Origin of the sequence: Halomonas sp. 113 (assembly GCF_904067645.1) — a bacterium.
Taxonomy (GTDB): domain Bacteria; phylum Pseudomonadota; class Gammaproteobacteria; order Pseudomonadales; family Halomonadaceae; genus Vreelandella; species Vreelandella titanicae.
This window is the reverse complement of record NZ_LR881453.1, coordinates 1,537,366-1,768,051: the sequence shown is the minus strand read 5'-3', so window position 1 is coordinate 1,768,051 and position 230,686 is coordinate 1,537,366. Positions and strand designations below refer to the sequence as shown.

The window sequence follows — 230,686 nt, the reverse complement described above, 5'->3', positions numbered from 1 at the left end:
GAAGCTTTCGGCATACACCTTGTAAAGCGATTCAGTGCCGCTTGGCCGAGCGGCAAACCAGCCGTTTTCGGTGGTGACTTTGATGCCGCCAATAGCAGCGCCATTGCCCGGCGCGTCTACCAATACAGCGGTGATAGCGTCGCCTGCCAGAGTTTTCTCAGTCACGCTCTCAGCACTCAGCTTTTTAAACGCCGCTTTCTCTTCGGGTGAACAGGCGGTATCGACGCGCTTGTAAAAAGGCTCACCAAAGCGCTCGGTAAGCGTGCGGTAATACTCGCTGGGCGTTTTGCCGGTGACCGCCATAATTTCCGCTGCCAACAAACACAGCACGATGCCGTCTTTATCGGTGGACCACGCCTTACCGTCGCGGGTTAGCAAGCTGGCGCCTGCACTCTCTTCCCCGCCGAAGGCAAGCCAGCCCTCGTGCAGGCCATCCACGAACCACTTAAAGCCTACCGGCACTTCGTAAAGCTCGCGCTGGTGGGAAGCCACCACTCGGTCGATCATGGAAGAGGACACCAACGTCTTGCCGATCTTCAGGCTAGCCGCCCACTCTGGGCGGTGGGTGATCAGGTAATCGATGCACACGGCCAAAAAGTGGTTCGGGTTCATCAGGCCACTGGCATCAACTATACCGTGGCGATCGGCATCGGGGTCGTTGCCAAAAGCTATATCAAAGCGGTCTTTAACCTTGAGTAGGTTAGCCATTGCTGCCGGGCTAGAGCAATCCATACGAATTTTGCCGTCGTGATCTGGCGGCATAAACGCAAACTCAGGATCAACTATAGTATTCACGACATCAAGATTCAGGTCGTAGTGCGCCGCTATCGCCTGCCATACCGGCAGCGCGGTGCCGCCCATGGGGTCAGCACCTAACGCTAAGTTTGCGCCCTGAATAGTGGCCATATCCACTACGCTGCCAAGCTTGGCAACGTAATGCGCAGTGAAATCGTACTCCTGGGCGTGGGCAATCGCCTCATCCACCGGCACGGTGGGTATATCTTCCAACTGGCGCAGCAGGTAGGCATTTGCACGCAGTTCAATCCAGCCGGTGGCATCAGTATCCGCGGGGCCACCATGGTGCGGATTATACTTAATACCGCCATCTTCCGGCGGGTTGTGCGAAGGCGTGATGATTAAGCCATCCGCAAGCGCCACATCGGGCGCCGCCAGGTCATGGGGATTATTATGGTGCAGGATCGCCTGGCTAATCAGCGGCGTCGCGGTGTAGCCGTGATCTTTCTCGACAAATACCGGCACCTTGTTGGCAGCCAACACTTGCAGCGCGCACTCCCAGGCAGGGCGAGAAAGCGCGTGGGTATCGAAACCTAAAAACAGCGGCCCCTGATAGCCCGCCTCACGCCGGTAGTCGACCACCGCCTGGGTGATGGCATAAATATGCGAAGCATTAAACGTACGCTCAACGGAGCGGCCACGATGGCCAGAGGTACCAAACGACACGCGCTCCCCAACGACGTTAGCGCTGGGTCGCTCTTCATAAAAAGCTTTAACAGTAGATTCCATGGTTCCCTCTCCCTGTTTATCTTATTGCGGCACGGCACCACTACGTTTTAGCCAAAACTGCACAGCTGCTTCTACGTTACCGATACGTTTTGCATCAACAGCGGCTTGCTTAGCCATGTTGGCAGCCGCTATGGGGTTTTCTAACAAGTGTTCTAACGCACTTCGCCATTCAACGGGCGCATCATTGACTAGCAAACCATTTTTCCCGTGCTGGACAATCTCAGTGTACGGGTAACGATTTGAGTATATTCCTACCCCGCCCATGGCGGTAATATCAAAAAATTTGATGAAAGATTTGCCATGGTTAAACGGGGTATTTAACAACGGGGCTAGGCCTATATGGCAGCGGTGCTCTCGTTGATAAACCTTAAACGTCTCCCAGGCTAAGGGGCAAGGCGCGTTTAAGCGTGGCAGCGTGATTAAACTTTCTGGAGTGTGTGGCCCCAGCATAATTTCCACCTGGGTATCCATACGCTGAGACTGAATACCTTCTATGGCCGGGGCGATGTGCATAAGGTCAGCTAAATGCGCCCGCGTGCCGTAAAAGCCGATTTTCCAGTTAGCGCTGGAAGATGGCGGTTGCGAGAAATGCTGAAGTGAAGGCAGAGGAGTAATCAGAGGTGGCGTGAGCACTTGAACATTATCGTGCTCGCTAAAAAAACAGCGCGCCAATTGCTCGCTAGAGGCCACCACTTCATCAGCCAGTGACACTAAGCGAGGTTGATGTTTAGCAATCCCACCCATTCGCTTACGGTAGGCAGCCGGTAAGGTTGGGTCATTGGACGCCGCAAAAATATCATCATCGATTAAATAGGCAATATAGCCAAAAGCATCGCGGTGACGTTCTAGCCAGCGCAGCCAACCTAACGGTAGCGAGCGGCAAAGCAGAAGATTAGCCCCCGCGAAACGCCGCAGCAGAGAACGACCATGTACCCAGCTGGCCCCGAAAGATCGAGAAGCGGTAAAACGTTCGACCGCCACGCCCCGGCGGCGCAGACCGGAGGCAGCAGATGCCAAGAAATAAATGTCCTCGGTCGGCCGCGCCCCATCGCTCAGAACAACCCAGGTGGTGTGGCGACTCACGGTACATCCTTGATTAAGATAATTCTTCTCCTTTCCACTAGCCCTATTCAGCACCGCTTCGCGGGTAGCGGCGGAACGACGCCCCGTGGCACGGAACCAACCCCGCCTGCACAAGCAAACCCCGGCACCGCTTCGCGGTGCATCCGCGGGTGCGCTTCGCTTACCACGCGCTACTAAATCTCGCATGCACATGAAGGTGGGGATTCCAAGGGCATGTGCACATTATGTACATGGCCGTGGCACGTAATCACTCCACCGGAATCGAGTAAGTGCACCCGCGGAACGACGCCCCGGAGCTTCCAACTCAGCGTTATTGACTAATACCAGGGTACATCTTGAACTGTTTATATAACTTGTAAATACGAGCCCGCAGCTGGGCAGCCTCTTCAGACCGCATGAAATGGGCGACGTCCAAACACTGAAACAGATAGGTGAACACCAAGGCGCCCAACTGCTGATCAACGCTTTTTTCAGTCAAGGCTTCTACGTCAGTCCAGGGTAGCCCACGCAACAGAAGCGCCGCATCGAAGCCTAGCGGCAAATACGCCCATCGATCCCAGTCAATAAGCGCTACCTGCTGCTGCTGAGTATCAATGAGTACGTTATTACGGTGTAGGTCACCATGCGACAACACGCGTGGCAAGCGCGCAGTAACACGCATTAAAAAGACAAAAAATGTCAGTTCAATCCTACTACCGCCTTCCCGCAATGCCTGCGCGATGACCGATGGAAGCAGTCTATGCAGCAAACTTTTAAAACGACTGTAGCGGCGTTTTAAAGCGCTGCGTCCTGCTTCGCCAGCTTGTTGAAGAGTGACAAGTTGCGCCATTACCATGGGCACCCACGCTTCCCACCCGTTACCCACTTCTTCCAGAGTTATGCCTGGCTGAAAAGCAAACATCTGTAGCATGTGTCTTTCTTGAGAAAACGCAGCCAATAAAGGCGGCGCGGCTATACGACTAGGCGTGATCACTTTGTCATAAAGCTGCATCACGTTTGCATGCGCCTTGGGCTCTACATCAAAACGTGCCATGACAGGCGCCTGATTAGCAACGTTAAGTACAGCGCCAGCCATTCGTCGTTCAGCAGACTGCCCAAACAGGGGTTTAAATCTATCAACCAACAATTGATCAGGAAGCGAAGCCACGGCTTTATACTCCGCGTGCTGATGGGAGATGGCAATAGGTAACCAATCGCTTTGCTTCGGATGCCTAAAGAGCCAAGGGCTATGCCGCAATGGCACGTCTTTCGGCGTTACCACGCGAACGACATCTCCATGCTTCAGCGCCAACGTTCCATGAAAACCCACGTTGCCACTCAACGAAAGCCCTGCCTTTTTCACATCCGCTCGTGGGCGGTTACAAGACAGCCGGCAACGTGTTCGGCCATTCACCACCACAGTCACGTATGGCGATAAGCTCCAGCCACTAATCGCATCCTCACTAACCCGGTCTATAAAACCTAGTACGCCTGGTTTTTTAATTACTTTAAACATAACCAATTACTTGAATATCCGGCGAAAATTGTTAATTGATGTATCAAAGTGTCTGATAAGTACCACTACACGGGTACTTTAAGATTTATATGGATATTCAAGCGTTTATCGCAACGAGAAATCCTCATGAACCAAGGTCAGATTAGGATTGTAGGCCGGGTCACTGTCCAGTAATTCGCCCCAGGTTTTACGCATATAGGCATATTCGCTTAGCCAACGCGCACGCTTTTCAGGGGTGTCATCGGCACCGCGGGAAATGGATTCATGATGGTAAAGCTCAGCAAACGGCGTCCACAGATTACGGTAACCCGCCTCACGAACCTTAATGCATAAATCCACATCGTTGTAAGCGACAGCCAGATCTTCCTCGTTCAAACCATTAACAGCATCGAAGACCTCTTTACGCAGTAGCAGACAGGCTGCCGTCACGGCAGAAAGGTTCTGAGCCACTTTCAAGCGCCCCATATAACCATCTTCGTCACGCTGAAAGAAGCGATGGGCATGTCCCGCTAAGCCACCTAACCCAAGAATCACACCACCATGCTGGATGGTGTCATTGGGGTAGTAGAGCTTCGCGCCTACACAACCAATATCAGGGCGTGAAACCTGCTCTACCATCTCCGTCAGCCACTGCCCATCAATCGGCTCTACATCATTATTGATTAAACCAATAACACTTCCCCGAGCATGGTCGGCACCATAGTTATTGATGGATGAATAATTAAACGGAGCGTTCCAGGACAACACCTTTACTCGGGTGTCACGGGCTGCCACTTCGTCCAAATACGCCAGGGTCTCTTTGCAGCTGCTTTGGTTATCCAGAATAAGCAGTTCAAAGTGGCTATAGTCGGTACGGTCTAAAATAGCATCAACACAAGGGCGCAATATATCGACGCCATCGCGGGTAGGCACCAGCAAGCTCACCAAGGGTTCTGGCGTAGGCATCGGCCAACGAATGCGCTGCGTGCCGGGTAATAACCCTGGCGCTACTTGTGCAACCTGCCCACAGGCTTCTAAATGCTGCTCAACAGCACCAACATAACTGGAAGGCGTTGTGGCAGTCCCCGGTGCACCGTGATAGGCAATATGGGGTACGTGGGCAAGCTGTTGCGACGAAAAATGATCGCGCCGTGTTACGTCCAACGTTTGTACGTAATCCAGCCAATCAGGGTTATTGGCATTGTCACCACACATATCGGCTGAAAGGCGTGGGAAAAAGCGGTGCTGGTAACACACGGCCCGGCCCATATACGGCATCGAAAGCAGCAAATCAGCATTCCACTCAGGCTTAAACTGCGGCGAGTGCCGAACTCCCTCCTCGTCAAGGCTATCCTCATCGGCTATCAGCATCTGCGCTTGAGGATTATCTGCAGCAATACTGGCCATATGAAACAGTGCATTCGCCGCTAAACGATCGCCTGGGCGTAAAAACCATATCCAGGAGTGTTTGCAATAGGAAAGGGCCTCTATCCGCAAGGCCGCAACACTGGTGGCATGACTTTCTACAACGCGAAGAACGGGCATCTCACGCTGCCATTCTTCTAACCATGCCTGCCAGCCATGAAATGCCGGTGACGGTAACAAAAGTACGGCCTGCCGTGGCGACAAGGACTGCTCCGCCACACTGGCCAGGCTGCCTTTTAAGCTGTTTTGTAAAGCCTGTAATGCATCAGGCGTCGCCTCGCCAATAGGACACACCAGCAAAATACTACAATCAAAAGAGTGAACATGGTGGCGCATGGCCACCTCATGGTCGCTAGGCGCACGCCTTCGTTCTACCTGACGAATCCACTGCTGGTAGTGGCGACGAGTGGAAAAACTAATAAATGTACTTTCGTAGTCCTCTAGGGCAATGGTTTGCCATTTGCGGCTCTGTTTACGCGCCTGCTGCTTCAAACTGAGCTCAATTTCTTTCAAAGAAAGATCACGGTAGTGTTCATGCATGTTGGATAACCGCTGCAGCAAACGGTTATAGGCAAACATTGGCGTTAGCCATACGAAGCGAAAATGTTCCAGGGAAAACGTGCCCGTGGCGTTCATGGGCGCAAACGTCACACGTTTCACACCCCATGGCACGTATACAAGCCGCTTCGTGATCTTACCCACACGCAGAGGTAGCTCTACCGTTAACGAGCGCCGTGCAGACTCAAACGTGAGGCTAGACACCACACTGGTCACGTCTCGCTCACAGGCAATTTCGACCATGTTCCAGCCGGGCAAAGGTAACTGCCCTTCTAACGCAAAAAGCGGCTCCGCGCCCAGGGATTGCCATTCACCAGGGCGTGAAGCCGCCTTTAATTGCTGTAAAGGAACAAATTGCTGAGGGCTGCGGTGGTGAGGGTACCAAGGCTTATCGCGTGACGTGTGGTTAGCATTCATTCAAAAGCGTCTTATCCGGCGGATATGGAGCGAGCATGTTACCAGCCCTTAGGCTGCGTCACACCAGCCTGTTATAAAACCCTGCTAGGCTCTGTCTGAAAAGTCGGCGAGCGAAGGCCAGACAAGGCAAAAATCGGCGAAAAGACGGAGTTTACATGGTGTAAATGAGTACTTTGAGCCGATTTTTAACGCCGTATGGTCGAGCGCAGCCAGTTTTCAGACAGAGCCTAGACTAGCCAGGGTGTTAAATTAAGTTTATGAATCAAGGCATCATCGCGTGCGACGGAGATCTTTCGCTTAGCCACTGAAGCCCACTCATCTTCAGATAGCTTGGCGCGTTTTTCATCGATTAACTTCAAAAGTGACTGATCCACCTCAGGTACTTGCACCATAAACCGTGCATTGGTTTGCATCACCAAATAAGCCGGATTAACCGCTTTCACCAACTCAGGGTCGAGGCTTCCCGCGCTGTGTACAAACACCACTTGTTGAAACAGACGGCATAAGTAGTTAAGCATTGAATAGCTGGAAGACGAGCCAAAGAGTAAACACACACTAGGCATCAGTGCCTGGTCATTCACTAACACCGACAAACGCCCAAAGTTGGGCAAGCCATTATCATAATAGCGGCACTTCATATAGCTAAACGAGCGCAGCACCTCTATGTTGCAATGGCGTTCCGGCGTAAATTTATTGCCCAAGTCGCCGACAATTGTACGTTGCACGTACTCATCTTCGGCAAAAAGCGCGTTAACCGCATTGGGATCAAGGTCAAGCGCCGTTGCCAGCGCTTTTGCAGCCACCATCGCGCCTTGCTGGGACCAGTGGCTATCCGTGCGAATAAAGGCCTCATCACCCAACTGGGTCAAAAGCGCCTGGGGGTACACAATGCTGTGTGCTTCCGGCAACGCCATTAACTGTTGTATGGGGCCATTGCTACCTTCAGTAAACGGATGATAGCTAGGCCCCATGACACTCTCTTTAGACGGTGCCACCAACACCGCATGAGCGGCCTCGGCACTGTCAGCCAGTTGCTCAACGGCTTGAAAGTACTGTTGCCACTGCTCGACCCCTCCTTCCGTTAGGCGAAGCCGCCCCCGGTACTGATCAACACTCCCATTGGTATCATTATCCAAAAACAACCACCCCTGCTTACCCTCAAGCACTTTAAGGGAAGGAGGGAGTGCATCATCTAAATGAACATCAGACGGTATATCTACCTGGGAAAGGGGAAACTGCATATCTCCTAAGCGCAGAAACAGTGAGAACTGCTCCAAACGGTGAGGAACCGTAAAACGAAAGCCACACTGCACTTGAGGGTGTGACTCATCAGCGGTTCCAAAAAGCGCTTCAATGACATCAGGACGGCGCACCGACAGAGGGTGGCAAAGCTCAAAGGTTTTGCTCCAGCGAGCAATTATTTCAGCCTTGCCTACCCACTCGGCTAACGCTTCAGGCAGCACTACCCACCCCTGCACGACCCACCCCCCTGGGAGCAACCACGGGGGGCGTTGCGCATCAGGGAAATCAAGGTGCCAGCGGAGCCCTGAGGTATAGCGGTCTAAAGTGTCCCGCCCAACAAACCGTTTAACAAACCGAGCGAAACGTATGGCTGGCATCTCCCACGGGGTTTTAAGGGCTCTGTTTTGAAGAGCTCTGTTTTGAAGAGCTCTGCTTTGAAGGACTATGCTTTCAATCATTCTCAGTGAAACCGTCCATAGCTGACTGTAAGAACGCTTGATCAGGCCCATAACGATGGGCCAAGTGGACACTCAGACAACCCCGTTACGGGAAAGTGCAGAAGTGTCATAAGCGACGCTCTTCCAGTCAGAGATCCCACACCGCTTTACGAAAGCCAAGGGTATGTCGCGTTGGTTCATCCCACTGATTTTTCCTGAACATTAGATCGAATTGACTATTGGAACGACCAGACAGCACCCGAGTAGACTTCTGCAGTTTATGCACGACACAAGCATCGCTGACATGGTAAATCCGCAGCCCTAACAGGTGTCTTACCACATCGCAGTAAATACGATCAGAGCGGTAATGGCGGCCAAACTGCGCATCCAGAGGCCCAGCGCTACGATATGTTTCCCGGGGAATATAGACACAGAAGAACGGTGCAAAGCTGATCTCCAGCACTCTTCCGTCATGCAATAACGGCGGAGTCACAATATTACTGTGATGAGCCGAGAGATTGACATCACAGGGTTGATCGGCGTCGGCATAAGGCACGTGGGTGGTTAAAGTGGGCGTACCACCAGGCAAAATTTGCTGGGGAACGACCAGGCCGCATTCTGGCAATTGAGTCGCTGCCAGTTGCATAGCTTCCAACGCACCTGGCTCAACCTGCGCATCGTTATTAAGCAGCATCAAATCGTGGTCTGTTTTAGCCGCTGCCAATCCCAGGTTAACTGCGTGAGTAAAGCCATAGTTGCAGGAATTAAAAATTGCTTTCAGGCGCCCGGCAGCCTGAGCCTCTTCAAGGAACTTCTTCACCGGAGACGAAGAGTCATTATCGACAACGATCACCTCCAGCTTATCGCCCAGCGCCAGCGCTTCCAGGCTAGTGAGGCAATCACGCAGATCCTCCAACGACTCATAGCTGGGGATAACCACTGACACCCCTCGCTGCAGTACAGTAGAGGCAGTTGATTTAGCGGCAGACCACTGATACCCAGTTGCCTCACGTACCTGGTCTAAATAGCCCACGTACTCCGTGTTAGCCGTCAACGTGTTAGCGGCACGGCCATAATAATAGTGGGTTAATACGACTGGCACTGAACAAAGCCGTACCCGCTGGCTATAGCGGCGGATCAAATCCCAGTCCACAAACCTCGGCAGCGTCTCGTCAAAGCCCCCACACTGTTGATAGGCCTCGCGAGTGTGACAAAACGCATTGAGGTCTACATAGTTCCTATTGAACAACAATGCGCGATTCAAAGGACCAAACAGCACGCCTGAAGGCTCTGTGGCATTGCCGGTGTAGCGATATAAGCCTGAATAAAACGCCTGAGCTGTGGGTTCGCGGCTAAAAGCCCCCACCATGGCAGCCAAATAGCGTGGATCCCAAACGTTATCAGAGTCCAGGTAAGCGATATAAGCCCCCTGCGCTACCTCCAACCCTTGGTTGCGCGCATGGGAGACTCCTCGGTTTTTTTTCAGAGCAATCAGTTGAATACGTTCGTTTTTGGCGGCCTGCCGCTCACACCACTCACGGGTGCCATCGGTACTGCCGTCATCTACCAACAGCAATTCCCAGTTGGCATACACCTGGCTACTCACCGACTCGACCGCTGCCTCAATGGTATCCAAACGGTTAAAGCAAGGCATAATGACAGTAACTAGCGGCGCCTTTGCGAGTGCTTGCGCATCACGAGTCAGCCCATCCGCCACGTTCTCCATGGCGGCCAAGCATCGCTTATCAGCCTCGCGAAACGGGCGCGACAGATAAGGATCAACCAAACCATGGGCAAGATAACCCGCAAAATCGCTAAAGGAACGCTGAAACTCCCAGACAGCATCGCCACTGGCCACCACATGACCACTCAGGGCGTCGATTAACTCAAGGTGATGGTTTTGGCCGTCTACCAACTCAACCGGCGGATATGTCTCAAAGGCATGGCGCCCCTCATGAATGCCGTTATCACGCAGGTCATTGCGGAACTGGTTAGCGATCACTTCAATCTCATGGTGACCATCAATACGGATCAACGCCGAACGCGGCGCGCTGGAACCACTGTCCGCCAGCCAGCCACAAATCGCGAGATCGCCGTTGAGGTTAAGGTCTCCATTCACCCCTTGTTTTCTGGCCGCTTTCACACCACTAGTACCAAGCACCTGCAATTCTTGAAGGTCACTGCTATCGATCAGCAGCTCTGATGGCATGGTGCTTTCCAGCCCGGTCTCCATCTGATAAGGCGAAAGCTCGCCATTAGACCCATGGGGTAACAGCAACACCCGCTCTGACTGGGGGCGCACGACACCGCCCACCAAGCGTTCCAACGCATGGGACAACTCACCATCCTGCTCGCCGGTTTCTGGCTCAAACATTAATGGCGCCACTTCGGCGGCCAAGGCAGATAGCGCTTGGGGGCGGCACCAAAACATACTGCCAGCAAAAAAGCCCCAGTCGCTTTCCAGCGATACATTGACCCGTGGTGCAAGCTTTTCCAACCAAGGGCCATTGCCAAACCGCATTGACAGTTGGCTCATAAACAGCCGCTGAGGGCCTGCTAACTGCAAGCGGGGGTCGCTGCGTAGCTTATGCAGCAACGCCTGCACGCCGCCGCCACTCGGCAATACGCTGCTCAAAAGCGTATCCCGCCACTGTTTAGCCACCGGCGTTACACCCTGCTTGGTGTGCAGCTTCAAGCACAGCGTATACTGTTGCAGATGAGGTATTAGCGAAAAAAACGGCGCAATATCCCGCCCCCGATTAGGGCAGGGCACCACTTTTGCACCAGGGTAGCGTTTCTTCAGCGCCACAATTTCCCGCGTATTCGGCGCATGGGACGTGGTAATAAACAGATCGAAGGGCTCCTTCAGCAAGGCAAGCCTGTCACCTAGCAGTGCCACCAATTCAAGATGGTAAGCATGCAAAACGACCGCCAGCTGTGGAACAGCGGGGGAATCCCCTTCCCCCACTACTGCCCGCCGCCCTTCACTGCGGCCATGACGAAGGTAATGCAGCAACGGGCTCAGCCCCGATGTGGCAACATCGGGATAGCGTCGGGAATACTCTTCAGGATCAAAACCAGGCCCCGGGCAGCGGCCCAGTGCCCAGCCATAATTTAAAAAATGCTCCAGCGGAGAAAGCTGACTATGCTGAGCATCTAGATAACGGTTTACATACCACGACGCATTAAATAATTCTGCATCCAATAACAACTTACGATTAGCATCGCTCATTACAGTTCCTTTGTACTAGGCTTTAGTACCACGCTTTAGTGCTACGTTTTAGTACTTAGCTTTAGTACTTTGCGTTAGTACTACGCTGCTCTTTCTCACCAAACTTAAGGTAGTGCACAAGCGGGTTGATTCCGCTTTCTACCACGTCGGGGTTGTGCTGAAGGTAGTACGCCGAGTCAAACCCCGGGCCTGGGTTACGCCCTTCGAAACCGCCCATCAACAGATAGTGGCGGGCAGGATTCGCCGACATTTTGCTATCACGAGCAATATCAGGGTATTGCGCTAAATACCACTTAGCGTCGAACCACTGACTCGCTTCGATTAACGCGACCTGCCGCTTGATCGCTCGCTTTGTCAGCGGTGGGGCTTTAGCAACGCTTTTGGGGGCGGTTAACTCCGCTTGAGTAGACGTATCAGTACTAGGTGCTGCTGCTCGCAGAGCTTCTAGCTGATCCACTAGATTGGCTAACTCATGAGATTGACGCTCTATTTCGCGACGCTGCTGGGCCTGCGTTTCGCGGTTGGCTTTAGCGTCCACTTCAAGCTTCTGGTTAGCAGATTTTGTATCATCAAGCTCGCGTTTCAACTGCCCGCGTTGCGCTTCGTTTTTCTCTAGCAGTTCGGTTAGCACAGCTAACTCGCGGAAACGCTCATCCACAGCGCTAAGCGCTTCTTTTTCGCGCTCAGTAGCCGCTTTCAATTGAGCAGAAAGCGTGGCGTGTTCTTTCTTTTGCTGCGCCAACTGTTGTTCAACATCTGAATAGTTCTTTTCAGACTCCTGAAGCTTACGGGTCAGTTGGCCCAGTTCATTAAAGCGCGCCTGAAGCGAGGTCTCGGTTTTTTGCAGCTTGTTAGTTAACCCAGTGTTCTCCTCATGGGCACTACGCAAGCTCTTTTCATTAGCTTCGAGCAGGCTGGTTAGTTTTGCCAGTTCGCTAAAGCGAGTTTCCAGCATCTGCTTCGTTTCTGTCACTTCGGTAGTAAGCGCCTGCTTTTTGTTTTCTAGGTCTTGATTCTGCTTATGTGCTTCAGAAAGGGAGCGCTCGGTTTTCTCAAGTTTACTTATTAACTCAGCATTCTCTTCACAAGCAGCCAGCAAATCATTTTCCTTTGCCTCTAATTGCTTTTGGGCTTGGCTAAGCGATTGTTCACTTACCTTAACTGCCTGAGCATTTTCACGCGCCTCAGCCGTTTGACGATCGTTCTGATCGCGCTGGCGCATCAGCTCCTTTTTCAACTCGTCGTTAAATTCTTCAAGCGAACTCACCCGCTCGGCCAAACGGCCACGTTCCTGGGCAAACCGAGATTCCTGCTGCTCCAAGCGCGCTTTCAGCTTTTCACGCTCTGAACCCACTTGCTGTAATTGCTCAGATTGCTGATTCAACTGCTGCTCAGCGTCAAGCAGCTTGCCCGATTGCTCGCTAACACGAGCTTCTAACGTTTTCGCCAACTGCTGTTGGTGGCCCGCGGTGAGTTTATCCTGGCAACTGCGCCCCAAGCGGGCAAAAACATCCTGCACCACCTGCGTAGAGGCAGCCGACTCCAGCGCGCCTAAAAGGTTTTTAAGCAGCGGGGGCAGATTATTACCTACCGCAATAATCCCCAGCCCACCGGCATGGTGAAACACAAAGTGCGGGTAGCGGGCTTTAAGGGTTTCGAAAGCACGGAACACAAGGCAACCTGGCTCGCGGCGGGCAACCCCTGGCACTACCACGACACCCTGAGTTGAAAGCTTGGATAACCAGCGATCCAGCAGATAATCCACGCTGTTGTCATCGGCTTCTACATGCAGCAATAACAGGTCGACTGAGCCCTCATCGAACTGGTCAATCACCCGTATAGGAGTCGCCTCTAGCCACTGGCTGATTGTTGAGAAGTGGTCAGTGGCATAAGCCCGAATAGCCTCGGCATTTTGCTTGCATTCTGCACCTTCCTCATGCACTCCCACCATAAAGCAACGTGTACCCAGCCGCAGCCGGGAGGCCGCTTGGCAAACCGCAAAGTGCGCGACGCTCTCGACCCCCAAGCCCACAGCCTGCTGTGGCCGCAACGCCTCTACCAACCAAAACAAAAACGGTAGATGTTCCAGCCAGGGAGATGCCTCACGGTAATCAGGCTGCCAAAACATGGATCCCTGGGCTAACGTATTGATAGAAGGCTTGATAGCAAGGTCTTGTGTAGCGTTGGTCGCTACCGAATGCTGTTGCTGGCTCACAATGAATTCCTAACACGTAATAAATGGGCAATAGGATACCAGCTCAACCGGGCAAGTTGGCAGCCGGTGCTGGAAAGGGGCGAACATCGGGGTTGGCCGGCAAATACAAATCGCTTGGCTGTTTGGCACTCTCATGCCATTGAGCCGCGGCACTGTGGTAATCGCAGCGTGCCCCCTTAAATAGTGTAACCAAATGGGTGGGGCCAGAGTGGCTGAGCGAAGATGGCAAATTACGGCCAAAGGCCAGGGGAACGCCTTGCTGAACCTCGCCAAAGGCTTTGGAACCAAAAGCAGCGACAAGGCGACGAAAATATTCTGTATCACCTGATACTTTCACCACGTCCCAAAACCCTAATGTTTCGAAAACTTCTCGCCGAAACATAAACGATGATGTATTACGATGAATCCAGCCACCCAACGCTTCTACACGCCAATGATTAAAAAACATTTCCGACGTGCAGCGAACAAAGCTACTAAAACACGCTTGCCATTCTGGGTGGCTTTCCAAACCTGCAACCTGCAATTCAATTTTTTGAGGGTGCGACCAATCATCACTATCGTGAACAGTGATATAAGCCCCTTTCGACGCCTCCAGAGCACGGTTACGCGCCGCGTAAGCCCCCTGATTGGTGGGCTGTGTTAGTACTCGAAAGCGGGAATCCTGCTGGCTAAACGCCTGGGCCACGGCTAAAGAGTTATCGGTAGACGCATCGTCCACTACGATAACCTCTATATTGGCATATGACTGCTCAGCAAGGCTGCGCAGTGCCGTTGCTAGGTAAGCCCCTGCATTAAATAACGGCATAACGATGCTGACCAGTTCACCGCTCTCTCGCGCTGAAGAACGAGCCTCTAGTGTGTTTTCATGCGTTAAGTTATCGAGCGTTAAGGGCTGACTAGCATCTTTAAGGGCTACCGGGTATAGATTGGCACGGTTAAACAACGCGTTAATATGCCGTAAACGAAACTGCTCCGTTAACGCATGTGCCTGTGAAGACGTTGGAGGCGTGGCTGAGTCCCCGGATTGGCTAGCGGCCTGCATTGCCAACAAATTAGCAAGCGCCAAGGAGGTATCAGGGTAGTCGGGGAAATCGGCCAATAACTGTTGGATACACTGCCAGGCTTTCACCAACTGACCGTTATTAATTAGAGCTTCTGCCTCTAGTAGCCAAGAAGCGCCTGTAGCGGGCTGAAAATCCGGCAGTTGATGACGACCAGACAACACTTCAGCGCAGCGCCGCCACTCGCCTTGCCAGGCATACCAGCGCCCCAACGCCCAAGCGGCATAGCTGGCCTCCCAAGAATCCTCGTGGGTAAGCAAATCCTCTAGACACGCTAGATTCAATTTCACATCCTCTTGCTGCCAAAGCTCCCTCTCAGCCTCTTGAGCACATAGCTTAATCGGGCTACGCCCCTCTTTTTCTCCATTACGCGTGAAGTGCAGCAATGGGCTAACGCCCGCTTTAGCGACATCCTGATGAGTATTAAGGTAATACTCGGCATCAAAATGAGGCCCAGCTTTTCGCCCCCAGGCCTCCCCCAGCAGCAGGTAGTGCTGCGCAGGCGACATACCGGAAACAACTACATCAGGGTATTGCATCATATACCAGTCAGCATCAAACCAAGGGCTTTGCTCGATGTCCGCGATATCTGACAAATGCCTCTCTGTCTTATGCCCAGGGGGCAAGCTAAGCGTTGAAGATGATGTCAAAAGTCATTACCTCGTGTAACAGGAGAACCTACCGTGTTCGCCTAAGAAAACGCATCAGCAATTTGCTGGGCACTGCCTTGCGCCCGATCAGCATCTACAGCCTCGACCATCACACGAATCAATGGTTCGGTACCAGATTTGCGCAGCAGCACGCGGCCCGTTTGGCCAAGCTGCTGTTCTACCAGTGCGACGGCTTGCAGTACCGCTGGGGTATCAAGAGGATCATGCCCTGCTTGGGCGGTATAACGCACATTAATTAAGGTTTGCGGGAGTTTGTGCATACCCTGTTTGGCGTCATACAGCATTGCCTGTTGCTCTAACAAACTAGCCAGCACGCGCAGTGAGGCGATGATCGCATCGCCAGTGGATGCATGATCCAGGCTTAGCAAGTGACCAGAGCCTTCCCCACCTAACCGCCAGCCCATGGCGTTTAACTGTTCCAGCACATAGCGGTCGCCTACTTTGGCGCGCTTAAAAGGAATATTCAATCCATTAAGCGCCTGCTCAAGCCCCAAATTACTCATTTGGGTACCCACTACACCGCCGGTGTAGCCCGCGCGCTTCGCATCTTTCGCAAGCAGATATAAAAGCTCATCGCCGTCTACGACAGTACCCGTGTGATCCACCATCATCAGGCGGTCAGCATCTCCATCCAAAGCGATCCCCATATCCGCCTGATGGGCTAGCACTGCATCACACAGGCTCTGCATAGAGGTAGCGCCGCAGTTTTCGTTTATGTTGAGGCCATTGGGCTTAGCGTGAATACTAATTAGCTCGGCGCCTAACTCGCGAAAAACCGCTGGGCCCACTCGGTAACCCGCGCCATTGGCACTATCCAACACAATTTTCAGGCCATTCAAGCTCAAGTGCCCCGGCAGGTTAGCCTTACAGTATTCGGTATAACGGCCAGCGGCATCATCAATACGGCGCGCTTTACCTAGTTTCTCGGAGCTAACGCAGGTCATGCCGCCGTCAATGGCTACTTGTAACCAGCGCTCTATTTCCTGCTCTTGGATATCATTAAGCTTCTGACCACCCTGCCCGAAAATCTTAATACCATTATCATCAAAAGGATTATGCGACGCGCTAATCACTACCCCCGCATCCGCACGGAAGGTAGAGGTTAAATAGGCAACGCCAGGGGTCGGCAACGGCCCCACCAGAGCAACATTAACACCCGCCGCGGAAAAGCCCGCCTCTAACGCGGATTCCAACATATACCCACTGGCACGGGTATCTTTACCAATTAACACTTCCCTAACACCTTCAGCACCCAACACCTGCCCTGCGGCCCAGCCCAACTTCATAGCAAAATCAGGCGTCATGGGAAACTCCCCCACGCGACCGCGTACACCGTCAGTACCGAAATATTTACGCATTATTTAGTAACCTTAAAAGTGAATCGTGAATCGTGAATCGTGAATCGTCAGGAGTATAAGCCCTGCATAGCGAGGTAACGAGTATATGCGGGGAATGAAGATTAAGAGGCGTCCGCAGGCGCGGCCCTCATCACAGGTCGGGGGGTTTACGCCGCGCCAAGAAAACCACCCATTCAAATGAGTGCACATATGTAGCGCGTGGTAACGAATCTCGCGAGGCACGAGCGAATGAGGCACCCGCGGGAGGCGGCGGAACGACGCCCTGTGGCAACCAACCATCATCGCCTACACGGGCCAAACCCGGCACCGCTTCGCGCTGCTTTCGCGGGTGCGCTTCGCTTACCACGCGCTACTCAATCACGCGTGCACATGGAAGTGGGGATTCCATGGCCATATGTACATAATCACGCCACCGGAATCGAGTGATTGTCGTAGCGCGTGGTAACGAATCTCGCGAGGCACGAGCGAATGAGGCACCCGCGGGAGGCGTCGGAACGACGCCCTGTGGCAACCAACCATCATCGCCTACACGGGCCAAACCCGGCACCGCTTCGCGCTGCTTCCGCGCCGGGTCGCCGCTGCGGGTGCGGGTGCGGGTGCGCCATAGGCTTACCACGCGCTACTAAATCACGCCTGCACTTGAAGGTAGGGCTTCCAGAAGAGTGCTCAACAGCAATCAAAATACCGACAGAAATCCTGATGGAGTTGTTGGAAGCGTACGGCTTTTAAAGAACCATACTTCTTCACAACAACCTGTTTTGAAATGACAAATGTTTTTCTTACCATAACTTTAGAACGCTTTGGCAGACCACCTTCTTCTAAATCAGCTTCTTCAAGCAGCGATTCATCATCATGCAGTCTATGTAATTGGCTACTGACAGGAACCCCGACAAAATCATCAAAAGGCAGGTTATCCCTAAAAACAATCACGGGCCTGAGCTTCCGCTGTTTAGAGTCGGAAAAGTAGAACTCGCACAATACGAGTTCACCTCGACTCACTTCCATACTGCGTCCTCAACTGCACTGCTCCATTCATCTACCAATCCCGCAGAATGTTCAGAAAATGCTCGTAGATCTGAGCTTTCAGAATCATCTTCCAGCAAGATAACAACACGCGCATGCGTATTAGCAAGCGCTTTATACTTATCAGGAATATTGACCACACCATCTTGAATATCGGTTTCAAATTCAATCGCGTACATCGTATCCTCCTAACCCCCTCACATCTTGGTTAATCATTGGACACCCTTTTTACAATAAATTCGAGTATTACCACACCCCATAGCGCGTGGTAACGAAGAACGCGAGTTCAGCGAGCGTTCGTAGGCACCCGCGGGAGGCGTCGGAACGACGCCCTGTGGCAACCAACCATCATCGCCTACACAGGCCAAACCCGGCACCGCTTCGCGCTGCTTTCGCGGGTGCGCTTCGCTTACCACGCGCTACTCAATCTCGCGTGCACATGGAGGTGGGGAATTCCATGGCCATGTGCACGTTATGCACATGGCCGGACAACCAATATCGAGGAGGTTGGCAAAACAATATCGGTAACGTTTTGGCTTAATGCCCCCACACCACAAAATAGGGATTGAGCTTTTCGCTGGGGTTGGCGTAGCTAAGCGCGGTGCCTTCCAGGGTTTCTACCCGGCCGCCGGCTTCGAGCACTACCGCATGAGCGGCGCCGGTATCCCACAAACAGGTGGGGCCCAAACGTGGGTAGGCATCGGCGAAACCTTCGGCAATGATGCACAACTTTAACGAACTGCCCATGGGCAGCATGGTGTGCTCACCCAACTGTTCCAACCAAGCGGCCAAATCAGGGCTGGAGTGCGAACGGCTACCCACCACGCGCCACGTTACGCCCTCTTTAGGCTTGCCTGCCACGGAAATGGCCTTACGACTACCATCGGCTTCAACCTTAAACGCGCCCAGCCCCCGCGCGGCCACATAGCCCACCTCCAGCGCTGGCGCAGTCACCACGCCGAGCACCGGCTTACCGTTTTCAATCAGGGCAATATTGACGGTGAACTCACCGTTACGCTTGATGAACTCTTTGGTGCCATCCAGCGGGTCGACTAGCCAGTAGCGGCCCTCAGCATCAGCACCGGAAAAACCCTCGATGTCCTCTTCAGAGAGGATCGGGATCTGCACCGGCAGCGCCTGTAAACCGCGCACAATAACGTTGTGCGCGGCCATATCAGCCTCGGTTAACGGGCTTTTATCTTCCTTCTCCTCCACGCTAAACTCGCGGGCGTAAACACTCATGATGGCGACATCAGCTTCGCGGGCAATGCGTTCAACGGCATCCAGCAGTGCTTGATCAATAAGCGCCATAATCTAATCCCTCTATAAGACTTAGTCCTTAAAAACCTAGTCCTTAAAAACCTAGCCCTTTAAGATTTAGTCTTTAAGACCCAGCCCTTGCATAAAAAAAGCTGCCAAGTAGCAGCAAACCTCGCCACCACCTGACAGCTAGCGCATTCAAGTCAGCTAATCATTCCACGTTCACGCAATGCAGCGATCACAGCGTCAGCCGCTTCTTCAGCGTCCATTTCAGATGTTTTCAAATGAACATCCGGTGCTTCAGGCGCTTCATAAGCGGAATCAATCCCAGTGAAGTTTTTCAGCTCTCCACGGCGGGCCTTTTTGTAGAGGCCTTTCGGGTCACGTGCCTCAACAACATCCAGCGGAGCATCGACAAAAATCTCCATGAACTCGCCCTCTTCCAGCAGATCCCGCGCCAACTGGCGCTCGCTGCGGAAAGGAGAGATAAACGCCGACATCACAATCAGCCCGGCATCCACCATTAGCTTGGCGGTTTCCGCTACCCTGCGAACATTTTCAACGCGGTCAGCATCGGTAAAGCCTAAATCACGATTCAAGCCATGGCGCACATTATCGCCATCCAACAGGTAGGTATGATGGCCGTGGGTGAAGAGTTTTTTCTCGACCAGGTTAGCAATGGTCGATTTACCTGCTCCGGAAAGCCCGGTGAACCACAGCACAGCTGGCTTTTGTCCTTTGGCCAACGCACGTGCCTGTTTATCAATATCCACATGCTGCATATGGATATTCTCGCTACGCCGTAAGGCGAAGTGCAGCATGCCTGCGCCAACCGTATTGTTGCTCATACGGTCGATGAGGATAAAGCCGCCGGTATCGTGGTTGTCTTTATAGGCATCGAAGGCAACCGCACGGTTAAGGCTTAGGGTACAAATACCAATACCGTTCAAATCAAGCTGCTTGCTCGCCGTGTGTTCCAGGGTATTCACATTGACCTGGTACTTGATATCCGTCACGGTCGCGGAAACCGTTTGGGTGCCCAGCTTCATCAAGTATGGGCGACCCGGCAACAGCGGCGCTTCGTGCATCCACACCAGGGTGGTTTCAAACTGGTCGGCGGTGTGGGCTGGCTGGTCAACGCCGGAAATCACATCGCCGCGGGAGATGTCGATTTCATCTTCCAGCAGCAGTGTAATCGACTGGCCAGCAACGGCCTCTTCCAGGTCACCATCCAGAGTATAGATACGCGAGACAGTGCTGGTATTGCCAGAAGGCTGAACGCGGATTTGGTCACCTGGGCGCACCACACCGCTGGCCACCATGCCGGTAAAGCCACGGAAATCCAGATTGGGGCGATTGACCCACTGCACGGGCATACGGAACGGCGAACGCTGAAGATGCTCCGCATCCAGCTCGACGGTTTCCAGGTAGCCCAGCAGCGTTGTGCCGTGGTACCACGGCATTTTGGCGCTATGTTCAATGACGTTATCGCCTTTCAGCGCCGACATGGGAATGAAGGTGATGTTCTCCAGTCCCAGCTGTTTGGCGAAAGCGCGGTACTCTTCCACAATCTGATCAAAACGCGCTTTGGAGTAGTCGACTAAATCCATCTTATTAATGGCCACCACCACGTGGCGCATGCCCATTAACGACATCAAAAAGCTATGGCGGCGGGTTTGCGTCAAAATCCCATGGCGTGCGTCGACCATCAAAATAGCCGCGTCGGCAGTAGAAGCCCCGGTAACCATGTTGCGGGTGTACTGCTCGTGACCAGGGGTATCCGCTACGATGAACTTGCGCTTTTCGGTAGAGAAGAAACGGTAAGCTACTACATCAACGGTAACACCCTGCTCCCCCTCAGCGGTTAGACCCGCCACCTGAGCAAAATCCACCTCGCCGCCCTGGGTGCCGTATTTTTTTGAGTCTGCTTCAATGGCCTCAAGCGGGTTTTCAAACAGTAAGCGGCTAATCAGGGTACTTTTACCGTCTCCCTCGCTTCCACAAATAACAAAATGCTTAGCCCCCCTATGCTCATGGGTGTTCAGATAGGCCTCGACATCGTCAGCAATCAGGTCATATGAGTGAGACATTAAAAGTACCCTATTGCTTCTTTTCCATGAATGCCGAGCTATCGTTACCAATTCCTCGGCGCTGGCTTTCTGACATTTAACCCAAATAATATTACTTAACCGTTTCCTCAATGCGACGCGGGCTTGGCGGAAACCTCTGCCCCGTTGCGGCAACACGGCATTGCACTGTATCAAGTGGGGACAGTTTTACCGGCAGGTTGAAGCCCACATACCCGCCACGCGGCGGCAGCAAACGACACAGCTCCTGGCGAAACTCCACCGCGCGCACGGTGCTGGTAAGCTCACCATTGACCCACAGTTCGACCTCCAACGGCACATCTCGCTCATCCGCCCACCAAGCCCAACCATTGACCCCCTCCGTGGTGGCCTCCACAAGGCAAGCATGCGCCCAGGGCTGGTTCGACTTGAACATCTCATAACGTGAATCAAACAATGCGGAGGCATACTGGTAAAGCTCAATGTCTCGCCTATTCAATTTCCTGAGTTCAACGAGATTCTCTTCATCAAACTCATACTTATCCTCCAGACGATGTTTACCCTGATTGTCTTCGCGCTCCGGAATGCGGATTGAAAACTGGTCATTCAACATTTCCAGGCTTTCAGCATAACGTTCTGTTAAACCTATCAACCCGATCGCCTCAAGATTCACCCCGTAAAGAATCCGGCGCTGACGATTACACATCGTTGGGGCCGAATAGAACTCCTTGAAACTTCTCTGGTAATCTTTATGCCTAACAAAATGGGCATATTCAGACGCTATACGTTGCAGTGGTTCACGTAGAAAAGTAACGGTCTTTCCCGCCCCCCACAGGGAAACAAAACGCCCGATCGGAACATGCCCTACGACCATGGCTGGATTATCAAGTGCCTGCCTGAACTGCCAGAAATCAGGTTGATCGACATATAGATGCTCCTTCACAAGAGGAGATGTCACCTCAGACTTCGGCCCATAATCATAAACAATTCGCTCTGGTGAAAAATACTTTTCAGCACCCATGCGAAAGCTTGTCCCGGCAGTTTTAGGTATATGCACAAAAAAAAGTGGCATCCGCTTCACCTCCTTTATACAACGCCCTTTGTGGCAACAGCTAACCACGGTGCTTCCGCGGGTGCGCTGACGCTGACGCCGCGCTACGAAAACCACCGATTTAGAAGCGCGTGGTAGCTAATCTCGCGAGGCACGAGCGAGTGAGGAACCCGCAGGATGAACTGCCCCCCGAAAGTTGGTAACGAATTTGCGAACTAATCCGCGTCTGACGGGATGAATCATATTGGCTAACAGCTATTGCCACGCATCGCAATCGTTATTTATACGGCGTATACTCGTTTAAAAGACGAGAGGTAACCTGCCATGACAGCCACCACGATTCACGACGGCAACGGCAAAAGCCGGATTACCCGGCGTAAGCCCAAACGAACCTACGCCGGTCAGACCGCCCCAATTAACGCCAGCAGAGATGGCGAATACACCGTGGTTTTCTCCGATCCGCGAGCAGTGAAACTGGTAACCGGCAGCATCAATGACCGGATCCTAACGATCCGCCAAGGACTATCTGGTGAAATGGTCAAGGAAGTCGTTTCAGACAAACCGGTGATCCGGAAAATGTTTATCCACGGCCTACAGATTGACAAGTCCAACACCTCGCGCCTGTATCGCCGGAAACATTTGGACGAACACCAATCAGAAGTCATTAGCGATGCTTTTAAGATCTACAACCGTGCTTGCCAGGTTTTCGAGACTGAGAAACTGGCCAACGACTGGCTGCAAGCGGACGTTCCCGCGCTGCGTGGTCGCCCTATTGACCTGATGGACACCGCCGAGGGTCGCCGCTGGGTCATGGACACGCTCGAACGGATTGAGACGGGAGACTTTTCTTGATTGAAACGCCTCGCCAGTTCTTCCGAATCGTCAAGCAAAAATACATCAACAACCTGAATGGTCGTGGCGGTGCCTTCGACAGAGGCGGGCGCTGGAACAAGCCGGATTATCCGATCATTTATTTCGGTATCAGCGCCTCCATCGCCATGCTGGAAATGGGCAATTACGCACCCTCACCCCGATCCGGCCCCAAAAGCGCAAAGGTCGGTGTGTACGAATTCACCACAGAGGTTGCCATTGAACGTCTGGAGCGCGAAGACTTGCCGGATGACTGGATGGCGTTCGATTACCCAATTAGCACTCAGGAAATCGGCACTGACTGGCTCACCGAACAGAGCAGTGTGGGCCTGATGGTACCCAGTGCCGCCGTCCCTTCCGGTGGCGATCTGGATTACTGCGTTCTGGTAAACCCGAACCACTCGGACATCCAGTACCTCTCGCTGACCGATGCCCGTCTGCCGATCTACAACGATCGCCTGTTCACCGGCACCTGACTATCTCCACTCTCAGGATCTTTTCTTGTGTTCTGTCTGTCTCGCTCGGCCATCTTGAGAGTTACCAACTTTTTTGTGTTGTTACCGACTTTATTATCACCTCTCAGGCGTCGGAACGACGCCCATTGGCACTACTCTACCGTCACGCTCTTAGCCAGATTACGCGGCTTATCCACATCCGTGCCTTTCACCAGCGCTACGTGGTAGGAAAGCAGCTGAAGCGCTACCACGTGCAACACCGGCGAAAGAAGGCCGTAATGCTCTGGCATCATCAGCACATTGACGCCTTCAGAGAACTTCACGGCACTGTCGCCATCGGCAAACACATACAGCTGGCCGCCACGGGCGCTGACTTCCTGCATGTTGGCTTTTAACTTCTCCAACATCTCATCGTTGGGAGCCACCACGACTACCGGCATTTCTGCATCGACCAACGCCAATGGGCCATGCTTTAACTCACCCGCCGGGTAAGCTTCCGCATGAATATAGGAGATCTCTTTAAGCTTAAGCGCCCCTTCTAACGCAATGGGGTAATGCCGCCCACGGCCTAAGAACAGCGCATGATGTTTATTGGCAAAGTGCTTCGCCCAGGCTTCAATACTGGGTTCAAGCGCAAGCACCTTATCTACCGCGATGGGAAGGTGACGCAACTCATCAAGGTAAGCTTTTTCATCTGCTTCACTTAAGCGCTGGTTGGCTTTGGCAAGCAGCAGAGTAAGCAGGAATAGCGCACTTAGCTGGGTAGTGAATGCCTTGGTAGAAGCCACACCAATTTCCGGCCCGGCGCGGGTAATAAATCGCAGCGCTGTTTCACGCACAATGGCCGATTCCGGTACGTTGCAGATCGCCAAGGTATGGGTATGCCCTAGCGATTTAGCGTGGTGAAGCGCCGCCAGCGTATCCGCCGTTTCACCAGACTGTGAGATAACCACTACCAGCTGTTTAGAATTAGCAACGCTTTGACGGTAACGGTACTCGCTGGCGATTTCGACGTTGCAAGGAATGCCTGCCACTTGCTCAATCCAGTACTTGGCGGTCATGCCCGCATAGCTGGAAGTACCGCAGGCCAGGATCAGCACGGCTTCTACCTGGTCGAAAATATCAGCGGCTTCCGCACCGAAGATGCCCGGTTGTAGCTGCCCTGCCCCGCTAATCATTTCCAGCGTATTGCTAAGGGCCTGGGGCTGCTCGAAGATTTCCTTCTGCATGAAGTGGCTGTAGTCACCCAGCTCTACCGCATTAGCGCTTAGGTTTGAAGTAATGATCTTACGCTCGACCACCTGGCCAATGCCATCGACGACAACCACTGCTTCGCGACTTAACCGAGCCACATCACCGTTTTCCAAATACATCAAACGCTTGGTAGTGGAGATCAGTGCGGAGGCATCAGAAGCGGCATAGTGCCCATCATCTCCTATGCCCAACATTAGCGGCGAACCTTCACGGGCAACCACTAAGCAGTCCGGCTCTTCTTCACTAATCACTGCCAGAGCAAAGGCTCCTTTTAGATGCTCAACGGCGCACTGCACGGCAGAGAAGAGGTTTTCCGCTGGCTCACCAATTTGGCCTTTAAAGCAGGCCTGGATCAGGTGGGCGATGGTTTCGGTGTCGGTATCCGAGGTAAATTCATACCCCAAGCCCTGTAGCTGAATGCGCAACGCTTCGTAGTTTTCGATAATGCCGTTGTGCACCACCGCCAAACCACCGGAGATATGCGGGTGGGCATTACGTTCTGCCGGTACGCCGTGGGTGGCCCAACGGGTGTGGGCAATACCCACATGACCACTTAGCGCCTTTTCCTTCACTAGGGCGGCTAATTCCGCCACACGCCCTTTAGAGCGGGCACGCTGCAAAATGCTGCTTTGCTCACCCGATAGCAACGCCAAACCCGCTGAATCGTAACCGCGATACTCCAATGTAGATAAGCCTTCCAAAAGAAAGGCGGTGCTATCCTTTGCGCTTACCGCGCCAACAATTCCGCACATAAACAATCCTGTGTATGTTGAGTACTAAATTTAAATAAAAGAAATCTAGCAAGTACAAGTAAATGTAGCTAAGAGCACCTACTTACGATGTAAAATACCTAACGCAATAGAAATATTTAAATAAAACCTGAGTAAAGGAAGAGATTAACACCTATAGTATTAGACCATTACGAGCTTGATGCATTATGTTTATTATCGAACTCCCTTAAAGCCATACCCACATCACCCTCAGCTTCAATGGCAAGCCATAACTCAGGAAGTTGGACATTCATCTTCTCCATATGAATAGTAAGTTGATAAGGCTTATCACGTAAAAAAAGCCTAATATTACTATTTACAGTATTACAGTAATCCAAACAAAAATCTAAAGATACTAGATCAGGATTTTTTTTCCTACCCTGCATCAGAATCGCGGAGTGATATGCCGCCATAATTCCCTTATCAAAACGTTTTGCAAACGACTCTGCCGTTTTATTAACATCACGCTTCAAATGAACATAGAACGCTTCTTGGCCAAAAGTTTGATCTAATCGACCTAAATGCCACGATAAACGGTTATCTACTTCGATGTGATTATCAGGATAATAAAAACGCTTTTGGCCCACAAAATGAGATCTTGTCTCATGACCACAAGTATAGTTTTCCGCATGATCCAAAGCACGAGCCAGCGAAACTGAGCCACAACGTCCGGTGCATAAAACAAAAATATTTCTCATGGGCATTCCTTGATTAGAACTAGACTCTAATGTGATTTACTATTAAACAAAAGGGAAGCACAATCGATATCCGAAGTAGTAAAACAATAGAACCTTCTATAAAAAGTGATAAGAGCTTTTCATACGGGCTAAAAATCAAAAAATCCCGCACCTCATCTTTCAAAATAAATAGCTTCGCCTTAAAAAATATATCTTTTAACCTAAAGCAACTACCAGACAGTCTATAAAAAAAGTTAACGAAGAAAATAAAATTTAACTGCGAGTTAAAACACCAAGACCTTTCTCTAAAGCGAAGTATTCAAAATCAAATCCATATTCGTTTGCCCAATGTTTACAAATATCTTTTTCTTCTTGCCTAATAGCATCATCCATCCATACTTGTGCTTTAGGGCTGAGGCGGTCAAATAATGCAGGCAACGCAGGATAGCGGGCGTATTGACAAGATGATTTAGGAGGGCCATCAACAATCAATAAATCTACTTGCTCTATACCTGTAAGATTAAGAGGATACCAAACAGATGGTTTATCAGCATCTGATGGATTTAGATGATTGCCCTCCCAAGGCTCCAATTTTCCCACAAGAAGCTCTACCCAAGGTGTCAAAAACTCTTCCTTTAACATACCTTCAGTTTTAGTAGCATATTTTTTTAAATGCTCAAAACTATAGAGTTTACCAAATCCATTCTGCCTAAGAGCATCAGCTATAACTATAGTCGTAGCGCCACTTCCAGTCTCCACAATTACTCGTGGTTTTTCAAAAATAATATACTGATGTAGTCTAAGTAAAAAATCAGGTGACACTGGCCATCCTCGTAAAGGAGGTAATTCGCCATTGATTTTTAATCTTTTATTTAACCATAGCAAGCTTTCAATCTGAGAATACAATGAATTATTAGCTTCTTCAATCTTTTTACTCAAAGATGTAACACTTCTACTCAGCTCTTTGAAAAGCTTTTTTAAATCTTCTAATTCTTTATCTCTATCACTCATAACAAAAAACCTTAAAAAAAGAGAGTAGATATGTACAAAAAGAAAACCATTGCATAATACTTAAGGATAAATGATACAGCTATACCATTAAGAAAATTTATCCAAAGCCTCTTCATCACACACTATTTCGTCATCCTCATTGACATTTTCTTCAGCTTCAAAAGTTTTACCGAAAGAACTAAAGAAATGTTTCATAACATAACTAACGCCCATATCGTTCACCTCTCTCAAATTAGGTTGAAAAAACATAGCTCGAGAAGGATGGCTGGAAACAATTTCATAGGAAGGAAAATAAAAAATATCCTCAAAATCTTCAGCTAAATCCCCTGCTACAGCTCTCAGTATTGATTTTGAACGACTGCTAGCAACTAAGACATGATCATTACTTGCAGTAGCATTTAAGGGGACTGGAGATACGGTCAATAATATTCTAAAAGTCGGGTTTATCTCTTTCACAAGGTCTCTAAACTCAATAATATCATTATAAATTTCGTTGTACCTAAAATTTTTAAAGTAATATTTTTCAGAATTATGTTCCCCTGCAATAGTACCTGCAGCCGTAGGATAAACAGTCTCATCGACCGTAGAAACCCAAGCTTCGGTAAGACCTAATGTAAAAACAAAAACATCTACTTCTTCCAACATCATCTTAACAGCAGCTAAATGCTTTTTACGGGATTTAAATACAGAGTCACTATCATCATAGCCAACAGGATCAACTGATGGCCTCAAAGCATCAAAATACCTACCATTCCTAGTCCATATTATTTCTTGAGGCTGCCTATAACCCAAGGCCTCTTGAGTCAATTGCAACAATTGCCTTGTCGAATAAATGTTACCATATCTGCAACTGTATACATTATAACCAAAACGTTTAGCATCTACATCATCAATAAAGCTCGGTTTAGGCTCCATGTCCAAGTACTTAAAACCACTGCGTTGCAAATGTCTACCTATATGCTGGGCAAAACAGCTACCCGCAGTAGCAATCTTATAATGAAGCTTTAAGTCAATAGGTTGAGAAAGATTATCCAGGTCATAATAATGTCTATCCCTAACAGCTTTTCCCCAGAAGTTTTTCTCAGGTAAGCCTTTGTACGGATTATTCATAATACACTCCTGCCTTTAAAGTTCGGAAATTTTTTGCTGAATTAAAATATCACTTTGCTGAGAATTCATATCGTCAGCTTTATGAATATCTCTCAAACTCATGCTGTCATACTTGTCGGCGATATCAACAACGTTGCTCGTTCTTGCTAAGCATGCAGCTTTTACCCACTTCCCCCACTCATTAGGAGGAAATTTATGACCTACATAACCTTCATAATGACTAGATATAAATAAAAAATTCTTCTTGTACTTTTCTTTAAGCAACTTAAGCTTTGATAAAAAGCCAACAGCTTGCATCCAGAAGTGATGATCTGTAGCATTTTGCACATAAATAACATTAACTTTCACACTTTTCTCAAAAGCTCGAAAGGAGTCTAACTCAATGACATTACTTAAATCCTCAACTGTTACTCCCCATCCTAAATCTGCATATCTTTTAATATGACCAGGAAAATAATTTTCTATTTCTAAAATAGGATTACGCAGAATCGCGATTGCATTTTTCACTTTAGAAGCATGAACAAGTGCTGGGTACCCTCCTATAGACCCTCCAGTAAATATAACTTTTTCAGGTTTAATAAAACTTAAAACCTCATCAACAAACTTTGAAATAACAACAGGAAGATCGAAACCTTCAACACCTGCATACCAGGTTGCACCTAAACCTTTATCTTTTTTCAAAGTAGGATCAGATATAGACAAAACCAAACAGTTCGGAATGTCTATCTTTGAAATAAAGCGTCCTTCAAATATTGGTAACGCTCTTTTCTTCTGATCAACTGCACCATGAAAAAAGAACGTCACATACTTTATCTCTTGATTAGGTGCAGGAGATTTAATCACCTTTATAGGTAAAGATGAATTGTTATCGAACCCTTCAGGTATAACGCTATACCAGTCTTCACTTAAAGTATTGTTGGTTATTTTCTTTAAATAGACTTTACTGGAAAGTATTCCCATTATAAGCTCTCACTTTCAATATTCATTTTGATATCATTGATTGAGACATATGCATGATCAGGAATTGAGAACATTCTTACCTCGTGGGGAAAAGGTAAGTATGTTTGGTTTTCGTTAATAGTTTGGTGCCACTCTGTCCATGCTGAACGGTATTCCAACCTTGCAGGTGAAAGCCCATGCTCTACTGAGACGCCATACTCAGGATTTGAAGTAAGGCTATTAGGTGCAGCTAAACATATCATGCTTGGAAATTTATAATATTTAAAATCATCACCTAAAATTTTCTTGGCCCTTGATATCATCTCTGAATCAGCACCAAATCTTGCACAATCCCAGTGGCCCAGTTTAGTTCTCAAGAATTCACTTTCATACATTGTAGATATTGATGATCCTATCAACAACCCTTCCCTACGTACTTCAATTGTACCATCCATTTTCATTCTAAACATATATGCCATGCTAGCTTTCACATCACCGTCTTTCTTAATCATTTGCATATGCTTTTCAAAGCGTTGCGGATGCGACCAGTCGTCTGCATCCTGTCCAGTAATGTATTTTCCTTTTGCATACTTCAAAGCAATATTCTTACTTACATAGGGCCCCACATTTTTTTTATTTCTAAGAAGTTTCATACGAGAATCAGTTCTCGCTATTTCTTGTGCTTTATCAAATGTTGCATCACTACTACAATCATCAACTACTATTAATTGTATATTTCTCCAACTCTGATTCAGTATTGATTTAATTGACTTCTCTATTGTGTCTTCAGAATTGTAAGCAGGGAGAATGACTGTAATCAACTCCCCATCAATTTCGTTAGCTACATTACTGTAAATTTTAATAAAAAAATCTTTACCTGAGTGTTCTTCACGAAGATCTATTGCCTGCATTTCTTTCGGTTCAAACAAGCACTTACTTAAAGTCTCCGCGTATTCACAGCCCTTATACCCTTTCTCCGATTCAGCTATCGCCATCTCAATAACAGGAAAAGTTTCCCGAATAGTTTTACTACAAAACTGAGACAAATATTTTGCTTTCTCTGCATTTTGGTTTCTCAGCAAATCACGCAGATGAAGTGCATTCGGGCGATACTTATAACCTTTTTTCAATCCTATTTTTAAGTAATGCAACAATGGATCCTCTGAAGAGTTTTCCTCCATAAACTCTTCGCGGTAAAATTGACTTGAGAAGTTCAAACTTGGATCTCGCTTCATCTTCGACCCATACTTTAGATAATGAACTATAGGATCCATACCTAAAATCTTCACATCATTATAATTCTCAAGGTACCATTTTTTATTTAGCAAATTAGACTTTTTAACTATCTCATAGTTGACTTTACTATAACTCACACCTTTTCTCCCTGGCTTAAAGCCTAACTAAGCAATTGTCTTCACTACCCAGAACATTCTTCATATCAAGATAGGTAGCCACACCTTTACCTAACTTATAAATATCTTTCCCCATTAACTTAAACTCATCATGTGCCACTGCAATGATTACCGCATCATACTGATTTAGAACAAGGTTCGTAGTCATGACAACACCGTATTCATTACTAGCTTCATTCGCATCTACCCATGGATCGTAGATATCAACTTCCATGCTATATGTATTTAATTCATTAATGAGGTCGACCACTTTAGTATTTCTTATATCTGGACAATTTTCTTTGAAGGTCATGCCCATCACTAAAACCCTGGCATCTTTAATAAGCTGTCCTTTTTCAATCATGGCTTTAATTAATTTGGATGCCACAAACCGGGCCATGCCATCGTTAATTTCACGTGCTTTACGAATAATATCGGGTATATGCCCTACCGACATAGATTTGTGCACCAAGTAGTATGGATCTACGCCGATGCAATGCCCTCCCACCAATCCGGGTTGCAACTTGATGAAATTCCACTTGGTAGCAGCAGCTTCAATGACATCGTTAGTATCGATGCCTAGATGGCTAAAAATCATAGCTAATTCATTGATTAACGCAATATTGACATCACGCTGCGTATTTTCAATAATTTTGGATGCTTCGGCGACTTTGATACTGCTAGCTTTGAAGGTACCAGCGGTAATAATGCTTTTGTAAAGCTGGTCTACAAATTCCGCAATTTCCGGCGTCGAGCCAGAAGTGACTTTCATTATTTTGGCCACTGGGCGCTCTTTGTCACCGGGATTGATCCGTTCGGGGCTATAGCCCGCGAAGAAATCCTGATTGAACACCAAACCAGAGACCTGCTCTACCACAGGTATACAGTCTTCCTCTGTAGCACCTGGGTAAACAGTCGATTCGTAAATAACCACATCGCCTTTCGCAATAACACGCCCAAGTAACTCAGAAGCTTTTATAAGCGGCGTTAAATCAGGCTGACGATGGCTATCAATTGGTGTGGGTACGGTCACGATATAGACGTTCGCTTCTCGTATATCGTTTTCAACATTGGTGAATGATAGCTGGCTAGCTGACTTCAACTCGTCAGTTGTGACTTCTCTAGTATTATCCACGCCTTCATTAAGCTCTTTTATACGATGAGACTTAATATCGAAGCCAATAGTAGGGTATTGCTTGCCAAATTCAATTGCTAATGGCAAGCCTACATAACCCAAACCGATAACTGCAATTTTCGTATTTTTCATTTTCTGTGAACTCAAAAATTAGGTAAATAAATTAACTATTATCACTGCGCTGAAGTAATTACATGATTCATCCTTGATCGCTTATTGATTGTCAGCGAGTCACCTGTCTTATGCCCTTACTATCGTTCACGTTAGGCTATATTTATACGAACAAAGGCGCTTCTTCAAACTTGATTCCGTTCTTATCTTTCTCTGAAAGCTGTGGCTCTACCCCGTGTGTGGGCCACTCAATCGCGAGTTGAGGGTCATTCCAACAAATGCTCACTTCGTCACCAGGCGCGTAGTAATCCGTACATTTGTACTGGAACTCGGCTTTTTCGCTGGTCACGTAAAAGCCGTGGGCAAACCCAGGTGGCACCCACAGCAACTGCTTGCTCTCTTCGCTTAAGGTTACCCCTACCCACTGGCCGAACGTCGGTGAACTCTTGCGCATATCAACAGCGACATCGAATACTTCCCCTTGGGTAACGCGTACTAGCTTTCCCTGGGGCTGCTTATATTGGTAGTGCAGGCCCCGCAAAATACCTTGAACGGACTTGCTGTGGTTGTCCTGAACGAACTGGTAGTTACCACAGTGGGTTTCAAATTCGCTTTGACGAAAGGTTTCCATGAAGAAGCCCCGCTCGTCGCCAAATACTTTGGGAGTGAGCAGGACTAGATCGGGAATGGCGAGTTTTTCGTAGTGCATAGATAGCTCGTGAAAGGTGAAGAGTTAGGTGTGAGGCGTTAAAAGCGAGGAGCAAGACTCCTCCCTCCTCACGTTTTACCCTTCACTTTTAAAAGGCGTTGGAGATATAGGCCGTACTGGGTTTTGGCGAGGGGCTTGGCGAGTGTGGCTAAGCGGTCGTCATCGATCCAGCCATGTTGCCAGGCGATCTCTTCCAGGCAGGCGATTTTGAGGCCTTGACGGTGCTCAATGGTTTGCACGTATTGGCTGGCTTCCAGCAGGCTGTCGTGAGTGCCTGTATCTAGCCAGGCAAAACCGCGGCCCAAGCGTTCAACGCGCAGGTCGCCACGCTCTAAATAGGCGTTATTGACGCTGGTGATTTCCAGCTCGCCACGTTCGGAAGGCTCTACGGCTTTGGCAATTTCAACGACATCGTTATCGTAGAAGTACAGACCCGTAACGGCATACGCCGATTTGGGTTTTTGTGGCTTTTCTTCGATGGAGATGGCGTTACCGCTCTCGTTAAACTCCACCACGCCAAAGCGCTCTGGGTCTTTAACCAGGTAACCAAATACGGTGGCACCGCTAGCCTGCTGGCTGGCTCGCTTTAGCTGGTCGGAAAAGTGCTGACCATGGAAGATGTTGTCGCCTAGTACCAGGCATACGGGGCTTTCTCCAATAAACTCTTCACCGATAATAAATGCTTGGGCAAGGCCATCCGGACTGGGTTGTTCGGCATACTGCAGGCTGATACCGAAATCTTCACCGTTGCCTAGTAGGTTCTGGTATTGGGGGAGGTCTTCTGGCGTGGAAATAATCAGTATTTCACGAATGCCCGCTAGCATGAGCACCGAAATCGGATAGTAGATCATCGGCTTGTCGTAGATGGGTAGGAGCTGCTTGGATACACCGCGGGTAATGGGGTGCAGCCGAGTGCCGGAGCCACCGGCTAGAATAATGCCCTTTCTTTGTGAAGGGTTAGGTGTGAGGTGTGAGGTGGTCATGGTCTATCATCCGTGAATATACAAATGTGAGGTGTTAGGCGTGAGGTGTGAGGGGTTAGGGGTTCTTACTCCTCACTCCTTACCCCTCACGCCTCACAGCATTCTGCAAGCGTTAGCGCTAGCTGGTGTTGCCAAACCGGTAATGTGACACCAAGCGCGGCCTCAAGTTTAGTCAGGCGCATACGTGAGTTGAGCGGGCGCTGGGCAGGAGTTGGAAATTCCACGGTGGGTATGCCACTCACGGTGCCGGATTGGATCGCTAACTCTTCGCCAAGTACCTGTGCTTGCTTGAAAATCTCGCTGGCGAAGCCGTGCCAGCTGGTTTCCCCTCTTGGCGCCAGGTGGTAGATGCCTGAGGGGATGTGAATGCTTAGTGGTGAATTGTGGGTGGTGAATGGTGAATGGTTAGATAAAAATGCCAAGGCGGTGGCCTGGGCGATTAGGCGGGCTGGGGTGGGCGCGCCTATTTGGTCGTTGACGATGCTAAGTGCGTCGCGCTCGCGGCCCAGACGCAACATGGTTTTCATAAAGTTATTGCCACGGGCGGCGTATACCCAGCTGGTGCGGAAAATTAGATGTTGGCAACCACTTTGGGTAACCGCTTGGTCGCCTTCCAGCTTGGTTTGGCCATATACGCTCAGCGGTGCCGTGGGGCTGTCTTCCTGCCAGGGTGTTTCACCATCCCCAGGGTAGACGTAATCCGTTGAGTAGTGCACCAGCGGGATATTATGCTTGGCGGCATACTCGGCTAATTGTGCTGGCAGTTCAGCATTAAGGCGTTTGGCTTGCTCTGGTTCGCTTTCGGCTTTATCAACCGCTGTGTAAGCGCCTGCGTTGAGTATGAGGCTTGGCTTGTGCTCTGCCAGGTAGTCATCCACCGCTTGGGCGTTGGTCAAATCAAGCGCTTGGCGTGTAGGGGCCAGGATATTGCCGAACAAGGCAAACTGGCGCTGGAGTTCAAAGCCGACTTGGCCGTTGCCGCCGGTGATGAAAATAGTGAGGGGTGAAGCGTGAGGAGTGAGGTGTGCATGTTCAGATGTCATAGTGAAGCCTTTAAATGCTTGATCAGCCCGCCTAGCTGTGAAAATACAGAGTTAATCGCTAGTTCCAGTGCTGAAATATCATCCATATACCCTAAGCGTTGGGCAATTTGACATTGAGTTTCAAGTTCACTGAGCGAACCACGTGCTATATGCAAAAATCTTAAAAAGTCGGGCTTACTGCCACGAGCCGCGCCTTCGGCTATATTGCTTGGCACAGATACAGCAGCACGTTGCATTTGGCTAGCTAGCCCATATCGCTCAACTGAAGGAAAGGATGAGGTCATTGAGTAAATAGCGACAACGAGATCCATTGCTTCTTGCCATACCCGCAGTTGCTGATGCTTTCTCACAACTCTTCCCCTTACCACTAACAAGCGAAGCGCTTACTCCTCACAAACTACCTAGACGTTGACCCTGGTAGCTGCCGTCTTGGACGCGTTTCCACCAGGTTTCGTTGGCGAGGTACCATTGCACGGTTTTGCGTAAGCCGGTTTCAAAGGTTTCTTCTGGTACCCAGCCTAGCTCGCGTTCGATTTTGCTGGCGTCGATGGCGTAGCGGAGGTCGTGGCCAGGGCGGTCGGTGACGAAGGTAATTAGTTCTTTGTGAGAGCGCTTCGCTTGAGGGTGCTTCGCTTGTGAGGGGTGAGCGCCCTGCGGGCTTGTGAGGGGTGAGGAGGGTTCCCTCACTCCTAACTCCTCACTCCTCACTTCTGCCCCCTCACTCCTCACGCCTAACGCCTCACTCGGCGCTAAATCATCCAGAATCTCACAGATGGTTTCCACCACGTGCAGGTTCGTTTGCTCATTGTGGCCGCCGATGTTGTAGGTCTCGCCTACTTGCCCTTCTGTGGCGACTTTGATCAATGCGCGGGCGTGGTCTTCTACATACAGCCAATCGCGGATCTGCTGGCCGTCGCCGTAAACCGGGAGTGGCTTACCGGCTAGGGCGTTGAGGATCATCAGCGGAATCAGCTTTTCCGGGAAATGGAACGGGCCGTAGTTGTTCGAGCAGTTGGTGACTAGCGTGGGCAGGCCATACGTACGCTGCCATGCGCGTACCAAGTGGTCTGAACTGGCTTTACTGGCCGAATATGGCGAGCTGGGGGCGTAGGGGGTCGTTTCTGTAAAAAGTGAGGCGTGAGCGCGCTGCGCGCTTGTGAGGGGTGAGTTTTCCTCCTCACTCCTCGCTCCTGACTCCTCACATTCAGCCAGATCACCATAAACCTCATCCGTACTGATGTGGTGGAATCGAAAAGCGTTGCGACGCTCGCCTTCCAAGCTATTCCAATAAGCGCGTGCGGCTTCCAGCAGTACGGCAGTGCCCACCACATTGGTTTGAATAAACTCTGCCGGGCCATCGATGGAGCGGTCTACGTGGCTCTCCGCCGCTAAGTGCATCACCACATCAGGCTGGTGCTGCTCGAACAGTTGTTGCATGACCTGTGCATCGCAAATATCGGCCTGGGCAAAGGTGTAGCGCTCATTGGCTTCAACGCTTGCCAGGGATTCTAAATTGCCTGCATAGGTAAGTTTGTCTACGTTCACCACCTTATGGGCAGTGTTTTGAATAAGTTCCCGCACTACTGCAGAACCGATAAAGCCTGCGCCACCGGTAATTAAAAAGGTTTTGGTGTTCATAGTTCTCTTAATAGCCGATGTTAATAGGTGTACTGCTATGGCCCGGTCTCTTTCAACACTAGGCAGATTTGCGTTTTGCTTTGCGCTGCTGCTCTTCCAGCATTTCGAGGTGTTCGCGCGCTATTTTTGAGGCTTTTCCGGCCTTATGAACTTCTTGCTTGGCAATGGCAATGTCTTGCTGCGGTGCTTGGCGCTCTTGATAGTCCGCCAGGTTCTCTTGGGCGGCTTTAAGCACCTGATGACATTCTTGCAGGTGTTTTCTGGCACTGGGCACATCGGTAGGCAGTGCGGTGCCGTCGTTTTTAGCATCTACATCAATATGGTAGGCAGCGATCGCTTCGTTTACGTCGTCATACCAATGTGCGGTGCCTTGTTTTAAGTAAACACCGGCTTGGCATAAATCCTTCAAAATGCCTTCTGAGTGAGACACCATGATTAGCGATGATTGGCCCACTTTCGATTCGAATAGCTCTTTTGCTTTAGCTCTAAAGGCCCTGTCGCCGACGGCGGTGGCTTCATCAGAGATATAGACGTCGAAATCGAACGCTAAAGAGAGGCCAAACGAAATACGAGAGCGCATACCTGAAGAGTAGGTGCGGATCGGTTCGTCAAAGGCTTCGCCTATTTCAGCGAAGTCTTCGACAAATTTGATTATTCGCGCGACCTCTTCTGAGCCACTTCCCTGTACACGAGCTACGAATTTGACGTTTTGGCGACCGGTCATGTTGCTTTGCATGCCGCCCGATAGCCCTACGGGCCAGGAAACGCGGGTGTGGCGAATGACTTCACCGCGTTCTGGCGTATCCATACCGGCAATTAAACGCAGCAGCGTGGATTTACCCGCACCGTTGGCACCAATCAAGCCGACACTCACCCCTTTGGGGATCGTGAGGTTGATGTCTTTAAGCACCCAATCGCTGCCGTGGTGGTTGTGGTAGCGTTTGTAGAGATTTTTGATTTCAATCATTGGTTTTTTGGTGAAGGGTAAGGGGTTAGCGCTTCGCTTGTGAGGGGGAACACCTCACTGCTATCAGCTAACTCCTTACCGTTACACTTCTGCCTTTGCGTTTATAGAGGCTTTCGAGTTCAACTTTGAGCGCTGCGCGGGCGGTTTGTTCGCCGTGAACCAGGCGAATGGTGTGGGGCCAGCGGCGCATGCGTTTTACGAAGTTGAGCAGGTCTTTTTGGTCTGCGTGGGCTGAATAGCCGCTGATGGAGGTTACGCCTGCCTTTATATCAAATCGTTCGCCGTCGATGTTTACCCAGCCGCCCTGTGGGCCGTATTGCTGTATGTCCCGCCCGGGGGTGCCTGCGCCTTGATAGCCCACAAACAGCACTTGGTGGCGTTCATCGCCGAGCATGGCTTTTAGGTAGTTCATGATTCGCCCGCCTGCGCACATGCCGCTGGCGGCAATGACTAGCACCGGTCGGCCTGTTTTGGCCAGATATTCAACGGTTTGCTCGTGCTCTGCGTGGCTATCCACGGTGTAGATATTGGCGAAGTTGAGTGGGTGGCGGCCACTGCGCAGGCGCCCTTGGGCTTCTTTATCCCAGTAGGGTTTTAGCTCGCGGTAAACCTTTGTAAAACGTGCTGCTAGCGGTGAGTCGACAATGATTTCCAGTGACTGCCATTGCGGTGAGCGCGCTTGATGAATAATGGTTTCTAGCTCGTAGAGCAGCTCTTGGGTGCGGCCAATACTGAACGCAGGCACCATCACCGTGCCACCGTTAGCGAGTGCTTGCTCTACGGCGGCTTTTAGGGTGGTGCGGCGCTGGCGGCGGTCTGGGTGTTGGCGGTTGCCATAGGTGCTTTCGAGTACCAGCTGGTCGCAGCCGTAGGGGGATTTAGGCGCAGGTAGTAGCGGTGCGTAAGGGGCGCCTAAATCGCCGGAGAATACGATGCGCTCTTTTTCACCGGTCTCAGCATCCTGGTAGCTCACTTCAACGTAGCTGGAACCTAGAATGTGCCCTGCCCGTTTTAGTTTTACCCGTGTGGTGCCTGTGCTTGCGCCGTTGTGATCGCTTACGTCGCTTACGCTACTTATGCTGTGCCATTTGCCGTAAGGCACGCTCACGATTTGCTTTTCGAGCTGCGCTTGAAAGCGCTCGATCAGTTGGGCGTTGCGGGTGAAGCCAATTTTTAGCGCGTCTTCAATCACCAGGGGCAGCAGCTTGGCCGTGGGGATCGAGCAGATAATCGGGCCGGTAAAACCCGCCGCCAGTAAGTAAGGCAGCCTGCCCACGTGGTCAATATGGACGTGGGTAATGATGAGCGCCTTAACGGTGCTGATATCGAATTCAATTTGTAGCTGCTCGAAGCTGTCTTCCGCGGCGTCTTCCCCTTGGAAGAGTCCACAATCCACCAGTAGGGATTCGTGTCGATTGAGTAGCAGTTGGTGACAGCTGCCAGTTACCCCAGTGGCCCCGCCGTGGTGAATGATGTCGAGCATGTGAAACCGTTAGTGGTGAATTGTGAATTGTGAGGTGTGAGGCGTGAATCGTGAATCGTGAATCGTGAATCGTGAATCGTGAATCGTGAATCGTGAATCGTGAATCGTGAATCGTGAATCGTGAATCGTGAATCGTGAATCGTGAATCGTGAATCGTGAACAGTTTGGTGTCGGCGCAATCGTGTGAATAGCGCGGAGCGGTGCCGGGAGTTGGCTATGTGCCGTTGGGCGTCGTTCCGACGCCTTTCGCGGGTGCCCACGAACGCTCGCTGAACTCGCTTTCTCGTTACCACGCGCTACGGGTCGTGCTTCCACAATGTTCTGTGCATGCGCGATTTAGTAGCGCGTGGTAAGCCCCAGGCGCACCCGCGAAAGCAGCGCGAAGCGGTGCCGGGGTTTGGTTATGTGCCGCTGGGCGTGCTTCCACCATGTTCTATGCATGCGTGATTTAGTAGCGCGTGGTAAGCCCCAGGCGCACCCGCGAAAGCAGCGCGAAGCGGTGCCGGGGTTTTGGTTATGTGCCGTTGGGCGTGCTTCCACCATGTTCTGTGCATGCGTGATTTAGTAGTGCGTGGTAAGCCTAAGGCGCACCCGCGGGAGCAGCGCGGAGCGGTGCCGGGGGTTGGGTTACGCTGCTTGGCTCTTTAAGAGCGGCCATGCCCCCTGCTTAGAAGCGTCAAGGATGACAATTTCAGTAATTGTGCCATCTTCCGCGTAACTAATATGCGTATTCCAGTCTTGAGAAATTTCTTTAACCGTACGTTTATCTGAAAGATGCAAAACTAGAATGTCATCCGCTTCATCGTAGGTTGTACGCATTACTTATCCTCCCACGCATGACAGTTTTGACAACGAGTTTGTTTTCTAAGATAGCTACGGGAACAGCGCGGGGCATTGCCGGGGTTTGAGTTACGTGCCACTGGGCGTCGTTCCGACGCCTCCCGCGGGTGCCTCGAAACGCTCGCTGAACTCGCTTTCTCGTTACCACGCGCTACGGGGCGTGCTGCCACTGTGTTCTATGCAGGCGCGATTTTCGTAGCGCGTGGTAAGCCTCCGGCGCACCCGCGGAAGCAGCGCGAAGCGGTGCCGGGGTTGGTTATGTGCCGTTGGGCGTCGTTCCGACGCCATTCGCGGGTGCCTCGTTTGCTCGTTCCTCGCAGACTCGTTACCACGCGCTACGAGGCTTTCACCCCTCACGATTCACCTTTCACCACCCTTCACCCTTCACCCTTCACCCTTCACCCTTCACCCTTCACCCTTCACCCCAAACTTAATCGCGGTGGTCTTTGACGATCATCATCAGCATGCTGAAGATAAAGGCGAGAAAGATGGTGATGATGGCGAATACGCTGCTGTTATAGAGCCGGTTGGGTTCTGTGGGGTACTCCGGGAATAGCGGGCTTTGCAGCACGCTTACCTGCTTGAGCTGGCGGGCAGCTTCTAAGCGGGTGTTTTCTAACGCAGCCAGCGCACTTGAGTAGGTTTCCTGAGCAAACTGTGCCTGCAGTTCTAGTGTTTCATATTGCGCTGACACACTGTTGAGCGAGTCGCCTGAAGCTTGGGCGATTCGATCACGTTGCTCAATAATTTGATCGCGTAACGCGGTGATATTACGCTCGACTTGGCGCAATTCAGAAGACTGGGAGCTTTGGAAGCTGGCTAATGCGCTGCGCTGCGCTTGCAGGCGGGCTAGATCAGCCTCAAGTGTTGCCACCACTTGGTTAATATTTTCCACCGTTGCGGTGGGTGAAACCAAACCATATTCGTTTTGGAATTCAAGCAGCTTGGCCCGGGTCTCTTCAAAGCGCTCTTCAAGCCGTACCATTTGCTGTTCTAAAAATTTCACCTGCTCATCTGCTAGACGGTGCCCCATTTCATTCATATGGTCTTCACCTGCTTCCAGCAGCAGCGTGGCCACTTCATGGGCAAACTCTGGCGTATACGCCTGCACGCGGATATTAAGCACGCCTGCGTACTCATCCAGCTCTACCTCTACCCGGCGCAGGTAGTATTGGTGCAGGTCTTCAATGGGGGCATCACGGTTAAGCAGTTTGGCGAAGATATCCCCGTTTTCAGAATAGTGCTCACGCAGATTCAGCTTTTCGTCCAGTAAGCGCAACATGTCTACAGAGAGTAAGTGCTCACGCAGCAGCAACAGATCGTGGGTATTTCCCCCACCGCCACTGCCCATAATTGAAGATAAGCTAAATTCTGGCGTTGCTACCTGCGGGCTTTCCAGCACCACTGTTGCGCGGGAAACATAGCGATCTTCCGCCCATACAAACCAATAAAACGAGACCAAAGCTATCGCGACTATCGCCACGGCCCAGTGTGGCGATGTTTTTATAAAATGACGAAAAGAACGTTGCATAGTTTATTGTGCCTTCAATCGATCAATAAAGCGCAGGTGCATCAATAGCCCCAGGGCGATTAGCGTAAATGTAAAGAACCAGAAATAGAGCATACTGGTGCCATGGACGACTTGGTACTTGTCAAAAAAGCCCAGGCGCAACGTTTCAAGACCATGAGGGATAGGATTAATCATCAGGTATTCCAGCAACCAGTGAGGCAAGGCATTTAGCGGAAAAATCACTCCTGACAAAATCATAAGTGGTAGAGCGAGCATGCGGAATACCCTGCCTAGCTCAGGTACCAATGATGCTGCGACAGAGGTTACCAACCCTAAGCCAAGCCCTAAGCTCCATAGCGAAAGCCAAGCAGCCATCGCTCGAAGTGCATTATCTGGATACATGTCCAGCCCCAGCATTAGCCCGCCACCTATAAAAATCAGGAAGATAAAGCTGCGCAGCATGCCTTCTAAAAAGTTGCGCACTAGCACGGGGTCTACGGGTTGCACTTGACGATAAGCGAATAGAGCTTTATTGCCATCTACTGCCCCCATGCCACGCATCATACCTTCACGTACTAATGCAAAGCCCAGGAGGCCTGTTATTAACCAAGGAATAAAATCGGCGTTAACAATCAACTGGTCGCCACGAATAAAAGTACGAATGGCAATCATGATACCGATATATGCTACTGGCTCGAAGATCATCCAAAACCAGCCCATGCGGTCTGACATGGTGCGCGAAATGGCTTCGCGCATGAACATGGCGTACCACACGCTGCGCGTGACTTGCCACGGTGTTCGTGCACTCCGCCGTGGGCCGCCGTTTACGTTATCCATAGGGCTACTTCTTGAATAAGTGAGGGGTGAGAGGTGAGGGGTGAGGTGTGAGGTGTAAATTGTGAGGTGTGAGAGGGACTTTCTTCACCCCTCACTCCTTACTCTTCACTCCAACCCCCTAACTCCTCACCCTTCTCCTATTACAGATCAACCGCTACTCTGGTTGCTACGGCAACCTGGTAGAGGATCTGCGTTATCGTAGAGGCTAGCTGAAGGTTGTGCGTGGGTGCCGCGGGCATCACAAGGATTTCATCGCCTGGGCGTAAATTAACATTGCGGGCGTTCTCGACAGCGCCATTTTGACGAACCACAAGTATATGGTCGTCATCTGCACGGTCAGTGAAGCCGCCTGCACCTTCAACGTAATCGATCACGCTCATACCTGGGCGATAAACAGCGGCTTGGGGCACAAGCACTTCGCCACTGATGAGCATGGAATCACTCACTTCCGGAATAGTGACTACATCACCATCCTGCAGGCGAATATCGGAAATACGGCCATCGTAAGCGACGACTAAACGGCCACTGGGCTCTAGCTCACTGGCACGGGAGATGAAGTCCTGAATCAGTTCCGCTTCTTGTACACGAATCTGCGCTTCTTCATTGGTGCTGGAGGGTGCGCCTAGGTAGGTGGTCTCTAGACGGCGTAGGCTCTCTTCAAGGGACTGCGCTTGCTGCTCTTTAACACTTTCACGCTTTATTGAGATGCTTTCTACGGCGGTCATGTTTTCGGGCACGGCGATGGCGTCTAGTAATTCGCTTAAACGAGCATCCCGCGGCAGTGCGTACCGTGAAGGGCCGTAATAGCTGCCTTCTACTTCCACAACGATGGTTTCACTGCGCTTATCTGAGCTAAACAGCACTTCGTCGCCGCTGCGGATCGTTTGACCGGCAAACATATCAATGGGGAAGTATTGAGCAATAGGTCCTTCTTCACGGTCACCACGTAGCAAAACGTGTGAAACACCGCTTCTTAACCGCGCTAGATTCACCAGCTCAGCGCCACTCAAACTGTTGCCTGTCATTTCATAACGGTATTCACGGTGAACATCTCCACCTACCGCAATTGCGGGGCCACGCTCTTCGACTACGATGGTGTCGCCATCTTGAAATTGCGGGCGGGGTATATTGCCGTTGATCAAGAAGTCATAGAGGTCGACGGTGGCGACATTGCGACCGTCGCGCATTACACGAATTTGACGATAGCTGCCCAGGTCTTGATCTATGCCGCCAGACTGATCCAGAAAATAGAGCAGGGAGTCGTTGGGTGTGCCCGCGTAACGGCCGGGGTTTTCAACATAGCCTGTGACATAGACGGCTACGGGCTGCACACCTTGCAGGTTGGTATAGACCTGGACGTTATCTGGGTATACCGAGGTAATGGCTTGACGCACGCTGGCATCAACTTGTTGGCTGCTCTGCCCTTCTACTTTGAGCGGCCCTGAGCCAGGAATGAAAATATTTCCTTGGGCGTCGACGGGTAACACGCGATCAAGTTCAAATGCGCCCCAGGCGCGAACCGTGACTTGGTCGCCGGGCTTAATCCGGTAGTCAGGGTTGAGACCATCCCCCATCGCGCCACGAAACCCACCTGTGAATAAGTTGGCGCCAAATGGCGGTAGCGCATCGGGATCTTGTACCTTGGGCGAAACCGGGCCATATGTGCCGCTATCCCAGTTGGCTCGGGGCGTATCATTGACTTCTTGCTGCTGCAGGCTGCCTTGCTGGTTAGCCTGCTCAGGTAGAATGCTGTCGGAAAGGCTTAGCGCCTGCGCCCATGTGTTGGGCACTGCAAAAACGCTGACAAGCGCTATGGAAGCAACGGCTAACGAGCGATTTAGCGTAGCGCGGTCAAGCAGTGTGGTCACTTTCATTAATTGCGCCCCTGTGTTGTTTGTGCCACAACGCGTTGATTAACCCAACCATTGGGTGTTTTGCAGACGAGTGCTGAACGCGCGTTATTGGAGTCGACGGCTACTACTCTTAGCTTGCGACACTCGCGCCCACTGGCGGCAAGGTAGGCGGCGTCAGCCACAATCTCGACATTATTACCCCATGGGCTGTCTGAAACATTAATCACGGCACCTGCGGGCGCCTGTGTTAAAAAGCCATTGAGGTTGTCGTCTTGCAGCAAGGTGGCCGGGTCGTTATTCAATACATATTGCGCTTCTTGCTGAGCTGAGCTGGAGGGGTACGAGGCACAACCACTCACCACGGCTAAACTCAGCGCTGCCAGCAGCATGCGTGCTGGAGAGACCACTGAACGTTGAGATATCGACATAGTTATTTCCAAATAAAAGGCACGCTACCGCCCAGGGATTATAACGGGCGTATTCCCTTGCCCTACTTCTCTGGGTGGATGAAAGTGGTTGGCACAAGCGCAAAGCACTTTTGCCAGCCGCCCATTGTAGGGGAATACCGCCAGCGGCTCTACATAGACAGCTCTTGTACAACCTATTCATTCTTATTGTGAGAATAACAGCCATTGAAAAGCAAAAAAACGGCCACATGAATGTGGCCGTTTTGATATAAACAAATTCTTTAAAACGACGTTAGAAGTGATAACGTGCGCCTGTCAGCCAATATGTCCTGTCTGCCGAACTTTCTTTTCGCATGCTTGGCGCATCACCATCGGCTAGCTCTACGAACACGTCAAATGCATTGGTGACTTTATAGTAAGCGCCTGCAGCCCAGGCGTTACTCTCCTCGCCTTCGTCACGGTCTACATTGTAGTAATCTGCGGTAAAAGCCCAGGGCCCTGTGGAGTAGGTACCACCTAGGCCGACCGTTTCGAACCCTTTGCCATAAGTATCGCTGTTGTCTTGAGTCTCAACACCTAAGCGCATTGATAGCTGATCAGATAGCGAGTATGCCCCAATAAGGCCATACAGCGTTTCACCATTTCCACTGCCACCACCACGCACTACGTTTTCCACTGCACCAAACCCAACTTTGAATGGGCCTTGCTGATAGCGAATACCACCTTGTGCGGCAACAACCTCACCTTCACTACTCTGCTCTGAAGCCGTTAACCCCCACTCACTGTAGTGCTTAACCTGGAGAAAAGAAGTGAAGCCGTTCAGCTCAGGCGTGTAGTAAGCAATAGAATCACCCCAAGACTGCAAACCCGATGATTTAAACAGTAATCCCCGGTCTTGATAAACATCAAACGGCAGCGAGACAAACTGGGCATACATGCTATTAAAATTACCTGCCAGCAACGTGCCATACTGCTTACTTGATAAACCGATGTAGCTTTGTCGTATTTCGTTGAACCCTTGATCCGTGTTGCGCTCATCGCCAGTAAACCGCCACTCCAAGTGTCCTAATGCCGTTAGGTCTGAAGTAACCGCATGACTCATTCGAAACCCTAGGCGGGAGTAGACATCAATAAATTCCGCGCCGTCATCCACTTTATTGCCAGCGCTATTAAACTCAGGGCCACCGCCCGCAATACCCATGGCAATACGGCCGTAAATATCCAGCTTCGTGCCGTCCTGATCATAAAGTGTTGTGGCTTGAACCGAGGAGATACTTAACAGACTTGCTACAACCACCGCTAACTGCTTCTTCTGCATTAGAAATAATCCCTTGATACGCTAATCTTGTTCGCTGCTTTAACTATTCAGCTATTCTCAGCTATATGCAGCGAAACAATGTTATACAATATCAAGCTAGCTTTAAAGGAAAACAATTCTTATTTGTATTAATCAATATTGTTGGCAAAAAAGCAAAAAAAACCGGCCTCTAAAGAGGCCGGTTCTATTTGGTTCTGCTAGGCAGTTAACCCTTCATGCGTGGTAATTAAACCAGGCTTAGAAGTGGTAACGAGCGCCTGTCAGCCAGTACATGTCGTCGCCATCAGCGCGCTCAACATCGACGCCACTGCCACCGCCGATGGTAACGTCGATAGACGGCTGGTCAGCTTGCTGCAGCTCTAGGAACACATCAAAGTTGCTGGAAACTTTATAGTAAGAACCCAGGGCCCAAGAAGTGCGGCTGTCGCCGTTGTCAGGATCTACGTCGTAGACGTCAGCAGCAAATGCCCAAGGACCAGTGGTGAAAGTACCACCTAGGCCAACTGTGTCGTAACCACCACCACGAAGGTTGTTATCGTCGCGAGTTTCGTAACCTAGACGTGCAGAGAACTGGTCAGTAATATCGTAAGAACCGATCAGACCGTACAACATTTCAGCGTTACCGCCGCCACGTGCAACGTCTTCAACAAAACCCAGACCTACAGTTACAGGGCCTTGTGCGTAACGAACACCGCCTTGCGGTGCGATTACGTCACCTTCAGAAGTTTCTTCCGCTTCAGTCAGGCCGCGCTCGCTATAGTGTTTCAGTTGCAAGAATGCAGTGAAGCCGCTCAGGTCAGGCGTGTAGTAACCGATAGAGTCGCCACGCGACTGCTTCGGGTGACCAGCAAACTCTAAACCGCGATCAATTTCCCAATCGAACGGCTTGGAAACGAACTGGTTGTAGAAGCTGTCGAAATTACCTGCTTGGAAAGTACCGAACTGGTCGCTTTGTAAGCCGATGTAGCTCTGACGAACTTCTTTGAAACCGCTGTTGCCATTACCGCTAGGGCCGGTACGCTCGTCACCGTCGAAACGCCACTCAACACGACCGAAAGCAGTCAGGTCACGTGAAACTTCGTGGCTCATGCGCAGACCAAGACGTGAGTAAACATCTACGAACTCAGCGTCGTTGTTGATTTTTTCGCCGTCACTGTTGTACTCAGGGCCGCCTCCAGCAACACCCATGGCGATACGGCCATAGACGTCCAGCTTGGTGCCATCCTGGTCATAAACGGTAGCTGCTTGGGCTGCAGCAGAGGCACCCAGGGCGCCAACGATAGCAGTCGCTAAAAGTGTCTTTTTCATGATGTAAGTTCCTTAACTCGTATACTGTTTCGATCGTTGCTGCTCAACTCTTAATAAGTTGGCAGTTGGCTTTTGCGGGCCATGCTCTTTTGCCATCCGCCGGTTTTTCCCGGTGGTATGCGGCATGTCCTCAACTAAGCCTTGTTATAGTCCAATGCTCGCAGAACAAACTCTATACCGGGACTCCAGGGAACGCAATAGAAAAAAACAGTGTTTTTTTACTATTTGTGCTTTTTTATGGAACCCCTGCTGCTGGGCCCGGTCTCAGCGGCCTTTGAATTTCTGCTGTAAATCTAACAATTTGTCTTCCAAGCTAAGCGGCTTACGCGGCTCACCTTTTTCTGCCTTCGGTTCTGCATCCGGCGCTAAATCAGGCTGTTTCGGTTTTTCTTGACGAGTGTTTTTAGCGGCAGGCGATGGTTTAGGTTGCGCTTTTTTGGGCTGCCCTCCTTCTTTCTTCTCACCGCGTTTTTCTGCTGCGTGTAGCGCCGCTTCTTTATCGACCTTGCCTGCGGGTTGGCCATCCAAATCTACCCGTTCGACACCCTCGCGCACTGCTTTTATATAGCGCGGGAGGTTCACATAGTTGGCTAAGGCTCGACGAATTAGCTTATTAGGCCACTCTTCGCGCTCTGCAAGCTGTTGATGAATGCCAACTTTTAAGGGCTTGGTGTGGCCTTTAAAAAACGCCTTGGGGTAGCGCTCGTACCATTGATTCAGCAGGGCGTGCGGTGAAGGTGCCTTAACCGTTTCAGCGGTAGCCGATGATTCACCTTTTTCTTCTGGCCCTGTTTCTTCTGACACGACTTCTTCTGGCTTGGTTGCTTCTGGCTCGACCTGATCTGGCGCTACCTCGCTGGATGGTGGCGTTTCAGGCGCTTTCTGGTCGAGAACCTTTGCATCGACAGCTTCTTCGCTATGTATTTCAGTATCTATTGTAGTCGTGGCTTCGGAGCTTGGCTCGCTTTGCGATTGGGCGTTTTTCAATGCCAATTGCTGCTTTAGCCGCTGGTTTTCTTCACGCAGGGCATGTAGCTCAGCTTGTGTGCGTTCAAGACGCGCTTCTAAATCATCTAATATATTCATTAAGCTGGCGGCCATAGCCTTCTCCTTTGCCCTTTTTAGTCGGCGATGCGCTCGTAAACGACGAAATCATAGCTTGGCTGCCCTTTTGCTGGCTGCCCCGCTACGCGCTGTACTTCTTGCCACTCGCTGGGGTCGAAGTCAGGAAACGTTGCGTCGCCTTCTACCTCTATGTCCACTTCCGTTATGTAAAGCCGCTGTGCAAAGGGAAGCGCCTGGCGGTAGATTTCTCCGCCTCCCATTACCATGATCTCTTCTGCCGCCTCTATGGTGGCGTGCTGGTCAGCTAGCTCTAGCGCTGCGGGCAGGTCATGGCACACGCGTACGCCTTCGTGGGAAAACTCGGCGTTGCGGGTGACAACGACATTAAGCCGATTAGGCAGCGGCTTGCCAATGGAAGCGTAGGTTTTACGCCCCATGACCAGCGGTTTTGCCTGGGTAATGCGCTTGAAGAACTTTAAATCTTCGGGCAGGTACCAGGGTAACTTGCCGTCTACGCCGATCACACGATTTTTAGCCATGGCAACGATCATTGCCACCGGCACCAGAGAATCGAAAGCGCCGTTTTGGTTACTCGTAACGTTTTGCTGGCTCATACCGCTACCTCGGCCTTGATGTGCGGGTGCGCCTCGTAAGCGTCAATGTGAATGTCTTCAAAACGGAATGCGAACAGGTCGCCTATCTCTGGATTGAGCACCAGTTTAGGCGGCGTTTTAGGCGTACGCGATAGCTGCTCTTTGGCCTGTTCAAGGTGGTTACTGTACAGGTGCGCATCGCCTAGGGTGTGGATAAACTCACCCGGCTGCAGGCCGGTCACCTGGGCGACCATGGTGAGTAGTAAGGCGTAGCTGGCGATATTAAACGGCACGCCGAGGAAAATGTCGGCGCTGCGCTGATAGAGCTGGCACGACAGCTTGCCATTGGCCACGTAGAACTGGAACAGGCAGTGGCACGGTGGTAGCTGCATTTCATCGACCTGGGCTGGGTTCCATGCAGAAACAATCAGGCGGCGGGATTGAGGTGTGGTGCGAATTTGACCGAGCACCTTAGCAATTTGGTCAACGCTGCCACCTTTTGGGTCGGGCCAGCTGCGCCACTGGTAGCCATAAACGGGGCCTAAATCGCCGTTTTCATCCGCCCACTCGTCCCAAATCCGCACGCCGTTCTCTTTTAGGTAGGCGATGTTGGTGTCGCCTTTCAGGAACCACAGGAGTTCGTGAATAATCGAGCGCAGGTGGAGTTTTTTGGTGGTCAGTAGTGGAAAACCACGCGATAAATCAAAGCGCATTTGATGACCAAACACGGAGCGCGTGCCGACGCCTGTACGGTCGTGGCGGTCAACGCCATGCTCCAAAACGATTTGCATCAAGTCTAAATAGGGTTGCTCAAGCGCAGGCGTTGGTGCAGTCACAGAATTTCCAAATTAACAGGCGATGTAGCGGTTTATTCTAGGCGCCCATAGCTGCCCGGTCTAGCGGTGCCGGCCTGTTAGCGTTATTCGCCCAACCCCGGCACCGCTTCGCGCTGCTCCCGCGGGTGCGCCTTAGGCTTACCACGCGCTACTAAATCTCGCATGCACATGAATGCGGGGGGGGGGGGATCCAATGCACTGTGCACATTATGATATGGCTGCGGTACGTAATCACACCACCGAAAGCGAGCGAGTGCACATCCCCGTACGAGTTCAGCGAGCGTTTGAGGCACCCGCTGGTGTACTCCCCCAATTATCAGATAGTTGAGTTCCTTCATCGTCCAAGAACACTAGCTATTAGGTAAATCCAACAACCCCGGCAAATCAGCTAAGGCCATTTTACTTTCAGCATAATTGTGGAGCTGGTTATAGGTATCCATAAGCATAAGACTCGAATCTCGCGCAATATTGATCGCCTCTGCAAACTCGCATGCATTTTCCATGTACTCATGAACCAACTGGTTACGAAGTTTTCTGGCAATCAGCCACCCTTCAACACTTTCTACTACACCTAAGCGCTCAGCCCGGTTTAGTGTTTCAATTTGGCTTCCAGGCTTTTCCGCAAGCGCCTGTAACCAGCGAGGTAATAACTTGTCGGCTAACGTATCTTGCATTCGGCCAAACCTGGAAACGAAAGCTTCTAAAAGAACCGCCTCTTCTGGCTGTTCGTCTAGCACCTCTACCCATGTTTGGGTAATCAGCTTCCCTTCAGCAAATAGCGTAAGCCAACTGTATGCTAAGTGATTCCCTTCACGCTTTACTATGCTAAGCGTCGCCACGAAGCGCTCAACCGGAAGAAGACCACTCATATTAGCTCTCCATTAGTAAGCGCTTGCTCATACACAGGTGACAAGGGTGTTTCTGGATCATAAATCAATATGTCGATTGGCTGGTCGCCCAGGCGCATCTGTAACCGAGCCGTCATGGTCAACATCTTGATCATTTTGCCCGTCATTGGCTTGTCACTCTTGACTAAAATGTCGATGTCCCCGCCCTTGACATGGTCGTTTAAGCGGGAACCAAAGAGCGCAAGCTGAACATTATTACCGAAAACTTCCTGGCCTACCTGCTTTACGATAGCTTTCTGCTCTTCACTGAGTCTCATACCACACCTCTGTATTAACTCAATTTGGCTTTGTCATGAACAACTATTTCCCAATAGGTTCTAATGACAACCTGACGTAATACCGCTATTTCCAACTGAATCAGGCAAGGCTCTATGACCCCATCAAACCTTAACATCCACTGGTTGGGAGCGTGACCAGGCGATGATGACGAGGCCCAGCGCGATCATGGGAAGCGAGAGCAGCATGCCCATGGTGACCCAGCCGAAGGCGATAAAACCAATGTGGGCGTCGGGCATGCGGACAAATTCGACCATAAAGCGGAACACGCCGTAGCAGACTAAAAACAGCCCGGATAAAAAGCCTCGTGCGGTCGGCTTGGCGGAGACCCACCACAGAATGGCGAACAGCACGACGCCTTCTAACAGCGCCTCGTAGAGCGCTGATGGATGACGCGGCTCAGGCCCCATGCCGGGAAATGGCATGCCCCAAGGAAGCGAGGTCATGCGGCCCGGTAGCTCATGATTAATAAAGTTACCGATACGCCCGGCCCCCAAGCCAATCGGCACCAGAGGAGCGATAAAGTCGGTGAGCGTTAAAAAAGCCAACTGCTTACGCCGAGCGAATATCCAGGCGGCGAGGAGTACCCCGAGTAGGCCGCCGTGAAAGCTCATGCCGCCATCCCATACGCGGAAGATCCACAGCGGGTCGGCTGTCCACTGCCCTAGCCCGTAGAACAGTGCGTACCCTAAGCGCCCTCCAGCCACGACACCGATGGCACAGTAGAAGAGCAAATCACCGATATCGTCATTATTGAGACCAATACGCGATGCGCGCCGACAGCCAAGCCACCAGGCGGCGACAAATCCCACCACATACATAAGGCCATACCAATGGACTTGCAGCGGCCCCAAGGAGATAGCCACTGGGTCAATCGTTGGGTAATTAATCATTTACACTCTCTAATCTGACCAAAGGAAGTATTTATAGCACTCACTCAACAAGCCAAACATTCACCGGCTAGGAGAGCAGGAAGCGAACCCCTACCACTGCCAGCAGTAACGCGAAGGAGAGACGTAGCACATGAGCGGGCAAAACATGGGCAAGTTTAACGCCTAAGCGGGCAAATGGAACGCTGGTGACCACGATACTGAAAAACGCTGGCCACATAACAAAGCCAGTTGTCCAGGCGGGCAGCAGTGGATTACCCCAGCCCACCACGATAAACGCCAGAGCCCCCACCAGCGCGATGGGTAGCCCTACCGCCGCTGCCGTGCCCACCGCTTGAGTCATGCTGGCACCACAGCGTGATAGTAGCGGTACTGTCATGGCGCCTCCGCCAATCCCGAACAGTGCTGAAATAGCACCGATTGCGCCACCGGCGAGCGTCATTATCCATTTACCGGGTGAGGCACTGCCCGGCTTAGGCGTTAATCCAAACACCATTTTTGCGGCAATGAGTAGAACAAAGATGCCAAACATAGTTCCCAGCACCGTGCCGGAGAGGTTGTCGGCAATAAACGCCCCAACGGTGGAACCTAACACTAAGCCAGGCAGCAGCGCTTTAAGCCACCCTCGGTGAATGCTGCCGCGCCGATAATGGCCAAGGGTGGACGATGAACCGGTGACAAGAATAGTGGCGAGAGAGGTGCCAATGGCTAAATGCATGGCAATTTCAGAAGCGATGTTCTGCAGCCCAAACGCAAAGACCAAGACAGGAACGATAATGAGCCCACCGCCCACTCCGAATACGCCAGCCATCGTGCCCGCAACGGCACCTAAGGTTAAATAAATCGATAACGTCGTGACGATGGTCATTCAGACGGAGCCGCTTTAACCGTGCCTGGGAACCAGTGAGCAATCATATTCATGAGGGTTTGGGGTTGGTAAGGTTTGGCAAGTAAGTCATCCATACCAGCCGCCAGACAGGCGTCGCGCCCGGCATTGTCGACGTTGGCCGTTAGTGCTACTAACACGCTTTGGCTACCGCCATGGTTGCGTTCGTACTCGCGCCAACGCCGGGTGGTTTCGAGCCCGTCCAGAGTGGGCATAAAAATATCCATAAATACCAGATCAAATATCGCGTTTTGCTGGCGTTCCAACGCCTGTTCACCGCTGCTAGCGCCTTCCACCTGTAGGCCCTGGGTTTCCAGCATCTGCCGGGCCAGCATCAAATTTACCGGCCCGTCGTCAACGACCAATACGCGTAAAGTACGCGGCGCCCCCAGGCGATCACCACTCCTCCCTTGTGCCTCACCGCTCAAAGAATTTTTTTCAGAACCTGGTTCAACTCCTCCCTCAGCGCTTTGTTGAACAAGATTGGTCAGTAGTGCGCGGATATCCGATAGGTGCTCATACACTTCCATGATATTTTGCCCACCGTTATCGGTGAGCTCTTTATCAACCATGCTGTTTAAATGGTCTAACAAGCTATCCGTTTCACGCTGCAGCAGCGTTAAGTAGCCTGATTTTAATCGTGACTCTTCCCGCGCCCTTTCACGACCGGCGATCAAGTGCTTGAGCTGCCGTTGCTGGTGCTGAAGATCGTCCAGCAGGGTTTGCTCATGCTCCTGCCGGGTGTTCTTAGTAGCGGCAGTGGCCACTTGGGAACAGTGCATGCAGCGCTCAAGACCGGCGAGGATTTCATTAACGCTGGCCAGCCGCTGAAGGGGTAGATGAGATTCGTCAGCGACATCCGGCGGGGAACATTTGTGCTCGGGCAGTGAACGCGCAGCGGTAGCGCATAGTGCTTGACTGTGCCGTTCAAGTTCGGTGAGTTCTTGCATAAAGCGATTATCTTGACGCCGAGCATGCGCTTTAACCAACATCAGGAAGGCGCCGACATTCAAACTGCTGCCGATAAGCAGCGCCGCCATTAGCCACAACATGGTGCTCCAAGAGACGTAGCTGGGCGACATCCACCACATCATGGCGCCAACCACCACGCAGAGCACGATTAATGCTGCTTGCACAAGCAGCAGTGGCCACAGCAGAGGCCAAACAATGGCATTCCAAAAGTGCTCCCTTTGATAGCGCTGCATGATCTCGCCTTCCTATTGGCCGTATGGCCGCTGATAACGTGACCGCTGTTTAAGGCCCCACACCCATTCGGTGTGACGATTTATGCTACAAACATGATACTAATGTCAGTGTACGTCTACCCTTCGTTACTGTCATGCGGCTCTTGCGTTGAACGTTTTTCATCCTTATCGCCTGCGAGTTTGTTATGTGCTTGATATCGTTTGCTTGGCAACCCGGCACCCCCATGCCTTTGCGGCTAATGGGTAACCGTGATGAGTTCCATGCGCGCCCCACCGCGCCGCTGGGTGAGTGGCAAGATAACTCGGCCATTGTCGGTGGCCGCGATTTAGAGGCCGGTGGCTCGTGGCTGGCAGCCAAGCGCGGCGGTGTAGTGGCCGCGTTAACCAACGTACGTGACCCGCAATTGGGCACCCCACCCGGCGCGCCAAGCAGGGGGGAGCTGGTCGCCGATGCCCTGCAATGTAGCGATATAGAAGCGTGGCTAACTGCGCTCAGCCAGGGCGAGGCAATGCGCTACGCGGGCTTTAATTTATTGGTCGCCACGCCCCAACGGCTTTGGCACCTACACCGCAGCAGAGATCGTCTGGCTCTCACTGAGGTAGCTCCCGGGGTTCATGGCCTCTCCAACGCTGATCTCAACTCACCCTGGCCAAAGCTTCTACATGTACGCACTGCGCTTGAGCACACTCTTTTACAGCCAGACCCGTTCCAGGCATGGCCTAGTGGCGTTCAGCGCGCTATGCAAAATCCACAAGAAGCGGCTATCGAGGAGTTGCCGGATACCGGCGTGGGGCTTGAATTGGAGCGCCAGCTTTCAGCGGCGTTTATTGTCGGCGAACGCTATGGCACCCGCGCCACCTCGTGGCTCACTCTGGATAGCGACGGGCACATCGAAGTTACCGAACAGCGCTTTGGGCCGCTGGGGCGCTTTGAGGGTGAAACCTCTTTAGCGTTGCCCAGCAGTTCGCTTGAATCTACACCCTAGGCTTTGCATAAAGAACTTAGTCACGGGGCGGCATCAGGTGCGATAGCTGCCACTCATCCATGCGTCCCTCTAGATGGGTATGCACCTGGGCAGGGGTGTCTAGCTCCATCACTTCTTTGAGCAACTGCTCGGCATCGCTGAACGGCACTCGGCGAATGGCCGCGCGCACTTTGGGCAGACTTGGCGCATTCATGGAAAGACTGGTAAAGCCCATGGCCATGAGCAGCAGCGCTCCAGCCGGGTCTCCGGCCAATTCACCACAGAGCGAAATGGGCTTATCGAGCCGCGTCGCATCATTAGCAAGTTCCAGCAGAGCGCCGAGCAACGCCGGGTGCAGCGCATCATAAAGGCTCGATACGCGCGGGTTGTTACGGTCTACCGCCAGCAAGTACTGGGTTAGATCGTTGCTGCCCACGGAGAAAAAGTCGACTCGCTTCGCCAGCGCGTCCATTTGATAGATAGTGGCGGGCACTTCAATCATCACGCCCACTTTAGGTCTGACGACAGTAATCCCTTCTTCGCCCAGCTCTAGAATGGCGCGATCCAGCAGGCGCAGCGCTTCATCGACCTCTTCGACGTTGGTAATCATCGGGAAGAGAACGTAGAGGTTATCCAGGTCGATCGAGGCTTTGAGCATGGCGCGCAGTTGCACCATTAACACTTCCGGGTGATCCAGCGTTACCCGCATACCGCGCCAGCCTAGAAACGGATTCGCCTCTTCAATGGGGAAATAGGGCAGATCCTTGTCACCGCCGATATCCAATGTGCGCATCACCACCGGCAACGGGGCAAAGCCTTCGAGCTGCTCACGATAAAGCTTGGTTTGCTCTTTCTCGCCGGGGAAGCGTTCGGTAATCATAAACGGCACTTCGGTTCGATAGAGGCCCACTCCACCGATACGGCTTTTAAGCAGCGCGGTGGCATCTACCGCTAACCCGGTATTGACCATAAGCGGCATCGTGTGACCGTCGGGCGTGGCGCTGGGCAGATCCTGCTCGTGCTCAAGCAGTTCGCTGAGCGCCTCTTCTTCGGCGATCAGACTTTCATAACGGGCCGTAAGTTCAGGCGCTGGGCGCACAAACAGGCGACCACGGTGACCATCCAGCACCACCGGCGCCCCGCCTAGGCGCGGCAGCGGTAAATCCATCATGCCCAGCACCGTAGGAATGCCCATGGCCCGGGCGACAATCGCCACGTGGGACGTGCTGGAGCCGCGTACCGAGACCAGCCCTTTGAGCTTTTCGCGGGGGACTTCACCCAGCATGGCCACGCTGATCTCATCACCGACCAGAATAGCGTTATCGGGGTAGGTTTCCGGCGTGGATGGGGTATCTTCTTGCAGATGCGCAAGCACCCGGCGGCCAAGATCACGAATATCAGCCGCTCGCTCGCGTAGGTAGTTGTCGTCTACCCGCTCCAGATACTGGACGTGACGACGCACTACATCGGCCAGAGCGCCTGGTGCCCACTGGCCTTCGCGAATGCGTTTTTCCACTTCATCAGCCAGCGCGGCTTCGCCGAGCATCTGCTGATAAACATCGAACAGCGCCAGCTCTTGAGCAGAAATCCTGCTTGCCAAACGTTCGGCCGCGGCACGAATTTCGTTGCGGGTTTTGCCAATGGCTTCTTTGAGGCGGGCGACCTCATAATCCTGATCGCGGGGTATCAGATCCGGCACGCTGTTTAAATCCGCGGGCGGGGTAATCACCACTGCTTCCCCCATGGCCATGCCAGGCGAGGCAGCAACGCCTTTAAACATTGCCTGCCCTCCGGCAAGCGCCGGGCGCAGCAGGTTGCCCGTGGCTAAAGCATGCGCCAGCACACCAGCCAACTGCGCGGCCATGGTGACCAGAAAGGCTTCGTCCTCATCGTCGTAGCGGCGCTTTTCGGCTTGCTGAACCACCAATACGCCCAGCATGTGGCGCTGATGAATAATCGGCACACCCAAAAAGCTGGAGTAGCGCTCTTCACCGGTGGCTTCAAAGTAGCGGAATTGCGGGTGGGTCTGGGCATCTTCGAGGTTAAGCGGCTCGCTGCGTTTGGCCACCAAGCCCACCAGGCCTTCACCTAACGGCAGTACTACGCGCCCTACGGCTTGAGTGCGCAGACCAATGGTCTCCATCAATACCAGCGATTCAAGCTCCTTGTCGTAAAGGTAGAAGGAGCACACATCAGTCTGCATCGCTTTACGAATTCGGCGTACCATCGTGGACAGCGCGGCGTCGAGGGTGCGCGCGCCGTTCACTTCCTGAATCACCCGACGCAACACCTCAAGCATGGACGTTGTACTTTTCACTATTATTTGCCTCGCTGAGGAATTTTCTGGCAGACTGCTGCCGCCCTACCCTGGGCAGCGGCCAATCGCCCTAATCGTCATCCTGTGCCAGACGCTGAACGCGGGGAGACAACTCCCGCAGCGCGCGCCGATATACCTCTCGTTTAAAAGGCACTACCTGCCCTAGCGGGTACCAGTAGCTCACCCAACGCCACCCATCAAACTCGGGGGTTGGGGTTGCCGTCATACAGATCTGGCTTTCCTGGCAACGGATTTTAAGTAAAAACCACTTCTGCTTCTGGCCTATACAGACCGGACGCGAATGTGTGCGAATCATACGTCGTGGCAGACGGTAGCGTAGCCAGCCCCGGGTGCAGGCAACAATATCAACATCGTCGGCGGTTAGGCCGATCTCTTCGTAAAGTTCACGAAAAAGTGCTTGTTGTGGCGTCTCGCTTGCATTGATGCCCCCCTGGGGAAATTGCCACGCATTTTGTCCTACCCGACGCGCCCAAAGCAGCTGCCCCTGGCTATTGGCAATGATGATGCCAACATTGGGGCGAAAGCCGTCAGCGTCGATCACGGACATCACCTTAATAAATTTTCAGTTGTCCCCATTTTTCCACAAGGGTGACAAGCGTATCAATACAATATAACGCTAAGTGATGAATGGTTGCGTATCAGCATGGAGCGAAGAACGTGCGTTGGTGGGAATGACATGGCGACTCTGCGATAATCCGCGTCCGCTATTTGCCTAACTAGCGTCTTTGAGCACTAACGACTGTCTACTATCCACTGACTAAAAAAGGGGAGCGCCGTGAGTCTGGCCATATTCGATTTGGATAATACGCTGCTATCCATCGACAGCGATCATGCCTGGGGCGAGTTTTTACTCGAACAAGGGGCAGTCGACCCGGTTGCCTACCGGGAAGCCAATGAGCGCTTCATGGCTGATTACAACGCGGGCACCCTGGATATGGCTGCTTTTTTGGAGATGGCGCTTAAACCGCTGGCTGATAATTCGCCGGAACAGCTTTCAGCGTGGCACCAGCAGTTCATGGCCAGCAAGATCGAACCCAATATTCTGCCCAAAGCCGAAGAGCTTCTGGCACGCCACCGCACCAAAGGCGACACGCTGCTGATTATTACCGCCACCAACCGCTTTATTACCGCCCCAATTGCCGAGCGTTTGGGGGTCGATCACTTAATCGCGGTGAACCCGGAGGTCAAAGAGGGCCGCTACACGGGGCGCGTTTCGGGCATTCCCAGCTACCGCGAAGGCAAAGTCACCCGCTTAGAAAAGTGGCTGGAAGATCAAGACCTGACCATGGAAGGCGCGTGGTTCTACAGCGACTCGCACAATGATTTGCCGCTGTTAGAAATAGTCGAGCACCCCGTCGCCGTCGACCCCGACGACACCCTGCGCGAAATCGCCAAAGAACGCCAATGGCGGATTATGAGTTTGCGGGATTAGGTTGTGTGAGTCGTGAGTCGTGAGTCGTGAGTCGTGAGTCGTGAATCGTGAATCGTGAATCGTGAATCGTGAATCGTGAATCGTGAATCGTGAATCGTGAATCGTGAATCGTGAATCGTGAATCGTGAATCGTCAGGAGTATAGGTCTCGTAGCGCGTGGTAACGAGCAACCGAGGCACTTGAGGATGACGGCGGGATGACGCCCAGTGGTACCCCACACCAACCCCGGCACCGCTTCGCGCTGCTTTCGCGGGTGCGCTGACGCTTACCACGCGCTACTAAATCTCGCAGGCACATGCAGGTGGGGATTCCAAGGACGTGTGCACGTTATGTAAATGGCTGTGGCACGTCATCATGCCACCGAAATCGAGTGATTGTCGTAGCGCGTGGTAACGAGAAAGCGAGTTCAGCGAGCGTTTCGAGGCACCCGCGGGAGGCGGCGGAACGACGCCCAAGAGCACCGCACGCGCCCTGGTATCAATAATTGCCACACGCAGGTAAATATTTAACGGCTTAGGAGAGTATCAAGCGAAATCACATTGCCAGCATGTTTATCTGCTAACTTAACGTCATCTGTGACCAACGTTGCTGCTGCTACAGATGCGGAAGCAGAGATAATACTATCCGGCAGTTTCATTTGAGTACTTCGTCGTACCTTGATGGTTTCGTTTTTGATCTGATGATCCAGTTCCACTCTTGTTAGCTGGGCCAATATCACCTTAATCGCCTGCTCGTCCTCTGGGAGCAAACCGGGAAAGGCCAGAAGCTCAAGCTCAGTGATGACAGAAAAGGCGTAATGGGCAGCTGGCAGACACAACTGACGTTCAATGGCATTAATGAAGACATTGGTATCGAGGAGATAGCTACCACTCATCCCGCAAATTCCTTTGGTATTCGACGCCGTCATGTGCTGTCAGAGACGGAGCTTTCACAGAGGTAAAATCTATTCCAACTTGCTTAACGGAGGGGTTCTCCTCCTCCTTTGTATTCTCATACAAAACAACGATTCGGGCATGTCTGTTCTTTAAATGCGCATATTCATCGGGGATTTTAACTACCCCATTCTGAATATCTGCCTCAAATTCAATCGCATGCATTTCAATCCCCCTTACAAATAAATAGCTTACCTCGCCATTTGACACTCTTTCTGTCAAAAATTCGAGTCACTAACGAACGGACTTATAATCCCGGCACCGCTCCGCGCTGCTTTCGCGGGTGCGCTTCGCTTACCACGCGCTACTAAATCTCGCAGGCACATGAAGGTGGGGATTCCAAGAGCGTGTGTACGCTATGCAAATGGCCGTGGCACCCCACACCAACCTCGGCACCGTTTCATGCTGCTAAATCTCACCCAACAAAAAACCCCACAAGCTAAGCTTGCGGGGTTTGGCGTTAACTGGCGCTAGTGTAAAAGCGTCAGCGGGCGCGTTTAGCCGAGCAGGTGCTCGACTGCTGCACGCTCTTCGCGCAGTTCTTTCTCGGTGGCTTTCATCTTCTCTTGGCTGAATTCGTCAATTTCGAAGCCTTGAACGATTTCATACTTGCCACCCTGGCAACGTACCGGGTAGGAGTAGATGATGCCTTCGTCGATGCCGTAGCTGCCGTCAGACGGAATTGCCATGCTGACGATGCCTTTGGAACCCAGCGCCCAGTCGTGCATATGGTCGATGGCGGAAGAGGCAGCAGAAGCGGCAGAAGAAGCGCCACGTGCTTTGATGATCGCCGCGCCGCGCTGCTGCACGGTGGGGATAAAGTCGTTTTCGTACCAATCGCGCTCAACCAGATCGAACGCTGCTTTGCCGTCGACTTTGCACTGAGCCAGATCCGGGTACTGGGTGGCACTGTGGTTGCCCCAGATGATCATGTTTTCAACGTCAGTGACATGCTTACCGGTTTTCTGTGCCAGCTGGGTCAGGGCACGGTTGTGATCCAAACGCGTCATGGCGGTGAACTGACCTGCGTCCAGGTCCGGCGCGTTGCAGGAAGCAATCAGCGCGTTGGTGTTGGCCGGGTTACCGACGACCAGCACTTTCACATCACGGCTGGCGTGATCGTTCAATGCTTTACCTTGAACGGAGAAGATCGCTGCGTTGGCTTCCAGCAGGTCTTTACGCTCCATGCCTGGGCCACGCGGACGTGCGCCAACCAGCAAGGCGAAATCAGCGTCTTTGAACGCTACGTTCGGGTCATCGGTGGCAACGATGTCTTGTACCAGCGGGAAGGCACAGTCGTTGACTTCCATTACCACGCCGTTCAGGGCGTCCATTGCCTGGGGAATTTCCAGAAGCTGGAGAATGACAGGCTGATCCGGCCCCAACATGTCGCCAGCGGCGATGCGGAAAATAAGAGAGTAGCTGATCTGACCGGCGCCGCCGGTAATCGCAATACGTACTGGATCTTTCATCATTGCTCCTTGATTGGTTCGCCTAGGGATGGTTCTCGCCTGAGGAGTGGCTTAACAGAACTCAAGACGCAAAGATGGTATGCCCAGCCGGGGAAAAACTCAATCAGACATGAGACTACAACCCATTTACCAACCTTGCTATACGCTCAATGGCTTGCTACTCGCTGAAAAGGCTGAGTTGCGCTATGGTATCTTCGGCTTTATGGCCTCCTTTCTTGTTTTGCTAAGGACATGGATGCTCCATGCGAAAAATTCCGTTTTCTTATGCCTTGGCTAGCCTACTGGTGCTGGCGCTAGTGATATGGCTCGCTTTTGGTAATTTTCAGCGCTTTCAAACCACGCCCCCAGACGCCCCTGCGCGCAGCGAAGCAGGTTCGCGGGTTGAAATTGTCGTGCAGCAGAGCACGCCGTTTATTCCTCAGCAAATCGTCCAGGGCCAACTGACGGCAGAGCGCGAAACCACCCTGCGCGCCAACGTCGCAAGCTTTGTGGCTGAGAAGCCGGTCGCGCAAGGTAGCCGCGTTGCGGCGGGCGATACGCTACTGGTGCTGGATAATGACGCTCTGCCCGAGCAGCTACAGCAGGCCCGAGATGAACTAGCCGTGGCCGAGGCGGAGTATGCCGGGGCTCGCAACCTGCGCCAGCGGGAGCTGATTTCCCAGCCCGAGTTACTGCGCCTGCAGAGCGCACTAAGCGCCAGCGCTGCTTCCGTGGCGCAACTGCAGAAGCAACTGGACGACAGCCGACCCACCGCACCTTTCGATGGTGTGCTGAACCGCGTTCAGGTGGAACTAGGCGACCTATTACAGCCCGGTGAAGAGTGGGGCCAACTGGTCGATGACCGCCGTTTGAAAGGTGCGGCCTGGGTTTCTCAGCAGCAAGTGGGCGATTTAAGCGAGGGGTTACCGGTCACCGCGCGGCTACTCAATGGCGACCACCTCGAAGGTGAGCTGACCTTTGTTAGTCACCGCGCTGAAGAGGCCACTCGCAGCTTTTATATCGAAGCCACGCTGGATAACCCGGCCGGTAAACGCTTAGCAGGCGGCAGTGCGGAGCTGACCATTACGCTGCCACCCCGCCAGGTGCATACCCTTTCGCCTGCGCTGCTGAGTTTGAATAGCGAAGGCCAACTGGCGGTCAAGCACCTGGATGAGAACGACACAGTACAGCAGACCACCGTGGAGCTGGTGAGTGCCGATACGCAGCACGCCTACGTGACTGGCCTACCCGACCCGCTACGCCTGATCACGTTGGGCGCTGGCATGGTAGATATCGGTGAGACAGTGACCCCGGTGCCTGTTGAAGAGGCGATTATTTCACAGCCGGCGGAACAGGATAGCGTTCATGCGCCAGTTGATTAATGCGGCGCTAGCCCACACCCGCACGACATTACTGCTGTTGGTGAGTCTTCTATTGGCGGGCATCACTGCCTGGCAGATGATTCCTAAAGAAGCTAACCCCGACGTCACCATTCCGATGATTTATGTCTCGCTGACACTGGAGGGGGTGAGCCCCGAGGATGGCGAGCGGCTGTTGATCCGCCCCATGGAGCAGGAACTGCGTGGCATTGAAGGGTTGCGCAAGTTCACCGCCCAATCCAGCGAGGGGCATGGCTCGATTACTCTGGAATTCGACCCCGGCTTTGATCCCGACACCGCGCTAACCGATGTACGTGACCGGGTGGATATTGCCCGCAGCGAACTACCTTCCGAGGCCGATGAGCCGCGGGTGATGGAGGTCAACGTCTCGGAGTTTCCGGTGTTGACCATTGGCCTCTCCGGGCAGTTGGATACCCGTGAGCGCATGACGATTGCCCGACGCTTGCAGGAGGAGATCGAAGGTATTGCCGATGTGCTGGAAGTCGATATTGCCGGTGAGCGGGAAGACTTGCTGGAGATCGTCGTTGATCCTTTGGTACTGGAGAGCTACGGCGTTGATTTTGACACGCTATTTAATCAGGTATCGCGCAATAACCGCTTGGTGGCAGCGGGCAGTTTGGATACCGGCGCGGGGCGCCTGGCGCTGAAAGTCCCCGGTATTATCGAGTCCCTTGACGATGTTATGAATATGCCGGTCAAGGTCGATGAGGATCGTGTGGTCACCTTTGGCGATGTGGCCTGGATCAACCCTACCTATAAAGACCCCGAAGGCTTTGCCCGCATCGATGGCCAACCAGCGGTGGTGCTGGAAGTTTCCAAACGCGCCGGGGCGAATATCATCGCCACCATTGGCGCGGTGCGTGACCGCTTAGCCGATGCAGATGACTTACTTCCCGAGCAGTTGCGTTTCACCACTATTCTGGATGAGTCGACCACCGTTGAGAATATGCTTTCCGAGCTGCTCAACAACGTACTGACCGCCGTGGTGCTAGTGCTGATTGTAGTGGTGGCGGTGATGGGCTGGCGCATGGCGCTGCTGGTGGGGCTTACCATTCCCGGCGCCTTCTTAACCGGCATTCTGCTGGTATGGGCGTTTGGTTTTACGCTCAATATCGTGGTGCTGTTTGCGCTGATCCTGGTGGCGGGCATGCTGGTGGATGGCGCTATCGTGGTCAGTGAGCTTGCCGACCGTCATCTGCGCGATGGCCAAACGCCTCATCAGGCGTGGCTCAACGCTGCTTCAAGAATGAGCTGGCCGGTGATTGCCTCTACGGCCACTACGTTGGCGGTCTTTATTCCCCTGCTGTTCTGGCCTGGCGTGGTCGGTCAGTTTATGAAGTACCTGCCCGCCACGGTAATTTTGTGCCTGCTGGCATCGCTGGCCATGGCGTTGGTGTTCTTACCTACTCTTGGGCGCCTGTTTACGCGTACCACCGCAACGACGACAGACGCTAACCCTGATGAGGCGACGACTTCCTTTGGGCGTGGCTATCGCCACCTGCTGGCAAGGCTACTTATGCACCCTGCCTGGGTACTGCTGGTGACCGTATTGTTAATGGCGCTGCTGTATACCGGCTATGCGCGCTTTAACCACGGTGTCGACTTTTTCCCAGCCGTAGAGCCTGACAGCGCCCAGGTGTTGGTGCGCGCACGAGGCGACTTTTCCGCCGTGGAGACCGACGCCATTGTGCAACGGGTGGAAGCCAAACTATCCGGCATGAGTGAAGTGCGAGCGCTGTATGCACGCTCCTTTGCAGTGCCTAACCAGCAGATGGGCAACGACGTGATTGGCATGCTGCAGTTCCAGTTTATCGACTGGCATGAACGTCGCCCTGCCCAGGCCATTTTGGACGACATGGCCGAGCGTGCCGGGGATATTCCCGGCATTACGCTAGAGTTTCAGGAGCAGGAGATGGGCCCCGGTGGCGGCAAGCCAATTGTGCTTGAAGTGAGCGCCACGAATCCTGACGTCGCCGATGCAGGCGTTAACCAGATAACCCAACTAATGCGCGAGCTGAGTGGCTTTACCGACATTGAGGATAACCGCAGCCTTCCGGGCGTGGAGTGGCAGGTTAACGTGGATCGCGAAGCGGCGGCGCGCATGGGTACCGATGTAACGACCATTGGAAGCGCGGTGCAACTGCTGACGACCGGCCTTCAGGTGGCTAGCTATCGCCCGCCGGAAGTCAGCGATGAAGTGGATATCCGCGTGCGTCTGCCGCAAAACTGGCGTTCGCTGGATCAGCTTGAGCGCTTGACCATCAACACTCAGCGGGGCCAAGTGCCGATCTCGAATTTTGTGACTCTGGAACCGGCGCCGAAGGTCGGCACCCTTAATCGCATCAATGGTCGCCGGGCGATTACCATTGAGGCTGACTTAGCACCGGGCTATCTCGCTGATGAGCGCCTAACTGCCCTGCTAGCCGCAAGCAGCGGCAGTTTGCCTGATGGCCTGATGGTCAACGTGGCGGGTGAGCAGGAGGACCAGCAGGAGTCGATGCAGTTCTTAGCCAGTGCCTTCTTGATTGCTATCGGTTTGATGGCGCTGATTCTGGTCACCCAGTTCAATAGCTTTTATCAAGCGGGGTTGGTGCTCTCGGCGATTGTGTTCTCCACCGCGGGTGTGCTCATGGGCCTACTGATTACCGGCCAGGCGTTTGGCATTGTCATGGTGGGGATGGGCGTGATTGCTCTGGCGGGTATCGTGGTCAATAACAACATTGTTTTGATCGATACCTACAACGAACTGCGCGGCCAGGGTATGACACCCGGCGAAGCCGCCCTTGAAGCGGGCTGTTTACGCCTACGCCCTGTGCTGTTAACGGCGATTACCACGGTATTGGGGCTCATGCCGATGGTGCTGGGGATCAATGTAGACCTGTTCACCCCTGCCCTGGGCTTTAATGCGCCCTCCGCCCAGTGGTGGACGCAGATGTCGAGCGCCATAGCCGGCGGCCTCACCTTCGCCACCGCGCTAACACTGCTGCTTACGCCGTGTATGTTGGTGATTGGGGGTAAATTACGGCGCAGGGGGTGAGGGGTGAGGGGTGAATCGATTATGAGGTATTGGGCGCCCGCCGTTTTATATGCATGCGTGATTTAGTAGCGCGTGGTAAGCGAAGCGCACCCGCGGGAGCAGCGCGAGAAGCGGTGCCGGGGTTGAAGCGGGATTACCATGGAGCAAAAGCGCCGCATAGCGGCGCCTGTCTAATGGAAGGTCTTACTTAAGCGGGGGCTTTGGTGTGCTGCGGGCTGTGTGCGGCGTGTAAGCGCGCGATCAATTGGTCTTCTAGCGCGAAGCGTTCGGTAAGGCCACGGGCTAAGCGGTCGATCCAGGCAGGTAGGCGGGCGATGTTTTGCTCGCAGCTAAGCGTGGAGCCAAAATCGGTATCGAACTCCAACACCATCTCGGTGGACATTTCTAAACGCTCGAGCAACTTCTCCGCGATGACGAGCGCTCCCTCGTCGCTAAAGGCCCGTGCCTCTTCCGAGAGCTGGGGGTAAATCTCAAAGTGACCGGCGCTGATGTAATCCATCAGCTTTTCACTAAACGTATCGATAGGCGCTTTGCTCACTGCTTCCAATTCAGCATCACACGCTTCTTTTAGCTCAATAAAGCTGATCAATAGCTGACGGCGCTGATCCAGCCAGCGGTCAATCAGGGAATGCACGCCTCCCCAGCGCTCCAGGGCATTTTTGCAATCTTCGAGCATGGGGCTTTCTCCTTAAAGTCACCTTTAACTGCTATTAACAACTACTATCAAACGCTCAGATCAAATAATAGGCTTAGAGTCGCGCCTCCCACTACCTCTGTCAATCCCAGCAAGTACGGTTTCCATGGTACTAAAAGTTCACTGCCCATAACGCTTTCTTCTATGGCTGATAACCAGCGCTCTCAAGCGGCAGCCCCTGCCATATTCCTGCATCTATTTATGCTCTCATCTTCCGGCCACCATTGCGAGCACAGCCGCATGAGGGCTTTAAACGCTCGCACGCCTACTCACAGAAAAATACTTTAAGCTTAAAAAGTTTATGCTTGAATTTTATAGAGTCCTCTCCTATCTTCAGGAAAGAGAGTGTTTTCCGTGGAGAATAAAAATGAGAATCGCCTGCCTGGGTGGAGGGCCTGCTGGCCTCTATTTCGCTATCAGCATGAAGCTACACGATCCCTCCCATGAGGTCGTGGTGATTGAGCGCAATCGTGCAGACGATACCTTCGGCTGGGGCGTGGTGCTGTCAGACGAAACCCTCGACAACCTGGCGGCCAACGACCCGGCCAGTGCAGAGCGAATTCGCGAGCATTTCGCCTATTGGGATGATATTGCGGTCGTTCATAAAGGCGCCAAAACCGTCTCTACAGGCCACGGATTTTGCGGCATTGGGCGCCGCCAACTACTGATTCTGCTACAGGAACGCGCTCGCGAGCTCGGCGTGGAGATGCGCTTTGAAACCGATATAACAGAAGCCTCCATTGAGCAGTACCGGCGTGAGTATGACTTGGTCCTGGCCGCCGATGGCCTTAACTCCCGCACCCGCCAAACCTACGCCGATCACTTCAAGCCCGACATTGATGTACGAGCGTGCAAGTTCGTTTGGCTGGGTACCCATCAAACCTTCAACGATGCTTTCACCTTTATTTTCGAAAAGACCGAGCATGGCTGGGTGTGGGCTCACGCTTATCAGTTTGATAAGGATACGGCGACCTTTATTGTCGAGTGCAGTGAGGCCACTTGGCAGGCGTTTGGCTTTGGCGAAATGAACCAGCAGGAGTCGATTGCAGTCTGCGAGCGCATCTTTGCCAAGCATCTCGACGGCCACGCGCTGATGACCAATGCCAACCATATACGCGGCTCCGCCTGGATCAATTTTCCACGGGTACTCTGCGAACGCTGGAGCTATGAGAACGTAGTTTTGATGGGTGACGCCGCCGCCACCGCACACTTTTCAATTGGCTCCGGCTCCAAGCTCGCACTGGAGAGTGCCATTGCACTGGCTAATTACTTGCACAGCGAAAGCAGCATGGCAGCTGCCGTTGCTCGCTATGAAGAGGATCGCCGCTTCGAAGTGCTGCGCCTACAGTCAGCCGCGCGCAACTCCACCGAGTGGTTTGAGCAGGTGGAGCGCTACCTGGATCTCGACCCGGTGCAGTTCAACTACTCGCTATTGACCCGCTCCCAGCGCATCAGTCACGAAAACCTGCGGGTACGCGACCCACAGTGGCTAGAAAGTGCAGAGCGCTGGTTCCAAACCCAGGCGGGCAACGCTGGCAGCGCCCGTGCACCGATGTTTGCGCCTTATCAACTACGCGATATGACGCTGGTTAATCGCGTGGTGGTCTCCCCCATGGCGCAGTATAAAGCCGTCGATGGCTGCCCTACCGATTGGCACTTTAGCCACTATGCCGAGCGAGCCAAGGGTGGCGCAGGCCTGGTATATACAGAGATGACCTGCGTCAGCCCCAGTGGGCGAATCACCCCCGGCTGCCCAGGCTTGTACGCGCCCGAACATGAAGTGGCGTGGAAGCGTCTTTGCGATTTCGTGCACACGGAAACCCAGGCCAAGCTATGCGCCCAAATCGGCCATTCAGGAGCAAAGGGCTCTACTCAGTTGGGCTGGCAAGAGATGGATGCCCCGCTTACGGATGGCAATTGGCCAATATTGGCAGCTTCAGCACAGCCCTGGTCAGCGCGTAACCAAGTGCCCAAGGCAATGGATTGCGATGATATGGATCGGGTGCGCGATGAGTTTGTCAGTGCGGCGCAGATGGCCGATCGCGCGGGTTTTGACATGATCGAGGTCCACGCCGCCCACGGCTACCTGCTCTCTTCGTTTATCACGCCATTAACCAACCATCGTGACGATGAGTACGGCGGCTCGCTGGATAACCGGCTGCGCTACCCGCTTGAAGTGATCAACGCCGTGCGCCGCGTTTGGCCTGCCCATAAGCCGCTTTCGGTGCGTATTTCTGCCAACGACTGGTGCGGCGATGAAGGCATCACCCCAGACGATGCGGTGGAGATCGCCAAACGGTTGCGCGATGCGGAGGTGGATATTGTCGATGTCTCTGCCGGACAAACCTCGACCCAGGCAAAGCCGGTCTATGGACGTATGTTCCAAACGCCCTTCTCTGACCGGATTCGTAACGAGACGCCTATCGCCACCATGTCGGTGGGCAATATCTATCAGGCCGACCATGTGAACTCGATCCTGATGGCCGGACGCGCCGACTTAGTCTGTATCGCCCGCCCTCATCTCGCCGATCCTTACTGGCTGCTGCACGTTGCTGCGGGGTTGGGTGATAGTGAGGTGGAGTGGCCAGCACCCTACCGGGCAGGCGCCGATCAGCTACAGCGCTTGGCTGAACGTGGCGAGGGTTGGGTATGAGCCAATCCGATAGAAACTCGGCAGCGAACAGCCTGGCAGGCAAGCGGGCGGTGATTACCGGCGGCGGCAGCGGTATCGGTGCCGATATGGCCCTGGCCTTTGCCCAGGCGGGCGCCGAGGTCACGATTACCGGCCGCCGTGAGGCAGCCCTTCAAGCCGTTGCCGAGCAGCATGATGGCATTCGTACCGCCGTGGTCGATGTCACCGACGAAGCCGCCATGGTGACGCTCTTCGAGAAGATCGGCAATGTGGATATCGTTATTGCCAACGCCGGGGCGGCAGAGAGCGCGCCGTTCGCCAAGACCTCTTTCGGGCAGTGGCAACGTATGTTGAATGTAAACCTTAGCGGAGTGTTTCTGACCCTGCGTGAGGGTTTTAAGCAGTTGAACGACGGCGGGCGCCTTATCGCCGTTGCCTCCACCGCGGGCCTGAAAGGTTACGCCTATGTGGGTGCTTACTGTGCGGCCAAACACGGCGTGGTGGGGCTGGTGCGTTCACTGGCGGCTGAAACCGCCACTCGCGATATGACCGTTAATGCGCTCTGCCCAGGTTTTACCGACACGCCGTTACTGGCCGCCAGCGTGGAGAATATTGTGACCAAAACAGGCCAATCCGCCGAACAGGCCACCGCGCATTTTCAATCTACCAACCCTACAGGGCGATTAGTCACTCCTGCAGAGGTCACCGCGACGGCTCTATGGCTATGCGGGCCTAACAGTGGCGCAATCAACGGCCAGGCGATTTCCATCTCAGGGGGTGAAGTATGACGACAGAAAGCTTAAGCAAGGAGCGCCTGCGCTTATGGCTGCGCATGCTGCGGGTTACCCGTCAGGTGGAGTCCGAGCTGCGCGAACGGCTGCGAACCGAGCACGACTCTACACTGCCGCGTTTTGATGTGATGGCCGCGCTATATGCCGCTGAGGAGGGCCTGAAAATGAACGAGCTCTCCAAGCGGCTGCGGGTTTCCAACGGCAACGTCACCGGCATTATTGACCGCTTGGTGGAGGATGGCGCCGTGGAACGTATTGCTATTGAGGGCGACCGGCGCGCCACGCGGGTCTGCCTGACCAGCGCTGGCCGCGAAAGCTTCGGGGCCATGGCCGTTGAGCATGAACGCTGGATCAATGCGCTATTTGAGGGTGTGACTGAAGAGGACGCCCACCACATAGGCGAGTTGCTGCATCGTTTACCGACTGCTCCTCACGATGCCTCCTTATCTTAACGACGGCGACTCCGATTAATCACTGACAGGCGAGAACAACAATATGAAGAGCATGGCTGACCTGGCCCCCGAGCACTTTATTTGGGAAATGAGTGGTGATGTCGCCGTTATCCGGTTGAATCGCCCAGAGCGCAAGAACCCGCTGACATTCGAGAGCTACGCCGAGCTGCGCGATACCTTCCGTGACTTGGCCTATGCATCCGATGTGCATGCCGTGGTGTTTACCTCCAACGGCGAGAACTTCTGCTCCGGCGGCGACGTACATGAAATCATCGGCCCCCTAGTGGGCAAGGATATGAAGGGACTGCTCGAGTTCACCCGCATGACCGGTGACCTGGTCAAGGCCATGCTGAACTGCGGCAAACCGATCATTGCCGCCGTCGATGGCATCTGCGTTGGCGCGGGGGCGATTATTGCTATGTCCTCGGATATTCGTTTTGCCACCCCCCGCGCCAGCACGGCGTTTCTGTTTACCCGTGTGGGACTGGCGGGCTGTGACATGGGCGCCTGCGCAATTCTACCGCGCATTATCGGCCAGGGCCGCGCCGCCGATCTACTCTACAGCGGCCGTAGCATGAGTGCCGAGGAAGGCCTCCAGTGGGGCTTTTACAACCGAGTGGTCGAACCAGACGCCCTGGAAGAAGACGCCATTGCTTACGCCACCCGCCTGGCTCAGGGCCCCACCTTCGGCCACAGCATTACCAAAACCCAGCTAAACCAGGAGTGGTCGATGAGCCTGGAGCAGGCCATCGAATCGGAAGCCCAGGCCCAGGCGATTTGCATGCAGACCAACGATTTCGAACGCGCCTACCACGCCTTCGTAGCCAAGCAAAAACCTGAGTTCAAGGGGGACTGATGAGCGACAAGAGCTTTCTAGCGTGGCCCTTTTTCGAGGCCAGACACCGCGAACTTTCCGAGCAGCTCGAAGCGTGGTGCCGCACTGAACTACCCCGCGACCACAGCGATGTGGATGCGACCTGCATTCAACTGGTACGCGATTTAGGCAAAGCTGGGGTTCTGGAAGGCACGGCGGGCGAGCATATCGATGTGCGCAGCCTGTGCCTAATCCGTGAAACCCTGGCCCGCCATGATGGCCTGGCCGATTTTTCGTTTGCCATGCAGGGGCTGGGAACCGGTGCGATCAGCCTATATGGCAGCGATGAACAGAAGCAGTGGCTGGACAGAACCCGGCGTGGTGAAGCAATTTCCGCGTTTGCCCTGAGCGAGCCTCGCTCGGGCTCTGATGTGGCCCAGTTGGATACCACCGCTGAGCGCGAGGGCGATAGCTACCGTTTGAATGGCGAAAAGACCTGGATCTCCAACGGTGGTATTGCCGATATCTACACAGTCTTTGCCCGCACCGGTGAAGGTCCCGGCGCCAAAGGGCTTTCAGCCTTTTTAGTGCCTGCCGACACACCCGGATTGGAGATTCGTGAGCGCCTGGAGTCGGTGGCGCCTCACCCGCTGGCACGGCTGGGCTTCAACGATATGGTGCTGCCTGCCAGCGCGCTGATCGGCAAGCCTGGGCAAGGCTTTCGGATCGCCATGTCGGTGCTGGACGTTTTCCGCTCCACGGTTGGCGCGGCAGCCCTGGGCTTCGCCCGCCGGGCACTGGAAGAGTCGCTCTCCCGCAGCCGCTCCCGGGAGCTGTTTGGCGCCACCCTCTCCGACTTACAGATGGTGCAGGGCCACTTGGCTGATATGGCGCTAAACGTGGATGCCTCCGCCCTGCTGGTTTACCGCGCTGCCTGGACGAAAGATCAAGGTGCTGAGCGGGTGACCCGTGAAGCGGCAATGGCCAAGCTATTTGCCACCGACCAGGCCCAGCAGGTGATTGACCAGGCAGTACAACTTCACGGCGGCGACGGCGTTCGCAAAGGCCATATTATCGAAAGTCTCTACCGGGAAATCCGCGCGCTGCGAATTTATGAAGGCGCTTCAGATGTACAAAAAGTAGTCATTGCCCGCAGCATGCTCGCGGAAGAGTAAATAGCAAAAAACCGTACAGTAGCTCTCAAAAACAATAAAACACAACGCCAGACACCGTATCCCTGCCCGCGCTTCCTTTGAGCCGTGGGCAGGAATAAACAACGACACCAAATACGGAGGTTGGTCATGTACATCCAGTCGGCTCATGCTGATACTTTTGCGCGGGATAACCTGCCACCCACTGATTGTCAGCCTGAGTTCCTGCTCGGGGGCTACCATTATCCCCAACGACTTAACGCGGGCGTTGAGCTCTGCGATCGACTGCTCGACCAGGGTCACGGTGAACGAATTGCCTTAGCGGGCAATGGCCGTCGTCGCACCTATCAAGAGCTCACTGAGTGGACCAACCGCCTTGCCCACGTGCTGGTCGAAGACCTGGGCGTGGTTCCCGGCCAGCGGGTATTGATCCGTTCCGCCAACAACCCGGCCATGGTGGCCTGTTGGCTGGCCGCCACCAAGGCGGGGGCCGTGGTGGTCAACACCATGCCGATGCTACGCACCAAAGAGCTATGCCAGGTAATCGATAAAGCGGAAATCAGCCTAGCCCTGTGCGATACCCGCCTGCTCGATGAACTGGTTGAGTGCCAACAACACAGCCCGGTGCTCAAACGTGTGGTTGGCTTTGATGGCACGGCTAACCACGACGCCGAGCTTGACCGTTTAGCGCTGGGCAAACCCGCCACCTTTGAAGCGGTGGATACCGCCGCCGACGATGTGGCGCTGCTGGGGTTTACCTCTGGTACTACCGGCTCACCCAAAGCCACTATGCACTTTCACCGCGACCTGCTGGTCATTGCCGACGGCTACGCCAAGGAAGTCCTACAGGTAACGCCGGAGGACGTGTTCGTCGGTTCGCCGCCGCTGGCATTTACCTTTGGCCTGGGCGGGCTGGCCATTTTCCCGCTGCGCTTCGGCGCCACCGCCGTACTACTCGAACACGCCTCCCCGCCCAATATGATGGACATTATCCGCGAGTATCAGGCCACGGTGGTCTTCACCGCACCGACGGCCTACCGGGCGATGCTCTCAGCACCTACTCGCCATGAGGATTTGAGCAGCCTGCGCGTGGCGGTTTCCGCTGGCGAAACCCTGCCCGCACCGATTTATCATGACTGGATCAAGCAAACCGGCACACCGATTCTCGACGGCATCGGCGCAACTGAAATGCTGCATATCTTTATCTCTAATCACCTGAATGACCATCGCCCCAGCTGCACCGGCAAACCGGTGACCGGTTACGAGGCACGAATCGTTGATGACGAGATGAATGATGTCCCTCGCGGCACGGTCGGCAAACTGGCCGTGCGCGGCCCTACCGGCTGCCGCTACCTGGCCGACAAGCGCCAGCAAAAGTATGTAAAGGCGGGCTGGAATATCACCGGTGATGCGTTTTACCAGGACGAGGAGGGCTACTTCCACTTCGCCGCTCGCAACGACGATATGATCGTCTCGGCGGGCTATAACATCGCAGGCCCCGAGGTGGAAGCAGCCCTGCTGGCCCACCCCGCCGTGAAAGAGTGCGCAGTGATAGGTGCCCCTAGCCAGGAGCGTGGCCAAATTGTCGAGGCTTTTGTTGTTCTAAACGATGGTTTTCAGCAAGATGAAGAATGTCAGCAAATGTTGCAGGACTTCGTGAAGCAGACCATCGCGCCGTATAAGTACCCTCGCTCCATACGATTTATCGAGGCACTACCTAAAACATCCACGGGTAAGGTTCAGCGCTTTCGGCTGAGCCAAGAACATTACCCGAGTGCTGGCTCTCCTGGCATCAATGTGAATAGCACTAACATCAATAGCACCAACACCAACGCATGACCCTCTAAGCAATAAACGATTAAAAAATGAGGAATGATCCATGAAAATGATATCCCGCTTTGGCCTAGGCTTACTGCTCTCCTCCAGCCTGGTAACCACTGCTCACGCTGATGACGTTAAAATTGGCATGATCACCACCCTTTCAGGCGGCGGTTCGCACCTGGGCGTGGACGTTCGCGATGGCTTCATGCTGGCCCTTGAGCAGTCGGGCCGCGACGACGTGGAAGTGCTGATTCAGGATGATGCGAGACGCCCCGACCTGGCGCGTACGCTGGCCAATGAGTTTATGCAGCGTGATGAGGTCGATATTCTTACCGGCATTATCTGGTCAAACCTGGCAATGGCGGTCGTTCCTTCGGTGGTACGCCAGGGCACCTTCTACCTGTCACCTAATGCCGGGCCCTCCGATTTAGCAGGGCGCATGTGCCACGAGAACTACTTCAACGTCGCTTACCAGAACGACAACCTGCACGGCGCCATGGGCGCGTACATGCGTGAAGAGGGGTATGAGCGCCCCATCATCATGGCGCCCAACTACCCTGCTGGCACCGATGCACTGGCAGGCTTCAAACACCTTTATGAGGGTGAGGTCGTTGGCGAGCTTTACACCCAAATGGGCCAAACCGACTACGCGGCTGAAATTGCCCAGATTCGCGATAGCGATGCCGACAGCCTGTTCTTCTTCCTGCCCGGCGGTATGGGCATCTCGTTTATGAAGCAGTGGGAAAGCTCCGGTGTCGATATGCCGATCTTTGGCGCCGCCTTCTCGTTTGATGAAATCTTAATCAAAGCGGTAGGCAGTGCGGCGATTGGCGCACGCAACACCTCGCTATGGGCATATGACCTGGAAAACGAGGCCAACGATCGCTTTGTTGAGGGCTTCCGGGAAGCCTATGACCGCACGCCAACGTTGTACGCGGCACAAGGTTACGACACCGCCAACCTGATTCTTAGCGCGCTTGAAACTGCCCACCCCGATGACAAAGACGCCTTCCGCGAAGCACTGCGGGCCGCTGACTTTGACAGCGTACGCGGTGAGTTCCGCTTCGGCCCGAACCAGCACCCTATCCAGGATATTTACGTGCGTGAAGTCGTGGAGGGTGACGATGGCGAGCCCACCAATCGCCTGATCGGTGTCGCCATCGAAGATATCCAAGACGTCTATTACGAGCAGTGCCAGATGTAAGATCGCCTCGGCTGGGTGTAGCCACCCAGCCATTTCTCTTCACCTTCGTTAAGGTTAACTAACGTGTCCGTTACTCTGCTGATAGAGCAATTACTGAACGGCGTGCAGCTCGGCACGATGCTGTTTTTGATGGCCAGCGGCCTCACCTTGGTGTTTGGGGTGATGGGGCTGATCAATCTTGCCCACGGCTCTTTTTATATGGTGGGCGCCTACGCTACGGCAGCGGTGACTGCCTCAACGGGCTCTTTTCTGATTGGACTGGCTGCAGGGATGACTGCGGCCGCCCTGGTAGGTGCACTGGTAGAACTGTTGGTGATACGCCGACTTTACCACCGTCCTCATCTTGATCAGGTATTGGCAACCTTTGCGCTAATACTGATTTTTTCGGAGGGCACGCGCTGGATCTTTGGCTCTTCACCGTTATGGTTGAGTCCTCCTTCTTGGCTGACGGGTTTTGTCACCCTGCCAGGTGATACCCGCTACCCCATCTATCGGCTGATGCTGATTGGGGTGGGTATCGCTATTTCGATTGCCCTTTACTTGCTTATCTCGCGAACTCGACTCGGTATGCGCATTCGGGCAGGTGAAAGCGATCGCGAAATGATTGGTGCGCTGGGGGTCAATATTTCAAAACTCTATACCTTGGTGTTTGCCTTAGGGGCGGCGTTAGCGGGTTTAGCCGGCGCTTTAGTAGGCGCATTGCAATCTGTACAGGTGGGTATGGGCGAGCCGGTGCTGATTTTAGCGTTTGTCGTAATCGTCATTGGCGGTATCGGCTCAATTAAAGGCGCGCTACTCGGTGCCCTGCTGGTGGGTATTGTCGACACCTTGGGTCGGGTCTATCTGCCCATCTTCTTTCAAGCGTTTATGCCGCCGTCTGAGGCGACCGGCGTCGGTTCGGCGTTGGCCGCGATGCTGATCTATATCCTCATGGCCGTCATTCTCGCGTTCAAGCCTAAGGGACTGTTCTCTGCCCATGACTAATACCACTTCCTTGTCCAAGAACGCTGCGCTAGCGCCCGAAGCGGATAGACCTTTTGACCGCAAAGGGCTGGTTCAGATGGCCCTGCTCGGGCTACTGCTGTTACTGCCTGTAGCAGCCTATTTCTTGGGCCATATTTATTATGTCAATCTGGCCTCGCGTATCACCATTATTGCCATGGCGGCCGTTGGCCTTAACCTGGCCATTGGCTATGGGGGCATGGTGAGCTTTGGCCACGCGGCCTATTTCGGCTTAGGTGGCTATGTGGCAGGCATCAGTGCTTATCACGCTTTTGATATGACCCCATTTATGACGTGGCCTTTCAGCGTGCCGGGCAGCGACAATTTACTGGTGATATGGCTCGCCGCTATGTTGCTGTGCGGGCTGCTAGCGCTGGTCATCGGCGCTATCTCACTGCGTACCACGGGGGTCTATTTCATTATGATCACCCTCGCCTTTGCGCAGATGATTTACTACTTTGCCAACTCCTGGCCGACCTATGGCGGTGAGGATGGTCTGCCTATTTATATTCGCAACACCCTGCCCCTGTTCAATAACAACATGCTCGATAGCAGCGATGCACTCACCTATTTCCTGATCTGCTTCACCGGGCTTGTGTTAGCGATGGCAATTACCTCACGAATGATGAAATCGCGCTTTGGTGCTGCCTTGACCATGGCACGGCTTAACGATGTACGCCTTGCCACTGCCGGGATCAGCCCCTACCCCATTCGCTTGGTGGCGTTTGTGATTTCTGCCGCGATTACCGGGCTTGCTGGTGCGCTTTATGCGGATCTGAATGGCTTTGTTAGCCCGACAATGTTGAGTTGGCACTTCTCCGGCGAACTGATGGTCATCGTCATTTTGGGCGGCGTAGGGCGTCTTTACGGCCCATTAGCAGGTGCGGTGCTGTTTGTGATGATGGAAACCTTTCTGGGGGGAGTCACCCAATATTGGCAGCTCTTCCTGGGGCTAGTGCTGCTTGGGGTGGTGCTATTCGCCAAACATGGTGTGATGGGTTGGCTGGCCGGGAGGGAACGCAATGAGTGATGTGGTTCTTTCACTACAAAACCTGCATAAGCGCTTTGGCGCACTACAGGCGACCAGCGATGTTTCGTTGGATCTTAGACCGGGGGAGATTCACGCCTTGATTGGCCCCAACGGCGCGGGGAAATCGACCCTGATTGGCCAAATCGCGGGGAATATACGCCCTGATGAAGGGAGTGTTTACTTAGCAGGCTGTGAGATCACGAGCATGAGTATCGCTCAACGGGCGCGCCTGGGTCTGGGGCGTAGCTTTCAGGTCTCCTCGTTAGCGGAGCCGCTATCGGTGATGCGCAATGTGATGATGGGGGTTCAAGCGCTGCAGAGTCACAGTTTTCGGTTCTGGAAGCCCGTTGCTCGCGATCGGCAACTGCTTGAACCAGCCTATGAAGCACTGGCGCGTATGCAGCTTAGTCACCGCGCCTGGACGCCGGTATTTGAACTTTCCCACGGGGAACGCCGCCAGGTTGAGGTGGCTTGCGCTCTGGCGCTCAAGCCCCGCGCACTGCTGCTGGACGAACCCATGGCAGGCTTGGGTCCAGAAGGATCGGCAAAGCTGACCGAGCTGCTGGAGGCGCTTAAGCTGGAAGTGCCTATCCTGCTGATCGAGCACGATATGGAGGCGGTATTTCGTCTGGCTGATCGTATCTCTGTGTTGGTATCCGGGAGCGTTATCGCCCATGGGGATAGCCACACTATTAGGCAGGATCCCCGCGTCCGTGAAGCCTACCTGGGGGATTCTGATGCTTAAGGTTGCTGATATTGAAACGTTTTATGGGCCCTCTCAGGCGTTATTTGGCGTTAGCCTTGACGTTAACGCCGGTGAGATGGTCGCCCTAATGGGGCGTAACGGTATGGGTAAAACCACCACCATTCGCTCGATATTCGGTCTGACTCCGGCCAGCCGTGGCACGATTGAGTTTGAATCCCAGAACATACGCCGCTTACCCGCTTTTCGTATCGCTAAAGCGGGGCTTGGCTTGGTGCCGGAGGGGCGCCGCTGTTTCCCTAATTTGTCGGTGCGCGAAAACCTATTGGTGACCGCCCGCCCGGGCGAGTGGACACTGGAGAAAGTAGAAACGCTGTTTCCGCGCTTGGAGGAGCGCCGCGCGCAAATGGCCAAGACCCTCTCCGGCGGTGAGCAGCAGATGCTGGCTATTGGCCGGGCGCTGATGACCAATCCGCGTTTGCTGGTGCTGGATGAAGCCACTGAAGGATTGGCGCCGGTGATTCGCCAGGAGATCTGGCGGGCAATTCGGCTGCTCAAGGAGCAAGGTCAAGCTACGCTGCTGGTGGATAAGTCATTAAGCGAAATTCTACCCATCGCTGACCGCTGCACCATCCTGGAAAAAGGCTGCACCGTATGGGATGGCAAACCCGCCGCGCTGGACAGCACTGTGCGTGACCGTTATCTGGGCGTGTAGGGAGGAGAAAACAGTGGCGTTTACTACCCAGCGAAAAGTTCGTTTCCAGCACTGTGATCCGGCGGGAATCGTTTTTTACCCCCGCTATTTCGAGATGATCAATTCAGTGGTGGAGGATTGGTTTGAGGAGGTCGTGCAGCGTGACTTTAACCAACTGCATGTGGAGAGCGGCACCGGGGTTCCCACCGCCGCTATCGACACCCAGTTTCATGCGCCGAGCCGGTTAGGCGAACGACTCACCTTTGAATTAGCGGTTCAAGCCGTTGGGCGTAGCAGCCTTACCCTTCAGATTATCGCTTACTGCGGTGATCAGAAACGTCTAACCAGTCGTTCAACCCTTGTATATGTGGATCTAAATAGCGGTCAGCCAATGCCCTGGACAGAGGCTATGCGCCAGCACTTTACCGTCGAAAACCTATAAGGATAGCCATAATGAGTGACGCCAACTTTCATCAGCTTCTTCACCCTTCGCATTGGAAAGCAGCGGTGGGCTACGCTAACGGCGTGCTGGCTTCAGGCCAGAGTGTGTTTGTAGGTGGGCAGATTGGTTGGAATGCCGACCAGGTATTTGAAAGCGATGACTTTGTCGTTCAAGTGAATCAGGCGCTGCAAAATATCGTGGCGATCTTAAAAGAGGCGAACGCAGGCCCGGAGCATATCGTGCGGTTGACCTGGTATGTGACGGACAAGCAGGAGTATCTGGCGCGGCTTAAGGAGGTGGGCGCCGCCTATCGCGAGGTGCTGGGCAAGCATTTTCCGGCAATGACGATGGTTCAGGTGGCGGGGCTGGTTGAGGATCAGGCTAAGGTGGAAATCGAAGCGACGGCGGTGATTCCGGCTCATTAAGGATAATCAAAAGTGCCTCTAGCAGAGTACAAAGAGGTGCACCGGATCGAAACAACCTTCCGCGGGGGCGCTGTGAACCCATCCCTGGGCGCTACTTTCGCCATCTGACCGCCATGGATGGCGGAAATGCCGGAATTGTCGGGAACACTTTCCGGCCTTGGCGAAAGACCCCCGCTTCAGGCTGATTTCGATCCTGTATTGAGAAGCTTCGTTAGTTTTTAATCATATCTTAACGCTAGCGTGAAATTCTTTAATCCACTCAACAAAACAACCATCGTTAAGATAGTGCTCAAGAATCGAGAAGTGGTCTACGTCGGAAAGTAGCTGCTGAGTCACTGTTTGGCCTTGCTGGCTCAAATGCTCAGCATAGCTGCTCATCTGGCGCTCGAACTCTTCTGACTCCAGGCCCCCTGCTACCAGCTTTATAGGCGCAGGTACTCGGCATGGCAGCCATATGGGGCTGAACTCCTGCACATCGCGCCCGCTAAGCTGAAGCTTGGGCTGCAGCCACGACCAGGGAAAAGGCCGCAGGTCGTATAAACCGCTGATACACAGCGCACCACGAATCAGCTGGTTGGGTAAGCCAAAAGCGCCCTCCCAGTCCGTCGACATTAGCATCGCGCATAAATGCCCGCCCGCCGAGTGTCCCGAAATACTCAGCTGCTCAGGATCAACGCCCAATTCAGCGGCATGGCGATAAACGTAGGCCACCGCTGCTTGGCTCTGCCGCACCAGCTCGCTAAAGCGTACCTGCGGGCAGAGAGCGTAGTTGACCACCGCGACGGTGATACCGGCTTTCACCAAGTCGTCAACGATAAAGCTAAATTCACGATGACTCAGCGAGCGCCAGTAGCCGCCGTGGAAAAACACATGCACCGGCGCTTTTGGGCTATCGGTATCAGGTGCATCGGCATGAAAGATATCCATGCGTTCCGCAAGCGTTGGGCCATAAGGCAGATCGAGCGTTGTGCGGTGGTTAACTCTTGATGCTTCACTGCGCTCACGCCAATCCTTTACCAACACCGCCGGGTCACGACCCATCATCGGGTCGTAGGCGCGGTCGATCTCTTCTTGAGTCGCAAAATGTTGATAAAGCATGTACGTCTCCTTATCCCTGACGCCCTACTAACCCCGACTTTTCATCAACAGCATACGCAGCGGTGCGATTGCCAGAATGGCAAATCCGATTAGCGTCCAGGCGGGCAGTGATAGGCCGAGCAACGAGAAATCGATATTGGCGCACTCGCCTGAGCCGGTTAACACCATGGCCACCACGTCCTGCATGGGCAGAATATCCATCATGTAATCGAGCCCAGGGCCGCAGGAAGGGACTTCATCGGCGGGCAAGCCTTGTAGCCAAACGTGGCGGCCAGCGATAAAGGCACCGGTTCCCACAGCAGCCAGCGACAGCAGCCCGTAAATCACTTTGCCTACACGCCCGGCGGGACTGTGAATAGCGGCTATCGCGAACACGATGCCCGCGACGATCACCGCTACGCGCTGAAAGATACACAGCGGGCAGGGTTCATATCCGCCGATGTGCTCAAGCCCCAGGGCTACCGCCATCATTAAAACGCAGAAGGCTAAACCAGCCAGGGCGGCCGAGCGAAAGGAGTGCAGAATCATTGTCTAACCTCAGATGGCAGCGCCGACATGGCGCGGGACTCACGAGCTTTAGTGAAATAGGCCTGCAAGAACTCTTCGAAGGTCTCTTTATCAGCGGCTTCAATATCGTGCTGCTGCTGGTGCGAGGTCTCAATCAGCTGAGCAAGCAGCGCTTCACGACTGCGCTGCATCGGCGCGGCTTTTAACTGCTCGGCCTGCTCTTTGGCCAGGCTAAGCATCAAATCGCTTAACGATCCGCCGTGCGCTTTTAACCGTTCCAGCACCTGGGCAGAAGGCGTTAGCGAAGGGTCTGCAAGACGTGGTGCAAGGCTTGCCAGCGCATCAGCATGCGGGCTCCCCTCTTCGACCGCATCCAGCAGGCGGGCAACTTCGCCCATCTCGGCGAAAATCTGCTCGCCCCACTCATGCACGGAGGTGGTTTCACCGTGGTTGATTAGCGTGAGTTCAGGGTCACGGCCGCGTTCCACCACCCAGCGGCGGTTGTCGTCCAAGCGGTCACACTCTTCGTCGGAGATCCACGGGCTGTCGCTGAGTAGGCACCACATCAAAAAGGTGTCCACAAAGCGCATCTGGTCTTCAGTAACGCCCAGGGGGTCGAAGGGGTTTAAATCCAAACAGCGTACTTCGATATACTCCACGCCGCGGGCTTCGAGGGCTTGGCTGGGCGTTTCGTTGTGTTTGGCAACCCGCTTGGGCCGAATGTCGCTGTAGTACTCGTTTTCGATCTGGAGAATATTAGCGTTCAACTGACGCCACTCACCATCCACGTTAACACCCATTTTTTCATAGTCGGGCCACGGTGAAGAGATGGCGTGCCGCAGGGTATTAACGTAGTTAGAGAGCGAGTTAAAACAGATTTTAAGCTGCGACTGTACTTTGTTTTGATACCCCAGATCGGACATCCGCAGAGTCGTCGCGTATGGGGCAAAGTAGGTGTCGTCGCTAAGCGACTGCAGTTTTTCGGGTACCTTACCTTCAGGCAAAAAACTTTTATCGATGGCCGGTGAAGCGCCAAACAGGTAGAGCAACAACCAGCTATGGCGGCGGAAGTGGCGGATCATGCCGAAATAGCGGGTGGAGCGGTAGTCGTTAAAGGGGATATTGTTGGCTTTTTCCAACTCGCGCAGTGCGTGCCACATGTCATCGGGCAGCGATACGTTGTAATGAACGCCTGCAATCGCCTGCATGATGCGGCCGTAACGCATGTCCAACCCTTTGCGGTAAACATGCTTCATGGTGCCCACGTTGGAGCTGCCATAATCGGCAATCGGCACGCTGTCGTTGCCGGATAGCCTAGAGGGCATGCTGCCGGGCCAGATCCACTCGTTTTGCAGATGATGGTAGGTAAAGGTATGCAGATCAGATAGAAAGCACAGCGCTTCACCTGGCTGAGAGTAAACCGGCGTGATGTACTCTAACAGCGACTCTGAGTAGTCGGTGGTGATATGCGGGTGGGTTAATTTCGAACCCAGCGCGTACGGGTGCGGTGTTTGCGCAATGTGGCCAGTAGCATCGACCCGCAGCCCCTCTTTTTCAAGCCCACGACGCAGGCGGCCCAACCGACCAAGGCGCGCACTGGGTATCAGGCGCTCGACTTGCGCGGTCAGCGCGGATGGCACAGTGAGTGGTTCAGGCAAGGTGAACACTCCTTGTCAGTAAAGCCCGCCGTGAGCGGGCCTTGGTGTAGTCAGGTGGCATCGCCATCATCGCTGATTCAAAAACAGAAAACAGGATATGGCGGCAACGATCGTTTTTTCAAGACACCTTCGCTTCCAGGGCACGCGACTATTTGCCGCCACGCGCTTTCAACAGCGCAGCACCTAGCGCCCCCATGGGCTCTGGCGCATCCGCTTTATTGTCGTTGTTACGCTGGTTTCGAGCCGGTTTACGGGCACCACTGTGTTGATCTTTCGCCGAGCCACTGTGCTTATTGGCACCGTTTTCAGCCTCAGGCTGGTCATCCAAGCGCATCGATAGACCTACCCGTTTGCGGGGGATATCAATGCTCATCACTTTTACGGTGACGATATCCCCTGCTTTGACTACGCTGCGCGGATCATCGATAAAGCGATCAGATAGCGCCGAGATATGTACCAGGCCGTCCTGATGGACACCGATATCCACAAAAGCGCCGAAGTGGGTCACATTGGTGACTGTGCCTTCGAGCACCATGGAAAGCTTGAGGTCATTAAGGGTTTCGACACCTTCGCGGAATTCGGCCGCTTTAAACTCAGGGCGAGGGTCGCGACCAGGTTTATCCAGTTCTTTGAGAATATCGCTGACGGTGGGCACGCCGAAACGCTCATCGGCAAAATCGGCAGGCTTTAAGGCTTTCAACGCAGCGCTGTCGCCAATCAAGCCGCGTACTTCACGCCCGCTCTGCTTGGCGATACGTTCCACCAGTGAGTAGGCTTCCGGGTGAACGGCGCTGGCATCCAAGGGGTTATCGGCATTGTGGATACGCAGGAAACCCGCGCACTGCTCGAAGGTTTTGGCACCGAGGCGGCTCACTTCTAACAGCTCTTTACGGTTTTTGAAGGCGCCTTTGACATTACGCTGAGCAACGATATTTTCGGCCAGCGCAGCGCTCAGACCGGCTACCCGTGAAAGCAGTGCGCTGGAAGCGGTATTGAGGTCGACGCCCACGGCGTTAACACAGTCCTCAATGACGACTTCCAGGCTGCGCGACAGCTGTACTTGGGAGACATCGTGCTGGTATTGGCCTACGCCAATCGACTTGGGCTCGATTTTAACCAGTTCGGCCAGCGGATCCTGCAGGCGGCGACCAATAGAGACGGCACCGCGCACCGTCACATCAAGATCCGGCATTTCCCGCGAGGCGTATTCAGAGGCAGAGTAGACCGAGGCGCCCGCTTCAGAGACCATCACTTTGCTTAACCGGTGCGCTGGCGCCAGGGCTTTTAGTAGTTCGCCCGCGAGCTTGTCAGTTTCACGACTGGCGGTACCATTGCCCACCGCAATCAGCTCGACGCCGTACTGTTTCACCAGCTTAGCCAGCACGCTCAAGGCTTCATTCCACTGGTTTTGCGGCGCATGGGGATAGATAGTGGTGTGATCGACAAATTGCCCAGTGGCATCGATCACCGCGACCTTACAGCCGGTGCGCTGGCCGGGGTCGATAGCCAGCGTCACTTTTTGCCCCGCCGGCGCAGCCAGCAGCAGGTCTTTTAGGTTGGCCGCAAACACTTCAATGGCGGTAAGCTCAGCCTGTTCGCGCAGGCGGCCCAGCAGCTCGGTCTCCAGTGCTGTATAGAGCTTCACCCGCCAGGTCCAGCGCACCACTTCGGCTAACCACTTATCCGCCGGGCGGCCCTGGTCGCTGATACCAAACTGCTTGGCAATCGCCAGTTGGGCGGGGTGAATGGGGGCCTCGTCTTCGCCGGGCAGTCGAATCGACAGGCTCAACACGCCTTCGTTACGCGCCCGGAACATTGCCAAAGCGCGGTGTGATGGCGCTTTGGCGAGTTTCTCATCGTGCTCGAAATAGTCGGAGAACTTGGCGCCCTCCTGCTGCTTACCCTCCAGCACACGGGCGCTGAGCTGGCCCTCTTGCCACAGCCGTTCGCGCAGTTGGCCGATGAGCTCGGGATCCTCGGCGAAGCGCTCCATCAAGATCTGCTTGGCGCCATCCAGAGCGGCCTTGGCATCTTCGATGGCAGGAATATCGCCTTCTGCTGGGCGCAGATAGTTTTCCGCTTCGCTTTCCGGATTAAGCGTTGGATCGGCAAGCAGCGCATCCGCCAGCGGCTCAAGCCCGGCTTCGCGAGCGATTTGCGCTTTGGTGCGGCGTTTTTTCTTAAACGGCAGGTATAAATCTTCCAAGCGTTGCTTGGTCTCGGCAGCGTCGATGCTGGCTTTCAGCGTAGCATCGAGCTTGCCCTGCTCATCAATGGCGACAAGTACCGCGGCGCGGCGCTCTTCCAACTCACGCAGATAGCGAAGCCGTTCATCCAACTGGCGCAGCTGGATATCGTCCAGCGCGCCGGTGACTTCTTTACGGTAACGGGCAATGAAGGGCACGGTGGCGCCGCCATCCAGTAGCTCCACCGTGGCGGACACTTGCTCGGGACGCACACCAAGCTCAGTGGCCAGACGGGAAATAATACGCTGATTGACATCCATAAATTGCAACTAACTCATGCAGCATTTTTTAGTGCCAACAAGGTATCACAAACGCGCCACGGCTGGCATGACTTGCGGCTTCAGCGTCGCCACCCGTGGTCATCCCAGAACGGGCGGCGTGACTCGCGCTGTACGTCATCGCGGCTGATGCCAATATCTTTCAGCATGTCATCGCTCAAATGGCGCAAGGAATCCCGCTCGCGACGCAATTGGTACCAGCGATAAATTCTTTCCCGCCAGGTGATGCTGGGTTGCTTCTCAGCAGACTGGCACTGTTGGTTCTGCAAGCGTTGGTTTTGCAAGCAGTGTAGCGAGCGCTCCATTTCAACCTCCCTTCGCCGCCAGCAGCGGCGTGGTGAATAAGTGTTGAAGGAAGTATTGAACAGCGCCTAAGATCAATCCAACGAATACTTCTTATGTTCAACATCAAAAAGATTGATAGCCATGGCCACACTACCCACCATCGATCATGAGCTGCTGCGCACCTTTGTGGCCATTGTCGACCAGGGCGGCTTCACCCGCGCCGCTCAGACGGTAAACCGCACTCAATCAGCCGTCAGCATGCAAATCAAGCGGCTGGAAGAGGATGTTATTCAGCGCCCACTGTTTGTGCGCCAGAATCGCCAACTGCTGTTAACCAGCGAAGGGCATACGCTGCTGGGTTATGCACGCAAAATTCTTTCATTGCAGGGAGAAGCGCTGACGCTGCTGCGCCAGCCGGATATGGTGGGCCGTGTGCGACTGGGGGTGCCGGATGACTATGTGATGCGTTTTCTGCCCGGCATTCTGAAAACCTTCTCCCAAGCCTGGCCGCTGGTGGATGTGGATGTGCACTGCGCCCCCTCTTCGGTACTCTCTCAGCAGCCGCAAGGGAGCCTAGACCTGATTATTATGACGCGGGAGATAGGCGACGAAGTTGGCACCATTTTAAGGCGTGAGGCTACCGTGTGGGTCTCGGCTGAGAGCCATTGCACACATTTACAGACGCCAGTACCCCTTGCCATGTTTGAGGCTCCCTGCTTTTGTCGACGTCATGCCTGTAATGCACTGGATCGCGCAGGCCGGGCCTATCGAGTCGCTTACAGCAGCCCGAGCCTGGCGACGTTACAGGCGGTTGTGGGGGCGGGCTTGGCAGTGTCTGCCTGGATGCGCAGTTTAGTCACCGCCGACATGCAGATATTGGGTAAAAAAGAAGGGTTTCCCGAACTGCCGGAAGCGTCCATCGTTTTGCAGCACACCTCCGCCACCCAGTCACCGATTATCGATAGCCTGGCCGAGCATATTGTTGAAGGGTTTAGGCTTTGATGAGACAGATGCACATCCCGTAGCGCGTGGTAACGAGAACGCGAGTTCAGCGAGCGTTCGTAGGCACCCGCGGGAGGCGGCGGCACGACGCCCAATGGCACTTCAGCCATACCCGGCACCGCTTCGCGCTGCTCTCGCGGGTGCGCTGACGCTTACGCCGCGCTACGAAACCCACCGATTCAACTTCGTGCACATCCGTAGCGCGTGGTAACGAAGAACGCGAGTTCAGCGAGCGTTCGTAGGCACCCGCGGGAGGCGTCGGCACGACGCCCAATGGCACTTCAGCCAAACTCCGGCACCGCTCCGCGCTGCTTCCGCGGGTGCGCTTCGCTTACCACGCGCTACGAGAACCCATCGATTTCGCTTGGTGCAGAACCCGTAGCGCGTGGTAACGAGAAAGCGAGCTCAGCGAGCGTTTCGAGGCACCCGCGGGAGGCGGCGGAACGACGCCCCATGGCACCCAACCAGCACTGCCTATACGAACCAACCCCGGCACCGCTTCGCGCTGCTTCCGCGGGTGCGCCTTAGGCTTACCACGCGCTACTAAATCTCGCATGCACATGGATGTGGGGATTCCATGGCCATGTGCACGTTATGCACATGGCCGAGGCACGTAATCACACTGTTGATAGGTAGAGGCAGGAGCGGTCTAGCTGTGAGAGACTGGTCAGCCCTAGCAAAGCCATATTGCGCTCAATTTCACGCTGCAAAAGATCAGCGACATGCTCTACCCCAGCCTGCCCTGCGCAGGCGGCGGCATAGTTGAAAGGACGCCCCACAAAGACAAAATCAGCCCCCAATGCCAGCGCCTTGATCACATCGGAGCCACGCCGGAAGCCGCTGTCGATCATAATGGGGATATCACTAACGCGACGCTTGATCTCGGGCAGCACCTGGAGCGGGGAAATGGTGCAGTCCAACTGGCGTGCGCCATGGTTTGAAAGAATAATGCCATCAACCCCTGCTTGCTGAGCACGTACTGCGTCTTCCGGGTTTAATATCCCTTTGACGATCAAGGTGTCGGGCCACAGGCGCCGTACAAGATCGAGATAACCCCAGTCAAAATGGCGCCGCCCCGAAAAGTCCCGCGCTGCTTGGCGGGAGATAACGGGAGCGCCCCGCTCGGCATAGTTGTTTTCAAAATGCGGCATACCGTGCTTCCACAAGGTGCGCAGGAAGGTATTGCATAGCCAACTAGGCCGTATCAGACCGTCAAATGCTAGGCGAAGGGTTGGCTCGAGAGGGGATGAAAATCCCGAACGGCGGAAATTGTCGGGATTGGGCGGCACCGGGTAATCAAGCGTTACCACCAGCTTCTTGAAGCCGGCTCGCTTGATCCGCTCGAGCAGGGCCTCGATACCTTCTGGGGTACCGGGCAGGTAGGCCTGAAACCAGTCGGCTCCCTCCACCTTAGCCACCTCCTCCATGGGCACAAGCGATGAACCACTCATAACCATGGGCAGGTTGCGCTTTGCTGCTGCCCGCGCCAGCACTAAGTCGCCCTGGTAAGTTGACAGCGCACTAATGCCCATGGGGGCGATACCGAACGGAACAGTGTAGTGTTTGCCATAAAGCTCGGTGTGCAGATCAATCTGCGAGACGTTGACAAACGCCTTGGGCAAAAAGCGGTAATCATCAAAAGCGGTGAGGTTGGCTCGCTGGGTTCGCCCATCCTCGGCCACATGGTCGATATAGCCAAAAATTGGCCTGGGCAACACTTTTCGGGCCAGCCGCTCAACATCATGCAGGTTATGGATGCTGGCGAGTTTCTTTCGAGTCCATCGTTGTTGGAGCCAACCTTTCACGCAACACTCCTAATGATTGTTCTATCCTCCCCCCGCTCGGCAGCCTAGCTCGATTCAGCAGGCACGAAGCGCAAGGCAACGCCATTGTTGCACCAGCGCAGGCCGGTGGGTTCGGGGCCATCTTCGAAGACGTGGCCCTGATGACCACCGCAGCGGGCGCAGTGGTATTCGGTACGGGGCCAAACCAGCTTGAAGTCCAGCTCGGTCAGCATATGCCCTTCCACGTGTTCGAAAAAGCTTGGCCAACCGGTACCGGAATCATATTTCATTTCACTGGTGAAGAGTAACAGATCGCAGCCAGCGCAGCGGTATTCACCCTCCCCCCACTCCTTGTCCAACGGGCTTGAAAAGGCGGGCTCAGTGCCTGCCTTTCGGAGTACATCAAAGGCTTCATCGGTGAGTCGTTCACGCCATTCGGCTTCACTAAGCTCCAGTGGCTCCAGGCCTGGTGCAGCTTCCAGGTCAAGCCGTGGAAAGCCAAATGACAGTCCAGGTATCACCCCGACCGCGCCGGTTAGTCCGGCCAGGCCTAAAAATTGACGTCTTTTCATGAGAATCACTCCCCAGAAATTGGCAAGGAAAATAATCGGCCAGCAAAAGAGCCAATAAAAATGGGACAGTGCCGTGGCGCTGTCCCATTCTGAGGTCGATCATTTCTGTGTAGTTTAGTCGCTATTGGGTGCGACTTACTTACACTGGCACGCTACTTTTTCTGCTGCTTTTTTTAGCGGCCTGACACGCTGGTCAACTGACGTCCAAGTCATCAACTGATGCTCAGGTCAGTTGGGGGCCTGCCTGGATAATGGCCTCATTGACGCCTTCAAATTTCTTGAAGTTATCGACGAATTTGGTCGCCAGGTCTTTGAGGTGGCGGTCGTAGGCGTCACGGTCTTGCCAGGTTTCACGTGGGTCGAGCAGGCTGGAATCAACGCCCGGCACGGCAAGCGGCACTTGCAGATTGAGCCCATCGATGTGCTTGGTCTCGATGTCGCGTAGCACTCCAGACTGAATCGCGCTGATGATGGCACGCGTGGTCGGAATGGAGAAGCGTGCGCCACCTTCGCCGTAAGCGCCGCCAGTCCAGCCGGTATTAACCAGATATACCTGGGCGTCTTTTTTCTCGACACGCTTGATCAGTAGATCAGCGTATTCACGGGCAGGACGCGGGAAGAACGGTGCGCCAAAGCAGGTAGAGAATGTGGCGGCCAAGCCTTCAGAGGAGCCCATTTCAGTGGAACCCACTTTAGCGGTGTAGCCAGACAGAAAGTGATACGCCGCGGCTTCTTTGGAAAGAATCGACACTGGGGGCAGCACGCCGGACATATCGCAGGTCAGGAACACGATGGCATTCGGCTCGCCCGCCAGGTTTTCCGCTACGCGCTTCTCAACGTGCTCTAACGGGTACGCGGCGCGGGAGTTTTGGGTCAGGCTATCGTCGGCATAATCAGGCTCACGACGGTCGTCCAGCACCACGTTTTCCAGTACGGTGCCAAACTTGATAGCGTTCCAGATGACCGGCTCATTCTTTTCGGAAAGATCGATACATTTGGCGTAGCAGCCACCTTCCATATTGAAGACGACTCCATCTCCCCAAGCGTGCTCGTCATCACCGATCAAGAAGCGCGCCTGATCCGCCGAGAGAGTGGTTTTACCAGTGCCAGAGAGACCGAAGAAGAGACAGGTTTCACCATCTTCACCCACGTTCGCCGAGCAGTGCATGGGCAGTACGTCGGCGGCTGGCAGCAGGAAGTTCTGCACCGAGAACATGGCTTTCTTCATTTCACCGGCGTAGCGCATACCCGCGATAAGCACTTTTTTCTCGGCGAAGTTGAGGATCACGCAGCCATCAGAGTTGGTGCCATCGCGAGTAGGGTCACACTCAAAGCCTGCGGCGTTAAGAATCGTCCACTCGTCTTTAACTGCTTGGTTGTAGGCCTGAGGGCGTACAAACATGGTGCGGCCAAACAGGTTTTGCCAAGCAGTTTCGGTGGTGACGCGCACCGGCAGATAGTGAGCGGAACCACTGCCCACGTGCAGCTCAGAGACAAAATGCTCTTGGCTAATCAGGTGGTCATTGACTCGATCCCACAGGGCGTTGAATTTGCCAGCGTCGAAGGGCTGGTTAACATTGCCCCAATCGATTTGGCTGCTAGTGGAGGGCTCGTCAACGATATAGCGGTCTTTCGGTGAGCGGCCGGTACGCAGGCCGGTATTGACTACCAAGGCGCCGTTGGCTGAGAGGCGGCCTTCGCCACGTGCCACTGCGCGCTCGACTAGTTCGGCGCTGCTGAGATTAACGTGGGATTGGGGAGCGGCTTGAGTCGTGGTCATGTCGATTCCTGGGCTTCTCTCGATTTACCGGGCGTCACCGACGCCTTGATGTTCATCCCAACCACTGTGAAACCGGCTGGGTGCGCTGAAGTCCGGCGCATTATGGCAAAAAGAAAGCCCCCAGGAAACGGGGGCGAAGATCAAATATCTTGTAGTTAAACTACTACAAAGGTACTACATTTTGTGTTGCAGCGCAGTAAAAATTAAAACAGTCGTTTGCAAGAACCGCCAAAATCATTGAATACAATGGCGCTCCTAGTACGGCAGGTAGTCGCCCTGGTATACGCTTTCGACTACACACTTAGTGAATCGTGGGCGGTGGCGCGTCAGGGTCGTCCAACAAAGTTTCAATATCCGCTGCTGTGTAGTGATATTTCGTGTGGCAAAAGTGGCATTGGGTATCAATAGCCCCCTGCTCGTGCAAAATATCCCGCAGTTCCTCTTTACCCAGAGAGTGCAACGCGTAGCTCATACGCTCACGGGAGCAGGTGCAGCCAAAGCGCAGTGCTTTGGGTTCAAAAACACGCACGGTCTCTTCGTGATAGAGACGATGCAGCACCTCGCGCTGCTCAAGGCCGAGCAGTTCTTCCGTTTTGATCGTATCAGCTAGCTGTACGCTGCGATCCCAGGCATCGACATCCTGGTTTTGTGACTCTTCTGGTAGCCGCTGCAGCAGTAACCCGCCCGCACGCTTCTCATCGGCAGCCAGCCAGAGGCGGGTTGGCAACTGCTCAGATTGGCTGAAATAGGCTTCCAGACAGCCGCCCAGGGTCTCTTGATCCAACGCCACAATACCTTGATAGCGGTGGCCCTCACGGGGATCGAGGGTAATCACGATCTGGCCTTCTCCCACTAGTTCGCGGAAGCTGGCGTGCTCGCTGGGCAGTGCGGCGTCTTCTGCTATGCGGGCAATCGCGCGCAGTTCACCACCGGGGTTGGACTCGGCCATTAACAGTGACAGAACGCCGCGTCCACGTACCTCGATACTCAACGTGCCATCCAACTTCACGGTATCGGTAAGCAACGCCACGGCGGCTAATAGCTCGCCCAGCAGCTCATTCACCGCCGGAGGGTAGGCATGACGATCCAGTACTTCGTGGTAGGCGGCCGCCAGGGTGACGATCTCGCCGCGGACATTGGTGTGATCGAACATAAAACGTTGAATTTGATCGGACATAATTTGGCAACCTAAGGTTTAACTGGTTTATTAGTGGCTAAGGACTACTTGGCTCAGGGCTATCGCAGCTGACAATCCGCGCTCCTCAGTGCCGAGGGCAGGTTTACGCGAGGGCGCTGTGAACCCATCCATGGGCGCTACTTTTGACATCCCTGTCAAAAGACCCTCGCTTCAACCTGCTCTCGGATCCCGTTATGGGGGAGTAATTAAAGGGAGTCACTCAGCTACGATAGTCTCGTTACTCACCCTGATGGCGCTGGAAGCGCTGGATATCGCGGCGCTGCTTTTTGTCGGGGCGTTTGAGCGGATGTTGCATCGCTTCGTTAGTGAGGCGTCTTGCTTCGGCCTCTTTAGCACGACGCTGCACACTCTCTTCGGTTTCCGCATAGAGCGTGCGCGCTTCTGGTGCGCCGCGGCGTTGATCCGAAAGCGATAAGACCTCTACCTCCAATATCTCCCAGCCCTGGGGCACGCGAATAAGCGCACCGATTTCCACCTGCTTGCTGGTTTTAGCGCGGCCGCCGTCGTAATTCACTTTCCCACCCTCGATGGCTTTTTTAGCCAGTGCGCGGGTCTTGAAAAAACGTGCGGCCCAGAGCCATTTGTCCAAGCGTACGCTGTCACTCATTTAGGCACTCCTTGGGTTGCTGACACCTGTTCAGGAAGCTGTTCGGGTAGCAGGTGGGCAAAGCGATCGAGGGCAATAAATTCTTGCAGCTCTTTTTCAGGCCGCTGGCTGTCGGGCTGTTTAATGCCCAGTAAATGCTTAATGCCAAACTCACGAGCGCTCTCGAGTACACGGGCGTTGTCGTCGATAAACAGCGTACGCGTGGGATCAAAGGCTTCGATGTCTTGTAGCGCAAACCAAAACGCCTGCTCCTCTTTGGCGGCTCCTACGTCCTCGGAAGAGACGATCGCGTCCAGGTAACTTTCCAAACCGGTGAGCGGCAGCTTCAGGGCAAGACTCGCACGATCCGCGTTAGTGGCGAGCACGACCCTCGGGTGGGCCTGTTTGAGCCATGTGAGGAAATCCAGAGCATCGCTACGCAGGCCTATCAAGTGCTGGACTTCGCGCTTCAGAGCGACGATATCCACGCCCAGCTCGCGGCTCCAGTACGCCAGACTGTACCAGTTTAAGGTGCCCTGCTCGCCGATAATACGCGCGCGCAGCGCCTCCTGGGAGGCTTCATCCAGTTGGTGCAGTTCGCGGTAGCGCCGCGGCAGGTGCTCGAGCCAAAAGTGGCTGTCGAAGTGTAAATCCAGCAGCGTGCCGTCCATATCCAAGAGGACGGTGTCTATCTCGCGCCAATCAATCATTGCCGCTCCAGTCACGTTAGGAGTAAGCGTGCTATTGTAGCTTAACCGCCTTTTACCAGCCATGGAGGCCCACTTTTATGTCTACGCCCCCCCCAACTCGCGACACCTTCAATCACCCTGAAGGTGCCAGTGCTAAGCGTTCGGGCTACCAGCAAAAGCCGCAAATTTTGGCTCGCAAGAGCGTGGCCCAGAGCCGTTTATTCCAGATTGAGTCGCTTGATTTGCGTTTTTCTAACGGAGAAGAGCGCCAATTTGAGCGCTTGACCGGCGCTGACCGCGGCGCAGTGATGATGGTGGCGATGCCCGACCCAGACCACGTGCTGCTGATACGTGAATACGCCGCTGGATTTGAAGATTATGTGCTCACCCTGCCAAAGGGATTAGTCGACCCTGGCGAAGATATCATTACCGCGGCTAACCGCGAGTTGATGGAGGAGTGTGGCGTTGGCGCTCACCGCATTGAACCGCTGGTCGAGCTTTCGCTGGCACCCAACTATATGCGCCACCGTATGCAGGTACTCCTCGCCACCGACCTGTACCCCAAGCGCCTGCCAGGGGATGAGCCAGAGCCATTGATTGTGGAAACCCACGCCATCGAGGAGCTACCCGCCCTACTACTGCGCGAGGATTTTCACGAAGCCCGCGCTATCGCCGCGCTCTATATCGCCCGGGATAGGTTGCGGGAAGAGAAACGCAATAGTGCGACGGATTTGCTTTGAAGTATCTAAGTAGGCAGTAGCTTCGCTCGAGGTGGGTCGATGTCATCGTGAGCGAAGCTACCTCATTTTTGTCATTGCGAGCGAAGCGAAGCAATCTCGGGGTTATACTGCCGCCGCTGGTTGAGATTGCCGCGTCGCTACGCTCCTCGCAATGACATAATAAGAAGGCTCCTCACACGCAAAAGCGACTAATCCCCCGCCCCTCTCTCTAAAGATGAGTTTTCAATGCGATCCAGCGGCGCTGGCGGTGGCTATCCAGCCCGGCTTCCAGCAAGGACATTGAGCGCAGGGCATCATCGGCGCTGACCGGTAGTGGCTCCTTATCGCGGATAGCGGCGGCTATACCTTGGTAATAGGCCAGGTAGTCGCCCGGCAGGGTAGGAAGCTCACGACGCGTTAGCGGTGCGTTATCCCCCTCCCCTTCGCGCAGTGTCAGGGTGCCATGTTGAGTATCTTCGCCCCACAGGGATGTCGGCACTTCGCCTGCTTTTAAGCGATCCTCCTGAGGGTCTAAGCCGTATTTTATGAAGCTGCCTTGGGTGCCATTAATCCGGAAGCGCGGTGTCGGTTCGGCCACCAGCGTGCCCGCCGCCAAGGTAACGCGAAAGCTTTCGTAATCGAGCAGCGCGAGGAAGTCATCGTCAGCCTGGGCGCCATCTCGCAGCATGCCGAGTTCCAGCAGAATAGCCTGGGGCATGCCAAACAGCTCGCAGGCTTGATCTAATAAATGCGGCCCCAGATCAAACCAGATGCCGCCACCGGGGGTGGCCTTCTCGCGCCAGCGATCGCGAACCTCCGGACGGAAACGATCGAAATGGGATTCGAAATTGACCAGACGTCCTAGCGTCCCCGCCTCAAGCAGGGCCTTAACGGTCAAGAAATCGCTGTCCCAACGACGGTTATGAAACACCGACAATAGACGCTCTTTATCATCCGCCAATTTTTTGAGCAGCTTGGCTTCTGACAGGGTCACCGTGAACGGCTTATCGACCACTACGTGCTTGCCCGCCGAGAGAGCGGCTTTGGCGAGGGAAAAGTGGGTATCGTTAGGAGTGGGAATAACGATCAGGTCAATATCACTGCGCTGGCAAAGTGCTAATGCCTGAGCCTCTACCTCAACATCCGGCAGTGACGCCTGCACCTTGGCGGCATCGCTTGAAGAGACCGCGACCAAATCCAGGCCTTCCGTGGCCTGGATCAGCGGTGCGTGGAAGGTTTGGCTAGCGAAACCGTAGCCGACTAATCCAACGTTTATAATAGCCTTCATTTGATTCCTTACTCGGGCTTATTGCATGTTTCAGCTGCATGTTTCAGCTGCGTATATCAGTCGAGTTTGCTTAGATCCCGAACAGCCCCTTTGTCAGCGGAGGTCGCCAACAGCGCATAGGCTTTAAGTGCCGGAGTGATCTTGCGAGGGCGCTGCTCGGCAGGCTTCCAGGCAGCGGCACCCTTGGCGTCCATTGCCTCGCGGCGGGCCGCCAGCTCGGCATCGGTCAGTTTGACGTTAATCGCCCGATTGGGGATATCGATGCGGATCAGGTCGCCCTGCTCGATCAATCCAATCGCGCCGCCCGCCGCTGCTTCAGGGGAAACATGGCCAATAGAGAGTCCTGAAGTACCGCCAGAGAAGCGCCCGTCAGTCAGCAGCGCGCAAGCTTTACCCAATCCTTTGGATTTGAGGTAGGAGGTCGGGTAGAGCATTTCCTGCATGCCGGGGCCGCCTTTCGGGCCTTCGTAGCGAATCACGACGACATCACCCTCTTTGACCTTATCCGCCAACACATCGGCGACTGCCTGATCCTGAGACTCCACCACATGGGCGGGGCCTTCAAAGACCAGGATCGAGTCATCGACCCCGGCGGTTTTGACCACGCAGCCATCCAGCGCGATATTGCCGTAAAGCACGGCCAGGCCACCCTGCTGGGAGAAGGCGTGCTCAAGGTCACGAATACAGCCGGTAGCGCGGTCACCATCCAGGCTCGGCCAGCGAGCGCTTTGGGAAAATGCCACTTGGGTAGGGATGCCACCCGGCCCGGCTTTAAAGAACTCAACCACTTCCGCGCTTGGCGAGCGCATGATATCCCACTCTTCCAGCGCCGCTTTCAGGCTGTCGCCATACACGGTGGGCACCGAGGTATCCAGTACTCCGGCACGATCCAGTTCCCCCAGGATGGCCATAATGCCACCTGCACGGTGGACGTCTTCGATATGGTACTTCTGGGTATTGGGCGCCACTTTACAGAGTTGGGGCACTTCACGGGAGAGGCGGTCGATATCGGCCATGGTGAAGTCCACCTCGGCTTCCTGGGCCGCCGCCAGGAAGTGAAGAATAGTGTTGGTAGAGCCGCCCATGGCGATATCCAGGGTCATGGCGTTTTTGAACGCCGCCTTGGAGGCAATGGCACGCGGCAGCAGGTGGGCTTCTTCGCCTTCGTAATAGCGCTTGGCCAGCTCGACAATGCGATGGCCAGCGGTTTCAAACAGGCGACGACGATCCGAGTGAGTCGCCAAGACGGTACCGTTGCCGGGCAAGGCCAGACCCAGCGCTTCGGTTAAGCAGTTCATGGAGTTGGCGGTAAACATGCCCGAACAACTGCCGCAGGTGGGGCAGGCGCTGCGCTCTACTTCCGCCAGGGTGTCATCATCCACGCTGTCGTCGGCGGCCATCACCATGGCATCGACGAGATCCAGCCCGTGGTTGAGAAGCTTGGTTTTACCCGCTTCCATGGGGCCGCCGGAAACAAAGATAACCGGAATATTGAGGCGTAGAGCGGCCATCAGCATTCCTGGGGTGATTTTGTCGCAGTTGGAAATACATACCAGCGCATCGGCGCAGTGGGCGTTGCACATATACTCAACGCTGTCAGCGATCAGGTCGCGGCTGGGCAGCGAGTAGAGCATGCCGTCGTGGCCCATGGCGATACCATCGTCCACCGCAATGGTGTTGAACTCTTTGGCGACGCCCCCGGCTTTCTCAATCTCCCGCGCCACCAGTTGGCCCATATCCTTTAAATGCACATGGCCCGGCACAAACTGGGTAAAGGAGTTGGCTACCGCGATAATCGGCTTTTGAAAGTCGCCATCCTGCATACCCGTGGCACGCCACAGCGCGCGGGCACCGGCCATATTGCGGCCAGCGGTGGTGGTACGTGAGCGATACTCTGGCATGGTGTCCTCTACTCTCTAATAAATAGCTAGGCTCTATTTTTTATTAGCCCACAGCAAGCAAGACTGCGGACTAGGCTAATTCTGAAAAATATCAGTGGCTTTTGATTGTGGCATGAGCAATGCGCAGAGACTAGATGTGGAGGCTGGATGTAGAGGCTAAATCACGAGACCCGATAGGAAGTAAAGCGCCCTCCATGGCGCCGATTCATCAGAAGGTCGCCCACGCCTCTTCGGCTGGCTGGACTTGGGCAGTACGCTGAGTCGGGGAGTTTTGGGGCGAGACTAATGCGGGAGATGACGCTAATGGGGGCGTGGAGCCAAGCCCTGCTTGTTTAAGCAAGCGCTTGCGGGCAGTCTCGCTGCTCTCTTCGGCAGCACCCTCTAAGCGAAAGGCGGCGATAACGTTGGCCAGACTCAGTGCTTCGCGGGTGAGGTCTTGAGCAGCGCTGGAAATCGACTGTACCTTGGAGGCATTCTGCTGGGTGACATGATCCATCTCCGCGACGGCGGTATTGATTTGCGCGATACCGTTGCTCTGCTCATCGAAGGCGGTGCTGATCTCTTCCATGATATCGCTGACTCTCATTACCTGAGTCACTACCTGATCGATAGCGGCTTCGGCCTCCTTCACCGCTTGGGCACCGCCGCTAATCTCCTGGGAGGAGGAGTCGATTAAACGACGAATATCGCCAGCCGCATCAGCGCTACGCCCGGCCAAGCTACGCACCTCATTTGCCACAACTGCAAAACCACGCCCCTGCTCGCCAGCCCGAGCAGCTTCTACTGAGGCATTCAGCGCCAGAATATTGGTTTGAAAAGCGATGCCGTCGATGACGCTAATAATGTCGGTCATCTTATCGGCGCTGGCAGCGATGCGCTCCATGCGTTCGACTAGCGCCTGCATGCGCTCGCCGGTTTCGCGGCTGGTGGTGGCATTTTGCATGGCCAGTTGATTGGCCTGACGGGCGTTTTCGCTGTTTTGCTGCACGGTCGCCGTCATCTGATCCATGCTAGAGGCAGTTTGCTGAAGCGAGGAGGCCTGCTGCTCAGTGCGCGATGCCAGGTCTTCATTCTGCTGTTTGATATGTTCGGACGCAGGTGTCACCACATCAACTTTGTTGCCCACCTCGGTAATCAGCCCCGATAAGCTAGCGCGCATGGTTTCCAGCGAACTCAGCAACTCGCCTAACTCGTCATTACGCTTTAAAGTCACTCGGTTGGCGAGGTTGCCCGCAGCAATTTGGAACGTTACCCGGCGGGCCTCGTTGAGTGATTTAATCAGCGATTTGAGTACCGCCATGCTCAGCCCCACCATTAACACAATACCCAGCAGCAGCACGCCCAACTGACCGTACAATAATACCTGTTGCTGCTGTTCGGCATTGTCCATCAGCGTATGCGCAGCCGTGCGTTCCTGTTCAACCAATACATTGATAGTGGCACTAATACTTTCAGAGGTGGGCTGCACGTTGTCATTAAAGGCTTCAAAAGCAGCAAAGCCGTTACCATCGCGGATAGCCGTCAGGGTGGTATCGGCACTTTCAATAAAAGTGGTGAGATGTGCCGCTAGGCCCTCTTGCACACCGCCGGTTTCGCGCTCTGCAGTATAGCCTTGCCACGACTGCTCAATGTCGGCACTCATGGTGGTTAACTGGCTTTCAAGAGCATCAAGATCCGCCCGCCTCGGGTTGCGCACCGCCGGTTCTAACGCCTGAATGGCTTGGCTAACCCGCTGGCCTATCTGCTGAAGGTCGGTAATGCCTTCAAGGCCCGTTTGATTGAGAGTGCGTAAGCGTTCAGCGGAACTGGTTAAGCCATACACCCCCGCCGCCCCTGCGATGACTAGTAAAACCACCGAAGCCAGCACCATGCCCATTAGTTTGGCCTGCATACTGCTGAAACTAAAACGCTTTACCCATCCACGCAGACCGGTGTGGCGTATTGCACCATAATGCAGCTTGAAACCACGTGTTTTGCCCTGTTGCATTGCAGCGTATACCCGCTCTGCCCGGGCAATGGCTCTATCCGCCGCTTTACGCCGGATAGAGGTATAGCCCACCACGCGGTTACCATCGAGCAGCGGCGCGATGGTGGTATGCATCCAATACGCTTCTCCCGTTTGGCGGCGATTCTTGATCAGCCCCTGCCAGGTTTTACCGGCTTCAATGGTTTCCCACAGGTTCTGAAAAACCGCCTTGGGCATGCTGTGGTGGCGGAACAGACTATGGGGTTCACCCATGATCTCGTCCAGCGTGTAACCACTCACCTCCACGAAGGTTTGGTTGGCGTAGGTGATTCTGCCCTGCAGATCCGAGCGTGAGATCAACACTTCGTCATCGGCTAATTCATAAATAGTGGATGCTGCTTGTGCGGCATTATGCATTGAGACCCCCTACTTTTTTATTGAAGGCTTGTGCCATCTTTAGGATTAGCGGTTCCCTAGGAGCCTGTCCGACTTAACACTGATCTACTGCGAATCTATGCTTCTCGCGACGATCGGCCAAGCCAGACAGGCTCCTAACGCTAAGCCTTTTCAATTAGAGGTAATGCATGAAATATGCCACCGCGAAGGGTGGCATGTCATAAAACCGAATAAAGGGAAATCAAGCACCTAACAGTGTCGTCTACCGGGCTAAAACGCTTCCCACTGGTCAGCACGAGGCTGTGTTGCGAGTGTCTTAGCACGCTGCTCTGAAGGGGCTGTCAATTGCTGAGTTGCTTTACTGAGTGCCTGGTTGGCGCGCTGTAACTTCGCCCGCGCCTCTTTGATGTTCTCGTCTTGAGCGCCTTCCAAACGGAATGCATCGACCACGTTAGCGAGTTCAAAGGCTTCGAGGGAGAGATTGTCCGCTGACGCCGCAATCGACTGAACTTTTGAAGCGTTCTGCTGGGTCACAAGATCCATTTCGGCAATCGCCGAGTTAATTTGACCGATCCCACTGCTCTGCTCGCTGGACGCAGTGCTGATCGACTCCATCAGCTCACTGACTCGACTCACCTGCTGAGAGACTTCCTCAATCGCCCGCTCCGCCTGCTCTACCGCACTACGACCACCGCTGACTTCCTGAGTAGTGCTATCAATCATCTTGCGAATTTCCTGGGCGGCATCTGCGCTGCGACCAGCTAGATTGCGCACTTCGCTGGCGACTACCGCAAAGCCGCGTCCATGTTCACCAGCACGCGCAGCCTCAACCGAGGCGTTGAGTGCCAAAATATTAGTTTGAAAGGCAATGCCGTCGATCACGCTGATCATCTCGGTCATCTTTTCAGCACTCTGGGCGATACGCTGCATGCGCTCCACCAGCTTTTGCATTTGCTGACCGGTTTCCTTGGTGCTGGCAGCGTTCTGCACTGCCAGATCAGTCGCCTGGCGGGCATTATCGGTGTTCTGCTGAACCGTCGAGGTCATCTCCTCCATACTCGAAGCGGTCTGCTGAAGCGACGACGCCTGCTGCTCAGTGCGTGAAGAGAGTTCCTCATTTTCAGCGGCTATCTGCTGAATCGCCGGAGTAACCACTGAGACACGATTCTCTACATCGCCCACGATGCTGGAGAGGCTAAAACGCATGGTGTCCAGGGAGTAGAGCAGCTCGCCCAACTCGTCGTTAGTTTGACGACGTTCACGGGCGGCCAAGTTACCCGCGGCAATTTGGAAAGTGATATACCGCGCGCCCGACAAGCTGCGAAACACGGATTTCAGAATCATTACACTCAAGCCGATCATGACTAAAAAGCCTACCGCCAGTAGCACCAGCTGCGCTATCAGCATTTGCTGACGCCCGCTTTGTGCCTCGGTCACCAGCAATTCGGCATCGGCACGCACCTGCTCAACCAAGGTGCTGTTCATCTCGCGCAGCGACTCTGTGGTCGGCACCACCACGTCATTCAAGGCCTCAAAGGCCGCGAACCCATTACCCTCTTCAATCGCCACAAGGGCGGTTTGCACCGCATCAATCCAGGTATTCAGAGCACTATCAAAAGCCTGGGCGGTCTCATCAGTGACCGTCGCATCCGCATAGTAGCCCGCCCACAGCGTCTGCATGGCATCGGTATACTGGCCAATGTCTGCGTTGACGGCCTCCAGGTCAGCCCGACGAGGGCTTCGTACCGCAGGTTCCAGCGTGCCAACCGTTTGACCAATATAGCGTTCGATATTCTGCAGCGAGGCGACATCGCTCAAACCTGAGCGATTAATGGTTTCCAGCCGCTCGCCGGAGAGTAACAGCGCAGAGACTCCCAACCCACCCGAAAGACAGAGTAGCAGCAGCGACGCCACCACCATACTGATGAGCTTGGCTTTCAGGCTAGTGAACTGAAAGCGCGACAGCATTCCAGTCAAGCCTTTACGCCGCAGCGTGCCATGGGCTAGTGCGTAGTGGCGGGATTTACCTTTTTCGCGAATCTCGGCATAGATTTTTTCTGCCTGGTTAATGGCTTTTTCTGACGCTTTGCGGCGCACGGAAGTGTAGCCGACGATGCGCTCACCGTCCCGCAGCGGCGCCACGGTGGCATTCACCCAGTAGTGATCGCCATTTTTACGCCGATTTTTAACCACACCTTGCCAGGTTGTCCCCGCTTGGATGGTTTTCCAGAAATCCTTGTAAGCAGCTTCAGGCATATCAGGGTGACGAAGGAGGTTATGGGGAGAGCCAATGAGTTCTTCACGGCTATAGCCACTGACCTCAACAAAAGTAGGGTTGGCGTAGGTCACATTGCCCTTTAAATCCGAGCGGGAAATAAGCACCGCTTCCTCACTCAGAACATACTCACGCTGCGTCACGGGCTGGTTATTGCGCATTAGTTCTCCAAGAATTAGATATTCTTAAGGAAGCTCTGAAAAAGTCACTGCCATCAGTGATAATACGGCTATCGTCAACTGCATAGGATTCAGTGCTGCCATGGATCAAATCACCTTCTCCGAAGCCGAGTACCAGAACAAGAAGAGAAAGACTCGCCGCGAACTCTTTCTGGAGCGGATGGACAAGCTGATCCCCTGGACGCAGCTGGAGAAGAAGATAGCCCGTTATTACCCCAAGGGCGAGAGCGGGCGGCCTCCGTATCCGTTGTCTGCCATGCTCCGCGTCCATTGCATGCAGTTGTTTTACAACCTGAGCGATCCGGCCATGGAAGACGCCCTCTACGAGATCGAGTCCATGCGCCAATTCGCCGGTTTGAAACTAGACCGATTGCCGGACGAAACCACGATTCTCAAGTTTCGCCATTTTCTGGAACACCACGGCCTTGGCAAGGTGCTGTTCCAGGAAGTGAACAACCACCTAGAGAAAAATGGCCTGATGCTGCGCGAAGGGAGCATTGTCGATGCCACTATCATCTCTGCGCCTAGTTCCACCAAAAACAAAAAAGGCGAGCGCGATCCGGAAATGCACCAGACTAAAAAAGGTAGCTCTTGGCACTTTGGCATGAAAATGCATATAGGTGTCGACGATAAGCTTGGGTTGATTCACAGCATCGAGACCACGGCTGCCAATGTCCATGACATTGTGCCTGCCGATAAGCTCCTTCACGGTGAAGAGCAACGCGTCTTCGGTGATGCCGGTTACCTGGGTATTCAAAAACGCGACGAGCACAAGCACCGCAACGATATCTCTTGGTATATTGCCAAACGGCTTGGCACCCGCAAGAAGCTAGATGCCAGGCGACAGAAAGTCGAAAACATCAAAGCCAGTATCCGTGCCAAGGTGGAGCACCCTTTTCGGTACATCAAACAAGTTTTTGGTTATGGCAAGGCTCGCTATCGTGGACTGGCCAAAAACACTCAGCGCCTGCACTTGCTGGCGGCGTTCAGCAACCTGCTGATCAGTGAGAAATACCTATGGGAATAGGGCGATTGCGCCCCTTTCCCGCTCAATGAGCGGGAAAGGGGCAAAAATACACAAAGAAAGGGAGAAGAGTGTCTGAATTTTCGATTTTTTGTCGGCTCAAGTAAGCGTTGATGAATATCGGCAGTTATTCAGACCTTCCTTAATTTTTATAAAAGCAGAGGTCATTATCGCTATAGATCATCTCGGCAAACCAGTGAACAAATGTAAAAAAAGCGCCTTACTCTCGTAAGACGCTTTAAAAGGTTAAATAGCCATTGCTGCAAATAAAATCAACGCTCTATTTTCGGCCAAACACGACATCTGCCACATCACGGTAGCGCTTGGCAAAGTGCACCGTCATGCCCTCTTTCAGGTAGTCCGGCAACTCTTCGTAATCGCGCTTGTTGGCGTCGGGCAAAATCAATTCAAAAATATCGCTGCGTCGCGCGGCAATGACTTTCTCACGAATACCGCCAACGGGGAGCACTTGGCCGGTTAACGTTAGTTCGCCGGTCATCGCCAAAGGCCTATCGATCGCATGGTGCTTGGCCAGCGAGAGCAGCGCCGTGGTCATGGTGACACCCGCCGAAGGGCCATCTTTCGGCGTGGCGCCCTCGGGTACGTGCAAGTGTACAAACGCCGAGTCAAAGAAGTCGGTATCGGCACCATACTCCTGCAGGTGGCCCAGGGTATAGCTGTAAGCGATATTGGCGGACTCCTGCATCACTTCGCCTAACTTACCGGTCAGTTTAAAACCACGATCCAGTGAGTGTACTTTGCCTGCTTCGATGGGCAATGTTGCCCCCCCCATGGAAGTCCACGCCAGGCCGGTCACTACCCCTTCGCCGGTAAGCACTTTCTCCTTACGGAAAATCGGCGCACCTAAGAACTCCTCCAGGTTTTTAACTGATATCTTGACCGTTTCAGACTCCTCTTCGAGCAGTTTAACGGCCGATTTACGCACAATGCGGTGCAGTTGCTTCTCCAGCTGGCGCACTCCGGCTTCCCGGGCGTAGCCTTCAATGACCTGCTTTAAAGCCGCATCGGAGAGGCTGATCCTCTTTTTCGTCAGGTTGTCGCGCTTGAGCAGCTTCGGCCACAGGTGGTGCTTGGCAATCGCCAGCTTCTCTTCAGCGATATAACCGGAGAGGCGGATCTGCTCCATACGGTCAAGCAGCGGCCCTGGAATCGAATCAAGCGTGTTGGCAGTGCAGATAAACAGCACCTTGGAGAGGTCCATGCGCACATCAAGATAGTGATCAAGGAAATCGACGTTCTGTTCGGGATCAAGTACTTCCAGCAGCGCCGATGCTGGATCGCCCTGAAAGGACTGCCCGAGCTTATCGATTTCATCCAGCATGATAACGGGGTTTTCGACCTCGACCTCTTTAAAGGCTTGCACCAGTTTGCCGGGCATAGCGCCCACATAGGTACGCCGATGGCCTTTAATTTCCGCTTCATCGCGCATACCACCGACTGAGAAACGGTAAAACTGGCGCCCTAAGGCTTCGGCGATCGAACGTCCGATGGAGGTTTTGCCTACCCCAGGAGGGCCTACCAACAATACAATCGAGCCGCCTACGTCGCCTTTGAAAGTACCCTCGGCCAGAAATTCGATAATACGCTCTTTAACGTCTTTCAAACCGTCGTGGTCGCGATCCAGCACCTGGCGGGCATGGGGTAGATCCAACTGATCCTGGCTGGTCACTCCCCAGGGCAGCGAGGTTAACCAATCCAGGTAGTTACGCGTGGTGCCATACTCCGGCGAACCGGTTTCCAACACGCTGAGCTTATTAAGCTCATCGTCAATACGCGATTGAACACGCTCGGGCACTACCAGTGACTCCAAACGCGCTCTAAAGGTATCTACATCGTTTTCTCGATCACCTTTGGAAATACCCAATTCACGCTGGATGACCTTGAGCTGCTCGCGCAGGAAGAACTCGCGCTGGCGATCCTGCATTTGCGCGTTTACCTGCTCGCTGATCTCTCCCTGTAGCAACGCAACATCGATCTCTTTCCGCAGCAGCGGCAGCACTTTCTGCATCCGCTCTTCTACCGAAAGTGTTGCCAGCACATCCTGAAGTTCGGGGCCCTTGGCGGAGGTAATAGCGGCGGCAAAATCGGTCAACGGCCCCGGCTGATGAGGACTAAAGCGGTTGAGGTAGTGCTTGAGTTCTTCACCGTACAGCGGGTTAATCGGCAGCAGCTCTTTAATGCCGTTGATGATTGCCATGGCGTAGGCGCGGGTCTCTTCGTTCTCCGCATCAACCGGCTCTTTAGGGTAGGTCACCTCGACGAGGTAAGGCGGCTCTTTGGAGAGCCAGCGGGTAATTTTAAAGCGCTGAAGCCCTTGAGCGATAAACTGAATCTGATCGTCTTCGCCCTTAAGTTTGTGCACTTTGACCGCAGTACCGATCTCCGGAAAACCTTCGTGATCCAGTGAGGTGACACCCTGCTCGCCCACAAAGGCAACACCCAATGTGTGGTGCGGCGTGTTACCCACACGGCGCATGGTCTCTTCCCAGCGCTCACGATTAATCACCAGCGGCTGTACCTGGGCGGGGAAGAACGGCCGGTTATGAATAGGCAGGAGGTAAATGCGTTCGGGCAGCATTTCACTAGCGGGCACCAGAGAGTTTACCCGCTCGCCGTCTGAGCGGTACTCACTTCCTCCCTGCTTACTATCGGCCTCTTGAGAGCTTTTTTCAGTCTGTTCGTTAGAGTGGTTTGCACCACTGTCTTCACTACTCTCTTCACTACCGGGGGTGTCATCAGTAGTGGATGACTGCTCATCATCAAGTTGCCAATCAAGATGTTCAGCGTCGTGTTCGTAATCCTGGTCGCTCATGCGTCCTCCAATGAACCGATACCGGCGGTGAGAACCGCCTAGTGTTGTCCATGGAATGCGGGCAGTGGGCCAAAACTTCAACCCTTCGCGAGTAGAACAGTCAGTTTAGCGGCGCTCCCTGCGACCGTAGGTAAACTTTTCTTTTAAAATTATTGAGGCCAAAGCTCGGGCATCGGGCGCCCATTGATACGCCAAACGCCACGCACCACATCAAACTGCAGCTCCCGAGTGCCCAGGGGCAGACCTAACCATAATGCGGCGACGGTAGGCGCATCGTGCCAGGTAAAGTCGCCATCAATGCGCTCCAGCCATTTCGCCTGCTCTTTCTTTTTATCGAGGTTAACCACACTCAGCTCATCCAACTGGCGGGCATCAAAAAACAGCGCGCCATCCGCATCCAGGCGAATACCCAACAGCGGGCTATCGATAGCAACGGTCGTGACATCTAAACGCGGCGAGTCGCTAAGCACTTTGCGCAGATCCGGCTCTAAACGGGCCAGCAACCCTTCGGCCATAGGTAGACTAGCGTCTCCCCAGGCGGCTTCCTGACGCAAACGACGAATCACTTGGCGAACCGCATCGGCATTCAAACGCGAAAGTTCCATCTCTATGCGGCCATTGAGCAACGGCATGTCCGGCGCTTGAGAAGGCACCATCACATCGCCCACTTCAAGCTCGCCTTTGATACGGAGTTCGCTCTCATCCAGCACCATATGGCTGTTTAGATCGAGAGGTGAAAACTGGATATCGTAGGAGGGGTAGCTGAGCGTCAGCGTTTCAATATGCAGGTGATCGCGTTGAGCAAAGTGGTAAGCATCATCAATATAAGTATAGCGGCTTTCGAGCACCGTGGGGCCTATCGCAAGCTGGGCCATACCGTCGGTCAGGGTAAGTTGATCAAATAACGCGCGTAGTCGCCAATCGCCAAACACGCCTTCCAAGCGCAGCCGACCACCGCGGACGGCTAAATCGCGGCCATTTTGTTGAATCACAAAGGGGGCAAGGGCAAGGCGCAATTCGCTATGACCGCTAAGGGTGTGATAGCGCCCCTGCCAACGCGGCACAGAGGGGGCGGTGACCTCACCCACGGCTTGCTGCAGAACGGTATCGAGACGTGGTAGTACGGTGCCTTCGACATCCGTGCTTAAAATACCGTGCCGCGCGCTATACGTGAGCTCAAGGCGCCAGGGTCGACCCAAAAGCGGTGACAGTATCACCCTGCCTTGGGAGCTTAACCACCCTTGATGACTCTCAGTACGATTGACGCGCCACTCACCCCGCGCCTCCAGATCTTCGAGCGCTTGGCGTAGACTGCGCTCAAACAGCACACTGGAGAGTAGCTGCGCTGCCATCCACACTACGGCTATAATCGCCAGCGTGGGGACAATCAGACGTTCCTTGCGCATGCTACCTCCTTGAAGCCAACGCCTTGCAGCCAATGCACTCGAAAAAAGTTATCAACCGCTCCTGATCTCTACTTACCACTTACCACTTACCACTTACCACTTACCACTTACCACTTACCACTTACCACTTACCAAGTTTAGTGTAGCCAGAACCACAGGTGCATAGTACTCCAGGCGTAGGCCCCAGCCATCACGTCATCGATCATAATACCAAAGCCGCCCGCCACGCGGCGGTCAGCCCAGCGAATCGGCCAGGGCTTAAAGACATCGAAGATGCGAAATACCACAAATCCCCATAGCGCAGCCTCCCACGAAAAAGGCACCGCCGCCATGGTTAGCCAGTAACCCACAAACTCATCCCACACGATACCCGAGTGGTCGTGTACCCCTAAATCGTGGGACGTTTTATCACATAGCCAAACGCCAATAACAAAGGTGACAAAACAAATACTCAGGTACCACCCCAGGGGCAGTTCCGCCATCATCCAGTAGAACGGAATGGCCGCTAGCGTGCCAAAGGTACCCGGTGCCCAAGGCACAGCGCCGCTGCCTAAGCCAAAGGCAAAAAAATGTGTTGGACGGCGCCAGACACTTTTAGGTGCACGATTCATGGCGCTTCCCCACTAAAATGCTGCCAGCCGGCATAGCCGCTGACATAACGACTCAGTTCACTCTGGCCAGAGGCAGTAACGCCTAACGCTTCACTACAGTGGCCAATGACGGTCAGCGCTAGACCCAATGGCGCTAAACGCTGTTGCGCCTCTGCGACGTCGTCAGCGCCGAGGGTAACAAGCAGTTCGTAATCATCCCCGCCTGAAAGTGCCGCCTTTAGTGCAGCTTCCCGACCTAGGGAGCTTTCCAGTTCGTCCGCCAGTGGTAAGGCGTCTAGCGCGATGACGGCTCCGACCTGCGAAGCGTCGCGAATATGCGCCAAGTCGGCCAGTAGCCCATCGGAGATATCCAGTGCAGCGGTGGCTAAGTCGCGCAACGCCAGGCCCGCCGCTAAGCGCGGTTGTGGCAATAGGTAGCGACTTAACAATGGATGCGCCAGATCGCGCTCGCCCTGCTGCCAAAGCGCCAGCCCGCCTGCCCCACCACCTAGTGCACCGGTGACAGCGATCAGATCTCCCGCCTGGGCACCGCTACGGGTCAAGGCTTCGCCCACCGGGAGTTCACCCATCACAGTAACGCCTATGGAAAGCGCACCGGAAGTGACATCGCCCCCCACCAGCGTGGTGGCGTGCTGCTGACAAAGCGTATGAAAGCCTCGCGCATAGTCTGTAAGCCAAGCATGGGTGGCTTCATCATTGGTAAACTGGCGCTGATCAAGGGTTAACGCCATCAAACACCAACGCGAAGTCGCCCCCATGGCGGCCAGATCGCTCAGCGCAACGGCCAAGGCACGGTGACCCACCGCAAATGCTGATGCTTCGCGGGGAAAGTGTACATCCACCACCGAGGTATCAACGCTCACGACCAACTGTTGGCCTGCTTGCGGCAACAGCAGCGTGGCGTCGTCTCCACATCCCAGTGTGACGCCATTTGACGCAGCCGACGCCTCCTGCGACGACATAAAGTAGCGTCGAATCAAATCAAATTCGGCAAGCACAAAGGCCCCTTAAACGCATTGTCATACCGCTCGCGTTCAGAGACGACGAGCGCTGACCTCGGCACTGCGCAAGCGAATAGCCAGCTTGTCGAGAATGCCGTTCACGTATTTATGGCCATCGGTGGCGCCAAATGACTTAGCCAGCTCAACGCCTTCGTTAATGACGACACGATAAGGTACTTCCATGCGGCGGGAAAGCTCGTAAGCGCCCAACCGTAGGATGGCCAACTCTACCGCATCGAGATCTTCTAAGCGGCGGTCTAGCAGGGGAGAGATTTCACGATCCAGTTCCGCTTTAAACCGCACGGTATTATGGAGTAACTCGTGAAACAGTGCCTTGTCGGCGATCTCCATCACCTTGACCCAATTTTCGTGATCTTCCAGGTCATCGTCGGCGACCTGGCTACGAAACTCGGCTTCAATGGTAGTAATGGATTTACCCGTCATGTGCCATTGATAAAGCCCCTGCACCGTTAATTCCCGCGCCGCGTGGCGGCCCTGCTGAGCGGCAGAGGGTTTACGCTCGCTCATTGGGTATCTCCTGACGGTAGCGCACGGAGCAGAGAGACCATTTCCATCGCGGCCATGGCAGCTTCGGTGCCTTTGTTACCGGCCTTGGTGCCTGCACGCTCAATCGCTTGCTCAATGGTTTCAACGGTTAACACACCATTAGCCACCGGGGTATCAAACTCAAGCTGTAAGTGATTAATCGCCGTATTACAGCCGCCCGCCACGTATTCAAAATGCGGTGTGCCACCGCGAATGACCGCGCCCAGGGCAATCACTGCGTCGGGTTTCATTACCTTCAACACGCGCTTCACCGCCAGCGGGAGTTCCCAGGCGCCCGGCACGTGAACAATGTGGATATGCTCGGCGTCGACACCGTGACGGGTCAAGCTGTCGACGGCGCCTTCCACCAGGCTATCGACCACGTGATGGTTAAAACGGCCGACCACGATGACATAGCGGCCATCGACATCAACAAACGTACCTTCAACTTGAGTGAGGGAGTGCATCAATTTATTCCTGCTGAATTAGTTCTGCTGAGAAGTTGGTTCATACGCCGTGTCATTAGGGCCCAGACGCTCTACGACTTCGAGGTCAAAGCCGGACAGCGCCGAAAACTTCCACGGTGAACTAAGTAATCGCATTTTACCCACGCCTAAATAGCGCAGAATCTGAGAACCGGTGCCGATGGTCAAGTAGTTACCGGCACCGTCGGAGTCGCTGGTACGCGGCTGGCGCACGCGATCCAAAAAGATATCCAGCTGGTCTTTCAAATCCTGGTGCGGGCGGCCGTCGTCAATCAACACAAACACACCTGGCGCGGCTCCGGCAATCTCTTCCAGCGCACGATGGGCATCCCAGCGGCACTGTTCGTCTTTCATCAAGCCCATTACATCGCGCAGCGTATCAGTCAGATGCACGCGCACCGTGGTGGCCTGTTCCGGCGTGGGCTGACCGTTCACCAACGCCAAATGGTGAGCGCCCTGGATACGATCACGGAACACGTGCAGCTCAAGCTCGCCATGGGAGGTCATGACCGTTGACGCTTCCAGATGATCGATGGTCTGTTCGTTAACGATACGGTAGTGAATCAGATCCGCGATGGTACCGATCTTAATACCGTGCTCCTGGGCGAAGGCTTCAAGCTCGGGGCGGCGCGCCATGCTGCCATCATCATTCATAATCTCGCAGATTACACCGCTAGGGTCACAGCCCGCCAGTGCCGCCAAATCACACGAAGCTTCCGTATGCCCGGCACGGCGCAGCACGCCGCCCGGCTCGGCCATCAGCGGAAAGATATGGCCTGGCTGAACGATATCAGAGGGCTTTGCATTGGGTGCCACCGCGGCTTGCACGGTACGCGCACGATCTGCAGCTGAAATACCCGTCGTGACGCCTTCGGTTGCCTCAATGGAGAGAGTAAACTTGGTGCCAAAACCGGAACCGTTATCACGCACCATTAGCGGCAGATTAAGCTGCTCACAGCGGGCGCGAGTCATCGGCATGCAGATCAAGCCGCGGGCGAAACGGGCCATAAAGTTGATATGCTCGGCCTGCACTTTTTCGGCGGCCATGATGATATCACCTTCATTTTCGCGATCCTCATCGTCCATGAGAATCACCATTTTGCCCTGGCGGATATCGTCCACCAGCTCGGCGATAGGGGCTAAGCCTCTAGAGGAGGGGTGCGCCATGGAATCTCCAATAAGTGTTGTCACGATAGCTTGTCAGGATAGGTTATCGAGAAAGAGTGTCGCGAGAGTGAGTCACGATTTTGCGCGTCAGGGTACCTTGCTCTCGCAAAATTCGCCAGATGCGCTAGTCGCTAGAGGGGATGCAATAATGCGCCAATCGCGCCCTACTGCTCGCATATCGTGAATGGTTAACCGCCGCTGATCGGCCATACGTGAGAGCCCTGGCAACGCAAAAAGGGGCCGCGCTTCGCCGCCTAACAGTGTGGGGGCAACAAACAGCTGTAGCTCATCGACCAACGCCGCATCGAGCATAGCGCCCGCCAATGTCGCTCCGGTTTCCACCAGCAGTTCATTAACCTGTTCATTTTCGGCTAACCACTGCAGCATTGCCACTAAATCGATACGGCCATCGCTACCGGCGGGCAACACCTGTACTTCAGCGCCCGCCTGAGTTAACCGTTCCCGCTTCTCTTCCAAGTGGTCTGATGTGGTGATCACTAGCGTACGCCCAGGCTCGCTTAAACAGGCTGCCGCCAGAGGTAGGCGCAAGTGGGTATCTAAAATCACCCGCAGGGGCTGGCGGTGAACCACTTGGTCTGCGTTGTTCAGCTGTAACTGCTCTGCTCGTAACGTCAGCCGAGAGTCGTCCATAATGAGCGACTCAACGCCGCTTAATATCGCGCTGGAGCGTGCCCGTAGCCGCTGCACCTGGGTGCGTGCTTCAGGCCCGGTGATCCACTGAGACTCCCCCGACCCCATGGCGGTACGACCATCTAGACTCATCGCCATTTTCAGGCGCACAAAGGGACGCTGCTGGGTCATGCGAGCAATAAAGCCGGGATTCAGAGCGCGCGCGTCACTCTCTAATAACCCCACCGCCACCTCAACACCCGCCTCTTCAAGCAGACGAATACCGCGGCCACTCACCTGCGGGTTCGGATCCACCATGGCAACCACTACCCGCGACACCTTCGCTTCCTGGAGCGCCACCGCGCAGGGGCCAGTGCGGCCGGTGTGGGAACAAGGCTCCAGGGTGACGTACGCGGTCGCGCCCAGGGCTTGCTCACCAGCATCATTCAACGCGTGAATTTCGGCGTGGGGTTCACCGGCACACAGGTGAAAGCCTTCACCGACAATCTGCTCGTCACGCACAATCACACAGCCGACCCGCGGGTTGGGATCCGTGGTGTATAAGCCTTTTTGCGCCAGTTGCAGCGCCCGCGCCATATAGCGGTGGTCGGCTTGGCTAAAGACAGCACTCATTTTGACGACTCGCTGCCATGGCCCAGTCGGGAAGAGGGCTCTTGGGACAGCCGGTCAATCTCAGCGCGAAATTCATCCAGATCCTGGAACTTGCGATATACCGAAGCAAAGCGGATATAGGCTACGTGATCGAGGGTTTTAAGCGCTTGCATGACCGACTCGCCAATATCACGGGCGTTGATTTCGCGATCGCCCCGGGCACGTAAGGTTTGGCGGATGCGCTCTACCGCCGCTTCAATGGCTTCTGCACTGACCGGACGCTTTTCCAGCGCACGCAACATACCTGCCCGCAGTTTGGCTTCATTAAAGCTCTCGCGGGAGCCGTCGGACTTCACCACCCGCGGCATTACCAATTCTGCGGTTTCGTAGGTGGTAAAGCGCTCTTGGCAGCTCGCACACTGGCGTCGACGGCGTACCTGATCACCATCCGCTACCAGGCGCGAATCAGTCACTCGAGTATCGTTTGCACCACAAAAAGGGCAATGCATGGCGGTCAACCTGTTGTCAGCTCGTGTCGGCGTACCGCACGAGTTAGCGTGTTATAACCTGTCAATGTGTGTGCTATTAATAGCGTTTTAGCAGTAGTAACTGCCACAAGCTAATGTATCTTAGCGTTTAAACGCGGTATCAACCTCGTATTGTAACGATTTGGCACACAAGCTGCAGCGTTTGTGGCAGATTGTTTATCAGGAGCTACCCATGCCCCCCTTTGAGCAGACCGTTAACGACTACCTCAGCCACCTTTATGGCCCCAGGGCGGGGGAAGTGCAGCGCCGTTTAAACCAGCGTCTAGCGCATTTTCAGTCGCTTGCCCCATTTTCATCCAGCTCCGGTAGAACCAGCACTAAAAATGCACCCTCTTGGAGCGAAAAAGATCAGTGGGTGATCAGCTACGGTGACTCGATTATTGAAGATGGTGTGCCGCCGTTGGCAGTGCTTAGCGATTTTCTTCAAGCGCGGTTGGGCGATCGCATCAGCGGTGTACATGTACTGCCCTTCTTTCCCTGGAGCAGCGACGACGGCTTTTCGGTGATCCACTACCGGGAAGTGAACCCCGATCTTGGTGATTGGTCGCACATCCGCGAACTCGCCAGCCATTACGACTTAATGGCCGACCTGGTGCTCAATCACGTCTCACGGGAGTCTCTCTGGTTTGTGGATTACCTGAGCGGCAGCCTGCCCGGCCGCGACTACTTTATCGAAGTCGATCCAGAGACCGATGTCTCCCAGGTGGTGCGCCCACGCAGCAGCCCGCTGCTGGTGCCCATTTCCACCCGGCGTGGCACCCGCTACCTGTGGGCGACGTTCTCCGAAGACCAGCTTGACCTGAACTTTGAAAATCCGGATGTGCTGCTGGAGTTCGTGGGTATTTTGCTGTTCTACCTGGAGCAAGGAACGCGGATTGTACGTTTGGATGCGGTGGCCTTTCTGTGGAAGCGGCTGGGTACTGCCTGCATTCACCTGCCGGAAACCCACACTGTGGTGCGGCTGCTACGAGCGATTGTGGATCACGTGGCCCCAGGTACCCTGTTAATCACCGAAACCAATGTGCCCCACCAGGAAAATATCAGTTATTTTGGCTTGGATCGGTTGCCAGCGGGGGACCCCGACGAAGCCCATATGGTGTATCAGTTTGCCCTCCCCCCGCTGCTATTGCACACCCTCACCCGGGGCGAAGCGAGCACCTTACAAACCTGGCTTGCCAGCCTTCCGGTACTGCCCGACCAATGCACCTACCTCAACTTTACGGCCAGCCACGACGGCATTGGCGTTCGCCCCTTGGAAGGTTTATTGCCCGATCACGAGCGGGATGCGCTGCTGGAGCTGATGCACCGTTTCGGAGGCTTTGTCAGCATGCGTAGCAACCCCGATGGAAGCGATACGCCCTATGAGATCAATATCACCTGGTTTGAAGCCATGCGCGGCACCCGCCGCGGCCCCGACCCGTGGCAGGTAGCGCGTTTTCTATGCAGCCAAGCAATTATGCTGAGTTTGCAAGGTATCCCCGCGCTGTATATTCACACCCTAACTGGCACACTCAATGACGTGGAAGGCGTTGAGCGCAGTGGGCGGCTACGTTCGATCAACCGCCGGCGCTGGCAGCGTAGCGAGCTTGACCTCCTACTCGATAGCCCGTCGACGCCCACTCACGATGTTTTCCACGCCTTAAACCGGCTATTAGACCAGCGCCGCAAGGAGCCCTGCTTTCACCCCAATGCCGCTCAACGGGTTGTGGTCTCAGCACCGGAACTATTGGCAGTAGAGCGCGGCCCGCTCCACGATGGTCGCCGGCTGCTAGCGCTGTATAACGTCACCGACCTACCGCTTCCTTTAGAGAATATGGGTGAGGCAGTTACCCAGGCACTTGAAAAACACGCCTGGCAAGCGCTGGATCCTGCTAACCCCTGGAGCGCCGAAGGTTCGCTGCCGCCTTACGCGGTGCGTTGGCTGGTAGCGGATAGTTAACACCATTTCGTTAATACCATTGAGAAATCTAAAGTTTCAAAAACCGTAAACTTCAAAAACCGTAAGTTGCGACATATTGCCCCAGTTATAAAGCGCATAATCCCTAAATAATGTTGTGCTGCGATAATCGCAACACGGCATTATTTTAGGGATTGCCAGCACTAAGGCGGCGGTTATTAAATCTCTAGCCTCTCACTCTTATTCAAACAAGGCGCTGCAATGCACTTAAAACGTCACGCTGGCATAAGTGGTTTTCTCCTGCTGGCAGGATTGGTCGGCACCTCTGCGAGCTATGCCGATGAGCTACCCGCCCCTATTCAGGCACTTGCCGACCAAGGCTTGGAAATTCATGGTCAATTCGATGCCCCCGGAGGGTTGCGCGGCTACGGCGCCAGCGTGCAGGGCCAGGACATGGCGATTTACCTGACGCCGGATGGCGAGCACGCCGTGGTGGGTACACTAATGGATAATGAGGGGAATGACCTTACCGAAGCGCAACTGGATGAGCATGTACGTGCACCGCTAGAGGCACAAACATGGCAGCTATTAAGCGAAAGCCACTGGGTACAGGACGGCAATGTGGATGCCCCCCGGGTGATTTACACCTTCACGGATGCCAACTGCCCCTACTGCCGTCAAATGTGGCAAGACGTTCGCCCCTGGGTGGAAGCAGGTGAGGTGCAGCTACGCCATATCATGGTAGGTATCTTAGCACCCGACAGCCCTGGAAAAGCAGCCGCTATTCTCGGCGCCGACGATCCAGCGGCGACACTGCATGCCCATGAAAGCGGCCAGCAGGAAATCGAAGCTAGTGCCCAACCGAGAGAAATTGAAGAGCAGGTGTACGCCAATAACCAGTTGTTCGAAGAGCTGGGCCTATATGCAACCCCCACTTCCGTTTTTCAGCGTGAAACAGAGAACGGGGCCGTGCGTCTTGACCGTATTCAGGGTATGCCCAGTGATGAGCGGCTGATCGAGATGATGGGCAGTGAAACACCTTGATGAACTTATCCTGCCACCGCTAGCTGAGATTGCCGCGTCGCTGCGCTCCTCGCAATGACTTAGGTGATGTCATTGAAATCCTTCACCTGTCATTGCGAACGTAGTGCAGCAATCTCGGGGTTAATCTGCCACTGCCAAAGATTGCCGCGTCGCTGCGCTCCTCGCAATGACGTAGGTGATGTCATTGAAATCCTTCACCTGTCATTGCGAACGTAGTGAAGCAATCTCGGGGTTAATCTGCCACTGCCAAAGATTGCCGCGTCGCTACGCTCCTCGCAATGACGTAGGTGATGTCATTGAAATCCTTCACCTGTCATTGCGAACGTAGTGAAGCAATCTCGGGGTTAATCTGCCACCGCCAAAGATTGCCGCGTCGCTGCGCTCCTCGCAATGACATGAATAGGGCTACTCGCAATAGCATCTAATTTGTTATTGCGAGCAACCCGACATTGTGAGCCCGCCCCCTGTCATTGCGAGCGCAAGCGAAGCAATCTCTAGGTTAATCTACCACTGCAAGCTAAGGTCGTTTCACTTTTCATAGTCAAAATAAGGATACTGACTGCAATGATGCGCCCCTACCATTGCTAATAAAATGAAGTTAGATTAATAAAAATCCATCACCGAAAGGTCGGTTCATGTCGACAACAAACAATCTTTATTATGTTTATATGCTGACTAACCGCACTCACCGCGTTCTTTACATAGGAGTTGAGCCTGTAGAAAAACCCCGCTGACGGCAAAGTTTTGGTAGGATCGAGAAAACAGACGAGGAGTGGTCAGCATGCCGCGCTTCAAGCCTTATAACCACGATCAAAATGCCATGGTGGTTATCAATAGTTGGGCGCTAAAGTGGCTAAATGCCGATATTAAGATTACTCAGCCAGATGACCGGCTGGGTAAATAAATAAGGACAACAGGCGGTGGAAACGGCTCGAAATCGGTTTTTTCTACAGCCTCGTTACAAACAACTTGGAGCGCAGGCTTTATGAACACCGCCAAGGTTTAATGCCAGGATTCACCAAAAAGTACCGTTGCCACAAACTTGTATGGCTAGAGGAGTCAAATAGTATAGAAGATGCCATCAGGCGCGAAAAACAGCTTAAAGCGGGTTCACGTCAACGTAAAAATGCTCTAATTGACTCCCTTAATCCTGATTGGGTTGAGCTTGCCCCATACTAATATCATTCTGAGTGCCACACCCCTTATTATCGTGAGCCTCTCTTTCATTGTGGGCCCTCCCTGTCATTGAAATCCGCTACCTGTCATTGCGAACGTAGTGAAGCAATCTCGAGGTTAATCTGCCACCGCCGCCAAAGATTGCCGCGTCGCTGCGCTCCTCGCAATGACGTAGGTGATGTCATTGAAATCTGCTACCTGTCATTGCGAACGTAGTGCAGCAATCTCGGGGTTAATCTGCCACCGCCGCCAAAGATTGCCGCGTCGCTGCGCTCCTCGCAATGACGTAGGTGATGTCATTGAAATCCTCCACCTGTCATTGCGAACGTAGTGAAGCAATCTCGGGGTTAATCTGCCACCGCCGCCAAAGATTGCCGCGTCGCTGCGCTCCTCGCAATGACGTAGGTGATGTTATTGAAATCCTCTACCTGTCATTGCGAACGTAGTGAAGCAATCTCGGGGTTAATCTGCCACCGCCAAAGATTGCTTCGTCGCAAGTTCCTCGCAATGACATAAAGAGGACTCCTCTCAATGACAAAAAATGAAAGTTCCTCATAATCACATTTCGTGACGGTATTACTCCTCGGAAAGGTTTTCAAACCTCGGCATCCCGACGTTCCAGGGTTTAAGGTCGCCCTTCTCCCCGAAGTTGTCGTGATCACCGAGTACATGGCCGTCGTGTTCACGGGTTTGCCCATACAGTGAACGGTTATGAAAGGTCGGGCCGAAGCGCTCGGCTGTCTCGGCGACATCGCCCGTGTAGCGGGGGTCCTGGGGGCGCTCTTGGCTGTTTATATAGTAAGCAATATCCCAGGCGTCTTGATCGCTGAGCGACCGCGGCTGACCAAGCGGCATATTTTGGTAAATGAAGCCCGCCATGGTTTCTACTCGCGCGATTCCCGCACCCCAATTATTAGAGCCGTCGCCCCAAGGGGCTGGAAATACGTATTCGCCGTTTTCATAGTGGCCCGATCCATCCTTTTGGTGGCAAATCGAACAGTTTTCCTGGTAAGCCGCTTCGCCCCTAGCATAGTCGGGCTCTTCAGCTGGCTCATCCGGTGCGGGGAAGCCACGCCCATAGATCGGTTTGTCTGGATACATCGGCGCACCGGTGGCCAGCCATTGATGGTAGGCGCTCAGCGCCAGCATTTCATCGCTGCCATACTCCGGTGGCACGCCATTCATGGAATAAGCAAAGCAACCTGCGATACGTTCTTCCAGGTTATTCACATGCTGATTCTTACCACGAAAATCCGGCAGCGTGATAGCCGCGGCCCACACTGGCGCACTGAACGGCACTCGCCCTTCGCCCAAATGACAGCTAGAGCAGTTCATATCATTGAACACGTTCTCACCACGCAACTGCTGCGTATTGGTGAATAGATCATGCCCATAGCGGATGACTTTCTTCAGCTCCGGATGAAGTTCGGAATTCTCAAGGTCTTCCATGGTGGGGGGCTCGTGTACCAGCATATTCAGCGCAGCGTCTGGACGCTCTTCTGGCTGGGCAAAAACCGTGGCTGTATAAACGGTACCGAACGCCAGCGAGCAGCCGGTCAGGGTTATGACGAGGGAGCGACGACAGATGGTCATTGTGCTGTCTCCTGTTCTTCTGAACCGGGTTGCGTGGCATACCAGGCAGACACCGCCTGAATGTCGTTATCGCTCATGCGTTTGGCAATGGCCTCCATGAGATTCTGTGGGTCGTTGATGCGTGTCTCGTTTTTCCACGCCCTCAACTGAGCGCTGATATAGCCAGCATGCTGGCTGGCGACACCTGGGAAGGTGCTGCCAACGCCCGTACCACCGGGCCCGTGGCAGCTTTGGCAGGAAACAATGTAGGCGTTCCAATCGCCGCGCTCGGCAAGCTGTTGACCCCGCGCCAGCAGCGCTTCGTCGGCCTCATCGCCGCCTTGCCCCGGCGTTACCGGCATTTGGCTATAGTATTCGGCAACATCGGCTATTTGCTGATCGTCGAGCATATTGGCAAACGTCATCATGGTCGCATTTTGACGCTGCCCGGCTTTAAAGTCGTGCAACTGCTTAGCGATATAGTCCGCATTCAGCCCCGCTAAGCGCGGCCATGACTCACCATTGGGCACATTCATACCGCTGCCATCGGCCTGATGACAGGCTGTGCAGGTAGCCGCTGCAGCCTGGCCTCGCTCCGCGTCACCCTGCTGCGCCAGCGCGCCTCCAGTGACTAAGCTAATCCCTATCAGCAGGCCAAACCTGCTTAAGTATTTTTTATTCATCTCGGTTTCTCCCTTGCGTTATCGTTGTTAGCTACCCGCCACTGGCACCACCAGACGGGCGGTAAAACCACCTCCAGCAGGGCTGACAAACGTCACTTCGCCACCAAAACGTTCGGCGATAGCAGCCACAATGGCTAACCCCAGTCCACTGCCTTGCTGTTTACTGGCGCGCCAGAATCGTTGAGTTAATTGTTCAAGCGTCGCGCCATCAACACCTGGGCCTTGGTCGCTAACGCTAAAGGTAAGATGGCGCTCCCCTGGCTCCCACTGCGCATCAAAGTTAACGGGGGCATCGGCGGGCCCATGGTTAATAGCGTTATCGAGCAAATTACGCAGCGCGGTGATAGCCAATTCGCGGGGCATCGCAAGGGCGACATCGGGCCAATGGGGCGACACTACAAAGCGGGCTGATTTGTTGTGCTGGCTATCCGCCAGGGCGTGTTCGGCTACATCTGCGACGCGACTAGCCTCACCATCATCAAAGCGCACACGCCCCTCTACGCGAGCCAGCGTGAGCAGTTGGTCAAGGGTTGAGCTCAACCGCACCACTCCCTCTTCAGCATAGTTGAGCGATGTTATTGCGGCCTGACCTTCGACCCGGCGAGCCACTTGCAGGTGGGTTTTGATCGCAGTAAGCGGTGTGCGCAGTTCGTGGGCGGCATCGTTTGTAAAGCGCTGCTCACGGATAATGGTTTGCTGTACACGCTCAAGAAGCGTATTTAAGGTTTCAATCAGCGGACGAATCTCTTTAGGCAGGCCATAGGTAGCGACAGGGGCCAGTGCATCGGGGTGGCGATTGGCCAGCGATTCGCGCAGCCGTGTTAGCGGTGCTAAGCCACGCCAAACCCCCAGCCAAAGCGCAAACATGCTGCCTACCAGCGCTACGATAAAGGGCACCACGGTCATGCGTATAACGCCGCCGAGCAGCATATCGCGCTCATCCATACGATCAGCGGTGGTAATCACGATGCCACCGCGCTCGTAGGTAAATACCCGCCAAGTCACGTCACCTGCCTGGCGATAAGTGTGGCCGCCCTCTCCCGGGGCGAGAATAGCGTCCATATCGGCATGGGTGCGCGCCATGATTTCGCCTTGGGGCGAGTGCACTTGGCAGGCCAAACCCTCAATGGGTGGAATAGACAGCACTGGACGCTCGGCATCCTCCCATACGTCAAACGGCAGCTGCAGGACTAACCCGGCCACCATTCTTGCCGACTGCGCTAAGCGCTGATCCAGGGTTTCCACAAACTTCTCTTCCAGGTCGCGCATCAGCCACGCCGCCGCCACACCCCAGAGCAGTGCCAGCGTTAATCCCAGAGTCAGCAGCAAGCGCGCACGTAAACTCATAGCTGCCCCTTATAGGGCGTACCGGCCGCATGTACCGCCTCGGGTTTGCCCAACCGATAGCCAAGCCCGCGCACTGTTTCAATCACGCCGCTCCCCAACTTGCGGCGCAGGTGGTGGATATGCACATTCAGCGCATTGCTCTCAACATCGTCGTTCATACCGTAAAGGCTATCTTTAAGCTGGTCGGCTGACAGGACGCTGCGTGGCGATTGCAGGAAGGTTTCAAGCAGCACCAGCTCCCGGCGAGACAGCATAATCAGCTGTTCATCGACGTAGGCCTCCCTAGCCGTTGGATCTAAGCAGAGTGCGCCGTGGGCAATCAGGCCGCTGCTGCGCCCTGCTACTCGGCGTAACAAGGCGTGCAAACGCGCTACCAACTCATCTAAATCGAAAGGTTTCACCAGATAGTCGTCGGCGCCGCCCTGTAGTCCATCCACTCGGTCACGCACCGCATCCCTTGCGGTTAACATCAGCACGGGAACGTCGTTGCCCTGCTCGCGCCACTCGGCCAGCAATTGAAGACCATCGCCATCGGGCAATCCGCGATCAAGAATGACCACATCACTGGCCACCGTTCGCATCGCCTGACGGGCAGCGGTCCCCGTGGAGACGTGATCGACCACAAAGTCGAAGGTCATTAATCCAGCGCGAATACCCGAAGCAACCAGCGGGTCATCTTCAATCAACAAGACGTGCATAGCGGTTTCCTATTTATTACCCCTCAGCATGGCGGACGGGCATTAACCCAGCGTTAAGACAAATAAAAACGCCCTTGCTTTGATGGCAAGGGCGCGGGCATGGCAATCGCCGAATAAGGACGAATGGCTAGGCGAGACGCTTAGCAGCAAAACGCCTCGCAAAAAACCAACCCAACACCATGGTCACCAGCATGGCCAATAGCGGTAAGGAAAGACCGCCGATGGAGGCTATCGCTGGCCCTGGGCAGTAGCCGGAAAGTCCCCAGCCAATGCCAAACAGAGCCGCGCCCCCTAACAACTTTGCGTCTAACTCCCGTTTGGCCGGTAACTGAAAGACGCCACCCAATAGTGGTGCAGTACGCTTGAATACCAGCCGATAGCCGATAAAGGTGGTGACGACAGCCCCGCCCAATACGAACATCAGCGTTGGATCCCAGGCGCCCGCTACGTCTAGAAACCCCACAACTCGCGCGGGGTCGGTCATGCCTGAAACAGCTAAGCCGATACCGAAAAGTAGCCCCGCCGCATAGCCTGCCGCTGTTTTCATCCAATGACTCTTGTTTGACTGACTCATACTCCACCACCTAGGCCTAGCATGTGGCGCGAGATATAAACGGTCACTAGCGCCGTTAGCAAAAACATACCAGTGGCCGCCATGGAGCGTGGTGCCAAACGCGCCAGCCCGCACACGCCATGGCCGCTGGTACAGCCACTGCCCAGCCCTGTGCCTACGCCCACTAACAGCCCAGCCACCAGCATTAACCCTACGCCTCCCACCGGCGCGCCAATCACCTCACCAGGGCTTTCGGCAACGTTGCCTAAACCACCACCTAGCGCCATAAGCAGAAGCGGGCCGCTAATCAGCCCTAACAGAAAAGCCACTCGCCAAGCGCTATCGCCCTTGGGGCGCTGGGTTATCAAATTGCCCACGATGCCACTGATACCTGCGATACGCCCCAGCGTTGCCATCAACCAGGTAGCGGAAAGCCCGATCAACACACCCCCAACCAGCCCTTGTAAGCCTGCTGTCCAATCCACTGATAACTCCTCAGCTCGCACTTAAACCGTTAGAAAAAATTAAGCGGCACTTTGAGATAGACAGTGCCATTCTCTTCCGCAGGAGGCAGTTCCCCCGCACGCATATTGACCTGCACCGAAGGAATAATGAGCCGTGGCATGCCTAAGGTGGCGTCGCGCTCAGTGCGCATCTTCACGAACTCGTCTTCGCTGATACCTTCATGAACATGGACGTTCTCACTGCGCTGTTCCGCAACGCTGGTTTCATGCTCAAAGGTATCGCGACCGGGAGCTTTATAGTCGTGGCATAAGAACAGCCGCGTCTGCTCGGGAAGCGCCAATACTTTTTGGATAGAGTGATAAAGAGTGCGCGCATCTCCACCGGGAAAGTCGCACCGCGCGGTGCCATAATCCGGCATAAATAGCGTATCGCCTACAAAGGCGGCATCGCCTATTACGTAGGTTAAACAAGCGGGCGTATGTCCTGGGGTATGCAGCACCTGGCCCTGTAATTGGCCAACGGCGAACGTATCCCCTTCTTCAAACAGCGCATCAAACTGGCTGCCATCCCGAACAAACTCACTGCCCGCATTGAATGCCTTACCGAATATCTCCTGCACCTTCACTATGTTGGCACCAATGCCGGTTTTACCCCCTAACTGTTCATGTAGGTATGGCGCTGCCGAGAGGTGGTCTGCATGTACATGGGTCTCCAAAATCCAGACTACATCGAGATCGTGTTCGCGAATAAAAGCGATGATGGTGTTAGCAGATCGCACGTCGGTTCGCCCAGCGGCATAATCAAAATCGAGTACCGAATCTATAATTGCGCAGGCACGGCTATCAGGGTCTTGGACGACATAGCTAAAGGTGTTCGTAGGCTCATCAAAAAAGTGCGTAACGATTGGGCGTTGCATCGTTGCCTCCCATAGGGGTGGTGATCTCAATCTCATGCTATAAAGACAGCATAGTGCATTTTAAGTTCTATATTTAGATTATTTTAGAATATAAGGGTGCTATATATCCCAAAAGAGTGTTCAAGACTATTTTTGCTAAGGTCTGCTCCATTTAGGCCGATAATGAAGGAGTTACTCAATTACAAAAATTAGGAAGAACATGACTCACTTAACAACGACACAAAAACTCTGGGGAACGCTGGGTATTATCTGGGTTGCAATGCTGCTATTGGTTGGCTGGCTTGCCTGGGAGAACCGCCAGACGATTGAGAGCGAACGCCGCGATAGCATTCAATACGTAGTGGAAAGCGTGCAAAACCAAATTGAAGCCCTGCAAGAACGGGTAGCCTCCGGTGAACTTAGCCTGGAAGAAGCGCAGCAGCGTGCGATCGATAATATGTCTAGCGTTAGCTTTGGGGCGGGCGAGTATATCTTTTCATTCAACGATGACTTACTGATTATCTCGCATCCTAGCCGTACACCCGGCACTGACATGACCAATTATGAAGACGCCAGCGGGATGGCGCTGTACCCCGAGTTGCTGCGTGTCGCGCAAGCAGGTGGTGGTCACGTCAATTACTATTCTACCCGCGCGGGTGGCGACGAGCAGCTGCCGAAAACCAGTTATGTAGCACACCTTCCCGAATGGGACTGGTCACTGGCGACCGGCGTTTATGTCGATGATATTAATGCCGCCTTTATTGCCGGTTTGATTCGCTCGATCGTGATACTACTGATCATTGGCCTGCCGGTAACGCTGCTGATGGGATGGGTTATTCGTGATGTTTCTCGTCGTTTAGGTGGAGACCCACGCTATGCAGCCAACGTAGTACGTCATATTGCCGACGGCGACCTGACCCAGGTCACACGGCTTTCGCCGAAGGATCAACAGAGCTTACTTTTTAATATCAACCGGATGCGTGAAGCTCTTGCCGAGACGATTGGTGACATCCACCACGGCGCAAGCCAGGTCAACAGTGGCGTAGAGCAGATCGTGGGCGTAAACGAAGAGCTTTCGACCCGCACCGAAGAGCAGGCAGCATCACTAGCTGAAACCGCTTCCAGTATGGAACAGCTCACCGCGACTGTTAAGCAAAATGCTGAACACGCTGACCATGCGCGTAAGCTTGCCACCAGAGCGGCCGATAGCGCTCAGCGCGGCAGTGACTCGATGTCGTCCGTCACGACCACTATGGCGACGATTAACGAAAGCGCCACACAGATGAGCAGCATCGTTAACACCATTGACGGTATCGCTTTCCAAACCAATATTTTGGCACTGAACGCGTCAGTTGAAGCCGCCCGAGCAGGTGATCAAGGGCGCGGCTTTGCGGTTGTCGCCAATGAGGTTCGTCAACTTGCCAGCCGCTCAGCTGCTGCGGCACAGGAGATTAAAACGCTGATCGAAGCGTCGGACAGCAAAGTAGTTGAAGGTAGCCGCCAAGTACGCGACACCGGTGATGTGATTAACAGCATGGTCGATGATATCAAACAGCTCAGTACGCTGGTTCAGGAAATTTCTGCGGCTACCATTGAACAGAGCGGCGGCATTGAGCAGGTCAACCAAGCGGTAACGCAAATGGATCAAATGACCCAGCAAAATGCCAGCTTGGTGCAAGAAAGCACTCACGCGACTCAAGCCCTGGCCCAGCTCAGCGCCCAACTGCGCCAACTGGTTGCCCACTTCCGCATTCACCAGAGCACGGAGAATACACAGGCAAGCTTACCCGCCTCCTCACCCGCCCCGCAGACCGCTCATCAGCATAGCGATTTTTGATGTTTTGTCATTGCGAGCGCAGTGAAGCAATCTCATGGTTACCTGCCACCGCAGATCGAGATTGCCGCGTCGCTGCGCTCCTCGCAATGACGTAGGAGATATCATTGAAATCCTTCACACCTGCCATTGCGAACGTAGTGAAGCAATCTCGGGGTTACCTGCCACCGCAGATCGAGATTGCCGCGTCGCTGCGCTCCTCGCAATGACGTAGGTGATATCATTGAAATCCTTCACCTGTCATTGCGAACGTAGTGAAGCAATCTCGGGGTTACCTGCCACCGCAGATCGAGATTGCCTCGTCGCTGCGCTCCTCGCAATGACATATGAGTAGGCTCTTCACAATGATCAACTGGGTGTCATTGCGAGCGACGTGAAACACATCTCAGAATATGCTGCCTCGGCAAGCGAAATTGCCGCGGCAGCATTTACTTTAAATTTTGCTAAGGTATTGGTGCCTTAGGCCGATAGGGAACAACGTTGCTTACTTACATCGGCTAGGAAAAAAATGACTCGCTTAACGACGACGCAAAAACTCTGGGGAACGCTGGGTATTATCTGGGTTGCCATGCTACTGCTGGTAGGCTGGTTGGCCTGGGAGAATCGCCAGACGATTGAGAGTGAACGCCGAGACAGTATTCAATACGTGGTGGAAAGCGTACAGAGCCAAATTGAAGCGCTACAAGAGCGGGTAGTTGCTGGAGAGCTCAGCCTTGAAGAAGCTCAACAGCGTGCCATCGACAATATGTCTAGCGTCAGTTTTGGCGGTGGAGAATATATCTTCTCCTTCGATGATGACCTAAAGATCGTTTCCCACCCCAAGCGCCCCCGCGGTGAAGACATGAGCGCTTACCAGGATGCCAGCGGCATGGATCTTTACGCTGCTTTTCGAGAAGCAGCTCAAGCTGGCGGTGGGCACGTTGACTACTACTCCCGTCGTATCACTGGTGATGAGCAGGTACCGAAAATCAGTTACGTGGCCTATCTTCCCGAATGGCAGTGGTCGCTGGCCACGGGTGTTTATGTAGATGATATAAACGAAGCTTTTATTACACGTTTAATTTACTCGGTAATGGTACTGCTGATTATAGGCCTTCCTGTAACGCTGCTAATGGGCTGGGTCATTCGTGATGTTGCTCGCAGGCTGGGGGGCGACCCACGCTATGCAGCTAGCGTAGTACGCCATATTGCTGATGGAGATTTGACCCAAACCACTCAGCTTTCGCCAAAGGATCAGCAGAGCTTACTATTTGATATCAACCGGATGCGTGAAACCCTGGCCAATACCATTGGCGATATTCACCACGGCGCAAACCAGGTTAACAGTGGCGTAGAGCAGATTGTGGGTGTTAATGAAGAGCTTTCCACACGCACCGAAGAGCAGGCAGCGTCGTTGGCCGAAACGGCCTCCAGCATGGAGCAGCTTACCGCCACGGTTAAACAAAATGCCGAACATGCGGATCACGCGCGAACACTTGCCACACGCACCGCTGACAGCGCTCAACGCGGCAGTGACTCAATGTCCACGGTGATCTCCACCATGGCGACGATTAACGAAAGCGCCACCCAAATGAGCAGCATCGTTAACACCATTGACGGCATCGCCTTCCAAACCAATATTTTGGCTCTTAACGCCTCGGTGGAAGCCGCCCGAGCCGGCGAGCAGGGGCGCGGTTTTGCCGTTGTCGCCAATGAAGTTCGCCAACTAGCCAGCCGTTCGGCTGCCGCCGCCCAAGAGATCAAAACGCTGATCGAAGCGTCGGATAGCAAAGTGGTGGAAGGCAGCCGTCAAGTGCATGACACCGGCGATGAGATCAATGGCATGGTCGATGACATTAAACAGCTCAGTACACTGGTTCAGGAAATCTCTGCAGCCACCATTGAGCAGAGCAGCGGCATTGAGCAGGTCAATCAGGCGGTAACGCAGATGGATCAAATGACCCAGCAAAATGCCGGCCTGGTGCAAGAGAGTAACCACGCCACCCAAACGCTCGCACAGCTCAGTGCTCAGCTGCGTCAACTGGTTGCCCACTTCCGCATTAACCAGAGCACGGGACATGCACAAGCAAATTTACCCGCCTCGTCATCGGCTCCGCGTGCAGCCCTCCAGCACAGCGATTTTTGATGTCTTGTCATTGCGAGCGCAGTGAAGCAATCTCGGAGTTACCTGCCATCGCAGATCGAGATTGCCGCGTCGCTGCGCTCCTCGCAATGACATATGAGTAGGCTCCTTGCAATGACAAATGGGTGTCATCGCGAGCGAAGCGTGGCGATCTCGGTGTTGTCATTGGGAACGCAGTGAAGCAATCTCGGGGTTACCTGCCATCGTAGATCGAGATTGCCGCGTCGCTGCGCTCCTCGCAATGACATATGAGTAGGCTCCTTGCAATGACAAATGGGTGTCATCGCGAGCGAAGCGTGGCGATCTCGGTGTTGTCATTGGGAACGCAGTGAAGCAATCTCGAGGTTACCTGCCATCGCAGATCGAGATTGCCGCGTCGCTGCGCTCCTCGCAATGACATATGAGTAGGCTCCTTGCAATGACATATGAATAGGCGCTAAACCTTACCTTGGTTATCCAGCTCTACCGCTTCGTGCATACGCGTGAGCAGATCTGGCACCGCGGCCTGAACACGGTTCCAGCTGGGGATAAAGGGTCGCTCACGTGGGTTATCCATAAAAAGATTGCCCGCTTCGAGCAGGTTACTGGCAAACAGCTCCACGGCCTGCTCTTCGCTGTGGCGATCAAGGCTTAGGCCGTTCATCGTCGCATCGTGGTCGTAGGCTTCGATCAAATCCAGCGCAAAGCGGTAGTAGGTAGCTTTAAGCGTGCGGAAGTCTTCGCTGCTAAAGGTAACCCCCTGGGTGGCTAGTTTGCGATAGAGCGCTTTTGAAATATCCAGGCTCATGCGGTTTAAGCCGCTATCAGGATCATCTTCGCTAACCGGCTGATGCTTGTGGTCGTAGGCATCGGCAATATCTACCTGGCAGAGCTGGCGCAGGGAGTAGTTGCGTTGTAACTCCGACAAAACGCCAATTTCCAGCCCCCAATCCGCAGGCATACGAATCCCCTCAAGCACTTCGCTGCGCATCGCAAACTCACCTGACAGTGGGTAGCGAAAGCTATCCAGGTAATCAAGGTAGGGCATCGGCCCACAGACAGTTTTAAGCGCCCGCAGCAGCGGTGTGACTAACAGCCGTGAGACGCGCCCATTCAGTTTACCCTCGGCAATACGGGGGTAATAACCTTTGCAGAAGCTGTAATTGAAATTGGGGTGCGCCACCGGATACATCAAGCGCGCAAGCAGCCCACGCTCATAGGTCAAAATATCGCAGTCGTGAAGCCCTACCACCGTCGAGCGCCCTGACGACAGCATATAGCCTGCGCAATACCATACATTGCGCCCTTTCCCAGGCTCTAAAGCGCCTAAACCGTGCTCTTCCAGCTCCGCATCCAGGGCGCGCAGCCGTGGGCCATCGTTCCATAAGATGCGCGTGTGTTGCGGCAGGCGTGAGAAAAACTCCCGAGCATATAAAAATTGCTCGCGATCGGCTCTATCCAGACCAATGACAATCTCGTTGAGATAAGGGACTTTAACCAGCTCATCGACGATCGCCGACAGCGCTGGCCCTTCCAGCTCCGAAAACAGCGACGGTAGAATCAGCCCCATTGGACGTCGTCGAGCAAACTGGCACAGCTCTTGTTCAAGCGCCTCCACCGAGCGCCGGGTAAGGTTGTGAAAGTCGGTAATAATTCCGTTTTGATGAAAGTCACTCATTCACTTACCTCCCTGGATTCATAGAACTGGGGTCAAAGTACTGGACTCAAAGAACTGTACTCAAAGGACAGCGGCATCGCCCTTTTCCGCCGTCGCTAAACGGCGGTCATCTCGCCCCCACCAGTAGGCCACTCCCTCAGCCCAGCCGGTTGGCCCTGTGGCATACGTGCGATAGAGCGAAGCATTGCGGGGTTCTACGGCTAAGTCGTGACAACCTCGTATCACGACCGCTTGATCCACTGCTTCGAGCATGGTGATATCGTTTGGCCCATCTCCCAAACCCAATGAAAGAGGCATTCGCCCTCTTAATGCCGTGAAGCGTTTAACCAGCCACTCGACGGCATTGCCCTTATCGGCGGAGCGCCCCATTACATGCCAAAAGCGTCCACCTTGAGTAAGCTGTAAGCCATCCCCCTCTAAAGCGGCGCGAAACGTCTCAAGGGCCGCGGCCGAGTCTTCCCACAACAACGGTTCGCTACCTTCCCGCTGCCGAGCATCCCGGGCGCGAACTGCGTCGAGCTCGGTAAGCTCCATCACCTCAGCTACGCTCATCTCTCCCATGCGGGTAAAGCGAATATCCAAGCGTTCACGCCACACCTTTAATCGGGCACGTATAAAGCCAATATCCACACCAGGATGTTTGATAACAACACCATCACGGCCACTGCCTGGACGGTCTAAGCGTGCATGACACCAGCCAGGGGGGAGACCAATAACCGCACCATTTTCAGCAATAAATGGGGTTGCCGTGAGGCCCAGCGCTTCGCGCAGCGGTATCAGTTCGGCATGGGTTTTACTGGTCACCGGAACCACCGGCACCCCCATTTGCTTTAAGCGGGCAAGCCAGGGAGCAGCAGGGCTGAAGTCATAACTGTGATGGTCGAGCAGTGAGCCATCTAAATCGGTCAAGACAAGCCGCGGCTGCAGAGCCGGATCAACCGAAGGGGTTGACGCTGAAAGACGAGCGGGTTCAGGCATAGCACTACCTCTCTTCGGCCTTAACGCTTCGTTAAGACGTCGTGTCTAGAACGCCTAAATAGCTATGGCCAGCTATTAACTACTATGACCAGCTATTAATTGCTACGTAAAGCATAGCAATTAATAAGCCAAAACAGAGAAGTGTCTATTCAACAGAGGGTTACGTGGCATTTGACGGGATAAATAAATCAGAGTACTTGCAAGCACCAAAAAGAGGCAGTTAAAACGCACCACAAAAGTGCATGAAGCAGATCGGTGCGCTTTGTACAGCCCCTTTCAGAATAAGCATTAGCGATAACTAAGATGATAAAAAGTAAAAAAAGCTTTACCGCACTTGGCAACGCTTAATAAATAGCTATACTGACATTGTACCCACTGGCAATCCTGTACACCCCTCACCTGATGCCAGTGGACTGCAGTGAGCCAAGCCCTTTAATGCCCGCCTCCCCCGGCGGGCTTTTTTCTATGTCATTGCCCCTCTTATGTCATCGCGAGCGAAGCGTGGCGATCATGTTGCCGTCATTGCAAACATAGAGAAGCAATCTCGGGGTTAGCTATCACTGACAAATCAGATTGCCGCGTCGCTGCGCTTCTCGCAATGACATTTTCCTTATAGCTGAGCAGCTATTTACTCCTCTATTAACTGCCCCTTACTCCACATGAATCACCACCTCAACCCGCCGATTACGTGCACGCCCTTCCGCGGTGGCGTTGCTCTCTAGCGGTTTTGTTGCTGCCAAGCCGACTGCGCGAAGGCGTTCAGCATCCACGCCCGCCGCTTCCAGCGCTTCCACAATGGCAATGGCACGAGCACTCGACAGCGCCCAGTTAGATGAGAACTCCTCGGTGCTAATGGTCTGGCTATCCGAATGGCCCTCCACCCACACTTCGCCATCGTAGCGCTGAATAGTCTCGAGCAAACTGCTCACTAGTGACGACCCATCGTTGGTTAGCTCAGCCGTGGCAGAGGGAAACAGCAGTTGATCCTGTACACGCAGGCTAATCCCCTCAGCCACCCGCGATACTTCAACACCCTCCAGGTCGGGCAAATAGGTAGACTCTTCAACGCGTTCCGAAAGCGCCTGATTTAGCGCAGTCGCCCCCGCTACTGACTCATCGCTCACCACTTGTACATTTGCCGGGGGGTGGTCGGTTAACACCACCATGTAGTCAGCTAAGGGCGATGTAAAATCATCGCTGCCCGCGGGCATCAGTAGTTTTGGTAAGGAAATAACCGGCTCAGCAGGCGGCAATGGTGCTGCCAAAAGCGGTGGAACACCGAAGCTGACTCGTCGAGGAAGATCGGCCAGCTTGGGCAGCCCTGCCACGCCAAGTGCCGCACTAATCGCCATGGGGTTCAATCCTGCACTGCTCCACCGGGCGACACTCTCACGCTCATGGCTTACCTGGGCCAATGCTTCAGGCAGGGGGACTCCCAAAGTAGGCGAGGATGTGCCCGCGTCCTCGCTCACACTATCCTTCTGGTTCAATTGAGGAATAACCGGCCCTGCAGCGGCGATAATGACCACGAACAGAGCCACCAACAAGGTCATGATATCGAGATAACTGATCATCCAACCGCTACCGCTATCACTTTCATGATAGGCCGACATCAGCGAATCATGGCGCGGACCGCCGCGGTGATCTTCAAGCATTGGCATTATCGCTCATTCAAGTTTTTAACCTCGTGGCCGATCTTGCTAGGTATGATGAATTAGATACGTCGAATTAGGCATGGCAAACTAAGCAAAGCACATAGTCTATCAAAAGCCGTTTTGTAGCGAAAAAGGAACCAGCAGGTGCGCACCCGTCCCCGATTATTTCCATTACCCTATTTCATACGTCCTGTTAGTTTGGGGCTGGCAAGCTTAATGCTTAGCGGCTGCTTTTATGCCAACACATCTCAAGCGCCGATCGCCACTACCTACCCCTATACCGAACAGCAACGTATGCAGGCAGCTCACCACTGGGATGTGCTGGCCCGCCATGAAGCTACCAGCATTTTACAACGCGAGCGCGTTCGCAATCGCGATTTACACATCAGCGAGTCAGACAGTGAAGCACTGCACGCCTACAGTGGCGGTGAATTTGGGCGTGGCTTTCGCGCACTGCTGACCAGCGAACTGGTGTCACGGGGCGCTAACCTTACCACCGTCCCCACTGCAAACAGCGCCAATATCACTATCGACGTCGAAGTTGTCGAGCACCGTGACCGCGGCTTTATCCGCCCACCGGTTGGCGCTTTTACCGCACTCACCGCGGGCATTGCGGTAGCCACGATTCCGTTTAATCAGTGGAGCGAACCTGCGCTGGGATTAATCCCCGCCGGCATGCTTGCCGATACCACCAGCGGTAGTTGGACATACACCGGTGACGAAGAGATCATCGTGACCACGCAAATTATCGACGGCGAACGAATTCTCTACTCTTCGTCCAACATTTACTACATCAATGCCGGTGACCGTCGTCAATATGCCCCCCATCGCGTGCCTCAGGCACCTACCACACCCTCCGTTTCCCTTACTGATACGTGGTAATTTCATGCTGATGACACTTTTCACTACTTGGCGCGCTCGCTCTATCGGCCATGCTACCCGTGGGATGACCATGGGCATAACGCTACTGTTACTGGCTGGTTGCAGCGCGCTGGGCAATGCTAACAATACGCCCGCCGAACCGGAACCCGATCTCTCTGAATTGGTTCATGCCGCTGCCGAGCAGATGGTTGCCAGCAATCCAGAGCTCACGCGCTATAGCCCCATGATTGCTGCCACTTTTGTGAGCATCGACAATCTAAGCCAGTCGTCTACGCTTGGGCGTATTAGCTCTGAAATTATGGCCTCCGCACTGGCCCGTCAGGGTATGCAGGTACGCGAAGTCAAAATGCGCGACAGCATGTTTATCGAAGAGAGCGTGGGGGAATTGATTCTATCACGGCAAGTTCAGCGCCTAACCGCTCAGCACAACGCCCGTTCAATTTTAATGGGCACCTATGCACAGGGCCAGGACTACGTCTATGTAAGTGCTCGGGTCGTGCGAGCAGGTGATGCCATGGTACTCGGCAGCGCCGATTTTCGCTTACCGCTCAATAACAACACCCGAAGCTTGTTAGAGGGCCAAGGGGGTTGGTGAGCACTCACGATTTTTGGCAAGCTCACGTTTATCTTGTAGTGGTGGGCGATTCAATCAACTTATACCCTTGGGCAATGGCAAACGAATGGCAGGTATTGGCGGGCACTTAAACGATGGGTTGCAACTTCGGCCCTCTAGAGATTCAGATCATCTTTTTCTTGAAGCGCTTTATCGAGATATCCGGCAAGACCTGCAACTAGCGCTGGCTGATCAAGACATGATTGAGGCGCTGCTTGAGATGCAGGTTAAGGCCCAGGCAATCGGTTATGGAACTGCCTACCCCAATGCCTTGTATTATATCGTCGAGAAACAGGGTGAGCGGATCGGCCGTGTGACGGTGGATTTCGGTGCTAATGAAGTGCATATTCTCGACCTCGCGCTGATCAAGGGGGCACGTAACAAGGGTTATGGGGCTGTTGTTCTTAGGGCAGTCCAGTCAGCAGGGGCTCAAGTTATGAGCCCCGTTTCCCTTTCCGTCGATCCATTTAATGTGTATGCCAAACAGCTTTACCAGCAGCTAGGGTTCCGTTTTGAAGGATTAATAGGGGCAGTAGAGCGCTGGGTCTGGTATCCGCAAACGCCCTAGTCAACTATTAGTTAAAAATATTAGTTAAAAACCAGTTGATACCAGGGTCGTGGGTCGCTACCCATTGGGGGTAACACACGGTTAATGTAGACGCCTTCTAGCGTTGCTCCGTCGCCTAAGCGCAAGACCCCGGTGGCGCTGGTAAAACCAACCTCATCTTGTTGCCCAGACAGAAGAACACCGAAAGGCTCCCGCGCTTCGCCTGCCCCAGGCACTTGGCAGTCGGGGCGGCTTGTTATTTGCTCGACCGTTAACTTCACCGAAAGCGCAGAGGTCGCCTCAAAGGTACACTCTTTTCCCTGTAGCGGCTGAAAGTCCGCCGCCGTAATGGTGCCTAACATTGTGACTCCTACGATAAGAGGCCGAACCTCCAAACGTTCGGCCACCATCACTTGTTGCCCTACCTATTGGCGGGATGGATAGATACCCTGCAATGCAATACTGAAGTTCAGGGCGAGATAAGGGTTCATAACGTTAAACGGTTGGCTCCCTCCGGTAATGCCCGTTTGGCCATTACCTAATTCAACCGTGCCAGAGGGGGTGCCACGATAGTAATTACGAACCGGGTCATTGAGATTAACTTTACCGCTGGCTAGATAATCCCCTGTGGCAGGCGTGTCTTCATTGGCGGCATCAGGTGTGGTCATTGCCCCAGCGGCATGGGTATGTTGAGGCATCTGATTGATAGTCAGTGTGCGGTTTTCCGCTCCAGCCTGCTCACCGATAGTGACATTTGGCATGCCCGCTACCTGACCTTGCCCTCTGGGCATTCGCCCTCTCAGATCTGGCAGGTTAAAGGTGGTTTGACCATTGCCGCCATAAGCAACGCCAAGCAAAGAGTATAGGGCAGTATACTGTGCAATCGATAGCTGGGCTCCATCGCACAGAGCCCAGTCCACCGGTGCCCATGCAAAGCCTAACATTTTGATTTCCCCAATAAATGGATCCATAAAGCACTCCTTGTTACTGTTGTAATACAAATGCCTTTAATAAGGCGTCGCTTAATGCTTGCGCTGGCTAACATTGTCCACTCGCTACTAGGTCACTAACTGCTGCGCGTTAGTAGTGGGCAACCCTGCTGCACGCTCTAGCACCATAGCCTCATTGAACCTAGCAGTAAAATCTTGCATACACTTAGGCCAATGACCATAATATTAATACTTATTTGGCAATTTTCTCAATAAACTGCAATTTACTGCTTAAACTGTTTTTCCGTAGTAAGAAACCTAAAAACTGTATAAGTAGTGAGTAGTGAGTAGTGAGAAAATCTAAATAAGCATAAGCTAAACAAAAAAATTAAATAAAAATTTAGGACACTTTACAAAACAAAGCAGCGGAGCCCTTTGGTGTAGCGAAGAGCGCGATCACGTGTTTCTGAACGCGGGAAGAAGGGCCTAATCGAGCGGCCAGATCATCCAGCAGTGTTGAAATAGGGAAAACCAATGTATGCATCTTTCACCCTGTGAGCATCGTTATATCAATCACAGACAGTGTCGCTTCCTCAGTGACGGCTGTCATACTCAGCATTTCAGCTTAGATGCCGCAGAATCACAGTATCAGTTGGGTATCACCGAAATCACTAGAACGGCCACCCATAGCACAACGGATCACTTCAGTATCAGCTTCTCGCAACCCCTTGTCAGCGACGTGCTTTCGAAAGATCCTGGAGCAAAGGGCTTCACGAGGAGCGTTTAGATAGGTATTACAGCGCTTCGGATCGCTATCATTGGCGGCGGCGTCTCAGATCTGCCACCAGCCTACTACCGGGTCGACGCCGTATAAAAAAGCCGTCTAGAAAAGCGATATAAAAAAGACATAGAACAAAGACTTAGAAAAAACCTACACAACCATATAACCAAATCTCTACACAACTTAAAGAGTGTACTCTTTATGAATACTCCCACCCGCCAAACGTCCCCAAGCCAATCGACTGGTCGTAACGAAGTCATCTTCGTCGACCCCCGAGTTGACGATTATCAAGCACTGCTTAACGGCGTGGCCGACGATACCGTGGTCATACTGTTAGACCCTAACACCAGCGGCGTTGAACAAATCGCCCAGGCGTTAGCACAGCGCGGCGAATTTGACGCTATCCACTTGGTTTCCCACGGCAGTGAAGGGCGCCTAGCGCTTGGTAACAGCACGCTTGATAGCGAGACTCTGCCGGGTTATACCAGCTTCCTGGAACAATGGGGCGAAGCATTGGGGCCAAACGGCGACATCCTTATTTACGGCTGTGATGTTGGCGCGGGCGAGCAGGGACTGCGGTTTGTGGAAGCGCTAGCACGGGTAACCGGGGCGGATGTGGCCGCCTCCGATGACTTAACCGGTGCGAACAGCCTTGGCGGCAACTGGGTGTTAGAGCAGCAGTATGGTCAAGTAGAAACCAGCAGTTTAATAGGTATTGAGCAGCAGAGCACTTGGCAAGGGCTGCTGGCGGCAGAATCTGTATTTAATTGGGATTCAGGTAACGCCATTGATAACGGACTAACTGTCAGCGAACAAGTTAACGGGGTTACCTTGACAATATCGGCGTCTAATGGCGCCGATTTGGGTCTGCAAAATGTAGGCTCCATGTATAATTTGGAAGGCTTTGCCGCTTATGTAGAGACTAACTACAGCACTGCAGGAACCACATATACTTTTACATTCGATCAAGTTGTTGATATGGGAACGATCGAACTCCTGACAACTTCTGGCGAAACTCAGGCTACGTTCAGCGCCAGCGGTCATACGGATATACCCAGCGGCCCCATTGCTAATCTAAACGACGCCAGTGTCGTTGACTTAAGCAGCTTTACTGGCATCATATCGTTTACTATGGCACCAGTTGACCCTGAGCAGTTTTATTTTGACGACATCAGTTTTACTAGTGCAAACAACTCGCCAGTGTTCACTACCATCAACGACGGCAATATCGATGAAACCGCCATCAGTGGCACAGTGGTGCTGGTGGATAGCGATATAGAAGCGAACGATGGCGACGGTGGCGGAATTGATTCGGTCACTTATTCGATTGTCGGTGGTACAGGGGAAGACTACTTTGATATCAATGCTTCCAACGGCGAAGTCACATTAAATGCAGCGGGTGAAGCAGCGCTCGACTATGAAACCACCGCAAGCTACACCCTGACTATCCAGGCCGATGACGGCGAAAGTAGCAACAACACCGCGACCCAAGACATCACTATTTCGGTCAACGATATTGCCCCGGCCATCACCGTCGGCCAATCCTTTAGCGTTAACGAGAGCGATACCAACAGCACTTCCCTGGGCACGGTCGCCACTACCGGTGACGATAACTCGGTGAGCTACTCCATCGAGTCCGGCAACACTGGCAACGCCTTCACGATCGATGGCGCCACGGGCGAGATCACCCTGAGCGATACCAGCCAGCTCGATGCCAGTGCGACCGGCAGCTATACGCTCAGCGTACAAGCCACCGATGGCAATACCGCATCAACGCAAGATGTCACCATCAATGTCACCGACGATGTGGCTCCCAGCGTTACCAGTATTGCCCCCAGCGGTTCACCCGATGCCAATGCTGCATCCGCCGATTACACCGTTACCTTTAGCGAAAGCGTCAGCAATGTCTCTGCCGATGATTTCACCCTTACCTCCACCGGCACCGCCTCGGGCACGATTAGTGCGGTTGCTGGCAGCGGTGACAGCTATACGGTCAGTGTTACCGGTATTAGCGGTGAAGGTGACCTGCGCCTGGATCTTAACAGTGGCACCGATATCGATGATGTGGCCACCAATGCCCCGGCAGGCTACACCAGCGGTACGGCTCACAGCGTTGATCGGGTCAAGCCGAGCGTCACCAACGTCACCTCACCGACGGCCGACGGGACGTATAACGCGGGTGACACCGTTGATATTACGCTGACCTTTAGTGAAGTTGTGACCGTCACCGGGACGCCGCAGCTAACGCTGGAAACCGGGGCAACTGACCGAGTCATTGACTATACGGCGGGCTCCGGGACTAACACGCTGACGTTTGCATATACCGTTCAGGCGGGTGATGAGTCCACTGATCTGGCGCTGGCGGGTAGTGAGATCATGCTCAATGGCGGCTCTATAAAGGACTCGGCAGGTAACGACACGGTGTTGGCCCTGCCCGCCTCAGGCGATGCTAACTCTTTGAGTAGCAATAAAGATATTGTGATCGATGCCATCGCCCCTAGCGTTACGAGTATTGCGCCCAGTGGTTCGCCTGCAGCCAATGCTGCCTCAGTGGATTACACCGTTACCTTTAGCGAAGACGTCGACGATGTTTCTACCGATGACTTCCTACTCAACACCACCGGCAGCGCGTCGGGTAATATCGCCTCCATTTCAGGCTCCGGCAGTAGCTACACCGTCACTGTGGATACCATTACCGGCGAAGGCGACTTGCGCCTTGACCTGAACGACGGCACCGACATCAATGATGGTGCAGGCAATGCCTCGGAGGGCTTCTCGAGCGGCACTGCACATACCGTTGACGTGGTGAACCCGAGTGTAACCCATATCACCTCGACGAATGCCGACGGTACTTATAAAGCGGGCGACACCGTTAACATCACCCTAGCGTTCAGCGAAGCCGTGACGGTCAACGGTACACCGCAGTTGACGCTGGAAACCGGGGCAACGGATCGCACCATCGATTACGTGGCTGGCTCAGGTACCGACGAGCTGACGTTTGCGTATACCGTCCAGGCGGGGGATGAGTCCAGTGATCTGGCGCTGACCAACGCTGGAATCATCCTCAATGGCGGCTCCATTCGCGATGCAGCAGGCAACGACAGCGAACTCACCCTGCCTACACCGGGGACTGCCCACTCGCTCAGCGCCAACAAAGACATTGTCATTGATGCCGTAGCGCCCGTCATCACCAGCGTTTCTATACCGAATAGCAGTCATAAAATCGGCGATACCGTGACCGTCGCTATTACCGCGGGAGAGGCAGGCTTGTCGCTGGACGCCGGCACGGTAAACGGGGTAACGGTCGCCGGTTTTACCGATCAGGGCGGCGGCAACTATACCGCCACTTACACGGTACAGGAGGGGGATACATCCCGCGCCCCAGGCGACGATATTCCCGTTAACTTTGTGCTGTCCGATGCGGCAGGCAATAGCTCTAGTACTTACACTACTGCTATCAGCCAGAGTGCTGATGTCATCGACGCGGCTCGCCCCACTCTGGATGGCGCTATTGTACCGTCGCTCACCACCATCACTGATGATCAAATAGGCAGCGGTCGTTTTACCCTGACGCTGAACTTCAACGAAGCGATGGATACGGGCGTTGATCCGACGATCGACTTCCCAGCAGAAGACCCCACCAACACCCTGACGTTTAACGCGGGCAATTGGGAGAATGCCACCACCTATACCGCCACCTTTGACACCGCTGATGCCAATGAAGTGATCAATGACGTGGATGTGCGAGTCAGCAATGCTCAGGATGCGGCGGGCAATACGCTTGCCGCCGTAACGCAAAACGACCTCTTCAGCGTGGTTACCGCCACTAGCCCGGCGATTCAGGCGATTACCTCGCCCACCGCCGATGGCACCTTTGCGGTGGGCAGCAGCATTGATATCACCGTGACGTTCGATAAAGCGGTCGACTTTACTGCCAACGGCGGTGCACTAACGGCTACACTCAACACCGGCGCCACGATCCTTCTCACCAATAGCGACGCCGCTAACCAAACGCAGTTTAGTGGCCGTTATACGGTGCAAGAGGGTGAGACGGACACTACGGGGCTTAACGTCGACTCGCTAACCCTGACCGGCGGTGCCACGCTGGTCGCCCACGATAACGGCATTGCGGCGGACCTTGCTACGCTGCCCAGTGGGCAAAACCTTGCCGACAATACGGATTTGTCGATTGATGCCAATTCGCCTGCTGCTTCAGCGCCCACGCTCGCGGCGGATTCCGATAGCGGCGTGAGCGCTAGCGATAATCTCACCAACCACACAACGCCCACTCTCACCGGAGCCGGAGCCGAGGCAGGCGCTACCGTGACGGTTCGGGTCGATGGCATCAGCGTGGGTAGCGCCACCGCCAATGGCAGCGGTGACTGGGCCTTCACCTTGGCCGAAGGCGACCTAAGCGAAGGCCTCAACACGATCGATACGCTGGTTGGCGATAGCGCAGGTAATACCAGCAGCGCATCGGCGGATCTTGCTCTGATCCTGGATACCACCGCGCCCACGGCCAATAATGATACGACTGCCACAGTACGCGAAGATGCGGGGGAGACCCTGCTGACCAACGTTAACGGATCAGGCGATAAGCTAACCGATAACGACACAGGCGCAGACGACACGGCCCCTATCACCGCTGTGAATGACCGTGCCGATGCCCTGGGCAGCGCGGTGGCGGGCAGCAACGGCGGGCGCTTTATTATCGAAGCCGATGGCACGGCTAGCTTCGACCCCAATGGTGAGTTTGAAGCCCTTGCCCACGGTGACACGCTTACCACCGATGTCACCGTCGACATTCAAGACACCGCAGGCAATACCAGCACGTCCACCCTTAGCGTGACAGTGGAAGGCATCAATAATGCACCTACCATCGCCACCAACGCAGGCCCCAGCGTAAAAGCCGGCCGTAGCGTCACATTAACGACGGCCAACCTGAATGAAGGCGATCCGGATGATGCTGGCGATGAGCTCACTTATACACTGAACACCCTGCCAACGTCCGGTACGTTATTGCTCGATGGTACCGCCTTAGCCGCAGGCGAGACGTTTACCCAACAAGACATCGACAATGGCTTGGTGACATTTACCGCGGGCAGCAGTGCGGGCAATGCCAGCTTTGACTTTACCCTGGCTGATGGTGGCGAGGATGGTGTGGAAAGGGTCTCTGGAACTGTGACCTTTACGGTGGAAGCAGCACCGGAGCCGGAGCCAGAACCTGAGCCTGAACCTGAACCAGAACCTGAGCCTGAACCAGAACCTGAGCCTGAACCAGAACCTGAGCCAGAGCCTGAACCAGAACCAGAACCTGAGCCAGAGCCTGAACCAGAACCCGAGCCAGAACCTGAACCCGAGCCAGAACCTGAACCTGAACCCGAGCCTGAACCCGAGCCTGAGCCTGAGCCTGAACCCGAGCCAGAGCCTGAACCCGAGCCAATTGAGCTCGCCAACTTTGTTGATATATTCACTGAAAAGGGATGGGAATTGCCATCTGAGCTCTTGGAACAGCTGCGTAATACCGCCACCTTTGTGCGTTACCCTGAGTTCGATACGGTGCTGACACCCATTATCCGTTTATACAACGGGATTCTTGATCGTGTTGCTGAGCGGGAAGGCTTGGAGTACTGGGTGACGCAGCAAAACACCGAAGGCAGCTTCAACGCTATTGTTCAGGATTTTATGTTAGCGGAAGAGACGGTCGCCGCATTGCAAGGCATGGGCAGCGATAATGCCACCTTTGTGGAGACGCTGTATCAAGCCGCGCTAGGCCGCGAGGCGGATGAAAGCGGCCGCGATTACTGGTTAGACGTCTTGGTGGACAGTAACGGGGATCGTAGCGAGGTCGCCCGTTGGTTTGTTCAATCACAGGAGTACATCAACGCCAATATCCCCCTCGTGAACGGCAATAAGCTGCTGGCCTGGGGCGTGAACCTTGAGCAAATGGAAATGCGCTCACTGGGGTTTGATACCGGTGTATCAGCAGAGCAAGACCCGCTGGCCGAGACGTTGGTACGCCTCTATACCGGCTTAGTCGGCGAAGCACCCGATGAAGCAGCGTTTGATGAATGGCTGGAGAGTGACCAAGCGCCAGAAGCAGTAGCGGCCAGCCTGCTGGAAAGCGAAGACTTGCTAACCACCGGCGAGCCGCTCGATGTTGAGGCCTTCATCGATACGCTTTATGAGCGGGTACTCAATCGCTCACCGGACACCGCTGGCGAGCAGTATTGGCAAGAGGTACTGCAAAACGGAGAGGCCACGCTGGTTGAAATGGTGCTGGCGTTTACGGACTCCGACGAACACCAACAGCTCAGCCGTCCAGACGTGGATAATTATCTGGACCCAGCCAACCTGATAGGCGTTGAAACGGACCTTGAGTCCTACCTGTTCGGCTAGGGTCATGGACTAACCCCACGGCACCGCCACTAAGTGGCGGTGCCGATTTTCTGTTGTTGCTCAATACCCCCTGTTTGTTAAAGAGCTAAGGGGCTTGGAGAGGTAATAAAAAAGCTTCCCCTACTCAAACTCAGAGCTTATGGGGAAGCTTTTTTGATACTCAATCCTAATGGGCTACAAGTCTATCCTTAAGCCACTAGCAATTCTTGTTGAAGAGGCTCAGAGGTGCCAATAATGGGCGTACTTTCCATCAGTGTATCCAGCCCTGCGACTATCTCGCCTTGAGACTCTTCACCCTCGCCTGCCCATTCGATCTCTTCAGCGTAAATCTCGTCAAATTCAATTCGCTCACCGCGCTCAGGTATCAGTGTTGCCAAAGCAGGATCAATGCTATCAAAACTGTTTTGCCCCATAGCCTCTACAACGCCTAGCATACTCAGTACGCCCTCAAGTACTATGGCACTAGAAACCGCATCAAAATCTAGCTCTAGCCCTTCCAGCGCTTTTAAGCTCAGCTCTTCCAGGCCCCGTTGCTCAATGAGGAGCGCAGGCACACCATCAATAGCAATTCCATTGCGTGCTATTTGTGGCGTGTCTCCACCGGGAAACAGTGACAAGTAGCCATAATCAAAATCATCGAGCCCTTGTGATATAGCTACCGCCGCTTGCTGTGCTGTTGCGGTAATGGTGGGATCGACGTCATCATTGGTTGGCCACAAGATTGACATAGTGTCGAGCTTGCCTGACTCGTTGATGTAGTTATTTTGGTTATGGTAATCAAGAATTAATTCAGGTTGAGTCGCTTCGACCACCTGCCTAACAGCGGTGGTTTCTGGGATTAATGATGCATCAATAACTTCACTAGAATCCCAGGTACGGTTAAGGTCAATGTCTTCGGAGTTACGACGGGGATCGATGGTTGTTTCAGGATCTAGTTCACCTGCAACGAGCCCCTCCCAGCGCTCAAAACCGTCAGGGTTTACTCGTGGCATCACGGTTAACGTCACTTGCTCACGCAATGCTTGAGCAGCTTCACTGTCACCGCTCAGCCACTCTAGAAAATGCATGGCCGCCTCTGTCCCAGTTGGTTCATCACCATGCTGTTGGGTCACGATCATTAATTGGCGCGCCCCTTCGCCTACCGTGGCACTATATAAGGGCCTGCCTTCCAGCGACTCACCAACCTGCTCTAAGCTCAACGTATCATAGATGGCATCTAGCGCTTCCAGGTCTTGATAAAGCTGTTCGTTGCTGCGAAAGCCATCCTGCACAAGAGGGCGTTCTGCATCGTAACTATCAGCATCAACACTGGACGAATAAAAATTAGCAATAGAGGCATAGGCCTCGAGCGCCTCTGCATCTGTCGGGCTAGCGCCTGCCATAAAACCCTGTAATAACGCTTGCGGTGACTGGCCGGAGCTGGCCTGCTCTACCCAGTATTCAATGCCTTCGGCCTCGGCCTCACGAGCAAACAGGCTTTGATAAACTTCGTTAACCCAGCCGTTATCTTCCAGTTCTGCCAGTTCAGTGCGCCTCGCTTGGTACTCATCAGACTGCAGCATGAGAGACATGACGCCGTCTAAATCTACAGAACCACTTTCGACCTGTTCTAGCCAGTAATTAAACCCTTCTGGGTCAGCCGCACGGCCTAGGATACCTAAGTAAAGCGTTTGTAGATTTTTTTCAAAGGAAAGAATTGTCATCATTAATGCCTCCAGGCATCACTACATATCGTTCCCTGTATCGCCGGTGGAGCGTCATTAGCGAAGCCGAAAATAGGCAGCTACCGCTAGTCACAGCACTTTACTAAGCACCTTTATATTTTTCACGCAGAAGGCTGAAAGTGACAGCCATCCTTTTCACACCCCTTTAAGGAATAGAGACAAGCACCCTATTTGTCAATATTCACCCTGGGCTTATGTGCTGGCTAAGTCATCGTCAGAGACCTCTATGCTCCAGCACGAGTATTTCTATCCTCTTTTTCATTACAGTATGGCTGGCTTCCACCTACCCAGAAGCACAATAAAAAAGCCAGTCAACATTAGCTGACTGGCTTGTAGATCAAGATGGCCATACCTGACCAATATCTTCTTTTAATGCGTCTTTTGCTCAGGAAGCTCATCTTTTAGCGCACGCGCGTAGGCTGTACGAGCCGTTTGGGCGATAGCTAACTGCTGATTCAAACGTTGAATTTCTTGATCAGTCACGCGCAGGTTGAGTAGCTGATTACGTGCATTTTCAGATAGATCTGACACATTGAATTCACTGCCGTCGATAGTAACGGTTTGTGCTTTATCCTTCGCCATACAAAGCTCCTTAGGGTAATACAAATTAGCGGTGAATTATTGCAGCTACGCGCATAAATGTCGAAGCGGTGTGCACCTAACAAATCTTCTACTACGCTGCTTTGGTATCAAGCGCTGTCAACAGCCCATCAATATCGGCCGTAGCTGGCAACGCCTGAGATGGGCGACTAGGGTGGCGTAGCGAAAATTCTTTTAGCGTTTTAGCAGGCAGTGCGGCATCCAGCGTTGGCACGCCGACTTGCCAGACCAAATGCCTTTTGGTTGAGTGAGTGTCCTCCTCAACCACTCCCCAACCCACTACCCCATGACCTTTCACGTAGCATAGTACTCGATCATCTTGCCGGTAATGGTTAGTCGATTCAAAATCGCTCAGGCGAAATGTAGCCATTCTGATGGGCCAATGCTTTTGCGCCCATTCTTTTGAAACGCTTTGCCAGAAGTATCGGGGGGATTCGGATGCCGAAGGCTGTCGCTGAGGATCTGGCAACGCGCTTGCCAACAGTAATTGATAATGCTTGCGAGCGACATGGTGATGCGCCAGCCGTTGATGGAGCTCTGCAATGTGCGCATCTACAAGGCCTAAATTTACCAGCTGTTTTCGCGCTTTGGCACTTAATGCCCACGTGGGGTAGCGACGCCCTTCAATAACGATGCTTTTCGGTAATTTCGCCATCACTTCCCAATCTCGTCGCTTAAAATCAACGCGGCATTGTACTCAATTCAATCAGCACGGTAAAAAGATTCGTCCTGCGCCTCTGGCGTTAGTCAGTCGGATTCATTCAGTCGCTATGCTTTCTAGCCCAGTAGGTATGTCTCGATATCTTCCGGCACCCCAATAAGACCCTGCTCGTAATGCTGTTGAACGTATGCATCAACATTAGCTTGAGTTGCATTGATGTATTCATCAGAATTCGTAAACGCTAACACCAAATCCCCCCCATCAAATGCCTCTTTTTGTAGTTGCGTCTGCCAATAGACGGCTCCCTCTGCATCCGGGGCACGTCCTAAAACCTCCTCATAGAGGGAGTCGATCAGCACCTCTGACGTCGTCTCAGTTTGGCTATCCAAAAACTCACTGCTTGCAAAGAAGTCGGCAGCGGTGGACGTAAGTGATTTGCCACCTGCTAACGCTTCAAGCCAATAGTCGAAGCCTTCCTCATCAGGTTCTCTCCCTAGCACACCGGTATACAAGCGTACCAATGCAGTAGCCAATTCCTCTTCAGCTGCCGTCGGCCGACTGTCAAACCCAAGCGCTTCTAGGTCTAAAGCCTGCAAATCAACGCCCCACATTAACAGCTTTGCCCCCTGAACCAGAGAGTAGCTACTGGTCACATACTCTGCCGAGTTGGTAAACGCTAACGCAATGTCTGCCAGCTCTACTTGCCCCCCTGCGAGCTGTTCTAACCAGTATGCCTGCCCCGCTGAATCCGAACCGCGGCCAAGGACACTGTTATAAAGCGCCTCAATACGCTCCTGCGTTCCACCGCCTAGCTGGTCTGCCAAGTAGGTAAACTCTTCCGATACCACAAAGCTATCCGCCAAAACGCGTAAACTACTCCCCGCATTGAATTGTGATACCCAATACTCAACACCTTCTTTATCCGGCTCTCGCCCTAGCAGACCTGTATAGAGTCGTAGCACTGGATCGATAGTGCTTTCTAAACCAGGGTAGCGAAGTAGCTCATCTCGACTTTGCAGCGCTTGATCAAGCGTCTCAGACCACTCCCAACCCGCTGCAGCTAGCAGGGATTCAAACGTCTCCACATAAGACGCGCTATCCTCAGCGTCTTGGCTTGGCAATGGAGAAATCAAGCCGTCATTGCCTTTAATCCATTGATCAAGCGTTGCTAAGTGAGCACTCACATCAGCCGCCCATTCATCAGTAGAAACGGCGCCTACTACCACTGGGCCGTCACTTGATGAGTACCATACTGGCCCACCGCTATTACCTGGATTAATTTCAAAGTTTTTGAGGTCTATTAAGTCATAACCAGACATAAGTGTTGTGGCGCTATTGTCTTCCATGAGCCTTGGGCCACTGGCATCACGATAGACACCGGGATAACCTGTCACACGATAGGTCTCTCCAGAGGCATAATCCCCCAATGAAAACCAACCAATATCATCACCAATGGCATCACCTAACGATACTAAAGCAAGGTCATACTCGCTTTCGGACGGCGACAGAAACCCAGGCTCTTCAACATCTAGCTCATAATAATTGAGCCCAGCCGCCTGAAAGGTGCCATAAGGGCGTGCCCCACCATCGCGGCCAAACTCCACCTCTACATCAGTAGCAGCCCCCAGTATGGGATCATAAAGCACATGGGCAGCCGTCAGCACATCGTTACGGCCGACCAACGTACCCGAGCCTGAGACCCGTGTACCATCATGAAAGGTAGCTTCTAAGTAAGCCACGGCTGAGAAAGGAAAGGTATTGCTATCAGTACCAACATAACGGGTCATGGATAAACCTCTTTAACAAGCCAGTAATGGCTTACCTTATAAAGCAACATTGGACTGCTAAGAATATTTTCTACGCTGCGAGATGCCGCCTCATAACTTTTCGTTAAAAGCCAATAAAATTTTTTCTGATATTCTCGGAATGAGCTTAATTATTCACCGCAACCCAATTATGCTGTTATCCCGTACTGGGCATTACCAACATTGTATCTTTGCGTGTCTATAATTGACAAAACGTTAGCTGTATAGCATACATTGTTTGAATATCTAATAAGTAAACTCAAACAATGTAGAAACAAGCGCATACAATTAAATTACTAACCAAAATCGAATTGCAGATCATCGCTATCGTCTGCAAATAATTCATCGACTGATTCAGTCACGCCTATTTTGGCATGCAGTGCAGCACGCTGTGCCAACTGGTCATGCTGCGCCATGGAAAACATCTGACCATAGGCTACCGCCAAAGGCACTCCTTGCAGTTGATGCAACTGCTGCGCTGTCAATCTATTCAGGGCCTCCTCTTCGACTTTATAAAGCCCTTTAATGCCTGGCCCATCTTCAGTAGCTTGCCATGGCTTCAAGATGCCCTGCTCAGCAAGTGTCTGGCAGGCAGTGTCAGTAAGGCGACGGTTCTTAGCGCACTCACCAACGAAGTCGAGCTGCCGCCTTACCGTCTCTGTCAGCTCTCCCTGCTCATCGAACAGTGGCTCTCCCCCCTGTTGTAACAGATGATCAACATGGACTTGCAGCACCATTTCATCTGAGTCCTGCCGCCTCGCTACTGCAAAAGGATAACCACGAAAATGGGCGGGAACATACGTCCCTAGCCAACGACCATCCTCGGGGTGGATATAGTGGTGTGAATGCGCTGCTCGACCAAGCAACGCAACAAGATGATAGCGCTCTTCACGCTTAATAAAACCCATAACGAACTGCGTCAAAGCCTGTCGCAGTTCTCCTGCCAGAACCGGTGCTACTGCCTGATCCGCGGTGAACCGATAGTTCTGGCGCGGCGAATAACGCATGGATGCATGCTGTTGACGCGATAAAGTAATCCAATTTGACATGCTATCTCCTTTACAAGAAAACCCCGATCCAAGGATCGGGGTTCAGTTTATCCCATACGTATATCAACAAAGATATAACGTTTAGGAACCAGATGTCGGTACAAGACCGACACCTGGAGTGCGTCCGCTATTACGCAAGGTTAACAGCAGAAGCATCGATTTCGTTACCGAAATCAACGATACCAACCAGCGACGCATCAGTGAACTCGTTGGCGGTATTGGCGTCGTTGACACCAGAACCGGTCAGTTCGAACACTTTGTATTCACCAGCGTTGTTATCGTTCTCGATCATCACTACAGATTTAACGGTATTGCCAACAAGGTCAGCTACATTGGCAGATACGTCGAGAGTACCGTCGACGATGCTGCCGTAACCAGCGTTGTTGCCGTTTTGGATAGCAGCCAACAGATTTTCTGCTGTCAAGCCACCCCAAGTCTCATCTGCAGCATTACCAGTACCAGCAGCAAAGTCGTTGATGGTGATAACGTTGTTAGCAGTAACGGTAGTTCCACCGTTAACGCCAGTTGTCGGGAACGTATCACGCGACTCTGCAGAAGTGCTGCCCTGGAATTCTTCGTTGCCTAAGTAGGCAGTGAAGTCCAGAGTATCAGCGCCAGTGCTAGTGCCGTCGGCGTCGAAGTTAACAACGGTGTTACGATCGAAGTTATCTTCAAATACGATGGTTTCGTTGCTGACATCGTTAGTTGACAGAACGATAACATCGCCGCCAGAACCAGCATTGATTTCGTTGCCGGTGTTGTCAGCAGTAGAGGCTGTACCAGTATAGGTGTCAGCCTGAACGCCACCACCAGTACCGATACCGTTAATACCGTGAGCAGCGCTGGTAGAGCCATTCAATACGGCTTGCAGGTTAGCGTCAGTGCCGTCGAAGTTAGAGTCATTAGACTCTTCACGGATGGCAGACTCGAGACGACCTTTAGCCGAATCACTCATGCCGCTTACGCCAGCAGGTGACAAGGTGATTTGCAGATCATCGGCTTCAAACTGGCCATCAACCTGTGAACGGATCACGAGGCTGTTGTCTGGGCCGTTTTCAGCAACCAGCAGCTTGCTAAGCACTTTATGGTTGTTAACAACCTGTGCAATTGCAGCATTGATATCACGCTGATCACCGAAGACGCGGTCACCCAGGATATCGTTCAGGTTGATGATACCTTCGAAACCATTGTCGAAAGAATCAGCTGCAGCAGAAGTTACTGCACCACCAAGGCTAGCACCGGCCAGTGTTACAGTCAGCTGAGCGCCGTAAAGTACAGCAGGAATATCGTTGCCAGCAGGTGTGGTTTGACCAGAGGAGAGGCCAGCCGCGTTGCCGCGCAGGTCATCAAATGCAGTGTTCTGAGTGTTAACCAACCAAGTGGCACCCAAATCGCTGTTCATTTGAGACAAACCGCTGTTGTCGCTGTAGATGGTGTCGTTGCCAGCACCAGTGCTGATCAATACACCGCCTGCGCCTTCAGTCCAAACAACGTCATCGCCTTCACCAGTGTTGACCACAACGTTGTGTTGCAGATCTTGCTGGTTAGGCAGGCTGAAGTCGTCAGCGCCTTGAGCAATGGTGTGAACAGTATCGTTACCCGCACCTGTATTAATACCCAGTGAGAAGCCGTTGAACTCAGCAGCTTTGTCGAGGGAGTAATCTACAGTGATGCTGTCGTTACTGGCACTGGTGTTATAGACGTGAGCCTTGTTTTCAGCGTTCGGCGCCCAGTCATTAGCAGTTGAATCCAAACCTGCTTGACCAGCTACAGAAAGGTTCTCGCCTGCAAAAGCAGTAGCGTCGAAGTTGTAGACATTGCCTACGTTTTCGATAGACAGGTCGCCTTCAGCAGCACCAGAAGTTACTTCGATCTGTTCGAAAGCAACAAGCTCAGATTGACCAGTTGCAGTCATGCCGTGAGCAGTAAGAACATTGTCTACCTTGCTGCTACGATCAACTTCCAGGTTCAGCTTCTCGATAACTTTCTGAGAGTTGGACATACCACCGATGATGGCATCGCCAGCTGTGGAGCCACGACCAGCGTTGTCGAGAATCAGATTGGTTTCGATCAAGGTAGTGCTGACGTCCGGCTCAACCGGCTGAGCAGTACCGGCTACCAGGAATTCATCGTCAACAGACTCAACGCTGTTGTAGTCGAAGCTAACGTTAGAGAAAGCGTTACCTTCCGGATCGGTAACCAGGATTTCCTGGGCAGTGAACGGCAGGTTCACAGTGTTACCGGCAACGGTTACTTGGTTGTAAGGGTTAGCCAGTTCAACGTTGTAGCCGTTAAGACCCAGCTCGTCCAACTGTGCTTTAACCGCTTCTTGCAAGCCAGCATAAGTGCCGTCAGTAGAGCGCACGTCTTCTAGAACGTAGTTTTCACCATCAACGCTAAAGCCGATAGTCAGTTCAACGTTAGCCAGCGGCGTCTCAGGTGTTGCGGTGGTTACGTCAGCAACGCGAACCATCAACTGAGAGTTGCTCTGCTGAGGACCTTCTTTGGTCAGCGAGTTGGTATCGAACGCGGCACGCAGGTCGGAATCAGTGTCAACACTGCGCATACCGAAGGTGATGTCTTTGGTGACGGACAGTTTGCTACCCAGACGCACGTCATCAATGAAGAGGCCTTCACGATCACTGTTGTCGGACCAGAACTCTTCAACGCTATCCATACGACCAGCATCCAGAGTCACACCATTGAGCGCCTCAATGTGAGTCTCTTCAACATTAGTGGTGCGCGGTGCAACGTAAAGGGTATCTGGATTTCCTGCATCAACTTTTTGATCGTTAATCAGGCTAGCTTCGATCTTGTCGCGACCAGCACCGCCGTCAAGAATGTCACCAGTAGACAGTGCGTTGGAAACGGCACCGTTCTGGTTTTGACCAACGAGACCCACAAAGGTGTCATCTGCGTCAGTACCAGTGACAACGTCACGACCTTCAGTCAGAACGAACGTTTCGCCAGGATTAGAAGGCTCAGTCGGCTCTTCAGGTTCAGTCGGCTGAGGAATACCTGCAACAACTTCAGCGATGTCCAACTCGCCAAGGTCAGTGCTAGCGTCAATTCCGGCTAGGAATTCAGCAGCATAGTTATCAGCTGCGGTGCCCGACTGATCATCACCTGCCGCTTCGGTATAGAGATCGGCTGCAGCAACTTTATTTGCCAGCGTATCGGCATCTGGCTCATCAGTGTTGGTTGCATTCTGGACGATGGTTAATGCAATGCTCGCCAAATCTTGCTCACCGCTTTCCAACTTCTCTACGTAGAAAGCAAGGCCTTCAGCGTCAGCATCACGACCAAAAGACTGCTGATAAATGCCGTTTACCAGTTCTTCGTTTTCAAGGTCGCCAAAACGAGTGGTGTACTCTTCGGAAGTACCGAAAGCACCAACAACTGCTTGCGCGCCGCGGGCTTCAATTTCCTCTGCCCAGAACTCTAGACCCTCTGCATCAGCAGGGCGGCCATAATAGGCTACGTAAGGCTACGTATAATTGTTGAGCCAGATTCAAATTCTCTTGTGTTGCCATGGGACTATAGTCTCCTTGCTTAAGAAAGATACCACCTACAAAGGCGGCTCTTATCACCTTGAGCGCTCAAGGTATTTTTAGGTTCCTTAAATAGCATAGTTTTCAGCGTACTGACTAAGCAGATTGGCTGATCCTCCTACACTACTAACATCAACTGGAACACGCCTAATGTAATGTCACACATCAAGATAAGTCAATTGCTATGACCGTGACAAGGTTGCAAAAGCAACACAGGCTACCGCTACCTGTGTGAGCACCTACTACAATAAGCACTCAACGTCAAAACCTACTACAGGGAACCCGTTTTAGGTTTTCGCGCTAACGTCAAGCCAGCTGTGTCAGAACCCTCTCGTGAAGTTTTTTTGCTGAACTCCACGTTTTCGAACACTGATCGCTAATAATCAGTATAAAGCGATGCGAGCAATTCTTGCAATACTTAGATTGAGAAGGCGCCCTCTTTAACCTGGCGAATAAACTCGTATCAAAATAGCTGCTTGAGCCTTTAGGTCAAATTTTCCTGGGCGTTTTATTGCTTTTTTTTGACAAATAACTGACCCAACGCAATCACTGCTGCGGTATCGAGCTACCGATCCAGTTCTCGCTTTGAGCTCAGCGCCCAACCGTTTGTTCGCCCCATTTATTCACTGTATACCAGCTTTGTGACAACTTGATGCCAAGAAATTTTCTTCGCGCAATAGGCCTCACGACCTTGCTTACCCATTTGCTTAGCCTGAGCGCGGTGTGCATAAGCATCATCCAACGCCGCAGCGAGTGCCTGAGGGCATGGTTCGCATTTCCAGCCAGTCACGCCGTGCTCAACAAATGCTGTGGGGCCACCACTATCAGTGCAGGTAATGACGGGCTTGGAGGCTAGCATTGCTTCTAATGTGACATAACCATAATCTTCATCAAAGGAAGGAAACGCTACAGCTAACGCATGGGCGTATAATGTGCGCTTCTCCTGCTCGGAAATATGCCCTAATAGCCGCACTCGGTTACCCAAGCCTAAGCGCTCAATCTGTTCTTCAAGCTGGCGACGCTGACTGCCTTCACCGGTGAGCAATAACTTTATGGGCGTCCGGGTGTTCGCCATGGCCTCTATCAATAGCATTTGACGTTTCAGCGGCTCCAGTCGGCTAGGGTAAAACGCATAGCCCCAGTCATCACCGCAGGTAAAGTATTCAGCTTGGTGAGGAGGATGGTACAACGGTTCCGCTATTAAGCCGTTATAATAGTGCAGGCGTTCTGCCACACGGGGGGAATTGGCAAACAGGCGCTTGGCCCCACCAAGGTGGCGCCGGTCAAACGCTTCTACCTGGGGTTTTAATGCGGCCAGTGCGGGACTTGCCTGTTTGGGGTCGTAAAGCTCATAGCAAACGCGGTGCTGATGCATTAACCAAACCACATGTGCGGGGTGGTGTAAGCCATAGGTAGGAAATTGCAGGCTGATAACACGATCAACCAACACGTCGTTTGGAGCAGTAAGGTCGAGTTGCTCAGCAAACATCATTTGGCGTTCAATCTGTGTTTCGCCATAGTGAAACGGTAGGCGCAGGCATTCCACTTGGTGCCCATAACGCCTTAGCGCCGCCACTAATCCTTCCACATGATAGTTGGCACCGCCGGCGATAAAAGGCGTATGGTTAGCTGTCACGAGTAGCTTCACGGTGCTTCCTTGTGGTTGGCATTTAACCCTCGTAGAGCATCGCGCAACAGTTTAACCATGGCAGCAGCCTGTTCGTCGCTTAGCCATTTAATCGGTGGCTTTGCTTGCGATGATGCCGCTTGTGATAATGATGTTCCCGGTCGTGAAATATCTGGCAGTGCAATGCCTAGAGTCATCATTTTTTGTTGTATATCAGCCATTTCAGTGAGCGTTATAGCTAACGCTTGATACTCCTCACGGCGCTGCCCTTGATGAACTAAAATATCATAAAACTCGCCCTCTTCTTTCCAGCGTTGTTGATAACGGCGCCACAGTAAGTTGACAATCACTTTCCACCCCCACAACCCCCTACGGCAAACGCCAGACAGCGCCGTTAACCGCCGATGCCAGCGGTTGAGCCGGAGCAGTCCACGGGGCAACTCTAGCCGCTCCTGCTTTATGTAGTCTTGGGTTTCAGTCGCTTGCAGCAGAATCATTAACGTGGCAACTCGACCTTCACGGGCTGCAAGCTCGCTATGATAACGAGCCCCTTGCTGGTCTGGCATACGCCCCATTAGGAAGCTATAGGCGCGTTCGACAAATGCCTGGTCATCTAGATGAGCACTCAATAGCTCGGCTAGGCGCGGCGCACGAGGATCGTAAAGTCGATGTTGTTGTGTTTGCAAAATAGGCACAAGGCGCTGCTGCCATAACCAGAGCCAGCTTTCAATTGCCAGCGAATCTTGTGTATCCGCCAACATCGCTTGATCTTTGAGACGCTTAACCAACGTGTCTATATCCTGCTCAACATTTGTCATGCTGGCGGCCTATTTCAAAAGCGCAGTCTAGGCGACACATACCTGAAAACTTGCTGAACCGGTAGCCCGCCACTTCAAAGGTATCGAGACTGTCATGCCACCAGTAACAGTTTTCCAGGTGGTGGTCGCTTGAATGAAGTGCGGCAGAGAGGGTGTACTTGCCGGGTGCGATGTTGGCCTTAATACGCACTACTACATCGAGCTCCTCACCTTCACTCATGACCAGCGTTTGCTTGTGCTGATGGGTATTTTGGCCGAACACATCCTGCCCGTACCGATCGCGCAACAGTACTCCAAGGGCGATGTCATCAAGTGCAGCGCTGGCCTTCAAGCGCAAATGAATTTCCAGTGTTTCGCCACTAGCAAGCATTGAGCTTTGGCTATCTTGCCCCTGTACATGGCAGTGGGTTACCACGACTTCTTGGGTACCGAAGGCACCGGATTCACCTTCTCGCAGGTCATCGCCTTCTGCCTGCTCGGCCATAATTCGGTTGTAATGATTAACAGCACCTTCCGGGTCGCCGTTATGAATTAAACGCCCTCCTTCTAATACAATCGCACGGTCGCAAAGTACTTTGACTGCATTGAGGTCGTGGGACACAAACATTATAGCTCCGCCCTCTTGCTTAAATTGGCGGATACGCTGAATGCACTTTTGTTGAAAGTAGCCATCTCCAACCGAAAGCGCTTCATCGACTAAAAAGCAGGCGGGATCGGCGTGAATGGCAATGGCAAAGCCTAGCCGCATGACCATGCCGGAGGAGTATGTCCGCAGTGGTTCATGGATATACTCGCCTAGCTCACAGAACTCGATGATGGCGTCTCTATGACGCTCGATGTCCCCATGCGTCATACCCAACATCAGTGCATTGATAGTGATATTGTCGATGCCGCTGAGCTCTGAATTAAAGCCAGTACCAAGCTCTAGAAGCCCGGTTACTCGACCATCGATCTGTAAGCTGCCTGCGTCAGGCATCAATACGCCAGTGAGCAGTTTTAGCAGCGTCGACTTGCCCGCGCCGTTGCGTCCCAATACGCCAAGCACTTCACCTTCTGCCACCTCGAAGCTGACGCCGTCCAAGGCGGTATGCTGGGTATGGTGACTCTTGCCAGTAAGGGCTTCTTTCAAGCGTTCGCGCGGTGAGGCAAACAATTTGAAGGATTTATGCAGGTCTTTAACAACAATCACTGTTATCTCCAGAAACGCTGCACGCGGCTAGCACACATGGCTAACACACGTCGCTAACTCAAGTACTTGTACACGTGCTATAGGCGTCGTCGTCAAAGCGAGTCGCGCAGGTCGCGCTCGGTGCGTTTTAGCAACCAAAATCCGACGTACAGTAACACAAGTGTTACCGCTAGCATGGCCAGCAGCCCGGTAGCCCCAGGAAGACGCTGGTATAAAATCAGCTCTCGATAGGCATCAATAAACTGAAACATGGGATTCAAGCTGATCAGCCCCAGCGCCCAGTCAGGTATAATGTCGTCAACGTAAACAATCGGTGTTAGCCAGAACCATACCGGCAGTAACACCGCAACGCCTTCGCGAATATCTTTTAAATACACGGCGAGAATTGCCAGCGAAAAGCCGAGCGCATAGGTAAATCCCAGTTGTAGGGTGAGTACCACGGGTATTGCCAGCCAGTGCCAATCGATGGGAAAACCGATCATTAGCAGGAATACCGCGAAGAATCCCATGCTGATCAGGTAAACAACAATTTCAGCCAATAGTACCGAGAGCGGCAGCGCGGCTAGCGATGTATTCACTTTGGTGATCATGCCCGCGCGTTCGATAAATAGATTGGTTATGGTGCTTAGGCTTTTGGCGAAGGCGGTCCAGGCGAGAATGCCGCTGATCAGATAGATACTGTAGGTGAAGCGTTCCACCTCGGCACCAAAGCCTTCAAGCCGTGCGCCCATAATGGCAGAAAAAATCAGCACAAAGACCAAAATATTTATTAGCGGTGAGAGCAGCGTCCAGATTCGTCCCAGCACCGAGCCTTTGTGGCGATCCACCAGCTCTTGGCGGGTTAGCAGAATAATCAGTGGTAAATGCTGCCGCCACCAGCTCAGGGTTTGACGTACTCGTTTTTTCAATAACGGACGCATCTCGCGGTTACCTGGCAATGCCATGGGCATGGCTCCTTGGATAGGTCGCTGTGTTTTCTGACGAACATTGTTCGGTTAATAATTGGTCTCCAAGCACCGCAGCTAACCACTGCTCGCTGCTTTGCTGCCAGCCGAGATAAGGCATGCCATCAGAAGCAATCGTATGACCTTCCCGCCAGTCACTAGCCCAATCTTGCAGCGCCTGCGCTAGCGCTTGAGGTGTATCGGCGTCGAAGTAAGTCGCATAGTCACCCGCGACCTCGCGGAAAACCGGAATATCTCGGGCGAAAATAGCAATACCCTGGCGAGCGGCCTCAATCAGTGGCAGCCCAAACCCTTCACCGTAAGAGGCTGCCACAAGCACATCGCTTCGCCGGTAGAGCTCTTCCAGCAGCGTATCGCTGGCACCTTCCGCCCAAAACAGCTGCTGACCACGCCTCGGATGCCGTTTGATGCGGCGAATCAGGCCTTCTACCTGCCAGCCTTGCTTGCCCACCACCACCAGATTAATATCAGTGCATTCCGCCCAGCATTGCTCCATCGCGTCTAGCACTTGTTGATGCCCCTTGCGCGGTTCAATGGTGCCCACCATTAATAGGATCGGCCCACGACACCTAGCCAGCGGTTGCAACCATTGTTGCTCTGCTGTGCTTAATACCGTGCTCGTAGGTGGTTGAAAATCGGCTCCAAGGTGGAAGTGCTTGACCCAGGGCCGCTGCCCTTCCTGAAAGCCCTGCCGATCGAGCGCGGCATCAACTTCCTCGGCTACTTGGCGAGAGACACAAGTAATGCCATCTGCCAGCTCACTGACCGATGTAAACCATTCCTTCATCGTCGCTGGAATATGTTCAGGGAAACATGCAGGCAGTGATAAAGGCAGTAAATCATGCACAGTAAAATAAAACCTAACGCCGCTGGCACGCATTCGGCGCATAATGTGACCTGCTTGCTTGAGTAGCGGCGGCGCCCACTCCAAGGACACATAGCGATCGCCGGGGCGTGCTTCTACTGGCACATCGGGGCCCGGTGGCGCTAGTCCTAAGTGTTGGCTGGCAAAACCGCGGGCAAGATAGAAATCATCCCCCCCCCAGCGAATCAGCTCTATCCGCCAACCGGCAGGTGGGTAACGAAGAAGATAGTCGGCTACTCGGCGGGTAACGCGCTCAATCCCGGTTTTAAGGTCTTCCCAGGCAATAGTGCTAACATCAAACAGTAGCCGCGGTGCGTTTTCATCGGGTGTGGTATCCACCTCGCTTAGCACTTTTGTTAGTCGCTTGGCAGACTCAGCCTCTTGCAACTTGTCACTTAGCGGCTCGTGCGCTGCCAGTTGGTCAAGAAATCGTTCGTACTGGTAACGGGGCGCGATCAGTGGTGCCTCCAAAATCGCATGCCGATACTGCTCGGCCACCCGCTCTGGTGCCAGCATGGTGGTCACGTAAGCCCGCCCTGCCTGTCCCAGCCGTTCACGCTCGTCATCATCAGCAATTAGCTGACAAAGAGCTTGACGCAGCGGTGCTAACAGTTGCTGCTCGGGGTCATCGGCCAACTGCCAATGACTTTGCGAGGGCAGTTCCGCACTGCTGCCATGGGCGTTGGCAATCACTGCTAGTCCATGGGCCATCGCATCAATAATAGCGCCTGATGTCTCACCACGAGACTGGGTGCGTAGCTGTACGGCGATATCGGCGGCTTGCAGCCAACGCTGGTATTCCTGGCGAGAAGCATAGCCAGTGACAGTCACTTGGCAACCAAAGGGATGGCGCTTAATCCGACGCGCTAGCGTATGGCCGTACTCACCGCTGTGCTGCGCACCTACCAAGACCAGTCGCACCGGCTGGCTCGTGGCATTGACTAACGGCGGCTCGCTCTCTTCGAGATCACCTAAAAAGGCGTCCAGTAAAAGATGGGACAGTTTTTTGGGGTTAATGCCGCCGAAACTGGCAATGACTCGCTCATTGCTGGCGATTCCCAGCACCTTGCGAGCAGCCTGCTTGTCAAAGGGGGCTGGGAGTTGGCGTAAATGCGGAATTAAATACGTTGGGCCGGCTTGCCCTTGCTGCCACCGTTCGGCCAATGAGCGGGCAAAGGCGGAGTGGTAAATCAAACCACCTGCTGGGCGAGTTACCATACCATTCACTGGGTATTGCTCCGCTCCACGCGCGTTTTGTGCCGCCTCGGCATGTGCCAGCAGTGCCGGGTAGCCGTGATCAATATAAAGCTGCTGTACTAGCGCGTCAGGCTTCAAACCGCTTTCGTTAAGCCACCAAACAGCATCAAACAGGAAGTAATCGTGCAAGACCACAATCCCAGGATGCCGCTGTAGCAAACCGAATTGGTAGGCATGGTAAAGTGAATTCCCCACCTGATAAAGGGTGTAATCGAAGGATTCAGCTCGCTGCAGAAAAGTGTCAGCATTGATACATTCAAAAACACTGCTTAGCTCGCGATCTACTTCGGGCTGATCAACTACCAGCGTAATAGTAAAATGCGTGGCTAGATAAGGTAGTAATTCTGCACTGTAGTTGGCGATGCCCGTTGTTTGAGGCGGCAGTGGCGAAATAAAGGCCAGTGTCGGTTTGTCAGCATCAATACTTGAAGGCGTAGACGTCAGTTCGAGCGTCAGTCGCCTTTCACCCGTGGCAATATCGATTACCGCTGAGGGCATCAACGCATTAATCATATGCTGTACAACGATATCAGGCAAAGCGGCACTCACCGATGCCAGCGTTTCTTCCTGGTCGGGCAACAGCGTGTGACACTTTCTAGGCGCCACGCCGAGGCGAAACAGATGGCGGTGGCAGGCAACCAGACTAACTTCATCAAAACCAAGCAGCAAAACGTGATCGCTGCCAGCAGGATTATCTGGCGTGAAAACCTCTGATAATGCCGCCAGCCAATCCTCTAGCTGGTTGAACTGTGATTTCTTACGGGCATCAACTATATAAAGGGTATCGTTATTCATGCAGATGCGGCTTCCTACGCTGTTCCAACCCGTCCATTAAACGCTGTTGACGTTCTCCATAGCCTTCGGTGCGATTTGGCGTTACTCCACCTCCGAATGTACCTGCCTGGACTAGACGAATCACCCAGCCTTTTAGCTTTGGAAAGGGCTGAAGTATGCGCTGCCCCAAGCGCCTAATTAGTGGATAGCTGATCAGTTTTTTCACTACGGGGCGCAGCACTCGTTTGACGGCAATCTGAATCACACGTCACTCCTTGGTAATAAGGTACGTTTCAGCGGTACTTCTTGGACGTTTAGTTGAGCTTTTCACTCACGAGTGTTTCCAGACGCTGGGTAAACACGGCATTGCTGAATGCCTCAGCTTGGAGGCGGCAAGCCTGCGGCGAGAATTCGTGCGCCTCAAATGCCTCGATAGCCGCGCTTAGGCTCGCTACAGTTTGCTCAGTAAAGTAAACACCGGTGGCTTGCTGGTGATGCTCCAAACCTTTGACAGTTTCAAGAGCGCCTCCATGCCCATAAGCAATGACCGGCGTACCGCAGGCTTGAGCTTCCAGTGGCACGATACCAAAGTCCTCATCAGCAGCGAATACAAAGGCCTGGGCGCGTTGCATAAGCTGATGCAGCTTTTCCCCCTGCAGGTAGCCTATAAGCTCAATGTGCGGGCTTCCTTCTGCCAGCCGTTTTAAGCGCTGAAACTCAGGTCCGTCACCAACCACTTTCAGTTGGCGTTTTAATGGATCCTGGGCAAAGGCTTGTATGATCAAATCCATGCGTTTATAAGGCACAAGCCGTGATGCCGCCAGGTAGTAGGGCTCCCTCTGGCCGATATGTAATGTAAAGCTGTCGGTGTCTACCGGTGGGTAGAGCACATCTGCGTCGCGGCGGTAATACTTGGCAATACGCTGTGCGACGTTGTGGGAGTTAGCTAGAAAGAAATCCACCTGGGTGGCCGTAAAGTAATCCCATTGGCGCAGGCGCTTAAGCGTTTTACGCACATACGCAGTCATGCCTGGCAACCGAAAGTGGCTATTTTCCAGGTAAGCCTCTTTCATATCCCAGGCGTAACGCATCGGCGTATGGCAATAGCAGATATGGGTTTGACCAGGATGTGTGATCACGCCTTTTGCCACTGCGTGGCTAGAGGAGATGACCAGATCAAAGCCGCGCAGGTCGAACTGCTCAATGGCATAGGGCATCAGTGGTAAACAATGGCGGTAAAAACGACTAATGAAGGGTAGACGTTGAAGACCGCTAGTATGAATACGGTGCTGGGTTAACCATGGGATGCTAGCGCGCTCAAGCGTATGCACTAAGGTGAATATTTCAGCTTGTGGGAAGACTTCTGCCAACCCTTTGAGCACTTTTTCAGCCCCACCATTAACCACCAACCAGTCATGTACAATGGCGACGCGAAGGTGCCGAAAACGTGTAGGGGCTACTTGCATGATGGACAGCTTTCCATATCGAACGGAATAAAGCGCCATAGCTTAAAGTAAGCATGGCACTAGCTCCAGTGAATACGGCAAACAACCAGAGCTAGTGCCATTGGTGATTTGCACATCGCTGTGTTGAGGACAGAGATCCTTGAGGGCGTTGTTAACGCGTTCTTGAGCGCTATTTTCACCGTCCTTGGGCGAAAGACCTTCGCTTCAACCTGCCCTAGCGCTCATTATCGAATACTGCAAGAGAAGTCATTTCCAACTGCGATAGTTCTGGCAAACACACCGACGGATTGTGTAAAGAACATGCTTTCGCCCGCCTTCTACTCTCGCCCATACTTGTCGTTGTAACGCACAATGTCGTCTTCCCCAAGGTAGGATCCCGTTTGCACTTCAATAAGTTTGAGAGGAATCACGCCAGGGTTTTCCAGGCGATGTACAGTTCCCAATGGTATATAGGTGGATTCATCTTCGGAAAGCAGGAAACTATGTAAATTAGAGACGTCCCCATGACCTTCGCCTTGGGTTACCTGGGCAGTGCCTTGAACCACAACCCAATGCTCGGCACGGTGATGGTGCATTTGCAACGAAAGTTGACCACCTGGTTTAACGACAATTTCTTTGACCTGAAAGCTATCCGTTAACACCATGGTGCGGTAATGCCCCCAGGGGCGATAAACCTGCTGATGCGACTGACACTCTTTTCGTCCCGCTGCCTTAAGGGCATTAACAATTAATTTGGTATTTTGCGCCTGACGACGATCGGCTACTAGCACGGCATCGTCGGTTTCGACAATGATCAGGTGATTAACCCCCACCGCTGCTACTAAGCGAGACTCGCTATATACCAAGCTGTCGTTGGTTTCATGGAGCATTACATCACCATGTATTGCGTTGCCGTTCTCTTTATCCTCGCTGGAGCGCAGCTCGTGGAGCGCGTCCCAGGCGCCTATGTCACTCCACCCTGGAGACATGGGCACAACGGCCGCCTGATTAGTATGCTCCATTACAGCATAGTCAATGGATTCGCTGCGACACTGTGCAAAGGCTTCTTCGGCAACACGCAGAAAGTCCATGTCTTCTGAGCGCTGCTCATAAGCGGCCTGGCAGTTGGTCAAAATGTCGGGGGCATAAGCTTTGAGAGCAGCTAAATAATTGCTAGCCTTGAACAAGAAGATGCCACTGTTCCATAGATAGTCGCCGCTGGCTAAGTAGCTTTCTGCTACCCCTAGATCAGGTTTTTCGACAAAGGCCTCAACGCTAAAACCTCCCTCCAGCGCCTGCCCACGTTTTATATAGCCATAGCCTGTGTGCGGCGAGGTTGGCGCAATACCGAAGGTTACCAACTTATCTTGCTGACTCAGTAAGCGGCCTTTTTCTACGGCGTCAGCAAATGCCTTTACGTCTTTAATGACATGGTCAGCAGGCATTATCAGTAACTCGGCTTCCGGGTTGGTTTTGGCTACTGCTAATGCGGCAAGGGCTAATGCGGGAGCTGTGTTTCTACCGCAGGGCTCCAGAATGATTTGGCTCTTCTTAAAGCCGAGTTGATGCATTTGCTCAGCAACTAAAAAACGGTGCTCCTCGTTACATACGATGATGGGGTCACCTGCGTTGGTGACACCTTTTAGACGTAGCGCCGCCTCCTGAAGCAAACTGACGTTGTCTTTATGCAAATTCAGAAACTGCTTTGGATAATGCTCACGCGATACAGGCCAAAGGCGCGAACCAGAGCCGCCAGATAAAATCACCGGTATAACCATATTTTCCTCGAAAACGTATTTTACAAACATCAAAAAGGGGCTGGTATTACTGGGTGAATACCCAACACCGTGCTAGCACGTAACTTGCCACAGCGGCGACTACCACCGCCGTGGCGATGGCCCAAAGCCCGGTTACCCCCACCCCTAAGGCACCCGCTAGCACTAGGTTGTTAATACTAAATCCAGCGAGAGACATGACGGTAAAGCGCCATAGACTTGCACTGCGACGAAAAGTAACCCGCTGATGGCCTGCTAATGAGATGCCAAAGGCGACGCTATAGGCCAGCGCATTGACGATAAACTCATGGAGCGCTGGGAATACCATTATCATCAACGCTGCCGCCAGGATATGGGTCATTGATGCCGCTAGCCCAATAAGGCCGAAGCGCAGCATCTGCCATAGTTCAGCGAGTGGAGGTGTATTCGTCACTGGTGTCCGCCACGATGTATAAGGGCCGCTGTTTACTTTCAATAAAAAGACGGCCGATGTATTCACCTAAAATACCGATAGAGAGCAGCTGCATACCGCCAAAAAATAAAACAGCTGTCATCAATGATGCATAGCCTGGCGCATCGCGCCCGAGAAACAACACTTGGCTAATGATGATGATAATATAGATAAACGCCAAGCAGGCGATGAGCCCGCCAATATACGACCATATGCGCAGCGGCAGCGTACTAAAACTAAACATGCCATCTAAGGCAAAGTTCCATAATCTCCAATAATTAAATTTAGATTCTCCCTTCAGCCGTGCGGGACGCCGATAGGGAACGCCAATACTTCGATAACCGACCCAGGCATAGAGCCCTTTCATGAAGCGGTTACGCTCCGGCATTGAGCGCAGGGCTTCGATCATGCGACGATCAATCAAACGAAAATCACCAGCGTTTTCAGGGATTGGCGTTTCAGTAATACGGTTAAAAAGCCGATAGAAGCCACTGGCCGAATGGCGCTTAGCGGCCGTATCATCAGGGCGCTCGCTGCGAATACCGTAAACCATATCGACACGCTGCTGCTGCCAAATCGTGACAAATTCCAGAATGAGTTCGGGCGGGTCCTGGAGATCCACATCAATGGGCACCGCCGCATCGCCATGTGCGTTGAGCAAGCCAGCCGAGAGCGCTGCTTCTTTACCGAAATTGCGGCTTAGCGCAATAAACCCAACGCTTTCGTAGCATTCAGATAGCCGTTTTATCTCGCGCTGGGTTCCATCTGTTGAACCGTCATCAACCATCAAAATACGCCACTGCCACGGAGCGTCGGCCAGCACGCTGTGCACTCGTTGAACAAAGGTCGTTACGGTATCGACCTCGTTAAACACTGGAACGACAAGCGTAATGAGAGGGGGAGTATTAACGTCCATGCGAACCTTTATTGGGTGGCTTGTGATGACAACGGTGAGTAACGGCCTGACGAAACCGCAACGGGTTGCCATAGAATGGTGACGTTTTCATGCGTCACACAGGCCCAGCTGGCTAATCGACACGCTTGTTGCGAGAGCTCGTGGTCGGTTATCAAATACACATGCCCTTCGGGCAATTCACCTTGTGCAAAATGGCGGCGATAAGTTTGTGTTACTGCGTCGATGATTTGTTGATTTGCCCTGGCAAGGTAGGCAACGTTGATCGAGAGATGGTGTTCTGCTGCCAACCACAAGTAGGGTTTAATGGCATCAAGGTCATGTGCTGGAAAGGCGACCAAGCTGTCGTGTGATGCCCATACCTGACTTAACTCGTCATCCTTCAATACGTCGTAAGCACGGGGGTCAACACGACTGGCTTCGACTTGATTTTTAACCTTGTTGCGCATAAAACTGTAAAGCTCGCGCAAATCTTCTCTTTGCACCACCATGGCTAGAACCAGCAACGGTAACAGCCAGCATGCTCTCATATTTTGGGCAAGCTGGATAAACGTAATAACCAATAGTAAGTAAAGTAGCGGCCATACCATTCTACCGCTTGACCGTAGATAATCTTTGAACGGCTCAAACAACATGTCGTAGTAGAGCGGAATACTGCCTTGGCCTATCGATACTTCTCCAGCCATAGCGAATGCAAACAGGCCAACGGAGGCTATCCAAGCTGGTAGCCAGCGGTGATCAACTAACGCTTCTTGATGGTAGCCATCATTATTTACTGCATTAACGCTTGCTAGATTTACCCCGCGATTAAACCAGGTGCTGACTATCAGCGCTAACCACAGCAGCAAAACACCTGCGCCAACATAGGCCATACCTTCGTATTGACCTTCTTTAGCGGGCTGCCAGCCGGGAAAAAGCACTGATAGTGACGTAAAATTGTCGTTAAAAAACCATGCCGATGAACGCGGATTGAAAAACGTCAGTAATTCAGCGGAATAAAAGCCGTAGCCACCCGACGCGGCGCTTTGGCTATCTAAATGAAAGTAGCCTGCCCCCCACATCACAACGAAGATAGTACAGGGTGTCGCCACCCCCATCAGCCACCACGCTTGATAGCTGTAGCGCACGCTCATCATATGCTGTCGTACTGGCTTGCCTCTTGCATCAATCGCCCCTTTCACCACCCTATAGCTAATCGATAACCACCAAACCGCCCAAAACACGCCTGCCATAAAAAAAAGATAGAAATGCATCAAAACAGCCACTGTGAGCAGTAACAGCCAACAAACGGCCCCCTTGAGGCGTTGTTTTTCGGTTGTCAGCGTAAGCTCAATGGCGATTAGAATTATCCAATGCGCAGTTAAGGCTTCGTGGCCTTGAATACCGATACCGCGCAAAATAACGATGGGCAAGCTGCTGATGAGCAATGCGCCAGCTAGCGCTGCATAGGCGGGAACACCGACGCTCAGTAGTAACCGACAAGCTACTAAACCGTTCAAACAATAGTTAATGACAATGGCTAGCCCTAAATATTGAAAAGTGTCGGGCAGCCAGTGGTGGAACAATTTTAGAGGAATAGCGTAAAGCGGTATTGAGTCAGTATAGACAATACTTGTGGATAGTTCAGTGGCTAGCGTTTTCACGGCCCCTAGGGGCCAACCCCATGGCTCCTGACGGAAAAACTGCCAACCAATGTAATGTTGAAAAGAGTCACCTTCGTGTAAAAGCCAATCAGCATCGCGAGGGTCCAGCATGCCACGGTAAAAATAAACAGCTAACAGTGCTGATAGAATGCCAGCACCAACTGCCGTGATCGCCCCGTGCTTTTCGTACCACCAGCGCCACGTCCCTGTCGTCTTCATTGGTCGCTTACTCTAAGGCTGTCGATTCACAAATCCATGCGTGATGGTCATGGCGAGTATTTTGAGATCAAACCCCAACGACCACCGTTCTATATAATAAATATCGTATTCTACCCTCTTTTCCATCAACTTGACGTCGTCCGTGATGCCCCGCAGGCCGTTTACCTGGGCCCAACCTGTCATACCCGGCTTGACGCGATGACGCTGCATGTAGATATCAATGTGGTCTTTATAGTGGTCGTTGTGATCCATGGCGTGGGGCCTTGGGCCAACAAGCGACATTCGGCCTTGTAGTACGTTATAAAGCTGGGGAAACTCATCTAAGCTGGTACGTCGTAAAAAGCGCCCCAATGGCGTTACACGGTCATCATCGTAGGCAGCCTGCTGCGTTGTATCGCTTTTGTGCAGACGCATAGTTCTAAATTTATAAATTTTGAAGCGCTTTCCGTCTAGGCCATGCCGCTCTTGCTTGAATAATACCGGCCCACCCATTTGCCAACGAATTGCCGCTGCAACCGCTAACATTATCGGGCTAAAAAGCACAAAGAGCACTAGACCTAGCACGCGGTCTTCCAGTGCTTTAATAAAACGCATGGAGCCACTAAGCGGGGTGTAATTAAGTTCTAATGAGTAGAGGCCCGCCACCTGCGTAATACGGTGGTTCAACAAGCGTATATCAGGTAAGTCGGGGAAAAAGCGAATACTAGAGGGAATACCGGCAAGCAGACGCATTAAGTGGCGCACGCGATTACCTTGAACCAGGGGGTAACCTATCCATATTTCGTCAAAATTGCGCTGAAAAATGTTTTCTTGGGCGAAAGCAGCCATTTTGTGAAAAAAAGTCGTGTCGTCTTCATCAATATAATGACCTACCACTACATACCCCGCATGGGGTGTTTCAATGACTTTTTTTTCTAATAGGGCGATATTATCCTTTTTACCAATTAACAGCACTCGCTTTAAGTTATGCCCTTGTGCGCGCAGGCGCCTCAAGTATCCGTACAGCAACGTACGCATTACACTGCCCACTGCTAGCACCGATAATGCAGAAACCCCCATCCACAAACGAGAGAAACTCTGTGTGCCTTTAATGGCAACAAGCAATAGGCTGAGCAGGGCAATAGTCGCTATCCAGGTCACAAGATAAATACCGAGCATGGTGTAAAGGCTGCGCCCACGCCAAGGCTGGTAAAGCCCGAATAGCTCACCTACAGCGGGTAGCAATAGGCTGCCAATAAGTATCAAGAAAAGGTAGTCATTGCCATCGTGGTCGATATCGGGCATCAGCCAAAGAGTAGCCAATGCTACTAACGTGGCTATACCCGCATCAAAGCAACGCATCGCGCGACGCAACCACTCACTACCTTGGCTTGTTTTTATAACGGCCATAGTATGATGGCTACCGAGCTACCTGCGCTGACGTGGACATTGAGGCCAGTAGCGCCATAATGCGAGCCAAGTCATCGCTTTCCAAGCTCCCGACTGCAGCATGCAGCGCCAGCGTGTCCAAGGCATAATTACCCACGGTATCAACGTACTGAATACGCTGATCATAAAGACTCGCACGAGCATCAAGCACATCGACAAGATCGCGTAGTCCTAATTGTTCACCTCGTTCGGCGGCATCTAAAAACAGTTGACTCGATGAAATAGCTTGATTCAACGCCTCCAAGCGACGTTCGCCACCGTTAAGTGCTCTGATACGCTGCCGCACCTCTTGGATCGCAAGGTTGCGTTCATTATCGAGAGCAGCCAACCCTGCCTCTATACGCTTTTCACCTTGCCGAACGCTGGCATTAGTGTAGCCACCACGATATATAGGTACGCTTAATTCCACGCTCGCCCGGTAGTCTTCGCTTTCTCTCAGTTCATCGTCACTGACCCGATCTGAATAACTAAGATTTAGGTTTAGCTCGGGGTAGTAACCAGAGCGCCTGACGCTACTATCAGCCTGGACAACCTGTTGCTCTTCGCTAGCATATAGGACATTCAAGTTTTGATTAGTGCGGGCGATCCACGCTTCGGGATCACCAATATCATTATTGAGGGTAACCGTCGTAAGTTCGCCAGGCGCAGAGCTTTGAAATTCGGGCATAACGCCAGTGAGGCGCTCTAATTCGCTTAAAGCATTATCTAGCTCGTTTTCTGCCTCAACAGCATCGGATACCGCCTGATCATACCTGGATTGGGCTTCCAATAGGTCTACTCGATTCCCCACCCCTAAATCAAACGCACGACTTGCTTGGCGGACTTGCAGATCAAGTGACTTTTGCTGGGCTTCCAACAGCCCAGAACGCTGTGCAGCTAAATAGGCTTTTACATAAGCTTCGCTTACCTGTATCGCCAGCTCTTGTTCTACAACGGCAAGCTGTAGTTCAGCAGCACTTACCTGAGCACTGGCAACATCCATTTTCCTCCAGCGCTCTAGGCTGAAAAGTGGTTGCTGTAGCTGAACTTGATAGTAGGTTTCATCAATTTCGCCGGGCCTTGTTGCGGGTTGACCCAAATCTTCATCACCAACGGTTTGGATATTTGTAGAATCTTGCCATAAGTACCCTCCAGTTGCGCTGATTTGGGGCAGCAGCTGTGAGCGGGCCATAGGTACTTCTTCTTGAGTAGCATCTAGCTCGTATCGCTGACGAGTAAGGTCTGAGTCGTGACGCAGTGCCCGGGCAAATAGCTCAGGCAGTGATGGCAGCGTTTGGGGTTGTGACTCCGAATTAGCCAACGCTTCTAGTTCAGTAAGCGCTTGATCATCTGCGGTAACATCGCTTTGTGCCAATGCCGGCTGACTAAGCAGCGCAACTGCAAGTACAAGCGCACTCAGGTTAAAAGGTGTCGTCCGTGTCATTAATCCTCCCGGATAGCGCGCGATAGCATGTCAGTAACTGGTTTGGCGATGTAACTAGCAAAAGTACGCTCACCAGTACGGATCATGACTTCAGCAGGCATACCTGAAAGCAGGTGCATTTGCTCCGTCATGTCCTCTTTTCCTTCATCAGTTACCCGAATGCGCGTTTTATAGTAATTCTGACCGGTCGCCTCATCTTCGAAACTATCGGCGCTGATGTGAATAATCTCACCATCAATTATATTTGTTAGCCGCTGGTTGAAAGCAGAAAAACGAATTTCAGCAAGCTGGCCTATGAAGAGGTTATCGATATCACGCGTTGGAACACGCGCTTCCACCACAAAGCCGTCATCTGACGGAACCACTTCCATGATGGGATCCCCAGGTCGAATAACGGCACCGACTGTATGAACTTGGCGGCCCACCACGGTACCCGAAACTGGGGCGCTCACAACGGTTCGATTGACTTGGTCGGTCAGCGAGGTAATGCGCTCCTCCGCTTCCGCTATTTGCGCTTGAGCATTGCGCAGCTGTTCACCTACTTCGGCCTGAAATTCCTGCTGAGTAATCTCTTTTTGCATACGGTTTTCGCTGATTTGCGAACGAAGCTGAGCAATATTAGATTGAAACTCTGCATTATCACCTTGGTATTGCAGTATTTGTCGTTCGAGTTCACGCAGACGCTGATTATCGCCCAGCCCCTCGCGATACAGCGAACGGAAGTCTTCCGCTTCTGAACGCAACGAGCTGATACGCTGATTATTAACTCTTTCACGCGCTTCTAGACCATCAATCTGCTCCTGCATTTGAATAATCTGCTGATCCATTGAGTCTAGTGTACTGAGCAGCGATTGACGGCGCGCATGGAATAAACTTTGCTGAACAGCCGTTACCTGTTGGATCCTATCGTTATCCACCGACATCAGCTCTTCGGGCATTTCAAGCGTTTCGGCGCCTTGCTGTTCTGCTAGTAAGCGCACTTCCATCGCTCGGTTTATATAGTATTGAGATTGAGCAATTTCAAGCTGCGAGCGCACCTGAGTATCGCTCAATATCACCAGCGGCTGCCCAGCCTCAACTTTGTCCCCATCTTCCACCAAAAGCTCTCGCACAATGCCACCTTCAAGGTGCTGCACCGTGCGCTTAAACGACTCCATGGATACGTTACCTGGGGCTACCACAGCTACCGCCAATGAAGCTGTCACAGACCACAATACGAACCCGCCAAGCGCTATACCTAGAATAGCGTAACCGAGCTTACGATAGCCTTTATCACTGGTTGGTAACTTCTCTTGAGCCTCACCTTCAATGGTAGCTGGGCCTTGTGGCGTTACATCAATTTCGCTTTTGGCTGGGAGCTGATCTTTGTGACTGCTCATATTACGACTCCTCACTACCACGACCACCTGAAATGGCGGAGAGGCGAGCTGAACCCTGTTGGCCTACTTGAGGGCGTGGCTTTTTGGCAAACTGGGCAAGTACTTGGTCTCGGGGGCCAAACATACTGACTTGGCCTTCTTTCATGACCAAAAGCTTGTCCATTGTTTTTAGTACGCTAGTTCGATGACTTATTACAAATAGCGTTGTACCTTCTGCTTTTAATTGAGCAATGGCTTGGCTCAGCGCTCGTTCACCAGCGTCATCGAGATTGGCATTTGGCTCGTCTAGCACTACCAACACTGGGTTACCATATAAGGCGCGTGCTAACCCTAAGCGCTGGCGCTGACCACCAGAGAGTGCACCGCTATTTGAGGCAATAATCGTGTCGTACCCATCAGACAGTTCCAACACCATTTCATGAACGCCTGCTTTTTTGGCGGCTGCAACGACTTTCTGTGGATCAACATTGCCAAACCGGGCAATGTTCTCGCTGATGGTGCCATCAAAGAGTTCGATATCTTGGGGTAAATAGCCGATATAGGGGCCTAGCTCGTCACGGTTGTATTGATTAATTGCTCCGCCATCAAGCCTTACGTCGCCCACCTGTGTTGGCCATATCCCCAGCAACACGCGGGCAAGCGTTGATTTGCCTGCCGCACTAGGGCCGATGATGCCAACATGCTCACCTTTAGCGACACTAAAATTGATGCCTCGGATGGTGGCCATACGCGTACCTGGAGGAGCAGCAGCTACGTTTTCTATATCAACAACACCTTGTGGAGCAGGCAGCGACATGTGGGGCTGTTCGCCTGGAATCTGTACTAGAAGCTCGTTTAACCGGCCATAGGCACCACGCGCCGATACAAAGCCTTTCCAGCCACCTATCATTTGATCGATAGGGGCCAGCGCACGTCCCATAAGGATAGAACCAGCAATCATCATGCCGGGGGTCATTTCGCCTCTGAGCACTAAGAGCGCACCCAGGCCAAGAATCAATGACTGGAACAGTAAGCGCATCACTTTAGATGTATTCGTTAACGCGCCTGCTCGGTCGCTTGCTTGCGACTGCTTAGCAAGAAACTCATGATGGCGCTTTGACCAGCGCCCCATAATGCCAGGCAGCATGCCCATCGCATGAAGCACTTCAGCGTTACGTAAGTTAGAGTTGGCTAGGTTTTGCGCTTGAATCTGTTCACTATTAGCTTCAGCAAGCAAGGTTTTTGTAGACTTCTCATTAGCCACCGCTAGCGCAAATAAAATAATCCCCGCACAGGTAGCAAACACCCCGAGCCAGGGGTGGAAAATAAACAGAATACCTAGGTAAACCGGCACCCAAGGGGCATCAAAAAAAGCAAACAGGCCATTTCCAGTAAGAAATTGTCGCAAGCTGGTCAGGTCATTAAGTGGCTGGGCACTTTGGCTGCCAGGGGACATTATGCTACGTCGAAACATGGCGCTGTAGAGGCGCTGATTGATAGTGGTATCTAAACGGTTCCCTATCCTCACCAACATCCTTGAACGTACCAGTTCCAGCCCGCCCATCACCATAAATAGAAATACGACGACGAGCGTCAACATGATCAGCGTATCGAGACTTTGCGTGGTGAGCACGCGGTCATACACTTGGAGCATGTACATGGGGGGAACTAGCATCAGCAAATTGACGAACATGCTAAAAAAGCCCACCGATACAAACGAACCCTTACAGGCGCTTAATGCACGCTGTAGATCCGTTGCTTCCTGTTGCTTTGCCATGGAGGGATCACCGTTGAATCAAAAGAAGTCACGCGAAGATTATCGCGGCAGCATAACAGAAACGCCCCTGCCTAGGGTAGGGGCGTTATGAGAGTAAAAACTGTCAGGAAGGGGGTCGAGCTTATCTATACCCAACCCAAGGTCTGCAAATAAACCGTTAACCAAACAGCATCATGCTCTCATCTGACTCGGCAAAACCAACCATAACGGCGCCTCGCTCGGCACCATTATCCAACTGATCCAACCAGAACTCTTTACCTGCCGAATCAGACGTTCTCTCGAGTACGTTTGAATACATCAGTTCAATAAAGGCGTCGTCTTCTAGATTCCCGTTTTGACTATTGAACTCAGCTGACGCAATAAAGCTGTTGGCAATATCACCTAAACCAGTAGTCTCCTTAATTTCCAACCAGTACCCCAACCCTTTACCATCCGCATCGCGATCAAAGGCAGCATCGTAAAGGCGCAATAGTGGGTCAACAGGCGCGCTGAAGACTGCATCGCTACGCTCATCAAGGTTTTGGATACGCAGGTCTTCGCTGGCAGGGGTTTCTTCTTCGCTAAATGGCGTTTCGCTGAACATGCTGGCCATGTATTCAGCAAAGGCATCCTGCTCAGTGCCCTTATCGGCGAAGGTAAACTGGCCGTCATCTACAAACGCGTCCATAAGATCCACGCGGTCTTGATAGCTGCCTTCACCTAACGGGTAACCGTCGCCGCCGTCGGCCAAAAAGCCTAAGGTAACGACTTTGATGCTCTCTTCAGCATCACCTACCAAGCGGCCATTCGCGACCAGTACATCGTTTGCACTGCCATCCTCATTAACGATTACCGCATTTTGGATGCGCTCGCCGGCGGGTTGGCTTACATCAAAGCTGTATTGGATACCGCCCACCTGGGCAAACTGACCAGCAGTGACACCCGGCGCTGACGCTGCTACCGCATGCTCCAGGATATCCAATAGCGTGCTACGCGTGACGGTAATGATGGTCAGGTCGTTATTGAAGCGTAGCGATGACGCTGCATCCAGCTGGGATACACCCCCTTCCGGCTTGCCGATAGCGGGGTTGGCGCCCGGCACCTGGTAGCTGGGCTCGCTATCGCTTCCTTCCACCACGACATCACCAATCGGCTCACGAATACCACCGCCGTTCTTAAACGATACCAGTACCTCGGCGTCCAGCTGTTTGGCGTACCAGAGGTTGGCGTCGGCAGTCAGGTTACCCAGGTTGGTCTCTTCGGTACGCACTGCGCCCCGCTCCCCCACCAGATAAACATCGGTTAAACCAAGGATGTTGCCGTCTTGTTCAGCAACGAACTCCCCTACGGCGCCGACTAGGTCGTTGGCCACATCCCCTTTGGTGCCTTCAGCAAAGGCGCTTTCCAGGTCGCCCCACAGCGCTTCTACCTGTTCGTCAGTGGTGGCATAAACGCCTGAGGTGTTCTCATCGATTGAATCGGCAACAACCCGCCCCTGTTCGTCAAACTCCACCACTAGCTCGGCAACGTAGCGCCAGCCACCATCCGTATTCACTACCACGACATCATTACCTGAGGCATCCTGGGTAACAATGGGGTATGAGTCATAGGGTTCGCCCGCTCCCGGAAACAAGCCGCGGTCTTGGTCTTCTTGATCCGCCAGCAGGCTATTGGAGCCGCCTGCGATCACGATATCGACCCCATCCAGCAGTGTCGCTAGCTCTTCTTCAAACTGAATTTGCTGAAGGTGCGAACTGAGGATGATCTTATTGATGCCCTGCGATTCTAGGTCATCAATGACTGGCTGAATCAGGTCGGCCAGGGCCTGCATGTCGTTACTACCCCCTGTCAGCACGTCTACATCACCTGGCGAAGAGATGCTTTCAAGGATTTGGGTAGTTACGCCAATAATGCCAATTTTTTCACCACCACGCTCGGCAATCACCGCCGGGGCTAGCTTAGGCTTATTAGCGCCAGCGAATAGCTCTTCCAAAGTAGCTTGGAAAGCGTCTTGGCTGAGTAACTCATTGGTAGCCAGCTCGCTTAGGGCGGCATCAGCGGAGAAATCCAGGTTGGCTGAGAGGTAAGGGAACTGCGAGCCCAGCCATTCAATTTCAGCAGCCGTAGCGCCGTTAACCACAGGCGCGATCATTGCAGCAATTAGATCAGTGCCTAGGTCAAACTCGTGATTGCCCAATGTCACGGCCGCAGCGTCGACCAGATCCATCAACAGAGTCTCAACACGCCCAGAGGCCGCCGTGATTCCGCTCATGGAACCCGCTTCAAGCCCATAAATCTCTTCAACCGCTGTTTGAAAGGCCTCTTGCAGACTGGAATCAGCAGCGGCATTCAAGTACGGCCCTGGCAGGACTAAATCACCCGAGCTTACAAACAGCGAGTTGGCGTACTGATCTTCTAAGTGATCCACAATAGAGATGAAGTTGGGTGCATTAAGCAGGTCTCCCCCACCCCCTTCCATATCGGCTGCGTGCAGGAGTTGAAGCTGAAAATTACTCATGGCGGTTCCCTTTTTTAATCAGTGGAGAAAACAGGCAAACGTGAGAGTAGACATCCAACCATTGCAAATGCGTGACGCTTTAAAGAAAAAGCATTTAAGCATTGGCGAAGATCACTTTGCCATCCAAGTATCATAAAAATACAACATTAAAGTCATTTTATTGCTATGACTTAGTAATAAATTAGATTTTTCTATTCATTCTGTGAGGGCTGGTTAAATGACCAATATTGAGCTTGTTTCTACGTTATATCGCGATATTTTATTGCGTGAGCCGGATGAGGCTGGCGCTAATTATTGGACTACCGCCCTGGATAGCGGAACTGTCGATGTTGCAACCACTCTTGACTCAATGGTGACCAGCGATGAATTTCAGCTGCAAATCCAACCTATTATTACGCTCTATAGTGTTCACCTATTACGTACGGCCGACCCTGCAGGCCTCGCGTACTGGGTCAATGAGTACCGCAACGGCTTAGCATTGGAAGAGATTTCCAATAGTTTTCAAGCGTCTAATGAGTTCGAAGCCAGCGTTTCCAACTTGAACGATACCACTTGGCTAAATCAACTCTACAACAGTGTTTTGAACCGTGAGCCTGACCCAGAAGGCTTAGTGTACTGGTCAGCGCTGCTGGCGGACGTGCTGTCTCGTGAGGAGCTTGCCGCAGCATTTATGAACAGCAGCGAAAGCATTGAACAGCAACCAGCACGTGTATTAGCTCCTTTACTCGGCGATGGCTCCAGCGTGGATGATGTTGCATCGCTACTGAGTCGTTACATTGAGCAGCTTGAGAATGAGCAAGAAGAACCTGAAGAACCAACAGAACCTGAAGAGCCAACGGAACCTGAAGAGCCAACAGAACCTGAAGAGCCAACAGAACCTGAAGAGCCAACAGAACCTGAAGAGCCAACAGAACCTGAAGAGCCAACAGAACCTGAAGAGCCAACAGAACCTGAAGAACCCAACAACCCAACTGACCCCAGTCAGCCTGAGCCAAGCAATCCAAACTTCAATCTGGGAGAGCGCTACCACACGGGCACTTCTGACGCTTCAGCAGCAATTGCCGTGGGCGAGGGTTTAATGTTGGTGGCGGATGACGAAGACCAAGTATTACGCCTCTATGAGCGCGACAGTGATGGTGCCCCTTTGGCGGAAATTAACCTGAATACGGCTCTGGGTTTGAATGACACCCAAGAGGTGGATTTGGAGGCGGTGGCGACTCATCAAGGTACCCAATATTGGTTAGGCTCCCACGAGAGCAGCCAGCGCTCGATGATTTTTGCCACTGAAGTGACAGGTGATAGCGCTGAAAGCTTGAACATCGAGGTAACGGGACAGTTTACCGATTTAGCCAGCCAGCTTAACGACTGGGATGCCAATAATGGCCATGGGCTTGGTGAAAATGCGCTGAGCCTCTCGTTAGGGGTCAATATTGAAGGCGCTGTGTTTATCGGTGATTCCCTTTATCTTGGCCTACGCTCGCCGTTGGATGATGGCTTCGCACAATTAGTGCCTGTTGAAAACGTGATTGACCTCGTCTCTGATGAGTCTAGCGAAGCTTCCTTTGGCGATCCCCTGCGTTTAGACCTGAATGGCCGCGCGGTGCGTTCTATTGAGCCTGCTGGCGATGAAGGTTATCTGATCCTGGCGGGCCCGGTTAACGATGACGACGACGTCGGTTTTGGTCTTTACCTATGGGATGGCGATTATGCCGTTCGTGAAATAGACGGCCCGGATCTCAATACCCTACCGGACGCACTGACGGCGAAGCCGGAATCACTTTTCGATGTTTCCATCACCGAGTCGGGCGTTACTGCGAGCGTGCTGTTTGATAGCGGCACGGTGGATTGGTTAGAGGATGGTCAAGAGTCTAAGGATCTACCCGCCGAACAGCAGCGCTTTGTAAGCACAGACATTGAATTCAACCTGCCTGATTTTGCACCTCAAGCCGGTGACATTGCGATTACTGCGGTCAGTGGCAGCGAAAAATCCTTCCAGTTCGTAGCACTGAAGGGTATTAGCGAAGGTGCGGAAATTACCTTTACTGACTCAGGCTGGGCTGGCGATGGCTTCCGTGCCAACGAAGGCGCCGTTAAGTGGACTGCGCCTGAAGGCGGCGTACCTGCAGGCACGGTTGTTACTTACACTGCGGATTCTCCGCAATTCACTACTGCTAACAGCAGCGAGGTGGGTAATAACGGGTTTAATCTTTCGGTCAGCGGTGACCAAGTACTTGCTTTCGTCGGCGAGGCTAGCGCCCCAACATTTATCTACGCGGCTCAAACCAACAGCGATGCGTGGCAGGACACTGCTGACTCCTCAAATAACTCTGCTCTGCCGCCTGGCCTTGAAGAAGGTGTCACGGCGGTTGCCGTTGGCAGCGCACGCAATGCCGCCTTTACCGGCGATGGCTTCGGCACGGCGGATGAGCTATTAAGCGCCGTTGGCAACCCAGAGAATTGGTCATTTGAGTACGCTGAATTACCCACCAATGCCACCACTGACTTTCATGTGGGCACGATGGAAGCTCCTTATGTGCCGGGCGAGCGCGATATTGGTTTAGCCATCACTGAGATATGGTCAGGCCAAAGTGGTTCTGATGTCACCGCTGACTGGTTTGAAGTCACTAACCGTTCGTCTGAAACGCTTGATTTCAGCAATATGCCGCTTTACTACGATGATGACAGCGCTGATCCCGTAGATGCTATTGAAATTAAGGGGCTAAGCTCGCTGGCTCCTGGTGAATCAGCGATTGTCATGGTCGATGGCGATGCCGAATCAGTCGCGGAATTCCGTTCAGCGTGGAGCAACCTGGATAATATCGATGCCCTGAAAATTGGTTATGCCGAGAATGCTTCTGGCCTGGGCGGTGGCGGCGATGCCGTAACGCTGTGGCAAGGCGACCCACGTGTTGATGGCAACCAGGTGGCAATGGAAGCCTACCCTGATACCGACGGGTTTGACGCCGCTTCCTGGGATGTGGATTTAGGCAAATTCACCACCACTGATACTGAGGGGGCGATTAGCTCTGATGCACTGGGCGGTGATGGTAGTGATGTACCCGCCGTAGCGTCACCTGGTCTTGCTAATCAGCCCCAGGTAGATATTACGCTGATTTCTGCAGTACAGGGTGACTCGAGCAGCAGCACTTTAGAGGGTGAAAACGTTACGCTTGAAGCCATCGTCACCATGGTAGCGCCTGGCTTGGATGGCTTCTTCCTGCAAGAGGAAGATAGCGATAACGACAATAATGCCGAGACGTCAGAAGGTATTTTTGTGTACGCGGGTAGCGGTAGTGGCGATTGGCTGGAGCAGCTCAATGCCGGTGATCAAATTCGCATCAGCGGCGAGGTCTCAGAGTATTTCGAGAAAACGCAGTTAACTGCCGAACGCAACAGCCTTGAGGTGCTGGCTAACGATGTGCCTTTGCCTGAAAGCCAGCGAATCATCATGCCGTTTACCGACAAACAAGGCCTGGAAGCCTTTGAAGGTATGCGAGTCGCCATAGAAGCGCTGGACGGTGAGCCGTTAGTGGTCACTGAGCTTTACGAGCTGGGCCGTTATGGCGAAGTTACGCTTGCATCAGGGGGCCGCTTAGAGCAGTTCACGGAAGTCAACGAGCCTGATGTGGCAGGCTATAGCGCTTGGCTTGACGACGCCGAGGCACGCACCATTAAAATCGATGATGCGAATTCGGCACAAAACGCTGATCCGATTATTTATGGTCGTAACGGTGAGGAGCTTTCTGGTTCTAACCCGCTGCGCGGTGGAGATGAGCTTCAGACTCTCGAAGGCGTGCTTGATTACAACTTCGAAGAGTGGAAAGTCCAAAACGTCGAAGGCCTGGACTTTACCGGCGCTGAGCGTCCGGCAACACCTGATACAGATGCTCTGGGTGATGCCGATATTACAGTGGCCTCTTTCAATGTATTGAACTACTTCACTACACTGGATGAAAACGGCAACAAAACAGAGACCTTAAATGGCACTCTGCATGATCCACGCGGCGCCAATAATGCTGAAGAGTTTGCCCGTCAGGAAGCCAAAATCGTTGAGGCAATTAATACCAGCGGTGCTGATGTGGTGGGGCTCATGGAAATCGAGAACAACGGTTATGGTGACGATAGCGCCATTGCAACGTTGGTTGATGCGCTGAATGCAGATGTGCAGGATAAAAACATTCAGGATGTCACTTGGGCTTACAGCGTCCCCGAAGATGGGAATGGCAACACCACTAGCCCTGGGGATGATGCCATTGCGGTTGGGGTCATCTACAATAGTCAGGCGGTGACACCTACTGGCGCTGCAGCCACTAAAACCGATGGAGCTTTCGCCACTGCAAACCGTGCACCGGTGATGCAAACCTTTGAAGATAGTAATGGTGAAACCTTTTCGGTGGTGGTTAACCACTTTAAATCCAAAGGCAGTGTCGTCAATGGTGAAGACGCTATCGGCGACGGACAGGCCAACAACAACCCCACACGGGTCGAGGCCGCGGAGGAATTGCTTGAATGGCTATCCACCAACCCCACCGGTAGCAATGACAGCGACGTGCTGATTCTTGGTGACTTGAACTCTTATGCCATGGAAGACCCCATCATGACCCTGACCGATGCGGGCTATACCCTTCAGGACGATGATTACAGCTATGTCTTTGATGGATTCTGGGGTTCGTTGGATCATGCGTTAGCCAGTGAAACGCTCGCAACACAGGTCACGGGCACCACGACTTGGCATATCAATGCGGATGAAGCATCGGCATTGGATTACAACACCGACTTCACTAATGATCGTCAGGATGACAACCTATACGCCGATGATGCGTTCCGTAGTTCAGACCACGATCCTATCTTAGTAGGCCTGAACTTAGGCCTAGCTGAAGCTTAATTAAACGTACTACCTTTTGAGATGGCCTCCGCTTGCGGGGGCCATTTTTTGTCTTACTAGCCATTACCCCTGATCGCTTCAGCGCTCAAAGCGCCCCGTAGCGCTTCCCGCCTAGGGTGTTAAACTCACCGCAAGCACTTTTTTCAGGAGAAATACATTGAGTTCAGTACGTTCCACTACTGCTATTATTCATGACAGCGGCATTGCTTTTGGTACCAGCGGCGCACGAGGGCTGGTTGAACAGTTTACCGATGAAGTATGTGCAGCTTTCACCGTGGCATTTATTACCGCCATGCGGGACTCTTTTCCAGTAGAACGTATTACGCTAGGTATGGATCGCCGCCCCAGCAGCCCGGCGATGGCAGCCGCCTGTACCAGTGCGGCCCATACGCTAGGAGTGAAGGTCAATGACTATGGCGTACTGCCTACGCCTGCCCTGGCGTTAAAGACAATGGCGGATGGCATACCTTGCATCATGATTACCGGCAGCCATATACCGTTTAACCGTAACGGCATCAAGTTTTACCGCCCTGATGGCGAGATTACCAAAGCTGATGAAACCGCTATTCTTAATGCTGAGGCGGCTATGCCTACCCTCCCCGCGCCAGTGCGCGGGGAGGTTTCTGAAGCCGCTAATCAGGCCTACTCAGAGCGCTTCACCACCTGGTTTCCAGGTGAGCCATTGAAAGGTTGGCGGGTAGGCTTGTACCAACACTCGGCCGCAGGGCGCGATTTGAATGCGCATATTTTGAGCGAGTTAGGTGCGGATGTAGTGGTACTAGGCCGCAGCGAAGCCTTTGTGCCTGTAGATACCGAGGCCGTTAGCGACGAGGATCAGGCTCAAGGGCGTGCCTGGGCAAACCAACACCAACTACAAGCCCTGTTTTCTACCGATGGCGATGGAGATCGGCCGTTGCTTGGAGATGAAACGGGTACGTGGCAGCGTGGTGATATTGTCGGGTTACTCTGCGCCCGTGCATTGGGAATCGAAGCGCTGGCTGTGCCGGTAAGCTGCAATACAGCGATAGAAGCGTGCGGTGCCTTCCAGCTAGTTGAGCGCACGCGCATTGGTTCACCGTATGTATTGGACAGTATGGCTAAGCTCAGTAAGCGGTTTACGCGAGTGGCTGGGTTTGAAGCCAACGGTGGTTTTCTATTGGGAAGCAGATTGGAGAGTGATGGCCGTCAATTAGCCGCCCTACCCACCCGCGATGCGCTGCTCCCCGCCCTTACTTTGATGGTGATGGCCGCCCAACGCGGGATTAACCTCTCGCAGCTAATCGCTGACTTACCTGCCCGCTATACGGCAAGCGACCGACTCAAGGATTTCGCCACGGAGAAAAGCCATGTGTTGCTGACCAAATGGCAAACCTCACCTGAGCTGATGCAGCAAACATTAGGTTTACAAGCTGGCATTTCAGCAGTCAATAGCACTGATGGCTTGAGAGCCACGCTTGAAAATGGCGATATCGTGCACCTTCGCCCCTCTGGCAATGCACCGGAGCTGCGCTGCTATAGCGAATCTGCTTCACAAGCAGACGCATCGGCACTGGTAAAACAGAGCTTGGCCGCTCTCGAAAAGCTGAACTAGGGGCCTTACTCTTAGCAAAGAACAGAGCACTAACAAAGAACGGGCGACCCTAATGGGCCGCCCGTTCTTTGTGGCTATCCTTTGCCAAGGAGAATGGTTACAGCTGCTTATTTATAAACCGGAAGCCGCGCACATACCTCGGCCACTTTATCCAGCACCTGGGCTTCGATGGCGCTGGTGTCATCGCCCTTGGCCAGTACGTCCAGAATATCGCAGATCCAGCCTGCCAACGTACTACACTCTTGTTCACTGAAACCGCGCGTGGTCACCGCTGGGGTGCCAATACGCAGGCCAGAGGTGACAAACGGGCTTTGCGGGTCGTTTGGAACGGCGTTCTTGTTCACAGTGATGTGGGCACGACCCAAAGCAGCATCGGCATCTTTGCCCGTTACGCCCTGCTTGATCAGCGAAAGCAGGAAGAGGTGGTCTTCGGTACCACCAGAGACGATGTCGTAACCGCGATCAATAAACACCTTGGCCATTGCCTGAGCGTTCTTAACTACCTGCTGCTGATAGGTTTTGAACTCGGGTTCCATAGCCTCTTTGAAACAGATCGCTTTGGCGGCGATTACGTGCATCAAGGGGCCACCCTGGCCGCCGGGGAAAACCGCTGATTGCAGCTTTTTCTCGATATCAGCGTCGTTTTCCGCTGAGAGAATCACGCCACTGCGTGGGCCGCGTAGGGTTTTGTGGGTAGTGGAGGTGACCACGTGGGCATGGGGCAAGGGGCTGGGGTATACGCCTGCCGCGACCAGACCAGAGACGTGGGCCATATCAACGAGTAAGTAAGCGCCTACTTCATCGGCGATTTCACGGAACTTGGCCCAATCAACAATTTGTGAATAGGCTGAGAAGCCGGCGATGATCATTTTGGGCTTGTGCTCGCGAGCAAGCTGGGCCACTTGATCGTAATCAATTAACCCCTGCTCATCCAGACCGTACTGAATGGCGTTGTAGTGCTTGCCGGAAAAATTAGGCTTGGCACCGTGGGTCAGGTGGCCGCCCGCATCCAGGCTCATACCTAAAATGGTATCGCCTGGCTTAACCAGCGCTTGGAACACCGCGCTGTTGGCTTGCGAGCCTGAGTGGGGCTGAACGTTCACGTAGGTGGCGCCGAACAGCTCTTTGGCGTAATCAATGGCCAGGTTTTCAGCGATATCGACGAACTCACAGCCGCCGTAGTAGCGCTTACCGGGGTAGCCCTCAGCGTATTTATTGGTCAGCTGGCTGCCCTGAGCTTCGAGTACGCGGGGGCTGGCGTAGTTTTCGGAAGCGATCAGTTCGATGTGGGCCTCTTGGCGCTCCACTTCTTTCTGCATGGCATCAAACAGCACATCATCAAATCCGGCAATTGTCATATCGCGGCTGAACATCGGCGGGAACCTCGTAACGAGAAAGGGTCATCATGGAAGAAGCGAGGGCGCTATCATAACGCAGCCTGACGCGACTTTCATCGCATCCTCGTCAGGTCTTGCATGAGCGTGATTCACGTAATGACAGAGAAAGTGTCATCGCGAACACAATGAAGCGATCTCAGGGGGCGTCAATTTGCGTTTTCCTTCGCCATGCAAAATACTGTATATTTATACAATATTTTAAGCACCAGGATGCCGACGATGCCGGGCCAGTCTTCTCACTTTACCCCTGCCTTGCCGTTAACCTCTCAGCCGCAGCCTTGTGGCCGCGCTGGTTTTAGTGGCTTTCCTTCGCCAGCCCAGGATTACGAGCCATGCACGCTGGATCTCAACACACGGCTGGTTAAAAACCCTACTGAGACGTTTTATGTCACCGCCACCGGCGACAGCATGGAGGGTTGGGGAATTTTTGAGGGTGATTTGCTGGTGGTTGATCGCAGTATTGAACCGCAACTGGGACATATTCTGGTCGCTATGCTAGAGGGCGAGGCCCTAATTAAACGCTATGCGCTCTATCGGGGAACGCCGCACCTGTGCTCAACACATCCTAACTATCCGCCACTGCCACTTGAAGGTAGCGACTGCCAGCTATGGGGGGTAGTGCGCGCCGTCGTGCACGAGTACTTGCGATGATCGGTCTAGTCGATGCCAACAACTTCTACGTCAGCTGCGAGCGGGTTTTTCAGCCCAAGCTGGAAGGTAGGCCCGTGGGGGTAATGTCGAACAACGACGGCTGTGTCATCGCCCGCTCCGCCGAGTTAAAAGCGCTGGGTATCCCTATGGGTGCGCCTGCCTTCAAGCTTGAAGAAATGCGTCAGCGCGGCGAGATCCACCTGCTGTCGTCTAACTATGAACTCTACGGAGATATGTCGGCACGGCTGACCCAACTACTACGCGATGCCTGCCCTGCAGTTGCGCCCTACTCAATAGATGAAATGTTCGTCTACCTGGAAGGATTAACCACAGAGCAGTGTGAGGGGCTGGGGCGAGAATTGCACCATCGCATTCGCCGCCATTTAGGGTTACCGGTGTGTGTTGGGCTGGCCCCCACCCACACGCTCGCCAAACTAGCCAATCACCTTGCCAAGCAAGACCCACATTACCAAGGCGTTTGCCTGCTTAATGGACAGGATCACACGACGCAGGCGCTGCTCAAACGTACGCCGGTGGGCAGCGTGTGGGGCGTCGGCCATCGGCTTGCCGGGCGCTTAGCGATTGGCGGCGTGACCACCGCTTGGGACTTGCGTCAAAGCGACGACAAGCAGTTGCGCAAGCGCTTCTCTGTGGTGCTGGCGCGCACCGCGCTCGAGCTGCGTGGCACGCCTTGTATGGAGATGAACGCCCTGGATCAACCGCGCCAACGCATTATGACCTCGCGCTCTTTCGGCCAGCCCACCGGCGTTTTTGCAGAAGTACATAATGCACTGCGGCGCCACGCCCAGCGCAGCGCTGAAAAACTTCGCGAGCAACGTAGCTTAGCTCGTGCGGTGATGGTATTTCTCAACACTAACCGTCATCGCCGCGATCAGTTGCAATACTTCCCGCAGGCGCTGATCGCCCTGCCCTCACCCAGCGACGATACCCGGGTGATCCTTGATGCCGTACGCCAAGGCCTTGAGCAGATTCATCGCCCCCGCTACCAGTTCATGAAAGCTGGCGTGATGCTGCTGGATTTAGTGGATGCAGAGCAGCACCAGCTTTCGCTGCTGCATCCGCCAGTCCGTGATCGCCATCCGTTTTTAATGGCAACCGTGGATCAGATCAACCAGCGCATGGGGCAAGGCACTATCAGCTTTGGTATGACGGATGCCCCTGCTGCTTGGCAACTGCGCTGCGCCCACCGCTCAGACCGCTATACCACGCGCTGGGACGAGTTGATGAAAGTGGGCACTCACCCCGGCGCAGTCGCCGACGCCGAGGCAAAGCAGAAAGAGAAGCAGAAAAAACAGCAGGCGTTAACCAGCGCTAAGCGCAGTACGCAGCCGCGGGCTTAAGGTTTCGCCAAGCGCGACCATGGCAAACAGAATCCCCAGCAACCAGGGCCAGTGAGCCGCAAACGAGACCTGATAAACGCCCAGCGCGTCGACAAAAATCACCACAATGCCCAGCGGGCTAACGTAGCGCACCATGGTCAGCCACAGCGCATAAGGCAAGGGGGCAAGCCCCAGCTCGTCGCGGAAGGTCTCGCTTTTCAGCACAAACCCCGCTACCACTACCGTGCCCAGACCACCCAACGGCATCATCCAGCGCGAGGTTAAATAATCCAGCCAGTCAAAGAAGTTCTTACCGGCCAGTGTCCAATCCGCGCCCAGGTTAAACGACAGCATCGCCAGTGTGCTAATCAACCACAGCACAATACCTGTGCCCCAGGCGGCTGCCGAACGCGAGATACCTTTGTTGTCGCACAGCCAGGAAACCGTGGCTTCGACCATAGAGATCGAAGAGGTCAGCGCTGCCATAGAGAGCATCAGGAAGAAGAGAATGCCAAACAGGGTGCCCAGCGGCATCGCCTGGAAGGCCAACGGCAGGCTCATAAAAATTAGCCCAGGGCCTTCTCCGGGGTTCATGCCATTGGCGAAAATAACCGGGAAGATCGCAAGCCCCGCCATCAAGGCAACAACGGTATCCGCCACCGCCACACTCACCGTGGTGCGGCCAATAGAAGCGTCTTTAGGCAAGTAGCTGCCATAGGTCAGAATCGCCCCCGAGGCCAGCGAGAGGGTGAAAAACGCATGACCCAGCGCTGCCAGAAGGCCTTCGCTAGAGAGGCTGCCCGCATTGAAGGAGAACAGAAAGTTAACCGCAGCGCCAAAGCCACCGGAAAACATACCAAAGCCAATCAACACCACCAGCATGATCACCAGCCCCGGCATCATCCAGCTAACGCTCTTCTCGATTCCCTGCTGCACGCCTTTACCCACGATCAACATGGTGGCCAGCGTGACCAGGGTGCTCCAGAAACCGAGGTTCAGAGGATTGGCGTTATTGGCCCCGAACACAGCGGCCATCTCATCAACGCTGCTGCCCGCGAGCCCCCCGGTCAGCATCTTCCACAGATACGAGAACGACCAGCCCGCCACCACCACGTAAAACGACAGGATCATAAAGCCGCAGAGCATGGCCATCCAACCAATCAACGACCAGGCCGATGAACGGCCAGACTCATTGACCACGCGCCGTATGGCATCCACCGGGCTACCACGCCCCCGCCGACCAAACGCGATTTCGACCATCATCACCGGCACACCCACGGCAAAGATGCACGTTAGATAGACCAGCACGAAGGCGCCGCCGCCAAACTCCCCAGTCATGTAGGGGAATTTCCAGATATTGCCTAGCCCCACCGCCGAACCGGTGGCCGCCAACATAAACCCCCAGCGGCCTAGCCATTGGGTGCGAGGTTGCCTAGAAGAGGTCATTTGCCCATATCCCGTAGAAAAAGGCGCTCATCCTAAAGGATTTCGAGGGTAATGCCCACTAGGCCCCAGTTCCTAGGCGTACACCATGGCTTTTGCGGCGGCATCCAGGCGTTGAGCGGTTTGATCGACCCGGCGCAAACAGGCCAGCAGCACCGCGCCAAGCGTTACAAAACCGCCCGCCAACCACAGCCCAACACCATAGTGGCCAGAGGTTTCAGCCAACATACCGGTTAATGCCGGGGCGCATATCTGGGCGGCGCCGTATGCCAGAGTCATCTGCCCCATTAGCCGCGCGGGGCTGGAAGGATAGAGCCTACCTGCCATGGTCAGCACAAGGCTGACGCAACCAAGGAAGGTACCGCCATAGAGCACCGCACTGAGCAGTACCACTGCTGAGTTCGCGGTAATCGCAGGCAGTACGATCCCCACTACCTGAATCCCCATGGCGAGAATCAGCGCCCCTAAATAGCCCACTCGACGGGCGACCAGATCCCACAGCATCACCGCTGGGGCGGCGGCTAAACCGGCCAGAGCGAACGTCCAGTTGCCCATCCCCGCCAGCAGCGGCTCACGCTCAACGATGGCAACTAAGAAGGTAGCGCTGATCACATAGCCATAACCGGCGCAAAAGTAGGCGGCGAGCATCCAGCGCATAAAAGTACGTGTTGGCGGCGTAGCGGTTCGGCTACTCGCCACGTGAGCCCCCTCTAGCGGCCTTTCCGGCCGCGGCAGCCAGCGCCAGGCAGGCACCAGCAGCACGGCACCCAGCAGGCTAAAGCCCCACCATTGGGTCTGCCAGCTAAAGGAAAACTGGAGCATCATCTCCACTGCCACCGCCGCGACAATCATGCCTAGCCCCAAACCGGCAAAATGAATTCCCAGCTCGCCGCGCTGGCGATGTTGGATTAACCAGTGAAGAATCAGCCCTGACGCTAATAGCATTGCAGCGCTGCTTGAAAGACCCGCCAGAAAACGCAACCCCGCCCAAACCCAGAAGTGATCGGTAAGCGCCATACCCGCAGTCGTGATTACCGCCAGGATTAACCCGCAGCGAAATAGCGTGTCTTTGATATAAATACTGTGAATAGAGGCGGCCAGCACGGCCCCCAGCATATAGCCCGCGTAGTTAACCGCAGCCAGCCAGCCGCCATCGGCATCACCCATCCAGGTTTGCTGCTGCATCACCGGTAGCAATGGGGTATAGGCAAAGCGCGCGATGCCAACACATAATATTTGGCTAAAAACGCCCGCCAACAGCACTTTGAAGCGCTGGGCACCTAGCGTTGCGACGGTCATGGGGCTACTCCTGAACGGCTCTTTAACGACGACTGAGCGGACGTTATGTTAATTAGCGTGCGTATTTTATCGTCATAGTAAGGCCTTTCAGGCAGCGGGTCATGACCACCTAAGTCGAGGAGCGAGGTTAAAAAGGCCTAGCTCGCATCAACCTCCATGCTTAACAGCAAAAACGATAGCGTCTTGCCATGCCCATCCAAGTTGAGCGCGCCATTAACGCCGCCCTGCAGCACGTCATCGATCACGAAGTTCATGCCCGCCAAATTAGGCAAAGGGTAACGCCGCACTCGGCTGGCACCACGATGAGCAAACAGCGCCAGCACACGCTCCTCGGTTACCTGCTCCAGCAGGGTGGTGTAATGGTCTGGGTCATAGGCAAACAGTGCCACGTTTAGCCGTTCCCCCTTATCACCTGCGCGGGCATGGGCGAGTTGATGAAGAGCGACTGAGGTATCCGGGCGCACCGTTGTTTGCGTGTGGTCAGCTTGCAGCATAACGTTCACTCCTACGTTCGCCGAGCGGCGACGATTCAAACAGACTGGCATGGGCATTAACGTCGCTACGTTTGACCAAATAAGAGGCGGTAAACACTCGCCTTTGAAATTGGCGCCGCACGCCACCGCCACCCGCGGGCCCGGCACAATAAAGCGCCAATAGCTCCTGGGTGGCGCGGGCTACCCAGCGCCGCTCGCTGTGCTCGGCCGCCAGCCGCAGCCGATAATCGCCGCTGGCAGACCCTGAAGCGCTACGCTGCAGCTCACCGCTATCGCTATCGAATACGCTGGCCAAGCCAATGATATCCAAGCGGGTACGCAGCTCGGCAGGGGCTCGAAACACCAATCGTTCACGCAGTACCTGCGCTGCAAGCTGGGCTCGTGCCAAGGCGTTCGGGCCGGCATAGGAGATTTCCGCCTCGCCCTGCCAACCGCCTTCATAGCACACGGTGGTTTTTAGCCGCTCAGGCGCAGGCTTGCCGCGAATTCCTGTCACCGCCACGCGATTGGGTGACAACTGACGCACCTCGGCGTGGGAAAGATCCACCGTGACATCCGGAGTCAGATAATTCGCCGGGTCATGAACTTCGTAAAGCAGCTGTTCTTTCACCGTCTGTTCGGTAACACAGCCACCAGTATTGGCGGGCTTGGTAATAATAAGGCTGCCATCCTGCTCTACTTCAATAATCGGATAGCCCACCGTGGCGAGTCCGGGCACCTCTTTAAAGCCCGGATCGGCAAAGTAGCCGCCGCTCACCTGGGCGCCACACTCTGCTAAATGCCCCGCCATCATGCCGCAGGCTAGACGATCCCAATCGTCCCAACGCCAATCGAAGTGGTGCATCAGCGGCGCTAAAAACAGCGCCGGGTCGGCAACACGGCCTGTAACCACTACATTCGCCTGCATGGCCAACGCCTCAGCCAGCGCCTTGGCCCCCAGATAGACATTGGCTGAAATCAGGGCTTCATCGCCGGGCATATCCAGCCGCTCGGCCTCCCAGCGCTGTAGGTCCAAGCTATGTAGCTGCTGACGGATATCGTCACCATGCACCTGGGCAATGCATGCATCCCCGCGCCCAAGCTGCGTAGCCAAGTCAGCAATTACCTGACAAGCACCACTGGGGTTCGCCGCACCAAAGTTGCCTAAAATCTTAATGTCGTGATCCAGACAGTCACGCAGCACTGGCGCCAGCAGCTCGTCTAACAGCGGTTCAAACCCGCTTTCGGGATCATCACGCATCGCGCGGTGAGCTGCCGCTAATGTCCGTTCGCCCAGGGTTTCAAATACTAAAGCGGAGGGCTGCTGTCGCTTGATCAACTCTGCCACCACCGCCACGGCCGCATCGGTACGGTCGCCAGAAAAACCCGCACCACTGCCTAATAAAAAGCTCATAGCTGTGTCTCCTTGGCCTGAAGAGAGTGGTGGTCGCCCGCGACGGCCCCCTGCTCGTCTCTCAGCAGCGAGCGGCGGCGTATAAATAGCCCAATGATCAGGGCTAGCGCCGCCAGCGTGGTCAGCCAGCCGGGTGTCAGCGCCAGTCCAATGACCGCGATCAGCCCCACGACATCGATCACGCGCTTACCCGTCATGGCTACCCGGGACATCAGCGCGGCGAAGGCCATCACAAACACGACCCCTTGGCAGCTGGCCAAGACGATCTCCAGGGCAGAACCAAACCCTGCCAGGGCTGGGTAGATCAGCAGCAGGAAGGGAATGACATAGATAGCCGCCGCCAAGCGCACTGATTCAACCGCCGCAGGCAGCCAGTTGGTGTCGGCAATGCCTGAGGCCACAAAGACCGCAATACAGACAGGCGGTGTAATCACCGACAGGGTGGCGAAGTAGAAAACGAATAGGTGGGCAATCAGCGGCTCAACACCGATGGTGGTGAGCGCAGGCGCCAGCACTGATGCCACCAGAACATACGCTGCCGTGGTCGGGATCCCCATGCCCAAAATCAGACACACGCCGCCGACGATAAAGGCGACCAGGAACAGCGACTCTCCGCCCACCGTGACTATCAAGCTGGCTAGGGTCACACCGATGCCTGTCATACCGATCATCGCCACCAGTATCTGCGCCCCGGCCAGCAGCACGCCAATAATCACCATGCCCTTGCCTGCATCGACTAAGCCTGCCACCAGCTTGCCGAGGATCTCGCGCAGCGGCATCTTAGCCATGAGCGCAAAAGGCACGAACGTTAGCACGGTCATCAAGATGCCGTAGAACGCCGACATTTGGATCGAACGACCACTGAGCACGCCGTAAAACAGCCCGCCTAATGCAGCCAGAATGGGAATAATTCGTTCAGGGCGTATCACGTCTGACCAGCTTGGCAGCTCATCATCGGGCACTACCTGCAATTGGCGGCGCTTGGCGACGAGGTGAATGGTGACAAACACCCCGAGATAGAAAAGAATCGCTGGCAACAAGGCCGCTAAGGCGATACGCAGGTAACTCTCACCGAGGATTTCCGCCATGATAAATGCCGCAGCGCCCAGGATCGGCGGTGCGATTTGGCCACCGGTCGAGGCCACCGCTTCTACCCCAGCCGCGAAGGGGCGTGGGTAGTTCAAGCGTTTCATCATGGGGATGGTGAAGTTGCCCGTGGTGGCCACATTGGCTACCGCACTGCCGCTGACCATGCCAAACAGCCCGGAGGCCACGGTGGCCACTTTGGCAGCACCGCCCGGCGAGCGGCCGCTGATACGCAGCGCCAAATCCATAAAGGTATTACCGCCTCCGGTATGTAGCAGCAAACAGCCGAACAACACGAAAGCAGCGATAGTGGTGGCGGCGACGCCAACCAGCATGCCCCACACGCCTAAATCGCCGAGGTAGATGGTTTCGGTCATGTAATACAGATCAAAACCACGGTGGCCGAGCGGCCCTGGAATGGCTGCTCCAAACCACGCGTAGGCTAATCCCACTAGCACTAACAGTGGAAAGATCACGCCGATGGCGCGCCGCGAAAGCTCCAGAATCGCCACCAGCAGTACGCCGGTCAGCAGCATATCCCGAGGTGTTGCCCAGGGGAGTTCGACCAGAATTTGTTCATAGTTAAGCGCCACATAGCCACAGGCAAACACCACCCCCACTGCCAGCACCGCATCAATCGCAATGCCCAGCGGGCGCCAGCGCTTGCCTGCGCCTAGCGGATAGACGGCAAGCCCTAGCAGGATGACCAGCGCGAGAAAGATACTCCGCTGAATCAAGCTCTCGAACGGCCCAGTGGCGGAGGTATAAAGGATTAGCCCGCCCAGCAGGAGCGCCAAGCCTTTGGTAACTGTCTCGCGCATGATCATCTTCTCCAATGGGCCTTACTGGACTGGCTGCAAGGCATCGGGGATGTCATACCCCTGCTCTTCGAAATAGCGCGCAGCGCCAGCATGCAGTGGCACGGTGCCAACCTCCAGGGTCATCTTCGCCATATCCGCATCCTGCATGGCAGCGAAGGCGTTAACCTGCGGCTCTGGGTTTTCCATCACCGCTTTGACGATTTGATAGGCGGTTTCTTCATCCATATCCGGATGGGCGTGCACGGCCACACCAAAGGCCCAAGTGGTGTAGGCAGGAATACCCTCTGCGGCCCCTTCCGGCACATCGACAATCGCCACATCGGGCATTTCGCTGCGCAGTGTGTCGGCCTGCTCTTGGTCAAGCGACAGCACGCTAATCGGTGTGAAAGTGGCGATATCCATGGAGGAGCCATCCAGGCGTTCTCCGACACCCGATTTTACCGACCCCATCACTCGGCCATCTTTCATGGCGTCGACCATATCGGTGGTGGAACCACGTACATAATCCGGTTCGATGCCAAGTGCGCGCATTACCGCTTCGGTGGTTTTCTCAGTAGCTGACCCCGTAATGCCTGGATTGAAGCGCACACCGTTTAAATCAGCGAAGGTTTCCACCCCTGCATCCTGGCGCATCACGGCATTCTGCGGTGCCACGGTGTAGACCCAGAGCAGGCGGTTATCGACGGGGCGGCCTTCAAAATCCTCCTCACCGGCGTAGGCGTGATAACCCGTATTGGTGGTCACCAGGCCCATATCGATTTGGTTGCGGCCTAAACGGCGCAGGTTATCCACAGTGGCACCGGTTTCGGCAACCGAAGAACTGATCCCTTCGACTTGATTATTAATAATCTGATTGACTGCCACAAAGTAGCTGTAGTGGCTGGAGGAGCTTGAGGTAGAGCCAATCAACAGGCGCTCATCAGCGTGAGTAGCAGCAGCGGCCAGCACCGTGGCACTGGCCACCATGGCAGTAAGTAGCGTTTTCATTGTGTCTCCGAAGCTCGCAAAGCGAGCTATTGTTATTGTAGAGCGGCTTTTTATGTAAAACGGTGATCGCGACGCTGTTTGCATGCGATACAGCAAGCATGATCTGCCAGTTTAATTTTGTATATTGAATAGTTTTTAATTTATGTTTTACTTTCTAAATGAATCCAAGCATCCAGCAGTTGCGTGTTTTTGTTGCCGTCGCCCACTCGCGCAGCCTTGCAGAGGCCAGCGAGCGCGTGCACCTTTCCCAACCGGCGATTTCGATCGCCCTGCGTAAACTTGAGGAGAACGTCGGTGGTGCACTGTTTGCCCGTACCACGCGGCAGCTCGCGTTAACACCGGAAGGCGAAGCCTTTCTGCCCGTTGCCGTGCGGCTCCTGAATGATTGGAACGAAGCCTTTGAGGATCTCAACGACCAATTTTCCAAACAGCGCGGAAAGATAACCGTGGCCGCCCTGCCTACTCTGGCGGCAGGACTATTCCCGCGGGTCATTAAGCTTTTTCACGAGGCTTACCCACGTATTAACCTCAGCCTGCACGATGTGCTGGCCGATCAAATCAATCAAATGGTGCGCGAAGGTCGCGCCGACCTGGGTCTTTCCGTGCCGCCAAGCGACGCAGACGACTTGACGTTTGACCCCGTCCTCGAAGACAGCTATGTGGTCGTTTGCCCCTGCGGGCATCCATTGCTGGCGCAATCAGCCGTCGCCTGGAGCCAACTCGCGGCTTATCCGTTTATTGGTATCAATCGCCTTTCCAGCTCGCGCCAGGATATTGACCGCATTATGCAGAGCGTAGGAGAACGGCTGGATATCTTGTGCGATGCGCGCCAGATCGCCACGGTAGGCCGCATGGTAGCTGCGGGATTAGGTATTAGCGTGCTGCCCTCGCTCAGTTTTCGGCAAATTGCCGCCGATGGTATTGAGTACCGCCCGCTGGTGGAGCCGACCATTCGCCGTGAGCTGGGCATTATATTGAGCCGCCGTCACCCTCCATCCGCCGCCACCAGCGCCCTGCGCGAGCTAATTCATCACCATGAATAAGCGTCTTTCTCTACACACAGTGCGGGAATCTGGCAGACTAGAGGTGATTAACATCCACCTAAAAATGAGTGAGCGACAACGATGAGCGATAGTGCAAAACCCTGGACACAACCAATGCCCGACGCGCAGTTCAAACTAATGCGCGATATTCTTGCCGCCCCCAGCCCCGTAGGCCTGGAAGCTGCCATGACCTACGGCGTGCTCAAGCCGCATTTTGAGAGCTTCGCGCCTAAAAGCTGGCACCTTCACCAGTTTAAGGGCAACGCGGGCGTTGTGCTGGACACTCACCCCGGCCGCGACGACATGTTCAAGGTCATGCTGATCGGCCATGCGGATAAAATCCGCATGCAGGTGCGCTCGATTGGCGAAGACGGCAAGATCTGGATCAACACCGACTCCTTTCTGCCCACCGTGCTTATCGGCCATGAAGTGAAGTTGTTCAGCGAAGACCCCGACGCCCCCGGTAGCTACCGCTGCATTGAAGGTGGCACGGTCGAGGCACTGGGCGCGATTCACTTCTCCGATCCTGCTCAGCGCGATGGCAGCAAAGGCCTGAAAAAAGAGCAGATCTACCTGGATCTACAGATCCACGGCGAGAATAAAAAGCAACAGGTGCTGAACCTGGGCGTACGGCCCGGCGATTCGATTATTTTCGACCGCCCTATCCGCCCCGGCTTTAGTCCCAATACCTTCTACGGCGCTTACCTGGATAACGGCCTAGGCTGCTTTGTGACCGCCGAAGTGGCGCGTTTGATCGCCGAAGCAGGTGGCACCCAAAATGTGCGCGTGCTGTTTGCGATTGCCAGCTACGAAGAGATTGGCCGTTTCGGCAGCCGCGTGATGGCGGGCGAAATGAAGCCAGATGCCTTAATTGGCGTCGATGTAAACCACGACTATGTGGCTGCGCCCGGTATTGGCGACAAGCGCATGCAGCCACTGGAGATGGGCAAAGGCTTCACCATGGCGGTGGGCTCGATTGCCAGTGAACAGCTCAACCGCATTATCGCCACGGCCGCGAAAGAGCAGGACATTCCGCTGCAGCGCGATATTGTCGGTGTGGATACGGGTACCGATGGCATGGCAGGCGTATTGGCGTCTATCGATAGTGCCGCTACCTCAATTGGCTTCCCTATTCGCAACATGCACACCATCTCAGAAACAGGCCATACCCAGGACGTGCTGGCGGCCATCCATGCCCTCACCCATACCCTGCAAGCCCTGGATGCCATGCCTGACCTACAGCGTGAATTCCTGGATAACCACCCGCGCTTAGACCAAGCGAGCCCGCTCACCCATCAAGGCGGCGACAAGCCTGACAGTGAGAAGGGTGACAGCAAAGACGAGAGCAGCGAAGGCAAAACAGTTAGCCAAGGCAACGACAGTAAGAAAAGTAAGAAAAAAGCGAAGAAATAAAACAAGCGTATAAAAAAGAAGCCCCGGCCACTCCCTGGCTGGGGCTTTATCAAACCTTCCTTGATTCGTCTTCACAAACATCCTGTTTGTGCATCCATGAGCGTAAGCTTCCCTAGCTTTATCTTCCCTGTTGCCACTTCCTTATGCTGTGTACTCACAGTGAACCTTAAAACACTCTATTTATCTAACCTATGTTATTAAACCGGAAAAAATTTATCTTTTTTTATTCAGATTAACTGCACCTATTTAAAGCACGCTTTTTTATATGGCACATATGCCTTGCAGCGCTATACTATTAAAAGTATCGGCAACGATGCTACTCTACACGGACGTTACCACGCCTGAACCATCATCTAACCTAATGGTAGGAGGTCAGCGTGCGAGACATTATTATTAGCAGCAAAGTCAACGGGCTGGATGTCATCTGTCGCCATTGTGGCAACAATGAGTCACCCAAAAACCCGTTTTTGAACCGCTTCCGTTTAGAAGGCACCGGTAAAAACAGTACCACCGTACGCTGCCTGAACTGTCAAACAGCGGTTGAAATACCCTTGAGTGAATTAAGCTCGCTTTATTATCACTATGCTTGTTAAAACAATCGCTTACCAACTTAAGCGGTTATTATAAAAAAGGCTTATCTTTGTGACCGCTGCCTTTTTACTATCAATAGCAATACATTATTAACGAAAGCGTCATAAGAGCTTAATTAAATTTTTATTTATTTCAGGGTAAAAAAAACCCGGCCACTCCTTGGCCGGGTTTTCATCTGTTCTTCCCTGATCTTGCACCACAAACATCCTGTTTGTGCATCCTTGTGCTACACAAGCAATCCTTGCTTGTTCTTCCCTGTCGCGAGTTCCCTTCGCTGTGCACACACAGTGCGCTTTATAACAGCAGGTTTATCTAACCTGTGATATGTAGCGGCAAATAAATTGTTTTTTAACGGATTTTTGGATTTTAAACAGCATTTTAGCCAAGCAAGTTTTTGACGACGATTGTTATAGCAACATTTTCAGCGGCATCCATAGTCCCATCAGCACCATGGCGATATTTTCTGTCAGCGATACAAACCCTAGTGGCACATTGCTGCTTCCGCCAACGCAGGCGCATTTCAGCTCACGCTTATCCACATACACGGCTTTAAAGACCGACACCGCACCTACCGTGCCAATAAACAGTGCCAGCGGTGCTGCCAGCCAAAGCATGGCACCGGCCAGCATTAGTACCCCTGCCAGGGTCTCTGCGTAGGGGTACACATAACTGTAAGGGACATAGCGCTGAGCCAGTAAGTCGTAGTTAAGGAACATCGAGCTAAAGCTCTCTACATCCTGCAGCTTCTGCAAACCCAGCAGCACCATGGCCGTGGCCACCGCATATTCGGGCATTCGTGCCGCCACTAAGGTGCCATTGGCAACCCAGCTAATCGCCAGACCGATGAGCAAAGCGGTCACAAAAATCGCGATCACTGGCCGATATGCGGTCTCTTTTGCACTCGGCACGCTCATGCCTAAATGCTCACGCACCTCTTCATAGCCGCCAATACGTTTATCACCTATATAGGTTTGCGGAGTGGTATCGACATTCTCCTGGGCCTTGAACGCTTCAATTTCATCTCGGGATGTAAGCGGATGGTCATCAACCTGATAGCCTTTGCGTTTTAACAAATCGACTGTTTTCATACCGAATGGGCAGAGATGTTCTGCGGTTTTCATCCGATAGACGCGTGCTGTCTCCATGTTAGTCGCCTCCTTGTTGCGCTGCTGAGAACTGCGCTGTTGAGAACATAGCTAATTAAAAATAAATAACCTATCTCCCTATAAGCATAGTCAGAATCTAATCGGCACCCAAAAATACAAACGGCGAGGAGAGCCTCGCCGTCGTCACCAAACCCGGTATTAATACCGGCGGGTTATTTCGTCAGCCACGCCATTAGCGTTTCAGCCGTGAGCGCTGAGGAAGGAGGGTTTTGCCCTGTGATCAGTTGGCCATCCTCACGTACGTAAGGAGTGAAATCATCCGCTTTGCTATAAATCCCGCCACACTTTTGCAAGGCATCTTCAACGAGATGCGGCACGATATTGGTCAAGCCCACAGCCTCCTCTTCGCCGTTAGTAAAGCCCGTTACTTGGCGGCCTTTTACTAGCGGTTCACCAGCGCTGTCTTTAGCATTTACCAACACTATCGGCGCGTGACAAACCGTGGCAACCGGCTTGCCTTGGGCGATAAAGGTTTCGATCAAGCGAATCGAGTCCGCGTCGTCAACGAGATCCCATAGCGGGCCATGGCCCCCAGGGTAGAATACCGCATCGAAATCATCAGCCTTCATGTCGCTCAAGCGATGGGTAGCGGCAAGCTCCGCGTTAGCTTTTTCATCTTGCTTAAAGCGGCGCGTTTCATCGGTTTGGCTATCGTCTGCGTCACTTTTTGGGTCAAGCGGCGGCTGCCCACCCTTGGGCGATGCCAACGTTACTTCAGCACCCGCGTCTTTAAAGACATAATAAGGGGCTGCCAGCTCTTCGAGCCAAAAACCGGTTTTATTACCAGTATCACCCAACTGATCGTGAGACGTCAGTACCACTAAAATACGCTTGCTCATATCTCTCTCCTGGCGGTGGAAAATGAGGCAATTAAAATGCGTTACGGTTAGTTAGTGGGGGTCTGGATGGCGGAATGCAAGGAGAAACGACAAGTGAGCATCGAAGCGCGGGATTTTTATCGCAGTGGTCCTGACCATCGCCAGGGGCAAGCCAGCAGTTTTGCCCTGATCCGGCGTCAGTTTGATTTTCGCTCCATTGAGATTGGACGCTGGGTAACCAACGCTGAGCGCGACCGTGCCGCCGAGCTGTTTCATGATGCACTGTGCGATCTCATGGTGATTCTACAGGGACCAGAGGCGCTGATTTCACTACGCGGCTCAATCGCGCTGCAATATGGCAGCGGTGGTCGACCTGGTGTTTCTGCCCACTACGACCCCAGCCAACGCAGTTTTGCGCTGGCCAAAAACGCTGGCCCCGGCAGCATTGCCCACGAGTGGTTTCATGCTTTTGATCACTACATCGTCAGCAAGTGTTTTCGCGGCACACCCGTCGGTATGTTCGCCTCTACCGCTTGGCTCGCCGATGCAACGCCCATTGCACACCCTCTGAATCAACTGCTGAGGCATTGCTTCAAGGCCGTACTGCTTCGACCAGCGGGTGATCAGCCTAGCGAGCTGTTTCAACGTTCAGTACAGATGGATAAAAAACTTGGACAGCTCTATTACAGTAAACCCGAAGAGCTCTGCGCACGCGCCTTTGAAGGGTTTGTGCAGGATGCGGCCATCACCAATCACTTCCTGGTCAAAGGCACCAAGGCCTCTCCTGAAGCGGAAAGAGGTCTTTACCCACGGGGTGCACAGCGGGAACAGATCAATGCAGCGTTCAGCGACTACTTTGGCAGGCTGGGGAAAGCGTTGCGGAATGCAGAGTAAGCATGACGGCGCTCGACAGGCTCTGCTGCCGAACGCCGTGGGTGTATAAAGCAGCTTCACCTAGGTAGAGCACTTCGTAATATCTGCGCGTTTCGTGGTGTGCAGCACCGCCATCAGATAGCACAATGCAAGCGCTAGAAAGCCCAGCAGGTCACTGATCCATTCGGGGTAGATCATCAGTGCGGCAGGCAGCAGCAGCGCACAACGCATGCGCACTCCCACCGAACCTATTCGATAAAGGTATCCTTCCATCGCCGCTGCCACCAACCAGATCGCGGTCATGGCTGTAAAAGCGGAGGCCATCACGCTCAACAGGGGGCCCTGCAAAATCAGCGATGGGTTGAGCACAAACAGGAACGGCAGTACGAACAGCACGGCTCCCAACCGCACGGCATACAGGCTCGTTCGGGTGCTGTTGGCGCCGGCAACACCGGCAGCAGTAATGGCGGCTAGCGCCACGGGTGGAGTGATATAGGAGAGCATTCCCCAGTAAAGAATGAACAGGTGGCTGGCAAGAGGATTGAGGCCAGCACCCACTAGCGCTGGCGCAAGCAGAATCGACAGGAAGATGTAGCATGCGCTGACCGTCATTCCCATCCCGAGGATAAAGCTGGTAATCGCCCCCGCCGCCAGCATCAGGGGAATGCTGTCACCTGCATACAACAGCAGTTCGCGAGAGAAAGCCCCTGCAACCCCCGTATAGGAAAGCCCACCGACCACCAAACCGATACCGGCCAAAACGGCGACCAGACTCCCCACCCCGTGTGCCAACTGATAGAAAAAATCCAGCAGTTGGCTGATACGCAGCCGCTGCTGACGGCGCACCAGTGCAATCGCCAGCAATATCAGGGTGGCATAATAAGGCGCCTGACTTTCCAGACGCATGACAAGCAGCATGTAGATCAGCACGCCCAAACTGAGTAGGTACGGCCATCCAGAGAGCAGCGTGTCACGCACCCTGGGAATATCCTTGGCGGGCATGCCCATGAGGCCTTTGCGGGCAGCATAGTTATCTACCTGAAGCAGCAGGGCCAGGTAGAAGAGCACCGCAGGCAGCAACGCCGCCAGCATTACCTCACCGTAACTGACGCCTAGGAAGGAAGCCATGATGAAGGCAACGGCCCCCATAACGGGCGGCATCAAGGTTCCGCCCGTGGAGGCGCACGCCTCTACGGCAGCGGCATATTCGCGTGAATAGCCACTGCGCTTCATGGCAGGAATGGTAATCGTCCCTGTGGTCAGAATATTGGATACCGCACTACCGGATAAGCTGCCCATGAAGGCACTGGAAACGACGGCCACCTTGGCGGGCCCGCCGCGGCTTCGGCCCATCAATGCAGTGGCGAAATTCATGAAGAACTCACCGCCACCGGTGATGGTCAGCGCTATCCCGAACACGACAAAGCCGATAATCAAGTTGGCGACGACCTGCATCGGCACGCCCACAATGCTTTCCGCCCCCATGACATGGGCTCGGATGGTTTCCCCCCATCCAAAACCATTACTCCACAGGAAACCAGGCATGTGGCCTGCATAGAGCGGATAGAGCCCAAATAGCAGTGCCACGGCAAAAATCGCCCAGCCACCACAGCGGCGAACGCCCTCCAGCACCAGTAGCAGCATCATTGTTGCCACCAGCGTTGCTTCGAGCGGGGCGAAATACTCCCACCCTTGCTGGGTCATGCGCAGGCCATTAAGGCCAAGGTAGATGGCGCCACCAAGAGCAGCCCCCGCCAGCACCCAGTCATACCAGGGCAGGCGTTCGTTATCAGCCTTACGAGCCGGAAAGATCAGTAGTGCCACCGATAGGAACAGCCCTATCAGATAGTAGATAAAGGCATTACCGATCGGATAGAACCCCAACAGCTTGAGGGCAAAGGTTTGGTTGATCGTCATCAACAGACCGACGGCTCCCAGCCCCATCACTATCCACCTTGCCGAACCTTCCAATCGCTCTTGACTTGAATTGCTCATGATGTCGCTCCCAGTGACATATCCACCCGTGGTCAAAGCGCGCCAATCACTTCTTGCCGGCGAGCCTCCCAACGTTCGGCAAGCGCATCCCCTTCGAGGTCTGGCTCCGCGTTCAGCAGGCTATCCCAAGCTTGTTTCAGTGCTTCCAGGCGGGCGAGGCGGTTATCGTTCCATGTCTGCATCTCCTCGCTCCATAGCCCTTTCTCTTCCATATAGCGGATAGCCCCAGGGTGGAAAGGTATATCGATAGGTGGCACGCCGGAGTCCTCGATTGCCCAGCGGTGAATGGCAGCGGTCGCGTCACGATAAAGGTCATAACTCTCATCCAGGCTCTTGATGAACTGGTAGACCTCTTCTTCGTCACGATCAGCCATGGCTACGATGATCGGGTAACGGTAAGCAAGCATGTTGGCGGGAGATTCTTCGTTTAGCCCAGCGCCAATGGTTTCACGGAATGACTGGAAGACAGGGGCCACCTGGTTCATGCGCGCCCAGCCCTCTTCGTCATCGGCAGGAATATCTACCCAGCGAATACCACGAGAAGACTCTTCCAGCTCATAAAGCTGGCTGGCGGTGGTGGTCGTGCAGGTGGCATCGGCCCGATCCTCGGCCAGCGAACTCATGGCGGCGCCGTGAGTCGGGAACATCACCGCCTCCACATCGTCGCGCCCCAGCCCTGCAAAGGCCAAGATCGCATCACATTTCACATTGACCGAAGGGTTGCCTGCCACGTAGGCAACCCGTTGCCCCCGCAAGTCATCGAGCGTGTGGATATTGGCGTCGGCGGCCGATGGCACACCGAAAGTAGACGGTCTTCCTGCAACGGCTCTGAGGTCTTGTGGCCCCCAGCGACGCTCACTGAAGTCGTAACTTCCTTCCGTTGCAAAGAAGGACTCCGTGGCCAGAAAGGCATAGTCAGCTCGGCCGCTCACCAGGGGCTGCAATCGCCCAATAGCCGATCCCGCAGGCTGGATACGTATGCGGGTGTTGTAGCCCTTGCCAAAGGCATCGGCGATGGCGGAGGCCTCCGAGTGTCCTTGCGAGCCCACATCATAGGCGGTCCATGTCATGGTGCTGGGAAGCTCTGCGGCCGAGGCCGTATTGGCTAGAACGGCAAAAACGGTGGAGATAAGGCCAGTGGTCAGGTGCGTGCGTTTCATGGTTTTGCTCTCATGTTGTGTTGTTATTGGCGTAACGTTAATTGTGCTTATTTTTCAGCCCTTAGGATTGGGCAATGGAGTACATCGTGTTGTGCAAAAGGCTTCATGCCACCGGCACATCCGGCAGCACGCCTTTCGCTCTAAGGTGTTCTATTTGTTGCACGGTCAATCCTGCTTCATGAAGGATTGCGTCGGTATGTTCGGCAAAGCGTGGCGGTGGCGTTTCATAGCGTGAGGGCGTACGGGCTAGCTTGATCGGCGAGCCTGTGCCCTTGTAATGGCCGATATTGACGATCATATCGCGGTGCTGGGTATGCGGATGCGCCAGCGCTTGCGTGGTATCGAGTACGGGCCCGCAGGGAACGCCGATGCGCATCAACCGGTCGGCGAGCTTATCCCCTTCCCACCTGGCCATGGCACTCTCCAGCACATTACGCAGTGCATCGCGGTTACCCAGGCGGGCACCATTGGTTGCAAAGCGTTCATCCTGGCTAACGTCGTGGCATTCGAGCAACTCGCATAAGCGCGCGAACTGCACATTATTGCCAACCGCCAGAAAAATCGGCTGTGTCGCCGTCCGGTAGACCTCATAAGGGGCAATATTGGGATGTTCATTTCCCGTGCGGCGCGGCGGCGGCCCACCGTAGAATACGTTGGGAAAGTGGGGATGCATCAAGGAGAGCCCGGAGTCGAACAGTGCTGTTTCGACAAACTGCCCAAGCCCGCTGCGCGTACGCTCATGGAGAGCCAAGGTGATACCGATGACGGCATTCAGGCCGGTCACGATATCGACAATGGGTAGCCCCACTCGCAGTGGCTCCCCCTGTTTCTCACCGTTGACACTCATCAGTCCCGCCATTGCCTGGATGATGGCGTCATAGCCAGGCAAACCGCCCATCGGACCATCAGCACCAAACCCACTGATTCGGCATTGGATCAGACGAGGAAAGCGCGCGCTGAGAATGTCATAGCTCAGTCCCCACTTTTCCAGGGTTCCCGGCTTGAAGTTTTCCACCAGCACATCGGCGCCCTCCAGCAGTTGTAGTAGCAGAGCCTTGCCGTCAGGATGGCGAAGATCCAGCGCCATCCCGCGCTTGCTGCGGTTCAAGCCGTGGAAATAGGAAGCTGCATCACCTTCGAAAGGAGGCCCCCAGCCGCGGGTTTCATCCCCCCCGGGAGGCTCGATCTTGATCACATCCGCACCGTAGTCACCCAGCACCTGGGTACAGTACGGGCCTCCCAGCACACGGCTAAGATCAATCACCCTGATTCCGCTCAGTGCGCCATTGGGTTTAACCATGACCCACCTCCAGCCCGTGGGAACGCGCCAGTGCTTGAGTATTTACCACCGCAGAGACCTGTTCGTCGGTCATCGGCGTTTCGCTGAGCAGCATCGCCAGCGCTTCCGGCGACGCTCGACTGACCGATAGCGGATCGGGAGGGAGTAGCTTGTGGCGTACCACCAGCCAGGCGAGTGCCAATCGCCGCCTGTCTCCCGTGATCCGGGACGCCTCCCAGGCCATAAGAATGGCGGAGGTAATGTGGTAGAGACTGCTGGCGATCCGCCGCGCGTCGTGCTCGCAGGCAGGATCCTCTGCCAGTGCATTCGCGCTCTCTACTGCCTTGTCGAGGAGCACCTGCAACAGGTGGCGCTCGTGATTCTCAATGGCGGACGCCTGCAACTGTTGGTGCAAGTAGTCAGCCAGTACCGGCAAGGTCTGTTCACGCCGAATCGCCCGAAAAACATCCAGGGCAACGATATTGCTGGTGCCTTCCCATATTGAGCCAAGGTGGGCATCACGCAGCACGCGGGCATCCGACCACTCCTCGATGTAGCCACATCCACCACGTACTTCCATGCCATCCCCAGCCACCTTGCGTGCATCCCGCGTGGTGCGGAACTTGATCATGGGTGTCAGGATGCGCAAGAGCTTGGCTGACTGGGTATCCCCCGCATCGGCACGCCGCAGGCACTCTGCCGCGTGGAAGACCATCGTGCGCCCCTGCTCGGCAGTGAGCATCATCTTGCTGAGCTGACGCTGCATAAGCGGCAGCTCGATGAGCTGGCTACCGAACGCCTGCCGATGGCGGGCAATGAAAAGCGCCTCGTTGAGTGAGCGACGCATTAGCCCCGCCGACCGCACCCCGTTCGAGAGACGAGACATGTTGATCATGTCCGTCATCTGCTTGAAGCCCTGCCCCGGCTCTCCCACCACATAAGCTTCGGCGCCTTCGAGCAGGATCTCACCGCTCGCCATGGAGCGAGTACCCAGCTTGTCTTTCAGGCGTACGATGCGGTAATGGTTAAGATCACCATTTTCCAGATACCGGGGCAGCAGGAACAACGTGAGACCGCGAGTGCCCCGCTCCCCCTGCTCGGGGCGCGCCAATACCATCGCCAGCGCGGCATCAGGGTTAGAGCAAAACCATTTGTCGCCATAAAGGCGCCACTTGCCCTCTTCCTGCCTCGCTTCCGTGGTAATCGCTCCAACATCAGAGCCTGCATCCTGCTCGGTCATGAACATGGCTCCCTGATAGGCCAGATCCATATCCTGTGAGGTCAACGCTTCCAGGTAGCGGTTCACCAACGCTTCGTCGCCAAACTTGCGCAACGTGCGAGTCAGTGCATCGGTCATGCTAAGCGGGCAGCAAAGGCCAAACTCTGCCTGCACGAACAGGTACGTCAGCGCGTACTTCACTACCGGCGGCATGGGTTCCGACCAGTCAAGCACTCCACCGCGGTGCGACATGGCCGCCAGCCCGAACTGCCCATAGGCATACGCTTCCAGGCGTTGATAGGCTGGATGTTTGAGGATCTGCTGACGCTCGGTGCCATTTCGGCTGCGCAGGGCAAGTTCAGGCGGATGCTTGTCAGCCTCGATGGCCAGCGCTTCCAGCTCACCGCCAGCAAGGGCTCCCATCTCGTTGAAGTGGTGTTCCAAGTGCTGACGTAGCGCCGTCGGCAAATAGATATCCAAAAGCTGGGAAAGGGTGGGATCGTTATGGTAACTGTTCTGCCCCCAGGAATCGGGGATATTGCGGTGTATCATTTCATTCACAACGGCGTACCTCTTGGACTTATTATATGTTTTATCGTCACATTAGGCGGGTACGGAGACCGTCTCCAATACTGTTTTAGGATCCATTGATTCAGTTTTATGTATGATTGAAGAACAAGAAACGATAAGGAACGAAGCCAATGGCGCTGACATTTCGACAGCTGCGTTACTTTCTGGTGCTCTCGGAGGAACTACATTTCGGCAAAGCAGCGCAGCGCCTGCATATTTCTCAACCACCACTAAGTGCCAGCCTGCGTCAACTGGAAGAGGAGCTAAAGGTCAAGCTGCTGCTGCGCAATAGCAAACGCGTTACCCTCACGCCCGCCGGAGAAGCCTTCCAGCGCCAGGCACGCCGGATTCTCGAGCAGCTAGAAGACTCGCAAACGCTGGTGCAGCGCATTGCCTCAAGCGCCACCGGCCTGGTGCGTGTTGGGTTTACGCCCGCCATGCTCTTTCGCGGCCTTCCGGAACTGCTCAAACGCCTGCAATCCCGCTATCCCGGCATCGAAATACAATTGATCGAACGCAACTCGGCAGATCAAGTAGAAGCAGTGATGCAGGAGCAGCTCGATATCGGCTTCATCCATTCGATGCCGTTACCCGAGGGAATCGAGTCGGTCATCCTGTCGGACGAACCCTTCCTGTGCTGCTTGCCAGCGCATCACCATCTGGCAGGCCGACGCGAGTTGGCAGTCAAGGAATTAGCCAATGAGCCTATCATCCTGTTTGGTCGCGACCTTGCCCCTCACTATTACGACAGGATCATCGGCCTGTTTCACCACGCAGATGTTAAACCCCATATCTGCCACGAAGTCTCCCACTGGTTGACCATTCTTGCTCTAGTAGCTAATGCGATGGGGGTTGCTTTAGTTCCCAAATCACTTGCCAAAGCCGGTTTTTCCAATGTGAGCTTTCTCCCTCTGACCGATTCAACGACACGACATCAGTCGCACTGCATATGGCGCAGCGATTCGGAGGAACATGAAGAAATCCGTCAGTTGCTGCTTAACTGCCTAAAAGAACAACAGCAAGTCAGGTAAGCACGGCGCCAAGCCCAGCAGCCCCCTACCTGCCCTACTCCCGCTGACGCATGCTGGTTCCCTCATTCCGTCGTGAGGAAACCGCAGTGCAGTCGTTGTCGCCTACGTGCGAAATAACGCTTTCGCGACTACGCTATAGCAACGCTCACTACTCAAAGGAAGAGAATATGTCTACTACCACTATCGTCGTTATCGTTGTGGTTATCGTTGCCGTGCTGGGTATTGGCTTCGGCGGAGTGCTGACTTTTTAAACAGCTTTCTTTATTTTTCCCAAGACAACCCCTGAGAGCCAAAAACAAAAAAGGCCGTCGAGCTAAGAGCTTGACGGCCTTTAAAATTCTGTGGCGGAGGGGGAGTCCGCATACTACATGTACAACAGCATCCACAATGATACAACAAGCCACTGATTTATAATAAAATAATAGTCGATACAGTCCAACCACACCCACTCACATACAACGTAAAACATATTAGAAGTATGGGCTGGTGTATGGGCTAAAATGTGGTACGCTAAAAACATACTTCGGGGATAGCGGCTATGGGCAAACTCACGACAAAAGGCGTTCAAAAGCTGGTCAGGGAGTCAAACCCTGGCATGACCAATGATGGGGATGGGTTGTACCTCAAAATTGGCAAAGGTGGCGGCGCAAGCTGGATTTACCGTTTTCGATGGAATGGCAGGTTACGTGACATGGGTCTTGGTAGTTATGCTGACAAAACACTATCAGACGCACGCGAATCAGCCGCAGAAAATCGAAAGCTCGTCAAACAAGGCATCGACCCACTGGCTGTTCGTGAGCAGAAAAATGAAAAAAAGTCCGTGACTGTAACGGTTACCCACTGCGCAGCACGCTATATTCAATCCCACCGTCGCAGCTGGCGAAATGCCAAGCATGCACGTCAGTGGGTAAGCACTCTTAAAACATACGTGCGCCCGGTAATAGGTAACCTACCCGTAGAAGAGGTCACCACTCAGGATATATTGAAGATCCTCACGCCTATCTGGACAGTCAAGAATGAAACAGCTAAGCGTGTTCAAGGTCGAATTGAAAACATATTAGACTTCGCAGCAGCCCATGAGTATCGCGACCAGGTCAACCCTGCCCGCTGGCGTGGCCATCTCGATAAACTCTTAGCTAAGCCGTCAAGGGTTCAAAAGGTGAATCACCATCCTGCTATGCCTTATGATCAGGTAGCGACATTTATGGGCTCAGTTCAGCTCTACAAAAGCATGTCATCAAAAGCACTACTATTTTTGATACTGACAGCCACACGTACCTCAGAGGTGCTCAACGCTGAGTGGAAAGAGATCGACATTGGAAAAGCTACGTGGCAAATACCAGCAGAGCGCATGAAAGCTAATCGAGAACACAGAGTGCCACTATCTAAGCAGGCAATTGATCTTTTACTGAGCCTCTCTCGCGTGAAAGGCAATAGCTTTATTTTCCCGGGAATGAAAGCGGGTCGACCATTATCCAATATGTCGCTTCTGCAATTTATGCGTGGGCTAGGTTACGGGCCTAGTGGTGAAAAAGGCAATTATGTGCCCCACGGATTCCGCTCAAGCTTTAGGGATTGGACAGGCGAGGTAACGAGCTATCCAAGGGATGTAGCTGAAATGGCACTGGCTCATGCAATTGAGAATAAAGTTGAGGCCGCCTATCGTCGAGGAGACCTTTTTGAAAAGCGCCGAGCTATGATGCAGCACTGGGCCGATTACACTTTTTTGGTATAACAGCTAGGCCTTATCATTGATCCGCCAATTATCCCGTGTAATAAGCATTTGGTGACTGAAAGGTAGTCGAATACCTCATTGCACGTCCGCAAGCGAGACGCCTATCGTTAAACTACTTTTGAACACTACGCGTTCGTAGTGTTGCAACGACACGATAAATACCGTTTATCAACCGGTAACCGACATCTGAATTGATGACACCTTATGGTTGCTGGTGAATGGGCGTAGTGCTTTCTCCCATTATTGATATCAATCCCAACAATTCACGTAGTTAAGCCACCACACCAAATACCCGCCCTATGCCGGATGTGATGGCCATAGCAAGTGCACCCCAAAACATGACTCGCAAAGCAGCCTTGAGCGTTGGCGTCCCACCTGCCCGCGCGGCAACGGCCCCCAATAAGGCTAGAAAATATAATGAACATAGCGATCCCAACACCGCAAGCTGCGTTAGCGGCCACAATGGCTAGCCCCAGTCCACTGCGCTGCTGTTTACTGGCGCGCCAGAATCGATGCGTTAATTTGCGCTATCAACACCTGAGCCTTGGTCGCTAACGCTAAAAGTGAGACGACGCTCCCCTGACTCCCACTGCGCATCAACGTTAACGTGGGCATCGCAAGAGCAACATCAGGCCAGTGGGATGGCTCTATAAAGCGGACTTGTTTGTCGTACAAGCTATTTGCCGGGGCATGTTCGGCCACATCTGCGACGCGACTAGCTTGGCCATAATCAAAACGCACACGCACCTCTAGACGAGCCAGAGTGAGTAACTGGTCAAGGGTTTAGCTCAACCGCACAACGCACTCTTGAGCATAGTTGAGCGATGTTATTGCAGCCTGACTTTCGACCCTGCGAGCCATTTGCAGGTGGGTTTTGATTACAGTCAGCGGAGGCATGGTTTGTAAAGCGCTGCTCGCGGATAATGGCTTGCTGTACACACTCAAGAAGCGTATTTGAGGTTTCAATTAGCGGACGAGTCTCTTTAGGGAGGCCATACGTAGCGACCGGGGCGAGTGCATCGGGTAATCCGCGATCAAGAATGACCAAATCACTGGTCACCGCTCGCACCGCCTGACGGGCGTTAACCCAGTGTTTAGACAAATAAAAACACCCTTGCGGTGAAGGCAAGGGCGTGGGCATGGCAATCGCCGAATAAGGACGAATGGCTAGGCGAGACGCTTAGCGGCAAACCACCCCAACACCATGGTCACCAGCATGGCCAATAGCGGTAAGGAAAGACCGCCGATGGAGGCAATCGCTGGCCCTGGGCAGTAGCCGGAAAGTCCCCAGCCAATGCCAAACAGGGCCGCGCCCCCTAACAACTTCGCATCTAACTCTCGTTTGGTCGGTAACTGAAAGACGCCACCCAGCAGTGGAGCAGTACGCTTGAATACCAGCCGATAGCCGATAAAGGTGGTAACGACGGCCCCGCCCAATACGAACATCAGCGTTGGATCCCAGGCACCCGCTACGTCTAGAAATCCCACTACTCGCGCGGGGTCCGTCATGCCTGAAACAGCCAAACCAATACCGAAAAGTAGCCCCGCCGCATAGCCTGCCGCCGTTTTTATCCAACTGCTCTTGTTTGACTGACTCATTGAACTATTCATTGAACGCCACCTAAACCTAGCAAGTGGCGCGAGATATAAACGGTCACTAGCCCCGTCACTAAAAACATACCGGTGGCCGCCATGGAGCGTGGCGCCAAGCGCGCCAGTCCGCATACGCCATGGCCGCTGGTACAGCCACTGCCCAGCCCCGTGCCTACGCCCACTAACAGCCCAGCCACTAGCATTAACCCTACACCTCCTACTGATGCGCCGATCACCTCGCCAGGGCTACCGGCAACGTTGCCCAAACCACCACCAAAAGCCATAAGCAAAAGCGGGCCGCTAATCAGCCCTAACAGAAAAGCCACTCGCCAAGCGCTATCGCCCTTGGGGCGTTGTGTTATCAAATTGCCCACGATGCCACTGATACCCGCAATACGCCCTAGCGTTGCCATCAGCCAGGTAGCGGAAAGCCCGATCAACACACCCCCAACCAGCCCTTGTAAGCCTGCTGTCCAATCCACTGGTGACTCCTTAGATCGCACTCAAACCGTTAGAAAAAATTAATCGGCACTTTGAGATAGACGGTGCCGTTCTCTTCCGCCGGAGGCAGCTCCCCTGCACGCATATTGACTTGCACAGAGGGAATAATGAGCTTCGGCATGCCTAAGGTGGCGTCGCGCTCAGTGCGCATCTTCACGAACTCGTCTTCGCTGATACCTTCATGAACATGGACATTCTCACTGCGCTGTTCCGCAACGCTGCTTTCATGCTCAAAGTTATCACGGCCGGGGGCTTTATAGTCGTGGCATAAGAACAGCCGCGTCTGCTCGGGAAGCGCCAACACTTTTTGAATAGAGTGATAAAGGGTGCGCGCATCGCCGCCGGGAAAGTCACACCGCGCGGTGCCATAATCCGGCATAAAAAGCGTATCGCCTACAAAGGCGGCATCGCCCACTACGTAGGTTAAACAGGCGGGCGTATGCCCAGGAGTGTGCAGAACATTGCCCTGTAATTGGCCAATGGTAAACGTATCCCCTTCTTCGAACAGCGCATCAAATTGGCTGCCATCCCGGGCAAACTCGCTGCCCGCATTGAACGCCTTACCGAATATCTCCTGCACCTTCACTATGTTGGCGCCAATGCCGGTTTTACCGCCTAACTGATCATGCAGGTATGGCGCAGCCGAGAGGTGGTCGGCATGCACATGGGTCTCCAAAATCCAGACCACCTCGAGATCGTGTTCGCGAATAAAGGCGATGATGTTGTCAGCGGATCGCACGTCCGTCTGCCCAGCGGCATAATCAAAGTCGAGCACTGAATCGATGACCGCACAGGCACGGCTGTCTGAGTCTTGAACCACATAGCTAAAGGTATTGGTGGGCTCATCAAAAAAGTGCGTAACGATTGGGCATTGCATCGCGATCACCAAGATAGGTAATTTAATTTTTTGATTATGAAAATAGTATATATCAAAATAACTCATAAGCTTAGATTTATTTCGAATATGATTCCAGAATAATTTTTTTAAAAAAATTCTATCGTTAAATTACAAAGCTGGTTAGCTAGCCAATGGGTATACCCGCTCTGTCGCGACTTGGATCTGGGTAGGCTAAGTGGGGATTAACATATCTTATTGCTCAACACGGATTCCATTGTGTCAATTGCGATATTTGCAAGTCCTTCAAGATAAAACACGAAAGACGAATAGCTTTATGAAGGTTTTGTCGAACATCGAATTTTCCCTTCTTGGTGCAGCACTGGTCGCGATTAGCTACGGGTTTGGATGCTTCACTTTTGGCCTATTTGTCCTGTCAATTATTACCGAGCTGGCTAACGTCCTACTTGATCGGCATTATCAGGGTGCTTAGGCGTTGCAGGTCTCGCGCTGCTCAGTCAGTCGTATGCGCACTATCAATGGGTATTGGTGGGTTTATCTGCGGTATCTGCGCCGGTTTGATGATGCCAAAACTTACCGATGCGATGACGGCATTGGTGAGTCGCACGATGCACGGTCGTGTAATATCCATCATGAATGCTGGTACCAGCATCGGTATTAGCATTGCCGTGCCCTCCGCCGTGTTCCTATACGATGCATGGCGTCTCACTTGTATGGTATTTGCTGTGCTAACGGCTGCTGGCGTGAAGGCTGCATGGTACTTCATTCCCTTGGATTCTCGTTTAACACCTGGCAATGCTTCCCCCACCGCCACCAATCACTCGGTTACAGTGGTCGCGTTTTATTCGGCTTTCGTTGTTCGGCTTCGCGATGGGCTTTGTGTTAGTGCCGTACTGGCTTTTACGTCTTAGGCAAGCGGTCGGTTCACCCGTTATCGGTATTTTTAAGGGCCCAACCTCGTTTGGGATAGCGATGTCACGTATATCTAAACTGGAGATCGCTGGGCCTATCTAACGGTTGTCATTGACATATTAGCTAGAAAACCGGTTGGCTGGGCGAAGTCGTTATCGCCGGATAGCGAACTCACCAGTTGTGTATTAAAAATGGTCTATAAAAGCCGAGGGCGACCCAAAGCCGTTATGTTCCACAGCTGACCAGGGCAGCTATTTTACGAGCTGTAGTTTCCGTCAGACGCTCTGAAAATGCCTGATAAAACAAAGCCTGAGTCGGCGTGGGAATTACTGTGATAATGCGCCAATGGAGCGGTTCTTTTGGAGCTTATAGGTTTAATGGGTGCCGACGTATGGCTATCGCTCATTCTTGGAGAGCCAGCATCATATCGTGAACTATTTAATCAGGTATTAAAGCCAGCTTAGGCCTCATCAGCATAATGTGGGTGTTAGCCTGAATCAGGCAGAGGAAAAAAATGGGTTAACTATAAACCGGTGGCCAGTTTTACTTGACCACTACAGGCGCCAGAAAAACGTGCTCAATAATCAGTTTTTTTGCTGCTTACCTTTTTTTAAGCCTGCCATAAGTTACCTCATTTAGGATGATCCTTGTGCCAATCGACAAATATGTCTTGCACAGCCACCCATCATCGAAAAGAGGTATTACTTATGCGAACTCACATCACTAAGATTATAACATCGGCGTTGTTACTGACGGCTAGCACGGCTGCGCTGGCCGAGACTCATTGTACTGATGCCCCCAGTGACGAATGGATCAGCCAAGCTGATATGGAAGAACGTATCAGCGAGATGGGTTACAAAATCAAAGAATTTAAGGTCACCGAGGGAAACTGCTACGAGATATACGGCTGGGACGAGCAGGAGCGCCGGGTAGAGATCTATTTCAACCCAGTAGATGCCAGCATCGTGAAGCAGGAAGTCGAAGACTGATCAGGAGGTTACCATGGCCGATAATACCCGTATCCGTGTTTGGGACCCGTTGGTCAGGTTGGTACATTGGGCTTTGGTTGCTGGCGTAGCCGTCAACTTATGGCTAACCGAAGAAGGGGGCGATATACACCAATGGGTCGGTTATGCCTTGGTGGCATTAATCGTCGTACGCATCCTTTGGGGATTTATCGGTCCCTGGAGTGCACGCTGGCGGAGCTTTTGGCCTACCGTGAGCCGACTTCAATGTGTGCTGCGCGGTCGCGACAGCAAGATAGAGCAAACCGGCATTACCCATACACCGCTGGGCGCTATCATGATGCTGGTGCTGCTTGGGCTAATCCTCGGTCTGGGACTTACTGGCTACATGATGGAAGAAACGGATCGTTTCTGGGGGGTTGGCTGGGTTGAAGAAACCCACGAACTCATGGCCAACGCGATTCTTTTTCTAGTACCACTGCATGTATTGGGTGCTGTGGTAGAAAGCCTCAAGCAAGGCGATAATTTGATCGCTAGCATGTTGCATGGCTATCGCCGCCGCCCTACCTCTACCCCCAACACTAAGGCTCATGATGTTCAGTCTTAATTAAGATGTTGTTAAGACAATGCAATGATAATGGCCACTCCTTAATTTTGCACGAGTGGCCTTTTCAGACCTGTTTGACACAGAGCAATGGCTGCACTATCCCTTATTTATGCCACGACACCGAACAAGCGGCCTATGCCGAAGGTCAAGGTCATCGCCAATGCGCCCCAGAACATTACGCGCACCGAGGCTTTGAGTATCGGCGCGCCACCCACACGGGCAGCCGCCGCCCCTAGAAAGGCTAAAAACAGTATCGAGAAGAGCGCCACCAGAAGAATAAGCAATGGCGGCGGCGCCCACCAGGCGATTAGCAACGGCCACATGGCGCCAGCCGTGAAGGTCACAGCCGATGAAAAGGCCGCCTGGAGTGGGCGCGCTTGGCTTGTCTCGGTGATGCCAATCTCATCTCTGGCGTGAGCGCCTAGCGCATCGCTTGCCATCAGCTGTTCAGCGACTTGCGTGGCTAGCGCCGGTGTTAACCCACGCGCTTCATAAATCGCTGCCAGCTCTTCCAGTTCAGCATCAAAATGTTCTATCAACGCTTGGCGCTCAAGCGCAAGATCCGCATGTTCGGTGTCAGACTGTGAGCTAACGGAGACGTATTCACCGGCGGCCATCGACATAGCCCCGGCCACTAGCCCCGCAATACCGGCCAACATAATGTCGCTTTGCGCGGTGCTCGCTGCTGCCACGCCGAGTATCAGGCTGCTAGTCGAGACAAGGCCATCATTCGCGCCCATGACGGCTGCGCGCAGCCAACCTGAACGGTTAGATCGATGGTGCTCTGTATGTTGCATGGCCTCACCTCGTGATTGATTTCCCCTTTCTTTTCAGAGGGAGAGTGGCAGATAGCTGTGTGGCAACAGCCTTCAGGGCATATTTTTAGCCAGCGCTTGTAGCAACAGTGCGATTCTCTGGTGCATATAACGGTTGAAATGCATTTAGATTCAATCACTTGTTCCAAAGAAAAGCACTGTAAGCTAATCAGCGATCCTGATGTTGGTTTTGCTCCCACACCACACTGACCGCCAGGCCATTGGGCGTACGGTTCCTAAGCGTAAGGTGTGCGTTCTGGCGCTGAGCCAACTCCGAGACAATCGATAAACCCAACCCGCTGCCGGTGGTACCCTGGCCAGACGCGCGCCGAAAGCGCTCAGTGACTTTATCCAACAGTGCCTCGGGGAGGCCGGGGCCAGTGTCACTCACCGTGAGTTGAGGCAACCCCTCCCAAAGCGCTAACGCTACCTCCACTTGACCGCCTTCCGGGGTATAGCGCAAGGCGTTATCCAGTAGGTTACGAAAGAGAATTCCCACCTCGACTTCGTCGGCGCGAACTTCCAGACGGGTTAAGCCTGTTAGCCTCAAGTGCTGATCTCGCTCTTCAGCGAGTGGCCACAGCTCGGCTATCAATTCAGCAATAATCGGATAGAGGTCAATAGTGGCCGGTGAGGTTGTGGCAACTTGATCCAAACGAGCCAAAATGAGCAGCTGTTCTACCACCCGTTGAAGCCGCTCAACCCCGACATAAGCCTTTTGTAATGATTGCTCTCCCCCTGCCTGCGCATTATCTAAGTGGATTCTCAGCGCTGCCAAGGGCGTGCGTAATTCATGGGCTGCATCTGCGGTAAATCGCCGCTCACGCTCTAACGTGGCTTTCAACCGGGCGATAAAGTCGTTTAGTGATTGGCGTAATCCATTAAGCTCTTGAGGAACCGGATTATTGATTTGACGCAGGTCGTGGGCGGAGCGACCTTGTACCTGGCTGGAAAGTGCTTGGATGGGTGCAACACCCCGCCGGATAACTCTACTCATCAGCCAAAGAAGGAGTGGCAGCAACAAGAGCATCGGCAATAAATTGTTCCAGGTGATGCGCTCCACCACTTCATCATGAAACGAACCCCGTAGTCCCATGCTGATCCAGGTATCGCTGGCAACATCGAACATGCTGAAAACCCGCCAGCGATGACCATCGTAGCTTTCCCAGCGAAAACCCTCCTCTAAAGGCGCGGGGAAAGGCCCTGCATCACTCCATTTGCCCCCTAATAGCCTGGGTGAGCCATCGGCATTCCAAAAACCCAGTACTAATTTAAGCTCTTCCTCGTGGTAAAGCTTGGGACCTGATTCAGAGCTGCTCATGGGGACTGCTTTACCGTCACGATATAGCTGAGCCGGATGTTCTGGTAGGCCCATGCGTGAAGCCAGGCGAGCATAGTCATCAATGGTCGCGTTTGGATCGAGTTGACCAGCCACAATCCGGCTATGCAGACTGAGCTGTGTATCGAGAATTTCTTCTAGCTCGTGATCGGTAATTAAGTAAGCCGCGGTAACGGCCACGCCCCCAGCGACAACCATGGTAATGGCTAGCGTGCGAAGCAGATAATGCCGTATCGATCTCATTGCGCCTGGCTATCCAGTCGGTAGCCAATCCCCCGCACGTTAATAATCAGATGTTTTTCAAGCTTTTTACGCAGATGATGAATGTGAACTTCCACCGTATTGGACTCTACCTCTTCGCCCCAGCCGTAAAGCAAATTTTCTAAACGAGGCCGAGATAGCACCCTGTCCGGGTGCCTAGCGAGCTCTAGCAATAAGGCATACTCGCGCCGACCCAACTTGACGTCTTTACCCCGCCAACTCACCGCATGGCGGGCTTCATCAATACTCAACGCCCCCAGCGTCAATATTTGCGAGGCACGCCCCTCAGCACGTCGCATTACGACACGCAAGCGGGCGAGTAGCTCCTGCAAATTGAAAGGCTTGAGCACATAGTCATCCGCCCCCGCATCTAAACCGCCAATCCGGTCTTCCATCGCATCACGGGCCGTCAAAATAAGAATCGGCAGAGTAGATTGCTCTCGGAGTAAATTCAGTACCTGCATACCGTCCATATCGGGCAGCCCAAGATCCAAAATAATCACGCTGAAGGCCTCGCTGCCGATAGCGCTGATTGCCTCGCGGCCAAGCATGAACCAATCGACCGCGTAGCCCTCGCGCTCTAGCGCCGTCTTGATGCCATCCCCAAGCAGGGGGTCATCTTCTATTAGTAGTGCACGCATGCTGATTCCCTCAATCGGCAAACCGCTATCTTGGCTACCAAAACTTAAGCTTTTCTTAAATAGAGTAACTTACTTCTCAACAAGCAACCTCATCTAAATCCAACCAGCAAGCCCACCACCCTATTTTTTAAATTTCTTACGCAGTTTAACTCTTCTTTAAGTTATTTAGACTCAAGCTGCCTCTTTCGCCATAGGCAAAGCCAAAGCAGTGCCTTCACTGGCGGTCATTTTTAATGTTCTGTCGCTACCGCGGGCAGGTCATTTCCTATTAACTTAACAGAGCGCCAGCGTATGCACTTACTAACACTTATTAGAACAAACGATTATTTAAAAATAATGGCCCGTTTTTTAGAAAAAAGAATGAAGCGTTATTTAATGGGAGGGATGCGTCTTATTCTCAAAGCGCCTGCTCCAGAAACCATTGACAGCCTTGTGGGCATAGAAAGAATTCTAATTATTCGCCCTAACTTTCGTCTAGGCAATGCGCTAATCAGCACCCCCATCATCGATGCTTTGCGTGACCGTTTCCCTTCCGCTCGCATAGACTATTTAGCGACGGATAAAACATGGCCACTGTTGCAGCAAAGGCCGGTTGATCATTTTTATTTACTGTCGAGAGCCGCTATTCTGCGTCCTTGGCAGTGTGTGACACTATTACGACGCTTACGAGCACAACGCTATGACCTGGCGGTACAAGTGAGCGGAGGATCAACGAGCGGCTTTATCGTGACCCGGTTAATAGGGGCACGGTACAGCATGGGTTCACGTAAAGGTCACCAGCGCTGGTACAGCATTGAGGCGGAAGGTAAGTCATCACATGCCTACGATGCCATCGTCAACTTGACGCGTCCGCTCGGTGTTGACTGCCGTAACCGGCCATTGCTCCAGCTAACAGAGCAGGAACGCAATCAGGCAATGACGAAAATACATCAGCTTGTCAGCCTTCATAGCGATCATCCATCAGATACAAATTTTATTGCCATCTTCGTAGGTGGGCATCAAAACAAACGCTGGCCGTTGGCATTTTGGCTACTGCTCATTGATGCTATGGAAGCCCAAAAAATACGTCATGTTGTTTTTCTTGGGCCCGAAGAGTTTAGGCTTCTAGCACCTATTAAGCAGCGTTTGAAGTCATCACTTTATGGCAGCTTATGCGCACCGCTTCCTATCCGTCACTTTGCCGCTGTTCTAGTGCGGGCGCGGTTACTCGTGACGCCAGACTCAGGGCCGATGCACTTAGCGGCAGCACTCGATGTCGCCACCATTTCCCTAGTACGACAGAAAAAATCACTCGCCTTCGTACCACGAGAAGCCTATGACACCATTCTTTGGCGCCCAGAGATAAGCACGGTTATAGAAGCTATACGCGCTACTCTTGACGGACAAAACGCAACGGCTCCCGTTCAATCGGCATCGGTAACAAGCCAACCAACACAATGGGCAACACCGCCACCCAGTGCTGACCATTTGTATTCTAGCCCTAAATTAAAGCACATAACTGTTCGTTAAGTTTTGCACTTTATAGTGATCCCTCTATTACGTTATCGAGTGTACTATTTTGCCTATCTCAACGTCGTCAAAACCTAATGGCACGGGCGTTAAACGCATCTTCCGCGCTTCTATAAATGCAGCATCAGGTTTGAAATCTTGCTGGATAAATGAATCTGCCTTTAGACAAGAGGTGATGCTCTGTCTCATCCTCTACCCTTTTGTATTTTTTGTTAATGTCACTTCCGTAGAAAAAGCGTTGCTGTTTTCTTCACTCACCCTTGTAGTGATAGTGGAACTCATTAACTCCGCCATCGAAAGCATTATTGACCGTATTGGACTAGAACATAACGAACTTAGCGGGCGTGCTAAAGACATGGGGGCTGCCGCCGTCATGATGACCATTTTTATGATGATGGGTGTATGGCTATGCGTGCTGCTCTACTAAATGTTTTCAAACCCGTAGCATCCGCATGGCTTTTATTTCTAATCGCCATGTCGGTCTTCAGTATTTTAAAAATAGATTTTACGATAACTGATTTTATATATCGCTTTCAGGGTAATGCCTGGGTGTGGAAAGATACCTTGATTACCCAAGATGTTCTTCACAAAGGCGGTAAATGGCTAAGCTTAGCGATGGGTTTAGTCACACTCCTCCTTTTGATACTAAGCACCGTGGTAACTCGTCTTAAAGCGTATCGCACGCCGCTTTTATATCTTTTTTCCGCAACGCTTCTTTCAACGCTGCTTGTCGCAACGATTAAACACCTAGTGAACATGGAATGCCCTTGGGATTTAGTTCGCTATGGTGGGGCACGCGACTTTATTGGCTTGCTCAGCATACGGCCTTCCTCAATGCCAGCGTCCGCCTGCTTTCCCGCCGGGCATGCCAGCGCAGGGTATACCTGGATAGCCCTCTACTTCTTTTTTGCCGCCATACGGCCCCACTGGCGATGGGCAGGGCTTGCACTGGGCTTAGGGCTTGGCCTTACGTTTGGGATCACTCAACAGTTCCGCGGGGCGCACTTTCTCTCCCATGACCTCTGGACCGTCATGATTTGTTGGACCGTAAGCTTTGTCCTTTCAAGATTCTTATTACCCCCCAGCGTTCATTAATCTTTTCATATAGAGAGCCTTTCAATGCCCCCTTTGCTGTCATTGCCTTCAAAAATTGTAGGCACCGCTTGGCATTATCGCCCCACATTAAGTACGGAGCAGCTTGTCTTATGGGGTGTTGTCATATTCAGTGTTTTTTACAATGTCCCTTTTTGGCAACAAGCCTTTGCTGGCTATGACCCTCTTGCCGTCCAGACGTGGCTAACCTTTGCCAATATGTTTTTGGTGATGACCTGCCTTAACTATTTGATCTTCGTGAGCCTTGCTTTTCGAACGCTGGTAAAACCTTTATTAACCTTGCTGTTTCTGATTGCCGCCTTTGTCAGTTACTTTACCAGTTACTACGGCACCTATTTTGACACCTCCATGCTAGACAATGTGCTTCAAACGGACACTAACGAAGCACAGGAACTTCTCACCGCTGGTTTACTGATTCATTTGGCAATCTTTTTTGGCTTGCCTACCGTCATGATTTGGCGCGTTAAAATCACACCGTCAACCTGGAAGAAGGCAGTGTTGCGTCGCTTAGCTTATTGCCTTGCCAGCACTGCTATATTGCTGTTAGCAATTTTCTTATCTTACCAAGAAGTGTCGTCACTCATGCGCAACAATAAAGAGCTACGCTACTTGGTGACCCCAGGTAATTATATTGTTTCGATGGCGCAGGCCCTTTCGAGCCAACACGCTTCCGCGAATACGGTGCGTTCCCCGGTGGGTGAGGACGCCAGTATCAGTTCACAAGCGGGTGACAAACCCAAACTGCTCGTCATCGTGGTGGGCGAAACGGTACGGGCGGCGAATTGGGGGTTAAATGGTTATGAACGCCAAACCACACCCAAACTTGCCCAGCAGCCTGACGTTATCAATTTTTCTGATGTTTCCTCATGCGGTACAAGCACAGCGGTCTCATTACCCTGCATGTTTTCATTACCAGGGCGTGCCGATTACGCTAAATCGTATGCTCAGCAATATGAATCCTTGCTGGACGTATTAGCCCACGCCGGGTTAGAGGTCACCTGGCTTGATAACCAGTCAGGCTGTAAAGGTGTCTGCGACGGAGTGACGACAGAAGCGCTCTCGCCAGAGAAGTATGCTTCTTTGTGTCAAGATGGGCGATGCTTGGATGAAGCACTGGTTCAAGCCTTGACCACGCAAATTAGCGGTACCTCAGTTGATCAGGTTGTTGTGCTGCATCAGCTAGGCAACCACGGCCCCAGCTATTACCAACGCTACCCTGATGACTACGAACGTTTTGTTCCCGCTTGCACCACCGCTGATTTAGCCAAGTGCTCAAGAGACGACATTACCAACAGCTACGACAATGCCATTCTGTATACCGACACTGTGTTGGATCAGGTGATTGAGATGTTAAAGCGTCAGGAAGACTACGCAACTGCGATGATCTATCTCTCTGATCATGGTGAATCACTGGGCGAAAAGGGGCTTTATTTGCACGGCATTCCCTACGCCATTGCCCCCGACGAACAGACGCATGTGCCTATGGTTTGGTGGCTTTCCAACTCATTTTCAAAGCAGCGAAGACTCGATACGGAGTGCTTACGCCTAGTCTCTGATCAAGCCGCTTCCCACGATAACTTATTTCACAGCGTGCTGGGATTGCTTGGCGTAGCAACGGACGTATATCAGCAGGCAGAAGATATTAGCCAAACGTGCCGGAGCCTCGCCAATTAATGAATGCTTAAGTGATCGTTAAGTATTGCATGTCAAGCTGTTCTCCATTCTGCTCAATTATTCTGGTGTATGCACATGGTTTTATCGCTACTATTGGACTCCAACCAAGGTTTTTGGAGACGGCTGCTACCCAAAAAAAAGGCAACAGCAGGAAGCTTGGTAGGCGGTGTCGATACCTCTATTCTTTTTGCTAAATGGCTTTCCTTTAGAGCCAGCGTTGTTTTAATTACTTTACTAGCGACTCTGCTGTGGCTAACCGGTATTGAAAACATCGAGATCATCATCGGCGTATTAAGTGTAACGTCAAATGGAATATCACAGTTATTTGAACGCTATTTTTCTGTCAGTGTATTGAAAATGGTTGAAAATGATTTGACAGATACGCTAGACGCATTGGGAATTGCAGGAGTTGGAACCTTAATAATTTTATATTTATTAGGGTAGCGCACCTAATAAGTACCCTCAACGCCAACTCCATAAAATAATCATCCTTGGTAGTCCAGTATAAGGCCTGGAGGTGTCTACGAAACCTGGGGCGATTCAGTATCGACTAGCCGTTCTAAATTAGTTATTTAAGCGTGATGAGTCAAACAGCCTCATTGATATTGCACAGCCATCAATCGCTAACACAATCCATTACCTTCTCCGTTCATACAGAAGAGAAAATAACCGCATGTCACAAACAAAAAACCCGCTCCCTGATAAGCATTATATTAAAGAGGATAACGAAGCCTCACATTTAGCTGGGAGCATGATGGCAGTGCCTGACATCTTTTCCGCTTTTTCCAAGTTGCCGTTGAGAGAGCGCATAGAGCAATTCAAGCAACAACTGAGTGAAACTTACCTATTCTTGTTGAATGGTGCCCCTGAGACAAAAGAGCTCTCGGATGAAGCATGCCAGGAGCGCTTTTTGGATGAGTACCAAATTTCCCTAGATCGTTTAAAAGATAATATTAGCGCTACCAAATGCAAAAACATCATTTGCCACTCACTGCCTACTACCCATAGCACTGAGGTTAGCAACCTCTTTCCCGTAGCATTCATGTGGATCGTGTGTGCAGATCTCCTTGAGCAACATGGCTTTCATGAAAATGCTTGGTCATCGTTAATCGAGTTTAAGAATATCGAGCATCAACTTGGACAAGCACTGGCCACAGAAGAGAAGCTGCAGAAAAAAGCTTATTCTCAAAAAGCAGGTGGACAAGCCTATAAAGATTACTCGAACCTGAAATACAGCTTTATTGATTTGCTTAGAAACTCTCCTCCTATAGGGGGTTGGAAAACACTCGAGTCCGCTGCTCACGAACTAGCTGAAAAGGTACTAGCAGAGCATGAGAACAGCGAACATCGAGCAAGATATTCAATTAAAAAGGAAAGAGTAGAGACGAAGCTCAACACTTGGTTAAGAGATGTTAATGGTGAGTGTAGAGCAGCATATGACGAAAATGCCGCTAAACATCGCTGAAACTCATTACGCTTGACGGCTCATCAGCCACTCATCCACTTGATTTTCAAGCCACCCGACAGAGGCTGCGCCTAACCTGATGGGCTTGGGAAAAGTTGCATCGAATCGAGGCGACTTGGGGTTCATTTTTTCATAGATTGATGAGCGGCTGATACTGAGCTTTTGGGTCATTTGCTTCATGCGCAGGACAATGCGATTACGGTGGCTGTGGGTCATGGCTTAACTCCTTTCGGTTGATATGTGAATGATAGAGAGCCGCCACTACCACCGCAATTCGAGATGCTAGCTATGGAAATAATAGCTTTTAATGCTTATTTAAAATAATAAAACCCCTTAATTTCAAATACTTATTAATTATTTATGTTTATGGGAAAGAATACTCACCCTTTAGAAGCACTTTAGAGGTGGGTATTGCATGGCTCACCGCGATGAAAGCTAGCACCAAACCAGACGCTTACTTAAGCAGTACTGAATGGAAGCAAAGTGTCACCGGATAGGCACTTATTGTTCGTCTTATCACACTCTCCTGTGTAATGGTTTTTGACTAGCACCAAAGCAGTGAACCCATTGACCGAGGGGTTTGCTGTGGTACTTGCAGAGATAGCTAGCTACGTACATCACCTCCGCAAAGCTATAGGGATCGTTTCTATGCAGCATGCAGAGGAAATATTTATTGGTACGTCTACCGTGTTTCCACTTTTTCACTATCTCGACAAGCCCTTTATTTTTATATATTGGGAGTTCAAGCGCTTGGCTCCACGCGCGAATAGCCGCATGAATCAAGGTATTGTCTTGGTATCCTCCCCACGCGGACTCCTTACTGCTCCCTAGTTGTTGAAATGCATTCCCATTCAGCAAAATAAGCAAGTGGTAGTGCGGCTTATCGCTGTCTTTTTGCTCTCGGCACCACACATTGCGAAAGTTTGTACTGTGGATCTGTGATTGATGTTTTAGCCTCAATAAGGCTAACTCCTCCTCATAATTATCCAAAAAACGCCGTATATATGTGTTCAATACATGCAAAGTGTTAGGTGGCATATCGTCGGGAAAGCGAAGATCTAGTCGGAAAACGAATGTTTTGTTCTGCATTTCACAGACGTATAGCAGAGCGTCGTAGGTGCTTTCCAAATAGTTTTCGATAAGAGGACCCTGTCGCGTAAGTACTTCACAACCACGGTAGTAGCATTCGTAGAAAAACTTAAGCTTCATATTTTCAGGAACCCGCTTGCGCAGTTTAAGGCTAACAGTTTTCATAGTTGTACCAGGCTATCAATGAGACATGCATACGCAGCGGCTTAAAGGCCGTGAGTAATGGCGTCTTTAAAGGGAGGAACCAGGAAGCGGTGCAACGCTTCTGGGAAGGCGTAATGATTAACAGAAACACCACGCTCATCCTGGCGTGGTTGTGCAATTAACTATGCCGCTATAGCTTCGTTAGTCTAGGTCGTGAAGTTGGTTGGATAGGCTGCTGTTTTATTGAGGAAATCGTCGGCTTGTTGGCCTCCTCTTGGTGGATGGCTTTTCGCTTCTCTACACCCCTTATTTATTCTCTAAATGAACATATATATTACCTATTACCTAAACAGCTAAGTGGAAACAATATGTCCTCAGCCGCTCTGCGCCTAGCTATCGATCTCACGCAAGTGGCTAAAATACCAAAGCAAAAAGTCCATTTTTCTTACTCGAACAATGGCGACCCAACTGGGCGCGCAATGACTCAGAATATGACTCTTCCCAGTAAAACTATTTTTGGATAAGTGTATAACGACAACAGAATTTTCTTTCCCTGAGTATTCTTAACCCTGGGCACGCTAATGTCCTTTTTTAAAAAAAAGGTAAGGCTTACTCCACGTGGCCAGTGACGATTTTACTGGGCAGGCTTTTATGCATTCCCTCCCTCAAAGGTAATCTTACAACCAGCCTGACCGGTTCTTTTAGCCTACCTCCTTAATATGAGTGATGCTGCCGTTTACAGGACACGTGCGCAATCCGCCAGTACCGCATCGGCCAGAACATCGGTGCGCTGGTAATGAAATAGGAAACCTACGCGACATATAGCCGATAGGTCAGCTTGTCCAGTACAGGCGGCCACCGGAACGAGAGCAATTTTAATGCGATGATCTATCTGATTGGCAGCCCAGTGTTACCTTCAGATGAGAAAACCCTACACGTATATAGAACTCTATATAAGCACAGCTTTCAGACTCATAGCTTTTATTTATAACTGCTTGAATTATGTTCATGCAGTAATCTATCCATCGGTGTCCAACCAAGTTTAAATACTTCTTTTACCATCCAGCAACAAATAAAACTCGATATTAAAAAAAGTCATTAGACACATTAATTAAATCTGATAAATTTAAACTTATTGCCTTATGGATTAAATTTAGCGAAAGAGAGGTTTTTTTAAAAGACATCATGGATCAGTTTCTATGCATAACTTTCTGTTCATCACCATGATATAAAACATGCGGAGTAATGATTACTATGAACAGCACGCGCCCCTGCTAATAAAACCAAGGAACCAACCTAATGACATATGATAGTTTTCATTCTCAAGAACATGCTTTGGACGGCATACTTCTTTCCAACCAACCTTCTCACTCCCAACAAGCTGATCAGCCTATTTCCTCTGTAGGTGCATCACTGGGGCATTTAATGCCGTCTATACCCCGCACCAGACGACTACCCAAGCTTTGCAATGCCAATCTCGTCAGGGAAATTATTCACCATTATTATCGACTAGCCATAGACCCCAACGGGGTTAATTTCCTCTTGCCACATTCATCAGGTCCCGTGCTAATAATGGAAGCAGAGATGATTGCACCGATCATCAAAAAAATTGTTGCTGAAAGCAGTAATCGTGATGTTTCTGACAAAAACATCCAAAATGCACTAGATATTATTCGCTTCAATCAAGCTGATTTTCGAACTATCGGCAACGGCCGAACTTGGCTGGGTGAAAGCAACGAACGCTTTATTGAACTAGGTGGCGAGGTGATGATGTTCCCCTCGGGGCATGAATCAATGGTTCGCCCCCAACAACACTATCCTTACTGGCAGCCCATCAATAGTCGCCCCTACAGCGAGTTACACACGCATGGGCGCAGTGCAGACCTGAACGTCATGGAGACTTACGTGGCGCTACCAAAGGATCGAGAGCTGTTAATTTACACATATATGGTGTTGTGCCTAATGCCAGAACGACAACAATTAGCTTTAGAGCTCACGGGAGAGCCTAAAAGTGGCATGTCACTACTTCAACGCATCATCAAAAACTTAGTTGATCCAGTGATTAAGGAAACTGCAATACGTGATATACCCACAACTGTGAAAAAAGTAAACCGGCTTGCTTGGCAGCATCAAGTCATTAGCCTAGAAAACGTTGAAGCGCCTTTGAGTGCAGTAGTACAGCGTCGCTTGTTTGAGTTGCTCTGTACCACTCAACTAGAATGGAGAGCAAACGACGGTAATGAGACTACATCCAGTTTGGATGTGTCACGCCCTTGCGTTCTAAGCAGTTTAGAACCAGTTATTTGTCATGATGAATTAGCTGAGCTCACTTTGAGTCTAGAGATGCCGTCCCCCTCTATTGCTAAACCACGTGAGACTTACCGGATAAAAACTCGTCATGAAAACCTGACACCGATGGATCAGACTTGCGCTTTCAGCGCACTGCTTACACTGCTTGGCAAGGCACATGCCAATATTGACCAAGTGAGATTAGAACGAGAAGTGCCGGGCAACTGGCAAGACTTCTGCCGAATTGGAATGATTGTTTCCGATAGTTTGGTCGGGAACTCAGAAGGCTTCTGGACACAGTATCAGGCGTATCGTAGTGATCGGCTCTGCGAGATGACCGAAGAGGAACCGGTTGCTCAAGCTCTCATTAAATATCTTAAAATCGAGGCCATCACGGAAGCCGTTGAAAAACCAACGGGAGTGTGGCTCGCCATTTTGACAAAATATCGGCCGAGTTGCACTTTGGGTAGCCAATGGCCGCGTGAGCCCCGTGGCCTTGGCGCAGCGTTCAAGCGAGCTGCCTCACTGCTCAATGCCCAAGGGATAATCTGCTATAGCAACGGTAAACGTGGCTCGAAGCGCCACTGGGTGATCGGACCCACCCCCTCTCCCCACAGTATTTCTGTGAGCAATGGACAAACATCAGGCAGCGAGCATTCGGTGCTAGGCTGTGAGGAAAGGGATTTCTTATGAATGTTATTCAACTTTTTTATAAGTCCCTCGAAGACACAGCACGTTGCCCAATGCACTATTGACGTGCCTTACAACGCGAAGTTCTTGATGGAGTATCCACGACAAGACGACGTTCGCTGCCAAGAATTTCGTAAATTGCCAACCTATATGGTGTTTTTATGATTTTTTTGCTCTCAACGTCGTGACGTCGTGCTTAAGGGTCCATCCTTACGGCACTTTGGTCACACCGATGTTTTCTTCATCAACTTTATCAATAGTTTAATTTGTTTAGCATGGCAAAAATATAAACCGATGCTTGATCTACTTAACGACCAGAAGCTCGTTCCACTGTGTGGTGTACCGCGGCGTACGTCGTTCACTGCGCAGCGCCCATGCATTGCCTTTACGGGGTAGACCAAGCTGTACCGTTCCTTTACCTAGTTCACGATTGAGCTTATCCATCGTCGCCATCAGCCGTTCACTGCGTTTAGCCTCTTCGTCGGTTTGCGGGGTTTCAGTGAGGGTAAGCTGTCGGTTGGCCTTAGGTGAAAGGTCGAGCAGCATCAGACCTGCTTTATGGTAGGCGTAGCCCTTGCGCCAGAGACGGCGTAGGCCTTGTACCGCTGAGGCGATGATATCGCGGCTATCATCGGTGGGCCTCTCTAGAGAGACAACCACACGTTGTTGATATTGCGGTAAGTCAGTACGGAATGGGTTGGTTCGCAAAAACACCATCACGGCACTGGTTACACTTTGCTGTTTGCGCAGCTTTTCTGCTGCCCTCGCGGCGTGATGCCTTAAGGCTTCGCGTAAGTCATGGGGGTTGCCGGTAAGCCTGCCGAATGAACGCGACACCATGATTTGTTTTTTAGGTAGACTCATGTCATCAAGCTGGATGGCGGATTGCCCGCGTAGCTCCCATACGATGCGTTCCTGAACCACACTAAAGCGCTGCCTAATACGCTTAGCGTCTGCCTCACGCAGATCCCATGCGGTATCAATACCCATTACGCTTAATCGTTCACCGGTACGGCGTGCCACGCCCCACAGCTCGGTTACCGGCAACTGTTTTAGCAATGCTTTGGTCGCTTCACTATCAGCGGTTAGCTTACATACGCCATGCTGCTTGTAGGCAGGATGTTTTTTAGCCGCTTGATTCGCCACTTTGGCGAGTACGCGGGTAGGTGCAAACCCCACGCACACGGGAATGCCCGTCCACTGTCGAACGGTATCGCGCATGGCTTGGCCCCGCGCCTCCAGCGAATCTGGGTCAAAGCCCTGAAACCCGACAAAGCTTTCATCAATGGAGTACACCTCCACATGGGGCGAAAACTCGCCTAGCACCTCAGTTACCCGCTGGGACATATCGCCGTATAACGCATAGTTACTGGATAGCAGCACAGCCTGGCGACGAATCGCGGGCGGTAACAAGTGCATGGCCGTCCCCATCTCAACACCCAGGGCTTTGAGTTCGTTGCTACGGGCAACGACGCAACCATCGTTATTCGACAGCACCCCTACCGGACGCCCTTCCAGCATTGGATCAAAAACGCGCTCGCAACTGACATAAAAGTTGTTGCAGTCAACGAGTGCAATCACGGCAGTGCCCTCAGCAGATTGTGAATCACGTCGGTCACTACACCCCATACTTGGGATTCGCGTCCATCAAGGGGAATCGGCTTAAAATTGGGGTTGCTTGCTTTGAGGTAGGTACGCTGACCAACGCGCTCCAGACGCTTAACAGTCATTTCCCCATCTACGCAGATCACCACAATCCGACCAGGCAGCGCTTCCAGGCTGCGATCCACCACCAATAAGTCCCCAGGGTGGATGCTGTCTCCGATCATTGAATAACCTTCGGCACGAGCAAAATAGGTCGAGGCTGGGCGTTTAACGACGTAGCGGTGCAGATCTAGCTCGGTATCCAAGTGATCATCGGCGGGCGAAGGAAATCCCGCGCGCACGGCGGTTGAATAGAGCGGCAAGGGTAGTGACGAGGCCATGGTGTCTGCGCGGCCCAGGAGTGAAACGTTCGATGACATAATAGGCTACCTATTTTACTGTATATATGAACAGTATCAGTAAAGGAGTTTCATGAAGCAAGCACTCAAAGGTCAAAGCCAAAAAATTACAGACCTATATCACTCCTATGAATCCTGCACACGGGATCACTTTGACACCTATAGGAGTGTTGTTTATGTCCCCGCCTTGCCTGCGCTGTGCAGCCCCATGCACGCTTAACTTTGAAACCGCCCAACGTATCGGCACCGTTGGCGGCAGCCTTGTCGGCGCTGCCATTGGCGCGTGGCGCGAGTCCTATACCCTAACGTCCCCTTTATCGATGGCCTCAACCCGCTTCCCGTTAGCCAAACTGCCCACTGCCGTGATGGGTGCTGTGTTCGGTAGTCAGGCAGGCTCGCGCGTCGCAACCCAATTTTTCACCCAGAAATTGCCACTCGGTGAAGGAGTTTCCTGGCTATGCATATCGTGTGGTCATGCCTTCCGGCAATTACCCCACTCCTACACTTCACCTCGTTAATTCGTCACCATTAATCGACTTACCCCTAACTTTCCAACCATAAAGCGCTGGCGATTTTCGTCAGCGTTTTTTTATTGCTAGGAGTTTTCATCATGGCTCATCTCGTTGAACAAATGGCTTACGTCGGCGCTACCCCTTGGCACGGCCTGGGACAGCAGCTATCCCGTCAACAACCGTTAGAGGTCTGGCAGCAACAGGCCGGAATGAACTGGCACATTGAAGAAGCCCCGGTGCGCTTTATTGCCGAGGGTGCCAGTCACTTGGGCAGCATTCACTCGTTCCCTGAACAGAAAGTGCTCTACCGCTCGGATACCAAGGCACCGTTATCGGTGGTATCACAGCGTTATAAGGTGGTGCAGCCCGAGGAGATTCTGGAGTTTTACCGCGACCTCACCGAGTACGCTGGATACGAGCAGGAAACCGCTGGGGTACTGAAAGGCGGGCGTAAGTTCTGGGCCTTGGCGCGCAGTGGTTTAAGCACCTCCCTGAAAGGCCAGGATGAGGTCAACGACTACCTACTATTGGCAACCTCCTGTGACGGCACGCTGGCCACCATGGCGACACCCACCACGGTGCGGGTGGTGTGTAACAACACGCTGCAGATTGCGGTGGATGGCACGTCGCAGGCAGTGAAGGTACCCCACCGGTCGGAGTTCGATCCACGTGCGTTAAAAAGCCAACTAGGTATTTCTGTTTCCCAGTGGAATGACTTCATGTACCGCATGAAGGCCCTGGCAGAACGTAAGATCGATCATCGCGAGGCGCAGCAGTATTTCCAGTCAGTGCTCTGCGGTATCGATAAGCCAATCGAAGATCCTTCCAAGCTGCCTAACTATCGGGCGCTCAACAAGGTACAGAAGCTTTACCACGGCGAAGGCCGCGGCTCCCACCTCGACACGGCCAAAGACACTGCCTGGGGTCTGCTCAATGCCGTGACCGAGTACGTGGATCACGACAAGCGGGCTCGCAGCAACGATACCCGTCTGGATTCCGCGTGGTTTGGCCAAGGGGCGCAGCTGAAGCAAGAGGCGCTACAAACGGCCCTTGCCCTGGTGAGCTGACATGCTGTTTCTGATCATTCTAATGCTGATTTTCCTGGTTTTTGTCTTACCCCTCATTGGATAGCGCGATAAGCCCAGCCACTAACAGGCTGGGCTTTTTGCTTTTACGTGGAGCACATCATGGCCTCTCTTAGCCCCGATTTAGATATCGCCTTAACCCAACTGACCGAACGACTGCTCACCCAGGATCAAACCTATGCCGAAACCTACGTGATGGCAAAAGGACAGCTGTATCGCACCGAGCTGCACCTATGCCCCGTTCCCCCGCACGAACTTCCCGCCGATCTTTAACCCCTATTGAAGGAGCCTTGTCATGGCCACCAAAGCTAATGTGGTAAATCACGAGACGTCTGCATCCTCTTTACAAGCTGTTCCTGGAGCATCCCCGCCACACCTTGCGGAAAGTACGGCCATCATCCAGGTGATAGAACGTGCGGCACTCAACCCGGACGTCGACATCGATAAGATGGAACGCTTGCTACAGATGCAGGAACGGGTAATGGATCGCCAGGCCATGATGGCCTATAGCGCTGCCATGGCGGCGATGCAGACCGAACTGCCCAGCATTGAAGAGCGCGGGCAAACCAACAACGGCTGCTACGCCACGCTGGAAGATATCGTCGATACCGTGCGCCCCATCATGCAGAAACACGGCTTTGCGGTGAGCTTTCGTATTCAGACGCAGGAGCGTGGTATTGAGGTGACCGGTGTGCTGATGCATAAGGATGGCCACCGTGAAGAAACCAGCATGTTGCTACCTGCCGACATAAGCGGCAACAAGAACGCGGTGCAGGCGTTTGGCTCTTCCACCAGCTACGGCAAGCGCTACGTACTCTGCGCCCTACTCAACATCACCACAAGGGGCCAGGATGACAATGGCAAGACCAGTACCAAAGTGGGTATCAAGCTAGTAACGCCCTTTCAGGCCGGACAGATCCAGCGACTGATTAGCCAGTGCCCCGCCACGACCCAGGAATGGTTCAGTGGTAAATACGGTTCAGCCGTGCAAGTACCTCAGACTGACTTCGACAAGCTACGCGCCTCACTCTCTAAACGGGCGGTTAAGTAATCCACGCTCTACCCCTTATGACAGGAGTCTTTAATGCAACTGCTTACTATGGAGCAAGGCACCCCAGAGTGGCTGGCGGCGCGGCTAGGTCGCGTCACCATGTCGGAGCTAAAGGTCGTGCTGGTGAAGGGTAAAGGCCCAGGCGGGTTGAGTACCGGGGCGATTACTTACATGCACCAGTTAATCGGTGAACGCATTACCGGGGAGCTGGCCGAGCCGTTTCAAGGTAACGCGCATACTCGACGAGGCCATGAGTTGGAAGGCTTGGCACGTGCGCTTTATTGCGATGCCACAGGCGAACCCCAGCCCCAGGAAGTGGGCTTGATCCTTAACCATGGCGTGGGCTACTCGCCCGACAGCCTAGTAGACGCTAACGGTCTGTTAGAAATCAAAACAAAGCTACCTAAGTTCCAGATTGAGGTACTGCTCAGCGGCGAAATACCTGATGAGCACGTGCCCCAATGCCAGGGCGGGCTATGGGTCAGCGAACGGGAATGGATCGACTTTGTGAGCTATTGGCCAGGTATGCCGCTGTTTATCAAACGTGCCTACCGTGACGACATTATGATCCGCACCATTGCCGAGCGGGTAGAACGATTCCATGAGGAGATGGAACGTCGCATAAACCAAGTGATGGCTGCGTGACGCGACGATTCCATAGATACACCAACCGATCATTAACGACATAGACGCCGGGGCCACCACCCCGGCGTTTTTTATTTTTTGGAGACAACCATGACACACGCCAAACTCAAAGCTGGGGAAGTGGCTGGTACCTATCACGTTACCTCGCCAGTGACTGAAAACGATATCATCACCATGGCCAAGCGCTTCGCAAGACGCAAACTCGCTAAAGGCCGCAAGATCACGCAGCCTTCCCAGGCGTTTGAGCACCTGCAGTTACTGCTTCAAGATTACGAGCACGACGTGTTTAGCGTGCTGTTCCTCGATAGTCAGCATCGCGTTATCCGTTTTGAAGAGCTATTACGTGGAACCATCGACGCGGCCAGCGTCTACCCACGTGAAGTACTAAAAGCCGCCCTTACCTACGACGCTGCGGCCGTTATCCTCGTGCACAACCACCCAAGCGGAGATCCCGAACCCAGTGAGGCCGATAGGCGTATTATTGATCGCCTAAAGGAAGCCTTGGGACTGATGGATATACGTGTGATTGATCACGTGGTCGTGGGAAGTGATGGGTGTAAGTCGTTTTCGGAAATGGGGTATTTATAGGCAACTGTTGGGATAAAATGGAACTGCCCAACGAGGCAGCTCTCGTAATCAGGCAAGCTTTATTTTTTGGTTAAGAGGGCAAACAGCCAAGAGCAGACTATCAGGTAGTACCAATATAACTTCCGGCTCAGCGGCTGACAAAATGGCACTGATTTTGCTAGAGCAAAAGCTGTGACGCTTTTGGCAGTTCGACAGCAGCCGATTTGATATCAATTAGTATATAGCGTCTCGGCCCTTTTCGGTGAGGAAAGCCTTATCATCTTTTTCTTCAAAATAGCCTTCTGAGATGAGTGTGTTGAGTGCTGGCTGCAACGCCTCTCGCTGTTTCGGATTAAAGCTCAAGGTTCTGTGCAACAAAACCCTTATTGGCAGAACATGCCCTGTATCTAGCCTCAAATCAGCAGCGAGAGAAAGAATATAGCTCTTCATTTCGTCTTCAGGAGATAAATCAGCTTCCCTTATATTTTGTTTCATGTCAGATATTTTCATTATTTCTCCTTACGGTATTTTAGTTGAGCATATAACGCTAAGGTTATGGGCGGCTTTGGAGCAGGGCCAAAGACGGCGCGTAGCGATCAGGCTGACCGCCAAATTATGGTTCAGACTGCTGTATAGTTCATGTAACGCATCACAAAAGTAACCAATAGGCTTAAAAATCCCAATCCTGCTAACGGCCCCTTTTCTGTGCTCGTTAAGACCATTGTTATCCCCCTAAATACTCCTCCTAATCCCAGAGGAACCAGCAACGGAAATACTATGTTCATTAGCGTTATTAAACCTCCAGCGACAAGCATCAAATACACTAACCCGGTGACAAGGATAGCCTCAGCGCGCCACTCACCGTTAATCGAGGAGCCAAATCTGAGCACGAAGTAAGCAAGTCCGAAAGCGATAAATGAGGCAATGATTTTTGGAAGGCTCACTTTCAAAAAAACTAGTGCCCCCGATAGGTCTTCATCGACTCTTCCTTGAACACCAGAAAAATACTCGCTTAGTACACCATTCATGTGCTCGCGCCACGACTTTGGTGTGAAATAATCCCACCCCATCATTACTCCCGCAGCTATTTGAAAATACAGAATTGTCAGCTCTTCAAACGGCACTTAAGCTCTCCTTCAAATATAACGCTACACATAAAGCCTATCGAAATGCGCGTAACGATTCTTTTCTTATATATATGATTGTTAAGTTTAATTTACTATGCCCTTGAATTGCCCTTCAAGACGCCAAACTGTTGATTCGTGATCTTCGAATTTACCACCAACTTCTAATCCGGTCTTACTAATAGCTACCTTTAAGCCAGCATTGACGCCAAAATCATCTTCGTAGGATACAGACAGGGAAAAATCCTGGAGACCATAATTTATTCGGCCTTTGGCGATAGACTGCCAAGTTGGTTCATGTTCATACCAAACCAAATCGTCAGGGATCGATGGTGTTACAGTTCCTGATAGCCTAGCTTC

Annotated in this window: 193 protein-coding genes and 1 pseudogene (2 of these 194 running past the window's edge); 59 read left to right on the top strand and 135 right to left on the bottom strand. The window is 53.2% G+C overall.

Annotated elements, in window-relative coordinates:
* The 14 genes from pgm to YERSI8AC_RS08285 form a co-directional block, all read right to left on the bottom strand.
* Positions 1-1,524: the 5' portion of a phosphoglucomutase (alpha-D-glucose-1,6-bisphosphate-dependent) gene (pgm, locus tag YERSI8AC_RS08350; RefSeq protein WP_159176534.1), read on the bottom strand. 69 nt of this gene lie to the left of the window's left edge; the window shows 1,524 of its 1,593 coding nt (coding positions 1-1,524); its start codon is at positions 1,522-1,524; its stop codon lies beyond the left edge, outside the window.
* Between the two features lie 21 nt (positions 1,525-1,545).
* On the bottom strand, positions 1,546-2,607 hold the full coding sequence (locus YERSI8AC_RS08345) for a glycosyltransferase (protein ID WP_236557271.1): 1,062 nt from the start codon (positions 2,605-2,607) through the stop codon (positions 1,546-1,548).
* 310 nt (positions 2,608-2,917) lie between these two features.
* Positions 2,918-4,102, bottom strand: coding sequence for an aminoglycoside phosphotransferase family protein (locus YERSI8AC_RS08340; protein WP_236557435.1), 1,185 nt, complete (start codon positions 4,100-4,102; stop codon positions 2,918-2,920).
* A 105-nt stretch (positions 4,103-4,207) separates the two neighbouring features.
* Positions 4,208-6,481: a glycosyltransferase family 2 protein gene (locus tag YERSI8AC_RS08335; protein WP_159176531.1), complete on the bottom strand. Its 2,274-nt coding sequence runs from the start codon at positions 6,479-6,481 to the stop codon at positions 4,208-4,210.
* A 227-nt stretch (positions 6,482-6,708) separates the two neighbouring features.
* A complete protein-coding gene (locus YERSI8AC_RS08330; protein WP_236557270.1) occupies positions 6,709-7,959 on the bottom strand; it encodes an alginate O-acetyltransferase AlgX-related protein in 1,251 nt (416 codons plus the stop codon).
* 349 nt (positions 7,960-8,308) lie between these two features.
* On the bottom strand, positions 8,309-11,392 hold the full coding sequence (locus YERSI8AC_RS08325) for a glycosyltransferase (RefSeq protein WP_159176529.1): 3,084 nt from the start codon (positions 11,390-11,392) through the stop codon (positions 8,309-8,311).
* A gap of 61 nt (positions 11,393-11,453) precedes the next feature.
* Positions 11,454-13,607, bottom strand: coding sequence for a hypothetical protein (locus YERSI8AC_RS08320; RefSeq protein WP_159176528.1), 2,154 nt, complete (start codon positions 13,605-13,607; stop codon positions 11,454-11,456).
* Between the two features lie 43 nt (positions 13,608-13,650).
* On the bottom strand, positions 13,651-15,264 hold the full coding sequence (locus YERSI8AC_RS08315; RefSeq protein ID WP_236557269.1) for a glycosyltransferase family A protein: 1,614 nt from the start codon (positions 15,262-15,264) through the stop codon (positions 13,651-13,653).
* Between the two features lie 95 nt (positions 15,265-15,359).
* Complete coding sequence (gene glmM / locus YERSI8AC_RS08310) at positions 15,360-16,697, bottom strand: phosphoglucosamine mutase (RefSeq protein ID WP_201304205.1); 1,338 nt, start codon at positions 16,695-16,697, stop codon at positions 15,360-15,362.
* Positions 16,698-17,363: 666 nt separating this feature from the next.
* Positions 17,364-17,702, bottom strand: a complete 339-nt coding sequence (locus tag YERSI8AC_RS08305; protein WP_159176526.1) for a type II toxin-antitoxin system PemK/MazF family toxin — start codon at positions 17,700-17,702, stop codon at positions 17,364-17,366.
* Positions 17,693-17,899: a hypothetical protein gene (locus YERSI8AC_RS08300; protein WP_159176525.1), complete on the bottom strand. Its 207-nt coding sequence runs from the start codon at positions 17,897-17,899 to the stop codon at positions 17,693-17,695. The genes YERSI8AC_RS08305 and YERSI8AC_RS08300 overlap by 10 nt, the downstream gene beginning before the upstream one ends.
* A gap of 358 nt (positions 17,900-18,257) precedes the next feature.
* Positions 18,258-19,031, bottom strand: coding sequence for a 3'(2'),5'-bisphosphate nucleotidase CysQ (gene cysQ, locus YERSI8AC_RS08295; RefSeq protein WP_159176524.1), 774 nt, complete (start codon positions 19,029-19,031; stop codon positions 18,258-18,260).
* 152 nt (positions 19,032-19,183) lie between these two features.
* On the bottom strand, positions 19,184-21,070 hold the full coding sequence (cysN, locus tag YERSI8AC_RS08290) for a sulfate adenylyltransferase subunit CysN (protein WP_159176523.1): 1,887 nt from the start codon (positions 21,068-21,070) through the stop codon (positions 19,184-19,186).
* A gap of 91 nt (positions 21,071-21,161) precedes the next feature.
* Entirely contained in the window at positions 21,162-22,118 is a 957-nt protein-coding gene (locus YERSI8AC_RS08285; RefSeq protein WP_159176522.1) for a hypothetical protein, read from the bottom strand.
* Positions 22,119-22,421: 303 nt separating this feature from the next.
* On the opposite strand from YERSI8AC_RS08285, the gene YERSI8AC_RS08280 reads away from it, so the two are divergent.
* Together YERSI8AC_RS08280 and YERSI8AC_RS08275 are read left to right on the top strand one after the other, a co-directional pair.
* Positions 22,422-22,949: an MbcA/ParS/Xre antitoxin family protein gene (locus YERSI8AC_RS08280; protein ID WP_159176521.1), complete on the top strand. Its 528-nt coding sequence runs from the start codon at positions 22,422-22,424 to the stop codon at positions 22,947-22,949.
* Positions 22,946-23,443, top strand: a complete 498-nt coding sequence (locus YERSI8AC_RS08275; RefSeq protein WP_159176520.1) for an RES family NAD+ phosphorylase — start codon at positions 22,946-22,948, stop codon at positions 23,441-23,443. The genes YERSI8AC_RS08280 and YERSI8AC_RS08275 overlap by 4 nt, the downstream gene beginning before the upstream one ends.
* A 131-nt stretch (positions 23,444-23,574) precedes the next feature.
* Here the strand turns inward: YERSI8AC_RS08275 and glmS are convergent, their stop codons facing one another.
* The 29 genes from glmS to YERSI8AC_RS08130 form a co-directional block, all read right to left on the bottom strand.
* Complete coding sequence (gene glmS / locus YERSI8AC_RS08270; RefSeq protein ID WP_159176519.1) at positions 23,575-25,428, bottom strand: glutamine--fructose-6-phosphate transaminase (isomerizing); 1,854 nt, start codon at positions 25,426-25,428, stop codon at positions 23,575-23,577.
* 167 nt (positions 25,429-25,595) lie between these two features.
* A complete protein-coding gene (locus YERSI8AC_RS08265) occupies positions 25,596-26,144 on the bottom strand; it encodes a hypothetical protein (protein WP_159176518.1) in 549 nt (182 codons plus the stop codon).
* Between the two features lie 252 nt (positions 26,145-26,396).
* A complete protein-coding gene (locus tag YERSI8AC_RS08260) occupies positions 26,397-27,134 on the bottom strand; it encodes a class I SAM-dependent methyltransferase (protein ID WP_159176517.1) in 738 nt (245 codons plus the stop codon).
* Positions 27,135-27,221: 87 nt separating this feature from the next.
* A complete protein-coding gene (locus YERSI8AC_RS08255; protein WP_159176516.1) occupies positions 27,222-28,244 on the bottom strand; it encodes a GSCFA domain-containing protein in 1,023 nt (340 codons plus the stop codon).
* Between the two features lie 15 nt (positions 28,245-28,259).
* The gene (locus tag YERSI8AC_RS08250; protein WP_159176515.1) at positions 28,260-29,204 is read right to left on the bottom strand and encodes a hypothetical protein; all 945 of its coding nucleotides are present in this window, start codon (positions 29,202-29,204) and stop codon (positions 28,260-28,262) included.
* Positions 29,204-30,556 (bottom strand): glycosyltransferase family 2 protein, encoded by a 1,353-nt coding sequence (locus YERSI8AC_RS08245; RefSeq protein ID WP_159176514.1) that lies wholly within the window; start codon positions 30,554-30,556, stop codon positions 29,204-29,206. The genes YERSI8AC_RS08250 and YERSI8AC_RS08245 overlap by 1 nt, the downstream gene beginning before the upstream one ends.
* Positions 30,557-30,572: 16 nt before the next feature.
* Positions 30,573-31,841 (bottom strand): nucleotide sugar dehydrogenase, encoded by a 1,269-nt coding sequence (locus YERSI8AC_RS08240; RefSeq protein WP_159176513.1) that lies wholly within the window; start codon positions 31,839-31,841, stop codon positions 30,573-30,575.
* A gap of 142 nt (positions 31,842-31,983) precedes the next feature.
* Entirely contained in the window at positions 31,984-32,529 is a 546-nt protein-coding gene (rfbC, locus tag YERSI8AC_RS08235) for a dTDP-4-dehydrorhamnose 3,5-epimerase (RefSeq protein WP_159176512.1), read from the bottom strand.
* 68 nt (positions 32,530-32,597) lie between these two features.
* Positions 32,598-33,512 (bottom strand): glucose-1-phosphate thymidylyltransferase RfbA, encoded by a 915-nt coding sequence (gene rfbA / locus YERSI8AC_RS08230; RefSeq protein WP_159176511.1) that lies wholly within the window; start codon positions 33,510-33,512, stop codon positions 32,598-32,600.
* An 86-nt stretch (positions 33,513-33,598) separates the two neighbouring features.
* Positions 33,599-34,555, bottom strand: coding sequence for a dTDP-4-dehydrorhamnose reductase (gene rfbD / locus YERSI8AC_RS08225; protein ID WP_159176510.1), 957 nt, complete (start codon positions 34,553-34,555; stop codon positions 33,599-33,601).
* Complete coding sequence (locus YERSI8AC_RS08220; RefSeq protein WP_022524126.1) at positions 34,552-34,905, bottom strand: four helix bundle protein; 354 nt, start codon at positions 34,903-34,905, stop codon at positions 34,552-34,554. Before YERSI8AC_RS08220 ends, rfbD begins: the two co-directional genes overlap by 4 nt.
* A gap of 40 nt (positions 34,906-34,945) precedes the next feature.
* On the bottom strand, positions 34,946-36,193 hold the full coding sequence (locus YERSI8AC_RS08215; protein WP_159176509.1) for a dTDP-glucose 4,6-dehydratase: 1,248 nt from the start codon (positions 36,191-36,193) through the stop codon (positions 34,946-34,948).
* Between the two features lie 58 nt (positions 36,194-36,251).
* Entirely contained in the window at positions 36,252-37,160 is a 909-nt protein-coding gene (locus YERSI8AC_RS08210; protein ID WP_159176508.1) for an ABC transporter ATP-binding protein, read from the bottom strand.
* Positions 37,161-37,227: 67 nt separating this feature from the next.
* Positions 37,228-38,643: an MBL fold metallo-hydrolase RNA specificity domain-containing protein gene (locus YERSI8AC_RS08205; protein WP_159176507.1), complete on the bottom strand. Its 1,416-nt coding sequence runs from the start codon at positions 38,641-38,643 to the stop codon at positions 37,228-37,230.
* 627 nt (positions 38,644-39,270) lie between these two features.
* Complete coding sequence (locus YERSI8AC_RS08200; protein WP_022519665.1) at positions 39,271-39,462, bottom strand: DUF2283 domain-containing protein; 192 nt, start codon at positions 39,460-39,462, stop codon at positions 39,271-39,273.
* 451 nt (positions 39,463-39,913) lie between these two features.
* Entirely contained in the window at positions 39,914-41,014 is a 1,101-nt protein-coding gene (locus YERSI8AC_RS08195; protein WP_159176506.1) for a chain-length determining protein, read from the bottom strand.
* A gap of 3 nt (positions 41,015-41,017) precedes the next feature.
* Positions 41,018-41,830: an ABC transporter permease gene (locus YERSI8AC_RS08190; RefSeq protein ID WP_159176505.1), complete on the bottom strand. Its 813-nt coding sequence runs from the start codon at positions 41,828-41,830 to the stop codon at positions 41,018-41,020.
* Between the two features lie 140 nt (positions 41,831-41,970).
* Complete coding sequence (locus YERSI8AC_RS08185; RefSeq protein WP_089691500.1) at positions 41,971-43,704, bottom strand: polysaccharide biosynthesis/export family protein; 1,734 nt, start codon at positions 43,702-43,704, stop codon at positions 41,971-41,973.
* Positions 43,704-44,111 carry a DVU3141 family protein gene (locus YERSI8AC_RS08180; protein WP_089691503.1) on the bottom strand — a complete coding sequence of 136 codons (408 nt, stop codon included), beginning with the start codon at positions 44,109-44,111 and terminating at the stop codon, positions 43,704-43,706. Before YERSI8AC_RS08180 ends, YERSI8AC_RS08185 begins: the two co-directional genes overlap by 1 nt.
* A 271-nt stretch (positions 44,112-44,382) precedes the next feature.
* Entirely contained in the window at positions 44,383-45,408 is a 1,026-nt protein-coding gene (locus YERSI8AC_RS08175) for a porin (protein WP_089691506.1), read from the bottom strand.
* A gap of 237 nt (positions 45,409-45,645) precedes the next feature.
* Entirely contained in the window at positions 45,646-46,716 is a 1,071-nt protein-coding gene (locus YERSI8AC_RS08170) for a porin (protein ID WP_009288666.1), read from the bottom strand.
* A gap of 264 nt (positions 46,717-46,980) precedes the next feature.
* Positions 46,981-47,817 carry a ProQ/FINO family protein gene (locus YERSI8AC_RS08165; RefSeq protein ID WP_009288665.1) on the bottom strand — a complete coding sequence of 279 codons (837 nt, stop codon included), beginning with the start codon at positions 47,815-47,817 and terminating at the stop codon, positions 46,981-46,983.
* 20 nt (positions 47,818-47,837) lie between these two features.
* Complete coding sequence (locus YERSI8AC_RS08160; protein ID WP_009288664.1) at positions 47,838-48,395, bottom strand: dihydrofolate reductase; 558 nt, start codon at positions 48,393-48,395, stop codon at positions 47,838-47,840.
* On the bottom strand, positions 48,392-49,165 hold the full coding sequence (locus tag YERSI8AC_RS08155) for a thymidylate synthase (RefSeq protein WP_236557433.1): 774 nt from the start codon (positions 49,163-49,165) through the stop codon (positions 48,392-48,394). Before YERSI8AC_RS08155 ends, YERSI8AC_RS08160 begins: the two co-directional genes overlap by 4 nt.
* Before the next feature lie 395 nt (positions 49,166-49,560).
* On the bottom strand, positions 49,561-50,079 hold the full coding sequence (locus tag YERSI8AC_RS08150) for a hypothetical protein (protein ID WP_022519677.1): 519 nt from the start codon (positions 50,077-50,079) through the stop codon (positions 49,561-49,563).
* Positions 50,076-50,375, bottom strand: a complete 300-nt coding sequence (locus YERSI8AC_RS08145; RefSeq protein WP_022519678.1) for a nucleotidyltransferase domain-containing protein — start codon at positions 50,373-50,375, stop codon at positions 50,076-50,078. Before YERSI8AC_RS08145 ends, YERSI8AC_RS08150 begins: the two co-directional genes overlap by 4 nt.
* A gap of 123 nt (positions 50,376-50,498) precedes the next feature.
* A complete protein-coding gene (gene lgt / locus YERSI8AC_RS08140; RefSeq protein WP_022519679.1) occupies positions 50,499-51,287 on the bottom strand; it encodes a prolipoprotein diacylglyceryl transferase in 789 nt (262 codons plus the stop codon).
* Positions 51,288-51,354: 67 nt separating this feature from the next.
* A complete protein-coding gene (locus YERSI8AC_RS08135) occupies positions 51,355-52,152 on the bottom strand; it encodes a sulfite exporter TauE/SafE family protein (RefSeq protein ID WP_159176503.1) in 798 nt (265 codons plus the stop codon).
* The gene (locus YERSI8AC_RS08130) at positions 52,149-53,375 is read right to left on the bottom strand and encodes a response regulator (protein WP_159176502.1); all 1,227 of its coding nucleotides are present in this window, start codon (positions 53,373-53,375) and stop codon (positions 52,149-52,151) included. Before YERSI8AC_RS08130 ends, YERSI8AC_RS08135 begins: the two co-directional genes overlap by 4 nt.
* A 185-nt stretch (positions 53,376-53,560) precedes the next feature.
* Between YERSI8AC_RS08130 and YERSI8AC_RS08125 the strand changes: the two genes are divergently transcribed.
* Positions 53,561-54,361, top strand: a complete 801-nt coding sequence (locus YERSI8AC_RS08125) for an NRDE family protein (RefSeq protein ID WP_022519682.1) — start codon at positions 53,561-53,563, stop codon at positions 54,359-54,361.
* A gap of 16 nt (positions 54,362-54,377) precedes the next feature.
* Here the strand turns inward: YERSI8AC_RS08125 and ptsP are convergent, their stop codons facing one another.
* Both ptsP and rppH read right to left on the bottom strand, forming a co-directional pair.
* Positions 54,378-56,639 carry a phosphoenolpyruvate--protein phosphotransferase gene (ptsP, locus tag YERSI8AC_RS08120; protein WP_039860909.1) on the bottom strand — a complete coding sequence of 754 codons (2,262 nt, stop codon included), beginning with the start codon at positions 56,637-56,639 and terminating at the stop codon, positions 54,378-54,380.
* An 88-nt stretch (positions 56,640-56,727) separates the two neighbouring features.
* On the bottom strand, positions 56,728-57,219 hold the full coding sequence (gene rppH / locus YERSI8AC_RS08115; RefSeq protein ID WP_022519684.1) for an RNA pyrophosphohydrolase: 492 nt from the start codon (positions 57,217-57,219) through the stop codon (positions 56,728-56,730).
* A 234-nt stretch (positions 57,220-57,453) separates the two neighbouring features.
* Between rppH and YERSI8AC_RS08110 the strand changes: the two genes are divergently transcribed.
* The gene (locus YERSI8AC_RS08110) at positions 57,454-58,110 is read left to right on the top strand and encodes an HAD family hydrolase (protein WP_009288657.1); all 657 of its coding nucleotides are present in this window, start codon (positions 57,454-57,456) and stop codon (positions 58,108-58,110) included.
* Between the two features lie 505 nt (positions 58,111-58,615).
* On the opposite strand, the gene YERSI8AC_RS08105 is transcribed toward YERSI8AC_RS08110, so the two are convergent.
* From YERSI8AC_RS08105 to YERSI8AC_RS08095, 3 genes are all read right to left on the bottom strand, one after another.
* Positions 58,616-58,984 (bottom strand): PIN domain-containing protein, encoded by a 369-nt coding sequence (locus tag YERSI8AC_RS08105; protein WP_159176501.1) that lies wholly within the window; start codon positions 58,982-58,984, stop codon positions 58,616-58,618.
* The gene (locus tag YERSI8AC_RS08100; protein ID WP_138800624.1) at positions 58,974-59,207 is read right to left on the bottom strand and encodes a hypothetical protein; all 234 of its coding nucleotides are present in this window, start codon (positions 59,205-59,207) and stop codon (positions 58,974-58,976) included. The genes YERSI8AC_RS08105 and YERSI8AC_RS08100 overlap by 11 nt, the downstream gene beginning before the upstream one ends.
* Before the next feature lie 332 nt (positions 59,208-59,539).
* A complete protein-coding gene (locus YERSI8AC_RS08095; RefSeq protein ID WP_022519687.1) occupies positions 59,540-60,514 on the bottom strand; it encodes a malate dehydrogenase in 975 nt (324 codons plus the stop codon).
* Between the two features lie 242 nt (positions 60,515-60,756).
* On the opposite strand from YERSI8AC_RS08095, the gene YERSI8AC_RS08090 reads away from it, so the two are divergent.
* Together YERSI8AC_RS08090 and YERSI8AC_RS08085 are read left to right on the top strand one after the other, a co-directional pair.
* Positions 60,757-61,875 carry an efflux RND transporter periplasmic adaptor subunit gene (locus YERSI8AC_RS08090; RefSeq protein WP_159176500.1) on the top strand — a complete coding sequence of 373 codons (1,119 nt, stop codon included), beginning with the start codon at positions 60,757-60,759 and terminating at the stop codon, positions 61,873-61,875.
* Entirely contained in the window at positions 61,859-64,930 is a 3,072-nt protein-coding gene (locus YERSI8AC_RS08085) for an efflux RND transporter permease subunit (protein WP_159176499.1), read from the top strand. Before YERSI8AC_RS08090 ends, YERSI8AC_RS08085 begins: the two co-directional genes overlap by 17 nt.
* 187 nt (positions 64,931-65,117) lie before the next feature.
* Here YERSI8AC_RS08085 and YERSI8AC_RS08080 read toward each other — a convergent pair whose 3' ends face one another.
* On the bottom strand, positions 65,118-65,606 hold the full coding sequence (locus YERSI8AC_RS08080) for an Rsd/AlgQ family anti-sigma factor (protein WP_009288487.1): 489 nt from the start codon (positions 65,604-65,606) through the stop codon (positions 65,118-65,120).
* A gap of 385 nt (positions 65,607-65,991) precedes the next feature.
* Between YERSI8AC_RS08080 and YERSI8AC_RS08075 the strand changes: the two genes are divergently transcribed.
* The 13 genes from YERSI8AC_RS08075 to YERSI8AC_RS08015 all read left to right on the top strand — a co-directional run bounded on the left by YERSI8AC_RS08075 (position 65,992) and on the right by YERSI8AC_RS08015 (position 78,785).
* Positions 65,992-68,277, top strand: a complete 2,286-nt coding sequence (locus YERSI8AC_RS08075) for a bifunctional salicylyl-CoA 5-hydroxylase/oxidoreductase (RefSeq protein ID WP_159176498.1) — start codon at positions 65,992-65,994, stop codon at positions 68,275-68,277.
* Positions 68,274-69,044, top strand: a complete 771-nt coding sequence (locus YERSI8AC_RS08070; protein WP_159176497.1) for an SDR family NAD(P)-dependent oxidoreductase — start codon at positions 68,274-68,276, stop codon at positions 69,042-69,044. The genes YERSI8AC_RS08075 and YERSI8AC_RS08070 overlap by 4 nt, the downstream gene beginning before the upstream one ends.
* Positions 69,041-69,499 carry a MarR family winged helix-turn-helix transcriptional regulator gene (locus tag YERSI8AC_RS08065; protein WP_159176496.1) on the top strand — a complete coding sequence of 153 codons (459 nt, stop codon included), beginning with the start codon at positions 69,041-69,043 and terminating at the stop codon, positions 69,497-69,499. The genes YERSI8AC_RS08070 and YERSI8AC_RS08065 overlap by 4 nt, the downstream gene beginning before the upstream one ends.
* Before the next feature lie 43 nt (positions 69,500-69,542).
* Positions 69,543-70,355 (top strand): enoyl-CoA hydratase family protein, encoded by an 813-nt coding sequence (locus tag YERSI8AC_RS08060; RefSeq protein ID WP_022519695.1) that lies wholly within the window; start codon positions 69,543-69,545, stop codon positions 70,353-70,355.
* Positions 70,355-71,488, top strand: coding sequence for an acyl-CoA dehydrogenase family protein (locus YERSI8AC_RS08055; RefSeq protein WP_159176495.1), 1,134 nt, complete (start codon positions 70,355-70,357; stop codon positions 71,486-71,488). The genes YERSI8AC_RS08060 and YERSI8AC_RS08055 overlap by 1 nt, the downstream gene beginning before the upstream one ends.
* 126 nt (positions 71,489-71,614) lie before the next feature.
* Positions 71,615-73,303: a benzoate-CoA ligase family protein gene (locus YERSI8AC_RS08050; protein WP_159176494.1), complete on the top strand. Its 1,689-nt coding sequence runs from the start codon at positions 71,615-71,617 to the stop codon at positions 73,301-73,303.
* Between the two features lie 40 nt (positions 73,304-73,343).
* A complete protein-coding gene (locus YERSI8AC_RS08045) occupies positions 73,344-74,489 on the top strand; it encodes an ABC transporter substrate-binding protein (RefSeq protein ID WP_009288483.1) in 1,146 nt (381 codons plus the stop codon).
* Between the two features lie 63 nt (positions 74,490-74,552).
* A complete protein-coding gene (locus YERSI8AC_RS08040) occupies positions 74,553-75,473 on the top strand; it encodes a branched-chain amino acid ABC transporter permease (protein ID WP_009288482.1) in 921 nt (306 codons plus the stop codon).
* Positions 75,466-76,521, top strand: a complete 1,056-nt coding sequence (locus YERSI8AC_RS08035) for a branched-chain amino acid ABC transporter permease (RefSeq protein ID WP_022519699.1) — start codon at positions 75,466-75,468, stop codon at positions 76,519-76,521. The genes YERSI8AC_RS08040 and YERSI8AC_RS08035 overlap by 8 nt, the downstream gene beginning before the upstream one ends.
* On the top strand, positions 76,514-77,266 hold the full coding sequence (locus YERSI8AC_RS08030) for an ABC transporter ATP-binding protein (RefSeq protein ID WP_022519700.1): 753 nt from the start codon (positions 76,514-76,516) through the stop codon (positions 77,264-77,266). The genes YERSI8AC_RS08035 and YERSI8AC_RS08030 overlap by 8 nt, the downstream gene beginning before the upstream one ends.
* A complete protein-coding gene (locus tag YERSI8AC_RS08025; protein WP_035538356.1) occupies positions 77,259-77,939 on the top strand; it encodes an ABC transporter ATP-binding protein in 681 nt (226 codons plus the stop codon). Before YERSI8AC_RS08030 ends, YERSI8AC_RS08025 begins: the two co-directional genes overlap by 8 nt.
* A 13-nt stretch (positions 77,940-77,952) precedes the next feature.
* A complete protein-coding gene (locus tag YERSI8AC_RS08020) occupies positions 77,953-78,360 on the top strand; it encodes an acyl-CoA thioesterase (protein ID WP_022519702.1) in 408 nt (135 codons plus the stop codon).
* Between the two features lie 11 nt (positions 78,361-78,371).
* Positions 78,372-78,785, top strand: coding sequence for a RidA family protein (locus tag YERSI8AC_RS08015; protein ID WP_022519703.1), 414 nt, complete (start codon positions 78,372-78,374; stop codon positions 78,783-78,785).
* 222 nt (positions 78,786-79,007) lie between these two features.
* On the opposite strand, the gene YERSI8AC_RS08010 is transcribed toward YERSI8AC_RS08015, so the two are convergent.
* From YERSI8AC_RS08010 to YERSI8AC_RS07990, 5 genes are all read right to left on the bottom strand, one after another.
* Complete coding sequence (locus YERSI8AC_RS08010; RefSeq protein ID WP_022519704.1) at positions 79,008-79,883, bottom strand: alpha/beta hydrolase; 876 nt, start codon at positions 79,881-79,883, stop codon at positions 79,008-79,010.
* Positions 79,884-79,910: 27 nt separating this feature from the next.
* On the bottom strand, positions 79,911-80,411 hold the full coding sequence (locus YERSI8AC_RS08005) for a disulfide bond formation protein B (protein WP_022519705.1): 501 nt from the start codon (positions 80,409-80,411) through the stop codon (positions 79,911-79,913).
* On the bottom strand, positions 80,408-82,048 hold the full coding sequence (gene gshA / locus YERSI8AC_RS08000) for a glutamate--cysteine ligase (RefSeq protein WP_022519706.1): 1,641 nt from the start codon (positions 82,046-82,048) through the stop codon (positions 80,408-80,410). Before gshA ends, YERSI8AC_RS08005 begins: the two co-directional genes overlap by 4 nt.
* A 148-nt stretch (positions 82,049-82,196) precedes the next feature.
* Complete coding sequence (locus YERSI8AC_RS07995; protein ID WP_159176493.1) at positions 82,197-84,554, bottom strand: Tex family protein; 2,358 nt, start codon at positions 84,552-84,554, stop codon at positions 82,197-82,199.
* 80 nt (positions 84,555-84,634) lie between these two features.
* Positions 84,635-84,877 (bottom strand): DUF1127 domain-containing protein, encoded by a 243-nt coding sequence (locus tag YERSI8AC_RS07990; protein WP_022519708.1) that lies wholly within the window; start codon positions 84,875-84,877, stop codon positions 84,635-84,637.
* A 121-nt stretch (positions 84,878-84,998) separates the two neighbouring features.
* On the opposite strand from YERSI8AC_RS07990, the gene YERSI8AC_RS07985 reads away from it, so the two are divergent.
* A complete protein-coding gene (locus YERSI8AC_RS07985) occupies positions 84,999-85,859 on the top strand; it encodes a LysR substrate-binding domain-containing protein (RefSeq protein WP_039860607.1) in 861 nt (286 codons plus the stop codon).
* Positions 85,860-86,476: 617 nt separating this feature from the next.
* Here the strand turns inward: YERSI8AC_RS07985 and YERSI8AC_RS07980 are convergent.
* The 6 genes from YERSI8AC_RS07980 to yrfG all read right to left on the bottom strand — a co-directional run bounded on the left by YERSI8AC_RS07980 (position 86,477) and on the right by yrfG (position 92,489).
* A complete protein-coding gene (locus YERSI8AC_RS07980) occupies positions 86,477-87,664 on the bottom strand; it encodes an alpha-hydroxy acid oxidase (RefSeq protein ID WP_159176492.1) in 1,188 nt (395 codons plus the stop codon).
* Positions 87,665-87,708: 44 nt separating this feature from the next.
* Entirely contained in the window at positions 87,709-88,215 is a 507-nt protein-coding gene (gene msrB, locus YERSI8AC_RS07975; protein WP_159176491.1) for a peptide-methionine (R)-S-oxide reductase MsrB, read from the bottom strand.
* A gap of 223 nt (positions 88,216-88,438) precedes the next feature.
* On the bottom strand, positions 88,439-89,995 hold the full coding sequence (locus tag YERSI8AC_RS07970) for a phosphoenolpyruvate carboxykinase (protein ID WP_159176490.1): 1,557 nt from the start codon (positions 89,993-89,995) through the stop codon (positions 88,439-88,441).
* A 301-nt stretch (positions 89,996-90,296) separates the two neighbouring features.
* Positions 90,297-91,172 (bottom strand): Hsp33 family molecular chaperone HslO, encoded by an 876-nt coding sequence (gene hslO, locus YERSI8AC_RS07965; RefSeq protein ID WP_022519713.1) that lies wholly within the window; start codon positions 91,170-91,172, stop codon positions 90,297-90,299.
* Positions 91,173-91,410: 238 nt separating this feature from the next.
* On the bottom strand, positions 91,411-91,800 hold the full coding sequence (locus YERSI8AC_RS07960; RefSeq protein WP_039860606.1) for an RNA-binding S4 domain-containing protein: 390 nt from the start codon (positions 91,798-91,800) through the stop codon (positions 91,411-91,413).
* The gene (gene yrfG, locus YERSI8AC_RS07955) at positions 91,797-92,489 is read right to left on the bottom strand and encodes a GMP/IMP nucleotidase (RefSeq protein ID WP_159176489.1); all 693 of its coding nucleotides are present in this window, start codon (positions 92,487-92,489) and stop codon (positions 91,797-91,799) included. Before yrfG ends, YERSI8AC_RS07960 begins: the two co-directional genes overlap by 4 nt.
* Positions 92,490-92,566: 77 nt before the next feature.
* Between yrfG and nudE the strand changes: the two genes are divergently transcribed.
* Positions 92,567-93,208 (top strand): ADP compounds hydrolase NudE, encoded by a 642-nt coding sequence (gene nudE / locus YERSI8AC_RS07950; protein ID WP_022519716.1) that lies wholly within the window; start codon positions 92,567-92,569, stop codon positions 93,206-93,208.
* A gap of 208 nt (positions 93,209-93,416) precedes the next feature.
* Here nudE and YERSI8AC_RS07945 read toward each other — a convergent pair whose 3' ends face one another.
* The 4 genes from YERSI8AC_RS07945 to YERSI8AC_RS07930 all read right to left on the bottom strand — a co-directional run bounded on the left by YERSI8AC_RS07945 (position 93,417) and on the right by YERSI8AC_RS07930 (position 101,174).
* Positions 93,417-94,475, bottom strand: a complete 1,059-nt coding sequence (locus YERSI8AC_RS07945; protein WP_138800637.1) for an oxidoreductase — start codon at positions 94,473-94,475, stop codon at positions 93,417-93,419.
* Positions 94,476-94,531: 56 nt separating this feature from the next.
* Positions 94,532-96,376 carry a dihydroxy-acid dehydratase gene (ilvD, locus tag YERSI8AC_RS07940; protein WP_141441414.1) on the bottom strand — a complete coding sequence of 615 codons (1,845 nt, stop codon included), beginning with the start codon at positions 96,374-96,376 and terminating at the stop codon, positions 94,532-94,534.
* Between the two features lie 208 nt (positions 96,377-96,584).
* Positions 96,585-98,759 carry a methyl-accepting chemotaxis protein gene (locus tag YERSI8AC_RS07935; RefSeq protein WP_159176488.1) on the bottom strand — a complete coding sequence of 725 codons (2,175 nt, stop codon included), beginning with the start codon at positions 98,757-98,759 and terminating at the stop codon, positions 96,585-96,587.
* 249 nt (positions 98,760-99,008) lie between these two features.
* Entirely contained in the window at positions 99,009-101,174 is a 2,166-nt protein-coding gene (locus YERSI8AC_RS07930; protein WP_159176487.1) for a methyl-accepting chemotaxis protein, read from the bottom strand.
* 100 nt (positions 101,175-101,274) lie between these two features.
* On the opposite strand from YERSI8AC_RS07930, the gene YERSI8AC_RS07925 reads away from it, so the two are divergent.
* Positions 101,275-102,219, top strand: coding sequence for an IS5 family transposase (locus YERSI8AC_RS07925; protein WP_159176486.1), 945 nt, complete (start codon positions 101,275-101,277; stop codon positions 102,217-102,219).
* Between the two features lie 277 nt (positions 102,220-102,496).
* Here YERSI8AC_RS07925 and lon read toward each other — a convergent pair whose 3' ends face one another.
* The 9 genes from lon to nrdR form a co-directional block, all read right to left on the bottom strand.
* The gene (gene lon / locus YERSI8AC_RS07920; RefSeq protein WP_022519721.1) at positions 102,497-105,049 is read right to left on the bottom strand and encodes an endopeptidase La; all 2,553 of its coding nucleotides are present in this window, start codon (positions 105,047-105,049) and stop codon (positions 102,497-102,499) included.
* Positions 105,050-105,198: 149 nt separating this feature from the next.
* Complete coding sequence (locus YERSI8AC_RS07915; protein WP_022519722.1) at positions 105,199-106,455, bottom strand: DUF945 family protein; 1,257 nt, start codon at positions 106,453-106,455, stop codon at positions 105,199-105,201.
* Between the two features lie 137 nt (positions 106,456-106,592).
* A complete protein-coding gene (locus YERSI8AC_RS07910) occupies positions 106,593-107,066 on the bottom strand; it encodes a phosphatidylglycerophosphatase A family protein (protein WP_022519723.1) in 474 nt (157 codons plus the stop codon).
* Entirely contained in the window at positions 107,063-108,064 is a 1,002-nt protein-coding gene (thiL, locus tag YERSI8AC_RS07905) for a thiamine-phosphate kinase (RefSeq protein ID WP_022519724.1), read from the bottom strand. The genes YERSI8AC_RS07910 and thiL overlap by 4 nt, the downstream gene beginning before the upstream one ends.
* Before the next feature lie 36 nt (positions 108,065-108,100).
* Positions 108,101-108,595, bottom strand: coding sequence for a transcription antitermination factor NusB (gene nusB / locus YERSI8AC_RS07900; RefSeq protein ID WP_007114491.1), 495 nt, complete (start codon positions 108,593-108,595; stop codon positions 108,101-108,103).
* On the bottom strand, positions 108,592-109,080 hold the full coding sequence (gene ribH / locus YERSI8AC_RS07895; protein WP_007114490.1) for a 6,7-dimethyl-8-ribityllumazine synthase: 489 nt from the start codon (positions 109,078-109,080) through the stop codon (positions 108,592-108,594). The genes nusB and ribH overlap by 4 nt, the downstream gene beginning before the upstream one ends.
* Before the next feature lie 18 nt (positions 109,081-109,098).
* Positions 109,099-110,265, bottom strand: coding sequence for a bifunctional 3,4-dihydroxy-2-butanone-4-phosphate synthase/GTP cyclohydrolase II (ribBA, locus tag YERSI8AC_RS07890; RefSeq protein ID WP_022519725.1), 1,167 nt, complete (start codon positions 110,263-110,265; stop codon positions 109,099-109,101).
* An 87-nt stretch (positions 110,266-110,352) separates the two neighbouring features.
* Positions 110,353-111,528 carry a bifunctional diaminohydroxyphosphoribosylaminopyrimidine deaminase/5-amino-6-(5-phosphoribosylamino)uracil reductase RibD gene (gene ribD / locus YERSI8AC_RS07885; RefSeq protein WP_022519726.1) on the bottom strand — a complete coding sequence of 392 codons (1,176 nt, stop codon included), beginning with the start codon at positions 111,526-111,528 and terminating at the stop codon, positions 110,353-110,355.
* Complete coding sequence (gene nrdR, locus YERSI8AC_RS07880; protein WP_022519727.1) at positions 111,525-112,016, bottom strand: transcriptional regulator NrdR; 492 nt, start codon at positions 112,014-112,016, stop codon at positions 111,525-111,527. Before nrdR ends, ribD begins: the two co-directional genes overlap by 4 nt.
* Positions 112,017-112,227: 211 nt before the next feature.
* Here nrdR and YERSI8AC_RS07875 point away from each other — a divergent pair, with 211 nt between their 5' ends.
* The 4 genes from YERSI8AC_RS07875 to YERSI8AC_RS07860 all read left to right on the top strand — a co-directional run bounded on the left by YERSI8AC_RS07875 (position 112,228) and on the right by YERSI8AC_RS07860 (position 116,175).
* Positions 112,228-113,994: a sugar phosphorylase gene (locus tag YERSI8AC_RS07875; protein ID WP_159176485.1), complete on the top strand. Its 1,767-nt coding sequence runs from the start codon at positions 112,228-112,230 to the stop codon at positions 113,992-113,994.
* 219 nt (positions 113,995-114,213) lie between these two features.
* The gene (dsbG, locus tag YERSI8AC_RS07870; RefSeq protein ID WP_022519729.1) at positions 114,214-114,996 is read left to right on the top strand and encodes a thiol:disulfide interchange protein DsbG; all 783 of its coding nucleotides are present in this window, start codon (positions 114,214-114,216) and stop codon (positions 114,994-114,996) included.
* Positions 114,997-115,777: 781 nt separating this feature from the next.
* The gene (locus tag YERSI8AC_RS07865; protein WP_268892705.1) at positions 115,778-115,900 is read left to right on the top strand and encodes a hypothetical protein; all 123 of its coding nucleotides are present in this window, start codon (positions 115,778-115,780) and stop codon (positions 115,898-115,900) included.
* Between the two features lie 65 nt (positions 115,901-115,965).
* On the top strand, positions 115,966-116,175 hold the full coding sequence (locus YERSI8AC_RS07860; protein WP_159176484.1) for a GIY-YIG nuclease family protein: 210 nt from the start codon (positions 115,966-115,968) through the stop codon (positions 116,173-116,175).
* A gap of 573 nt (positions 116,176-116,748) precedes the next feature.
* Here the strand turns inward: YERSI8AC_RS07860 and YERSI8AC_RS07855 are convergent.
* The 7 genes from YERSI8AC_RS07855 to YERSI8AC_RS07825 all read right to left on the bottom strand — a co-directional run bounded on the left by YERSI8AC_RS07855 (position 116,749) and on the right by YERSI8AC_RS07825 (position 122,406).
* Positions 116,749-117,765 carry a c-type cytochrome gene (locus tag YERSI8AC_RS07855; RefSeq protein WP_201304204.1) on the bottom strand — a complete coding sequence of 339 codons (1,017 nt, stop codon included), beginning with the start codon at positions 117,763-117,765 and terminating at the stop codon, positions 116,749-116,751.
* Positions 117,762-118,427 (bottom strand): c-type cytochrome, encoded by a 666-nt coding sequence (locus YERSI8AC_RS07850; protein WP_159176483.1) that lies wholly within the window; start codon positions 118,425-118,427, stop codon positions 117,762-117,764. Before YERSI8AC_RS07850 ends, YERSI8AC_RS07855 begins: the two co-directional genes overlap by 4 nt.
* A 27-nt stretch (positions 118,428-118,454) precedes the next feature.
* Entirely contained in the window at positions 118,455-119,774 is a 1,320-nt protein-coding gene (locus YERSI8AC_RS07845; RefSeq protein WP_159176482.1) for an ATP-binding protein, read from the bottom strand.
* Positions 119,771-120,472: a response regulator gene (locus YERSI8AC_RS07840; protein WP_159176481.1), complete on the bottom strand. Its 702-nt coding sequence runs from the start codon at positions 120,470-120,472 to the stop codon at positions 119,771-119,773. The genes YERSI8AC_RS07845 and YERSI8AC_RS07840 overlap by 4 nt, the downstream gene beginning before the upstream one ends.
* A gap of 127 nt (positions 120,473-120,599) precedes the next feature.
* Positions 120,600-121,019 carry a DUF6691 family protein gene (locus YERSI8AC_RS07835; protein WP_089690616.1) on the bottom strand — a complete coding sequence of 140 codons (420 nt, stop codon included), beginning with the start codon at positions 121,017-121,019 and terminating at the stop codon, positions 120,600-120,602.
* A 23-nt stretch (positions 121,020-121,042) separates the two neighbouring features.
* Positions 121,043-121,510, bottom strand: a complete 468-nt coding sequence (locus YERSI8AC_RS07830) for a YeeE/YedE family protein (protein ID WP_159176480.1) — start codon at positions 121,508-121,510, stop codon at positions 121,043-121,045.
* 29 nt (positions 121,511-121,539) lie between these two features.
* A complete protein-coding gene (locus YERSI8AC_RS07825) occupies positions 121,540-122,406 on the bottom strand; it encodes an MBL fold metallo-hydrolase (RefSeq protein ID WP_159176479.1) in 867 nt (288 codons plus the stop codon).
* Between the two features lie 199 nt (positions 122,407-122,605).
* Between YERSI8AC_RS07825 and htc2 the strand changes: the two genes are divergently transcribed.
* Both htc2 and YERSI8AC_RS07815 read left to right on the top strand, forming a co-directional pair.
* Positions 122,606-124,222, top strand: coding sequence for a methyl-accepting chemotaxis protein Htc2 (gene htc2 / locus YERSI8AC_RS07820; RefSeq protein WP_159176478.1), 1,617 nt, complete (start codon positions 122,606-122,608; stop codon positions 124,220-124,222).
* A 505-nt stretch (positions 124,223-124,727) separates the two neighbouring features.
* Positions 124,728-126,344: a methyl-accepting chemotaxis protein gene (locus YERSI8AC_RS07815; protein ID WP_009288459.1), complete on the top strand. Its 1,617-nt coding sequence runs from the start codon at positions 124,728-124,730 to the stop codon at positions 126,342-126,344.
* A gap of 433 nt (positions 126,345-126,777) precedes the next feature.
* On the opposite strand, the gene YERSI8AC_RS07810 is transcribed toward YERSI8AC_RS07815, so the two are convergent.
* From YERSI8AC_RS07810 to YERSI8AC_RS07800, 3 genes are all read right to left on the bottom strand, one after another.
* The gene (locus YERSI8AC_RS07810; protein WP_009288458.1) at positions 126,778-127,998 is read right to left on the bottom strand and encodes a hypothetical protein; all 1,221 of its coding nucleotides are present in this window, start codon (positions 127,996-127,998) and stop codon (positions 126,778-126,780) included.
* Positions 127,999-128,058: 60 nt separating this feature from the next.
* Positions 128,059-128,976, bottom strand: a complete 918-nt coding sequence (locus tag YERSI8AC_RS07805; protein WP_159176477.1) for an HAD-IIB family hydrolase — start codon at positions 128,974-128,976, stop codon at positions 128,059-128,061.
* A 650-nt stretch (positions 128,977-129,626) separates the two neighbouring features.
* Positions 129,627-130,637 carry an OmpA family protein gene (locus tag YERSI8AC_RS07800; RefSeq protein ID WP_317890272.1) on the bottom strand — a complete coding sequence of 337 codons (1,011 nt, stop codon included), beginning with the start codon at positions 130,635-130,637 and terminating at the stop codon, positions 129,627-129,629.
* A 210-nt stretch (positions 130,638-130,847) separates the two neighbouring features.
* Between YERSI8AC_RS07800 and YERSI8AC_RS07795 the strand changes: the two genes are divergently transcribed.
* The 3 genes from YERSI8AC_RS07795 (at position 130,848) to YERSI8AC_RS07785 (ending at position 132,694) form a co-directional block, all read left to right on the top strand.
* On the top strand, positions 130,848-131,513 hold the full coding sequence (locus YERSI8AC_RS07795) for a hypothetical protein (protein ID WP_235976189.1): 666 nt from the start codon (positions 130,848-130,850) through the stop codon (positions 131,511-131,513).
* Between the two features lie 64 nt (positions 131,514-131,577).
* On the top strand, positions 131,578-132,108 hold the full coding sequence (locus YERSI8AC_RS07790; protein WP_035538611.1) for a FlgO family outer membrane protein: 531 nt from the start codon (positions 131,578-131,580) through the stop codon (positions 132,106-132,108).
* An 85-nt stretch (positions 132,109-132,193) separates the two neighbouring features.
* Positions 132,194-132,694: a GNAT family N-acetyltransferase gene (locus tag YERSI8AC_RS07785; protein ID WP_233975341.1), complete on the top strand. Its 501-nt coding sequence runs from the start codon at positions 132,194-132,196 to the stop codon at positions 132,692-132,694.
* A 20-nt stretch (positions 132,695-132,714) separates the two neighbouring features.
* Here YERSI8AC_RS07785 and YERSI8AC_RS07780 read toward each other — a convergent pair whose 3' ends face one another.
* The gene (locus tag YERSI8AC_RS07780) at positions 132,715-133,035 is read right to left on the bottom strand and encodes a DUF6916 family protein (protein ID WP_159176475.1); all 321 of its coding nucleotides are present in this window, start codon (positions 133,033-133,035) and stop codon (positions 132,715-132,717) included.
* A gap of 63 nt (positions 133,036-133,098) precedes the next feature.
* Positions 133,099-133,644, bottom strand: a complete 546-nt coding sequence (locus YERSI8AC_RS07775; RefSeq protein WP_159176474.1) for a phage tail protein — start codon at positions 133,642-133,644, stop codon at positions 133,099-133,101.
* A 940-nt stretch (positions 133,645-134,584) separates the two neighbouring features.
* Here YERSI8AC_RS07775 and YERSI8AC_RS07770 point away from each other — a divergent pair.
* Positions 134,585-140,782, top strand: coding sequence for a DUF4347 domain-containing protein (locus YERSI8AC_RS07770; RefSeq protein WP_159176473.1), 6,198 nt, complete (start codon positions 134,585-134,587; stop codon positions 140,780-140,782).
* A gap of 188 nt (positions 140,783-140,970) precedes the next feature.
* Here the strand turns inward: YERSI8AC_RS07770 and YERSI8AC_RS07765 are convergent, their stop codons facing one another.
* From YERSI8AC_RS07765 to YERSI8AC_RS07660, 22 genes are all read right to left on the bottom strand, one after another.
* A complete protein-coding gene (locus YERSI8AC_RS07765) occupies positions 140,971-142,488 on the bottom strand; it encodes a M14 family zinc carboxypeptidase (RefSeq protein ID WP_159176472.1) in 1,518 nt (505 codons plus the stop codon).
* A gap of 387 nt (positions 142,489-142,875) precedes the next feature.
* Entirely contained in the window at positions 142,876-143,088 is a 213-nt protein-coding gene (locus YERSI8AC_RS07760) for a DUF6447 family protein (RefSeq protein WP_022519984.1), read from the bottom strand.
* A gap of 91 nt (positions 143,089-143,179) precedes the next feature.
* Complete coding sequence (locus YERSI8AC_RS07755) at positions 143,180-143,476, bottom strand: hypothetical protein (RefSeq protein ID WP_159176471.1); 297 nt, start codon at positions 143,474-143,476, stop codon at positions 143,180-143,182.
* Between the two features lie 407 nt (positions 143,477-143,883).
* The gene (locus tag YERSI8AC_RS07750) at positions 143,884-145,554 is read right to left on the bottom strand and encodes a DUF4214 domain-containing protein (protein ID WP_159176470.1); all 1,671 of its coding nucleotides are present in this window, start codon (positions 145,552-145,554) and stop codon (positions 143,884-143,886) included.
* A gap of 314 nt (positions 145,555-145,868) precedes the next feature.
* The gene (locus YERSI8AC_RS07745) at positions 145,869-146,621 is read right to left on the bottom strand and encodes a SapC family protein (protein WP_159176469.1); all 753 of its coding nucleotides are present in this window, start codon (positions 146,619-146,621) and stop codon (positions 145,869-145,871) included.
* Positions 146,622-146,751: 130 nt separating this feature from the next.
* On the bottom strand, positions 146,752-150,045 hold the full coding sequence (locus tag YERSI8AC_RS07740) for a DUF4214 domain-containing protein (RefSeq protein WP_201521601.1): 3,294 nt from the start codon (positions 150,043-150,045) through the stop codon (positions 146,752-146,754).
* 746 nt (positions 150,046-150,791) lie between these two features.
* Positions 150,792-151,820: a glycosyltransferase family 4 protein gene (locus YERSI8AC_RS07735; RefSeq protein WP_159176466.1), complete on the bottom strand. Its 1,029-nt coding sequence runs from the start codon at positions 151,818-151,820 to the stop codon at positions 150,792-150,794.
* A complete protein-coding gene (locus YERSI8AC_RS07730; protein WP_159176465.1) occupies positions 151,817-152,617 on the bottom strand; it encodes a hypothetical protein in 801 nt (266 codons plus the stop codon). The genes YERSI8AC_RS07735 and YERSI8AC_RS07730 overlap by 4 nt, the downstream gene beginning before the upstream one ends.
* On the bottom strand, positions 152,604-153,806 hold the full coding sequence (locus tag YERSI8AC_RS07725; protein ID WP_009288099.1) for an ABC transporter ATP-binding protein: 1,203 nt from the start codon (positions 153,804-153,806) through the stop codon (positions 152,604-152,606). The genes YERSI8AC_RS07730 and YERSI8AC_RS07725 overlap by 14 nt, the downstream gene beginning before the upstream one ends.
* Positions 153,807-153,898: 92 nt before the next feature.
* Positions 153,899-154,750: an ABC transporter permease gene (locus YERSI8AC_RS07720; protein WP_159176464.1), complete on the bottom strand. Its 852-nt coding sequence runs from the start codon at positions 154,748-154,750 to the stop codon at positions 153,899-153,901.
* Complete coding sequence (locus YERSI8AC_RS07715) at positions 154,734-157,688, bottom strand: glycosyltransferase (protein WP_159176463.1); 2,955 nt, start codon at positions 157,686-157,688, stop codon at positions 154,734-154,736. The genes YERSI8AC_RS07720 and YERSI8AC_RS07715 overlap by 17 nt, the downstream gene beginning before the upstream one ends.
* A complete protein-coding gene (locus YERSI8AC_RS07710; RefSeq protein WP_022519993.1) occupies positions 157,681-157,932 on the bottom strand; it encodes a hypothetical protein in 252 nt (83 codons plus the stop codon). The genes YERSI8AC_RS07715 and YERSI8AC_RS07710 overlap by 8 nt, the downstream gene beginning before the upstream one ends.
* A gap of 49 nt (positions 157,933-157,981) precedes the next feature.
* Positions 157,982-159,133, bottom strand: a complete 1,152-nt coding sequence (locus YERSI8AC_RS07705) for a glycosyltransferase (RefSeq protein WP_223827985.1) — start codon at positions 159,131-159,133, stop codon at positions 157,982-157,984.
* Between the two features lie 317 nt (positions 159,134-159,450).
* Positions 159,451-160,890 (bottom strand): mannose-1-phosphate guanylyltransferase/mannose-6-phosphate isomerase, encoded by a 1,440-nt coding sequence (locus tag YERSI8AC_RS07700; RefSeq protein WP_159176461.1) that lies wholly within the window; start codon positions 160,888-160,890, stop codon positions 159,451-159,453.
* Positions 160,891-160,936: 46 nt separating this feature from the next.
* The gene (locus tag YERSI8AC_RS07695; protein ID WP_022519996.1) at positions 160,937-161,320 is read right to left on the bottom strand and encodes a GtrA family protein; all 384 of its coding nucleotides are present in this window, start codon (positions 161,318-161,320) and stop codon (positions 160,937-160,939) included.
* Complete coding sequence (locus YERSI8AC_RS07690; protein ID WP_051052147.1) at positions 161,295-162,254, bottom strand: glycosyltransferase family 2 protein; 960 nt, start codon at positions 162,252-162,254, stop codon at positions 161,295-161,297. The genes YERSI8AC_RS07695 and YERSI8AC_RS07690 overlap by 26 nt, the downstream gene beginning before the upstream one ends.
* Before the next feature lie 8 nt (positions 162,255-162,262).
* Positions 162,263-164,113, bottom strand: a complete 1,851-nt coding sequence (locus tag YERSI8AC_RS07685) for a DUF6311 domain-containing protein (protein WP_159176460.1) — start codon at positions 164,111-164,113, stop codon at positions 162,263-162,265.
* A gap of 12 nt (positions 164,114-164,125) precedes the next feature.
* Positions 164,126-165,502 carry an undecaprenyl-phosphate glucose phosphotransferase gene (locus YERSI8AC_RS07680; protein WP_089690585.1) on the bottom strand — a complete coding sequence of 459 codons (1,377 nt, stop codon included), beginning with the start codon at positions 165,500-165,502 and terminating at the stop codon, positions 164,126-164,128.
* A gap of 10 nt (positions 165,503-165,512) precedes the next feature.
* On the bottom strand, positions 165,513-166,964 hold the full coding sequence (locus tag YERSI8AC_RS07675) for a TolC family outer membrane protein (protein ID WP_089690583.1): 1,452 nt from the start codon (positions 166,962-166,964) through the stop codon (positions 165,513-165,515).
* Positions 166,964-168,343, bottom strand: coding sequence for an HlyD family type I secretion periplasmic adaptor subunit (locus YERSI8AC_RS07670; RefSeq protein ID WP_159176459.1), 1,380 nt, complete (start codon positions 168,341-168,343; stop codon positions 166,964-166,966). Before YERSI8AC_RS07670 ends, YERSI8AC_RS07675 begins: the two co-directional genes overlap by 1 nt.
* Before the next feature lies 1 nt (position 168,344).
* The gene (locus tag YERSI8AC_RS07665; protein ID WP_159176458.1) at positions 168,345-170,099 is read right to left on the bottom strand and encodes a type I secretion system permease/ATPase; all 1,755 of its coding nucleotides are present in this window, start codon (positions 170,097-170,099) and stop codon (positions 168,345-168,347) included.
* 157 nt (positions 170,100-170,256) lie between these two features.
* The gene (locus YERSI8AC_RS07660) at positions 170,257-172,596 is read right to left on the bottom strand and encodes a DUF4214 domain-containing protein (protein ID WP_159176457.1); all 2,340 of its coding nucleotides are present in this window, start codon (positions 172,594-172,596) and stop codon (positions 170,257-170,259) included.
* A 217-nt stretch (positions 172,597-172,813) separates the two neighbouring features.
* Here YERSI8AC_RS07660 and YERSI8AC_RS07655 point away from each other — a divergent pair, with 217 nt between their 5' ends.
* Both YERSI8AC_RS07655 and YERSI8AC_RS07650 read left to right on the top strand, forming a co-directional pair.
* Positions 172,814-177,481 (top strand): ExeM/NucH family extracellular endonuclease, encoded by a 4,668-nt coding sequence (locus tag YERSI8AC_RS07655; RefSeq protein ID WP_159176456.1) that lies wholly within the window; start codon positions 172,814-172,816, stop codon positions 177,479-177,481.
* Between the two features lie 157 nt (positions 177,482-177,638).
* Positions 177,639-179,072: a phosphomannomutase gene (locus tag YERSI8AC_RS07650; RefSeq protein ID WP_159176455.1), complete on the top strand. Its 1,434-nt coding sequence runs from the start codon at positions 177,639-177,641 to the stop codon at positions 179,070-179,072.
* 107 nt (positions 179,073-179,179) lie between these two features.
* Here YERSI8AC_RS07650 and glyA read toward each other — a convergent pair whose 3' ends face one another.
* Positions 179,180-180,445, bottom strand: a complete 1,266-nt coding sequence (glyA, locus tag YERSI8AC_RS07645) for a serine hydroxymethyltransferase (RefSeq protein WP_159176454.1) — start codon at positions 180,443-180,445, stop codon at positions 179,180-179,182.
* Positions 180,446-180,688: 243 nt separating this feature from the next.
* Between glyA and YERSI8AC_RS07640 the strand changes: the two genes are divergently transcribed.
* Together YERSI8AC_RS07640 and YERSI8AC_RS07635 are read left to right on the top strand one after the other, a co-directional pair.
* The gene (locus YERSI8AC_RS07640; protein WP_022520377.1) at positions 180,689-181,120 is read left to right on the top strand and encodes a LexA family protein; all 432 of its coding nucleotides are present in this window, start codon (positions 180,689-180,691) and stop codon (positions 181,118-181,120) included.
* On the top strand, positions 181,117-182,481 hold the full coding sequence (locus YERSI8AC_RS07635; RefSeq protein WP_159176453.1) for a Y-family DNA polymerase: 1,365 nt from the start codon (positions 181,117-181,119) through the stop codon (positions 182,479-182,481). Before YERSI8AC_RS07640 ends, YERSI8AC_RS07635 begins: the two co-directional genes overlap by 4 nt.
* Here the strand turns inward: YERSI8AC_RS07635 and YERSI8AC_RS07630 are convergent.
* The 6 genes from YERSI8AC_RS07630 to YERSI8AC_RS07605 all read right to left on the bottom strand — a co-directional run bounded on the left by YERSI8AC_RS07630 (position 182,443) and on the right by YERSI8AC_RS07605 (position 189,983).
* Entirely contained in the window at positions 182,443-183,906 is a 1,464-nt protein-coding gene (locus tag YERSI8AC_RS07630) for a sodium-dependent transporter (RefSeq protein ID WP_041157895.1), read from the bottom strand. The genes YERSI8AC_RS07635 and YERSI8AC_RS07630 overlap by 39 nt on opposite strands.
* Before the next feature lie 72 nt (positions 183,907-183,978).
* Entirely contained in the window at positions 183,979-185,202 is a 1,224-nt protein-coding gene (locus YERSI8AC_RS07625) for a YbfB/YjiJ family MFS transporter (RefSeq protein ID WP_041157894.1), read from the bottom strand.
* A gap of 137 nt (positions 185,203-185,339) precedes the next feature.
* A complete protein-coding gene (locus YERSI8AC_RS07620) occupies positions 185,340-185,696 on the bottom strand; it encodes an AtuA-related protein (RefSeq protein ID WP_022520381.1) in 357 nt (118 codons plus the stop codon).
* Positions 185,683-187,089 (bottom strand): acyclic terpene utilization AtuA family protein, encoded by a 1,407-nt coding sequence (locus tag YERSI8AC_RS07615; protein ID WP_159176452.1) that lies wholly within the window; start codon positions 187,087-187,089, stop codon positions 185,683-185,685. The genes YERSI8AC_RS07620 and YERSI8AC_RS07615 overlap by 14 nt, the downstream gene beginning before the upstream one ends.
* Positions 187,086-188,996, bottom strand: a complete 1,911-nt coding sequence (locus YERSI8AC_RS07610; protein ID WP_236557265.1) for a TRAP transporter permease — start codon at positions 188,994-188,996, stop codon at positions 187,086-187,088. Before YERSI8AC_RS07610 ends, YERSI8AC_RS07615 begins: the two co-directional genes overlap by 4 nt.
* A 21-nt stretch (positions 188,997-189,017) precedes the next feature.
* Complete coding sequence (locus tag YERSI8AC_RS07605) at positions 189,018-189,983, bottom strand: TAXI family TRAP transporter solute-binding subunit (RefSeq protein WP_089690561.1); 966 nt, start codon at positions 189,981-189,983, stop codon at positions 189,018-189,020.
* 158 nt (positions 189,984-190,141) lie between these two features.
* Between YERSI8AC_RS07605 and YERSI8AC_RS07600 the strand changes: the two genes are divergently transcribed.
* Both YERSI8AC_RS07600 and YERSI8AC_RS07595 read left to right on the top strand, forming a co-directional pair.
* Entirely contained in the window at positions 190,142-191,026 is an 885-nt protein-coding gene (locus YERSI8AC_RS07600; protein WP_022520385.1) for a LysR family transcriptional regulator, read from the top strand.
* Between the two features lie 81 nt (positions 191,027-191,107).
* Positions 191,108-192,439 (top strand): M20/M25/M40 family metallo-hydrolase, encoded by a 1,332-nt coding sequence (locus tag YERSI8AC_RS07595; protein WP_022520386.1) that lies wholly within the window; start codon positions 191,108-191,110, stop codon positions 192,437-192,439.
* A gap of 998 nt (positions 192,440-193,437) precedes the next feature.
* Here the strand turns inward: YERSI8AC_RS07595 and YERSI8AC_RS07590 are convergent.
* Both YERSI8AC_RS07590 and YERSI8AC_RS07585 read right to left on the bottom strand, forming a co-directional pair.
* Complete coding sequence (locus tag YERSI8AC_RS07590) at positions 193,438-194,175, bottom strand: glutaredoxin (RefSeq protein ID WP_159176450.1); 738 nt, start codon at positions 194,173-194,175, stop codon at positions 193,438-193,440.
* 173 nt (positions 194,176-194,348) lie between these two features.
* Positions 194,349-195,035, bottom strand: coding sequence for a type 1 glutamine amidotransferase domain-containing protein (locus tag YERSI8AC_RS07585; protein ID WP_009288080.1), 687 nt, complete (start codon positions 195,033-195,035; stop codon positions 194,349-194,351).
* Between the two features lie 93 nt (positions 195,036-195,128).
* Between YERSI8AC_RS07585 and YERSI8AC_RS07580 the strand changes: the two genes are divergently transcribed.
* The gene (locus YERSI8AC_RS07580) at positions 195,129-195,908 is read left to right on the top strand and encodes a CLCA_X family protein (protein ID WP_159176449.1); all 780 of its coding nucleotides are present in this window, start codon (positions 195,129-195,131) and stop codon (positions 195,906-195,908) included.
* A gap of 60 nt (positions 195,909-195,968) precedes the next feature.
* On the opposite strand, the gene YERSI8AC_RS07575 is transcribed toward YERSI8AC_RS07580, so the two are convergent.
* From YERSI8AC_RS07575 to YERSI8AC_RS07560, 4 genes are all read right to left on the bottom strand, one after another.
* Positions 195,969-197,882: a TRAP transporter permease gene (locus YERSI8AC_RS07575; protein WP_159176448.1), complete on the bottom strand. Its 1,914-nt coding sequence runs from the start codon at positions 197,880-197,882 to the stop codon at positions 195,969-195,971.
* Positions 197,883-197,914: 32 nt separating this feature from the next.
* Positions 197,915-199,042, bottom strand: coding sequence for a TAXI family TRAP transporter solute-binding subunit (locus YERSI8AC_RS07570; RefSeq protein ID WP_159176447.1), 1,128 nt, complete (start codon positions 199,040-199,042; stop codon positions 197,915-197,917).
* 103 nt (positions 199,043-199,145) lie between these two features.
* Entirely contained in the window at positions 199,146-200,342 is a 1,197-nt protein-coding gene (locus YERSI8AC_RS07565) for a CaiB/BaiF CoA transferase family protein (protein ID WP_022520393.1), read from the bottom strand.
* Entirely contained in the window at positions 200,335-202,092 is a 1,758-nt protein-coding gene (locus YERSI8AC_RS07560; RefSeq protein ID WP_159177915.1) for an acyl-CoA dehydrogenase family protein, read from the bottom strand. The genes YERSI8AC_RS07565 and YERSI8AC_RS07560 overlap by 8 nt, the downstream gene beginning before the upstream one ends.
* A 149-nt stretch (positions 202,093-202,241) precedes the next feature.
* Here YERSI8AC_RS07560 and YERSI8AC_RS07555 point away from each other — a divergent pair, with 149 nt between their 5' ends.
* The 3 genes from YERSI8AC_RS07555 (at position 202,242) to YERSI8AC_RS07545 (ending at position 204,876) form a co-directional block, all read left to right on the top strand.
* Positions 202,242-203,141: a LysR family transcriptional regulator gene (locus YERSI8AC_RS07555; RefSeq protein ID WP_022520395.1), complete on the top strand. Its 900-nt coding sequence runs from the start codon at positions 202,242-202,244 to the stop codon at positions 203,139-203,141.
* Between the two features lie 86 nt (positions 203,142-203,227).
* Positions 203,228-203,392 (top strand): hypothetical protein, encoded by a 165-nt coding sequence (locus tag YERSI8AC_RS07550; RefSeq protein WP_159176446.1) that lies wholly within the window; start codon positions 203,228-203,230, stop codon positions 203,390-203,392.
* A 287-nt stretch (positions 203,393-203,679) separates the two neighbouring features.
* Entirely contained in the window at positions 203,680-204,876 is a 1,197-nt protein-coding gene (locus tag YERSI8AC_RS07545; protein WP_009288078.1) for a tyrosine-type recombinase/integrase, read from the top strand.
* Positions 204,877-205,147: 271 nt separating this feature from the next.
* Here the strand turns inward: YERSI8AC_RS07545 and YERSI8AC_RS07540 are convergent, their stop codons facing one another.
* The 5 genes from YERSI8AC_RS07540 to YERSI8AC_RS07520 all read right to left on the bottom strand — a co-directional run bounded on the left by YERSI8AC_RS07540 (position 205,148) and on the right by YERSI8AC_RS07520 (position 207,847).
* On the bottom strand, positions 205,148-205,315 hold the full coding sequence (locus YERSI8AC_RS07540; RefSeq protein ID WP_370657681.1) for a VIT1/CCC1 transporter family protein: 168 nt from the start codon (positions 205,313-205,315) through the stop codon (positions 205,148-205,150).
* A 336-nt stretch (positions 205,316-205,651) separates the two neighbouring features.
* Positions 205,652-205,978, bottom strand: a complete 327-nt coding sequence (locus YERSI8AC_RS07535) for a hypothetical protein (RefSeq protein ID WP_231500696.1) — start codon at positions 205,976-205,978, stop codon at positions 205,652-205,654.
* 65 nt (positions 205,979-206,043) lie between these two features.
* Entirely contained in the window at positions 206,044-206,475 is a 432-nt protein-coding gene (locus YERSI8AC_RS07530) for a DUF6691 family protein (protein ID WP_035538505.1), read from the bottom strand.
* A gap of 8 nt (positions 206,476-206,483) precedes the next feature.
* The gene (locus YERSI8AC_RS07525; RefSeq protein ID WP_022523392.1) at positions 206,484-206,951 is read right to left on the bottom strand and encodes a YeeE/YedE family protein; all 468 of its coding nucleotides are present in this window, start codon (positions 206,949-206,951) and stop codon (positions 206,484-206,486) included.
* 29 nt (positions 206,952-206,980) lie between these two features.
* Entirely contained in the window at positions 206,981-207,847 is an 867-nt protein-coding gene (locus YERSI8AC_RS07520; protein WP_027959644.1) for an MBL fold metallo-hydrolase, read from the bottom strand.
* Between the two features lie 542 nt (positions 207,848-208,389).
* Between YERSI8AC_RS07520 and YERSI8AC_RS07515 the strand changes: the two genes are divergently transcribed.
* From YERSI8AC_RS07515 to YERSI8AC_RS07500, 4 genes and pseudogenes are all read left to right on the top strand, one after another.
* Positions 208,390-208,737, top strand: a complete 348-nt coding sequence (locus YERSI8AC_RS07515; protein WP_235976184.1) for a hypothetical protein — start codon at positions 208,390-208,392, stop codon at positions 208,735-208,737.
* 39 nt (positions 208,738-208,776) lie between these two features.
* A pseudogene (locus tag YERSI8AC_RS07510) lies at positions 208,777-209,289 on the top strand (DDE-type integrase/transposase/recombinase); the annotation flags it as partial.
* A gap of 156 nt (positions 209,290-209,445) precedes the next feature.
* Positions 209,446-209,727, top strand: a complete 282-nt coding sequence (locus YERSI8AC_RS07505; RefSeq protein WP_022523388.1) for a PepSY domain-containing protein — start codon at positions 209,446-209,448, stop codon at positions 209,725-209,727.
* Between the two features lie 13 nt (positions 209,728-209,740).
* A complete protein-coding gene (locus tag YERSI8AC_RS07500) occupies positions 209,741-210,310 on the top strand; it encodes a cytochrome b/b6 domain-containing protein (RefSeq protein WP_009288075.1) in 570 nt (189 codons plus the stop codon).
* A gap of 107 nt (positions 210,311-210,417) precedes the next feature.
* On the opposite strand, the gene YERSI8AC_RS07495 is transcribed toward YERSI8AC_RS07500, so the two are convergent.
* From YERSI8AC_RS07495 to YERSI8AC_RS07485, 3 genes are all read right to left on the bottom strand, one after another.
* Positions 210,418-211,107, bottom strand: coding sequence for a VIT1/CCC1 transporter family protein (locus tag YERSI8AC_RS07495; protein WP_009288074.1), 690 nt, complete (start codon positions 211,105-211,107; stop codon positions 210,418-210,420).
* Positions 211,108-211,294: 187 nt separating this feature from the next.
* Positions 211,295-212,707 (bottom strand): ATP-binding protein, encoded by a 1,413-nt coding sequence (locus YERSI8AC_RS07490; RefSeq protein WP_027959646.1) that lies wholly within the window; start codon positions 212,705-212,707, stop codon positions 211,295-211,297.
* On the bottom strand, positions 212,704-213,366 hold the full coding sequence (locus YERSI8AC_RS07485; protein WP_027959647.1) for a response regulator: 663 nt from the start codon (positions 213,364-213,366) through the stop codon (positions 212,704-212,706). Before YERSI8AC_RS07485 ends, YERSI8AC_RS07490 begins: the two co-directional genes overlap by 4 nt.
* A 291-nt stretch (positions 213,367-213,657) precedes the next feature.
* Between YERSI8AC_RS07485 and YERSI8AC_RS07480 the strand changes: the two genes are divergently transcribed.
* From YERSI8AC_RS07480 to YERSI8AC_RS07455, 6 genes are all read left to right on the top strand, one after another.
* The gene (locus YERSI8AC_RS07480) at positions 213,658-214,875 is read left to right on the top strand and encodes a glycosyltransferase family 9 protein (protein WP_009288071.1); all 1,218 of its coding nucleotides are present in this window, start codon (positions 213,658-213,660) and stop codon (positions 214,873-214,875) included.
* A 49-nt stretch (positions 214,876-214,924) separates the two neighbouring features.
* On the top strand, positions 214,925-215,302 hold the full coding sequence (locus YERSI8AC_RS07475; RefSeq protein WP_231500697.1) for a diacylglycerol kinase: 378 nt from the start codon (positions 214,925-214,927) through the stop codon (positions 215,300-215,302).
* Positions 215,284-215,970, top strand: coding sequence for a phosphatase PAP2 family protein (locus YERSI8AC_RS07470; protein WP_035538510.1), 687 nt, complete (start codon positions 215,284-215,286; stop codon positions 215,968-215,970). Before YERSI8AC_RS07475 ends, YERSI8AC_RS07470 begins: the two co-directional genes overlap by 19 nt.
* A gap of 24 nt (positions 215,971-215,994) precedes the next feature.
* Positions 215,995-217,662: a phosphoethanolamine transferase gene (locus YERSI8AC_RS07465; protein ID WP_009288070.1), complete on the top strand. Its 1,668-nt coding sequence runs from the start codon at positions 215,995-215,997 to the stop codon at positions 217,660-217,662.
* 75 nt (positions 217,663-217,737) lie between these two features.
* Positions 217,738-218,106, top strand: coding sequence for a hypothetical protein (locus YERSI8AC_RS07460; protein ID WP_027959652.1), 369 nt, complete (start codon positions 217,738-217,740; stop codon positions 218,104-218,106).
* A 229-nt stretch (positions 218,107-218,335) separates the two neighbouring features.
* Positions 218,336-219,127: a hypothetical protein gene (locus tag YERSI8AC_RS07455; protein WP_009288069.1), complete on the top strand. Its 792-nt coding sequence runs from the start codon at positions 218,336-218,338 to the stop codon at positions 219,125-219,127.
* Positions 219,128-219,133: 6 nt separating this feature from the next.
* Here YERSI8AC_RS07455 and YERSI8AC_RS07450 read toward each other — a convergent pair whose 3' ends face one another.
* Both YERSI8AC_RS07450 and YERSI8AC_RS07445 read right to left on the bottom strand, forming a co-directional pair.
* The gene (locus YERSI8AC_RS07450) at positions 219,134-219,343 is read right to left on the bottom strand and encodes an AlpA family phage regulatory protein (protein ID WP_027959653.1); all 210 of its coding nucleotides are present in this window, start codon (positions 219,341-219,343) and stop codon (positions 219,134-219,136) included.
* A 300-nt stretch (positions 219,344-219,643) separates the two neighbouring features.
* On the bottom strand, positions 219,644-220,381 hold the full coding sequence (locus YERSI8AC_RS07445) for a YagK/YfjJ domain-containing protein (protein ID WP_009288068.1): 738 nt from the start codon (positions 220,379-220,381) through the stop codon (positions 219,644-219,646).
* A gap of 1,278 nt (positions 220,382-221,659) precedes the next feature.
* Between YERSI8AC_RS07445 and YERSI8AC_RS07440 the strand changes: the two genes are divergently transcribed.
* Positions 221,660-223,342: a hypothetical protein gene (locus YERSI8AC_RS07440; protein ID WP_009288067.1), complete on the top strand. Its 1,683-nt coding sequence runs from the start codon at positions 221,660-221,662 to the stop codon at positions 223,340-223,342.
* A 300-nt stretch (positions 223,343-223,642) separates the two neighbouring features.
* On the opposite strand, the gene YERSI8AC_RS07435 is transcribed toward YERSI8AC_RS07440, so the two are convergent.
* Positions 223,643-224,920 (bottom strand): Y-family DNA polymerase, encoded by a 1,278-nt coding sequence (locus YERSI8AC_RS07435; RefSeq protein ID WP_027959655.1) that lies wholly within the window; start codon positions 224,918-224,920, stop codon positions 223,643-223,645.
* Entirely contained in the window at positions 224,917-225,363 is a 447-nt protein-coding gene (locus YERSI8AC_RS07430; protein WP_027959656.1) for a LexA family protein, read from the bottom strand. Before YERSI8AC_RS07430 ends, YERSI8AC_RS07435 begins: the two co-directional genes overlap by 4 nt.
* 155 nt (positions 225,364-225,518) lie before the next feature.
* On the opposite strand from YERSI8AC_RS07430, the gene YERSI8AC_RS07425 reads away from it, so the two are divergent.
* The 6 genes from YERSI8AC_RS07425 to radC all read left to right on the top strand — a co-directional run bounded on the left by YERSI8AC_RS07425 (position 225,519) and on the right by radC (position 229,223).
* Positions 225,519-225,860 (top strand): hypothetical protein, encoded by a 342-nt coding sequence (locus tag YERSI8AC_RS07425; protein ID WP_027959657.1) that lies wholly within the window; start codon positions 225,519-225,521, stop codon positions 225,858-225,860.
* Between the two features lie 92 nt (positions 225,861-225,952).
* Positions 225,953-226,921: a DUF932 domain-containing protein gene (locus YERSI8AC_RS07420; RefSeq protein ID WP_159176445.1), complete on the top strand. Its 969-nt coding sequence runs from the start codon at positions 225,953-225,955 to the stop codon at positions 226,919-226,921.
* Between the two features lie 120 nt (positions 226,922-227,041).
* Positions 227,042-227,212: a hypothetical protein gene (locus tag YERSI8AC_RS07415; protein WP_155830866.1), complete on the top strand. Its 171-nt coding sequence runs from the start codon at positions 227,042-227,044 to the stop codon at positions 227,210-227,212.
* 22 nt (positions 227,213-227,234) lie between these two features.
* Positions 227,235-227,990, top strand: a complete 756-nt coding sequence (locus YERSI8AC_RS07410; RefSeq protein WP_009288065.1) for an ERF family protein — start codon at positions 227,235-227,237, stop codon at positions 227,988-227,990.
* 33 nt (positions 227,991-228,023) lie between these two features.
* Entirely contained in the window at positions 228,024-228,635 is a 612-nt protein-coding gene (locus YERSI8AC_RS07405; protein WP_027959659.1) for a lambda exonuclease family protein, read from the top strand.
* A 90-nt stretch (positions 228,636-228,725) separates the two neighbouring features.
* Entirely contained in the window at positions 228,726-229,223 is a 498-nt protein-coding gene (radC, locus tag YERSI8AC_RS07400; RefSeq protein WP_027959660.1) for a RadC family protein, read from the top strand.
* 213 nt (positions 229,224-229,436) lie between these two features.
* Here radC and YERSI8AC_RS07395 read toward each other — a convergent pair whose 3' ends face one another.
* The 3 genes from YERSI8AC_RS07395 to YERSI8AC_RS07385 all read right to left on the bottom strand — a co-directional run.
* Complete coding sequence (locus YERSI8AC_RS07395) at positions 229,437-229,712, bottom strand: hypothetical protein (RefSeq protein WP_027959661.1); 276 nt, start codon at positions 229,710-229,712, stop codon at positions 229,437-229,439.
* A 110-nt stretch (positions 229,713-229,822) separates the two neighbouring features.
* Positions 229,823-230,326 carry a hypothetical protein gene (locus YERSI8AC_RS07390; RefSeq protein WP_009288063.1) on the bottom strand — a complete coding sequence of 168 codons (504 nt, stop codon included), beginning with the start codon at positions 230,324-230,326 and terminating at the stop codon, positions 229,823-229,825.
* Between the two features lie 87 nt (positions 230,327-230,413).
* Positions 230,414-230,686: the final stretch of a hypothetical protein gene (locus YERSI8AC_RS07385; RefSeq protein ID WP_009288062.1), read on the bottom strand. The gene runs 594 nt beyond the window's last position; only the last 273 of its 867 coding nucleotides appear in the window; the start codon falls outside the window, past its right edge — the gene reads right to left on this strand; its stop codon occupies positions 230,414-230,416.

Bases quoted from the DNA above. Each gene is read 5' to 3' on its own strand.
- glmS (WP_159176519.1), bottom strand. From the start codon at position 25,428: ATGTGCGGAATTGTTGGCGCGGTAAGCGCAAAGGATAGCACCGCCTTT.
- YERSI8AC_RS07595 (WP_022520386.1), top strand. From the start codon at position 191,108: ATGAGCGATAGTGCAAAACCCTGGACACAACCAATGCCCGACGCGCAG.
- YERSI8AC_RS07660 (WP_159176457.1), bottom strand. From the start codon at position 172,596: ATGAGTAATTTTCAGCTTCAACTCCTGCACGCAGCCGATATGGAAGGG.
- YERSI8AC_RS07445 (WP_009288068.1), bottom strand. From the start codon at position 220,381: ATGAAAACTGTTAGCCTTAAACTGCGCAAGCGGGTTCCTGAAAATATG.
- YERSI8AC_RS07515 (WP_235976184.1), top strand. From the start codon at position 208,390: ATGCCAAAACTTACCGATGCGATGACGGCATTGGTGAGTCGCACGATG.
- YERSI8AC_RS07490 (WP_027959646.1), bottom strand. From the start codon at position 212,707: ATGAGATCGATACGGCATTATCTGCTTCGCACGCTAGCCATTACCATG.
- YERSI8AC_RS07705 (WP_223827985.1), bottom strand. From the start codon at position 159,133: ATGCAAGTAGCCCCTACACGTTTTCGGCACCTTCGCGTCGCCATTGTA.
- YERSI8AC_RS07825 (WP_159176479.1), bottom strand. From the start codon at position 122,406: ATGCAACGCCCAATCGTTACGCACTTTTTTGATGAGCCTACGAACACC.
- YERSI8AC_RS07545 (WP_009288078.1), top strand. From the start codon at position 203,680: ATGGGCAAACTCACGACAAAAGGCGTTCAAAAGCTGGTCAGGGAGTCA.
- YERSI8AC_RS08145 (WP_022519678.1), bottom strand. From the start codon at position 50,375: ATGAGACTCAGTGAAGAGCAGAAAGCTATCGTAAAGCAGGTAGGCCAG.
- YERSI8AC_RS07630 (WP_041157895.1), bottom strand. From the start codon at position 183,906: ATGACCTCTTCTAGGCAACCTCGCACCCAATGGCTAGGCCGCTGGGGG.
- rfbC (WP_159176512.1), bottom strand. From the start codon at position 32,529: ATGCACTACGAAAAACTCGCCATTCCCGATCTAGTCCTGCTCACTCCC.
- YERSI8AC_RS07635 (WP_159176453.1), top strand. From the start codon at position 181,117: ATGATCGGTCTAGTCGATGCCAACAACTTCTACGTCAGCTGCGAGCGG.
- YERSI8AC_RS08025 (WP_035538356.1), top strand. From the start codon at position 77,259: ATGCTTAAGGTTGCTGATATTGAAACGTTTTATGGGCCCTCTCAGGCG.
- YERSI8AC_RS07560 (WP_159177915.1), bottom strand. From the start codon at position 202,092: ATGATACACCGCAATATCCCCGATTCCTGGGGGCAGAACAGTTACCAT.
- YERSI8AC_RS08255 (WP_159176516.1), bottom strand. From the start codon at position 28,244: ATGAATAATCCGTACAAAGGCTTACCTGAGAAAAACTTCTGGGGAAAA.
- YERSI8AC_RS07615 (WP_159176452.1), bottom strand. From the start codon at position 187,089: ATGAGCTTTTTATTAGGCAGTGGTGCGGGTTTTTCTGGCGACCGTACC.
- glmM (WP_201304205.1), bottom strand. From the start codon at position 16,697: ATGCGTAAATATTTCGGTACTGACGGTGTACGCGGTCGCGTGGGGGAG.
- YERSI8AC_RS07605 (WP_089690561.1), bottom strand. From the start codon at position 189,983: ATGAAAACGCTACTTACTGCCATGGTGGCCAGTGCCACGGTGCTGGCC.
- YERSI8AC_RS07715 (WP_159176463.1), bottom strand. From the start codon at position 157,688: ATGAATAACGATACCCTTTATATAGTTGATGCCCGTAAGAAATCACAG.
- YERSI8AC_RS07775 (WP_159176474.1), bottom strand. From the start codon at position 133,644: ATGGATCCATTTATTGGGGAAATCAAAATGTTAGGCTTTGCATGGGCA.
- YERSI8AC_RS07930 (WP_159176487.1), bottom strand. From the start codon at position 101,174: ATGCGCAATAACCAGCCCGTGACGCAGCGTGAGTATGTTCTGAGTGAG.
- YERSI8AC_RS07480 (WP_009288071.1), top strand. From the start codon at position 213,658: ATGCACTTACTAACACTTATTAGAACAAACGATTATTTAAAAATAATG.
- YERSI8AC_RS07745 (WP_159176469.1), bottom strand. From the start codon at position 146,621: ATGTCAAATTGGATTACTTTATCGCGTCAACAGCATGCATCCATGCGT.
- YERSI8AC_RS07520 (WP_027959644.1), bottom strand. From the start codon at position 207,847: ATGCAATGCCCAATCGTTACGCACTTTTTTGATGAGCCCACCAATACC.
- hslO (WP_022519713.1), bottom strand. From the start codon at position 91,172: ATGTCCGATCAAATTCAACGTTTTATGTTCGATCACACCAATGTCCGC.
- YERSI8AC_RS07505 (WP_022523388.1), top strand. From the start codon at position 209,446: ATGCGAACTCACATCACTAAGATTATAACATCGGCGTTGTTACTGACG.
- YERSI8AC_RS08125 (WP_022519682.1), top strand. From the start codon at position 53,561: ATGTGCTTGATATCGTTTGCTTGGCAACCCGGCACCCCCATGCCTTTG.
- lgt (WP_022519679.1), bottom strand. From the start codon at position 51,287: ATGATTAATTACCCAACGATTGACCCAGTGGCTATCTCCTTGGGGCCG.
- YERSI8AC_RS07865 (WP_268892705.1), top strand. From the start codon at position 115,778: ATGCCGCGCTTCAAGCCTTATAACCACGATCAAAATGCCATGGTGGTT.
- YERSI8AC_RS08060 (WP_022519695.1), top strand. From the start codon at position 69,543: ATGAAGAGCATGGCTGACCTGGCCCCCGAGCACTTTATTTGGGAAATG.
- YERSI8AC_RS07750 (WP_159176470.1), bottom strand. From the start codon at position 145,554: ATGACCCGTTATGTTGGTACTGATAGCAATACCTTTCCTTTCTCAGCC.
- YERSI8AC_RS08050 (WP_159176494.1), top strand. From the start codon at position 71,615: ATGTACATCCAGTCGGCTCATGCTGATACTTTTGCGCGGGATAACCTG.
- YERSI8AC_RS07915 (WP_022519722.1), bottom strand. From the start codon at position 106,455: ATGCGCAAGGAACGTCTGATTGTCCCCACGCTGGCGATTATAGCCGTA.
- nusB (WP_007114491.1), bottom strand. From the start codon at position 108,595: ATGAGCGAGCGTAAACCCTCTGCCGCTCAGCAGGGCCGCCACGCGGCG.
- dsbG (WP_022519729.1), top strand. From the start codon at position 114,214: ATGCACTTAAAACGTCACGCTGGCATAAGTGGTTTTCTCCTGCTGGCA.
- YERSI8AC_RS08105 (WP_159176501.1), bottom strand. From the start codon at position 58,984: ATGAGTGGTAGCTATCTCCTCGATACCAATGTCTTCATTAATGCCATT.
- YERSI8AC_RS07855 (WP_201304204.1), bottom strand. From the start codon at position 117,765: ATGACCATCTGTCGTCGCTCCCTCGTCATAACCCTGACCGGCTGCTCG.
- YERSI8AC_RS08135 (WP_159176503.1), bottom strand. From the start codon at position 52,152: ATGACCATCGTCACGACGTTATCGATTTATTTAACCTTAGGTGCCGTT.
- nudE (WP_022519716.1), top strand. From the start codon at position 92,567: ATGTCTACGCCCCCCCCAACTCGCGACACCTTCAATCACCCTGAAGGT.
- YERSI8AC_RS07530 (WP_035538505.1), bottom strand. From the start codon at position 206,475: ATGAGTCAGTCAAACAAGAGCAGTTGGATAAAAACGGCGGCAGGCTAT.
- YERSI8AC_RS08185 (WP_089691500.1), bottom strand. From the start codon at position 43,704: ATGAAAGTGACCACACTGCTTGACCGCGCTACGCTAAATCGCTCGTTA.
- YERSI8AC_RS07625 (WP_041157894.1), bottom strand. From the start codon at position 185,202: ATGACCGTCGCAACGCTAGGTGCCCAGCGCTTCAAAGTGCTGTTGGCG.
- YERSI8AC_RS07455 (WP_009288069.1), top strand. From the start codon at position 218,336: ATGTCACAAACAAAAAACCCGCTCCCTGATAAGCATTATATTAAAGAG.
- YERSI8AC_RS08100 (WP_138800624.1), bottom strand. From the start codon at position 59,207: ATGCATGCGATTGAATTTGAGGCAGATATTCAGAATGGGGTAGTTAAA.
- YERSI8AC_RS07430 (WP_027959656.1), bottom strand. From the start codon at position 225,363: ATGTCATCGAACGTTTCACTCCTGGGCCGCGCAGACACCATGGCCTCG.
- cysN (WP_159176523.1), bottom strand. From the start codon at position 21,070: ATGTCTCACTCATATGACCTGATTGCTGACGATGTCGAGGCCTATCTG.
- YERSI8AC_RS07800 (WP_317890272.1), bottom strand. From the start codon at position 130,637: ATGCCAATGCTTGAAGATCACCGCGGCGGTCCGCGCCATGATTCGCTG.
- YERSI8AC_RS07835 (WP_089690616.1), bottom strand. From the start codon at position 121,019: ATGAAAACAGCGGCAGGCTATGCGGCGGGGCTACTTTTCGGTATCGGC.
- YERSI8AC_RS07600 (WP_022520385.1), top strand. From the start codon at position 190,142: ATGAATCCAAGCATCCAGCAGTTGCGTGTTTTTGTTGCCGTCGCCCAC.
- YERSI8AC_RS08240 (WP_159176513.1), bottom strand. From the start codon at position 31,841: ATGAAAAATACGAAAATTGCAGTTATCGGTTTGGGTTATGTAGGCTTG.
- YERSI8AC_RS08280 (WP_159176521.1), top strand. From the start codon at position 22,422: ATGACAGCCACCACGATTCACGACGGCAACGGCAAAAGCCGGATTACC.
- YERSI8AC_RS07640 (WP_022520377.1), top strand. From the start codon at position 180,689: ATGCCGGGCCAGTCTTCTCACTTTACCCCTGCCTTGCCGTTAACCTCT.
- YERSI8AC_RS07910 (WP_022519723.1), bottom strand. From the start codon at position 107,066: ATGAATCGTGCACCTAAAAGTGTCTGGCGCCGTCCAACACATTTTTTT.
- YERSI8AC_RS08080 (WP_009288487.1), bottom strand. From the start codon at position 65,606: ATGCTCGAAGATTGCAAAAATGCCCTGGAGCGCTGGGGAGGCGTGCAT.
- YERSI8AC_RS08095 (WP_022519687.1), bottom strand. From the start codon at position 60,514: ATGAAAGATCCAGTACGTATTGCGATTACCGGCGGCGCCGGTCAGATC.
- ilvD (WP_141441414.1), bottom strand. From the start codon at position 96,376: ATGCCAGAGTATCGCTCACGTACCACCACCGCTGGCCGCAATATGGCC.
- YERSI8AC_RS07670 (WP_159176459.1), bottom strand. From the start codon at position 168,343: ATGAGCAGTCACAAAGATCAGCTCCCAGCCAAAAGCGAAATTGATGTA.
- YERSI8AC_RS08015 (WP_022519703.1), top strand. From the start codon at position 78,372: ATGAGTGACGCCAACTTTCATCAGCTTCTTCACCCTTCGCATTGGAAA.
- YERSI8AC_RS07765 (WP_159176472.1), bottom strand. From the start codon at position 142,488: ATGATGACAATTCTTTCCTTTGAAAAAAATCTACAAACGCTTTACTTA.
- YERSI8AC_RS08010 (WP_022519704.1), bottom strand. From the start codon at position 79,883: ATGCTTTATCAACATTTTGCGACTCAAGAAGAGATCGACCGCGCCTAC.
- YERSI8AC_RS07970 (WP_159176490.1), bottom strand. From the start codon at position 89,995: ATGACCACGACTCAAGCCGCTCCCCAATCCCACGTTAATCTCAGCAGC.
- YERSI8AC_RS07935 (WP_159176488.1), bottom strand. From the start codon at position 98,759: ATGCATAATGCCGCACAAGCAGCATCCACTATTTATGAATTAGCCGAT.
- YERSI8AC_RS08200 (WP_022519665.1), bottom strand. From the start codon at position 39,462: ATGCGTACAACCTACGATGAAGCGGATGACATTCTAGTTTTGCATCTT.
- YERSI8AC_RS07470 (WP_035538510.1), top strand. From the start codon at position 215,284: ATGCGTGCTGCTCTACTAAATGTTTTCAAACCCGTAGCATCCGCATGG.
- cysQ (WP_159176524.1), bottom strand. From the start codon at position 19,031: ATGGCGCTTATTGATCAAGCACTGCTGGATGCCGTTGAACGCATTGCC.
- YERSI8AC_RS08250 (WP_159176515.1), bottom strand. From the start codon at position 29,204: ATGGGAATACTTTCCAGTAAAGTCTATTTAAAGAAAATAACCAACAAT.
- YERSI8AC_RS07845 (WP_159176482.1), bottom strand. From the start codon at position 119,774: ATGAGTTTACGTGCGCGCTTGCTGCTGACTCTGGGATTAACGCTGGCA.
- ribD (WP_022519726.1), bottom strand. From the start codon at position 111,528: ATGAGTGCTGTCTTTAGCCAAGCCGACCACCGCTATATGGCGCGGGCG.
- YERSI8AC_RS07555 (WP_022520395.1), top strand. From the start codon at position 202,242: ATGGCGCTGACATTTCGACAGCTGCGTTACTTTCTGGTGCTCTCGGAG.
- YERSI8AC_RS07655 (WP_159176456.1), top strand. From the start codon at position 172,814: ATGACCAATATTGAGCTTGTTTCTACGTTATATCGCGATATTTTATTG.
- YERSI8AC_RS07685 (WP_159176460.1), bottom strand. From the start codon at position 164,113: ATGAAGACGACAGGGACGTGGCGCTGGTGGTACGAAAAGCACGGGGCG.
- htc2 (WP_159176478.1), top strand. From the start codon at position 122,606: ATGACTCACTTAACAACGACACAAAAACTCTGGGGAACGCTGGGTATT.
- YERSI8AC_RS08300 (WP_159176525.1), bottom strand. From the start codon at position 17,899: ATGTACGCGATTGAATTTGAAACCGATATTCAAGATGGTGTGGTCAAT.
- YERSI8AC_RS07840 (WP_159176481.1), bottom strand. From the start codon at position 120,472: ATGCACGTCTTGTTGATTGAAGATGACCCGCTGGTTGCTTCGGGTATT.
- YERSI8AC_RS07425 (WP_027959657.1), top strand. From the start codon at position 225,519: ATGTCCCCGCCTTGCCTGCGCTGTGCAGCCCCATGCACGCTTAACTTT.
- YERSI8AC_RS07960 (WP_039860606.1), bottom strand. From the start codon at position 91,800: ATGAGTGACAGCGTACGCTTGGACAAATGGCTCTGGGCCGCACGTTTT.
- YERSI8AC_RS07565 (WP_022520393.1), bottom strand. From the start codon at position 200,342: ATGGTTAAACCCAATGGCGCACTGAGCGGAATCAGGGTGATTGATCTT.
- YERSI8AC_RS08325 (WP_159176529.1), bottom strand. From the start codon at position 11,392: ATGAGCGATGCTAATCGTAAGTTGTTATTGGATGCAGAATTATTTAAT.
- yrfG (WP_159176489.1), bottom strand. From the start codon at position 92,489: ATGATTGATTGGCGCGAGATAGACACCGTCCTCTTGGATATGGACGGC.
- YERSI8AC_RS07990 (WP_022519708.1), bottom strand. From the start codon at position 84,877: ATGGAGCGCTCGCTACACTGCTTGCAAAACCAACGCTTGCAGAACCAA.
- YERSI8AC_RS07675 (WP_089690583.1), bottom strand. From the start codon at position 166,964: ATGACACGGACGACACCTTTTAACCTGAGTGCGCTTGTACTTGCAGTT.
- YERSI8AC_RS07875 (WP_159176485.1), top strand. From the start codon at position 112,228: ATGCCCCCCTTTGAGCAGACCGTTAACGACTACCTCAGCCACCTTTAT.
- YERSI8AC_RS08045 (WP_009288483.1), top strand. From the start codon at position 73,344: ATGAAAATGATATCCCGCTTTGGCCTAGGCTTACTGCTCTCCTCCAGC.
- YERSI8AC_RS07755 (WP_159176471.1), bottom strand. From the start codon at position 143,476: ATGGCTACATTTCGCCTGAGCGATTTTGAATCGACTAACCATTACCGG.
- YERSI8AC_RS08075 (WP_159176498.1), top strand. From the start codon at position 65,992: ATGAGAATCGCCTGCCTGGGTGGAGGGCCTGCTGGCCTCTATTTCGCT.
- ribBA (WP_022519725.1), bottom strand. From the start codon at position 110,265: ATGGCGCACCCCTCCTCTAGAGGCTTAGCCCCTATCGCCGAGCTGGTG.
- YERSI8AC_RS08215 (WP_159176509.1), bottom strand. From the start codon at position 36,193: ATGAACACCAAAACCTTTTTAATTACCGGTGGCGCAGGCTTTATCGGT.
- YERSI8AC_RS07945 (WP_138800637.1), bottom strand. From the start codon at position 94,475: ATGAAGGCTATTATAAACGTTGGATTAGTCGGCTACGGTTTCGCTAGC.
- YERSI8AC_RS07450 (WP_027959653.1), bottom strand. From the start codon at position 219,343: ATGACCCACAGCCACCGTAATCGCATTGTCCTGCGCATGAAGCAAATG.
- YERSI8AC_RS07570 (WP_159176447.1), bottom strand. From the start codon at position 199,042: ATGAAACGCACGCACCTGACCACTGGCCTTATCTCCACCGTTTTTGCC.
- YERSI8AC_RS07760 (WP_022519984.1), bottom strand. From the start codon at position 143,088: ATGGCGAAGGATAAAGCACAAACCGTTACTATCGACGGCAGTGAATTC.
- YERSI8AC_RS07770 (WP_159176473.1), top strand. From the start codon at position 134,585: ATGAATACTCCCACCCGCCAAACGTCCCCAAGCCAATCGACTGGTCGT.
- YERSI8AC_RS08210 (WP_159176508.1), bottom strand. From the start codon at position 37,160: ATGATTGAAATCAAAAATCTCTACAAACGCTACCACAACCACCACGGC.
- YERSI8AC_RS07405 (WP_027959659.1), top strand. From the start codon at position 228,024: ATGCAACTGCTTACTATGGAGCAAGGCACCCCAGAGTGGCTGGCGGCG.
- YERSI8AC_RS07590 (WP_159176450.1), bottom strand. From the start codon at position 194,175: ATGGAGACAGCACGCGTCTATCGGATGAAAACCGCAGAACATCTCTGC.
- glyA (WP_159176454.1), bottom strand. From the start codon at position 180,445: ATGTTCAGCCGCGATATGACAATTGCCGGATTTGATGATGTGCTGTTT.
- YERSI8AC_RS08030 (WP_022519700.1), top strand. From the start codon at position 76,514: ATGAGTGATGTGGTTCTTTCACTACAAAACCTGCATAAGCGCTTTGGC.
- YERSI8AC_RS08085 (WP_159176499.1), top strand. From the start codon at position 61,859: ATGCGCCAGTTGATTAATGCGGCGCTAGCCCACACCCGCACGACATTA.
- YERSI8AC_RS08340 (WP_236557435.1), bottom strand. From the start codon at position 4,102: ATGTTTAAAGTAATTAAAAAACCAGGCGTACTAGGTTTTATAGACCGG.
- YERSI8AC_RS08335 (WP_159176531.1), bottom strand. From the start codon at position 6,481: ATGAATGCTAACCACACGTCACGCGATAAGCCTTGGTACCCTCACCAC.
- lon (WP_022519721.1), bottom strand. From the start codon at position 105,049: ATGAGCGACCAGGATTACGAACACGACGCTGAACATCTTGATTGGCAA.
- YERSI8AC_RS08090 (WP_159176500.1), top strand. From the start codon at position 60,757: ATGCGAAAAATTCCGTTTTCTTATGCCTTGGCTAGCCTACTGGTGCTG.
- YERSI8AC_RS08305 (WP_159176526.1), bottom strand. From the start codon at position 17,702: ATGGAAGTGAGTCGAGGTGAACTCGTATTGTGCGAGTTCTACTTTTCC.
- YERSI8AC_RS08205 (WP_159176507.1), bottom strand. From the start codon at position 38,643: ATGCTCGACATCATTCACCACGGCGGGGCCACTGGGGTAACTGGCAGC.
- YERSI8AC_RS07585 (WP_009288080.1), bottom strand. From the start codon at position 195,035: ATGAGCAAGCGTATTTTAGTGGTACTGACGTCTCACGATCAGTTGGGT.
- YERSI8AC_RS08055 (WP_159176495.1), top strand. From the start codon at position 70,355: ATGAGCGACAAGAGCTTTCTAGCGTGGCCCTTTTTCGAGGCCAGACAC.
- YERSI8AC_RS08195 (WP_159176506.1), bottom strand. From the start codon at position 41,014: ATGCAACGTTCTTTTCGTCATTTTATAAAAACATCGCCACACTGGGCC.
- nrdR (WP_022519727.1), bottom strand. From the start codon at position 112,016: ATGCATTGCCCTTTTTGTGGTGCAAACGATACTCGAGTGACTGATTCG.
- YERSI8AC_RS08165 (WP_009288665.1), bottom strand. From the start codon at position 47,817: ATGGCCGCCAGCTTAATGAATATATTAGATGATTTAGAAGCGCGTCTT.
- YERSI8AC_RS07925 (WP_159176486.1), top strand. From the start codon at position 101,275: ATGGATCAAATCACCTTCTCCGAAGCCGAGTACCAGAACAAGAAGAGA.
- YERSI8AC_RS07985 (WP_039860607.1), top strand. From the start codon at position 84,999: ATGGCCACACTACCCACCATCGATCATGAGCTGCTGCGCACCTTTGTG.
- YERSI8AC_RS07620 (WP_022520381.1), bottom strand. From the start codon at position 185,696: ATGCTGCAAGCTGACCACACGCAAACAACGGTGCGCCCGGATACCTCA.
- radC (WP_027959660.1), top strand. From the start codon at position 228,726: ATGACACACGCCAAACTCAAAGCTGGGGAAGTGGCTGGTACCTATCAC.
- YERSI8AC_RS07780 (WP_159176475.1), bottom strand. From the start codon at position 133,035: ATGTTAGGCACCATTACGGCGGCGGACTTTCAGCCGCTACAGGGAAAA.
- YERSI8AC_RS07415 (WP_155830866.1), top strand. From the start codon at position 227,042: ATGGCCTCTCTTAGCCCCGATTTAGATATCGCCTTAACCCAACTGACC.
- YERSI8AC_RS08065 (WP_159176496.1), top strand. From the start codon at position 69,041: ATGACGACAGAAAGCTTAAGCAAGGAGCGCCTGCGCTTATGGCTGCGC.
- YERSI8AC_RS07395 (WP_027959661.1), bottom strand. From the start codon at position 229,712: ATGAAAATATCTGACATGAAACAAAATATAAGGGAAGCTGATTTATCT.
- YERSI8AC_RS07720 (WP_159176464.1), bottom strand. From the start codon at position 154,750: ATGGCATTGCCAGGTAACCGCGAGATGCGTCCGTTATTGAAAAAACGA.
- YERSI8AC_RS07690 (WP_051052147.1), bottom strand. From the start codon at position 162,254: ATGGACGTTAATACTCCCCCTCTCATTACGCTTGTCGTTCCAGTGTTT.
- YERSI8AC_RS07795 (WP_235976189.1), top strand. From the start codon at position 130,848: ATGCTTAGCGGCTGCTTTTATGCCAACACATCTCAAGCGCCGATCGCC.
- YERSI8AC_RS08260 (WP_159176517.1), bottom strand. From the start codon at position 27,134: ATGAGTGATAGAGATAAAGAATTAGAAGATTTAAAAAAGCTTTTCAAA.
- YERSI8AC_RS08150 (WP_022519677.1), bottom strand. From the start codon at position 50,079: ATGAGTGGTCTTCTTCCGGTTGAGCGCTTCGTGGCGACGCTTAGCATA.
- YERSI8AC_RS07610 (WP_236557265.1), bottom strand. From the start codon at position 188,996: ATGCGCGAGACAGTTACCAAAGGCTTGGCGCTCCTGCTGGGCGGGCTA.
- ptsP (WP_039860909.1), bottom strand. From the start codon at position 56,639: ATGCTTGAGGTGTTGCGTCGGGTGATTCAGGAAGTGAACGGCGCGCGC.
- YERSI8AC_RS07410 (WP_009288065.1), top strand. From the start codon at position 227,235: ATGGCCACCAAAGCTAATGTGGTAAATCACGAGACGTCTGCATCCTCT.
- YERSI8AC_RS08155 (WP_236557433.1), bottom strand. From the start codon at position 49,165: ATGCAAATCGTTTTGGAGCATGGCGTTGACCGCCACGACCGTACAGGC.
- rfbA (WP_159176511.1), bottom strand. From the start codon at position 33,512: ATGACCACCTCACACCTCACACCTAACCCTTCACAAAGAAAGGGCATT.
- msrB (WP_159176491.1), bottom strand. From the start codon at position 88,215: ATGAAAAGACGTCAATTTTTAGGCCTGGCCGGACTAACCGGCGCGGTC.
- YERSI8AC_RS07815 (WP_009288459.1), top strand. From the start codon at position 124,728: ATGACTCGCTTAACGACGACGCAAAAACTCTGGGGAACGCTGGGTATT.
- YERSI8AC_RS08160 (WP_009288664.1), bottom strand. From the start codon at position 48,395: ATGAGCCAGCAAAACGTTACGAGTAACCAAAACGGCGCTTTCGATTCT.
- YERSI8AC_RS08180 (WP_089691503.1), bottom strand. From the start codon at position 44,111: ATGTCGATATCTCAACGTTCAGTGGTCTCTCCAGCACGCATGCTGCTG.
- YERSI8AC_RS07850 (WP_159176483.1), bottom strand. From the start codon at position 118,427: ATGAATAAAAAATACTTAAGCAGGTTTGGCCTGCTGATAGGGATTAGC.
- YERSI8AC_RS07700 (WP_159176461.1), bottom strand. From the start codon at position 160,890: ATGGTTATACCGGTGATTTTATCTGGCGGCTCTGGTTCGCGCCTTTGG.
- YERSI8AC_RS07730 (WP_159176465.1), bottom strand. From the start codon at position 152,617: ATGACAAATGTTGAGCAGGATATAGACACGTTGGTTAAGCGTCTCAAA.
- YERSI8AC_RS08070 (WP_159176497.1), top strand. From the start codon at position 68,274: ATGAGCCAATCCGATAGAAACTCGGCAGCGAACAGCCTGGCAGGCAAG.
- YERSI8AC_RS07805 (WP_159176477.1), bottom strand. From the start codon at position 128,976: ATGCCTGAACCCGCTCGTCTTTCAGCGTCAACCCCTTCGGTTGATCCG.
- YERSI8AC_RS07460 (WP_027959652.1), top strand. From the start codon at position 217,738: ATGGTTTTATCGCTACTATTGGACTCCAACCAAGGTTTTTGGAGACGG.
- YERSI8AC_RS08265 (WP_159176518.1), bottom strand. From the start codon at position 26,144: ATGAGAAATATTTTTGTTTTATGCACCGGACGTTGTGGCTCAGTTTCG.
- YERSI8AC_RS07500 (WP_009288075.1), top strand. From the start codon at position 209,741: ATGGCCGATAATACCCGTATCCGTGTTTGGGACCCGTTGGTCAGGTTG.
- YERSI8AC_RS07575 (WP_159176448.1), bottom strand. From the start codon at position 197,882: ATGAGCAATTCAAGTCAAGAGCGATTGGAAGGTTCGGCAAGGTGGATA.
- YERSI8AC_RS07485 (WP_027959647.1), bottom strand. From the start codon at position 213,366: ATGCGTGCACTACTAATAGAAGATGACCCCCTGCTTGGGGATGGCATC.
- YERSI8AC_RS07665 (WP_159176458.1), bottom strand. From the start codon at position 170,099: ATGGCAAAGCAACAGGAAGCAACGGATCTACAGCGTGCATTAAGCGCC.
- YERSI8AC_RS08170 (WP_009288666.1), bottom strand. From the start codon at position 46,716: ATGAAAAAGACACTTTTAGCGACTGCTATCGTTGGCGCCCTGGGTGCC.
- YERSI8AC_RS07790 (WP_035538611.1), top strand. From the start codon at position 131,578: ATGACCATGGGCATAACGCTACTGTTACTGGCTGGTTGCAGCGCGCTG.
- YERSI8AC_RS08285 (WP_159176522.1), bottom strand. From the start codon at position 22,118: ATGCCACTTTTTTTTGTGCATATACCTAAAACTGCCGGGACAAGCTTT.
- YERSI8AC_RS08035 (WP_022519699.1), top strand. From the start codon at position 75,466: ATGACTAATACCACTTCCTTGTCCAAGAACGCTGCGCTAGCGCCCGAA.
- YERSI8AC_RS08130 (WP_159176502.1), bottom strand. From the start codon at position 53,375: ATGCAGCGCTATCAAAGGGAGCACTTTTGGAATGCCATTGTTTGGCCT.
- ribH (WP_007114490.1), bottom strand. From the start codon at position 109,080: ATGCACTCCCTCACTCAAGTTGAAGGTACGTTTGTTGATGTCGATGGC.
- rfbD (WP_159176510.1), bottom strand. From the start codon at position 34,555: ATGACATCTGAACATGCACACCTCACTCCTCACGCTTCACCCCTCACT.
- YERSI8AC_RS07680 (WP_089690585.1), bottom strand. From the start codon at position 165,502: ATGGCCGTTATAAAAACAAGCCAAGGTAGTGAGTGGTTGCGTCGCGCG.
- YERSI8AC_RS08190 (WP_159176505.1), bottom strand. From the start codon at position 41,830: ATGGATAACGTAAACGGCGGCCCACGGCGGAGTGCACGAACACCGTGG.
- YERSI8AC_RS07495 (WP_009288074.1), bottom strand. From the start codon at position 211,107: ATGCAACATACAGAGCACCATCGATCTAACCGTTCAGGTTGGCTGCGC.
- YERSI8AC_RS07440 (WP_009288067.1), top strand. From the start codon at position 221,660: ATGACATATGATAGTTTTCATTCTCAAGAACATGCTTTGGACGGCATA.
- YERSI8AC_RS07420 (WP_159176445.1), top strand. From the start codon at position 225,953: ATGGCTCATCTCGTTGAACAAATGGCTTACGTCGGCGCTACCCCTTGG.
- YERSI8AC_RS07465 (WP_009288070.1), top strand. From the start codon at position 215,995: ATGCCCCCTTTGCTGTCATTGCCTTCAAAAATTGTAGGCACCGCTTGG.
- YERSI8AC_RS07810 (WP_009288458.1), bottom strand. From the start codon at position 127,998: ATGAGTGACTTTCATCAAAACGGAATTATTACCGACTTTCACAACCTT.
- YERSI8AC_RS07785 (WP_233975341.1), top strand. From the start codon at position 132,194: ATGGCAGGTATTGGCGGGCACTTAAACGATGGGTTGCAACTTCGGCCC.
- YERSI8AC_RS07995 (WP_159176493.1), bottom strand. From the start codon at position 84,554: ATGGATGTCAATCAGCGTATTATTTCCCGTCTGGCCACTGAGCTTGGT.
- YERSI8AC_RS08005 (WP_022519705.1), bottom strand. From the start codon at position 80,411: ATGATTCTGCACTCCTTTCGCTCGGCCGCCCTGGCTGGTTTAGCCTTC.
- YERSI8AC_RS08175 (WP_089691506.1), bottom strand. From the start codon at position 45,408: ATGCAGAAGAAGCAGTTAGCGGTGGTTGTAGCAAGTCTGTTAAGTATC.